The organism is Halomonas binhaiensis, assembly GCF_008329985.2.
Lineage (GTDB): Bacteria > Pseudomonadota > Gammaproteobacteria > Pseudomonadales > Halomonadaceae > Halomonas > Halomonas binhaiensis.
Map to the genome: position 1 here is coordinate 2,993,249 of NZ_CP038437.2, position 230,686 is coordinate 3,223,934.

Below are 230,686 nucleotides of genomic sequence, written 5' to 3' on the forward strand. Positions count from 1 at the left end.
AGTGCCAGCAGAATCATTCCTTTCACCAATGCAGGAAAAGGCGGATTCCAGGAGGTCCCAGAGCGCTCCAGCTGCCACTCCCCGAGAGGATTGTGGCTAGCGCCCCAGAACATCACATAACCGGCATAGCTCATCCCCAGGCAGAAGCCGAAGGTGACCAAGTCATTGAAGCGATCGAGCCACAAGCGAAAGCGTGGCCCCACCGAGTCATACAGCACTTTGACACGAATATGGCGGTTGGACGCCAGTGCAGCCGGTCCGCCAAGACAGAAGCTCACGGCCACCAGCATGACCACGGTTTCGTGAACCCAGGAAGTGGGTGAGTCGAAGCCATAGCGCATGAAGACTTCATAGACACTGATCGCCATGGCCAGAAAGACTAGCCATGCAGCCCCACGGGCAGCCTTGACAATGACACGATCAAACGCACTGCGGACGGGGTCTGGACCGTGTTCGGGTAGTTTGTCGCCGCTGGGTACAGAACCCTCGTGCGGCTCACGAGTCGCGTCACTCATGCGACATCCTCGATATGACAGGAGAAATACATGGGCGGCGACTCTGCACCGCCCTCTCAGGGATGATTTACCGGCTTACAGCAAATCGTGTTCTTCGAGATAGGCCACCACGGAGTCGTAGTATTCCTGGGTAATCTCGTTACGCTTGGCCCATTCGGCCCATTCGTCCTTGGCGATGTTGCGGAACTTGACACGCTCTTCCGCCGGCAGGTCGATGATTTCGATATCCGGATCCTGCTTCGCCTCTTCTACAGCGGCCTGATCCAGTTCCTTGAGCTTGGCCACCATCTCGACAGCCATCTCATCTACGGAAGTTTCCAGCATGGACTTAAGGTCATCGGGCAGGCCGTCCCAGATTTCCTTGTTCAAGGACACAGCCACCATCGGCAGGGAGTGGAAACCCGGATACAGCGGATAAGGTGCGAACTTGTGCAGTCCCTGGGCCTGGTTAGTCGCAAAGACGGTGTAATCGGCAGCATCGATTACCCCCTTTTCCAGCCCGGTGTAGACTTCAGAGCCCGGCAAGTTGACCGGTGTCGCACCCGCTGCCTCGAAGATGTTGTAGACCATGCCTTCCGGCGCACGGATCTTGAGGCCCTTCAGATCGTCGACAGAACGCACTGGCTTGGTGGATGGCAAGGATTCCAGACCCGTTGCCCCAGCACCGATCAAGTGCAGGCCGTAGGGCTCGACCAGTTTGTTGTAGAGGTCTTCACCACCACCGTTGTTCATGTAATCAAGAAAATCGTTGGGATCGCTCCAGGCCCCTACCAGGTTGCCCATCATGCCGAAGGCAGGGTTCTGGCCGGTAAAGTAGCTGGGATCCGTCAAGTGGCCCTGAAGAATACCGGACTGTACTGCCTGCAGCGTCTGGTTGGCCTGGACCACGGCATTGACCGGCAAGATCTCGATGGTAATACGGCCATCGGACAACTCGTTGACTTTCTGAGCCCACTCTTTCTTGATTTCGAACTGCGGCTCGCCAGCCGTTTCGGAAGTCTGGAATGTCCATTCATACTCGGCAGCATGAGCAGAGCTGGCCATGACGGCGAGAATCGCCGCGGAAAGAACCCTGAGATTGGACAGGGGCTTGAGATTAGAGAGGGGCTTGAGACTGGAGAGTGTCTTGAGCTTGGTGCTAGCCTTCATGAGCTGGTCATCCTTCTTGTGTGCGCGTAACAAGATCATTGTTGTCAAGATCATTATGGGAATCGAAGGTCGTCTCGATAGCAGGTATATGGCGCAGCAGACCCTCGAGACCCAGGTCCTGCCTTGTACGTTGCAACACCGCTACTGCAGCTTCTGCAGCCGCTTGCGGTTGCCTCAGACGGATCGCCTCCATCACTCGACGGTGGCGTTCCATGCTGTCACTCAAGCGCTTGGCAGACTGGTTGGAGCGCTCTACCACAAGCGCAATTGCTGGCTTGAGCACGTGACTGATCTGAGCCCAGACCAGATTGTGCGAAGCGGTAAATATGGCTTCATGAAAAGCCACATCGTATTCATCATGGGTCTTCCCTGCGTAACAGCGATCTTCATTTTCCAGCGCCTTGATCATGCCTTCGTACGCTGTCTCGATCGCCAACAGGTCCACCGCAGTCGCATGCTCCGCTGCCAAGCGGGCAACATAAGGCTCCACTGCAGCGCGAAAGCTGAATACCTCACGCTGAATGGCCGGGTTGGGTTTTGCATAGCTGGCCAGCCACCCACTCACGCGAGGATCCAGCAGATGCCATTTCTCGAGTGGCTGAATGCGCGATCCTTGCCCAGAAATTCGGGTAATCAGCCCCGTCGCAACCAGAATCTGCAATGCACTGCGCACGGTGGAGCGACTGACCTCGAAACGTTCGCACAGGTCCACTTCCCGAGGCAGGAAATCTCCAGGTGCGTAATCACCATTGAAGATCGATTCGGCCAGGGCATCGGCGATATCAGGGCGTATGCGACGCTTTGGGGAAGACGCTGTCATATTCATGTCCGACGAGAGCCGCTTTATGTCGGACATAGCATCAACAAAAAAAGACCTGTGTGCCTTTAGACTTTAGTCCTTGGTATGGAAGTCACTGGCTGGCAAGGCTATTTTGGTGGTCTGCTAAGTGGAGGATGCATGCCCTTGGATACCCGCCCCATCGTCGTGGTCGGTGGTACTGGCTTCGTTGGCCGGGCCATCGTGCGAGAGCTGTTTTACAGTGGCCAGCATGTGCGCGTCGTTGCGCGCCGTGTCTCGACCGCCGAGGACGTGTTGCCTGGAGAACTGGAGCCAGGAGATCCACTGGAAGTGCAGAATGCTGACATTGGAGATGCCGAAAGCCTCAAGCCCGTTCTGGAGGGCGCTCGTGCCGTCATCAATGTGGTAGGTCTTTATACAGAGAGCAAAGACATCCGCTTCCATGATGTACATGTCGAGGGGGCATCGCGCCTGGCTTACCTGGCCAGGCAGGCAGGCGTCGAACAATACTTGCTGATGTCAGGAATCGGGGCGCGCAGTGACTCACCATCACCTTATATTCGAGCCAGGGCCGAGGGGGAACAGGCCGTGATGGCAGAAATGGCCCGAGCGGTCATCTTGCGCCCCAGTGCGCTCTATGCCGAGCACGGAGGTTTTCTGCCAGGCATCGCTCGTCTTGCTCGATTGCCCATGGTGCCGCTGTTCGGGCAGGGACAAAGCCGTCTGCAGCCATTGCATCTAGGTGATCTGGCCAGTGCGGTAACTCGCCTGGTGTGCCGCTCGGACACACCACGCATGTTGTTCGAATTCGGCGGCCCAGACCCGTTCACCTATCGGGAATTGATCCTGCAGGTCGCCCGCCACCTGGAACGGGAACCACGCCTGGTTCCCGTTCCCATGCTGCTCTGGCATGCCCTGGCCAAGGCAATGTCCGGCCTACCCTCACCGCCCTTGACCCGGGACATGCTGTGGCTGGTCAGTGAAGACAACCTGGTCGGTGAAGGTGTCGGCACCTTTGCTGACCTGGGCATCAAACCGCGCAGCCTGCGTGACAGCCTGCCTTACTGCTTGCCACGCTCCTGAGCATCGCCATGGTCATCCAAGCGCTCATCAACTGCCGATTTCACCGATCAAATCGCTCTGCACTACCTCGATCCAGTAACCGTCCGGATCCTTGACGAAGACGACATTCTTCATCTTGCCCTGGTCCGGGCGCTTGATGAATTCAACGTCATTGGCGTCGAACCACTCCACCGCTGCCTCCAGGTCCGGCACATTGAAGCAGATATGACCAAACCCCTGGGGCTCGGCATTACCATCATGGTAGATCCGCCCTTCTTCATTCTCGGTGCCCCAGTTATGCGTCAGTTCCAGCAAGCCGCGCTGCTGAAAGGTCCACACCGTTCGTTCTGTTGCTTCTGCCGGCACCTCCCGGCCTTCAAGATCACCGAGGAAATACAGCGAAAACTTCATTTCCTCGAAATCCAGGCGCCGCAACACACTCATGCCGAAGACACGTGAGTAGAAGCGCAACGACACCTCGGGATCCTTGACTCGCAACATGCAGTGATTGAGGCGAAATCCTCGCGTCTGGGCGGGAGCCGCCTCAACACCGGGATGCGCTTCACCCTGGATGTGGTCGCTCATGAAATACTCCTTTTAATGATGTGATGAAAATCTTGCTCGCCAGGGCCGCCTGACGAAGTCGATCAAATAGCGCCTTCGCGCATCTGCTGGCCAATGAACTCCGCCTGGCGCAATGCCAGGGAGACAATGGTCAGCGTCGGGTTCTCGGCACCGGAGGTAGTGAACTGACTGCCATCGGAAATGAACAGGTTGGCAATCTCATGGCTCTGACCATGACCGTTGCAGACACCATCCTCCGGGCGCTCGCTCATGCGACAGGTGCCCATGTTGTGCGTCGATGGGTAGGGTGGTACCTCATAGATATCCTGTGCGCCAACCGATTCGTAGAGTGCCCGCCCTTGGGCATAGGCATACTGGCGCATGGCGATGTCATTGTCGTGGTCGTCATAGTGCACGTTGGCAACCGGCAGGCCGAAACGATCCACGACGTCCCGGTTGAGTGTGATGCGATTGGTAGCTTGGGGCATGTCCTCCCCCACTAGCCACATGCCAGCCATATGCTCGTATTGATCGAGAGCGCCTGTAAAGTCCGGCCCCCAGGCACCAGGGTCGAGAAAGGCCGCCATGAAAGGCAGGCCCAGTGATATTGTTTCCATTTCGTAGCCACCGACAAAGCCACGCTCACGGTCATGACGTGCTTCATCGGAGATGATGCCAGCCATGGTCGTTCCGCGGTACATGTGAACAGGTTCTTCGAAGGTCGCGAACACAGAGCCCGTCGTGTGACGCATGTAATGTCGGCCGACATGCCCGGCACCGTTGGCTAGACCACCGGGAAAGCGATTGCTGGCAGAATTGAGCAGCAATCTGGGCGTTTCGATGGAATTTCCCGCGACCGCAACCACTCTCGCCCGTTGGCGATGCTCATTGCCCTCGGCATCAAAATAGACCACGGCATTGGCCTTCCCCTGGTCATCGTGTTCGATGCGCGCCACATGCGACTCCGGACGCAACTCCATGTGACCGGTGGCAATACCTGCTGGCAGCTCAGTGTAGAGCGTCGACCATTTTGCCTGCATCTTGCAGCCCTGAAAGCAGAATCCACGCTGCTGACAGGCAGCACGCCCATCGCGTACCGTACTGTTGATCGCCATATGCCCAGTGTTGCAGGAATAGCCCAGGTTCTTGGCGCCGGCATACATCACCTTGAAGTTGTTGTTGCCGGGCAGTCCTTTGTTGCCATTGGTGCGGGTCACGCCCATGCGCTGTTCCGCACGGTCATACCAGGGTGCCAGGTCGTCATAGCTCAGGGGCCAGTCAAGCAAGGCGGCTCCCTCCACATCACCGTAATGCGTCAAGGCCTGAAATTCATGGGGCTGAAACCGCAGACTGGCGCCCGCCCAGTGCACGGTGGTTCCTCCCACTGACTTGACGATCCAGGCAGGCAGATCGGGAAAATCCTTCGCCAGACGCCAGCTACCCGACGTGGTGCGTGGATCAAGCCAGGACAGCTGACTGAAGGCCGCCCACTCATCGGCGAGAAAATCAGCGGCAGTGTGCAGCTTGCCAGCTTCCAGAACCACTACATCAACCCCTTGCTGAGCCAATTCATTGGCCAGGGTCCCGCCTCCCGCACCCGACCCAATTACCACGACAACGCTGTCGTCATCGAGTGCATAAGTCTTCTGATTGTCGGTCATGGTCATGCTGACCTCTCCTCATCTGCTTTTCTTGTCATCAGGCCCACGGGCATCAAGTACTCGGCTCTTCGGAAGGTAGGTATCCCGCATCAGGTTGTGCTGGGTCCGGTAGCCAGGTGAGGTCGTTGAACCCCCGGGTCAGGTAGCCTGAATTGCCCTTCTCGCCCTCGTACCCGAAATGGGCGAAGGCCAACGGATTGTTGTACAGAGAAACCACTGCATCGCCTCGTACCAGCTCAAAGAACGGGGCCTTGGTCATCTCCTTGAGCAGCGCGAGACGCTGGGCATCATCGAGCGTCAGCCAGTCGCCACCCGCCTTGTCATCCAGTTGGGTGACCCCAGTACTGAGTTGCTCGGACACCTCGCCATCGGCAGCCTTCTTGTCCAGGCTCTTGATCACCAGCGCATAGACCGCATCCTCAAGGTCGGCATGGGGAAACAACTGTCGGGTCACGGCCAACAGCACTTCCCCTTGACGACTACTCAGGTGCTCCAGGGGCACTGCCCAGCTACGACTGGGGGCCAGCAGTGCAATCGGCCCGGAAGCAAAGGCCAGCGTGCCTGCCAGCACGCCACCGCTGGCCTTGAGAAACACACGGCGGGATATGGGTTTGTGAGATAGAGGTTGGCTTATCATGTTTGTTCTCCTCGATGGCGGATCGTCGCGAATCCGGCGGCAGGAGTTCGCCACGGCAACGAACTCCGCACTCTGCCTGCTATCCTGGCCCGATGGCAGGAAGATGAGGTAACAGTGGATTACTACGTCGACCATGGTCTAATTCGGCTGGCCTTCTGCCTCCTCCAGGTTGATAGTCAATAAAGACATGCTCAATGAAGCAGCCATCATCATGCTGCCTGACAGCTGGAGTTCGCCATGTGTTACATGTATGCCTCGACTGATCCATCCCGCTACGAATGCACCACTCGTTCTGTACGCCTGCAGGGCTGTGTTACCAGCGTGCGTCTGGAGAACGAGTTCTGGGAGATTCTCGAGCAGATTGCCAGTGGCCAGCAGCTGTCCACCGCACAGTTCATCAGCCAGTTGCACAGCGAAGTGTTTTCCAGCCGCGGTGAAGTGCCTAATCTGGCGTCATTGCTTCGGGTGGCTTGCGCGGTCTATCAGCAGAGTGCCATTCAGCAGCGCAACGTCAATGTATCAATGGGATGATCCTGGGCGCACAGACCATGGGCCCCGAACGAATCTCCTGCGGCAATAACTTCTTTCGCTGAGCTGCCGTCAGCTCCAGCAGAATGCCCGTGATACCTGCATTTCCCGTCGACCGACAAGAAATCTCCCCGACGAAACACCACTGCCACCATGGCCCATGGTGACGTCCTCCCCCTTGCCGCCTGGCATCCTTCCATCTGCCTGCCAATTCGTCTTTTCTGAAAGGAAAACGAAAAATTTATCGATCTACGACCTTAGTCGCACGAATGAGCCATAACCTTATTCTTCCTTGTAATCAGTGGAGATTCATGAAGAATGGCTCCCGAATCTGCACACCGACGGAAAAAAAACACGCTATGGATTCCATCGCGACTCTCTTTACCAATTTCGTAGCCGCCGGCAACGGCCTGATCTGGGGCAAGGTTCTTGTCTATGTCCTGATCGGCGCCGGTCTCTATTTCACTATCATGACCCGAGGCATCCAGTTCCGTTTCTTCGGACACATGTTCACCCTGCTCAAGGGTTCCCGCGACGGTGGCGAAGGCATCTCCTCCTTTCAGGCTCTGTCCACCAGCCTGGCAGCCCGGGTTGGCACAGGTAATCTGGCAGGTGTCGCCGTAGCCATCACCCTTGGAGGTCCTGGTGCCATCTTCTGGATGTGGTTGACCGCGCTGGTCGGCATGTCCACCAGCTTCATCGAATCCGCCCTGGCCCAGGCCTACAAGACTGACCATGGCGACAAGACCTTCCGTGGAGGCCCAGCCCGTTATATTGAGCAAGGCCTGGGGCAGCGCTGGATGGCAGCCCTGTTTTCCATCTGTCTGATCATCGCTTTCGGCCTGGCCTTCAACAGCGTTCAGGCAAACTCCATTGCTCAGGCCATGGAAGGCGCGTTCGGCCTGCCTACCTGGCTGGTCGGCGTAGCTTTGATTGCCATTGTTTCTCCCATCATCTTCGGTGGCCTGCGCTCCATTGCCAAAACGGCTGAGCTGATCGTGCCGCTCATGGCCTTGCTCTATCTGATCCTGGCTGTGGTTGTGGTATTGATGAACATTGGCCAGTTGCCCAGTGCCATCGCCCTGATCTTCAAGAGTGCCTTTGGCCTTCATGAGGCAGCCGGTGGCGCCGTGGGTTATGCCGTGGCCCAGGCCATGATGCAGGGCATCAAGCGGGGCCTGTTCTCCAACGAAGCCGGCATGGGCTCTGCCCCCAACGTAGCAGCCACCGCCAGCACCCGGCCCAATCATCCGGCGGCGCAAGGATTCATCCAGATGCTTGGCGTGTTCCTCGACACACTGGTCATCTGTACCTGCACCGCCTCCATGATCATTCTCGCCGGACCGGAACTGTTCAGCGGCGACGCCAATGGCATCCAGTTGACCCAGGCTGCGCTGACCCACCATGTTGGAGACTGGGGCGGCATCTTCGTCGCTGTCGCCATCTTGCTGTTCGCCTTCACCTCGCTGATTGCCAACTACTCCTATGGTGAAACCAATATCGAGTACCTGGCAGGCGAACGTCGCTCGGCCACCGCTATTTTCATCTATCGCCTGGCGGTGCTGGCCATGATCATGATCGGCTCCGTGTCCGAACTCAGGGCCATCTGGAACTTTGCCGACTTGTCCATGGGCATGATGGCACTGATCAACCTGGTCGCTATTCTGGCTCTGTCGCCGCTGGCCTTCGCCCTGTTCCGGGATTACGAGCGGCAACTCAAGGCAGGTGTGGAGCCGACCTTCGACCCGAGCCAGTTCCCTAAGCTCGCTGCCAAGGTTGATCCAAGAGCCTGGCCGACACCACCGGAAGGTAGCGAGAAGCGTTAAGACAAGCTTCCGTTCATGCCCAACGCCATGGCAATTGCCATGGCGTCTTCGTCTCTATATGCAAGAAGCGTCAATTCATCTTCTCAATCGTGCCGATAGTAGTAAATGCCACATACTTCAGCGATAGTGGCCAACGCCCCTCTTGCAAGAAAGGAGTCAAGCATGCCCACCAAACCCAAGGTCCTGGTTTTCGCTGGCAGCACCCGCGAAGCGTCCTTCAACAAGCATCTGGCTCGCCTGGCTGCTAAACGTGTCGAAGCTGCCGGTGCTGAAGCAACCTTCATTGACCTTCGTGACTATCCCATGCCGATCTATGATGGCGACACGGAAGATGCCGAGGGCATCCCGGATACCGCTCGTCAGCTCAAGCGCGTGTTCATGGAGCACCAAGGCCTGGTGATTGCCTCGCCAGAGTACAACGGCTTTATCACCCCACTGCTCAAGAACACCATCGACTGGGTGTCCCGACCCGATGGGGACCTTCCTGGCCTGGCACCCTATGAGAACAAGATCGCCAGTATCGTATCCTCCTCTCCGGGGGGGCTTGGCGGTCTACGCGGCCTACCTTTGCTGCGCCAGCTGTTAAGCAATATCGGCGTCACCGTCCTTCCCGATCAGTTGGCAATCGGTGGCGCTTCCCAAGTGTTTGATGCGTCAGGCAACCTTACCGATGAAGGTCATGCCAACAAGCTCAATGCCATCTGCGAGCGCCTGGTTGTCACGCTACAGCGCCAGCTGTAAGACTACCGCTTTATAGCACTTGGCCCGATATATCTCTGACCCATGAAAGACAGGTCCATGAAGAACAGGTCCATGAAAACGGACCCGTAAAAAGAAGGCCCGCGTTCCGGTAAGGAGCGCGGGCCTTCAAGTTCACCACAGGTATCACTAGATCACACGGGAGAAGCCTTGCCTACCGTCACGTCAGGCACTGCTTCCATACGCTTGCGTTCTTCACTGATCAATTCCAGCGCTTCCTCTTCACTCAGACGGCTGGCCGGCGTTAACAGCGTGACGACAATGCCGGCCAGGGCAGACAGCGTCACAGCAGGAATGCTCGGGTTACCCCAGAAAGCACTCCAGTCTGCATTGGCGATCACAGCTAGAGAAGTTACCGAAGCCACGACCAGGGACGCCATGGCACCTTGCCAGTTGTAGCGTGGCCAGAAACGTCCCAGCACGCCACACACGAACATGCCAGCCAGCACGGTCGAAACCATTCGGGTGATATACGAGATGACATCGTCAGAGCTCAGTGCAAACGCCAGCGCCAGGCCAATAGTGCCTACCAGAGCGATACGCGAGAAACGCACCACGTTCTGAGCAGAAGGTGCACGCCCCTTGACCAGCACATAGATATCACGAATCAACGTGGCCACACCTGCGATGGCATCACTACTGGCACTCGACATGGTGGCCGACAGGCCTGCAACGAGCAGCAACAGACCCAGCCATAACGGCAGAACTTCCGTTGCCAGATAAGGGAATGCAAAGTTGCTGGTCTCAAGATTCGGATTCAGCGCATAGGTCGCCATGCCAATGATTGCGGGCACCACGGAAAATGCCATGTACAACAGACCAGTGACCAGGAAGGAACGACGTACGGAGCCTACCGAAGAACCAGAGTAGATACGCTGACGGAAAGATGGTGTAGCCAGCACTCCCACTGCAATCACCGTCGACAGTGAAATTGCCGGTATCAGGCCAATCTTTTCGATACCAAGGAAGCTGATAGCAGAAGGATCTGCTGCCGCTTTGATAGCTTCGAATCCCCCTGCATCGACAACGGCCACGGCCGCCATCAGGAAGAAGCCCACGAACAGCACGATGGCCTGCACGGTATCGGTCCACACCACCGCCATGTAGCCTCCGACCACGCAATAGACGCCAAAGCCCAGGGCCACGATGATCTTGGCCTGCCAGGAAGGAATATCCGCCATCCAGGCCAGATACAGTCCACCACCAAGAATATGGGCACCCAACCAGCCGATGCAGGCGATATAGATCAGCAATGCCACGACATTGCGCACCAGGCGATTGGCACCCACGTAATACGACAGCTCCTCGCTCATGGTCATGAAACGCATTTTGCGAATGCCGGAGAAACATATCGCCAGCAACAGAACCCCGATGGCACCACCGATGCCATACAGCGCACCGCCCCAGCCATTCACATAGCCGAACCCGACTGCGCCCATGCTCGAGCCGGTACCGACCATGGTGGCCACGGTGGTACCAATGGTGAGAAACAACGGCACACTTCGACCACCGAGCAAAAAGTCGTCGCCTGTGCCGCGATCATTACGCGAAATCCACCAGCCAAAGACAATCATGCCAATGACATAAACAAAAAAGGTGGCAAGGAAAAGGTGACTGCTCATACAGACCTCTTATACTTGTCGTCCCGGTCGTTGCCGCGACCGGGCAGTGAACGTTGTGCCGTTTGCTGTGCCCAGCGCCGGACCCTTGCCGGGGTCCGGCGCTATCTTTCATCAGGCCCTGTCGGCGCGGTAGCAAGTCATGTCGACCTCGACCTTGCAGTCGACGACCAGATCCTGAACGCTGCAGATACGTGCAGGGGGATGGTCCTTGAAGATCTCAGCGAACACCTTGTTGAACGACTGGAAGTAACGTGCATCCGTCAGCACTGCGGTGACATGAACCACGTCTTCCACTGAATACCCAGCCTCATGCACGATGGCCAGGCAGTTCTCGAACGCCAGGCGGCTCTGCTCGATGATGCTGCCTTCCACCACCTCCCCATCCCGCATCGGGGTCTGACCGGACACCTTCAACCAGCCACCGGCTTCCACAGCACGGGAAAATGGCAGTTTCTGACCGCCAGTACCGACACCGCCTTCAGCGCCATAACGTTTGATGCTCATGTTGTCTCCTCACTTCAATGAATGGACATTCTGTTGTAGATGACTCTAGTCAGTGGTGATCTCGCCACACTGCCGTGCATGCGCTGCCGTCACCCTTTCAATACCGCGTCCTTGAAAAATGGACGAAAGCAAATCCGGAAATACTTAACTGGGTGTGTTGGGCGTCGGGTCCAGTCGCAGGCTACGCTTCAACAGGCGCCCATGGCGCTCACTGCTGGCTGCTTCATCGGCGTAGGCCGTCACCCCATTGACCACGACTCGCACGATGCCTCTGGCTGGAGCAATCGGCGTATCGTAGCTGGCGGTATCCTCCAACGTTGCCAGATCCAGCAACACCAGGTCGGCATAGGCTCCCGGGCGGATCTCGCCACGATCCACCAGACCAAAGGTGGCAGCAGACAGGCTGGTCATCTTGCGCACGGCTTCAGGCAGTGGCATCAGTTCCAGATCCCGGCTGTAATGGGCCAACACCCGTGGAAAGGCTCCCCAAAGGCGGGGGTGCGGATGCGGGTCATTGGGCAGACCGTCAGATCCCACCATGGTCAATGGATGCGCCAGGACCTGACGCATGTCGTCCTCACTCATGTTGTGGTAGACCGCACCGGCAGGTTGCAGGCGTCGGGCCGCATCCATCAGCGAAACGCCCCAGTCCTGCGCAATGTCGGCCAGCGGCCGCCTGGCTTGTTCGGGATGTGGCTTGGACCAGGTGATGGTGATGTCGATTTCATCCGTCACCTGCCCCAGGTCCAGAGTCGACGAACCCGCCGTGTACGGGTAGCAATCACAATGCACCCGTTGCTGATGTGCGGCATTTTCCAGCTGCTTCAAAGCACGTGGTGCCTGCCCCCAATTGCCCGCTCCAGCGCACTTGAGGTGAGAAATGACCAGTGGTGCCTTGCCTTGGCTGGCAGTGGCAAATGCTTCATCCATGGCATTGGCCTGGCCTTCGAATTCATCTCGCAGGTGAGTGGTGTAGATGCCACCGGCTTCACCCACAGCCGCAACCAGGGGCGTCATTTCACTGTCCGGTGCCTGCCTTGCATTGCGGTATGCCAAGCCGGAGCTAAGGCCAATGGCGCCTTCTGCCAGCGCTTGTTCCAGAAGAGTGCGCATGGCGACAATTTCGTCTTCGTTGGCGGGGCGGGAGAAATCATCCATGACCTGACTTCTCAGGCTGGTATGCCCGATCAATGCAGCTACATTGATGGCCGGACATGCTTTCTCGACCGCTTGCACATACGCCGCAAAAGATGGATAGGCAAAGTCTTCGCTATCACCCAGCAGGTTCATGGGATCCGGCACCTCTCCCTGCAGCGTAACCGGTGCCGCACTGATCCCGCAGTTGCCGACAATCACAGTAGTGACACCTTGACTGAGCTTGGGCAGCATCTCGGGGGTACGAATGACATTGGTGTCGTCATGGGTATGTACATCGATGAACCCTGGTGTCAGGACCAGGCCTTCGGCGTCGATCTCTTCCTTGGCATGGTGAGTACTCAAGTCGCCTACTGCGACAATGCGGTCCCCCTCCACGGCTACATCCGCGGTGATGGGATCAGCACCGGTACCGTCCAGAAGTGTGGCATGTCGAATCAGCAAGTCATGATGCATGTCGGTCTCACTCTCGGTATTGCATTCGGTCAACTGCATGGTCATTCAGCGTCAGTTCTCTGCGACGGCTACCCTAGTCGCCCAACGGCTGCCGGTTGTCGCCACCACGGTGGTCATCAAGAGCAATCTTCAATCGACGCAGCTTGTCACGTGCCTGATCGCGATGACGAATGGCCAGCTCCAGGGCCAGCACATCAATCGCTGCCATCAGCGCATAGCGGGAAGCTGAGGGGTGAATAATAAAATCGGTTTCTCGGGTGGCTATCGGCAATACCACATCAGCGTTATTTGCCAGAGGCGAACCGACAGCGGTGATGGCAATCACCTGGGCACCGTAATGCCGGGCAATCTGGGCAGACTCCACCATCTCCGGGGTGTAACCCGATACCGACAACACCACCACCACATCGGCCGGGTCCAGGGTTGCCGCCACCATGCGCGGCAGCAGGCCGTGGGGATAGGCACTGATCGCATACCCCAGACGCACCAGACGAAACTGCATCTCCTGGCTCATTACGCTGGAGCCGCCACCACAGCCAAACACCAGAATCTGGCGGGCGTTATCGAGCCGATCTACAGCACCGGCGACATCCGCCGCCAACAGCAGCTCGCGATTGAGTTCCAAGGTCTGGATGGCAATGTCATAGACCACGCCAAGGCCATCATCGGGGTCGGCGTCCTGAATGAAACGCCGACCAGCCGCCAAGGCCCGGTTCAGGCGCAGTTTCAAGTCACGCACGTTGGCACAGCCCACGGAACGAGCAAATCGAGTCACCGTGGCCTCACTGACCGATGCCCGCTTGGCGATATCCGTAATGCTGGCTTCTGCAACCACATCGATATCTTCAAAGATCAGCTCCGCGACCTTGCGCTCTGAATCGCTCAAGGTGCCGACGCAGGAAGTGATGGCAGAAAGAATGTCGGTCGGTTGGTTCATGGCGTCTTCATACACGTTGGCTGCGGATTCATCGGCGGAGGGCATGCCGGTTCAGCGCTCAATGACCAGAACTGTCACTGACAAGGACTGAGTGGATGACAAGCCCACCGGGTAATAGATCACACTAGCAAAGCTATGTTAGTTTCTATCAAACATCCACAAAAAATTGTTAGTTTTATACAAAAGTGTGAGGCCCCTCTTCCGCAGGCTGCTTGCCTATCGCCAGGCATCAGCGCAGGATGAGTGCCCCGCCATCCACAGGAGACCGTCATGGCGCCCCACTCCACTCTCGAATCCCCAGGTTCCCAGGACAAAGGTTCTCTGGGTAAAAGCACACTCGACAAAGGCACGCTGGAGACTGGCCGCGACCTTCTGGCTGATGTCAGCCTGCCTGCTGCCGTCATCCATGAGCAGCCACTGGCTCATAACCTGGCCTGGATGCAGAACTTTGCCGAGCAGCATGGAGCCCAATTGGCGCCCCACGGCAAAACGACCATGACGCCGGAGTTGTTCCGACGTCAGCTCGATGCCGGTTCCTGGGGAATCACCCTGGCTACCCTGCCCCAATGCCGTGCCGCCTTTGCCGAAGGTGCCACTCGCCTGCTGGTCGCCAACCAGTTGGTCGGACATGCCAATATGGCCATCGCCGTGGATCTTATCCGAGCCGGTTGCGAGCTGTATGTCACGGTGGACAGTGCAGAGAATGTCGCAGACCTGGGTGAGTATTTCGCCAAGGCAGGCGTGACACTGCGAGTACTGATCGAGGTCGGCATCGATGGCGGTCGCTGCGGTTGCCGTGAAGACGAGGCCATCACTGAACTGGCCCGCCAGATTCGCCATTTACCTGGACTGATGCTGGCAGGTCTTGAAGGTTATGAGGGCGTCGTCCACGGCGATGACCCGATTGCGGGCATACGTGCCTATGCCGAACGCCTGGTCACCAGCGTCAAACGCCTTGCCCAGGAAGGATTGATGGATGTGGAGTCCCCCATTGTCACGGCATCGGGTTCAGCCTGGTATGACCTGATTGCCGAAGCCTTCCGTGACGGAGGGCTGGAAGGGCATTTCACCCCGGTCCTGCGCCCAGGCTGCTATGTCGTGCATGATCACGGCGTCTACCGTGAAGCACAGAAAGGCGTGCTGTCACGGCGTCCGGACCTTCACGAAGGCTTGCGCCCGGCCCTGGAGGTCTACGCCCAGATTCAGTCACTGCCGGAACCAGGCCTTGCGATTGTAGCCATGGGCAAGCGCGACATCGGTATCGATCTTCTACCGGAAGCCCTGGTGCGCTACCGTGAAGGCAGCAATACCGATTCACCACTGTCTGTGGATGGCTGGAAAGTGGTCAAGTTGATGGATCAGCACACTTTCATCGAACTTCCGCAACATGCCGAAGGCGTCCAGGTCGGCGATATCATTGCCTTTGGCACCTCCCACCCTTGCATGACCTTTGATAAATGGCGCCAGCTCCATCTGGTGGATGAGAACCTGCAGGTTCTCGACACATGGAAAACTTGCTTTTAAAACTTTTTTCCATCTAGCCGCTTCATCGACATATACCGCCCCAAATTGGGGCGGTATATGTTTTTTTGAGCCGTACTTAATAGATTCTGACATTTGATCTTCAAACAACATCTCGGAATGGACATTGCTGAACGCATGACTTATAGCCTCGCCTATAAAACTTCGCAACCACTAAAAAACCTAACCAAAGCAAAGAGTTGACGTAATTTTTTCCTGTATTAACATCTCTCTCGATGGCCATCATTTCGCCGTTTGACCGGCACGATTCAAGTCGTTATTCAAAGAAATAACCGGAGAGAAATTTCCATATTTCTCGCACCAAATTTTATATCAGGGTTCAATGTCATGTCCCCGCTGTCCACTGTCCTGCTTGCTTTCTCGATGTCGACAGATGCCTTTGCTGCTTCGTTAAGCAAGGGGAGCAGCCTGAACAGTCCTCGTCTACTGCTGGCACTGAAGACGGGGTTGCTGTTTGGCGCTATCGAAGCCTGCGCTCCTGTCATTGGCTGGCTACTCGGGCTTGGCGCCTCTCAGGTCATCCAGGATTGGGATCACTGGGTCATCTTCACACTGCTGCTGATGCTGGGTGGGCGAATGGTCCATGCCGGTCTAAAACCCACCAGCGATGACGACGGACTCCCCATCAGCAACGGCACCACCAATTGGTGGTTGATCATTGCTACTGCGATCACGACAAGCCTCGATGCCATGGCAGTTGGTATCGGCCTGGCCTTCATGGATGCCAATATCTGGATTGCTGCCCTGGCAATTGGTGCTGCCACCACGCTGATGGCCACCATCGGCATCATGGTTGGCCATCGTATGGGGGCAGTATTGGGTCAACGTGCCGAAATCATCGGCGGCCTCATACTGATCGGCATCGGTTGCCTTACGCTGTACCAACACTTGACGGAACAGGCGGGGCACCTTTCTCTTTGATTGGCCAGTGAACCACTGCCGCCATGACCGCCAGCAGGGCTCCCATCCACCAGACCACATCGTAGCTGCCGGTCCGGTCGTACAGGATGCCACCAAGCCATACCCCGCAGAAACTACCAAGTTGGTGGCCGAGAAAGACCACACCATAGAGCAGCGACATATAGCGGGTACCGAACATCACCGCGACCAACCCCGACGTAGGCGGCACGGTGGCAAGCCAGAAAAACCCCATGACAGCGCTGAATACCAGCACCGAAGCCAGGCTCAAGGGCATCAACATGAATATCGCTACCGCCAGGGCTCGCACCAGATAGATGATCACCAGCACTTCGCGCTTGGGATAGCGGCCTGACAAGATACCCGCCATGTAGGCACCCACGACATTGCACAGACCAATGACAGCAATAGCCCACGCGCCGACATCGGGACTGAAGCCATTGTCCTGGAGAAACGCCGGCATATGAGCCGTCACAAAGGCGATCTGAAAGCCACAGACAAAGAACCCCATCACCAGCAGCATAAAGGATGGGTACTTCAGTGCAGCCATCAAGGCCTGACGCAGTGTCTGTTCTGGCAGCCCCACCGTCACCTGGCTTTCCTCGTTCTTCACGGCCAGAGGAAAGGCCAACAGCATCATGCCAAGCGCCGAAATGGCCAGCACCTGCAGAGCGCTGATCCAGCCGACATGATCGATCAACTGCTGCACCACCGGCACCACCACGAACTGCCCCATGGAGCCGGCAGCGGTTCCTACTCCCAGCACCCACTGGCGCCGTGACTCATCGACTGCCTTGGCCATGGCAGGCAGAACAATGCCGAACGCTGTGCCGGCGACACCCGCACCCACCAACACACCCGCTGATGTATTGAGCAACCAGGGAGTATCGACACCCGCCATCAGCCACATGCCTGCGGCATACAGCAAGGAACCCGCCACAATCACCTTGCGCGTACCGAAGCGATCCGCCAGCCCTCCAGCAAATACAGCCAGGATTCCCCAGACAATATTCTGGATGGCCAGCGACATGGAAATGGTCTCCCTTGACCAATCATTGGCCGCAGTGAGTGGCGGAACGAACAAGCCGAAGCCTGAGCGGTAGCCGAAAGACAGCATCAGCAGCAGACAACCACTGAGCACCAGCATCAAGCTGGCACGATTCATGGAATGAAACATTGCAACCTCGTCAGGGAAAAGGACTCATGACATCGATTCTTATAGCTGGCTAACTGCCTTACAAACGATTAATACTTCCCTATAAATAAGAAAAACTATCTCATCTACTTCCTCTAGCCGCTTCTGGACCTCCTACAATGTCGATATCCTACCCCCCGTTACGTGCTCTTGTGGCCTTCGAAGCCAGTGTCCGCCACGCTAGTTTCAAGCAGGCTGCGAAGGAACTGAACATCAGCCCCGGTGCCGTATCTCAGCAGATCCGCAAACTTGAGGATTGGCTCGGTTATCCGCTTTTCCAGCGCGAGGTGCGGCAAGTCTGTGCAACCGAAAGAGCCCTGGAATATTACGCACGCATTGCCCCATCACTGAATCAGATCCGCCGGGCCAGCGAAGCCTGTCGAAAACGTGATAGTCACAGCGTCTGTCTGTCATTGACTCCGGCACTGGCCGCCAAGTGGCTGGGGCCGCGCATAGGCTGCTTCATCGCCACCCATCCAGGCATCGACTTGAGCATCAATTCGGTCAGCCACCCGGTGGATTTCCATAATGAAGCCGTGGATCTCGCCATCCGTCATTTCGATGGACACGACGGTGACCTGGAAACTCACTTGCTGCACCACGATGAGGTTCAGGCATTCTGCTCACCCGGTTATTGTCATCGCATGCAGCTGAATGAGCCCAATGACGTTGCCAACGCCGTGCTCTTGAATATCAGCACCTATGTCGATTGGGGAGAATGGTTACAGCAGTGCACAACTCTTGAGGCCGATGCCAGACGCAGCATTCGTGCACTGCACTTTGATCAGGCCCTGCTGGCCATTGATGCCGCCAAGCGTGATCAGGGCCTGGTGCTGAGCAACGCCTTGCTGGTTCATGATGAGCTGGAGCATGGGGAGTTGATTGCACCATTCGAGCAGAGTCTTTCCCAGGACAAGGGCTATTACCTTGTGCATCCCAGGCAGCAGTCACTCAGTCCGGCTGCCCGATTGCTGAAACAATGGCTGCTTGATCAATTCAATGTAGGCGCCGAAGCTTCACCTAGCGGCTAACGGCATCCTGTGATGGCCGCTCCTGAGGGGATGTCTGCAACGCGGCTTCCAGGGAAGCTTCATCAAAGCGATCTACCTGGCGTAATGCCGGAAACAGTCTTGTCCAGATCCCGACGACGGCCAGCGTCCCCACCCCGCCAATCAGCGCGGCCGGTACGGCGCCGAACCAGGAGGCCATGGTGCCAGCACGGAATTCACCCAGCTCATTGGATGAACCGATGAACAGCATGTTGACGGCCGAGACCCGGCCACGCATTTCATCGGGCGTCGCCAGTTGGATCAGTGACGTGCGCACATTCACGCTGATCATGTCCGCCGCACCCGCCACCAACATGGCCAGCAAGGAGATCCAGAATATCGTCGAGAGAGCAAATACCAGGTTGGCAATTCCAAATACCGCTACCGCGGCAAACATCACAAATCCTGCGTGCCGCCTGATGCCATACGTACTCAGATAAAGCCCCATCAACAAAGCACCTACGGCAATGGCGCTACGTAGCGCGCCTAGCCCTTCCGGCCCCACATGCAGCACTTCCTGGGCATAAACTGGCAACAGGGCCACCACGCCTCCCAGCAATACGGCAAACAGATCCAGAGAGATCGCGCCCAGCACGATGGGCTGGTGGCGAATATATGAGATCCCCGCCGTGAAGCGACGCCAGGCCGTAGATTCCAGCATCTGCTGCTTGAGCGCTTCATTCTGCTGTGCATAGCGCATCGGTACAGGCGCCAACAGTATCAGCCCCAGAATGTAGGCCCCCAGACATACCGCATAGGCCAAGCTGCCGCCAAAGGCATAGAGCAGCCCACCCAGTAGCGGGCCACCGATGACGGCAACCTTCATGATCGAACTGTTGATGGCAATAGCCTGGGCCAACTGTGACCGAGGCACGATGTTCGGCAGGATGCTCTGCAAGGTAGGGCCAGTAAAGGCACGGGCACAGCCATACAGCACCAGGACCAGGTAGAACAAAACAACTCGATCAGTTCCCGACATGGATAGTGCCAGGAACAAGCCACTGCATATCGCCTGAACACCCCAGCTCAGCTGCAGAATGCGCTTTCTCGAGAAACGATCGACCAGGTCCCCTGCCGGCAGCAGCAACACCACCATCGGCAAGAACTGGGCCAACCCTACATAGGCCAGAGAAATCGGATCACGAGTGATATCGTAGACTTGCCAGGCAACTACCACGGCCTGGATTTGCATCGCGAACACTGCGAACAGGCGTGACAGCAGAAATCCCAGGAACCCCGGCTGTCGGCGTAGCGACAAGGATTCATCGGAACGAGGATCGACGGTCTCGGAATCAGTGGCCATGGAACACCTGGACAGAGCAAAGCTTGATTCTAACTATTTATGAATAATTTCACACCAGACTAACTGATAGCCTGCTATAAAAAACCGAGTCCACTCATCACACAACGTGGACTCGGTCTGAAACGCTTTCAACAGCACTGCATCCGACTTTTCACTGGTAGCGGCAGGCATTACTCATAACGCATTTCTTCCAGCTCCTTGCCACGCGTCTCCTTGATACACCGGCGTACGAAGTAGGCAGACAGCACCGCACAAAGTGCATAGAAACTGTAGGCACCGGACAGGCCAATGCTGGACAGAAAGATCGGGAAGGTCATGGTAATGGCGAAGTTGGCCAGCCATTGACACAGACCGGCAATCGCCAGGCCGGAGCCTCGCATCTGGTTGGGGAACATTTCGCCAAGCATCACCCACATTACCGGTCCCCAGGAAGCGTTGAAAAAGAACACATAGGCATTGGCGGCGAACAGCGCCAGAGTTCCCATGTCGCCACTCAAGCGCACCTCTCCATCTACCAAGGACGCCGTGGAAAAAGCATACACCAGGCATACCAGGGTAATGGCCATGCCGACCGATCCCATCCACAATAGCGGCTTGCGGCCGATACGATCGACATAGGCAATGGAAACCAAGCAAGCGCCGATGCTGACTGCACCCGAGATCACATTGATCAACAGTGCATCGCCTTCAGAGAACCCGACCGACTGCCATAGCACTGCGCCGTAATAGAAAACGACATTAATGCCTACCAGTTGCTGAAAAACTGCCAGGCCGATGCCGACCCAGACGATGCTATGCAAGCGTCCAGTGGCACGATTGATGACATCCCCCAGGCGTGGTGCATGATCACGCGTCAGGGTTGCCTCTATCTCCTGTAGCTTGGCTGGCACACTTTCTTCAGGCATCACCAGACTGAGTACCCTCCGGGCAGCCTCCTGACGACCACGACTGACCAGATAACGCGGACTTTCGGGGATGAACAGTAATGCCAACAGGAAAATCGCTGCTGGCAACAGCTCGATCCAGAACATCCAGCGCCAAGTGGCATACCCCCACCACAGCTCCGAAACGGCAGAACCAGACAACTTGGCCAGCAGATAGTTGCTGAGGAAGGCCATGAACAACCCTCCAATAATGGCAACCTGCTGGATCGTAGCCAGCCGACCACGATAGGCAGACGGGGCAACTTCGCTGATATAAGCCGGCGCCATCACGCTAGCCGCCCCTACGGCCATGCCACCGACGACCCGATAGATGATGAACTCCAGCGACCCAGCGGCAATACCCGAACCCCAGGCACTGACGATGAAGAACACCGCCGCCACGATCAACAGCGCCTTGCGCCCGAAACGATCCGCCAGGCGTCCGGCAAAGAAGGCACCAACAGCGCACCCGAGCAACATGGATGCCACATTAAAACCAGTACCTACGCTATCGGAGTTGAAAGCAGACTGCAGGCCATCAACGGTGCCATTGATGACACCGCTGTCGAAACCAAAGAGAAACCCTCCAATGGCCGCGATGCAGCAGATGATGAAGATATAGAGAGACTGACCGAGAAGCGGATTATTGTTCATCGATAGCTCCCTCGATACAGGCACTTTCGCTCAGGCCCGAAGGCCAGGCAGACATTGTCATTGTTGTGCTCCTAATCGCAATATGGATGTCGGGTTGTCGATATATGCAGCCATCTGCCATAGATGTCGCATCAGTAGATTCACCACACACTTAGTTAATTTATTGAATTAATTAAACATACCTCCTTGCCCTGAATACCTGGAAGTTGACTTGAACATTTGAAGAGGCGCTATCGGTACTCTGGCGTCTTTTCGCCGCTGTATTCATGCCCACCCACCATCGACAGGCAACTCTTGAGCCGTGATCGCCACACTGTCAGAGCTGGCCAGGAATAACGCCAAGGGTGCAACATGTTGGGGTTCGAGACGTATTTTCAGACACTGGCGAGCCTGGATGCCCGCCTCTTCCTGTGGTCCGATCCAGCGCTGCAACTGACGCTCTGTCATGACGGCACCAGGCACCAGGGTATTGACTCGAATATTGTGCACGCCAAGGTCCCTGGCCAATGAGCGGGTCAATCCATGGATGGCGGCCTTGGCCGTGACATACGCCGACAGCTCTCCATGCGCCATACGCACACTGACTGAGCCAAAGTTGATGATCGATCCGCCACTCGCTGCGATCATCTGCTGGGCTACGGCCTGGGCGGCAAAAAACATCGGCCGCAGGTTGAGCGACATACGCTCATCCCAGTAGGCGACATCCACCTCTTCCCAATGATGGCGGTCATCATTGGCGGCATTATTGACCAGCACCTGAATCGGCCCCAGTGCTTCCCCCAGTTCAGTAATGGCTGCCTGCAAGGCGGAGATATCCCGGATATCGCAAGGTCTATAGCACGGCCCCCTGCCCGTCTCGGTCTTCAACTCTTCCACCAATGCCTGGCTGGCAGCATCATTGATATCGATAAAGGCCACCCGTGCTCCTTGACGATGGAAGGCCCGTGTCATCTCAGCCCCGATGCCGCTGCCACCACCAGTGATCAGCACCACTTTGCCTTCAAGGCTGGGATACTGCGCTACCAGATTGTCCATACAGGCTCCACTCATCTTCACATGCACACATTTGCACTTAGTTTTTTATCTAAACTAACAACAGCATGAGAAATTCCTCCCGGCTTCTACAATCAGACCTTGGTATAGAAGCAGAAATCCTGAGCAAAACCGGTTAGGCTTGATATTCGATTCTTGAGGACAGCCGGTAGCGCTATTTCCTTCGGCCTGCACCCAAAGGCACCCACGCATCAATGTCTATCGTTCATTTACCGCCCCATCGAACGGGCGACCTGCATTATCTCAAGCGGCTCAACCGCAGCTCCATCCTCGAGATGATTCGTCAGACCCCTGGTCTGACCCGGGCAGATATCGCCAACCGGGCTCAACTCACCAAGGCGACCGTCGGCAACAGTGTGCAGACGCTACTGAGCCAAGGCTGGTTAAGTGAAGGAGAACTGCACAAGAGTAGTGGCGGGCGCCCCGGACGGGCCCTGCATCTCAACGATGAGCACTTCGCTCTGCTTGGTGCAGAAGTAGGAGTACATGGCTTGCGCCTGGTGGCCTGCACACTGTCAGGCCGAATCATCGAGTCACACCATGAACAAGCCCTGCCAACATCCCCTGAAGCAACAGCACAGGCCATGGCCCAGTTGCTCAATGAGCTGAAGGCACGACCCAGCATGGCTGATCGTGATTGCCTGGGTATCGGCATTGCGCTTCCTGGTCCTGTCGACCCAGTAACCCCGGTGTTACGTCTAGCCCCTAACCTGAACTGGCAGGATGTTCGCTTTCTGGACCTGATTCGTCCTTTGGTTCCCGAGGCCAAAGGCATCTGGCTGATGGACAACGAGGCCAAATCCGCGGCCTTCGGCGAGCTCTATTTCCGTACCGGCAATATCCCTGAATCACTGGCTTACGTCAGTCTTGGTACAGGTATCGGCGGAGGGGTGGTGACAGGCCAGAGCCCACCGCAACTTTCTCGAGGATTACAGGGATTGGCTGGAGAGATCGGACATACCGTACTGCAGCCCGGTGGCCAGTATTGCCATTGTGGAAACCGGGGTTGTGTAGAGACGATCGCCAGCGGTTGGGCAATTCGCGCGGCCTTGGGCATTGCCGAAGACACCGACCTCGTGGAGGCAATAAGCACGAGACAGAATGACGAGGACGTTCAATACGTTCTACGACGGGCGGGCGAGACACTGGGCGTTCTGCTGCTCAACCTGCACCACACCCAGAATACCGCTGAGATCGTGCTCGGCGGCTCCCTGGTTCAACTGGGCTCTGCTCTGCTTACCCCTGCTCAGAACTACTTCGAGGCTAATCAAAACCGCCTGCTCGGTACAGCGAAGAAGGTTCGACTACGGGTGATCAAGGATGCCACCTTCGTTGCTGCTCGAGGTGCTGCGGCGCAAGTACTGGCCGCCGTCATTCATGGCAGCAACGATCTGGTATAGGCCAATCTAGTTCTTGGCCAGTTTTTCCCGGGTCGTGCGGTAGATACTGTCCAGATGGGTGAGCATGGCCCGTTCTGCGGCCTCAGGATCGCGCCGCTTCATTGCTTCTACAATGTGCACATGTTCACGGTAGCTGTTCTCCACCGCACTGGGCTCAAGTAGAACTTCGCGACGGATACTCAAGCCATAGGAAAAATGCTCTTCACAGTATCCCGCCAGAATCTCGTTGTGAGCATATTCCCAGATCAATTTATGGAAACGCTGGTCTGACAGCTGGAAATGGATGGGAGAGTCAAACATCTGGGACTGAGCCTCAAGCAGGCTTTCCAGTTGACGAATACCGGCATCATCCATATTCATCGCTGCACGTCGATTGACAGCGGCTTCCACGACAAAACGACTCTCGAAAACGGAGTCAATATCGAAGCGATTGACCTGGTGATGATCTTCTCTGGAGTTCAGGTGGTGGTATGCTTCAAGCGCTTCGGCACAGGCACGAATCCGCGTCTTGCTACCATGAGAGACCTGGATCAGGCCATAGGCACTGACCTGAGCAATGGCTCCTCGCACCGTCTCTCGGCTGACGCCAAACAATTGCGACAGGTCACGTTCACTCGGTAGCACATCATCATCACGCAGTAATCCATTGAGTATCATACCGACCAGTTTTTCAGCCAAGATGTCCTTCTTGGTTTTGCTGGTCAGCGTTTTCTCGAACGCGAAGGCTGTGGTTTGCATATCAGTCCTCTATGCATAGGCCAAGTCCATGGCATCCGGCCAAGTTCATGACCTTGCTCATTTCCAACTGGTACAGATATTAGTCCACTTGTTTGAAAAATCACAATGAAAAACTGCCCGTAGAAAGCTGACTGTGCGGAAAGCTGCTCTGTGCTTGTAGCGGCATGCTTCTCCCTCCCCCAATAGTGGTATGTCGCGATTTCTGCTTGACCCTTCGACAAGACACTATCTAGATTATATCTCACAACTGGTCTGGTAAGCCGACCACTAGACCAGAAGCACTCCTTTAGTTGCACCACAACCCCAATAACACAGATGTACTCAGGAGACGCCTAATGAAACGAGGCATGCCACTCAAGCTCTCAGCACTGATGATTGCCCCTTTGCTGGCAACCCTTTCCACCTCCGCCCTGGCTGACAAGATCGTGTTTGCCATCGGCGGCACCCCGCACAGTCTTCAAGGCCTGACCGCTCAGCACTTCACTGACCTATTGCAGGAACGCCTGGGCGATGCCCATCAGGTCGAGTATTACCACAGTGGTCAAATCGGGGATGAAAGGCAGTTGCTGCAGAAGCTGCGCCTGGGCACCGTAAACCTGGCGGGCATCTCCTCGATCATGCCGACTGTTGCGCCGAGCTTCGCGCTGTTTGATCTGCCTTTTCTGGTCAAGGACCGTGACCATCTGCTGCGCATCGACAAGGACATCGTCATGACCGACCTGGCCCAGGATGCCGAGGAGAAAGGCCTGCACCTTGTCTCGACCTGGGAGAATGGCTTCCGCCAGATCACCAACAGCAAACGGGCGATCAATGTACCGGATGACCTGGATGGGTTGAAGATTCGCACACCGCAGAGCGAATGGCGCACATTGATGTTCAAGACCTGGGGCGCCAACCCCACCCCAATGGCCTTCTCCGAGGTCTTCGTCGCCTTGCAGACCGGTGTCGTCGACGGGCAGGAAAACCCTCTCTCCAACATCGATGGGGCCAAGTTCCAGGAAGTACAGGACTACCTTTCTCTTTCCAATCACGTCTACTCACCCATCTGGCTGACGGCCAGTGCCAAAGGCTGGGAATCACTGCCTGACGATGTACAGAGTGCTATCCAGGAGTCGGCAGCCGAAACCCAGCAGTGGGCTCTGGCCAAGGGCCTGGAGTTGGATAACGAGCTGGTCACCACCCTTGAAGATGCAGGCATGCAGGTCAATCAGGTGGATCGCGCAGCCTTTGTCGAGTCCAGTCGCCCTGTGTACGAGGCCTATGCCGAACAGGTGGAGGGCGGTCAGGAGCTGATCGACCGAGCCTTGTCACTGGCAGAGGAGTGAGTCAATGACAACGCATGCGGGCGCCAGCAAGGCGCCCTCTATGGCAACCGCGCACGGGAGAGATGCGATGACAGCAATCGATCAGTTGCGCCGAGTCCTCGAACGGCTACTGGAAGTCTTTACTGTGGGGCTTTTATTGGCCCTGACCATTACCGTGCTGGCAGCGGTAGCCCTGCGCATGTTTGGCGGCTCCCTGCCCTGGTACGACGAAGTGGCCTCGATCAATCTCGCCTGGCTGAGTTTCTATGGTGCCTGCCTGGCAGCACTGAAGCGCTCCCACATGGGGTTCCCCGGGATAGTGTCACGCGCAGCCCCTGCTATACGCAGCAGCTTGTTCATGCTTTCGGAAGTCATCGTGGTGGGTTTCTTCGCGGTAGTCGCCTGGTACGGCTACAGGGTACTCGAGGTACTGGCCTGGGACACGCTGGTATCGCTGCCATCCATTGGCCTGGATGTCACCCAGTCGGTCATCCCGATCAGTGCGGCGTTGTTCATTGTCTGCGAGCTGCTCAGCATGCCCATGGCATGGCGCAAGATGCGCGCCGGTATCGACAGTGAGGATGAAGCCATCGAAGAGGCGATTCGCATTGCCGAGGAAGATCTCAAGGAGCACCGCTCATGACACTGTTGATTGTGATTGCGGCGCTGTTCGCACTAGTCCTGATCAATGTGCCGATTGCTGTGGCCATCGGGGTGGTGGGTGTCGTCGGTGCTTTCTTCTACATGGGGGCAGACGCGCTGGTCAACGTACCTCTGACCTTGTTCAACGGTGCCACCAAGTTCCCGCTGATTGCCATTCCGCTGTTCATCTTTGCCGGTGCCTTGATGAACACCTCTGGTATCTCGATGCGCCTGATCAACCTGGTCTCGGCCATGGTCGGTTTCGTGCGCGGCGGCCTGGCGATGGTCAATGTCGGCGTATCGATGTTCTTCGCCGAAATTTCAGGCTCAGCAGTGGCCGATGTCGCGGCAACCGGCTCAGTGTTGATACCCGAGATGAAACGGCGCAAGTACAACCCCAACTTCTCGGCGGCGATCACTTCATCATCGGCCTCGCTGGCGATCATCATTCCGCCGTCGCTGTCGATGATCCTGTATGGCGCCATCGCCGATACCTCCATCGTCAAGCTGTTCGTGGCTGGCATCATTCCAGGCATTCTGGGTGGCGTGGGACTCGCCGGTGCCTGTTACTACTATGCAGTGAAATACAACCTGCCGCGTGAGGAAGCCTTCTCGCTGTCACGCCTGGGCAAGGCGTTCAAGGATGCATTCTGGGCACTATTGCTGCCTGTCATCATTCTAGGCGGTATCTTCGGCGGCTTCGTCACTGCAACCGAAGGTGCTGGTATCGCAGTACTCGCAGCACTAGTGATTGGCGGCCTGGTCTATCGTGAACTCAATCTCAAGATTCTCTACCGTGCCGTCATTGAAGGCGTGATCCAGACTGCTGTCGTCATGCTGCTGGTCGCCACCTCAGCCATTCTCGGTCTGTTCCTCACCGAAATGCAGTTACCGCAGCAATTGGCTAGCGAAATCACCGCCATCACCAGCGATCCGGTAGCGGTACTGGCACTGCTCAATATTCTGCTGCTGTTGCTGGGCATGTTCCTGCACGGTGCTGCCGCCATCATCCTGGTGGTACCGATCGTCATGCCGCTGATCAACCAGATCGGCATAGACCCCATCCACTTCGGCCTGATCCTGACCCTCAACCTGGCCATCGGCCAGCAGACACCACCAGTTGCCTCGGTGTTGGCGACGGCTTGCTCGATTGCCAGGACCGATATGTGGCAGACCACCAAGGTCAACCTGCCGATGATCTTCGTGCTGTTCCTGGTGCTGATGCTGGTCACCTATGTACCAGCGATCCCGATGAGCCTCGTCAACGTCTTCTACGGATAAGGAAAACAATATGAGCGACAACAATACGAGCAACAACACACCTGTCATAGCCGTCACCCTGGGCGACCCCGGTGGTATTGGTCCGGAGCTGATCGCCAAGCTGTTCGCTGAAAATGAGGTCTTTGCCGATACCCATACCGTCCTGATCGGTGACCGCTGGCTGTGGGAAGAAGGTCAACGTGTTGCAGGGGTGAAAGTTGATCTGCCGGAGGTCTCAAGCTTCACCGAAGCACGAGAGCACAACACTCCGGTGTACTTCGAGATGGATAGCGTGGCCCGTGAACGGACAGGCTACGCTCAAGCCAACGAGCATGGTGGTGCTTCCGTACTGGCAGTGCTGGATCGTTGCATAGAGGGCTACAAGGCCGGTGAAGTCGATGGGATCTGCTTCGGGCCACTCAACAAGTACGCCATGAAGCTGGGCGGCTTGGGCCATGAGGACGAGTTGCACTGGTTCGTCAACAAGCTGGGAGTGACTGACTTTTTCAGCGAATTCAACACCCTTGGCACGCTGTGGACATCGCGTATCTCGTCTCATGTGCCGCTCAAGGACGCCCATACCTACATCAACGAAGAGCGCATCATCTCCGCCGCCACCCTGATCCACGACACCTTGCGCAAGGCTGGATTCGAGTCTCCCCGAGTGGCGGTGGCGGGTTTCAACCCGCACGCCGGCGAAGGTGGCACCTGCGGCCGTGAAGAAATCGACATCATTGCTCCCGCGGTGGAGAAGTGTCGCAGCCAAGGTTATCCGATCGTTGGCCCCTTCCCTGCCGATACGGTGTTCCTCAAGGCTCGTGATGGCGAGTTGGATGCCGTGGTGACCATGTTCCACGACCAGGGTCAGATTGCCATCAAGATGCTCGGCTTCGACAAAGGAGTGACCATCCTCGGTGGCCTGCCCCTGCCCGTGGGCTCTCCTGCACATGGTACGGCCTTCGATATCGCTGGCCAGGGCAAGGCCAACCTCACCCCGACACGTAATGCCTTCAATCTGGTCAAGGCCATGTGCTTGCAGTAAGCCGCCAACTTCCCCCTGAGCAGGCGCCATCAAGGAACGACAAGATGAAAATAACCAATGTTCGTACCCGGGTTTTCGAGTGGAAAGGACACACGGTTCCACCACAGGCACACTTCTGTTCCAACGCCATGGATGAGCTATGGGACCGAGGCGATTCCATGGGTACCTTCCGTTTCCACGGTTGGACGACCGTCGAAGTCGAGACCGACAGCGGCATTGTCGGTCTGGGCAATGTGGCCCTGGCACCGCGTATCGCCAAGGCCATTATCGACCAGTACCTGACCCCACTGGTCGTCGGTCAGGACCCGTTCGACTACGAATACCTGTGGCAACGCATGTATCGCTCTACCCATGCCTGGGGCCGCAAAGGCATCGGCATGGCGGCGATTTCCGGTGTCGATATCGCTATCTGGGACGTGATGGGCAAGGCACTCGGCAAGCCGGTATTCAAGCTGCTCGGTGGGCGAACCAAGGAAAAGATTCCGTGTTATGCCTCCAAGCTCTACCGCACCGACCTGAACGAGATGCAGCGCGAGGCTCAGTCCTACCTCGATCAGGGCTTCAAGGCGATGAAGATGCGCTTTGGCTACGGCCCCAAGGACGGCCCTCAAGGTGTCCGCGAGAACCTCAACAGTGTGGCGGCAGTGCGCGAGGTCATCGGTGAGGACATAGACCTGATGCTCGAATGTTACATGGGCTGGAACCTCGAGTATGCCAAGCGCATCCTGCCAAAACTGGAGCGATTCCAGCCGCGTTGGCTGGAAGAGCCGGTGCTCGCCGACGATATCGATGGCTATGCCGAGCTCAACAAGCTGACCAGCATCCCGATTTCCGGTGGCGAGCACGAGTTCACCCACTACGGCTTCCGTCAGTTGCTCGAGCAGCGCGCGGTGTCGGTAGTGCAATACGACACCAACCGCGTCGGTGGCATCACGGCCGCACGCAAGGTCAATGCCATCGCCGAGGCCTTCAGCGTGCCGGTCATTCCCCACGCAGGGCAAATGCACAACTACCACCTGACCATGTCATCTCTGGCCTCGCCCATGTCCGAGTTTTTCCCGGTGCATGACGTCGAGATCGGCAACGAGCTGTTCTATTACCTTTTCAAAGGCGACCCCGAGCCGATCAATGGCTTCCTCGACCTTGATGACGATGTACCCGGCCTGGGCCTCGAGCTCAACGAGCAGTACTTCGACCAGTTCAACATCATCGAGTGAGGCCATCATGAGATTGATTCAGTATCAGGATGAGAGCCGCCTGCGGGTGGCTCTGGTAGAAAGTGCCACCCAGGTCAGGCCGATTCGGGTAGTCGGTGGCAGCTATGGCCTGGCCCACCTGGCGATCGGCTGTCAGCAGTCTATTGCAGAGATCATCGAAGGGCGTCTCGAAGCAGAATGTCTCGACTATCAGCAACTCATCGACGCTGGCTGCTTGCTGCCACCTCTCACCCACCCCGACCCCGCCCATTGTCTGATCACTGGCACCGGGCTGACCCACTTAGGCAGTGCTGACACCCGCTCTGCCATGCACACCAAGCTGGCCAACAGCAGCGAAACCGAGCTGACCGACTCGATGCGCATGTTCCAGCTTGGCGTCGAAGGCGGAAAGCCTGGTATCGATGAAGTCGGTGTTCAGCCCGAATGGTTCTACAAGGGCGATGGCAACTGGGTAGTACCACCAGAAGCCGCGCTGACCTCGCCATCCTTCGCCGAAGATGCCGGAGAAGAACCAGAGCTGGTCGGGCTCTATGTGATCGGCGAGGATGGCCAGCCATGGCGTGTCGGTTTTGCCGTAGGTAACGAGTTTTCCGACCATGTCATCGAACGCCAGAATTATTTATGGCTGGCCCATTCCAAATTGCGCCAATGCAGCTATGGCCCGGAATTGCTGATTGGCGAACTGCCTGCGCATCTTGAAGGCGTCAGCCGCATCACTCGTGATGGTGTCACTCAGTGGGAAAAACCCTTTCTCACAGGTGAAGCCAACATGTCCCACAGCATCGCCAATCTCGAGCATCATCACTTCAAGTACGCTGGTTTCTGCCGCCCGGGTGATGTCCATGTGCACTTCTTCGGCACAGCGACGCTGAGCTTTGCCGATCAGGTTCGGGTGCAGCCCGGTGATCGTTTCGAGATCGAGATTCCCGCCTTTGGCCGGCCGCTACGCAACCCATTGATTCAGGAAGAAGAGGCAAAGCTGCCGCGTCCTATTGGTGCGCTATAGAGAAGGACAATCCGTGTGCCGATGACCTCCCCGGTCTGAACAGCCAGGGAGTCACTCATGATCGAGGTGACAATAATGAGAAAGCCCCTTGATGTAGTTCGCTATGTAGCCCGTTCCGCGACCCTGACCGCGGCCTTGGTCACCATGCCGTTGACGGCCATGGCGGCCACCACCCTGAATTTCGCCCATACCCATCCCGTGGAGGATGCCCAGCATCTTGCCGCGGAGCACTTTGCCAAGCTGGTCAACGAACGCAGTGACGGTGAGTTGCAGGTACGAGTGTTCCCCAATGGTCAATTGGGCAGCGACAGCGCCCAGGTGGCCAATGCACGGGGTGGCCAGGTGGATATCGTGCTGACCGGCAACCCCTACTTCACCGGCCTGGTGGGTGAGCTCAATGTGCTGGACCTGCCGTTTCTGTTCGATGACTACGACCATGCCTATGCGGTACTGGATGGCGAGATTGGTCAGTCGCTGCTCGACCGGCTCGGCGAGCATGAACTCAAGGGGCTGGCGTTCTGGGAGATCGGTTTCCGAAACCTGACCAACTCCCGTCACCCCGTCGAGAGCGCGGCCGATATCAAAGGCCTGAAGTTGCGCACCACGCCCAACCCGGCGCATATCGCAGCCTTTGAGGCGCTGGGCGCCAACCCGACGCCGATGCCGTTCACCGAGCTGTTCACTTCTCTGGAAACCCGTACCGTGGATGGCCAGGAGAACCCGGTCAGCCTGATTCGCTCGGCCAATTTCTACGAGGTACAGGACTATCTGTCGCTGACCGCGCATGCCTATACCGCCGCGCCCCTGGTGATGAACAAGGCGAAGTTCGACAGCTTGAGTGCCGAGCAGCAGCAACTGCTGGTGGATGCCGCCATCGAGGCCGCCCAGTTCGAGCGTGCGGAACTCGCCGACCGCCTGACCGGTGATCTCGAATTCCTCAAGGAGCAGGGCATGCAGGTGGTCGAGAACCCCGATCGTGCCTCGATGCGCGAGATCGTCGCCGAGCCGGTGCAGGCCAGCTTCACCGAGAAGTACGGCACCGAGCTGATCGAGGCCATCGACGCGGCAAGGCCCGCGGCGCAATAGGCGGACGAGAGGAATATTTGATGGCACTCGAAATCGAGTCGTGGCGTCAGCACTTTCTCGACAGCGGTGATGATCGGGATCTGCCGATTGTCGATGCGCACCTGCACTTCTGGGACCCACAAGCCAACTACCACCCTTGGCTGTGCGATGAGCCAATGATTGCCTTTCGCTATGGCGATTACAGCGCGATCCGCCGCCCCTTTCTGCCCGATGAATACCGGCGGTTGTGTGGTGAGCACCGGGTCATGAGCTGTGTCTACATGGAAGCGGAGTGGCAGGCCGGGGAAGGCGTAGCCGAGGCGCGCTGGATTCATGAATTGCACCAGCGGGACGGCTGGCCCAACGCCATGATCGCCCAAGCCTGGCTGGATCATCCGGACATCGAGGCGCAACTAGCGCACCTGAGCATGTGGCCAATGGTCAAGGGCGTACGGCACAAGCCCAGCAGCCTGCCTCGTGGCGAGTATCGTCCCGACCGGGCCAAGCCATTACCCGGTTCCTTGAGCTGCCCGAACTACCAGCGAGGCTATGCAGCATTGGCGCGTCATGGGTTGATCTTCGAGTTGCAGGTGCCCTGGTGGCACCTGCATGAACTGGTGCCATTACTCGAGCGTCATCCCGAAGTACCGGTGGTGATCAACCATGCCGGCGTACCTGGGGATCGCGACCCTGGAACCCTGTGTGGCTGGGAGGCTCAACTGCGCAGGGTCGCGGCCTTTCCCCAGCTGATGCTCAAGTTGTCGGGGATCGGCATCGCCGGTGAGCCCTGGCGCATCGAAGACAACCGTGCACTGATCCACACCGCCTTCGAGGTGATGGGCACGCGGCGCTGCATGTTTGCCAGCAACTTTCCGGTCGATAGCCTGGTGACCGATCTCGATGCGTTGTTTACCGCTTTCAAGCAGCTCAGTGCCGGACTCACCCGAGAGGAGCGTCTGGCGCTGTTCTGCGATAACGCCATGCGCTGCTACTCGTTATCAACAGAACCAGAACTCTCGTTATAAACACAACCAGAACCAAGACCAGGAACTGAATAATCATAAAAACAAGGAGCATGCCCAATGAACGTATCTCGCACCCTACCAGCAACGGTATTGGCCCTCGGCCTTGCTCTGGCCAGTGCTGATGCGCTGGCAGCAATCACAGCGCGGATTGCCACCAGCCTACCGGACAGCCACCCGCAGACGCTGGGCGCACGCAAGTTTGCCGAACTGCTGACCGAGCAGAGCCACGGTGAGATAGAAGTCCAGGTGTTCGGAAATGGCGTACTCGGCAACGACGTCAATCTGGCGTCGATGCTGCAGGCCGGCACCCTGGAGTTCAATGTGCCGTCCACCGCCACCCTGGCCAGTCTCAACCCGGACTTCAGCGTGATCAGTCTGCCGTTCCAGTTCGACGATGCCTCTCAGGTGGATGCTGTGCTGGATGGCCCGGCGGGCCGCACGCTGCTCGACAGCCTCGCCGACAAGGGCATCGTCGGTCTGGACTACTGGGACAACGGTTTTCGGCATATCACCAACAGCCGCCACCCGGTGGAAACCGCCGATGATATCGATGGGCTGAAAATCCGCACCATGCAGAACGAGCTGTATATCGACATGTTCAACGGCCTCGGGGCCAACGCCATCCCGATGCCGGTCAATGAACTGTTCACCGCGCTGGAAACCCGCACCGTGGATGGACAGGAAAACCCCTTCACGGTGATCGACAGCAAGCGCTTCTACGAGGTTCAGCGCTACCTGTCCCAGACCGGGCATGCCTATGACGCTCAGGTCCTGATTGCCTCGAAGCGCTTCGTTGATAGCCTCAGCGAGGAGCAGCAGCAACTGGTGCGTGACGTATCGCGGGAGGCCGCGCTCTATCAGCGCCAGGTCAGTCGTGAACTCAACGATACTCTGCTGGCCCGCCTTACGGACCAGATGAGCATCAATGAGGTCCCGCTGGAAGAACGCCAGGTGATGCGTGAGCGGCTGATGCCGGTGATCGAGGAGCATCGGGCCGAGATCAGCGAGGCGACGCTGAGTGCCTTTGATGCCGCGCTGGCCGAAAACCGTCGATGAAACACTGAATGAACTGCTGCGCTCGCAACATTTATTCAGCGCTTCTCTGATTCTTTCCGGAGGACGTTTTCATGCCCCATACCGCGACTCAGTCTCGGAAAGGTTCGATTCGGGCAGCCCTTGGCTGCCTGTCGTGCCAGACCGAGCGAGCCCTGAATCTGCTGATGGTGTTGGCGTTGGTTGCCATGATTACGCTGGTCTTCACCAATGTGGTGCTGCGCTATGGCTTCAACAGCGGTATCTCGGTCAGTGTCGAGCTATCGCGCTTCCTGTTTGTCTGGGTCACCTTCATCGGCACGGTGGTGGGGTTGATGCGCCATGAGCACCTCAGCGTCACCACCTTTTCTGATCGCCTACCCGCTTCATTACAGGCGCTACTGGGTCGTCTGGTGACGCTGGTGATGCTGGGTTGCTGCCTGATGCTGGTCAAGGGCAGCTACGCTCAGACCCTGCTCAACTGGAGCAATCTGTCGCCGATCAGTGGTGTGCCGGTGGGCGTGTTCTATCTCGCCGGATTGATTGCCGGTGTCCTGATGTCGATCCTGCTGGTGTTTCGTCTGCTGGCTCCCCGGCATCTGCAAAGGCAGCCCCGATCTCAAGATCGAGCACAGGAGGTTTCGTCATGACCATTGGTCTGTTTCTTACCTCACTGCTGGCCTCGATTGGCCTGAGTCTGCCGATTGCCTTTGCATTGCTGGTCAGCGCCGTGGTGCTGATGCTGCATCTGGGCTTGTTCGATTCGCAGATCCTCGCCCAGAACCTGGTCAATGGCGCTGACAGCTACACTCTGCTGGCGATCCCCTTCTTCCTCGTCGCCGGGGAGGTCATGTCGCGGGGTGGGCTGTCGAAGCGCATCGTCATGTTGGCCATGAGTCTGGTGGGACACCGCAAGGGCGGGTTGGGCTTTGTTGCCATTTTTGCCGCCATCGTCATGGCCAGTCTGTCCGGTTCGGCGGTGGCCGATACCGCCGCTTTGGGCTCGATGCTGCTGCCGATGATGCGTGAAGCGGGATACCCCCAGGGCCGCTCGGCGGGTCTGATGGCTGCCGGCGGCATTATCGCGCCGATCATTCCGCCCTCGATCCCGCTGATCATCATTGGAGTCGCGGGCAGCATCTCGATCAGCAAGCTGTTTCTGGCCGGTATCGTGCCAGGATTGATCATGGGCGTGACGCTGGTGGGAATCTGGATGCTGATCACCCGCAAGGAAGACCTGGTGGTAGCGAAGAAAGCCACCGGCGCCGAGCGCCTGCGGGCACTGCGCAAGAGCTTCTGGGCCATGCTGCTGCCGGTGATCATCATCGGCGGGATCAAGACCGGGGTGTTCACTCCGACCGAGGCCGGTGTGGTCGCGGCGGTCTATGCCATCATCATCTCCACACTGGTCTATCGTGAGCTGGATCTCTCCGGGCTCTATGACGTCCTGGTTCAGGCGGCACGCAACACGGCTATCGTCATGTTTCTGGTGGCGGCGGCCAGTGTTGCCTCCTGGCTGATCAGCATTGCCCAGTTGCCGATGCTGGTGGCGGACATGCTGGCGCCGCTGGCCGATAACCCCCGCCTGCTGATGCTGGCGATCATGGCCATTGTGTTGATTGTTGGCATGGTCATGGATCTGACGCCGACCATCCTGGTGCTGACGCCGATTCTGATGCCCATTGTGAAGATCGCCGGTATCGATCCGGTCTATTTCGGCATCATGTTCGTGCTCAACTGTGCGATAGGCCTGATTACGCCGCCGGTGGGCAATGTGCTCAATGTGATCACCAGCGTTGGCCAGCTCAAGTTCGAGAAGGCGGTCAGCGGTGTGATGCCGTTCATGCTGGCCTATCTGGTCCTGCTGCTGCTGTTCGTGGCCTTCCCACAGATCATTACTGTACCGCTGTACTGGCTGGCGGGCTGAGAGGGTATCTACAATATGTCTGCACTTGGCAATCCAGCGTTGAACTTGAGCTCAAGATGCTCATTTACTCGGAGTAAATTGCGCTCTTTCGCTCAATTTCGCCTTGTCTCGCCTTCGTTCGCCGGTTTTGTAAACACCCTCGGAGGACATCGTGATGAGTGAACAAGCGCTGATCGATAGCCACCATCACTTCTGGGCGCTGGATGGCAGTGTGCATTATCCGTGGCTGGAAGATGATGTGGATGGCCACTTCTTCCTCGGTGACTACAGCCGGATTCGCCAGCCGTTCCTGCCGACCGATCTGCGCAATCAGATTCCGGCCGGCTATCGTCTGGCAGGCACGGTGCACTGTGAAGCTGAATCGGCGCGCGGCGAACCGGACGTCGAGACCGAGTGGCTGACCCGGCTGGCGAAGGAGCAGGAGCTGCCCAGCGCATTGGTGGGCTGGGCGGCATTTGCTGATCCGGCCTGCGAGGCACAGCTTGAGTGTCAGATGCGCTCTGCGTTGTTTCGTGGTGTACGTGCCAAGCCGGTAACCGCGGCTCGCCCAGACCAGTACGAAGGTACGTTTGGGGCCAGCGGCTCGCTGCAGGATACGGGCTGGACTCGCGGTCTGCGCATGCTCGAGGAGCGCGATCTGAGCTGGGACCTGCGCGTACCCGCCTGGCACCTGGCGGATGCCGCCAGGCTACTGGAGGAGACACCGGCGTTGCGGGTGATCCTCAACCATACCGGTCTGCCCTGGGATCGCAGCGAGCCAGGTCTGGCCCGCTGGCGCGAGGGCATGCGCGCGCTGGCCGCTAACCCCAATGTCGCGGTCAAGCTTTCGGAGCTGGGCAGCCCCATGGCCGCCTGGCATGAGCAACGCAATATCGATGTGCTGGCCGAGGCTATCGATATCTTCGGTGCCGAGCGCTGCATCTTCGCCAGCAACTTCCCGGTGACTGGCCTCAATGTCAGTTACGCCACCTGGCTGGCAATGGTCGAGCAGGCCGTCGCCGATGCCGCAGCGGACGCGCGTCAGGCAATCCTGCATGACAACGCCGTGCGCATCTACCGGCTGACGGGAGCCGTTCCCGCCTCACATATCCTGTGATGTCACGATCATCGAATTCAGCAACAACTGAGTTCAACAACCATCGAATTCAACAACAGCCAAGCGGAGAAACAACGTGCAACTTGAAGGCAAGCAACTGATTGGCGCCGACGCCGTACTGGCGTCCGGCCGCCCCATCCACGGCATCAACCCGGCCACCGGCGAGACGCTGGAGCCGGGCTATCCCGGTGGCAGTCAGGCCGAGGTCGAGCGCGCCTGTGAGTTGGCCTGGCAGGCATTCGATGCCTACCGCGAGACCGGCCTGGAGGAGCGCGCCACCTTCCTCGAAAGCGTGGCTGACGAGATTGAGGCTATCGGTGACGCGTTGATCGAACGTGCCATGGCGGAGTCCGGTCTGCCGCGTGCCCGCCTGGAAGGCGAGCGCGGCCGTACCTGCGGCCAGCTGCGTCTGTTTGCCCGCGTGGTACGCGATGGCGAGTGGCTCGATGTGCGTGTCGATCCGGCACTGCCCGAGCGTCAGCCGATGCCGCGGGTCGACCTGCGCCAGCGTCATATTGGCCTGGGGCCGGTGACGGTCTTCGGCGCCAGTAACTTCCCGCTGGCCTTTTCAGTGGCCGGGGGCGACACCGCCTCGGCACTGGCCGCCGGTTGTCCGGTAGTGGTCAAGGCCCATTCTGCTCACCCCGGCACCTCCGAACTGGTCGGCCGTGCCGTGCAGCGTGCCGTGGCGAAGTGCGGACTGCCGGAAGGCGTGTTCTCGCTGCTGTTCGGTTCCGGCCGTGAAGTCGGCCAGGCGCTGGTCGCCGATCCCCGCATCAAGGCCGTCGGCTTCACAGGCTCGCGTAGTGGCGGCACCGCCCTGATGAAGACTGCCCAGAATCGTCCCGAGCCGATCCCGGTCTACGCCGAGATGAGCTCGATCAACCCGGTGTTCCTGCTGCCGGAAGCGCTCAAGGCACGTGGCGCGGAGCTCGGTGAAGCCTTCATTGGCTCGCTGACCATGGGGGCCGGCCAGTTCTGCACCAATCCTGGTCTGGTGATTGCCATCGATAGCCCGGAACTCGACGCCTTTATTGCGGCGGCCGGTGAAGCCATCAAGGTAGCGGCGGCCCAGACCATGCTGACGCCGGGCATTTTCGAGGCCTATGAAAGTGGTGTCAGCGGCTTCAGTGCCAGCGACAAGGCGCAGGAAGTGGCGCGTGGCCAACGTGGCGAAGGCCCCAACCAGTGTCAGGCGGGCCTGTTCACCGCCACAGCCGCAGACTTCCTCGCCGAGGAGGCGTTGCAGGCCGAAGTCTTCGGCTCGACGTCGCTGGTGGTGAAGTGCGCCGACCTCAATGAGGTCAAGCGCGTCGCCGAGCACCTCGAAGGTCAGCTGACCGCCACGCTGCAGATGGACGATGGCGATGTTGATGTTGCCCATCAACTGCTGCCGATCCTCGAGCGTCGGGCCGGACGAGTGATGGCCAACGGTTGGCCCACCGGCGTGGAAGTCTGCGACGCCATGGTCCACGGCGGCCCGTACCCGGCGACCTCGGATTCCCGCACCACCTCGGTGGGCACGGCCGCGATCCATCGCTTCCTGCGCCCGGTGTGCTACCAGAATTTGCCCCAGGCACTGCTTCCTGAGGCTCTGCGTGATGGTAACCCTGCCAATATTCGCCGCCTGATCGATGGCAAGAGAGAAGTCAGCTAATCTGGTAAGGGATACACCACATATTGACCATGCATGGATGCACTGACAGCAAGGATGCTCATGAAAACATTGCCCGTGAAAACACTGTTCCGGGTCGTCTCTTCGGCAAGCTGGAAACAGGCTCAGGGTATTGTGCCGCGCTGCGGTAACGACCACCATGCCGATGGCGTTCACCTGTGCCTGCCCAAAGCCATCGCCTACACCACCAACACCTACTTCACTGCCGATGAGCATCCAATACTGCTCGAGGTGGATATTGCGCCTTTTGCCGAGCAGATCGAGTGGCGCGAACCCACCGATAGCGAGCCTTGGCAACGACCACTGGCACGTATTCCGGGCATTCCCGTCGACAGCATCATCTCCATCACGCCGCTGGAGATCGACAACGCCTAGCCCAGGGTTTCTGGCTCCACTTCCGGCACCATGCCCAAGGCATCGTCATACACGGCCAGGCCGGCCCCGTCTTTATACGCATTTTCCGATAAATGACGGCGGAAGCGACGACCTCCAGGACAGCCCTGGAACAACCCCAGCATATGACGAGTGATGTGGTTGAGCTTCACCCCCTCTTCCAGGCGCCGGGCGATATAAGGACGCATGGCCTGCGCCGCAGCGTGACGTGTCGCTGCGGGTCCCGGTTCGCCATAGAGCTCCTGGTCCACGCTGGCCAGCATCCAGGGGTTCTGGTATGCCTCGCGCCCAACCATGACACTATCCACATGATCCAGCTGTGAACGGCACTCTGCCAACGTCTTGATGCCGCCATTGATACCAATATGCAGCTCCGGACGGCTGGCCTTGAGACGATGGACGCGTGCATAGTTCAGCGGAGGTACATCGCGGTTTTCCTTGGGCGACAGTCCTTGCAGCCAGGCCTTTCGGGCATGGACGATGAACACCTCACAGCCTGCATCCGCCACCAGATGGATGAAGTTCTCCAGATCCGCGTCTTCATCCTGATCATCAATTCCAATACGGCATTTCACTGTGACGGGAATCGACACCGCATCGCGCATCGCCCGCACAGCCGCAGCCACCTTTTGTGGATGGCCCATCAGGCACGCACCGATCAAGTTGTTCTGAACCCGGTCACTGGGGCAACCGACATTGAGGTTGATCTCGTCGTAGCCCCACTCCTCGGCAATGGCAGCACATTCCGCCAGCTCACCGGCATCGCTGCCACCCAGCTGCAGCGCGATGGGGTGTTCCAGTGCATCGAAGCCCAGAAACCGCTCCCGCGGCCGTCCATGCAGAATTGCGCCGGTCGTCACCATTTCCGTATACAGCAAAGCATGCCGGCTCAGGGTACGTGCAAAGACACGGTAGTCTCGGGTCGTCCAATCCATCATGGGGGCTATGGAGAACGTTCTGTCTAGTACAGAACGAGCGGTATCAGTCTTCATGAGGCTTTCTGCCATGGGGCTGTCTTTCACACCAGGATGATAGTTTCGTATGTTGGCAGGGATCTGTGCCACTCATTGCTGCACGCAATAAACGATGATGGTGGCGCAACAGTCAATCGGCGCAGAGAAAGGGCGAAAGTGTCGCATATACCGCCCTTGGATGCAGTAGCTGGTAACGGCATGGTCCTGAACTCCTTTGCCAGCAGGTGATCGTCCAGGTTTTCCTTGCCCTCATGACCAGCGTAGAATCGTGCGCCGCAAAAGATAACGACAGAGGCCATGCAATGAAGATCAATGTGGTGGGTACCAGTGGGTCAGGTAAAACGACACTGGCCCGTCGACTGGCCCAAGCGCTGTCCCTGCCACATATCGAGATGGATGTCCTGCATTGGCTGCCGGATTGGCAGGAGAAGCCTGACGAACAGTTCTTTGCCGAGCTTGCCAGCATGCTCGAAGCATCGCCCGGCTGGGTGCTGGACGGCAACTATGATCGATCGCGCCCCATTAAATGGCGGGAGATCGATCTGGTGGTATGGGTCGACTATGGCTTCTGGCAAACGCTATTCCAGGTCGTGTCCCGAGCGATCAAACGCGCCTGGAGCAAGCAGGAACTGTGGCCCGGCACGGGTAATCGTGAGAGCTTCCGCCAGTCCTTTTTCAGTCGCGACTCGATCATTCTCTGGTCCATCAAGACATGGCGCAGCAATCGAGCACGCTATCTCAGCGCCATGCACGATGAACAGTACCGGCATATCCGCTTCGTTCAACTGCGCAGTCATTCCGAAGCCGAGGCATTCATCCGCTCAATGGCAGGCAACGCCTGACTGAGCGAAGCAATATGAGTATCAGCTTTATTCAGAGACAACTGGTGGTCATGTTTCACTCATGCATCCAAGTAAGCAAGAAAGCTCGCTGCTGGCTCATGTATCAATGATGAGGCACTCTCATCAGCATGATCTTCCAGATACCGGCCAACCAAGGCATAGCCGAGACTATAGCCTGCCCAGCGGGGAAGGTCCCCCTGACCAAAAAACCATGCGCCATGGTGATAGTGAGGGTCATTCCACCTCAACTTTGCCTTTTCAGCACATGTGACAAGCCTCTTTCCGCATATCTCCACCTCCCAAGGTTCTGGGGCCGAACCATAGAGCTGACGACTGAAATGTTCTGCCAATCCTTCAGATACCAGAGCATCGCCCAGCGTAGTCCCATACCCTGGACCTCGCCAGCGCATCACGTGGTGAAGCTCATGAGCTATCATTCGTTCAAGCGGTTCCCCTATATTTCGGGACAGGTTTTCGTTATCTGGATCGAAGGTTAACTGCATCATGGTGCCAGTAGGCGCGTAACCAACGAACCCTATTTCCTTGACAACGCACCCTGGCCAGACTTGAACCACCACATCCAGGTCGATGGCAGGCAAGACTTGTTCTGCTCGATAACGCGCTTCTGCTATGCCTTCTCCTATGCGTTCGATCCAACCATCCAACTGGCCGCATGCATTAGCGTAATGCACGATCCACTGGGGCATCCTATCCTCCTTGGTGCTTGGCCATGTAAAGCAATTTTTATCGAGATAGTCTATGTATATAGCACTGGAGAGTGCTATAGGGTGTAAAAGTATTCACTCTTCTATTATCAAAAATTAAAAACGAAAGGATTAAACCATTTCAAAGAGAAAAATATGAAAATACGGGAACCATATAAAAGCGAGACAAATCAAATCAAGAAACTGATAAAGGAACTTGGTTACGAAATCGGTGATTCAAGTCTATCCTCTCAGATTGATTTATACCTAGAGTCTAAAGTGTCCTTACTTTTGGTCGCTGAAACTGCTCCCGGAAATCTTTCGGGAATGATTTCAGGTCATTTGATACCTCTTATTCACCAGCATGGAAATACAGGACGGGTCACCGCTCTTTCAATCCACCCCTGCGCGCGCAGTTCAGGTGTTGGGACATGTTTACTAGAGTCGATGGAATCATAGTTTGAAGACAATAACTGCTTACGGTGTGAAGTCACCAGTGGAGCCCAGCGATCCCAAGCCCATGCATTCTATAAAGCAAAAGGATACATCTCAGATGGACATCGCTTCCTGAAGCACGTAAATGGCAGGTCACAACAAACTCATCCCGACTGACACGCAGAACGTTCTCCCAAGCTATCTTTTTACCAGAGCTTACCCGGGAGGTTGCATCATGCTCGATCATCTATGCATCAATGTCTCGAATCTTCCCTTCAGCCAGCGTTTCTACGCGGCGGCGCTTGCACCCTTGGGCTACCAGATGACCAAAGGCGACAGCGAAGCGGTGGGGTTCGGGATATTGGCAGGCAGACGCAGATCGCTGGACCCGGATGGTGACTTCTGGATCGCACAAGGTAGTATGGCACCGCCTCTCCCCCACCTGGCCTTCAGCGCTGCCAACAGAGAGGAAGTGGACGCTTTCTTCAAGGCGGCGATTCAGGCAGGCGGCACAGATAATGGCCCCCCTGGGCTACGCCCTCGATACCACCCGTATTACTATGCTTGCTTCATCATCGATCCTGATGGCTACAACATCGAAGCGGTCTGTCACCTGGCGATCTGATATGAAACCGGTTCAGCCAAGGATATGCTTGCGCACAAAGGCGGCCCGTTCCTCGATACTGGCCAAAGGCAGTTGGATCAGCTCATAGCCCAGTTCGGCATAAGTCCTGGCCATGACTTGATAGGTGGCTTCTGCCTCTGCCCTATCCTGCTTGCGTTCGGCATCCTGGCCGAAAATCTCTGCCCAATAGGGTGCAATGAATACCTGCTGATTATAGCGGTACTGATCCGCCGCTCTCTTTACGTGGTCGGGTATTGGCAGGTTGCACAGCGTCAAGTAGCCCAGAACATCAACGACACCACGGTCCATCAGTATTGGCTCTGCCATATCACGCGCCTCGCGATACGATCTCAGCTCCCAATTCAGCATCAGTTCAGCAAAGAGTGACCGATCGGCCCACGGAAGTGCGCTTCCCTTGATGACCACCTGGTCCTGGATGATCGCCCGCCCGGCTTCTGGCATGTAACGAATGCCCTGTTTGGCCAACGCTTCCAGCAGACTGCTTTTACCGGACCCCGGCGCTCCCGTGATCACGAACATATGCTGGCACATGGACGTCTTCTGTCTTGTTGTCGAAGCAAGGCATGCCCGTCGGGAAACCTAGCTGCGTAGATCATTGAAAGCTTCCACCACTCGTTCTGCCAGGACTTCCCCTGCACTACCCAGGCCATCCCGACGCACCAGAGCAACCTGATAGTCGCCCAGGGGCGGCAGGCTGCCCTGCTCGAGACGCCGCAATGGAGAACGGATCAGCGCCAGAGGAAAGGGGGCCACGGCCAGGTCGGAAAGCATGGCTGCTTCCTGCCCTGCGCAATGCTCGCAGGTATATGCGACACGATAGTCCACGCCAGCATGGTCCAGGACATCCAGCGCAATCTTGCGCCAAGGGCAGCCATGATTGGCCAAGGCAACAGGCAAGGGCGTGCGCCGGGCGGCCACCCCGCCTTCGCGTCCGACCCATACCAGAGGCTCACTATGCACAACCTCACCGATTGTCGTCTGGCCATTCATTCCAGCGGTGACCAATGCCAGATCCAGTTCTCCACTATCCAGCCGTTTCAACATCTCCACACTGCTGCCGACCACGACATCGACCTGCACCGCAGGATGTGAACGAGCAAACTGAGACAAGACGCCAGGCAAAATGCGAGTACCGACATCATCGGTGGTCCCCAGGCCCACCCTTCCTTCCAGGGAAGGGGCCAGGAACTGGGTCACGGCTTCCTCGTTGAGCTTGAGCAAGCGTCGCCCGTAACCCAACAGCATTTCGCCTTCCGCAGTCAGGCGAACCTGGCGCGCCTCACGCACGAACAGTGTCTGGCCCAGCATCTCTTCCAGACGCTTGATCTGCATGCTCAACGCTGAAGGCGTGCGGAATACCAATCTCGCAGCACGCGTGAAACTGCCACTCTCGGCAATGGCAACGAAAGTACGCAGTACTTCTGTGTCCAGCAGTGGCAGTGCGGCACGCCCGGGAACAGCGGATATCTGATTCATGGCCCCACCTTTCAATTTTTCTTAAAGATGAATGTAGAGCTTTTCGTTGGATTGATCAAAGATTCAGATCCATGCTGTCACCCAGAGGTCGCGACCCTCCCCCTTCAACCCGATTCGCACCGGCCGCATGCAGCGGTTGTGTGCAGGGAGGTATCAGATGAATCAGCACGATCCACTTGCTCATGCCCAGTTTGACAAGGACGCCCCAACATCACCGCCGGAAAGGCTGGACTACTACATGCCTGCCACACCGCCGCTGGGGCTGGTCCATGCGCTCGAATACTGGTGGTGGACCTATCGCCGCCGTCGGCATTTCCGCCGCAGTGTGCGGCCACTGCTGGAGTATGACGATGCACTGCTGGCAGACATGGGACTCCGACATGGTGACCTGGTGTGGGCACTACGTCTCCCGCTCAAGGAAGATGCATTGAGTGCCCTATCGGCATGTCGACTCCAGGGAATGGAGACTGCAGATAGACTGCAGATAGTGAAGAGGAAGGCTGCAGTGCCGAATACAGCAGAGGAGAAAGCATCAGCGAAGCATGCGGCATCAAGGAGTGTCATGCGATGCTATCGGTGAAATGATTGGCCAATGCAAAGTGCTCTCAATCAGATTTGAGGGCACTTTGCAGCATCGGTGCCTGCTGTTGCAGATGACGCCATAGCTGGTTCAAGACAGGCCCATGCGGTCTATCCCTCCGTCTTGCTGCCACCAGTTCCTCTATGCTGCCTGGCAAACAGTCGCTGGCGATCGAGCGCAATCGGCCATCATGCAATTCCTCTTCAATCAGAAAACGTGGCATATGTCCCCACCCTAGGCCCTGCAGAATAAAGTCCTTTTTCATCAACTGATCGGCTACCGTGCACTGGTGGGCATCCGCCAGCATGAAGTAATCCGATGATGGCGTATGGCGTGCCGTATCACGCATGATGCACTGGGTGTAATCACGCATATGTTCAGGCTCGAGCACTCTTGGAGCCCCTGCTGGCAACAAGCTATCAGCGATCACCGGAATAAATGGCACCTTGCACAGATCAATCCATTCGATCCGTGGATCTCGTTTATCGACACGATGCAGAATCAGGTCAGCATCGCCATCGAGCAATCGCTCCCAAGGGCCGGTGACAGCCTCGAAATGCAAATGCAATCGAGTATCAGGGTGACAGGCGAAGAACCTACCCAGCAGGCCGAGCATCTCCGCACGCGGACAGAAATCACCGATCACCACATGCAGTTCACTTTCCGCCCCCATGGCCAGTTGCTCGGCGTGAGTACGCAGGCCCTCCATTTCACGTAGCAGCGCATGAGCCCGGCGATGAAATGAACGCCCCGCTTCGGTCGGGCGTACCCGATAGCCACTACGGTCCAGCAAGCCAAGACCAAGCTGCTGTTCCAGCTTGGCAACGGCAGCAAATACCGCAGGATGTGAGCGATTCAGTTCCAGGGCAGCTGCCTGGAAACCACCGCCACGTATCACGGCATCAAAGCACTGCAACTCATGCAAGGTGAAATGGCTCATGTCGGCTTCACTCTGCCTCTCTCCCCAATTTGACCATCTCTGTCAGCTATACCTACAGAGTTATTAGATTCTTTGTAATATCAGTTGAAAGCATTCGCAACTAGGATTCATGGCACTGGCCGATGGGAATGCCCAGGCGCACAGATGATGCGCCCGGGTAACCCAGAAACTGATCCTGTTGAGGAGATGACTTTCATGAACACACGCACTTTCATTACCACCGGTGACGGCGCCCGCATCCATTACCGCTTCGATGGCGAAGGCGACAAGCCGATATTGCTCCTGTCCAACTCCATCGCCACCACCTTGCAGATGTGGGATGCCCAGGTTCAGGAACTGACAAGACATTTTCAGGTACTGCGTTATGACACCCGCGGACACGGAGCCTCCAGCGTTCCCGCTGGCCCCTACTCGCTCGATCGCTTCGGCCGCGACGTCATCGAGCTGCTCGATGCCCTGAACATCGAGCGCGTGCACTTTCTGGGCCTGTCACTCGGCGGAATCATCGGTCAGTGGCTGGGAGTCCATGCACCTGATCGGATAGATCGCCTGATCCTGAGTAACACTTCGCCTTACCTCGGCCCCTCCGAGCAATGGGACCAACTGGTCACTTGTGCACAGCAAGCTTCCGACATGTCGGAATTCGCCAACATGTTCCTCAACAACTGGTTTCCGGCGCATATGCTGGAGGCTCAGCCCCCTGTAATAGAAGACTTCCGCCGCATGGTGCTGAGCACAGACCCACAGGGCTTGGCAGGGGCGTATGCGGCCATTCGCGATTTGGATCTTCGCCGAACCATTGCGCTTGTCGAGCGCCCGACATTGGTGATTGCCGGCCAGTACGACAACGTGACGGCCCTTGCTCATGGAGAGCAGATTGCCGCGACAATTCCCGGCTCGACACTGCAAGTCTTGCCTTCGGTACATCTGCCAAACATCGAGTTTCCCATCGAGTTCATGCACACCGTGCTCACGTTCCTGCAGGCCAGCGACGAGCATGACTCAGACATGAAAACGGAACGCAGCGAAACCGCAATGAGTCGTGGTTTTTAGATTATCCGTCAGTTCTTTTCTATTCGCGGCGGTGTATCTCGCCGCGATTCGTGCAGGCGATTAGGGTGGCAAGGCAGTACTGACAATAACCTCATAACGTACGACAAGGATCATAATGAAACTGACCCCCACCCTGATGGCAGCGGCAATTGCCGCTGCCCTGGCAGGCCCCGTGCAAGCCGCACCGTTACTGAGCACCGACATCATCAAAGTGGGTGATGCTGAACACATCGAGGCCAATGCCTGGGTCGAAATCAATCAGGCTGCCTTCGAAGACAACATCCGCAAGGTTCAGGAGCTGCTCGGCGGAGAATCGGACATGTGTGCCATCATGAAGGCCGATGCCTATGGTCATGGCATTTCCAATCTCATGCCGTCGATCATCGCCATGGGCGTTCCCTGTGTTGGTGTCGCCAGTAACGAAGATGCCCGGGCAGTACGAGCCAGCGGCTTCGAGGGACGCTTGATGCGGGTGCGAAGCGCGACACCAGAAGAGATTCAAGGCGCCTTCGATTACCAGATGGAAGAGCTGTTTGGCGATCTCAGTGCAGCACAAGAGGCAGCCGACCTGGCCGCGGAAGCGGGCATCACGCTGCGCTATCATCTGGGGCTCAATGCCGGTGGCATGGGACGTAATGGCCTGGCGCTGGATACCGAATCAGGACGCGAGGAAGCCTTGGCCCTGGTCGACCTCCCCCATCTAGAGCTAGCGGGCATCATGACCCATTTTGCCTTCGAGGACGCCGATTGGGTTCGCCAGGGATTGGCACGTTTCGAGGAACAGAGCGACTGGCTGATCAACAAGGCCAACCTGGATCGTGACGCCCTGACCCTGCATACCGCCAACTCTTTCACCACCATGGAAGTTCCAGAGGCTCGCCTCGACATGGTGCGTCCAGGCGGTTTGCTGTATGGCGACTTGCCACACTACCCCCAGTTTCACCCGGTCATGTCCTTCAAGACTCGAGTGGCTTCAGTCAACGACTATCCTGCCGGTAGTGGCGTAGGCTATGACAATATCCACACGCTGGAACGCGACAGCGTTCTGGCCAACCTTCCCGTGGGCTATTCCGATGGCTATCGTCGGGTGTTCAGCGATAAAGCCCATGTGCTGATCCATGGTGAACGAGTGCCCATATTAGGACGGGTTTCCATGAACACCATCATGGTAGATGTCACCGACCTGCCTGGTGTAGAGGCCGGGGATGAAGTGGTGCTCTATGGCGTCCAGGACAAAGGACACATATCCATCGCCGAACTGGAGGAACTCAACGGTTCACTGCTGGCGGATGTCTATACCATGTGGGGCAACTCCAATCCCAAGGTTCTCAACCCTACCGAGCCTGACTGAGAGGTTTGGTTTTCATCCTCCCTCAATCAAGACGCCGCCCTCGGGCGGCGTCTTTCCATTTCACGGATGTGTCCCAGGGATCTTCTTCATCCAGGACACCCGTAAAGGGTCAATACAGCACATCAGGGGGCGGTTCAAGGCTGGATTGAAAGGTTTCGATGGCACTTTCGGCTTCTTCTATCGCGTCGAAACGAGCGATGTGGAACAACGCTTCACCTTCATTGGCCAGCGGCAGGCGGCTCATGCCGATCACAATGCCATCGGCCATGGAAAGTACCTCTCCCTCCGCGTTACCAAATGGGCCCGTTACCACTCCCAGGCGCTCGCCTTTGGACACTCGAGCTCCAAGGCGGACGTGGGGCCGAAGAATGCCATCGATGGGCGCCCTGGCCCAGCTCGACCCATTGGCGATTTCTGCCGGTGCAGGCGGACGGCGGCGCTGTTCACCGCTGAGCATGCCAAGGCGCCGCATGACCCGCAGTACTCCCCGCACCCCCGCAGTGATGGCCCACTCATCGAAGCGCAGGGCCTCTCCCGCCTCATAGGTCAACACTGGAATGCCCTTTCCCTGAGCATAATGACGCAGACTGCCCTCACGCAGTTCAGCGTTGAGAATGATCGGAGCACCAAAGGCATCTGCCATGCGCCGTGTCTCATCTCCCGCCCCGTTCAACTGTGCTCGAATCTGCGGCAGATTGGTGCGGTGAATCGCACCTGTATGCAGATCAATGATATGGCTGGCATGATCGACGATCTGCTCTCGGAACAACGAGGCAATACGTCCCCCCAGAGATCCTGATTCACTACCTGGGAAGCAACGGTTAAGGTCGCGGCGGTCCGGTAGATAACGGCTGTGCTGCACAAAACCGAAGACGTTAACGATAGGCACCGCGATCAAGGTACCTTTCAGGCGATTGATCTGCCGGGAACGCAACAGGCGTCGAACGATTTCGACCCCATTGATTTCATCTCCGTGAATCGCACTACATACCAGCAGCGTCGGCCCATGTTGGCGGCCATGGACCACTTCCACGGGAATATCCAGCGGAGCATGGGTGTAAAGCTTGGCGACAGGAACGTCGATTTGAATACGACTACCGGGAGCCACACGTATCCCGGCCAATTCAAAGGGAGCACGAGCCATGGGTCTTCCTTAATTTCACGGCTTCCGGTGGTCGGCATGACCTCGGTCAAAGATCCTTATACCGTGATACAACAGAGATGTCGTTGGTGGCGCCCGCTAGACTCAAGCAGGCTTAGGCCTTCTTTAACCTTCTGCGCCCCGCAGCATAATTAGGTAGAATACAGACCTACGTCAACCACAAGAGATTTCACCCAACGATGGCGCGTCGCACCAAGGCTGAAGCCGCTGAAACCAAGGAAGCACTACTGGATGCTGCTGAACAAGTGTTTCTTGAAGTAGGGGTAACACGCGCATCTCTGGAGCAGATTTCACGCTGTGCCGGCCTGACCCGGGGCGCGCTCTATTGGCATTTCCGTAACAAGGAAGACCTGTTCCGGGCGATGATAAACCGTGTCAGCATTCCTTTTCAGGAACTGATCTCGGGACTTGACGACCCAACCCTGGCCGACCGGCCATTGGACGCCATTCGCCTGGCCTGCCATGCAGGTGCTCGTCAGCTCGACACGCCTCGTCATCGGCGTGTGCATGGAATTCTATTGCATCACTGTGAACGCACATCAAGCTTCGACCCAATGTCCATCAAGGATGAGTTCGTCTGCGAGACACATCACACCTTGCTGCAGCACTTCCGCGAGGCATACAGCAAGGGCCAGTTGCGGGAGGACCTCACCCCAGAACTGGCCACTGACATCTTCCATTATTCACTCAGCGGCATGTTCTGGGAGTGGTTGCGTGCACCAGAGGCCTTTTCCCTGAGCCAACGTGGCCCTGTGCTGATTGATAAGCTGATCGATATGATGCGTCGCTCATCACCTCAGTGATGAGCGTGGTTATGATGGGAATGGTTGTGATGGTGGGAGTGCTCTGTTCCATGGCCATTGGAGTGATGCTGTTCCGGCTCATGACGTTCGATCAGATGCAGTCTCACCAGCCGTGTCCGCGCATCCAGAAAGTCCTGCTCGGCAACGGAGCGATAACGATCTTCATCGGCCAGATACTTGACCAGCACACGCACCTCGCCTTCCTTGGGCATGCATCCAGGCTTGCCATGCAGGCAGACCTCGCGAGAACCATCTGAGCACAGCACCGCACGGCAACAGCCTGCGGCATCGACATAGCCCACAACCTGAACCCGCTCCCCCAGCAGACAGCGCTGATTGACAGCAGGATTGTGGCGAAACTTGCGCAACAATCTGCGACAGGCTCGTGCAGCCAGCGGCGCAGATACCGCTAGTGCCGCCCACAGCACAACCAGCCCCAACGGAATGATGACGACCTTCAGATCGAACCAGCGCAGAACCAGCAGCTCGGCGAGCAATGTGAAGGCTCCGGCAAAAACAAACAGGACCGTCAGCGCAACGGACACCGGGATACCCGCAAAACCCAGCGACACCATGGTGCTGGCCAGATTGTCATTACGTAGGCTGTCGTGCTCGAACAATTGCAGTGGCGCAATATGCACCGCCACCAATAGCCAGTAAAGCGCAATTACAGGAAGTAGCAGCGTGAAGAAGATCAGCGGATAACTGAGAGCAACGTCAACAATCACACTCATGTCCATGGTCATCTCCCCCCAGTTTGACGGTTTGCCTGTCTGTCTTCAGGTTTCCCCTACTCTTTCAGAATAGTCCCCCAGGCACTCAATCAGCCATGTCTAATTGAAAAAATTTCCTTTTCCAACAACATGTTGCATCGCACAAAAAAACGAACACCGCCAATTGGCGGTGTTCGTTCAGTCATTTGCTTCTAACGCTATTACCTGCAGAAGCGGATTAGGACTTGGGCGACTCCAGGACCGGAGCCTCGTCATTCTTGTCGCCTTTGTCTTCCTCGCTGTCCTTGTTGCCGAACAGCTTATGGGAAACTGTAGCGATCATGGCATAGAACGACGGAACGAAGCAGCTCCCCAGAACAGCAACTGATGCCATGCCCATGGCGACTGTCGTACCGATGTGGTGACTGCTGGTGTCACTGGCACCTGTCGCTATCGCCAGCGGCAAGGTACCAAAGATGAATGCCATGGAGGTCATCACGATCGGACGGAAACGCAGGTGCGCCGCCGTTTCAGCCGCCTCACGGATGGTCTTGCCCATTTCCTTGCGCTGAAGCTCAGCGAACTCAACGATCAGAATGGCATTCTTCGCTGCCAACCCGATGACCACCAGCACCCCGATCTGCACATAGACACTGGTATCCAGACCTCGCATGGCGATCCCCGTAATACCACCAAGGAAGGCAAAGGGTGTCGCGGTAAGTACCGCCAGAGGCAGTGACCAGCTTTCATACTGGGCAGCCAGGATCAGGAACACCATGATCAGACCAAAGACGATGGCAATAGTGCCAGCATTACCCTGGGAGCTTTCCTGATAGGCCGTACCGGTCCAGCCCATGCCCCATTCCGACCCCAGCGTGTCCTCCACGATGCGGTCCATGGCCTGGATAGCCTGGGTCGACGAGTAGCCCGGAGCGGGTCCACCCTGGAACTGCGCTGCCGCATATACGCCAAAGCGAGTCACGACTGACGGAGCAGCCTGACGCTTGAGCGTCACGAACTCGGACAGCGGGATACGCTCGCCATTGCCACCGCGGACATAAACGCTGTTGATGTCCTCAGGCGTGTCGCGATACTCCGCCTCATTCTGCAGATACACCTGGAAGTTACGGTTCTGATAACTGAAGAAGTTGACGAAACCGTTACCAAAGGTGTTCGACAGAGTCGCATTGAGGTCGGTCAACGAGACACCATAGCTCAGCGCCTTCTGTTGATCGATCTCAGCTCGATAAGACGGCACATTGACGCTGAAGGTAGAGAACACCTGGTTCAGCTCGGGATCGGCGTTGGCTTTCTGCATCACCTTGAGCGAGGCCATGTAGATCTCTTCCGGCGTGGCCCCGCCATAAGACTGCAGGTAGCCTTCAAAACCACCTGTGGTCGACAGACCAATGATCGGGGGCATGTTGAAGGCCAGCGTCGTACCGCCATCCACTTCCGCCCCGATCTGCATCACTCGGCCGATCAGGTCATAGGCTGAGGTGGTTCGCTCCGCCCAAGGCTCCATATTGATGAAGATGACCCCCCGGGCAGTGTTCACCGAACCTGTGAGCATGTCGTAGCCTGCGATGGCCGAAGAATATTGCACGCCTGGGAATTCTTCGATCTTCTCACTGACCTTGCGCATGTACTCATTGGTTCGGGCCAAGGAAGCGGAGTCCGGAAGCTGTACCGCAGCGATGACAATCCCCTGGTCAGTTTCAGGCACCAGCGTCGACGGTGTATGGCTATACAGCCACCAGGAGCCAACGCCGACCAGCGCCACCAGCACCAGCGTCAACCACCATGCCCTGATCAGCAATCTCACCACGACCATGAACACATGGGTACAGCCAGCAAAGAAGCGGTCGAACAAACGCAGTGGCGTGCGCAGCGCACGCATGACCGCCGACTCTTTCTGATGCAGGTCGTGCTTGATGAAGATCGCCGACAAGGCCGGAGTGAAGGTCAGTGCCATCAGCGCCGAGAATGCCACCGAGATGGCAATGGTCAAGGCGAACTGCTGATAGATCTGCCCGGTGAAGCCGCCCAGGAAGGCCACTGGAACAAAGATGGCAGCCATGATCAACGATGTTGCGATGACCGGGCCACCAACTTCCTTCATGGCCTGAATGGTGGCCTGCCGGACAGTAACATCTTCATCTTCCGAAAGTACTCGTTCGACGTTTTCCACCACGAGAATGGCGTCATCGACCACGATACCTATCGATAGCACCAAGGCGAACAGAGTCAACAGATTGATGGAGAAACCAAAGGCATAGAAACCCGCAAAGGTAGCCAGCACCGAGACCGGTACCACCGACATGGCGATTACCGTGAAACGCCAGTTCTGCAGGAAGATGAATAGAATGACACCCACAATCAGGAACGCTTCAATGAAGGTATGCAGTACTGTCTCTACCGATGCGTCGATGAACAGCGTGGTGTCATAAGGCGTCACGAACTCCAGGCCCGGCGGGAAGCGTCCTTGAAGCTCTTCCATCTTGGCCTTGACCAGGTCTGCGGTTTCCAGAGCATTGGCCCCGGGCTGCTGGTTGATGATGATGGGCGCCATGGTGGCCCCATTCAAGCGTGCATCAACCCCATAGGACGATGCACCCAGCTCGATACGTGCCACATCCTTGAGCCGCAACGCCGAGCCATCCGGATTGGTACGCAGCAGAATGTCACGGAACTCATCGGCACTGGCCAGACGGCCACCAGCAGTGATGGTGTAGGTGAACGCACGTGGATTATCGATCGGCGTGGACGCCAGGCTACCTGCCGGTACCTCGGTGTTCTGGGAACGGATAGCCGTCGCCACTTCACTGGGCGTCAGGTCATACTCGGCCAGCTTGTTCGGGTCCATCCAGATACGCATGGCAAACTCGCCACCACCAAGCACCTCGGCCTCACCGACACCAGGCAACTGGCGCAGTTCATCGAGGATATTCAGGGTCGCGTAGTTCTGCATGTAGATGTTGTCGTAGTCCCCCTGAGGAGAAATCAACGCCACCAGCATCAGGATGGAGCTGGAACTCAACTCCACGGTCACACCCTGCTGTTGCACCGCTTCCGGCAACTGCGACAGGGCGCCCTGCACCTTGTTGTTGACGTTGATGGTATTGATATCGCCATCGGTTCCGATATCAAAGGCTACCGACAGGCTCATCGTACCGTTGTCGGAACTGGTCGAGGTCATGTAGATCATGTTCTCGACACCGTTGATGGCTTCAGCCAAGGGGGCTGCCACGGTCTGCGCCACCGTCTCGGCATCCGCGCCCGGGAAGGTCGCGGATACAGAGACCGTCGGCGGCACCACGCTCGGGTACTGCTCGATCGGCAGCACCCGCATGCTCATGGCGCCGATGATCGTCAGTATCAGCGCCAGGACCGTGGCGAAGATCGGTCGCTTGATGAAGAAGTTGGCGAAATTCATTCGTTACCCTCTCCCTGCGCCTCCTGCGCCTCCTGGCTGTCCCCACCACTGGACATCGGTGCCTGTTGCGCGGCATTGACATCACTATTGGAGGATTCAGCATTACCCTCTGGCGCTGCTTCAGCTGCGCCAGATTGTGCGGCAGGAGCCTGCTCTTGCGACGGATCCTGAGCCTGGCTCTCGCCAGCACCAGCGGCAGGAGCAGCACCACCGCCCTGAGCCTTCGCTTCAGCGGCCGCCTTGGCATCTTGGATGCGTTTCATCAGGGCAGCAGCATCACCATCGAACGGCTGCGGATCAATTGGCATACCTGGCTGAATGCTGGCAGGGTCACCCACAATGACGCGCTCGCCAGGTTTGACACCATCCAGCAGGATCTGCCATGGCCCAGCTTCTTCGCCAAGCTGCACAGGGCGTGCCCGAGCAGTATTATCCTGATCAAGCACATAAACCTGTGGTCCCATCAACCCTTGGGTCAAGGCCAGCTCCGGCACGGCCAGAACGTTGTAGCGCTTCATGCCTGACAGGCGCACACGCACAAACTGCCCCGGGAGAAAGTGTCCCTCGGGATTGGCGAACTTGGCCTGAGCCTGAACCGTACTGGTCGAAGGATCGACACGAGAGCCCAGGAAGTCCATCTGGCCCTGCAACTGACCCGACTCACCACCGCTCAGCCCAGGAATCTCGAGTGTTGCCTTGATATCGGACAGCGATTGGCTCTTGAGCTGACGACGCATCTCGAAGGCATCCGCCTGGGGCAACTGAAAGCGTACTTCCAGTGGATCCAGCGGCGTGATGGTGGTCAGTTCGGTGCCAGAGCTGACCAGGTTGCCGATATTGACTTCACTCAATCCAATCAGGCCCGATACCGGCGCCTTTACTGCGGCATAGTTCAGGTCCAGCTGCGCTGTTTCCAGGGCTGCCTGAGCCTGAGCCACATTGGCTCGTGCTACTCGTGCATCGGCCAGGGCCTGGTCAAGCTGCTGGCGGCTGACAGAATTCTGGTTGGCCAGAGCCTGATAGCGAGTTGCATCACTTTCGGCCCGGGCCTTTTGCGCCTGAGCACTTTCCAGATCCGCCTTGCGCTCGTTCACGGTCGCCTGATACAGATCCGGTTCGATGGAATACAGGCTTTGCCCTTTTTCCACAACATCACCCGGTTCGAAGCGTCTTTCCTCGATGATACCGGTAACACGCGCGACCAAAATGACTTCCTCGTCACTGGTCAACTTGGAGGGGTAGGACTTGTCCAGTGGAACATCCTGCCGTTCAAGAGCAGCCACTTCTACTGGCTTGGCCGGGGCTTGACCAGCCTCCCCTTGATTCTGTCCTTCGTCTTGACCACAACCGGCAAGCCATAGCGCTGCCGCCAGGACCACCAGTGGGCGGCCTCGTGAGTATGCGATTTTCATCCCTTACTTCCTCAGGGGGGGTGAATCTATCAACAAGAGGCCGGCCATACTGGGCCGGCGCTCTGTCTCATTTCTACGTATCCTGAGACACCGTTATTGTTCCAGTTGTGGGCGCTCACCAATATCCAGGGCAGCGTCGTAAGTGCCCCCATTATTCTCCGGCAGCGTGAATGTCACCTGACCACTCGACTGCAGGTATTGGTTGATGGTCTCAATAGCCGCCTCATCCAGCACACCAGCCTGACGGCGCAGCGTGAGGAGATTGGTCACATAGCTGTAGCGGGCATCGGCATAATTGGCGATGGCGTTGTACAGGTTCTGCTCGGCGCTCAACACATCGACGATATTACGAGTGCCGACCTCATACCCTGCGCGCGTCGCATCCAGTGCACTCTGGGAGGAGACGATCGTCTGCTGACGTGCCGCTACGGTAGAGACATCGTTGCTGACCTGGGTGTATAGGGCCCGTACCTGCTGAATAGTCTCGCGGCGCTGAGACTCGAAGTCGTACTGGCTGGACTCGAGGTTATAGGTGTTCTGACGAATGGAAGCACTGGTACGGCCGCCCGTATACAGAGGCAGGGACGCATTGACGCCAACCTGACCAGTAGAGTTGTAATCTTCCAGATAGTCTTGATCGTCGTCAGCGTAGGAGTAGTTGACGAAGCCTGATACCACCGGCAGACGATCAGCCTTGGACACACTGACCTGCTCGCGTGCCACGTCTACACCAGACTTCTGCGCCAGCAAATCCGGACTGCTTTCTATTGCCGTGTCGATCCAGGCATCACGGCTGCTCGGCGTCGGCAGGGCAATCGGCAACTCGTCCTGGAGCTTGTCGATGCTGTCGTAACGCTTGCCAGTCAAGCGCTCGAGGGCTTCGAAGGCAACCTGCAGATCGCTTTCGGCAGAAATGCGATCGGCCCGTGACTGGTCAAAGGTGGCACGTGCCTCTTCCACATCGGTGATGGCCACCAGGCCCACGTCGAACTGCTCCTGAACCTGCTCTAACTGACGGCCAATGGCGCGTTCCTGAGCACGGCGTGCATCGAGAATATCGTTGGCCCGCAGGATGTCGAAATATGCGGTTGCCGTGTCGATCAATACTTGCTGCTCGGTAGCGGCCAGAACATAGGTCTGCTGGTCGATCTGCTTCTCGGCAACCCCTACCTCACGACTGTTGCGAGCATCGTAGATCGCTTGCGTCGCTTCAAGGTTGAGGCCATAACTGGTGTAGCGATCATCGCCCACCGTACCGCTGAAACCTTTCTGACTCTGCTGTTCGAAGACACTGTTATAGGCCACTTCACCAGAGGCAGTCAGCTGCGGCAACAAGTCGGCCCGAGCGACGTTGCGATTTTCTTCCGTTCCACTGGTAGTAGCACGTGCAGACGCCAGATCCGAGTTGTTGTCGAGAGCATCGCGGGTAATAGTGAGAAGGTCGGCGGCCTGTACCTGGCCAGCCAACAATGCCGCCACCATTGCACCGAGCAGCCGTCGGGACATGTTCGGACGGGCTGCCGGTGAATCGAGACGAGAAGGCGTCATGGGAGATTCCTCGAGTCTGTTCCTTAGCGGAGGTTCATTTACATACATTGTCGCATGTTTAACGCACAAAACTAAAGTCGATCGTGCAAGAGTGATGGAAATTTCGCCGCCTTGCACATCGGATCGACCTGTCGCTACGCTGCTATGCAGTAATCCCGGCCATTGCCCCTCCCGTGGCCCATTCTCTGGACGAATGCAGGAGCCGACATGGATAGCCTTAGCATGGTAACGGTGAGAGAGCTGGAAGTCGCAGTACGGATATGGCACCCGGGTGCCCCTCGCACCGTCATTGCCTGGCATGGCCTGGCTCGTCATGGCGGTGATTTCGAGGACATGGCCAGGCTGTTGGGGCCAGAGTGGCGCATCCTCGCCCCTGATACTCCTGGTCGCGGCTTGTCGAGCTGGTCGCTGCATCCTGCCCATGATTACCTCTATTCCCACTATGAGACCATTGCAGTATCCATACTGGATCACTTCAACCTAGACAAAGTGTCCTGGATTGGCACGTCGATGGGGGGATTGCTGGGTATGTTTCTGGCAGCCTCTCCCAGGACCCAGGCACGCATCGAAAGCCTGGTGCTGAATGACGTGGGGCCAGAACTGGAATTGGACGGCCTGGCCGACCTGGCCAGATATTTCACCATCCCCCATCGCTTCAGCCGATTGAGTCAGCTTGAGACAGAGTTGCGGCAACACTATGCCAGTTTCGGTATTCAAAGCGATGAAGCCTGGCAGCGCATGACCCTGAGCAGTGCCAGGCGCCTTCCTGATGGTAGCTGGACCTTTCACTACGATCCGCGAATAGGCGAGCAATTCATCCATGATACCCCCCGCAACACCTGGGCTGACTGGGATGCAATCCGTTGCCCATTGATGGTAATCCGTGGCGCCGAGTCCCGATTGATTTCCGAGGATATCGTACGCCGCATGGCTGAACATCAACCAGGACTCGAAGTCCTGGTCGTCCCTGGCTGTGGTCATGCACCGATGCTTGACCGACCAGAGCAAGTGGAACCTATTCGCACATTCCTCGACACGCCACATCCCCGGGCGACTTCTGCGCCACCTCGCACACGCTGGTGGCATCGTCTGTTAGGGCAAAATCAGCCCCGCTGATCCTCCCTAAACCTGATGCGCGCTGTACGTGTCTACTCAATCATAACGACGCCAATCACAAGGAGCCTCGCATGTACAAGCTTGCCTTCTTTGTTCCACTGGAAAATGCTGAAGCAGTCAAGGAGGCCGTGTTTGCTACCGGCGCCGGACGTATCGGTAACTATGAAGCCTGTTGCTTCCAAACGCCAGGCCAGGGACAGTTCCGCCCACTGACAGGCGCCACTCCACACCTTGGACAGGTCGGCAGCCTGGAGCATGTCGAGGAACTGAAAGTGGAGCTTGTCTGTGCCGACCACCTGATCATCGATGCCGTGACAGCGCTGAAGCATGCCCACCCTTATGAAGAGCCTGCCTACGATGTCTGGCGCCTGGAGGAGATCTAGACTCCCTTGAAGGAAGCATTCCCTGAACACCGAGGCCTGATCTGATAAGCCCTTTTATCAGGAGGCTGCCCCTCGAAAATAGCGCTGCCGATCTTCCAAGGTGATATCACTGACATGTAACGGAAAATCGCGCTGAGGCCGGTCGGCGAAGTAGTGACGCAAGGTCCGTTCGATCGTCGGAAAGGCCAGGGTATCCCAGGGGATTTCATGTTCCTCGAACAAGGCGACTTCGAGACTTTCGGGCCCGGGATGAAAACTGCCCTGGAGCCTGGCACGGAATATCATGAATACCTGATTGATATGAGGCAGGTTGATCAACGTATAGAGATTCTCCAGTGCCACCTCGGCGCAGGCTTCTTCCTGAGTTTCTCGCGCTGCTGCCTGTAGTGTGGTCTCTCCGTTTTCCATGAACCCTGCAGGTAGGGTCCAGTAGCCCTTGCGCGGCTCTATGGCACGTTTGCACAGCAACACCCGACTGCCACTCGTGGGCAAGGTGCCGGCCACAATGATCGGGTTCTGATAATGGATAGTGCCACAGGAACGGCAGACATAACGCGGGCGATCATCCCCTTCAGGAATGCTAAAGCTGACCGGCTGGCCACAGTGGCTACAGTAGTTCATGTCGCTCCCAGGACGGAGATTGAGTTAGTCTAGACAGCATATCGTAGAGCACTGGGGGCTGGAGAGAAAAAGCTCCGCGACATTTGTCGACGGCCTTACCCAGTGCCTCCTGAACGCATTGGATTTCCCCATGTTAGAAACCCTGCGCCAACGACTGCAAGCCCATCGGCCACGCCGCATGCATGCCAAGCTGGCGGAAGCGGCCGTACTCGTCCCTATCGTTGATCGTCCTGAACCGACATTGTTGTTTACCCTCCGGGCCAGTCACCTGTCGACCCATAGTGGCCAGGTGGCCTTTCCCGGTGGCAAACGCGAACCACAGGATGACGACCTGCTTGTCACTGCATTGCGCGAATCTGAAGAAGAGATCGCCCTGCCCCGCCATCAAGTGACGGTCATCGGCCAGTTGTCGGATGTGCTGTCGCTGCACGGCTTGAAAGTCACTCCCTTCGTCGGAATCATCCCCCCTGACTTGCCTCTGGTCGCCGACGAGAACGAGCTGGATGCCATCTTCGAGGTGCCACTTGAACATTTCCTCGAAGATCGGCGCACTCATACTGATGTGATCCAGCGCAACGGTAATAAGGTGTATATCCCCAGCTACCGGATTCCCGCCGAGTCAGGAATGGACGATTACATCATCTGGGGACTATCCGCCATGATGCTGGTAGAACTGATGTCCGAGGGGTTTGGATTATCCATGAGTGTTCTGCATCGTCCTGAGGGTAAACTACGGCTCGTTTCCAATTGATTGAGCACGCCATCAATGAACCACTCCACGGGCTATCCTGATGCATGCCCCTTGCCTGCTGAACGTATCAACGAGCTGATCGATGCCCTGGTGGAACAGGGCTGGTATATCGGTGAATCACTGCTCGACCCTCAGCTATGCCTGGCCCTGCACCAGGAAGTCGAGATCATGCACCAACAGCAGGAACTGTCCCAGGCAGGCATCGGTCGCGGCCATGACTTCGAACTGCGCCGTGATATCCGGGGTGATGCCATCCATTGGCTGGACCGCGAAAGCCTGGCCCAGCGCCGTTACCTGGAAGCCATGGGCGCGCTGCAGCAGTCGCTCAATGCCGCGCTGTACCTGGGGTTGTTCGAGTACGAGGCGCATTTCGCCCATTATCCTGTCGGCGCCTTTTACCAACGCCATCTGGACAGCTTCCGTGGGCGTGCCAATCGCGTCGTTTCCACCGTGGGCTATCTCAATCCGGACTGGCCTGATGATGGCGGAGGGGAGATGGTCATCTATGATGCCCAGACCCCTGACCGCGAGGTGGCACGAGTGATACCCAGGGCGGGCACTTTTGCCTGTTTCCTGTCTGAGCAGGTCCCCCACGAAGTGCTTCCCGCTCGACAGCCACGCAGCAGCATCGCTGGCTGGTTCCGACGCAATGCATCACTGGGCGGCGTCATCGATCCTGCTCGCTGATTCAGGGGGCCGGATGTGATGGCCGAATGAGGTGGCCGATGAACGAGAGTCAGCGAATACGAGAACTGGAAGCCGAAGTGGCCTTCCTCGAAGCCGAGAAACGCCACTATCAGTGGTTGGCAGAAAGCACGACTGACATGATCTCCCGTCATGATCGCAATGGCGTGTTCTTGTACGCATCACATGCGGCCCGGGACCTCCTCGGCTACGAACCCGACGAGTTATTGGGCGTCTCTGCCTACGACCTCTTTCATCCAGATGACCTCAAGGCACTGTTGAGCAAGTCACCGCTCATCTACTACTACGAAGGCTTCTATCAACAGACTTACCGGTTTCGTGCCAAGAATGGGCATTATGTATGGTTCGAGACTACCAGCCGCACCCGCCGCGACCCCTCCAGCGGTGAGCTGCTCGATGTGCTGTGCGTTTCCCGGGATGTCAGCCGTCGCGTCATCGCCGAAGCTGAGTCGCGCCGCCACCAGCAATACATCGCGCATGCCAATCGTCTGGCAACACTGGGGGAACTGGCCAGCAACATTGCCCACGAGTGCAACCAGCCTCTTGCCACCATGGCCAACTATGCCCATGGCGCCTTGATACAGCTCGAGCACAGTCCGGAGCAACCCGCGTCGAACCTGGCCATGCCACTTACCCGGATCAGTGAGCAGGTCGAACGGCTGTCTGCGCGCCTGCGTCATATCCGCCGTTTTGTTCGCCATGGTGATATCCGCCCGATTCCCGTGGCCGTCAATGACGTCATCGAACAAGCTTGTCTGCTATGCCAATGGCAATGTCATCAACAAGGCGTCAGCCTTGATCGCCTGATTGAGCCGGACTTGCCAGCAACGCTGGCCGATCCTATCGGGCTGGAGCAGATCCTGGTCAACCTGCTGCTCAACAGCCTGGAAGCTTGCCAATATGAAGCCTGTCGCCATGTCGGCAATCCCGGCCGCATCCGTGTCAGCGCCAGACGAGCCTCACCAGGCGAGCTGCATATTGAAGTCGCCGATAACGGCCCCGGCATCCCCAAGGAAAAGCGCAGGGAGATCTTTGCCCCCTTCGTCAGCGGCCACGACAATGGCCCTGGCATGGGCCTTTCGATCAGCCACTCACTGGCCGAAGCCATGGGGGGTAGCCTTACCCTGGTAGACAGCCCTGAGCCAGTGGACAGCCCTGAGCCCAATGACAGCCCTGAGCATGAAAAGCCCGACAATGGTGGCGCCACCTTCCGAGTGACATTGCCTTTCGCATGAACTTGCTGTCATACCGACAACCATCTAAGGACACCCCATGAGTCGCCCCTCCGCCCCAGGCCACTCTTCAGCACCACGCATTGCCATCATCGACGATGATGACGATCTGCGTCAGTCACTCTCCTGGCTGCTTGAGTCGGTAGGACTCGAGACAGTCAGCTACGCTAGTGGTGATGAATTTCTTCATGCCGGGGTAGAAGGCCACGCCGTCTTGCTGCTCGATGTGCGCATGCCAGGCTTGAGTGGCCTGCAAGTGCAGCAACAGCTCAATGCTATCGAGCGATGCCCGCCCTTGATCATGATGACCGGCCATGGCGATGTCCCCATGGCTGTTTGCGCGCTCAAGGCCGGCGCCTTTGACTTCATCGAAAAGCCTTTCAACCAGCAACAGTTGATCGACGTCATCCAGCAGGCACTGGCCATACAGGCGCAAGCCTTGCAGCGTCATCAGCAATTGGACAGGCTCAGGCAGCGTTATCAGGCCCTGAGGCCAAAGGAACAGGAAGTACTGGTCGAAGTCGCTCGTGGCCATACCAGTCGAGACATCGCCACTCACCTGGATTTGAGCACCAAGACGGTGGAGGTTTACCGCTACCGCATCATGAAGGCCCTTGACGCCGCCAGCCTGCCGCAACTGGTACGTCTCGCCGTAGCGCTGGAACTGGTCGATGCATTACCCGATGACGGTGAGCCATCGTCCTGATCATTCAAGCCCTGCCCTTCAAAAGGAATGCCCCATGAACAGCACTGATCTGCAACACTTGCGCCGCTGCGTCAGCCTGGCCCGGGCGGCACTGGAAGACGGCGACGAGCCCTTCGGTTCGCTACTGGTCGACGCCAACGGCGAAGTGCGCTTCGAGGACCGCAACCGTGTGGCCGGAGGTGATGCCACCCGTCATCCGGAATTCGCCATTGCTCGCTGGGCAGCGGAGCACATGACACCGCAGCAAAGAGCCGCGGCGACTGTCTACACCTCGGGGGAACATTGCCCGATGTGTGCCGCCGCTCACGGCTGGGTAGGTTTGGGAAGAATCGTCTACGCCAGCTCCACTCGGCAACTGGGCGAATGGCTGGCGCAGTGGGGCATTGCTCCGGGACCAGTGGCCGCCTTGCCGATTACCGATATCGTCCCTGCTGCCCAGGTGGAAGGGCCTGCGATAGAGCTTGCAGAAGAGATTCGCGAGCTGCATCGCCGCCTGCATGGTATCTCGGAATGAGTGGAACAACCGGGATCTCATCGCTACCTGTCAACGTCGGAGTGTGATACTCAGGCCAGACTCAAGGCATCCCCGATCCGAAGCACCACTCCGACACCCTCCTCCACCACAGCATTCTGGCCGAAATAGGCCCCCTTCCATCCGGGCTGAGTGTCCATCGTCACCAGCGTGCGCAGAGGTTCCTTCACCGAAGGTGCGATACCTGTCAACTGATCTTGAGTGACGATCTTGCAGCGCTTGCAGGGTTTACGCAGACCCAATCGGTATTCGGGTCCTTGCAAAGTGCGCCAGTCTCGCTCGGCAAAAGGTGCATCGCTACCGTCCACGACCACATTGGGTCGAAAACGAGTCATTGGCACCCTGCCCTCACCTTTCTGCTCAAGCTGTGCATTCAGGGCATCCAGCGAGGCTTGATGCGCAATCAACAACGGATACTCATCAGAAAACGCCACATGCACATGGCCTTTCTCGGCCTCAGCGAGGTAATCCGCCGGCACCTCTCGGCGCCCAGCCTCGGGGAAGCGCATCAGACGCAGCCCTTCTACCACCTCCAGACCGGGTACCGATGCCAGCCAGGCTGCCACTTCATCGCCTTCATCCAGAGCTTCGCAATAGGAGCGAAAGACACGTACCGTACGTGACGCGACTTTGGGTTCAGCAAGTGCAAGGGAAAAGTCCGGCAAGGCTTCATGACGAAGCGTGAGATGCTGTTCTCCCAGCTCCACCGTAATCATGGCAAGGGCAGACACTTCACGCTGAGTGATAAAATCCCCATTGCCGTCAACGATCATCCAGCGGCGATCGAACGCCAGCCCTCGCTCGGTAAGTTCGGCCTGGTCAAGAACAATGCCCCGCAGGGACTTGACAGGATAAATGGCCAATTGAGTGATATGCATATACGTCCTTGTCAGTCGAGTGCATGCTTCACTGCACACTCAGCATGCAGAGCGGCAGTATCATAGAGCGGCATTGCCGTGTCCTGCTGAGAAACCAGCAAGGCAATTTCGGTACAACCGAGAATCACGGCCTCAGCACCACGGGCCGCCAGGGCATCCATGATACGCAACATCGCATCGCGCGAGCCAGGTTCAATGACTCCCTGACACAGCTCGTCATATATGATCCGGTGCACGCACTCTCGCTCATCTTCTTCAGGAACCAGGACTTCCAGGCCACTGGCCTCAAGGCGTTCCCGATAAAACGCTTGCTCCATGGTGAAGCGGGTGCCGAGCAGGCCCACACGCTGTACGTCATCCGCCAACAAGGCATCCGCAGTCGCATCGGCAATATGCAGCAGAGGAATATCGATGGCACTGGCGACCTGGTCGGCCACCTTATGCATGGTATTGGTTCCTATCAGCAGCAGTTCAGCCCCAGCCCCCTGCAATCTCTGTGCCGCTTGCGCCAACAGATCTCCCGCCACAGCCCAGTTCCCTTCGCGCTGCAGGTCCTCTATCTCGGCAAAGTCGACGCTGAACATGAGGATCTTCGCCGAATGATGCCCTCCCAGGCGACGATTCACCCCCCGGTTCAAGGCCTGATAGTAACTCACGGTGGATTCCCAACTCATGCCACCCAACAATCCAATAGTTTTCATTGCTCCGGCCTCCTGATCCAGTCTCCCAGTCATCCCTGCCTCAGCCTCTCTCCATCAGCAATCGAGACTGGCCAACACGGCGGTATCTGTTCCGTTTTCGTCTTTTCCTGAACACATATAAAGCATAGGATCGAATTTTGCCCAAACGCACCAAGCTCGCCCAGATCCCAAGGATTCAGCATGTCAGCTTCTGACACTCTCAAGCTTCTGCTGCTATCGACACTATGGGGGATGTCTTTCATCTTCATGCGTGTCGCCGCGCCAGAATTCGGCCCACTACCGCTAGTGCTGATCCGCATGGGATTGGCTGCCTTGCTGTTGGCCCCACTCGTCTTGATGTCCCGTCACTATCTGAGACTGGTGCGCGAAAATCTTGGCCCTTTGGCACTGCTCGGTTTCCTTAACCACGTGCTGCCATTCTCGCTCCTTGCATTGGCCACCATGCGCCTGGAAGCAGGCTTCACTTCCCTGATCAATGCCACCACTCCTATATTCACTGCCTTGATTGGAGCAGCCTGCTTTGCCACTCCAATCCGCAAGCACCAATACCTGGGGCTCGCGGTGGCATTCTTTGGCGTCTATGTACTGTCAGCGGACCGTCTCGATTTCGCGCTAGGCGGTGATGGCTGGTACATCCTGGCGGTACTCGGTGCTACCTGCGGTTACGGCCTTGCCGGCAATTATTCCAAGACCCGCCTCAGCCACTTGCCAGTGCGCGTACTGGCAGCGGGCAGTTGCGGCATGTCCGGATTGATGCTGCTGATTCCCGGACTCCTGATGTGGCCACAAGGCAGTATCAGCAGCATGGCCTGGGCCAGCGCCATTGCCATTGCCGTTCTCTCCTCGGCTCTGGCTTTCCTGTTGTACTTCAGCCTGCTGGCCAGTGCTGGTGCCACGGCCGCCTCAACGGTCACCTTTCTGGTGCCCGTCAGTGCTCTACTATGGGGATACCTGCTGCTCAATGAGTCATTGAATGGCCGTATCCTGATCGGCATGGCCATTACACTTGCCGGCACAGCGGTTGCCACCGGCATGCTGCCCTGGCAATGGCGCCGCACGAGCAAGACGACACCAAGCTAGGCAAAATCAGGCTAGGCAAAACCAGGCTAGATCTTTGAAGGCATTTCCTTCTCGAGCCCCCAGACCTGGCCCCATGGCGTTGACGCCTCTTGCACCTGCTGATAGCCACAGCGCCGATACAGCGCTGCAGCCCGGCTTCCAGACAGCACCTTGAGTCGCACAGCGGTGCAGCCCTGCGCCATGGCCTCCTGCTCCACCCGAGCCAAGGCCAGGGAGCCCAGTCCCTGGCCTCGCTCGTCAGCCATCACCTGCAATTCCCGCAGATACAGCCTGGCATCAAGCACTTCCCAGGCCAACAGCCCGCAGCGTCGCCCTGCTACCATCAGCCACCGCCATTCCTGCCCCGGCCAGCGCTGAGTGAAGCCTTCCTCATCCCAGCTCAGGCCATGCCGCTGATAGTCTTCAGCCATGTTGCCACGAACCAGCGCCTGGGCCGCCTGCAGATCATCGCAGGGTACAAGCAGAAGAGATGACATGTCTGCTTAGAAATCGGGCTTGCGCTTTTCGACGAAAGCCGTCATTCCCTCGCGTTGTTCGCCGCCTGCGAAACACAGTGCAAAGAGACCTGTTTCCAGGGCCAGGGCACTGTCCAGATCCTGGTCCATGCCATCGTGAATTGCCTGCTTGGCACTACGCACCGCCTGAGGACCATTGCCGCTCAGTTGCTTGCTCAGAGTATCGGCATAATCCTGCAGCTCGCTCTGAGACATCACCTGGTTGACCAGGCCAATACGCAAGGCTTCCTGGGCCTCGAGCTTGCGACCCGTCGTGCATAGATCCAGTGCCATGGCAGGGCCAACTCGACGCGGCAAGCGCTGCGTACCGCCAAAGCCAGGAATCACGCCAAGCAGAACTTCCGGTTGGCCGAAAATGGCATTGTCACTGGCAACGGCCCAGTCACAGGCCAGCGCCAGCTCGCAGCCACCACCCAGGCAAAAACCGTTGACCAATGCCACGACCGGTACCGGCAAGGTCTCGAGACGCTTGATCGTACGCAATGCCTTGCCAGCAAACTCGCGAGCCTCTGCCGGGGTCTTGTCCTGCATCTCGCTGATATCGGCACCGGCAACGAAGGACTTTTCTCCTGCACCAGTGATCAGTACCGCACGCAGGTCGTCCCGTCCTTCCAGCTCGACCAGAATCTGTTCCAGCGTCTCGATCACAGCACTGTTGAGTGCATTGAGTGCCTGGGGACGATTGATCGTCAGACGCAGCACACCACGGTTATCGACCACTTCAATCAACTGCTCGCTCATAATCCCTCCTGATACCTGATAGACGTATTAGCCATGGCCTACCCTAGCGAACGCTTGGTAGGCAAACAAGCAGGCTTTCGTTCAAGACCAGCAAACCCTTGCCCCGAGGCACGGGGCAGGAGAAACATCAGGTGTAATGGAAGAATCCGCGGCCACTCTTGCGACCAAGCTGGCCGGCATCCACCATGCGCTTGAGCAGCGGACAAGGGCGGTATTTGGGATCACCAAAACCGTCGGCCAGGACGTCCATGATCGCCAGGCACACATCGAGACCAATGAGATCTGCCAGAGCCAGAGGGCCAATCGGATGTGCAGCCCCCAGCTTCATGGCGGTATCGATATCCTCTGGGCTGGCAGCCCCTTCATGCACCAGGAAGATCGCTTCGTTGATCATGGGAATCAACAGACGGTTGACGGCAAATCCCGGGGAATCGGCAATGGCAACGGAGGTCTTGCCCATGGCTTCAGCCAGGGCCTCGACTCGCGCCACCGTGGCATCGCTGGTCTGTTCGGCACGAATCACCTCGACCAGCTTGAGCACGGGAACCGGGTTGAAGAAATGCATGCCGATCACTCGCTGAGGGCCTTCGCAGACGGCAGCCAGGCGAGTCAGGGACAGAGAGGAAGTATTGGAAGCCAGGATAATGTCTGGCGACAGGCGACTGAGGTCACGGAACAAGGCTTCCTTGAGGTCCGCTTTTTCCGGCGCGGCCTCGATCACCACCTCGCAACTACCAAGGGCTTTCAGAGATATCGCGGTACTCAGGCGTTGCTGTGCGACAGAACGCTCGTCGTCACTGAGCCTGCCCTTTTCCACCAACTTGCCGAGCCCCTTGTCGATGGCATTCCTGGCCCGATCGAGCGGGGCTTCGGCAACATCATACAGGGTGACGACAAACCCACTCTGCAGCAGTACCTGAGCAATCCCCTGCCCCATGGTTCCTGCACCGACCACGCCAATCTGTTGACTCATCCATTTCCCTCCATTTATCCATGATCTGCCCAGGTTCATGCCTGAAGCTGGAACGGCTCGGTGCCCCTTGAAAGCCCTGACTAGAGGTTTCGCGCCTCTTCGCGAAGCACGAACTTCTGAATCTTGCCAGTAGACGTCTTGGGCAATTCAGTAAATACAATCGTCTTGGGGACCTTGAAGCCAGCCAGGTGCTCGCGGCAGTATGCGATGAGTTCCGCCTCGGAGACATCCGCACAGCCATCCTTGAGCTTGACGAAAGCACATGGGGTCTCGCCCCATTTCTCATCAGGCCTTGCCACCACGGCAACTTCCTCCACAGCCGGGTGAGCATAGAGAGCATCTTCCACCTCAATGGTGGAAATGTTCTCTCCGCCCGAAATGATAATATCCTTGGCCCGATCCTTGATCTCGATGTAGCCATCTGCATGCCACACGGCCAGGTCGCCGGTATGGTACCAACCCCCGTCGAGCGCTGCCTCAGTGGCTTCAGGGTTCTTGAGATACCCCTTCATGACGGTATTGCCTCGCATCAGCACTTCCCCCATGGTCTTGCCATCCTTGGGCAGCAGCTCCAGGGTATCAGGGTCCGCAACACAGGCAGCTTCGAGCATCGGATAGCGTACCCCCTGGCGGGACTTGATGCGTGCCCGCTCCTCGAGGGGCAGCTCGTCCCAGGATTCGCGCCAGGCACAGGATGTCACTGGCCCATAGACTTCGGTAAGCCCATAGACATGAGTGACATCGATGCCCATTCGTTCCACTCCAGCGATGACTGCCGCCGGAGGCGCTGCGCCAGCCGTGGTGGCCTTGACGGGATGATCGATGACGCTCTTGTCTGCCTCGGGCAGATTGACCAGGCCATTGAGCACAATGGGAGCACCGCTGAAATGGGTCACTTTCTCTGCTGCAATCAGCTCCATGACCCGCTTGGGTTCGACCTTGCGCAGACATACGTTGGTCCCGGTCATCGCCGCAATCACCCATGGAAAACACCAGCCATTGCAATGGAACATGGGCAAGGTCCACAGGTAGACCGGGTGCTGAGACATGCCCCAGGCCAACAGATTGCCCAAGGCATTCAGATAGGCACCGCGATGATGATAGACCACTCCCTTGGGTCGCCCGGTAGTACCCGAGGTGTAGTTGAGAGAGATCGCCTGCCATTCATCATCGGGCAAGCGATAGGGATAGTCCGGGTCCCCCTCGGCCAGCAGTGACTCGTATTCCACGTCGCCGATTGACTTCCCACCAGGGTAGAAGGCTTCGTCCGCCACATCGATGATCAGCGGCTTGTCATCCAGCTTGTCTACTGCCTGGGCGATGACATCGGCAAATTCCGGGTCCACCAGCACGACCTTGGCTTCACCATGCTCGAGCATATAGGCGATGGCATCGGCATCCAGGCGAATATTCAAGGTATTGAGCACACAGCCGGCCAAGGGTACGCCGAAGTGAACCTCAAACATGGCTGGCACATTCGGCAACATGACAGCGACAGTCTCTCCTGCCTGAATACCGCGTTTCTTGAGTGCAGAAGCCAGGCGGCGGCAGCGTTCCCAGGTCGTCGCCCAGTCACGCCGGATATCCCCATAGATCACTGCCGGGTAATCCGGATAGACAGAAGCACTACGTTCAATGAATGTCAGCGGAGACAGGGCCACATGATTAGCCGAGGTCTGCGGCATTCCCTGTTCGAAAATCGATGCAGTCATGCTTTTCCCCTAGTGTAGGTTTCAGGACTCACGGGTAACAGTGAAAGCCGCAAGACACTGCATGCCGGCTTCGATCACCTGGCGCTGGGCACGCCCGACAGGCAACCACTGGCGAATGGCGAAGTCAGCACTCGTCAGCTTGCGCCGGTAGAAGTCATCATCGCTGCCGGCATCCACGGCCTGCTGGGCCTGGAGTGCAGCACGCCCCATCTGCCAGGCACACAGCACATGCCCAGCCAGGGACAACAGCGGAGTGGCATATGCCTGAACCGCGTCCTGCCCTGACTGACTATCACGCCCTTCCTCCAGGACCTTGGCCACGCAGACACGCAGGTCTTCCGCTCCGGCAGCCAGCTCCTCGGCCAGCAACGCCAGATCGGGGCTATCCTTCATCTGTGCGGCAGTAGCCTTCACTTCATCAAGCAATGACGACATGGTCCTGGCATCGTCCATCTGCAGCTTACGCCCGGCCAGATCCAGCGCCTGGATACCATTGGTACCCTCATAGATGGCAGAGATACGGACATCACGCAGCAGCTGGGCTGCGCCCGTTTCTTCGATATACCCCATACCGCCGTGAACCTGGATGCCAAGCGAGGCAATATCCACCGCCTGATCGGTGGAGAAACCCTTCACTACGGGAATCAGTACATCCACCCGAGCCTGAGCCGAGCGACGTTGATCCTCATCTGCATGATGACGGGCCACATCAAGCAGAGCCGCACAGTACAGCGCCAGAGCACGCAGAGCATCGGTGCGAGCACGCATGGACAGCAGCATGCGGCGCACATCGAGATGCTCGGCAATCACGCAAGGCTCCCCTCCCCTGGTGTTGGGCATGCGCCCCTGAGAACGTTCGGCAGCATAAGAAAAGGCGTGCTGGCAAGCGCGCTCAGCCACGCCAATCCCCTGTACACCGACCTTGTGGCGGGCCTCGTTCATCATGGTGAACATATGATTGAGCCCACGCCCGAGTTCACCGACCAGAAAGCCGATAGCTCCCTCTTTCTCGCCAAAACTCAACGTGCATGTCGGGCTGCCATGAATCCCCATCTTGTGCTCGATGGAGGCACACACTACATCGTTGCGCTCCCCCAATGAGCCATCTGGATTGACCAGAAGCTTGGGTACCAGAAACAGGGAAATGCCCTTGTTGCCTTCAGGCGCATCCGGTGTGCGTGCCAACACCAGGTGGACAATATTGTCCGAGGCATCGTGCTCACCCCAGGTGATGAAAATCTTCTGGCCGAAGATGCGATAAAAGTCTCCCTCCACTGCCTCGCAGGGAATCGCCCGGGTACGTACTCGCGACAGATCAGAGCCGGCTTGAGGCTCGGTGAGATTCATGGTGCCGGTCCAGCTTCCTTCGATGAGCTTGTCCAGGTACAACGCTTTCTGTCCATCACTGCCATGATGAGCCAGCGCTTCGATCGCACCGGCGGTCAGCATGGGACACAGGCCGAGTGCCATGTTCGCGCCATGGAGCATTTCCTGGACACTGGTGGCAACAACTTCCGGCAACCCCTGACCACCCAGCTCAGCACTGACGCCGATACCATTCCAGCCACCTTCAGCATAGGCACGGTAGGCTTCGATAAAGCCATCAGGCAATGTCACGCCACCATCGTCACGACGAGTACAGCCCTGGCGGTCACCACTGGCATTGAGTGGGGCCCATACATCCGAAGCCAGTTTGGCGGCTTCTTCGAGCACCGCATCAACCAGATCAGGAGAAATGTCGGAAAAGGCAGGAAGAGACAGGGATTCGTGACTCAGCAGCTCCGAAAGAACGAAGTTCATATCACGGACAGGGGCAGCATAAGGGAACATAGGAAAGCCCGGGGTAGAGAATGAATAGGAAAACCATATCCGCGATAGTAGTTTCCCTACTGACGAGTCTCTATTAGCCCAAGGTCGCTACTTGAACTTGAGCCGAACTGCCCTTGAGCCAAAGCAGCTTCCTGGCTGCCTCTATGGGGTCAAGCGTCATCTCGCTTGAGGGTTTCGACGGCATCCGTGCTATCGGCGACAGGCTCCTCGTTCCCTTTTTGATCGTCGCCGCCGTCATGCTCGTCGGCATTCTCGGAGGATGCGTCTTCTTGCTGCATCGCCTCGAGAGTGCCTTCATGGAAGCCATCTTCATCGTAATAGGCCACATAATCATTTTCTGCCACTGGCGGACCAACCAGAGGCTCGGCCACTTCCACCTCGGGCATGACATCGGACAGATCCTCCATGTGCTCATGCTCCCTGGCTCCTTGCATCCACTCTTCGGTGACTGCCAATTCAGCACCCACGGATGACAAGGGTGTGGACGGAGAGAATGGTGCCACCGGTACCGGTGCCGGCCGTACCATGCGCCGCCATAAGAAGAAGGTAACCAGCACTGCTGCCAGTACAGCAAAGGCGCCAAACAACGCTGCATCGCCGAGAGTAGCCATCAAGGGACTGATGGCTGGAGGACTGGCTGCCGAACCAATGGCATTGATCAGCAGCAACCCCTGGCTCATGGCCACCAGAGCGCCGGCAGGCGCCCTATCGGCGGCATGACTGACTGCCACGGGGTAAAGCGAGAAGATCCCGCCACCGAGCAGGAACAGAACGCCTGCCAACCCCCACCAGGGCAATGGAACAAGCACGACCAGCGCGGAAATCGCGACACAGAACAGACCGATCATGATCAGCACGATCTGACGATCATGGCGATCGGACCAACGCCCTACAGGGTACTGCAGCAGCATTGCCCCCAGCACAGTGACGGCCATGTAGATGCCTACCTGGCTGACAGGGTAACCGCTACGCTGCAGATAAAGAGGTAGCAGTGTATATACCGCTGCCACCAGCACCCCAGAACCAAGACTGCCGATCACGCCAGTAGGGGTGATGGTGATCAAGCGCCACGGCGGTAGTGGTTCAGCCTTGTCGATCAAGGGCGTAACCCGCGGGATCATGGCCATTGGCAGCACCGACAATGACGCCATCATCCCCACCAGCATAAAGGGCTCGAACTTCCCCATGTTCTGCGTGGCACCCAGCAACAACTGCCCGACCACACCTGAGGCATACAGGGCAATCATGTACAGCGCCAGCAGACGTCCACGCACCTTGGGTTCACTGGAGGTCAACAACCAGCTTTCGATGACCAGGAAAACCCCCACCATGGCCCAGCCACCGATCAGGCGCAGCACGAACCACACCATAGGGTCAAAGAGAAGCCCCAGTAGCAGCACCGTGACCGCAACCAGAGAGGCAAAGCTGCCATAGGCACGAATGTGGCCAATCCTCAGCAACAGGCGATCGTTCATCATCGCCCCCAGACCAAGGCCAATGTAGTAGGCCGAGGACACCAGGCCCACCACGACCTGGGATTCTCCTGCCGCGTCCAGGCGCAGTGAAACCAGAGTGGTCAGATAACCATTGCCGATGCCAAGAATGAACAGCCCTAACAGAGGGGCAATGGCCATGGCCAACAATTGCGGGGACATCAGGAGCCTCACTGACAGTAGATGGACGAGAGAAACGCCGTAGAAGAAATGGTAGTCAGCCCTGAGGCTAGCCAAGGCTCGGCACGGGGTCAGTTGGCGGGGAATATACCCCCGCACCTATCGCTGTCAACGCCTTTATTGATAGCCCCTCTATGGACGCCGTAGTAGTACCACATCTGGTCCGAAAAAAATCAGATCAAGATCATGTTTGCGAGCCAACCAGACGAAGGATGCCTCGCTGAAGAAAACCACATGCGTGGGGTCCTGCTTGTAATGCCAGGCAGCAAAGTCTGCCGGCGTGCGCTTGGTCATCACACCTAGCCAGCCGCCAGGTTTCAGACATTTCACCAATGCCCCGAGCACCTCGCCAGGAGCAAACAGGTGCTCGACCACTTCACTGGCCGTGATGAAGTCATGCTGCTGCGTCAATGCAACGGAGTTGGGATGGAAGAAAGGGTCGTGGATCTGGGTAGGAAACCCGGCTTCTGCAAACATCAGTGAAAGCGTTGGCCCTGGTCCGGCACCGAAGTCCAGCCCCTCTGCTCCGGCCTCCAGGCGCTGGCTCAGTGGAATGAACAATCTGGAGAGAAACGCCCGATACCTCGGATCGTCAGGGCGATTGTCGTGCTGGTCGTACACCGCCTTCTCGGCTTCAGAGCCTAGCCTCTGGTTTGGAGGTACCGCTATCAGATCGCACACACGGCAGCGAAAATAGTCGCGCTGCGCATTACGATGGAAATGGTAAGTTGCATTGCTGGAACATAGCGGACAGGCCGGCATCGGCGTATTCTCTGTGACTGAAAAATCTTTACGGAGAGAGGCATGCTGTCAGGTCTGGATCATTTGGTCATTACCGTGACCGACATTTCCCGAGCCGTGGACTTCTACACCCGTGTCCTAGGCCTCGATGTGCGTTACCGCGACCAGGAGCGTGTCGACCTGATGCTTGGCGACATGGCTCTACGCCTGCATTGGACAGCCACTGACATTGTCCCTCGTGCAGCCACACCTACTGCAGGAAGTCTTGATATCTGCCTGCGTAGCCAACTGCCACTGGATGAGGTCAAACGCCATCTCGATGCATTATCAGTGGAAATCGAACTTGGCCCTGTCGAGCGCCAGGGAGCCACCAGCAGGATAGAGTCCCTCTATCTGCGCGACCCGGATGGCAACTTGCTGGAGATCTGTCGCCCGCTCAAGGATACTGGCGCCTGCTAAATCACCATCGACAAGGTATCATTCACGCGCATACCTTCTGCAGACCCAGAAGCATACGGATATAGCAATACAGGGATATGATGCATGAGCAGTAGCGATCTGACACCTCATGAGCCCCAGGTCGAACCACCGGAACCTCCCAACGACGGGAATGATACGGATACCACCATAGCGCTGATCGGCTACGCGCTGCTGCTGGCCAACCTGTTTACCGGCTTCACTGCGTTGATCAGTGTTGTGGTTGCCTACATCTACCGTGGTAAAGGACCTGCCTGGCTCGACGATCATTATCGCTACCAGATTCGCACCTTCTGGATCGGACTGCTGTACCTTTGCGTTGCCAGCCTCCTGATCCTCATCGTGGTCGGGGTACCATTGATGCTGGCTCTTGCCGTATGGCTCATCATACGCTGCGTCAAAGGCTTCAAGGCCCTGCAGGAACGCCGCTCTCCCGATAATCTGGAAAGCTGGCTGATCTGATCATGCGCCATTCATTACTCCAACAGTTCCAAGCCACTGGTGTGGCAGCCCTGTGGCGCACACTTGCCAACGCCAGTCCAGCCACCCTGTGGCGCCTGAGCCGGATCGCAGTGTCACTGTGCCAACCAGTACTCAGGCGTGAACGGGCAGTGACGCAGATCAACCTTGATGTGGTCTACCCCGATATCACGGCCAGTGAACGTAGCTGTCTGGCCCGCGACAGCCTGATGCATTCCACTGCCACCATGCTGGAACTGGGGTTTGCCTGGCAGGGCAAGACGGAGAAAGTTGCCGCCAGCATTGTCGAGGTACATGGCAGGGAGTTGCTGGATGACGCGCGTGCTCATGGACAGGGCATCATTGTTCTGGCTCCACATTTCGGCAACTGGGAAATTCTCAACTTCTGGCTGTCCAGCCACTTCCCTTTCACTGCCATGTATGAACCCCCCAAGCTTGCTGCACTGGACCCCATTATCCGTGCTGGCCGCGAACGCAATGGTGCCAAGCTGGTACCGACCAACCCTAGAGGTGTCGCGGCGTTGCTCAAGGCACTCAAGCGCTGCGAGGCCGTGGGGATACTGCCGGATCAGGAACCGGCCTGGGGCAGTGGCGCCTTTGCCCCCTTCTATGGGCGCTTGGCATATACCGCCACCTTGCTACCCAAGCTGGTCTCCCGAACCAATGCACGTGTCGTTACCGGAGTCGCCCGGCGCCTTCCCGGTAAAGGCTATGCCTTGCACTTCCTGGCCGCTGACGAGCGCGTCTATTCCGAGGTTGAAGTCACTTCCTGCACAGGTGTCAATGCCAGCGTAGAGGCAGCCATTGCCCTCGACCCTGCCCAGTATCAGTGGGAATACAAGCGCTACACAAAGACTCCCCAGGAAGAACGCAACGACCCGGACTTTCATCGCTACCGCTTGTATAGCAGCCGTAACATGCAAAAGACTCTCGGCAAGAAATACAGGTAATACCAGCAGGCACTTCAGTGCTGTTAGTCCAATGCCTGGCGGACCGATATCTACTGGAACGATGTCTGCCAGCAGCAACAAAACCCACTTTACTTGTCGCCTATAAGTGACAGGGAACCCTGCTGCATAATTGCCCTCGAATCCATGGAACTCTTTATTGGAGCTCCATACTTCCATACGACAATATTTAAGTGCATGGTTCCTATCGCAGGAGCTATTTCGGATGACTTGCAAGGAGTGCTAGATGCAACGATGGACTCGAACACAACTGCGACTATTCGCGGCGTTATTATTATGGGGCCTCAGCGCCTCAGTACTTGCCATTACGCCCGAAGCGCTGTTCGAGCAAGTCAGCGGTCAGGCACGCGATCTGGCCGAGTCCCCCTATGAGGAACCGAAGTTTTCCGGCGAGTTGCCACAGCAGCTTGCTGAATTGAGTTATGACCAATATCGCCAGATTCGCTACCGCAAGGATCGTGCAATCTGGCGCAACCAGGGTCTATTTCAAGTCGAGCTGTTCCACCCAGGCTTTCTCTATAAAAAGCCTGTGGCCATCCACCTGGTAGAAGGTGAAGAGATCAAGGAGCTGCCTTTCGACAGCAGCCGCTTCAGCTATGATGACCAGGTTGCATCCCTGGCTGACCAGGACCTGGGCAAGCTTGGCTATACAGGGTTTCGTCTACACTACCCACTGAATCAGGCTGATACTGCCGATGAGTTTGCCGTATTTCTCGGTGCCTCCTACTTCCGCTTGGTAGGCAGAGGTAATAGCTACGGGATGTCAGCCCGAGGACTGGCTATCAATACAGGCTTACCCCAGGGGGAAGAATTTCCCTCATTCAAGGAGTTCTGGCTGGTTCGCCCGCAGCCCGATGCCGATCACATGACCATCATCGCGCTGCTGGATAGTCCCTCTCTATCTGGCGCTTATCGCTTCGACATCACCCCGGGACAATCCACCGAAATTGTCACAGAGGCACGCTTGTTCGCTCGCAAGGACGTCCAAAAACTCGGCATTGCACCACTGACCAGCATGTTCCTGCATGGTGAGATGGGCCGTCATCAACAGGACGACTATCGTCCCAGAGTACATGACTCCAGTGGATTGCTGATGGCTACCAGTACCGGCGAATGGACCTGGAGGGTTCTGGACAACCCTGAAACACTGCAGATCACCAGCCTGCAGGACACCTCTCCCAAAGGTTTTGGTCTTGTCCAGCGGCCACGTGCTTTCGATGCGTATCTGGACATGGAAGGCCGCTATGAGAAGCGCCCCAGCCAATGGGTCGAGATGCAAGGGGACTGGGGAGAAGGCCGCGTCGAACTGGTCGAGATTCCCTCCGACAGTGAGGCCAACGACAACATCACTGCATACTGGGTACCGAAGACGCCATTGCTGGCCGGAGAGTCGCGTACCTACCGCTATCGCACCTATACCTTCGCTTCGGCACCAGAAAATGACTCCCTGGCTAAAGTCGTGCGCTCTCGTCAAGGGCTGGCAGGCAACGGACACCACGATACTCCACCAGACTCGAATATCCGGCAGTTCATCGTCGATTTCCGTGGAAAAGATCTTGATGGCCTCGATCCCAGCCAACCCGTAAAGGCAGCCTTGACAACTTCCAGCGGCAAAATCAGCCATGCTGTTGTCACTGCACTACCCGACGGAAAGACCTGGCGTGCCAGCTTCCGCCTTGAACCAGAAAGCGGCAGCCCTGCCGATATGCGTCTTACGCTGAACCTGAGAGGGCGCCCGTTGAGTGAAACCTGGAACGCTATCTGGAACGATAATGAACTCTGACACTTACGCACTAAAGGTACCTGGCCTGCGCCTTCGACGCTTATGTGTCGGGCTGGCTATTGCGGCCACCAGCGCGCTAGGTATCTGGACCATGTTCCGCATACTGCACGCAGGAGGCATCACCCCCGTGGAGATTGCCATTCTGATCCTGTTTGCCGTCACGTTCAGCTGGATCACGGTGTCCTTCTGGAGCGCCGTGATCGGTTTCCTGTTGAATCTTTTCAACATTGATCCCCTCAGCCTGAAGCGTCGCGCACCTGGCCCATACCATCCTCCTGCACGGCCCAAAGGTTCTCACTCACTTACCGCGCTGGTCATGCCCATCCACAATGAGGATGTGGACAGAGTCGTCGCAGGACTGGAAGCCACTTGCCGAGACATTACCCATCTGCCATCCGACATGACGGTGGAGGCCTTCGTCCTCAGTGATAGTACCGAGGCCGATGTGGTCGCTCGAGAAAAAACGCAGATTGCGGCCTTGCAACAACGCCTGTCCGGACATATCCGTGTCCATTACCGTCACCGCGACAGCAATGCCGGACGCAAGGCAGGCAACCTTGGTGATTTCTGCCAACGCTGGGGACAGCACTACGACTTCATGCTGGTACTGGACGCCGACAGCCTGATGAGTGGTGACTGCATCATTGCGCTGATCGATGAGATGATGGCCAATCCCCGACTCGGGCTGGTGCAGACCATTCCTATCCCGGCCAGGCAGGACAGTCTGTTCGGCCGAGCCAATCAGTTCGCCGCAGCGCTCTATTCGCCGATGCTGGCCACGGGCCTGAGCTTCTGGCATGGCACCGCTGCCAACTATTACGGCCACAATGCCATCATTCGGGTGGCAGCCTTCACCGACCATTGCGGCCTGCCGGAACTGCCAGGCAAGCCGCCTCTCGGTGGCGATATCCATAGCCATGACTTCGTCGAGGCCGCCCTGCTACGCCGTGCGGGGTGGCAGGTTCGCATGCGCACAGACCTCACTGGCAGCTTTGAGGAAATGCCAAGTCACATCCTCGACTATGCCAAACGCGACAGGCGTTGGGTCCAGGGTAACCTGCAGCATCTTCGCCTCTTGACCGGGCGCGGCCTGCACGCCCTCAGCCGTATACACTTCCTGTGCGGCGCCCTGGCCTATCTGACTTCCCTGTTGTGGCTCGTGATTCTGACCATCAGCACACTTGACGCCCTGGTGCGCGCGCTGATTCCTCCCAACTTTTTCACTTCCAGCTACCAGCTGTTCCCCAATTGGCCCATTGCACCACCCAACCTGATCATGCCATTGCTCACCGGCACCCTGGCCATGTTGCTGATGCCCAAGCTACTGGGCCTGATACTGGGTCTGTTACGGCAAGCACCAGCCTATGGCGGTCGTATTCGGCTGACGTTGAGCATGTTGCTTGAAACACTGTTTTCGATGCTGATTGCTCCACTGATGATGGTATTCCATAGCCGCTTCGTCATTCAGGTCATCAGTGGCCGGACCGTTCCCTGGAATGCTCAGGCACGCGAGGGCCGAGCCTTGCCCTGGGGAATGGCCTGGAAACACACTTGGGTGCTGGCCGCAGCAGGATTGATCTGGTCCCTCGCGACCTGGACCTATACTCGAGATTTCTGGTTGTGGCTGACCCCTGTCTGGCTGGGCTTGATTCTGGCGGCACCGTTGGTGCGTTGGAGCAGCAGCCTGAGCATCGGTCGGCGCTTGCGCCGCGCCGGCCTGTTACTGGTGCCGAGTGAAACCCAGTCACCAACCGTTATCGCCGAGATGCACTATCCTGAGCCGGCCACCGAAGCGGCAGAGCCCGCCGCTCCTCCTAAGGAACTCCCCAAGGACATGCCGATACAGTCCTTCACACGTCACTGGAACAAGAACCCACGCGCTTTCTTCAAACGGCAGCGTAATTAACAGGACATGCCACGAGACGACGGATTCTAGTATCAGGGCATCCGTTGGTTTCGTGGCTTCCCGCAGCCCCCTTGGGGGTGCTATGCTGTTTCGCATCGCTTGACGGGGTGCCGGTCAATCCGGCTGAGATGGCGCAAGTGTTCTTTGGTCTGAAAGGCAGAGCCAATCTGCCTGGCAGGAAAGCAGCACACAGCGCTGGTCCCGTGGAACCTGATCCGGGTGATGGTCTTCGTTTGTCCTTCATGACAAACGCAGCCAGTGAACCGGCGTAGGGAATCAGGCGGTGGTGGACAAAGAGATGGTAGACAAGACCCTCTCTCCGTTACTGCCAGACCCGTCCCCACTCCGCATATTCTCCTCGCCTCTTCGCTACCCCATTGCCCCGGATCATCATGACCGGAGGCCATATGGGCTACTGCTTCAACGACCTGATCGATAGCAACCGCCAGGAATGGACGGCTTATATCGAGCATGACTTTGTCCGCCAGCTCGGCCACGGCTCGCTGGACAATGCGGCATTCCGTCATTACCTGCAGCAGGATTACCTGTTTCTGATCCAGTTTGCCCGAGCCTATGCCCTGGCAGCCTATGCCTGCGTGCCGCATATGCCCTACATCCTCGATACCGAGTTGCCAGTCATCGAACAGGATGACCAGAAGCCCGAGCCACACTGGCGTATACCCGCTATGTACTTGATACCGGTAGCCGTGGAGACCTGCTCGACCTGCGCATTGCGCTATCTCCCTGCATGGTCGGGTATGCCGATATCGCTACCTGGCTGGGCCAGCAGTCATTCACTCAGCGCGGCAAGGCCAATCCCTTCGATGCCTGGATCTCGATGTATGAAGGAAAGGAATTCCAGCAAGCCGCCCAGTCCGAGCGGGAATGGCTCGACGCCCAACTGACCCAAGTTTCCCCTCAGCGCTTCTCCCGTCTCGCCACCATCTTTCGTGATGCTACCCGTCTCGAGATCGATTTCTGGCAGATGGGACTCAATCTCAGCGACTGAAGACTGCCCCCTGACAAGCTATCGCCCCTGTAATAGTCACCATCACGCCAATAACCACAATCACACCGAGGAGAACGCCCATGTCCAAGACGGCTCATTTTCTGGCGGAAACCGCCCGCGTCGACGAAGCAGCCATTCAAGCACTACCAGGGTCGCGCAAGGTCCACGTAGAGGGTTCCCGCCCCGATATCCGTGTCCCCTTCCGCGAGATTTCCCTATCACCGACCCGCACCAGCACGGAAGACGAACAGAACCCACCGCTGCTGGTCTACGACACGTCAGGTCCGTACACCGACCCGGGGGCCACTATCGACCTGCGCAAGGGACTGGCAGAACTGCGTCGCTGCTGGATTGACGAGCGTGATGATACCGAATGGCTTGATGGCCCGACCTCGGAATATGGCCGCCGTCGCGCCGCCGACCCCATGCTCGCGCCACTGCGCTTCGATCTGAGCCGTACTCCTCGCCGTGCCAAGACCAATGCCAATGGCAGCCCAGGTAATGTTACCCAGCTTCACTATGCCCGCCGCGGCATCATCACCCCGGAGATGGAGTTCATCGCCATACGCGAAAACCAGCGCAGGCAGCAACTGGGCAGTGATGAAGTTGAGCGTATCCTTGGCCATCAGCACCCCGGCCAGGGATTTGGTGCGCGCCTGCCGCAAGAGATCACTCCAGAGTTCGTGCGTCAGGAAGTCGCGGAAGGTCGTGCCATCATTCCCTGCAACATTAACCATCCCGAATCTGAACCGATGATTATCGGGCGCAACTTCCTGGTAAAGATCAACGGCAACCTGGGTAACTCAGCCGTCACTTCCTCGATCGAAGAGGAAGTCGACAAGATGACCTGGGGCATTCGCTGGGGAGCGGACACCATCATGGACCTGTCCACTGGGCAGAACATTCATGAAACGCGTGAATGGATCATCCGCAATTCCCCGGTTCCCATCGGCACAGTTCCCATCTATCAAGCTCTTGAAAAGGTCAACGGCGTCGCAGAAAACCTGACCTGGGAAGTCTTCCGCGACACCCTGATCGAACAGGCCGAGCAAGGCGTGGATTATTTCACTATCCATGCTGGGGTATTGCTGCGCTATGTCCCGCTGACCGCCAACCGCGTAACGGGCATCGTTTCCCGTGGCGGTTCGATCATGGCCAAATGGTGCCTGTACCACCACCAGGAAAGCTTCCTCTACACTCATTTCGAGGAAATCTGCGAGATCTGCAAACAATACGATGTCGCCTTCTCCCTTGGCGATGGCCTGCGTCCCGGCTCTGTGGCCGATGCCAATGACGAGGCCCAGATGGCAGAGCTCAAGACGCTGGGGGAACTGACTCGCATTGCCTGGAAGCACGATGTCCAGGTCATGATCGAAGGTCCAGGTCACGTCCCCATGCACCTGGTCAAGGAGAACATGGACAAGCAGCTTGAATACTGTGATGAAGCGCCTTTCTACACCCTTGGCCCGCTGGTGACGGATATCGCCCCAGGCTACGACCACATCACCTCAGGTATTGGTGCCGCCATGATTGGCTGGTTCGGCTGCGCCATGCTCTGCTATGTAACACCCAAGGAACACCTGGGACTGCCCAACAAGGATGACGTCAAGACCGGCATTATCACCTACAAGATTGCCGCACATGCAGCGGACCTGGCGAAAGGGCATCCTGCTGCCCAGCGTCGCGACAATGCGCTGTCCAAGGCACGCTTCGAATTCCGTTGGGAAGACCAGTTCAACCTGGGCCTCGACCCGGATACTGCACGGGAATTCCACGATGAAACGTTACCCAAGGATTCGGCCAAAGTGGCCCACTTCTGCTCGATGTGCGGCCCCAAGTTCTGCTCCATGAAAATCAGCCAGGAAGTCCGCGATTATGCGGAGGAGCACAAATTGAAAGGCGATGCGGATGCCATCATGAGCGGCATGGAAGACAAGGCACGAGCATTCCGCGAGCAAGGGGCCGAACTGTACAAGGAAGTTTGACTCCGTCTCCAGACACCAGGTGACAGAATGGACGGCTGAACGAGCAACAAAAAGCATCGAGATGCCGTCAACGATGGGCTATGAGCAACACGCTCATAGCCCATTCTTATACTAAAGTCTATTAACAACACGCTTGCTGTTGATCTAGTTCAAATAGGGGCAAACTCTACAAACAATGCACCTGAAATACCTATCCAGATCAATAATCATCTTGCTTCAGCAAGCTAGAGTTCGCGCCTTTCCCTCGTCATGGAGATGGTATGAACGCTCCCATTCTCGTCATCAACTGCGGTTCTTCGTCGCTCAAATACGCACTGATTCCTGCTGTTTCAGGCCAGCCCCGCCTGTCTGGCATTGCCGAGCGACTCGGAAGTGATCGTGCCATCCTGCGCTTACGCAATCTCCAAGGCGAGAAGACGACCATTGAATTGCCCGGAGCCAGCCATGGCGACGCCTTGAAAGTCATTCTCGACAATCTGGGCAGCTGCCGGCCAATCGCTATTGGACACCGAGTCGTCCATGGCGGAGAACGCTTCACTCAAGCTACCTTGATCGACCAGGACGTGGTTCAAGATATCCGTGAAACCACCACCCTGGCCCCCCTGCATAATCCAGCCAATCTCGAAGGAATTGCGGCCACTCAGGAGCTGTTTCCCGGGCTGCCTCAAGTCGCCGTGTTCGATACCGCATTCCATCAGACATTGCCCGCATACGCATACCGTTATGCCATCCCCGCAGAGCTCTATGAACGTCATGGCATCCGTCGTTATGGCTTCCATGGCAGCAGTCATGCCTATGTAGCGGAAAGACTGTCCATCCTGAGCGCCCAAGGCCGTGGCGGCTGGATCATCGCCCATCTCGGTAATGGCGCTTCGGCAACGGCCATCTGGCAAGGCCAGAGCATCGATACCAGCATGGGCATGACCCCGCTGGAAGGCTTGGTGATGGGGACTCGCAGTGGCGATATCGATCCTGGAATCCTCTTGCACCTGATGCATCAGTGCGGCTGGAGCAGCCATGATATCGATCAACTGCTCAATCATCGCAGCGGGCTACTAGGGCTATCCGGCTTGACCAACGACATGCGTGAACTGGAACAGTCAGCTGCAGAAGGCCATGCTGGGGCCAAATTGGCCATCGATGTCTTCTGCTATCGCCTGGCCAAGAGCATTGCTGGTTTGTCCTGTGCACTACCCATGCTGCATGGCCTTGCTTTCACGGGTGGCATCGGCGAAAACTCGCCACTTATTCGGGCTCGCACCCTGACATACCTCACCCACCTTGGTGTACATCTCTCCCCCAACAGTAATGGCGAGCTGTCACACGGCATGGAAGGACGCATCGATGTGGGCAGAGGCCTGGAGTTGTGGGTCATTCCCACAGATGAGGAAGGCTATATTGCCGTGCAGACACGGCATCTGCTCGACAACATGAGTGACACGCCGGCATCCTGTCATCCTCAGGAGGTACCAGCATGAAAATGCGCGAGCCCTCGACCCTACTGCTGGTTCCTATCGATCCTGGCGTAGCACTCACCTCCGCCTGCCTCGGCCTGTTGCGCAGTATTGACACGCTAGGGCTGAAAGCCGGCTTTCTTCAGGCCGTTTGCCAGGCTCCCGCCGGGGATGATTCAGCACAGCGCACCCGCACACTGGTCTCCACGTCTCTAGGGCTGGATTCTCCTGAACCGGTGCCTTACCACATTCTTGAGAACCTGGTTCATCGGGGTGATGGCGATGCCATGCTCGAACTGGTAGTGGAACGTCATGCACATATCGCCCAGCCCCTCGACGGCCATGCTCCTGCCATCATTGTCGTCGAGGGGTTACGACCAGGCCTGCAGGCTTCCTATGCCCTGGATGTCAACGCACAGTTGGCCAGTGCCCTGAACGCCCAGGTGATTCTGGTGGCCGACGGCCATACCGCCTCCCCCCAGCAGTTGATAGAGCGTCTGCGCCTGCACCGCCAGCGCATTGACGCCTATGGTACTCATTACACCCAAGGGGTCATGCTCATGCGCCTCCCTCAGACAGGGGAGGAAAACACCAGTGAACGGCCTCAGCCGAAGATGGCAGAAGCCGCGTCAGAAAGTGACGCAAAGTCACTCCAGCAACACTGGCAACAGCAGGTGGCTTCGCTCACCGGCCAACCTCTGCCATTGATCGCAGCGGTCCCCTACCTGGCCTCTCTTAGTGCCCCTCGTACCCAGGATGTGGCCAAGGCACTGGGAGCCAGGTTACTGCACGAGGGCGATGCTCATCAGCGCCGCGTAACGGGCACCGCCTTGTGCGCGCGCAACGCCGAACACCTTCTCTATGCCTTGCGTCCCGGCATGCTGATCGTCACACCCGCCGATCGTGATGACACCATCCTGGCAACCGCCCTGGCTGCCCGCAACGGGGTCCAATTGGCAGGCCTGCTGTTTACCCATGGCGAAACCCCCAGCGATGCCCTGATTGATTTCTGTCGCCCTGCCCTGGAGTCCGGCCTGCCGGTGTTGTCCGTCGCGACCGACAGCTACACCACAGTGGCGCAATTGAAGGACATGCCTAATCACATTCCTGCCGATGATCCAGACAGAGCAGAGTCGGTGGCGCATTATGTTGCCAGTCACTGCGATCTCGACTGGCTGGCTCAGTGTGTACAACATGATGTCCCTCGGCGTCTGTCGCCAGCAGCCTTTCGCCACAAACTGGTCAGCATGGCCCAGTACCAGCGGCGGCGCATCGTTCTTCCTGAAGGCAATGAGCCGCGCACCCTGGAGGCTGCCATCTTGTGCCAGAACAGAGGCATCGCTGACTGCGTCCTGCTGGGCAAACGTCAGGACATCATGGAAGTGGCTGCCACTCGTGGCCTGGAATTGCCCAAGGAACTGACGATCCTCGACCCTGATGAGGAACGCTCACGCTTCATCGCTCCCATGGTCGAACGTCGTAAAGGCAAGCTCAACGAATTGACCGCAGAAGACCAGCTGCAGGATAGCGTGGTACTGGGCACCATGATGCTGGCTGAAGGTGAAGTGGATGGTCTTGTGTCTGGAGCAATTCATACTACCGCCAACACCGTGCGTCCCGCCTTCCAGTTGATAAAGAGTGCACCGGGATATCGCCAGGTATCTTCGGTATTCTTCATGTTGCTGCCTGAACAGGTCGTCGTCTATGGCGACTGTGCGGTGAATCCGGACCCAGATGCCGAAACGCTTGCCGAAATCGCGCTGCAGAGCGCAGCTTCAGCACAAGCCTTTGGCATAGAACCCAGGGTGGCCATGATCAGCTACTCCACCGGAGTCTCCGGGAGTGGTGCTGATGTGGACAAGGTGCGTGAAGCCACACGTATCGCCAAGGAGAGAGCGCCTCACCTGGCCATTGACGGCCCTCTGCAATATGACGCAGCCGCTATCGCCAGCGTGGGTCAACAGAAAGCTCCTGGCTCGCCAGTGGCAGGCCGTGCGACGGTTTTCGTCTTCCCGGACCTGAATACTGGAAACACCACTTACAAGGCGGTACAGCGCAGCGCCCGGGTCGTCAGCATCGGCCCCATGCTTCAGGGGCTGAACAAACCGGTCAATGACCTGTCCCGAGGTGCTCTGGTAGACGATATCGTCTACACCATCGCCCTGACAGCCATTCAGGCCAGCCAGCGAGCCGATGCTCACTCGGGTACAGCGCCATCAGCTTAAATATCTGAGCCCTCAGCTCATATATCTAAGCCATCAGCTTGAATATCTAAGCCCTCAGCTCATATATCTAAGCCCTCAGCCAGTACGCAAAGCGCCCTTGCGGGATGACCAGCAGGGGCGCTTTTTATGAATCAGAGATAATAATGATCAGCGATGACAAGATTCAGCTTAGAAACGATAGCGCAGGCCTACGCTGACAGCATCGAAGTCATAACGCGAACCATCCAGATAGTTCATGTAATCGGCTCCCAGGGACAACTTGGGGCTCAAGTCTAGTTCCCCTCCAAACCCCCAGGAGAAATCATTATCATCGCCATGGTGGAAGTCGACTTCGGCAAGGCCTGCCAGCCCATACAGGCGAATGCCCTGGGACAGCGGCAGAATGCCTTTGGCATAGATACCTGTCAGATAATCGAAATGAGAGCCTCCACCCAGTTGGCCTTCCACAGCGAAATAGCGGTTGAACTGAGCACCACCGTTCAGGCGCCAGCCGATATCATCGTCACCGGAATGATGGCTGTCATCTGCATCCCAGAACATCGCACTACCGCCCACATACCACTGTTCGGCCTGAACATTCGATGCCGTGACACAAGCACCGACAAGAAAAGCCGCAGCGAGAGCAAGACGCTTCTTCATGACATCCCCTTTATAGAACACTGTTTTCAAAAGGGGAGGATTTTGTCGTTCATGTCTTGCCTGCGTCAATGACACGGATCAGAAAATTCTTACAAATTCAGCACAAAACACCATCACACTCAGCATGCGCAATCAAAAAATCCATGCAAAGGAATTACCGAAGGTGCCATTACTTCAACAACGATGATGACACCCAACCGAGTTCAGGAAAGTCATTCAACTCAAAATAGACTTGGCTCCAACCCTCCATCTCTCCCAGCACATGAACGTTGTCATCACGCCTCAACACTGCCACCACGTCGTAGTCGGTGCCCGCTCCACGACGAATATTGACGCGTGATCCCGCTACCTGCTTGATTGCCAACCGGTCGAGTACTTCGGGAATGTTGTCGACGGCAACCTCATTGCCCCCATTCGCCGCCATAGTGAACCAGAATACCGCCCAGGCACTGTTGCGCTCGACACCATTACCCTTGGCATACATGGCGCCAAGGTTGTTCTGCGCATAGATATCTCCCTGCCTGGCAGCCTTCTCGTACAATTCAAAAGCCTTGGTGGCATTCTGCTCGACTCCCTGGCCATTCTCGTACAGGCTGCCAATATTATTTTGCGCTTGAATGACACCTTTTTCAGCAGCCTGTTCAAGCCAACCAGCCGCCTTTTCTGAGTCCGCTGTCACTCCGCGGCCTTCCAGATAAAGCATACCAAGTTGAAACTGGGCCAGCGCATCTCCCTGACCTGCTGCCTTGTCGAACCACTCGACCGCTTTAGCATCTCCCCCTTCCAACTGTCCGGTGAGATACAGCTCCCCCAGCCTTGTCTGAGCTTCCATATGGCCATTGTCAGCGGCCAGACGATACCATTTGCGAGCATCTTCCAGGCTCTTGCGGGTACCGAGCCCCTGCTCATACAACAGCCCCATGGAAAACTGAGACTTCGCATCACCTTTCTCGGCTTCCTGACGCCATTCATATAATGAAGATGCATAATTTCCGCGCTGAAATTCTTCCAGACCTGCCGCATAGTCCGCCATGGCAGGCATGGCCATGGCCCAGACCACTCCGGCCAATATCCACTTGCGTCCCATACCCGACTCCCTGGTCAAGAACTCATGTATGTTGACCAGAATAGTTGAATGCAACTGGAGTTTCCGGCTCACATTCTGCCCAGCAACTCCCGGATTATTGACTGACTAGCCGTTACTCTCCTGCTCTGGTGCTTCTTCGATCTGGCCAGAGGAAGACGGCAACTTGCCGATACGGGCGTCCGTCAGTACACACAACACTCCAGTCTGAGTATGGTGGATGGGATAGTTGGTATCACAGTACAGCGCCATGGTATTCAGAACTCGCTGCTCAAGCGCCATGGTATTCAGAACTCGCTGCTCAAGCGCCAAGGGGCTTACATCATTACCATTCAGGTTGAGCCTTGCCATGAAAGGCTTGCCGACTTCACAGGACAACACCTGCTCGTCAGTGGTAGCAACACATACCTGGCTTTGGTCTATTGCTCCTGATTGCTCTCGATTCTGCTGCTCTGACTTGTTCTGCCCGGATGTGGCATAAACACCGGCAGCTCCCACCAGAACTCCCACCGCAGCAGCGACAGCAACACCCAACGTATATTTCTTCACGCCCATGACATGACCTTCCTTCAAGCTTCATTTATCTGCACTATTTATCTGCACTTCAAGATCCAGTATGCGGATGATGACATGCTCGCTCAGTCAGCTTTCGCAATCACAATCTCGACCCTTCGATTAGGCTGGAAACACTGCTGAAGTGCACTGCGGGAGTTGAGCTCATGACAGCGTGCAAGAGGATGATCTTCTCCTAGGCCAAGTGCCACGATCTGGCTACTCTCCAGACCTCGTGCCATCAAGTATTCCTTGACCACATCTGCACGTTGCTGCGATAGGCGTTCATTGTAGAAGGCATCGCCCAACGGATCGGTATATCCCAGAACATTCACGGCGGGATCGGTATATTCCTGTTGCAGGATCACCGCCATCCTATCCAGCGCCCGCTTACCTTCCAGCCCCAGAGCAGCACTATCTAAATCGAACAACAGATCGCCATTCAGTGCCACCCGATCCGCACTGTCCTCCACGGATTCGACCTCGACAGGTATGAGCAACTCAGCACACTGGGAATCCCGCCAACGTGTCGTCTCGACACTCATGTCCCTGTCAAACTGCACCTGATATTGGCAGGAAAGATACTCCCGCCCGATATCCGTGTAGAAGTTGAACACATAGTTCCACTCCTTCACGCCGAACATGCCTTCGCTGAATTGAGGATTCCCCAACAGGTATCTCACCTGGTCCTTGTTCATGCCTTCGGCAATACGCAGAACGCTATCCGGGTCAACAAAGGTGCCGCCTTTCACCCAGGCACTATCCGGAGCGGGGAATCCATTCCCCGCCTTGATAGCATCTCCATTCGTCGCGGCCGTACTGCATCCCGCTAGTGCCAGAGCTGTCGCAAGAGGTGCCAAGAGCCTGATCGTCCATGGACGAAAATTACGCTTATCAGTCATTTTTACATTCCCTCTTACCAGTGCCAGCCAACACCGACACCAGCGCCGAAGTTGCTCTGTGAATCGCCTGTAGCATTTGCCTTGACCACCCAACGCCCATTGTCAGACAAGCGGGAAACCCCCACTGCGACCGCTGATTCGCCGTTGTAGTAGCCGCCACCGGCAGAGACCATGCTCTTGCCAGGCATAGTGGCCTGAGGAGTGGAAGCTGCAGCCAGGGCCGATGCCACACCAGCATAGGCACCCTCTTCGACTTCATCGATCTTGTCATAGACACCAGAAATAGCATGGTTGAACTGGTTGCCCATTTCCTGCAGTTGACCGACGTTCGCCGCATCTGTCGCATCAACACCCGGTGCAACATTACGCAGACGTGTCGGCTCTCCGCCATTACCAAAGGTCACCGAGGTATAGTCCGTACTGCCATCGCTGCGGCGGTCGTAATTGACGGCCCCAGCCTGAACCGCTTCCAACTGACGGACATTGACCGCATCCGTCGCCTGAGTACCACCTGCGACATGGGTGATCTGGCGTTCATTGCCCGCACTCCCCACCGACACGGCGCCTTTACTCGAGCCCACTGCCGCGTTGGAGAAACGCTCTCGCTTGCCATTCATGCCTTCACGGTCTGCCACGGAATCAGCCCCAAGTGCCACGCCACCTTCTGCCGTCACTTCAGCCCTGGCACCAATGGCACTACTGTCATCCGCACGCGCAACACTCTGTGGTCCTGCCGCCACAGATTCCCGCCCCACGGCTACGGCCTCCGCCTTGTTGGAATTTGCCTTGAAGTAACGGGATCCGCCCTGTTCGATGTTGGTAATCTGGTTCTGCACATCCCACAACTGACTGCCATTGACAGCATCGGTGCTGTCCTCAGAGACCTCGCCATCTGCCAGATTGGCAATCGTGGTACCACCGCTGCCTTTCAGGGTGATCGAGTCATGGTTGGTAGTGCCGTCATCATTGCTATCGTACTTGACGGCCTGATCACTCAACTCATTCACCTCATTGGTGACATTGTTTACCTTGCTGGCAACGTCACTGACGGCCTGATTGGTGGCATACAGTTGGCTGCCGTTGATCGCATCAGTGCTATCGGCACTGATACGCCCTGCCGCTACATGGGTAATGGTACGTTCGGCTCCGGCACGACCAACACTGACGGTCGCCACTGGGTCGGCACCGGCGAACATATAGCTCTGGCCATTGATATCCACCGATGCAGTACCCACAGCTTCAGCTGTCTGAGCCCCTGCGCCGAGCGCCACGCTACCCTGGTGAGCAGCTGTGGCCTGATACCCCAGAGCTAGTGCCTGTTCTCCCGTGGACCTTGCTTCATAGCCCACTGCAGTAGCCCCCTTCGCTTCAGCAAAGGAGTCACTTTGTTCCAGGCCCGTCTCATTGGTGCGCGCATAGCGGATACCAACACCCATCTCATCAAGATTGATGGTGTCGCCGGAACCTGAGATAAAGGTGAATGCATCACCCAGCTCATTGATCACCTGATTGGTCGCGTATAGCTGGGAACCATTGATGGCATCAGTGCTCTGCTCACTGATCCTGCCATCTGCAAGATTGGTGATAGACGTCCCTTCCTCACCTTCCAAGGTAACGGTATCTTTGTTCTCGCTGTCGTATTTCACCACCAGCTCGGTACTTTCCGTAACCGCCTGGTTGAGCTGCCCCACGTTCACCGCATCGGTGTCTTGCTCACCGGCGGACACATTGGTGATCTTCTGGTTTCCGGCATCGATGCCATCGGTAGTCACGCTCGGGCCATTGGCAATGCTCAGACCGCTACCATCGAGTATGGTCGACTGTGCATCATCACCCAGAGTGATACTGTTGGCGGACAGATCATCGGCCAGACTGAAGACCACCTCGTTGCCGTCCATGGCAATACCGATGTTAGGGTCGTTGTTGGACAAGACGGCAACCTCACCCGGGTCGATGTTTGTAACATCATCGAGTTCCCGACCTTCGCGTACCCCTCCGTTGCCATTTATTGTGCCCAATTGCCAACCAGATGAAGCAATCTCCTCAACCCTCGCCAACTGGTCTTCCGTGGCCGCTTGGCCGGATGTGATGTTATCGGCATCGAAGGTAGTGTTGCTCAGACCATTGATCGTGCCCGCCCCGTTGCCATCAGCATCCGTGGTGTTGATGGTGACATCACCGAACTTGGGCGACTCGGCCAGTTGCAGCTGAATCGCACCGGTGGCCGGATCGGTCACGGTCTTGAGGTTAGCGCCGCTGTAATCACCGGCGCTGGTGGCTTCACCGCTGATTGCCAGGGACTGGCCCAGGTCACGGTGGACCTCGCCACCTTCATTGCCAGCGAAGTTCAGGCCCTTCGCGGTGACGGCGCCATCCACACCATCGGCGGCTTCATTGAGCTGACCGACATTGACCGCATCGCTGTCGGCTACACCATCGCTCACATTGCTGATGACATCACCAGCAGCATCGATGCCATCGCTGGTCACGCTCGGGCCATTGGCGATGGTCAGGCCATTGCCATTCAGCGTGGTGGACTGAGTCTCATCGCCCAAGGTCAAGCTGCTGGCGTTGAGGTCATCGGCCAGGTCGAAAGTGACGTCATTGCTGTCGGCACTCTTGCTGACCTCGATGTTGCCATCGTTATTGGCCAGATCGACGGTGTCGCCCGGCGCCACATTGCTGGCATTTTCACCTTCGGCACTGACATTCCAGCCGGTATTGGCCGTCGCATTGACCGCAGCTAGTTGGTCTTCCGTGGCCGCCTGCCCAGAAACGATGTTGTCTTCATCAAAGGTAGTGTTGCTCAGACCATTGATCGTGCCCGCCCCGTTGCCATCAGCATCCGTGGTGTTGATGGTGACATCACCGAACTTGGGCGACTCCGCCAGTTGCAGCTGAATCGCACCGGTGGCCGGATCGGTTACGGTCTTGAGGTTAGCGCCGCTGTAATCACCGGCGCTGGTGGCTTCACCGCTGATTGCCAGGGTCTGGCCCAGGTCACGATGGATCTCACCACCTTCATTGCCAGCAAAGTTCAGGCCTTTCGCGGTGACGGCGTTATCCACACCATCGGCGGCTTCATTGAGCTGGCCAACATTGACCGCGTCGCTATCGGCTACACCATCGCCAACGTTGCTGATGACATCACCAGCAGCATCGATGCCATCGCTGGTCACGCTCGGGCCATTGGCAATGGTCAGGCCATTGCCATTCAGCGTGGTGGACTGAGTCTCATCACCCAGGGTCAGGCTGCTGGCACTCAGGTCATCGGCCAGGTCGAAAGTGACGTCATTGCTGTCGGCACTCTTGCTGACCTCGATGTTGCCATCGTTATTGGCCAGGTCGACGGTGTCGCCCGGCGCCACATTGCTGGCATTTTCGCCTTCAGCACTGACATTCCAGCCGGTATTGGCCGTCTGGTTGACCGCGGCCAATTGATCTTCGGTGGCCGCCTGGCCAGAGACGATGTTGTCTTCATCAAAGGTGGTGTTGCTCAGGCCATTGATGGTGCCCGCCCCGTTGCCATCGGCATCCGTGGTGTTGATGGTGACATCACCGAACTTGGGTGACTCGGCCAGTTGCAGCTGAATCGCACCGGTGGTCGGATCGGTCACGGTCTTGAGGTTGGCGCCGCTGTAATCACCGGCGCTGGTGGCTTCACCGCTGATCGCCAGGGTCTGGCCCAGGTCACGATGGATCTCACCACCTTCATTACCCGCGAAGTTCAAGCCCTTCGCGGTAACGGCGTCATCCACACCATCGGCGGCTTCATTGAGCTGACCGACATTGACCGCATCACTGTCGGCTACGCCATCGCCGACGTTGCTGATGACATCGCCACCCGCATCGATGCCGTCGGTGGTCACGCTCGGGCCATTGGCGATGGTCAGGCCATTGCCATTCAGCGTAGTGTTCTGGGTCTCATCGCCCAAGGTCAAGCTGTTGGCGTTGAGGTCATCGGCCAGGTCGAAGGTCACATTGTCGCTGTCGGCACTCTTGCTGACCTCGATGTTGCCATCGTTATTGGCCAGGTCGACGGTGTCGCCTGGCGCCACATTGCTGGCATTTTCACCTTCGGCACTGATATTCCAGCCGGTGTTGGCCGTCTGGTTGACCGCGGCCAATTGATCTTCGGTGGCCGCTTGGCCAGAGACGATGTTGTCTTCATCAAAGGTGGTGTTGCTCAGGCCATTGATGGTGCCCGCCCCGTTGCCATCAGCATCCGTGGTGTTGATGGTGACATCACCGAACTTGGGTGACTCGGCCAGTTGCAGCTGAATCGCACCGGTGGTCGGATCGGTCACGGTCTTGAGGTTGGCGCCGCTGTAATCACCGGCGCTGGTGGCTTCACCGCTGATCGCCAGGGTCTGGCCCAGGTCACGATGGATCTCACCACCTTCATTACCCGCGAAGTTCAAGCCCTTCGCGGTAACGGCGTCATCCACACCATCGGCGGCTTCATTGAGCTGACCGACATTGACCGCATCACTGTCGGCTACGCCATCGCCGACGTTGCTGATGACATCGCCACCCGCATCGATGCCGTCGGTGGTCACGCTCGGGCCATTGGCGATGGTCAGGCCATTGCCATTCAGCGTGGTGGACTGGGTCTCATCGCCCAAGGTCAAGCTGTTGGCGTTGAGGTCATCGGCCAGGTCGAAGGTCACATTGTCGCTGTCGGCACTCTTGCTGACCTCGATGTTGCCATCGTTATTGGCCAGGTCGACGGTGTCGCCCGGCGCCACATTGCTGGCATTTTCGCCTTCGGCACTGACATTCCAACCGGTGTTGGCCGTCTGGTTGACCGCGGCCAATTGATCTTCGGTGGCCGCCTGGCCAGAGACGATGTTGTCTTCATCAAAGGTGGTGTTGCTCAGGCCATTGATGGTGCCCGCCCCGTTGCCATCGGCATCCGTGGTGTTGATGGTGACATCACCGAACTTGGGTGACTCGGCCAGTTGCAGCTGAATCGCACCGGTGGTCGGATCGGTCACGGTCTTGAGGTTCGCGCCGTTGTAGTCGCCGGCGCTGGTGGCTTCACCGCTGATCGCCAGGGTCTGGCCCAGGTCACGATGGATCTCACCACCTTCATTACCCGCGAAGTTCAAGCCCTTCGCGGTAACGGCGTCATCCACACCATCGGCCGTTTCATTGAGCTGACCGACATTGACCGCATCGCTGTCGGCTACGCCATCGCCCACATTGCTGATGACATCACCAGCAGCATCGATGCCATCGCTGGTCACGCTCGGGCCATTGGCAATGGTCAGGCCATTGCCATTCAGCGTAGTGTTCTGGGTCTCATCGCCCAAGGTCAAGCTGTTGGCGTTGAAATCATCGGCCAGGTCGAAGGTCACATTGTCGCTGTCGGCACTCTTGCTGACCTCGATGTTGCCATCGTTATTGGCCAGGTCGACGGTGTCGCCTGGCGCCACATTGCTGGCATTTTCACCTTCGGCACTGATATTCCAGCCGGTGTTGGCCGTCTGGTTGACCGCGGCCAATTGATCTTCGGTGGCCGCTTGGCCAGAGACGATGTTGTCTTCATCAAAGGTGGTGTTGCTCAGGCCATTGATGGTGCCCGCCCCGTTGCCATCAGCATCCGTGGTGTTGATGGTGACATCACCGAACTTGGGTGACTCGGCCAGTTGCAGCTGAATCGCACCGGTGGTCGGATCGGTCACGGTCTTGAGGTTGGCGCCGCTGTAATCACCGGCGCTGGTGGCTTCACCGCTGATCGCCAGGGTCTGGCCCAGGTCACGATGGATCTCATCACCTTCATTACCCGCGAAGTTCAAGCCCTTCGCGGTAACGGCGTCATCCACACCATCGGCGGCTTCATTGAGCTGACCGACATTGACCGCATCACTGTCGGCTACGCCATCGCCGACGTTGCTGATGACATCGCCACCCGCATCGATGCCGTCGGTGGTCACGCTCGGGCCATTGGCGATGGTCAGGCCATTGCCATTCAGCGTGGTGGACTGGGTCTCATCGCCCAAGGTCAAGCTGTTGGCGTTGAGGTCATCGGCCAGGTCGAAGGTCACATTGTCGCTGTCGGCACTCTTGCTGACCTCGATGTTGCCATCGTTATTGGCCAGGTCGACGGTGTCGCCTGATGCAACTTCACTGCTGTTAGCCCCTTCAGCAGTAAGATTCCAACTGCCATCGGCGGACTGTTCTACCGCTTTCAGTTGAGCCAAGTTGACTGCATCGGTGTCATTGGTTCCCGCTGCTACACCGGTGATCTGTCGGCGAATGCCAGACCCCGGGTTACCAATAGACACCGCGCCTGCCGTACCTTCGGTATTGGCAATTGCTGTCCCATCCGCTGCTGCGACACCTGTGTTGGGGTCGAGTCCTCGGATACCTGCTCCGGTGTTGGCATTGGACAAGTACCCCAACGCCACTCCCCTATCAACCGTAGCAGATGCAGCATGCCCAATCGCCAGTGCACTCGCTGCCTCAGTATTGGCCTGACTACCAATGGAAATGCTATTGGCACCACGCGCCTGAGCACCTTTGATGTTGTTGCCACCAATGGCAATGCTGTGCGCCCCGATGGCTCGTGTCGAACTCTCCAGCTGCAAAGGGGTTGTACCATCACCACCAGCCCCACCGATCGCAACGGAATTCAACCCCGCGGCTTGAGTGCCAAACCCCAGAGCAGTGCTTGCCGTCCCTCCTGCTCCGTTCTGCAGGCCAATTGATGTCGCCCACTTTCCTGCATATGAAGAAAATCCGAATACAGCAGAGCCCTGTCCAGTTGCTTGACTGAAAGTACCGTAAACCGTTGCTGCAAGATGATTATTGCCCTGGGCGTTACAGCCAGCGACAGTGGAGAAAGTGCCAGAGCCGTCCTCGGGGTCGCTATTTGTCTGCCCGTATTGCTGGCGGCCTACAGTGCCCGTGCTGCCGGTGGAATTACAGATCTGGGAGCCATCATCAAGTGTATTAGCCTTCGCCTCTTCGACACTTCCCGGTAGAAGAACCAAAGCTCCTCCCATCAAGAGAACACCACCGATGAGGTGTCGGGAAGTTGACGACTTGCATCTGGAATGAGCAGCCTCGGATGCTACAACCCAGCGGCCACTGGGACGATTCCAAACAAGGCGAAAGACACGGTTCATATGCTCCTCCTGCACTGTAGAGTGCCCTCTCACTGGGGATCTCTGCCAGCCTAACTTTGGCTCCTGATGTCAGGGGATATGTGCAGGAGCGTTCACATTAAAGAGCATAATATACACCTTTTGTTACAAATCAAGCCTTCTACTTACATATATACGTCAATTGAAAGCATGAATGTTACAAAATGATTCGCCGAAGCATGGGAAAAGACTTACACATCTCTAAATATACAATTAATATCAATATGTTATATGCTTTTTAAGCACCTTGACGGAATCGCATGAATAGACAAAATGTCATACCAAAGTAGTAGCATTGCGAGAAGTCAGAGCGTTAAATAGCGATATCGAGAGAGGGATCAGAGAAAATTCCTCATGTTATGTAATTGTATGTATCAAAATCAGCTTCTCTCAAGGAGCCAAATAGATACAAACAGAAACACTCAAGAGGTATCCAAAACACTGCCCGTTTCACAGCCTTTGCTCAGGCGCCCTCAGCGAGCCCTTGTGCTCACCAGCCTGATTGAGGTAATCGCACAGACCAGGCGCGGGCCGAAAGCGGCGATCGGTACTGACTGGCCCAGCCGAACCGTTAGCCGTATCCTTGAATGCACGTCTGGCGGCATCTGGCCGCTTTCCACAAGCGAATGAAGGAAGAATCCATGTCCGGCTTGCTCCCCGATGTCGACCCTGATGGTCTGCTGGAATACTCTGTGGTCTATACGGACCGCGCCCTGAACCACATGTCACAAAGCTTTCAGAGTGTCATGCGAGATATCTCAGCGACCCTGAAGCAGGTCTACAGGGCCCATGCCGTAGCGATCGTACCGGGTAGTGGCACCTTTGGAATGGAAGCCGTAGCACGCCAGTTTGCCAATGGCCGCAATGCTTTGGTGATTCGTAATGGCTGGTTCAGCTATCGCTGGCACCAGATTCTTGAAATGGGCAAGATCCCGGCCGATCTCAATGTCGTGAAAGCCCGTCGAACGGAAGACACTCCCACTGCCCCCTTCATACCCGCTCCTATCGAGGAAGTGGAAAAAGTCATCCGCCGCACACAACCCGATATCGTCTTCGCTCCCCACGTGGAAACGTCATCTGGCATGATCCTGCCAGATGACTACATCAAGCGCGTGGCAGATGCAGTACATGCTCATGGCGGTCTGCTGGTGCTTGACTGCATTGCCTCAGGCACCATCTGGGTGGATATGGAGAAAACCGGGGTCGACCTACTGATCAGCGCTCCGCAGAAAGGATGGAGCGGCTCTCCTTGTTGCGCCATGGTCATGCTCTCGCCCAATGCGCGAGAGATCATCAAGGAAACCACAAGCACGAGCTTTTCCGCGGATCTGCGTAAATGGCTGGAGATCATGGAAGCCTATGAACATGGCGGTCATGCCTATCATGCCACCATGCCCACCGATAGCCTTCACCAGTTGCGTGACATCATGCAGGAAACGGCAAATTATGGTTTTGACAGGGTGATGGAGGAACAGTGGGCTCTGGGGCACCGCGTGCGCGAGGTGCTTGCCGAATATGGGTATTCGAGCGTGGCTGCCGAGGGTTTTGAGGCCCCAGGCGTGGTGGTGTCCTATTGCAGCGATTCACAGCTGGTTGCCAAGTTTGCTGCTGCAGGACTTCAGGTCGCGGCCGGGGTGCCGCTGATGTGCGATGAAGGAGAGAACTTCCAGACCTTCCGTATTGGCCTGTTTGGCCTTGATAAGCTACATAACCTGGAACGCAGTGTGGCAAACCTGAAAGCAGCACTGAACCAGGTGGCACAATAAAGCTGGAACAAGCAGAAACGCCAAATGATCGGAAGATAGATAAAGCAAAGGGGCCCTGTGGGGCCCCTTCCTCTTGAATGCCGCCGACGTCGGTGACGTAGGTTCATCCGCCATTCTTAACCGAAAATGGAGAGAATGATTCTTTCTCCATAGCCCCACAGCAATACCGTCATGCCAAGCATGGCTTCCAGCACCAGCACCCCAAAGGCCAAGGTAGTGCTGGAAACAATAAAGCCTTCCTTCTGACTGATGTTGAGAAAGGATGGAATACCGATGTATAGCAGATAAGCTGTGTAGCATAGACCGATAATCCCGGCCAGCATGCACAGCCACACCAATGGATAGACAGCGACGATACCACTGAGGAACATGGGCGTAGCGATATAACCAGCAAAAATGATGCACTGGCTCTGGCTTGGTGGCTTGGGATAGCGCTTGGCCATGTAGCGAATCACCTTGCCTACTGCATAGACCGCAGCCAACATCACCACATAAAAGACAATTCCCGCACCCAGGGCATCGAGATAACTCAACTGGATGGTCGTACCACTGCCCAGGCTCCACCCCACCTGAGTCGTTCCGATGTAGGCACTAATCACCGGCACCGCCGCCATCAACAACACATGATGAGCGTAAAGGTGATCTATCGTCTCGCGTTCTTCCTTGATCTGTTTCCATTCACGATGCGGGTGGGCCATCAAACCCCAGACGTGTGTCAGCATACTGACTCCCTCCTATACCGCATAATCAGGCGGGTGAAGCCGCCATCCCCTTGTAACCAGCATTACCTTCAGTTCTCAGTATAGATACGAATCCTTGCTTTGCTTCTTCATACCTCAACGCTTCACTCTATTGGCTAGGCCATGAATTCATGGTCTTTCGCCAGAGCAGGACAAAAAAACCGGGCCGCTCAAGGCGGCCCGGTCAGCATGTCGGTCAGGGAATGACTTACTTGCTTATATCAATACATCGATGTCCATAGCGGCACACCAGGCATCAATGTTGCATCCAACGACATCATCACGCTCATGGCCGTGATGGTCAGGATCGAGATTCCGAACACCTGACGCGCCCAACGCACATTGTCTTCCGTGCGATAGCCCTTGGCTGCGATATACAACCAATAAATACCCAGCACAGAAGTCACGATGAGGTACCCCGGACCAGCATACCCCGCCAGGCTCAGCGACAATGCTGCACCGAGAAAGGCCAGGATGTAGCCGATGATATGATGCTTGGCAGTACCAATTCCACGCACCACAGGGAGTACCGGGATCTTCGCGGCACGATAATCTTCCATACGGAAGATCGCGATGGCATAGGAATGCGGCATCTGCCACAGACTGAAGATAATCAGCAAGGTCAATGCCCCGGCATCGAAGCTACCACTGACAGCACAGTAACCGACGACTGGCGGTACCGCACCGGACAGGCTGCCGACCAGAGTGCCGTACTCCGAGTGGCGCTTCATGTAGAGGCTGTAAATCCCGACATAGACAACGAAACCGAAGGCCGCCAGGCCCACGGTCAACGCATTGGTGCCAAGAGCCAGCAGACCGAAGCCTGCCAGCCCCAGGATGGTGGCGAATACCAGTGTTGCCGCGGCACTCACCCTACCCTGCACCAGAGGTCGGTTACGGGTACGCTCCATCAGCGCATCGATATCCTGATCGATGACGTTGTTGAAGGCACACCCGGACGCAATCACCAACGCCAGACCCAACAGGGCCGAGACAAACACCAGCAAATCGAACTGACCCTGGGCGGCCAGGAAATAGCCACCCAGAACCGAGATCACATTACCGCCGATAATGCCTGGCTTGGTGATGGTGACGTAGTCTCTGATCATCATGTGCTTCGGCGTCAGCCGATCATCATGTTGAGATGCAGGTGGTACATAATCCACACGGAACCTCCGATGACCAGAACCAGAATCAACACGGTGAAGACAAATGCGTTGAAGTTCCAGCCTTCATCGGTCTTGGTGCTCATGTGCATGAACAGGATCAACTGAACCAGCACCTGGGCCACCGCGGTTGCCACGATGATAGCCAGAGTGGCATCCAGTTCGAAGGATCCCGCCATCACGACCCCAAAGGGAATGATGGTCAGCACGATGGACAGAATCAGGCCAATGACATAGGACTTGACACTGCCATGGCTATGTTCGCTAGGCGCTTGTCCGCTCATATCACAGGGCTCCCATCAGGTAGACGAAGGAGAAGACGCAGATCCAGACGATGTCCAGGAAGTGCCAGAACAAGCTCAGGCACATGATCCGCGGACGCGTCATGTCGGTGAGTCCCATCTTCTTCACCTGGATCAGCATCACCAGGATCCAGATCAGACCGAAGGTCACGTGCAGACCGTGAGTACCGACCAGGGTGAAGAACGCAGACAGGAAGGCACTGCGGTCAGGGCCAAAGCCTTCATGAATCAGGTGCTGGAACTCGTAGATTTCCATGCCCACGAAGCCTGCGCCCAGGATGAAGGTGACCAACAGCCAGTTGAATACCGCCTTGGCCTTGTTGGCATTCATCGACAGCACGGCCATGCCGTAGGTGAAACTCGAGAACAACAGCAGGAAGGTCTCGACCAGCACGAAGGGCAGTTCAAAGATCTCGGATGCCGTAGGACCGCCGGCCGTGCCTTTCATCAGCACAGCAAAGGTAGCGAACAGTGATCCGAAGATCATCAGGTCGCTCATCAAGTAGATCCAGAAGCCGAAGACCTTGGTGCCTGCAGCGTCGTGGTGATCATGGTCATGCCCATCGTGGGCATGACCTGCGTGGTTAGTCAGAGTATCAGTCGCCATTACGCCTGCATCTCCACTCGTTTTTGGTGCTCGCGCTCAATGCGCTCGACTTCAGCCGCCGGCACGTAGTAATCGACGTCGGTACGGAAGATACGCGCCATGAACACAGCGAACATGCCCAACGCAGAAACGATCGCCAGCCACCAGATATGCCAGATCAGGGCAAAGCCGAAGACAATGGAGATCGCCCCCATGACAGGACCTTCCCAAGTGTCCTTGGGCATATGGATGTCCTGGTAAGGCGGCTTGGACAGCGGCGCCTTGCCACCGTTCTTCTGCTTGTCATCCCAATAAGCGTCGATATCGCTGACATCGGGCAGATGGGCAAAGTTGTAGAACGGCGCCGGAGAGGAAGTGGACCACTCCAGAGTACGACCGCCCCACGGGTCGCCAGTCACGTCGGCATTCTTCTTGCGATCGCGAATACTGACAGCGAACTGGATCACGGTGCACAGGATACCCATTAGGATGATCACGGCACCCACCCAGGCAACGATCATCAGCGGCTGCCACTCGGTGTTCTCGTAAGTGTTCATGCGGCGTGCAGCGCCGAAGAAGCTCAGCACGTACAGCGGCATGAAGGCCATGTAGAAACCGACCAGCCAGCACCAGAAGGAACGTTTGCCCCACTTCTCGTCCAGCGTGAAACCGAAGGCCTTCGGGAACCAGTAGGTCAGGCCGGCCAGCATGCCGAACACCACACCGCCGATGATGACGTTATGGAAGTGTGCAATGACGAACAGCGTGTTATGCAGCACGAAGTTGGCCGCAGGCACGGACAGCATCACACCGGTCATGCCACCCAGAGTGAAGGTGATGATGAAGCCGATGGTCCACAGCACTGGAGAAGTGAACTCGATGCGACCACGGTACATGGTGAACAGCCAGTTGAACACCTTCACCCCGGTGGGGATGGCGATGATCATCGTCATGATGCCGAAGAAGGCGTTGACGTTGGCCCCTGCGCCCATGGTGAAGAAGTGGTGCAGCCACACGATGAACGACAGCACGGTAATGGCCACGGTCGCCCAGACCATGGTGCCGTAACCGAACAGACGCTTGCGGGCGAAGGTCGCGATGACCTCGGAGAATACACCGAATGCCGGCAGGATCAGGATGTATACCTCGGGGTGACCCCAGACCCAGATCAAGTTGACATACATCATGATGTTGCCACCGAAATCGGTGGTAAAGAAGTGCATGCCCAGATAACGGTCAAGCGTCAGCAGTGCAATGGTCGCCGTCAGTACCGGGAAGGAAGCAATGATCAGGACGTTGGCGCACAGCGAAGTCCAGGTGAAGATCGGCATGCGGAACAGCGTCATGCCCTTGGTACGCATCTTCATGATGGTCACGAAGAAGTTGATACCCGTCAGGGTCGTACCGATACCTGATATCTGTAGTGCCCATATCCAGTAGTCCACCCCGACTCCGGGACTGAACTCCTTGCCCGATAATGGTGCGTAGGCCAGCCAACCAGTGGTGGCGAACTCACCGACCACCAGGGAGATGTTGACCAGCACGACACCGGCAACGAACAACCAGAAGCTGAGGTTGTTCATGAACGGGAAGGCCACGTCACGGGCACCGATCTGCAACGGTACCACCAGGTTCATCAGACCGATGACCATGGGCATGGCAACGAAGAAGATCATGATCACGCCATGGGCGGTGAAGATCTGGTCATAGTGATGCGGCGGCAGATAGCCCTCGGCGCCGCCTGCGGCCATGGCCTGCTGGGTCCGCATCATGATGGCATCGGCGAAGCCGCGAATCAGCATCACCAGCGAGACGAGGAAGTACATGATACCGAGTTTCTTGTGGTCGACGGAGGTCAGCCACTCGGTCCATAGGTATTTCCACTTCTTGAAATACGTCAGAGCACCCACAACCCCGACACCAACAATCGCGATGACCATTGCGGTCACCATGATGATTGGCTCGTGGAAAGGGATCGCGTCCAGGGTAAGTTTTCCGAACATAGTTTACTCCGCTGCCTCCGCGCTCATGGGCTCGTCGCGAGACTCGGGTGCTTGATGAGAGTCAGTGACATCCTCGGACTCCACGGCCTCATGAGACTCATCGTCTTCACTTGCGTCATGAGCCTTGCCGCCATGACCGAACAAGTGACGATTACCTTCCTGCTCAGCCATATGAGCGGCATGAGCCTCGTTGCCATTGAGGAAGCTCTTGACGATGGACTCGTACAGACCCGGGGATACCTGGGAGAAGTACTGGATCTCGTTGTGCTCGGTAGGAGCAGCCAGAGCGTAGTACTCATCCGGATAGGTCAGAGTGTCTGAAGATTCCTTGACCTTGGCTACCCAAGCATCGAAGTCCTCGACGGAACCGACGTGGGCCTTGAAGGTCATACCGGAGAAGCCAGGACCGCTGTAATTGGATGAGCGACCGTTGTAGACACCCTGCTCATTGGCGATCAGGTGAACGTCGTTATCCATCCCGGCCATGGCATAGATCTGGCTGCCCAGGCGAGGAATGAAGAAGGAGTTCATGACCGAGCCAGAGCTGACACGGAAGCGCACCGGAGTGTCCTCGGGGAAAGCCAGCTCATTGACCGTTGCGATGCCCTGCTCCGGATAGATGAACAGCCACTTCCAGTCCAGTGACACTGCCTGGATCTCCATCGGCTCGTTCTGACCTTCCTTCGCCTCAAGAGGCTTGTGAGGATCAAGGCTGTGGGAGGTGTACCAGGTCAGCACCGCCAGGAAGACAATGATGACGCAGGGGATGAACCAGACGATCGCTTCGATCACAGTGGAATGTGACCAATCGGGAGCGTAGGTAGCATCCTTGTTACCGCGGCGATAACGCCACGCAAATACCAGAGTCAGCACAATGACCGGTACCACCACGATCTGCATCAGACCGAAGGCAGTGAGGATCAGAGTACGCTGCTCCTGACCGATTTCCCCCTTGGGGTCCAGCAAGGCTGAACTACAGCCCGCCAGCACCAGGGGTAGCGCGAGCATCAGCACTAGGCCTAGCATGCGCAAATATGACTTTCTTCTCATGTAGCGACCTCGTCCGGGCGTGGAGGCGGAATACCAGAGCTCACGAGCCTTGCTCAAGCACTGCCAATAGCCGAAAGCTACTGGTTCTGCTTGAGCAAGCTCGCACGTGCCAAGGCGGCCCGGCGGGGTGGAGGAAAACGCTGTCATCCCTTGTCAGGAGCGAAATCCATGTGCATTGCCTCCGGCTTGGCGAAAGCCAGTTGCAATGAGCCCACCTACGCCTTCCCCAATGGCGATATCCCATTCTGCCCCCCATGTGATGGGAGGCAGAATGGGACAGCGCATATTGTCGGCACATGTCCCTCGAAAGAGAAGCGACGATTTGCCGCAGGGTGTCGCACCGCCTTGCGGCGCCAACCATAAACCGAGAGAGCTTCAAGCTCCAGTCGAACTGCAGGAAAAATTGGCAGGAACGGGAACGATAAAGAGCTTGCCCACCCCACTCCCTAATCGCTCCCGGCTGATTCTGAATAAAGACTCACATGGTGATCAAACGTGGTATGAGATCGGGAATATCGGCCAGTGCACTGGCAGCTCGATCATGGGTCACGATGATGTCCACATCAGACAAGGCGCCAAAAAAGGCAGGGCGCAGACAATCCCACTTGCTGTCATCGAATACCAGAATACGCTGAGCAGCAGTTTCTATCACTGCCTGCTTGGGGGCCACTTCATGAAAATGAAAGCAACTGAGCCCACGCTGGGGATGCACCCCCGCGGCAGAGATGAAAGCACGATTGATACCCAGCGCCCGGATCTGTGCAGCCATGTCATCCCCTTCGAAAGACTGGGACACCCTGCGATAGCGGCCTCCGAGCAGAATCAGGCGCACATCATCCAGAGCACTGACCGCATTGGCGACATTGAGTGCATAGGTCACTACCGTCAGCCCCTGGCGCTTGCCCAGTTCACTCGCCAAGGGCAGCAATGTGGTACCACAATCGATGAACAGGGTATCGCCATCATCAATGCAGGATAGTGCATGCCGACACAGAGACGCCTTGATCTCGGCACCACGCATCTGCTGCGTGCTGAGGTCGTACGTTGGCATGTAATGGGGGTCATCACGGCGCACCAGATATCCCCCCATCAGACTGAGAAGGCTATCTCTGGAAGACACGTCACGCCTCAGCGTCATCTCCGACACACCACACAGTTTGGCGGCATCGGCCAGATGCAGGCTTCCCCCACTGACCAGCGCCTGCAGCAAACGTTCCTGCCGCTCCACACCCCGTCGATTCATCAAGCCATTCTCTCCACCCAGTTCACTCCATCCCGTCCATTTGTGCCTCAGGCACATCCCCGCGCCTCTCTACGTCATCCACCTCATTCCCTCTATTCCCTCTATTCCCTCTATTACCTCAATTCCCTCCATCTCATGCCCCTCTTCCCGGCATTCTCTCAGCTTTATGACATATGGCTGATTCATGGGCGCCCAGATAAATCATTCTATCGCCTGAGTGCAGGGTGCCCAGGATCATAAGGTTCTCACCAGATTTCACTACTCGACCTTTGCGTTAGGGCATAGTTAGAGCAGAAATGTTAAAAAAATCACATTCACTGTTATAATGCTATCAGCATTTCCGAGGTGTCCCCGCACCACCCCGTCTCCTACTAACAATAAAGTTACCCAACTCGAGATCCTTTGATGTCCCGTTATACTTCCCTGGTTTCTACCACCGTCTTTTCCTGCGCCCTTGCCGCACTGCCTTCAGCAGCCAATGCTTCCAGCCCGCAATGGTCGTTCGGCAACGTTTCCGTCAACTATCTGGACTGGTCCAACGGCACCGAAAAGCGAACTGCCACCAACGCGGCCAAGAGCGACTTCGTCTATCTCGAACTTGAAGGGGGAATGGGCTATTCCTGGGGTGAGTTCTACGGTTTCTTCGATATCGAGAATCCCGGCCACGACCAGTTCGATGAAGGCAGCGACGGCAAGGACAACCTGCGTACTGCGGGCAAGGTGACATCCCATCTCTATCTCGGCGACACCCCCTTCTCCGTCTATCTGCACCTCTATGACTTCCGTGACTACGGCTTTCATAGCCGTGAACAGGACCAGATCCTGGGGCTTGGCTATCGCCATACCTTCGGTAATGGCCTGTGGATCAAACCCTTCATCGGTGCCGCTCGAGTCCAGAGCAGTGGTTATACCGGTATGAACGGCGGCATGCTGGGCTGGGTCGCCGGTTATGACTTCAATGCCCTGGGTCAGAACTTCAGCCTGACAAACTGGCATGAACAGACCTTCGCCCGGGATGATGACTATCTCGAGCAGAACTACGTTGGCGCCAAGGCCGACGAGATTGGCACCAACGGCGCTGTTGCCCTGTGGTGGCACCCTACCAGGATGCTGACCACGGGCCTCCAGTACCGTTATTCAGATGAAAAGTTAGGCTCGCCGGGCCAGTACCAGAACGCCGTGATCTACTCTCTTAAGTTCAACTTCTTGTAAGAAGGCGACCGAACCTATGACGCTTATCATGAGTCTGGTGGGCATGGCGACTCTCGTCATCATCGCGATCCTGTTTTCCAGCAATCGTCGCGCTATTCGCCTGCGTACGGTACTAGGAGCCTTCGTCATACAGGCAGGGCTCGGCGCCTTCGTTCTTTATGTTCCTTTTGGCCAGAAAGTGCTGAAGACCATTTCCGATGCGGTCAGCCAGGTGGTGGCATACGCCAACGATGGTATTGGCTTCGTCTTCGGTAACCTGGCCAATGTCGACAGCACCGGCTTCGTCTTTGCAGTGAAAGTGCTGCCGGTCATCATCTTCTTTTCTTCCTTGACCGCCGTGCTCTATTACCTGGGCATCATGCAGTGGGTGGTGAAACTGCTTGGGGGGGCCTTGCAGAAGGTACTTGGCACCTCGCGCACAGAGTCCCTTTCCGCAACAGCCAATATCTTTGTTGGCCAGACCGAAGCCCCGCTGGTGGTTCGTCCCTATATTGCCGGCATGACCCAGTCACAGCTGTTTGCCGTGATGTGTGGTGGCCTGGCATCAGTGGCAGGCTCTGTCCTGGCTGGCTACGCGGCTCTTGGAATTCCCATGGAATATCTGGTCGCTGCTTCCTTCATGGCGGCTCCTGGTGGCCTGTTGTTCGCTAAGCTGCTGATGCCGGAGACGGATCCTGAAGCCGACCAGGCGGAACACCGTGTGGAGCAGATTGAGGAGGATGACAAGCCCAGCAATGTCCTTGATGCCGCCGCCTCAGGCGCTTCTTCCGGTTTGATGCTGGCCGCCAATGTCGGCGCCATGTTGCTGGCCTTCATCGGTCTGATCGCGCTGATCAATGGCATTCTCGGCGGTGTCGGTGGCTGGGTTGGCATCGACAGCCTGAGTCTGGAGATGATTCTTGGCTGGCTGTTCTCTCCACTGGCTTTCCTGCTGGGCGTTCCCTGGAACGAAGCGACCTTGGCGGGCTCATTCATTGGCCAGAAACTGGTCGTCAATGAGTTTGTCGCCTTCATCAACCTGGCACCCTATATCGATGGACAGCAGTTGGTGGAAAGCACTGGCCAGGTCATGAGCCAGCATACAGCGGCCATACTGTCCTTTGCCTTGTGTGGTTTCGCCAACTTCTCTTCCATCGCCATCCTGCTTGGTGGACTGGGTAGCCTGGCACCCAGTCGCCGCCACGAGATCGCGCGTTTTGGCATCAAGGCGGTTCTTGCCGGAACACTGTCCAATCTGATGTCCGCCTGTATCGCCGGCTTTTTCATTACCCTCGGCGCCTGATTACTGCTTACCTCCGGGCCCAGATGGGCCCGGTTCTACGGAAACGCCGGTGGCTCTCTTTCTCTCGTCTCGGCCTTCCCATGGAGTCATTCAATGAACGATCTCACCCAGATTGCCCATCAAGCCCTCGCCCTGATGGACCTGACCAGTCTCAATGACGATGATGACGAAGCGTGCATTGAAACCCTTTGCCATAAAGCCAGAACTGCTGCTGGGCACCCTGCCGCCATCTGCATCTATCCGCAATTCATTCACACCGCCCAACGCGCCCTGGAGGCAGAAGGCCTTGCGGGTAAGGTCAAGATCGCCACAGTGACCAACTTCCCTGCGGGTGGTGACGATATTCAGGTTGCCGTGACCGAAACCCGCGCAGCCATTGCGGCAGGCGCCGATGAAGTGGATGTCGTTTTCCCCTACCGCGCCATGCTGGCAGGCAACAACGATATCGGCCGTGAGCTGGTCAGCCAATGCAAGGCGGCCTGTGGCGAGCGTGTGCTCAAGGTGATTCTGGAAACAGGTGAACTGCAAGACGCAGCCCTGATTCGTCGAGCTGCCGAACAAGCTGTCGCCGGTGGTGCCGACTTTCTCAAGACCTCGACCGGCAAGGTCGAGGTCAATGCCACTCCAGAAGCGGCACGCGTCCTGCTTGAAGTGATTCGCGATGCAGACCGTCCCGTAGCCTTCAAGGCAGCCGGCGGCGTGCGTAGTGCCGAAGACGCTGCACGCTACCTGGACATTGCCAGCGACATCATGGGGCCAGCCTGGGCCACTCCCGAAACCTTTCGATTCGGCGCTTCAGGCTTGCTGGACAACCTGCTGGCGACGCTGAACGGAAAAAGCCATCAAGAGGGCAGCGCAGGAGACTACTGATGCTGATCCAGGACATTCTCGCCGCCAAGCGCGATGGCCAGGCACTTGATGAAGCCGCCATACGCCACTTCATTCAGGCCGTTGCTGAGAACAAGGCTGGTGACGAACAGATCGGCGCCTTCACCATGGCCACGGCGATCCATGGTATGTCGCTTGCCGAGACCGTCGCACTGACTTCCGCCACGCGAGACTCTGGCCGAGTGATGGACTACTCGGCACTGAATCTCACCGGCCCAGTGCTCGACAAGCACTCCACCGGTGGTGTCGGCGACCCGGTGTCTTTGATTCTCGGCCCCTGGCTGGCAGCTTGTGGCGCCCATGTCCCCATGATCTCCGGACGCGGCCTCGGCCATACCGGTGGTACTCTGGACAAGCTCGAGTCCATCCCTGGTTATGACGTCACGCCAACACAAGACACCTTCGCCAGACTGGTGACTTCGCCTGGTGTTGCCATTGTCGGACAAAGTGCCGACCTGGCCCCTGCCGACAAGCGGCTCTATGCGGTGCGGGATGTCACCGCTACGGTTGCCTCCCTGCCGCTGATCGTGGCGTCTATCCTGGGCAAGAAACTGGCCGAAAATCTCGACGCCCTGGTCATGGACGTCAAGATCGGCAATGGTGCCTTTCTGTCCAGCGATTCAGAAACCCGCAAGCTGGCCAGCACGATCGCGCAAGTCGCGACACTCTCGGGTACCCCGACCAACGCCGTGCTCAGCGACATGAATCAGACGCTGGCCACCAGCGCCGGCAATGCCGTGGAAGTGCATGAATGCCTAGCCATTCTCAAGGGAGAGCGGCACACCGGACGGCTGCTGGAATTGACCCGCTATCTGGCGGTAGAAGCCTTGCTTTCAGGCAAACTGGCCCAGGATCGCGAGGAGGCTGAACGGCGCCTCGATGCAACCCTCGCCTCGGGCCAGGTAGCAGAACGCTTTGCACAGATGGTGGCCGGCCTTGGCGGTCCGACAGACCTGCTGGAACGCCCCTCAGCGTATTTGGCCAGTGCTCCTGTCATCCGGGATATCTATCCTGCAGATGCCGGCTTCGTCACCGCCCAGGACGTCAAGGCCCTGGGCATGCTGGTCGTGGAGCTGGGCGGCGGCCGCCGCCGCGCCGGTGACCGCATCGACCACCGTGTCGGTCTGGATCATATTGCCGCCATCGGATCCTGCGTTGATGCGCAGACACCACTGGCTCGCCTGCATGCTGCCAGTAAGGCGGATGCCGATATGCTCGCGGAGCGCTTGCGTGACGCCTTCCACATCAGTGCTGAAAAGGTCGACTCTCCCCCTTTGGTCCATGATGTACTGACCCCTTCCCAAGACTCTCTTTCAGGAGATAGCCCATGAGCCGTGCCATCGTTATCGTCATGGACTCCTTTGGTATCGGTGCCTCTCCCGACGCCGAGCGCTTCGGTGATAGCGGTTCAGATACTCTGGGGCATATCGCCCAGGCTTGTGCGCGGGGCGAAGCTGATGATCGTGGTCGCCAAGGGCCGCTTCATCTACCTAACCTGGCCCGCCTGGGGCTTTTCCATGCTCACCGCGAAGCCACGGGGCAGTTAGCTGAAGGTATCGAGCTCAGCGAAGCGGCCCATGCACTCGATGGGGCTTACGGCTACGCCCAGGAGATATCCTCCGGCAAGGACACGCCATCCGGTCATTGGGAAATTGCCGGCGTTCCGGTGCGCTTCGACTGGGGCTACTTCGAAGCCAAGAAAGAGAGCTTTCCTGCCGAACTGCTCCAGGCCTTGATACACGAAGCAGAACTGCCTGGCGTTCTGGGCAATTGCCATGCATCCGGTACAGACATCATCGCCCGCCTTGGCGAGGAACACTGCCGCAGCGGCAAGCCTATCGTCTATACCTCAGCGGACAGCGTGTTCCAGATTGCTGCCCACGAGGAGACGTTCGGTCTTGAACGACTCCTGACACTGTGTGAAATCGCCCGAGGTCTGCTTGAGCCCTACAACATTGGTCGTGTCATCGCCCGCCCCTTTGTCGGTGACGATACCGCCAGCTTCACACGCACCGCCAACCGACGTGACTACAGTGTCGAGCCCCCTTCCTCTACCGTGCTGCAAAAGCTGACCGAGGCAGGAGGAGACGTCATCGCCATTGGCAAGATTGCCGACATCTATGCCCATTGCGGTATCTCTCAGCTGATCAAGGCATCAGGTCATGATGCCTTGATGGATGCCACGTTGAAGGCTCTGGAACAAAGCGCGGGCTCCTCACGCAACACAATCGTGATGACCAATTTCGTCGACTTCGACATGGTCTACGGTCATCGTCGAGATGTCGCTGGCTATGCCGCGGCTCTGGAGCATTTCGATACCCGTCTTCCGGAACTGCTGAACATGCTGCAGGACGACGACATGCTGGTGATCACCGCAGACCATGGCTGCGACCCTACCTGGCATGGCAGCGACCACACTCGCGAGTACATCCCGGTACTGGTAAAAAGCGCAGGCCTGCCTGCTGGTTCACTGGGTAAACGCGAAAGCTTCGCCGACATTGGCCAAAGTCTGGCCAGTTTCCTGCATCTCTCGCCCATGGCCGATGGAGAAAGTTTCCTCCTTCACCGTCAGGGAAGCATTGAATAAAGCAGCATCACCAAGGAGTCACTCTTTATGGCAACTCCCCACATCAAGGCTGAACGCGGCGACTTCGCCGATACCGTGCTGATGCCTGGCGACCCGTTGCGCGCCAAGTACATCGCCGAAACCTTTCTCGATGATGCTCGCCTGGTCACCGATGTCCGCAACATGTATGGCTACACCGGCAGCTATCGCGGTCGCCAGGTCTCTGTCATGGGACATGGCATGGGCATTCCATCGGTTTCCATCTATGCCAAGGAACTGATCACCGAATACGACGTCAAGCGCCTGATCCGTGTCGGCTCTTGTGGTGCGGTGCGTGATGACGTCAAGGTCCGCGATATCATTATCGGTCTTGGCGCCAGCACCGATTCCGGGGTCAACCGCTCTCGTTTCCGCGGCCTGGACTTCGCGGCCATTGCCGATTTCGAGATGACTCGCCATGCAGTGGATGCCGCCAACGAGCAAGGCGTGGCGGTGAAAGTCGGCAACATCTTCTCTGCTGACCTCTTCTACCACCCCGATCCCGCATTGATCGATACTCTGCGTCAGTACGGCATTGTCGGAGTGGAGATGGAAGCGGCCGGACTGTATGGCGTGGCGGCTGAATTCGGCGCTCGGGCCACCACCATCTGCACCGTGTCGGATCACATCGTCCATGGTGATTCGCTTTCCAGCGACGACCGTGCCACTACCTTCGACGACATGATGAAAGTCGCTCTGGAGTCGGTACTGCGCGATGATCAGGCGTCTCGCGACGGTAAGCAGGAGTGATGACCATGAACGAGCATATCGACACCGATATCATCGCCACGCTTGTCGCAGTACGCAGCCGGGCCTATGTGCCCTATTCCGGCCATCCTGTGGGTGCCGTGCTGATAAGCGAGTCGGGAAAGCGCTATACCGGTGCCAATGTGGAAGTTGCCCATTACAAGGGGCTCTGCGCTGAGGCATCCGCCATCGCTGCCATGGTCAGCGCAGGTGAACGCCGCTTGGCTGAAGTCTATGTCATCGGCCCCGGCGAGCACCTGTGCACACCATGCGGCGACTGCCGCCAGCGCCTGCGTGAATTCGCCACCCCGGAGACAGTGATTCGCGTGGTCGATGCCCATGGCAAGCTGCTCAAGCGCTATAGCATGGATGAACTACTGCCGGACTCTTTTGGCCCCGAGAATCTCGGCAAGGACTCGTCAATGCACCATTGAGCGGATCATCGCATACCGGAAGCACGGCAGACGTCCACGGGCGCCTGTCGTGCTTCTCAATACCGGCTTCTCGATACCGGCTTGATCACGCGGGATCTGGAGCACCACCACTCGAACTGGTCTGGTGCAAAGGGTCCGCAACTCCGGCTTCTCCAGGCTTGCGGCCGCTGGCATCGCGACGCTGATGATCCGGCTCTCCAGGCTGGGTAGTACCATCCAGGCGCCCCCCTCCCAGGCCTTCCATGCTCACGCTAAGGCGTGGTGCTCCAAGATGAACCCCCATCTCTTCCATGCGTCGCTTGAGCAGCATGTTGAAGGCGCGGGATACATCCCACTGCATCTCGGGTGCGGTCCGGAAACGCATACGCAGAATGGCGCAACCATCCTCGAACCGATCAACCCCCTGCATCTCCAGCGGCGACCAGATATGGTGGCGCATCATGGGGTCCTGACGCAGATCCTTGGCAGTCTCCTGCATCAGGCTCGTCGCATCGTCGATAGGCATGTCATAGGGAATACGAATCTTCATCAGCGCAATACCAAACTGACGCGACATGTTATGGATCGATTCGATACGCGAGAAGGTGATGATATGCACGATGCCATCCAGGTCGCGCAGCCGCACGGTGCGCAGCGTCAGGCCTTCGACCGTACCCATGTAATTATTGATCCTGACGAAGTCATCCACCGCCAGGGAGTCCTCGATCAGGATGAAGATGCCCGTGATCAGATCCTGAACCAGAGTCTGGGCCCCAAACCCCACCGCCAGTCCGATCACACCCGCCCCCGCCAGCAGCGGTGTCACATTCACGCCGATGTTGGCCAGACCGACAATGGCAGCGATGATCACAATGGTGGCAAACATCACATTACGGATCATCGGGGTGATCGTCTGAGCCCTGGCCTGATTGACACGCCGGCCACGAGAACGAGACGGGGAAGTCAAGGAGCTCTGAATGGCAGTATCCACAAAGATCCATGCCAGCCAGGCCAGCAATACGGTAAAGGCAATCGCCAGCACCGCATGCCCGAGACGTCCACTTGCCACCCCTTCACTACCGATGCCCACCAGAGAGCCACCCCAGACCTGCATGGACAACTCCGCGAACACCAGCCAGGCCAGCACATGGGCAAGCGTATACGCGAAGCGCTCCAGACGGCGCAGGTACTCACTGTTGTGGCGGTAGCGCTTGTGCGTTCGCTCATGGCGCTCGCGCTGACGCCGTAACAAGGCTGTCATCACCAGCGTCAATACCAGCAGGGCCGAATTGATGATCGAGCGAGCCAATGCCGTACCGACATCCCCTCCAGTGACAAAAATGGATACCAGGGAAGCGCCGACAATCAACAATGCCGGAATATGCCATAACTGCCCAACCACCCGGATGACTTCAGCATGACTGCCGCTATCCCGACGGTGGATATAATGTCGATGCCGGATCAGGTGACCAATCGGGCGTTTGAAACGCAAGATGAAGCGAAGCGACAGCAAAGCGGCCAGGGTATTGGCCAGCACCGAGGCCAATGACGCCAGATCCAGGCCTAGCTGTTCGGTCAGGCGCGCAGTCTGAAAGGCATCTCCCAAGGCAATCAGGGCACCTATCACAAACAGCGGACGCAAGGCTTTCTGCTGCAGGATATGGACCGCTGTATAACGGTGCCCACGCGTGAATACCGAAAGCACGGTTTCCACGACGACTGACAGCGTACGCCCGCACAAAGCAGCGTAAGCAATCAGCAGCACCGCCGTACGGCCATGGAATTCTGACGCCAACTGGGCCACCCCTAGCGCAGCCAGAAACCCTAGTGCCCAGGGCAGCATGCGACGCAGGAAATGGACAGCCAACAGCCAGGCCTTGGGTTCTCTGGGCAGGTCCATCGGCCATCCATAGTGCTTGCCGATCAAGCGTCCCAGAGCAATCAGGCCAACCACCATACCCACCCAGGCACTCAGCAACACACTGAATTCAATGAGAAAGCGTACGATCTCTCCGCCATCGGCCGCCACTACCTTATCGATGGTGCTGTGCCACCCTTGAGTCAATCGGGATTTCCATTGCGCCCAGGGGGAATCTCCGCCATCGGCCTGGTTTCCCAACTCACTGACCGTTTCGGCCAAGGCGCCGAGCAACCCCTCTGAGGTCGAGTGCTCATCCGCCGAAACCTGATTGGCACTGCGTAATGATTTCAGTGTCTCGACCAATTGTGTCCGGCTCTGATCGTCTTCCAGAGTACTGATCAGCGTATCCAGGGATTGCTGCAGTTCCTGCGCAGAAGGCTGATCTGGCGATGAACTCTTGAGTGCGCTCAAGCCCAGGCTCTGTGCCTGCACAGGCAATGCCAACATCATTGCCAGCATTACCACCCCCAGCCATTGCATGGCCTGGATCGCATGTTCAGCCAACCAGTCTGTCCGCATCCTTACTCCTGACGTCACCGTCCGCCTCCTGCTGTCACCAGCCGCCTCTTGCGGGGGTACACGATAGACAATCGCTCCATGGGGCACATGATACGCACCCCTCTGCCTCCTCACTACATTACAGCACCCTCACGGGCACCTTAATCCAGTATGGCGGATGCAGCATTGCGTAGTACCCCCTTCACTGCCATAGTTTCAGCCAGCCAGTTTGGAAAATCCTTCCACATAAATGAAAAGAGAGACTGACGAGGCGCATCATGACGATTTCCCAGGTACGTATCGGGCATGGGCCAGACAGCGCAGAGGTTCCCGCCATCGGTCAAGGCACCTGGCACATGGGTGAAGACCGCCGTTCCCATAGTGACGAGGTAAAGGCCTTGCAGCATGGGCTCGATCTGGGCCTAAGCCTGATCGACACAGCGGAAATGTACGCAGATGGCGGTGCTGAAGAGGTGGTGGGGGAAGCCATGAAAGGGCGCCGTGACGAGGTGTTTCTCGTCTCCAAGGTGTACCCCTGGAACGCTGGCCGCGATAGCGCCATCCGCGCCTGCGAGGCAAGCCTGAAGCGCCTGGGCACTGACCATGTGGACCTCTATCTACTGCACTGGCCCGGCGGCATTCCTTTGGCAGAAACCCTTGAAGCCTTCGAGCGCCTGGCCGACAGTGGCAAGATTCGCCACTTTGGTGTCTCCAATTTTGACATCGACGAGATGCAGGCTCTGGCAGCACTGCCTGGCGCAGCTGAAGCATGCACCGTCAATCAGGTGCTCTACCATCTGGCATCCCGAGGCATCGAAGTGGCATTGCGCCCCTGGATGCAACAGCATCAGATGCCAATCATGGCCTATTGCCCCCTGGCACAAGCTGGTAGTTATGGCAGCAACCCATTACATGATCCATCCATCATCCAATTGGCAGCAGAGCTTTCCCTCACCCCTGCCCAACTATTGCTGGCCTGGGTGACTCGCAAGACCAATGACTGCCGAGATGTCATCGCCATCCCCAAGGCCACGTCACTCGCCCATGTGGCAGATAACGCCAAGGCTCTGGAAATCGATCTGGACATGGATACGCTCACGCGGCTCGATGAATGGTTCCCGGCACCGTCACGCAAGGTGCCCCTGGATATCGTTTAACAAGACGCTGGTTCCCTTCTCAATCACCTGGCCCCAGTCACTTGGCGTCAGTCACTTGGATAGCGCAGCGCGACCAGGTGCTGGGCAAGAGCCTCACTGCCAATCTCGCGCATGCGGGTAATGTTGCGCACGGGAATCTGCTCCGGATCAGCGTAATGCATCAAAGCCTGTTCCAGCCCGGCTTCTCGCAGCAGGTGCCACACTGGCCAAGGGGAACGATTGGTGAAATTGGCAGGATCATCTTCATCGGAGCCCTCGAAGACGTAATCGGGATGGAAGCTTGCCAACTGGTAGACACCTTCATAACCCTGTTCCGCCAATAACGCTTCCGCCATGATCAAGGCGTCCAGGTAATCATCGAAGTCTTCCAGCCCCCGCTCAAATACCAGGAGTATCGTCTCTACTTCGGGCACACGATCAAGATGCGAACACGCATCGATCAGCCCGAGCAATGCCTCCTCCAGATGTCGCCCGTCAAGAGAGCGGTAATGTACCGAACCACGCTTTACCTCCCGCCCCGCGAAAGGACAGACGTTATGTGCCACGACAAAGGACTCCACCCAGGTCTGGGTAGCCTTGATGCAAGGAGACACGCTACGGCCGGCTGTGGTTTCGGGCATCACATCCTCTGAAAGAGATAATCTGAAAGGAATAAACAATGTGAAGTATTCGGACGACGATCACTTCAAGGATCAGGAAGACGCATCCCGGCGTGAAGCAAGACGGTCCGCCAGTCGCGTAGGTTCCGGCAGCTTGTAGCGGCCAAGACAGGCAATGGCCCAGTCCCTGGCACTATCTATCGACAAGCGGTGTCCGGGTGAAACGAATATCGGTTTGACCCCTGCTCGGGAGCGTAACACTATGCCAAGCATCTCGCAGTCATGTTTCAGAGGTGTCCAGGCTCCGCGCTCTTCAGGTACCTCGCCATGCTGCCCGGTCAGGCGTTTCTTGGCCACGCCCAAGGTTGGCAGGTCCAGCCACAGGCCCAGATGTGCGGCCACTCCCAGCCGCCGAGGATGCGCGATACCATGACCATCGACCATGACCAGGCCGACCTTGTGCTTCAATTGCGCAAAGGCAGCCAATGCGGCAGGTGTCTCACGAAATGACAACAACCCGGGAATATAGGGCATGCGTGTTGGCTCCCGAGCCACAACATGCTCGACAACATTCAGCTCCGGCCAATTCAGCACTACCACTGCTGCTCGCGTGATCCCGTCACGTTTCCCCACTTCCCTGTCGGTCCCCAGGGATGGCTCGAAGCCAATATCGACGCCAGCGATATATTTCACCTCACCTGCCAGGCGATCCTGACGCTCGACCTGTCCTGCCAGACGGCGTTGCAGCGCAATCGCATCGCGAGGCGCAAGATCCCAATCATGCAGGTGTCGGGTAGTGGGCGTAGACATCCGTTATTTTCCTGGCATGGCATCGCGGTAGACTAGGGCCTAACGCATCATACACATATTCTCAGGGAGGAGCCGTTGAACATCATCCACACCGCGGATTGGCACTTGGGCCAGAACTTCCATGGTCAGGAGCGTCATGCAGAACATCAGGCATTTCTCGACTGGCTGCTCGATACCCTGGAACAGCGCCAGGCCGATGCCCTGTTGGTGGCGGGTGATATCTTCGATGTGGTCAACCCTTCTCTGCGTGCGCAGCAGTTGCTCTATGATTTCATCGTATCTGCCCATGAGCGCCTGCCAAGCCTCAATATCGTACTGATTGCCGGCAACCATGACAGCGGCAATCGTATCGAGCTTCCGGCCCCGCTGATGCAACGCCTGGGCACTCATGCCCTGGGCCGAGTAAGCTGGCTGGATGACGGTACTCTCGACAGCGAGCGCTTGCTGGTACCCCTTGATGATATTGACGGCACGACATGTGCCTGGTGTCTGGCGCTACCGTTCCTGCGACCCGCCGAGGTCACGGGAAACGGGGTGCAACTGGATGAAGCATCCCAGAATGACACCAAGCATAACGATCCCAGACATAACTACGTATCCGGCGTCACTCAGGTTCATCAGCAGTTGATCGCGGCGGCTCGCAGCAAGCGTCAGCCTGGCCAGGCCCTGGTGGCCATGAGTCATGCTCACCTGCATGGTGCGGCTGTTTCCGAAGCCAGTGAACGGCCCATTGTCATTGGTGGTGAAGAGTCCATTTCTGCGTCCTTGTTTCCCGCTGATATTGCCTATGTCGCCTTGGGGCATCTGCATCGCGCTCAGCAGGTTGGCGAGGAACGCATCCGCTATAGCGGCAGCCCGCTGCCACTCGATTTCAGTGAAGTGAACTATCCCCATCAAGTGGTCGCCATTGTCCTGGAGGGTGAAATCCTGTCCTCAGTGGAGGCCATTGCCGTACCTCGCCCCGTGGCCATGTACCGAGTTGGCCCGGCGCCATTGGATGACGTTCTGACACAACTGGCGGCCATGACTGTCGACCTGACCAGCGCCTCGGAACGGCCCCGCGAATACTGGCCCTGGCTGGAAGTTCGGGTGGAACTGGCCGCTCCCGTCCCTGACCTGAAAGCTCAGGTGGATGCGGCATTGAAAGACAAGCCTGTTCGATTGCTGCGCCTGGAACGACGCCTGCCACAGAGCGAACAAAATGCCTCTCCCCACAAGGTAGACCTTGAATCTCTGGGGCCACGACGCCTGTTCGAGCTGACCTGGCAGGAACGTTGGAACGAGCCGCCCGGCACAGACGTCATGTCCGATTTCGATCGCTTGCTGCAAGATGTGCTGGACGATGTGGGACAGGAGAACCAGCCATGAAGATTCTTGCGCTACGGCTGGCCAACCTGGCCTCGCTTCCCGGCCCCTTGGAACTCGACTTCAGCGCACCACCACTGCGTGATGCTGGTTTATTTGCCATCACCGGCCCGACCGGTTCAGGCAAGAGCACATTGCTTGATGCATTGTGCCTGGCCCTGTATGGCAACACCCCACGGCTGCGACAGGCCCCCGGACGTGATGCACCACTACCGGATGTTGGCGAGGATACGGTCAGTACCGCTGACCCCCGCACCCTGTTGCGGCGAGGCTGCGCCAGTGGCTATGCCGAAGTGGACTTTATTGGCCGCGACGGACATCACTATCGATCACGCTGGGCCGTTCGCCGTGCCCGCGACAAGGCCACGGGCAAGTTGCAGGCGGTGGAACAATCCCTGCACGACCTCGATAACGGGCAACTACTGACCACTCAGAAACGCGAATTCGAGCGTTTGCTGCCGGAACGCCTGGGGCTGACATTCGACCAGTTCACCCGTGCGGTTCTTCTAGCCCAGAGCGAATTTTCCGCCTTTCTCAAGGCTGATGACAACGAGCGCAGTGACCTGCTGGAACGCTTGACCGGCACTGCCGAATATTCTGCCATTTCCATTGCCGCCTACCGCCGCACCAGCAACGCGAAAAAGCAGGTCGAAGCGCTCGAAGCCAAGATTTCCGGTGACCTGCCTGCCGATACAGAATCCCGTGCCGAACTGGAAGACCAAGCCTCCCAGGCCGAGGAAGCGTTGCATGCCGTACAGCAGCAAGCCAAGCTTCTTGATGCTCAGCAACAATGGCATGCAACCGATACCAGGTTGCACCAGGCCTGGATGGAAGGCAGCCAGCAGCACACCGCAGCCGAGCAGCGCTGGCAGGCTCTGGCCGATGTGCGTACTGACCAGCGATGGCGCCAACAATTGGCTCCTCAACGTCATCGCCTGCAACGTCAGAAAGAGCTTCCCGACCTGCTCTCCGCACAGGAAGAAGCTCTCACCCTGACGCGCCAGGCATGGGACGCCGCCAATGCTGAGCTAAAGGTCAGCCATGCCGCTTACACACAAGCCGAGCAAACACTGGTTTCTGCCAGTGAGCATCGACAACAGGTAGAGCCTTCGCTACGCAAGGCCCGTGAAGATACCCAGGCATTGGCAACGCTGGACCATCAATTGGCCGAGCTCGACAGGCAGGTTCAGGAACGCCAACGCGAGGCCAGGCAGCTTGGTGACCAGCGTCGCCAGACCGAGCAGCGCCATCAACAGCTCAATGCACAACGCGACGACTTGCAGGCATCTCTGGAAAAGCTGGTCGGCAAGCACGTTTCCTTTGATGACGCTCGCCAGGCTGCCCAGCAGCAAGTCGACCAGACCGCGCAACATGGCCTGGCCCTTAGTGAGCTGGCCAGCGCCTGGCAGGAGCTGCAGCGCATCGAGCAAGCTCATCATGAACTGACCCAGGCACTGGCCACTGACGAGAAGCGCAAGAACAGCCTGATCGAACACGGCCAGAGAGCCAGGCAGCACCTGGAGCAGAGTGAAACCACCTATCGTCAGCTAAGTGATTTCATTGAACACAGCCGTGCCGTGCGTAGCGAAAGTGTGGCGCGGCTGCGCCAGCATCTCCGGGAGAATGAACCTTGCCCGGTGTGCGGCGGAATGGACCATCCCTGGCGCCATGAACCACCGGAAACTCCCGAGGCCAAACAGCTTGCCGCGCAGCAAGCGCATGAGGACGAGCAGCAAGCTCAAGCACGCCAGGCGTTCGACAAGGCTCAGCAACAGAGGGATGAACTGCGTGGCGAATATCTCGCCCTGGAGAAGTCTCTGGAGCAGCAGCGCAACGACCTTGAAGGCACCGAGCGACGCCTGGCCCAGGCTCGTCTGAGTTTCCGTGAACTGCCGCTGCATGAGGCTCTGCCTGACACTGATCCCTTGGCCTGTCGACACTGGCTGGAAGAGCAACGCAAGCTATATGCCACTCAGCGTCATGATGCCGAGCAACGTCTTGCACAACTGACACAGGCAGAAACCGAACTAGGTCCGCTGGAAGAAGCGCTCCATCAGCTTCAGCTGGCACTCGCTCAATTCAATGCTCAAGGCAATAGCCTTGAACAGGAACAGGCCCGGCTTGTTCATGCTCGTCCTCCCCTGCTGCAACAAAGGGAGAATATCTCCCAGCGACTGGCGACCCGTCTCGGTGAGCATGCTTCCGCGGATGCCTGGCAACAGTATCTAGAACAACAGCAGGATTCTGCTCGCCAGGCACGGGACAAAGCCTTGAGCCGCCACCATCAAGCCCAGCGGGAACAGGAACGCCTGGAAGCCCGGCTGCAACACGAAACGCAACGCCAAGACCAGCTTCATCAGGAAAAGCAGCAACTGGAGCAGGAACTGCAACAATGGCGTCAAGCCCACCCGGAGCTCGACGACTCGACGCTGACCCGGCTACTGGCCCAGTCACAACAGGAAGCCAGTCATCAGGATCAGGAACTGTCCGTTGCCGAACAGACCTTGCAGCGCACCGATGCCAGTCTGGCTGAACGCCGCCAGGCGTTGGTTCAGCATCGCCGGGCGATGACTCAAGTCCTCGCCCAGGGACAAGCCCAGGAGCCGACGGCTCAGTCCGATGAAGACAGCAATGACAGTGCTCTGTTGAGTGAAGAGACTCAGGACGGCCTCCAGCTGCACCTCAAGCAAGTGCTCGCTGAACAGCAAGCACTTGCTCCACTTCTGGACAGCAGGCAGCAGCAGCGAGACGAAGCCATCCACGCTCTACGCGACGACGACCGTCGCCGTCAGCGCCAGCAACAGGCCCAGAGCGAACTGGAGTCAGCACGTGCCGAGCACCGCCGCTGGGGCCAGATCAATGAACTGATCGGCTCTGCCGATGGCAAGGCATTTCGGCGAATCGCCCAAGCTTACAATCTGGAACAACTGTTGGAGCACGCCAACCTGCATTTGGCTGGGCTCAGCCGCCGTTATCGCCTTATCCGTGGTGGCAGCTCCCTCGGACTGCTGGTGGAAGACCGCGACATGGGGGATGAACGGCGCTCGGTACACTCCTTGTCCGGTGGCGAAACATTCCTCGTGTCCCTTGCCCTTGCCCTGGGACTGGCCTCCATGGCGTCTGGCGAACTCGTCATTGAGTCGCTCTTCATCGATGAGGGCTTCGGCAGCCTTGATCCACAGTCTCTGGCCCTGGCCATGGAAGCACTGGATGGCCTGCAGGCACTTGGTCGCCGGGTGGGTGTGATTTCTCATGTCCAGGAGATGCACGAGCGCATCCCTGTTCAGATCATCATCGAGCCACTGGGCAATGGCACCAGCCGTGCCCGGCTGGCTCGCTCTTGATATCAGGTAGCTGATATCAATGACTGGTACCGACGCATGATACCCATGAGCCCATGGCTTCAGCACATGGGCCACATGTCGAAGCAGTCCTGATCGGGTGCCCACAATAGTGCCGGGAAAGCCTCCTCCCCCTGCCGTGCACAGAGCGGCCGTGGTAGTCTCTTCTCTGTCTTGATTCAGGAGTGCCTTATGACCGCCACTGAAATGCTCGCCCGCCTGGTGGGCTTTGCGACTGTGTCTCGTGATTCCAATCTGGCCTTGATCGAATTCGTCGAGAGCTGGCTGGATCAGCACGACGTGGACTACTGGCGGGTGGAAAATGACGAAGGCACTAAAGCCAATCTGCTGGCACGTATCGGGCCGAATGTCGCTGGCGGTGTGGTGCTTTCCGGACATACCGACGTGGTACCGGTAGATGGTCAACCCTGGACCACAGATCCCTTTACCCTGACCCAGGGTCAAGGCGACAACGCGTCTCGCCTGTATGGTCGCGGCACTTGTGACATGAAAGGCTTCATTGCCTGCGCTCTGGCAGAACTGCCAAACTGGCTGAAGGATGATCTTCAGGTTCCCATCTGGTTGGCACTTTCCTATGACGAAGAAGTGGGTTGTGTCGGCGCACCACGCATGATCGAGCGCCTGATGAGTGATCACCCACGCCCGGCAGCCGTCATTGTGGGAGAGCCTACGTCGATGTGTCCGGTTGTTGCCCATAAGGGGGCTACCAACTTCCGCACCACGGTCATCGGGCGCGAAGCGCACTCCAGCCAGGTCTATCAAGGTGTCTCCGCGATTCATGTCGCGGCGCGTCTGGTCACCCGCATCGAGGATGTGATGGCTGAACTCAAGGAGGAAGGTCGTGTCGATGAGGCCTTCAGCGTCATTCATTCGAGCCTGCATGTCGGCAAGATAGAAGGCGGCACTGCCATCAACATCATGGCGCGACGCTGTACGTTTGATTGGGAAATCCGCCACCTTCCTACCGACGATGCCAAAGAGCTTCTGGCCCGGGTGGAAACGACTGCCAAGGAACTGGAAGCGAAAATGCAGGCCCGGGCTCCCGAAGCCTCCATCACCACCGAGGCACTCAATACGACGGTACCGGCCTTGGCAGATCGCGATAATCGTGAAGCCCTGGAGCTATGTCATGATTTGCTGTGTCATGATTTGCTGTGTCATGAACAGCAGGGCCAGTTCCAGCCTCCAGGTGCAGTGGCCTATGCCACCGAAGCTGGCCAATTCCAGCTGGCCAACCTGCCGACTGTCATCTGTGGTCCTGGCAGTATCAGTCAGGCACACCAGCCGGACGAATATATCGATATCAGCCAACTCGAAGCGAGCAGCCGCTTCATGCAGGCTCTGGGCGAACGTTTGAGGATGGCTTGAGCGATGATGAAACCCTTGGTCATCCTCAAGACCGGCGATAGCTTCGATGATGTCATCGAGCATCGGGGCAACTTCGAGCAGCTGTTCGCGGCAGCGCTCAATGCTCCCGACACTCTACCCATTGACGTAGTCGATGCGCGAGGGGCTGATGCCCTTCCCGCCCCCGAGTCACTACGCGGCGCGGTGATTACCGGCTCCCATGCCATGGTCACCGATCGCGAGGCATGGAGCGAGGCGCTCAAGCCCTGGCTACGTCAGGCGCTGGCGGTCGATCTGCCACTGCTGGGTGTATGCTATGGCCATCAACTGATGGCCGATGCGCTTGGCGGAGAAGCTGGCTACCACCCCGCTGGTAGAGAATGCGGCAGCTTCATGATTCAGCTGGATGCAGCGGCGTCCGATGACCCATTGTTTGCCGAATTGCCAGCGATATTCCCGGCCCATCTGACCCACTCCCAGACCGTGCTCAAGGCTCCTGCCGGTGCCACGGTTCTGGCACGCAACGCCCATGACCCGCATCAGGCGCTGCGCTATGGTCCACGCCAGTGGAGTGTGCAATTCCACCCTGAGTTCGATGTCGACGTCATGCGACGCTACCTCGACCATCAGCGAGAGCCACTCTTGCAACAGGGGGCAGATCCCGAGGCACTTTACGCAAGCATCCACCCAACCCCCGATGCCAGTGCGCTGTTAGCACGTTTTGCGCAACTCATGAGTCGATAGCCAGGCACAATCTGAGTCGGTAGCATCCGGAACAGGGAGTCAGCTCACAGCCCCGGCTGGCTCCCTCTCTACCTTCGTTCCCTCGTCAACCCTATCACGACCCGTCAAATCAGGCTCATTCCCTGCCCTGTAGTGGTCCGGAACTCTGAATACCTCAACCGCGCGAGCCAAGCTCTTGGCCTGCTCCTCGAGACCGATGGCCGCTGAGGCACTCTGCTCGACCAGGGAAGCGTTCTGCTGGACGGTCCGATCCATCTGCGCCACGGCATCACTGATCTGCTCAACATCCATGCTCTGCTCACGCGCAGCCGACGCCAATTCACCGATGAGTTGATTGACACGGCCAACCTGATCGACAATCTCACCCATCGTCTGCCCGGCATCGGCTACCTGGGCGCTGCCGGAATCAACCTTGTTTGCAGAATCTTCGACCAATTGCTTGATCTCTCTTGCCGCCTCCGCGCTATTTCTGGCCAAGGTACGAACCTCCGCAGCCACAACGGCAAATCCCTTGCCCTGAGCACCAGCACGAGCAGCCTCGATGGCAGCATTGAGTGCGAGGATATTGGTCTGGAAGGCAATACCATCGATAACGCCGATGACCTCACCGATACGCTGGCTGACGGAGGATATCTCATTCATCCTGTGCACTACATGCTCGACAGCCAAACCACCACTGCAGGCCGCCTGCGAGGCGGTGTCAGCCAACCTGCTAGCCTGCTGCGCAACGTCGGCGCTCTGGTGCACGGTTCCAGAAATCTGCTCCATGGCGCTGGCGGTGTCCTTGAGGCTGGAGGCCTGCATCTCAATGCGGCTAGACAGGTCACGGCTACCTGCAGCGATCTGCATTGAAGCCACCGTCACAGACTCGACCCCTCCGCGCACCAAACCCACCACCTTCGCCAGGCCGAGCTGCATCTGCTGGAGCTGGGCGATCAAGCTTCCAGTGTCACCGTCCTTGACAAGGATTGCATGAGTCAAGTCACCTTGTGCAACAGCACGAGCAATCTGTACTGCAACACGCGGTTCTCCGCCGAGCTGGCGTCGAATACTGCGCGTGATCAACCAGGTCAACCCCACACCGAGCAGGAGCGCGATGAAGCCAACAGCCAGCATGGCATCGCGTGTCTGACCATTAAGCTCTTGGGTAGACCGAGCATCACTCTCCATCAGATGCTTCTGGTAGGCCCTCAGCTCACCCAATGCCGCCAGATAATCTCCCTGTCGCTGATACTGCGAACTGAACAGCAAGGCGGTTGCCTCGGACGAGCGATGCGCCAAGGCAAGGGCAATCACGTTATCGGTATAGCTCTCATAGGCAGCGCGAGTCCTGCTCACTTTATCGAACAATGCCCTATCCTGGGCATTGTTGATCCGCAACGCGAGATTATTGAGGTTCTCATTAATGACCGCCAGATTTTGGTCATAGGCATCTTTATTGGCTTCCTTGTCGTGATCGTTGTTATGCAAAATCATGTTGCGTGCGACCCGGGCATTATCTACCACCCGGTAGGAAGTATCATTGATGAGCTCGGTTGCCGGTATACGATGCGAGATCAAGGATGTCATCTCGGAATTGATACTTCCCATGCGCAGGATCCCCACTGCCACCACCAGCATCAGCATGGCAAGAAGAGTACCGAAACCCCAAGCAAGGCGCGTAGAAACGCTCAGATTGCTCAAGTTCATGCCAATATCCTATGAGTGTTGACACATGCGCTGACGAGACGACCACAGCACCCAATCAGGCGAAGATTCGTAGGGCAGTCCGATGAGACAGTTTCACATTGCGTCAAGTCCATATCCTGTCTGTCTTCCTTCGCAAGGGACGAAAATCATTATCCTTATGAGATATCGACCCCAGTGGAAACTTCTTTAATTCTGCATCCGTCATGACTCCCCCAATGCTCCTGCTGCCACGCCTCAATTGCAGAGCACTTGGGGTTCATCATTTCGGAAGCCTTGTATGACCCAACTTGTGATCTATTCCCTTATCTTTGTCGGTGTCACTCTGGCGCTGTATCGGTACAAGACATGTCAGAAGTGACGTAATGCCCAACCAAGCGCTCAGAAGCCAATTCATCCCACATAAGCACACCGACTATTTATAAATACGTACTATCTATAAATACGTACTATCTATACACAACAAGGCCGGTGAGGTTCTCCTCACCGGCCTTGTTGTGTCAGGGGAAGATCAACTCCCCCCTTGGTTCAGCTTATCAGGCGCGCGACTGCCTACGCACCGGAGCATCGCCATTATCACGACGGCGACGCGGAGCACGCTCGGGACTACCACGATCTTCACTGATTTCCAGAGCTCGGCCAGCCACTCGTGCACGTGCCATCTTGGTAAGAATACTCGCCGGCAGGCTGTTGGGAAGCTCAACCACGGAGAAAGCATTGCGAATATCGATACGACCGATACGCGACCCCTCAATTCCCCCTTCGTTGGCCAGAGCCCCTACCAGCTGACCCGGCTTGACGCCGTCCTTGTGTCCCACGGAAACGCGGTAACGGGTCATGCCTTCGCGCGGTGCGCGGTCGTCACGACGACGCGAGCTACGCTCACGATCATTACGATCGCTACGCTCATTGCGTTCACGACGCGGAGCCTGCAGACGACCGATGGGCGGCTCGTCGGCACGGGCCATGGCAGCAAATACAGTAGCCAGCTCAACAGGATCATAGCCTTCTTCAACCAGACGTTCGATCAGAGCCTTCTGTTCTTCGGCACCCTTGGTCAGGGTAGCGACCACACGCTGGTGGAAAACTTCGTCGCGATGAGCGCGAATCGCAGTCTCATCCGGCAACTCCATGACGTCCATCTTCTGACCGGTCGCCTGCTCAAGCCAGCCAACCTTACGGCCTTCACGGAAGCCGGCAAAGGTAATGGCGATGCCTGTACGGCCGGCACGGCCAGTACGCCCGATGCGGTGGGTATAGGCCTCTGCATCCTGTGGCAGGTCATAGTTGATGACATGGGTAATACGCGGTACATCAAGGCCGCGAGCCGCCACGTCGGTAGCAATCAACACATCGACCTTTCCACGCTTGAGACGCGTGATGGTACGCTCGCGCAAGCTCTGATCCAGGTCCCCGGACAGGCTGGCCACATTGACACCACGAGCGGACAGCTGCTCGGTCAACGTGGTGCAGGCAGCACGGGTGCGCACGAATACGATGGCAGCATCCACCGGTTCGACTTCGATGATACGTGCAAGCGCCTCGACCTTGGCTCCGCCATCGACACGCACCAGGCGCTGTTCGATGCTCTCATTGGTAGTGGTACGAGCTTCAATGGTGACCTTGACCGGGTCCACCAGGTACTTGTTGACGATGCGCTCGATCTCGCTGGGCAGCGTCGCGGAGAAGAACACACGCTGTGCATCTTCCGGGGTATCCGCAACGACACGCTTGACGTCATCGATAAAGCCCATGCGCAGCATTTCGTCGGCTTCATCAAGCACCAATGCATTCAAGCCATTCAGCTTGAGGCTGCCACGATCCAGGTGATCGATGACACGACCAGGCGTACCGACTACTACTTGAGCACCACGGCGCAAGGCGCTGAGCTGATCACGATATTCCTGACCACCACACAAGGTAGCCACTTCCAGACCATTCAGGTTCTGGCCATAACGGGAGAAAGACACGGCCACCTGTTGGGCCAACTCACGGGTTGGAGCCAACACCAGTACCTGGGGCTCACGGCGCTCGAGCTCGAGACGTGACAACAGTGGCAAAGCAAAGGCAGCGGTCTTGCCGGTGCCGGTCTGGGCCTGGCCCAGCATGTCGCGGCCTTCCAGCAATGCGGGAATGGTCTGTGCCTGGATGGGCGAGGGAGTCTCGTAGCCCAGGGTCTCGATAGCAGAGAGAACAGCAGGCAGCAGGGCCAGATCACCGAAGGACGGCGAGGCGACAACAGTCGAGGTCATGAATCACACCTTGGTAGGCCGGGTTGACCGGCAAAAAACATGGGTGACGCCCCTGACGCGATCACATGGTAAGCGCGAACAGCAGGATAGAAGCTCCGCTCCTGGCAGAGTCAACTTCGATGTCGGGGACGTCGGTCGCACCTGGCATTGGTTCGCCTTCCACGGAACATCAGTCTGTGGCATAGCTCGAACCATCGTGGCGACCGTCTTGCACCAATCCCACTTGAGTAGCAGGATTTTTTAGCGGTGCTCCATCTTCACAAATCGAACGCGTCACTTGTGGAACACGTTACAGCGCCTATCTGGTCTCCATCACAGCAGGACTTCCAGAGTCCCATTGAGCTGCTGTTGGAGATGATCGCGCATCATGATGGTGGGGTCAGCACATGCGAGGAGCGCGCATGTTACCATCAGCAAAAGGGTCTGGCTAGCACAGATCCATACTTTATGATGGGGAATCGTTTCGTGGAGAATCCCATGCCAACCCTTTGGGTCGATGCCGATGCCTGTCCTCGTGTTGCCCGCGACATCATCGTTCGTGCTGCCGAGCGCACCGGTACTCAAGCCTTCTTTGTCGCCAATCACCAGATTCCTCTACCACCCTCCAAATGGGTCAAGGGCCTTGCAGTCAGTCATGGTTTTGATGCTGCCGACAATGAAATTGTCCAGCGCCTGACACCGGGAGACCTGCTGGTCACCGCCGACCTTCCTCTGGCCATGGATGCCCTGGAAAAAGGTGCCATGGTGATGACCAACCGTGGAGAAGCACTGACTCGGGACAACATCCGTGCCCGAGTACAGATGCGTGACTTCATGGAAACACTGCGAGCCAGTGGCGAGCATACCAGCGGCCCCAAGGGGTACTCAGACAGCGATCGGCGTGAATTCGCCAATGCCCTGGACCGCTGGCTGGCGAAATACATGACTAGCCATAAGCCATAAGCCATAAGCCATAAGCCATAAGCCATAAGCCATAAGCCATAAGCCAGGACATCGAGACACGTATGTTGATACGGAGGCTACCCGAGGATAAATCAGCTCAACCTTTCGGCTTTTCCTTCATGCATGGCAAAAGCTGATAGCTGATGGTTCATCTCGGCGCTTCGGTCACTCTCAGCCTGATCCCTTTCCCCTCCAATCTCTCGCGGCCATGGGGACGCTCATAATCAAGCATGGGGCCGAGAGGAACAATGGCGTTGGGATTGATGGTCGCGTGACTCATATAATAGTGGCGCTGGATATGATCCATGTTCACCGTTTCAGCAATACCCGGCCACTGATAGAGCTCGCGCAGGTAGCTGGATAGATTGGGGTAGTCTTCAATGCGCCGCAGGTTGCACTTGAAGTGGCCATGATAGACCGCATCAAAACGCACCAGCGTAGTGAACAAGCGAATATCAGCTTCTGTCAGCCAGGCCCCTGTCAGATAACGCTGGCACGAAAGGCGCATTTCCATCCGATCCAGGGCATCGAACAGAGCTGTTACATGCTTCTCGTATACCGCTTGCTCAGTGGCAAACCCCGCCTTGTAGACACCATTATTGATATGGTCGTACACATCAGCGTTGACCTCGTCGATAGCACTACGTAAATCTTCCGGATAGAAATCCAGGTGATTTCCCGTCACTTCATCGAAGGCCACATTGAGCATGCGTAACAGTTCAGATGACTCATTATTGACAATGCGCCGAGTCTTTCTGTCCCACAGCACCGGCACTGTCACTCTACCCGTATACCTGGAATCCGTCAGTGTATAGAGCTGATGATGGTAGTCCACGCCATTGAGCGCATCGCCACTGGAGCCTTCAGCAACATCGTAGGTCCAGCCTTGATCAAGCATCAGAGGGCTGACATGGGAGACTCCGATCAGATTCTCCAGCCCCTTGAGCTTGCGCATGATCAGAACACGGTGAGCCCACGGACATGCCAGGGATACATAAAGATGATAGCGGTCAGGCTCTGCCGGCAGACCAGTCTGCCCATCCGGGCCAGGCTTTCCTCCCGGCGTTACCCAATCGTGCAGTTGAGCTGACTCGCGCACGAACTCACCACCACTGGCTTTGGTGTCATACCACTGATCATGCCAGATGCCATTGACCAACTTACCCATGTCTCGTGCTCCACGTTTCCCGACCTGTGCTTTCTCGGCTGAGCGATCTCATTGGGCCTTGCCTGCACGCTCGCCTGCATGCGGCTCACTAGTATACGACCCACCTGTACACGACCCACCTGTACACGACCCACCTGTACACTACAGTGCTACTCGCCATTCTGGCTCCAGGGTAAATCGAAACTATCGAACATCAAGCGCAGTTTCTCGCACCAACCATACGATTCTATCGATGATTAAGTTGAGATTGAGCCGGACAGGTGGAAACGGATTCCCGCAAGAGAGACGCCATGGCCCGGGTGGCCGGCCCAGCTCTATCCAGGTCCTGATGGATCAGCAACATCGGGGCTTCCCGCACGCCTCCTGCTTCCAATGGCAAGGGCAGTAGACGCCCATCATCCAGATGGCGACGAATACGGGTTTCCGGCAACCAGGCAAACCCCAGGTTACGCTCGATCATATCCAGAGACGTACTGATATGACTGACGGTCCAGCGCTGCTCGGCTTCCAGCCAGCCTGCATCACGCCCCTTGCCTTGAGCAGAGTCGCGTACAACGATCTGGCGATAGTGCTTCAGGTCGCGCAGATTCAGTTGGCGATCCAAGGAATGAAGCGGATGATCCGGGTGGGCAACAGCAATGAAACGCACCATCACCAGGGGCTCCCCCAAGTGCCCTGCCGCAGCGAATCCCGAGACAAGCAGATCCGCCTGTCCGGCGACCAGCATTTCAACGCCTCCATTAAGGACCGTTTCATGCAACTGCAGGCGCACATGAGGAAAACTGGCGGAGAATGCTTCCATGGCCCAGGCCAGGGCACTGGAAGGAAATATCTGGTCGACACATAACACCACTTCGGCTTCTTCACCTTCGCGTAGCTGTGCTGCCACATCCTCCAGTGCATCTACTTCATCGAGCAACTGGCGGGCACGGCGCAGCAGTAGTTGACCAGCTTCAGTCAGGCGCACCTGACGCCCTTCCGGTTCAAAGACCTTGACTCCCAGTTGCTCTTCCAACTTATGTACAGCGTGATTGAGCGTTGAAGGGCTCTTGTGGATCGCTTGTGCAGCCCGAGCAAAACCGCCATGGTCGACCACTGCGGCCAGCATTCGCCACTGGGCTAAAGTCACACGTGACATGTTTCGATTCCTTCCAACGATGCACAAGAGCTACCAGTTTATACTTGATGATAATCGAATGTTTATCATTCAGGACTTGAGCCATCACCATCCATCATTCGCATCTTGTCGTCGTGCAACCTACAGGGATGGCGCTTCTCAACCAGACATACACCAAAGGAATACTTGCAATTCGTTTTGTAGAAGTGTCCAATAACTAACACTTAGCGAACACCGTTCGCGCTTATTGATTCTTGAGCCAATGTCCTGTGCACTTACTCATGAATACGCACCTCATATATGCATGCTTGAGGTATTTCGTATCCATGTGACCGTGCAGTAGTCGATTGAGAACCACGTATAATTCGAGGGTCACGTACAACTACCGCTTGCCATAAAACGCCACTCTGCGCAGCAAAGCGCCCCTTCATGTATAGATATACAGTATAGGAATACCATGCTTCATGGGGTATGGTGTGAACGCCTATGTATATTCATATATTCATTTTTTTCACCAGTTTTATGGCACATAACCCATGATGCGAATCATCCATTCGCTGCCCCGCACGCACAAGTTACTGTTACTACCTGTCGCCACTATGGTTACCGTGCTGGGTGCTCACAAGATCGTTACGACTTACGAAGACGTTCAGCGTGACAAGCAAGCGCTCGACACTGTTCGAGTTCCGCTGGACGCCACTGCCTCTCCAGGTCTCCCCTCCCTTGAGTTGAATTCTCCTCGGGTAGCCAGCGCAATCGATCTGGCCTTGGATGCACGGCAACAGCATGTCCCGATATCCCAACTGCAGGCTCGTGAAATTGTCGATGTCGACTTCGTCGACCGTGCCGATCAGGATGCAGGATTTGAAGCCGCTATGCGCTCGTCCTCGGGACTACCCCCTCTCATGATGAAGCCCGACGCCGCTTCTTCCTCCGAGGAAGCGGCGTCGGCTCTTCTGGGGCATGCAAGCCTGAGTGAAACAGCTCGTCAGGTTGCCATGGCTGTTGGCAACATGGCGAGAAGCGAACAGCTCGCTACTGATGCAACCTCATACGAGGACATCAGTGAAGATGAGCTCAAATTGTTCGATGAAGGCCCAGTCGTTCTCAATGAAGAGATCGTGGCCAAGGCTCCTTACGTCCCGACCTGGCAGACTTACAAGGTAGCTGCTGGTGATACCTTCACCACGATTGCCGATCACACCTTGGGGCTGGGTTATCACGATGCGATGGCGCTGCTCGACCTGGTTCCGGATGAAAAGGTACTGACTCGCTGGCGTGCGGGTGACACCTTTGAATACCAACTCGATAAGGATGGCAAGCTTCTCTCTCTGCGCATCATGGAGAACGCACGCCATGGCTATCTGATCGAACAGAAAGATGGCAACTACGACATTGCCGACATCGAGCGTGCAGGCGAAGCCTCGCAACGCCTCTATGCCGGCACCGTCAGTGGTAGCTTCACGCGTTCCGCCCAGGCAGCGGGCCTGACGCGTACAGAAATCTCGGAAATGTCCAAAGTTCTCAGCAAGAAACTCGACTTCCGTCGTGACACCCGTCGCGGCGACAGTTTCCGGGCACTGGTAGAATCCGACATCATTGATGGCCAACGTCTGGATCCGCGTGTCCTAGCTGTGTCCTATGAAGGTGCGCGCATGAACCTGACTCTAGTGCGCAACCCTGAGGACAACAAGTTCTACACTCCCGATGGCGACAGCCTGGACCCGGCCTTCAACCGCTACCCGTTCAGCGGCCAGTATCGGATCAGTTCCAGTTTCAATCCCGGGCGTCGCCACCCAGTCACCGGCCGCATCAGCCCGCACAAGGGCACAGACTTCGCCATGCCGATCGGCACCTCTGTGGTCGCACCTGCTGGCGGTACAGTCGAGCTAGTCGGCAACCATCCTCTCGCAGGCCGCTATATCGTCATCCGTCATGACAACGGCTACAAAACCCGCTACCTGCATCTGTCCAAAGCTCTGGTCTCCAATGGCCAGCGTGTCAATATGGGCGATACCATTGCCCAATCTGGCAACACGGGACGCAGCACCGGACCTCATCTTCACTACGAGATTCTGGTCAATGACAGTCAGGTTGACGCCATGGCCGTATCCCTGCCGGAGAACACTCGCCTGCAAGGAACCGCCTTGGCCAGCTTCCAGAAGGAAGTATCACCTGCCCTGGCTGCCCTAGAGACAGGCAAGCCCGGTGCCGTCGTAGCCCTGGCCAACCACGAACAGGACGACGACAGCGATACGGATACTGACAGCTAAAACGAAAAGTTATCTGCCAGAACCACTGATGCCCCACTATTGTGGGGCATCGTCGTTTCAGGTGCTGCGTTGGAGTATCTCGAATACTTGGGATAAGACTCATCCCCTCGCCGGCTCTGCATAGAAATTGAATATATCTTCACACCACCAGCCGCTGCAAACGAATAGACAGGCAATCACTCCCTCGATGCCTCAACGACCTGCCAAATAACTCACGATCTCTGCCCTGCTTGGGAAGGCACCTGATGATGGCTGTGATTACAGTTGAACATTCATCGGTGGCATTGTGTACAAGCGAAGTGGCATCCTTGGACAACGGTCCTAAAAAGATTCCCTTTAGAAGGAACATTACCGTGAGTCTGTGCGCCGCCCAACGTCACCATATTGATACTTTGCTGTGCTTGGGAAAAACACTGCAGGGAGCAACCATAAACCAGCGCGATATCATCATGCGCTCATGGCAACGCTGCCTGCATGAGTACCAGTTGGACCCCAGCAAGCCCCGCCCGGTACGCGTCGTGCCTCAACACATCCTGCGGACTCACCAAGAGTCGGTAGATGAGTTACTGCATGTTGGCCGTGCAGGAGTTGACCGCCTCTATGCCCAGATCGCCAGTTTTGGCTATGTCCTGCTGCTTACCGACCATGCAGGTATTACGGTGAAGTTTCGCGGAGACAAGGAAGACCAGCATGCCTTGCGACGTGCCGGATTATATCTGGGAGCTGACTGGAACGAACGCTATGCCGGTACCTGTGCAGTGGGAACCTGTCTGCACGAAGCCATTCCCCTCACCTGTCATCAGAGAGAACACTTTGATGCTTCCCATATCAGTCTGACAGGTAGCTCAGCTCCCATAATGGATCCTCAGGGGAATATCATCGCCGTGCTCAACATATCTTCCCTGAATTCACCGCGCACCTTGCAGAGTCAAGCTTTCGCTCTACCATTGGTTATCCATTGTGCACGCATGATCGAGGACGCCTATTTTCTTCATCACTACAGGAACCAGCTGATTCTGCGTTACGACAGCAGCAGGGAATTCGTTCATCTCAATGGCCGCGGTCTGATTGCCATTGATGAGGGAGGTAATATCATTGCCGCCAATAGCTTCGGCAGAGAATTGATCAAGGCCCATCAAAGATACCGGCCCTCTTTGACATCGCAGACATTTCCCAGAGCCACCCAACTGTTCGATGCAAAAGTGGTCGACCTGCTGAGCATTCCCAGCAATAGCGACGATGACATATGCGCATTCCGCGTGCGTTCTGACAACAGCATTGTCTTCATCAATCTGATCGAACCTAGAAGGAATCACCTGCGTCCACGGCCAACCCCGGCAGAACCCGCCAGACCGGCACCGCCCTTGGAACGCTTGGCTGGAGACGATCCAGCCATGAACCGAATCAAGAAACTGGCCCACAGGTTACGCAACGAATCCGTCAATATCCTGATCAGCGGAGACACCGGTAGCGGTAAAACCGCCCTGGCCCAAGCCTTTCACAGTATCAGCGAGCGTGCCCACCACCCATTCGTAACGATGAATTGCGCCTCCATCCCCGAATCACTGATAGAAAGAAAGCTATTTGGTTACCATCCTGGAAGTATCCCGAATGGACAGGCGGAAGGTGAACAGGGGCTGATCCAGCAAGCTGATGGTGGCACACTATTTCTTAATGACGTCAGCGATATCCCTTTGCACTTGCAGTCCAGGCTACTACGTGTGATCAATGCTGGAGAGCTTCTTCCCCCGGGTACGGGAACCAAAATGGATATTCGAATTATCGCCACGACTCATCGCAGTATTCAGCAGTTGGTCGACAATGGGCTCTTTCGTAAAGACTTTTATTATCGACTGAATGGCGCAGAGTTCCGACTTCCCCCATTGCGCGCCCGCGCTGACAAACACTATGTTATCCGCCGAGTATTTGAAGAGCTGATGGAACAGCAGCCTCATCGCCAGGTACTGCATTTACGCGCCGATGCCATGAGCGCCCTGTTGGCTTATTCCTGGCCCGGCAACATCCGCCAGCTAAAAAATGCCTTGAGCTTTGCCATTGCCAGTGCAGACAGCAAAGAAATCACTGTGCAAGACTTGCCCCATGAGTGTCTGTCTCCCGTCCATGCTAAGAATGACGCCCCCTGTCTGATAACCGAACAAACCACACATGCATCATTACCTGACGAACAGGCTGAACAGCTTCATGCCCTATTGCGTCAGAGTCAGTGGAATATCAGCCAGGCAGCCAAACAGTTAGGGGTATCACGCCCTACCATTTATCGGCGTATGCAGCGTTATGGTCTGGTAGCACCGAATAGACAGGGCTGAAGCATATTTCACGTGAGCCTGTCGTTACCGGCACAAGAGTTACCAACACAATTTCAGGCACAAAAAAAAGGTCGCCGAAGCGACCCAAAGCCATCCCTAGAATGAACTCAGTAGTTTTGCGTAGTGGCCAATGAAGAACTCCCTCCCCTCATTGGCCAATCCGCAGTTTGCTCCTCGAGCGATAATCAGCCGATGATCAGCTGGTGATTCTCCAGCAATGTCGCCAGATCCGTTTGTACGCCAGAGAGAGTCACGACAGTGGTCATTTCATGGGCAGAACCTGCACCATCACGGTCGATGGCGATCTCGGTGTCACTGCCCTTCACGGTAACGCTCAGATAGTCACTAAGATCCCCCTTCTCGCTACCATCCTCCGAACGACGATCTGCAAGCAGCTCGCTCAGGTCGATACGGTCAGCATCGGCAGTATTGTTACCATCACCTACCGTGAACCCGCTGATGGTATCCGCACCATTACCGCCAGTGGCATCAGTTGCATCCAGCAAATGGTATACCACTGAGTCGTTGCCACCATTGCCAATGGAGAAGATCTCATCAGCATCAGAACTCTCCAGAGCATCATCCGCTACCGAGCCAGCGACAACCTGATCATTGGTATTCACGGCTGACTGATCAACGACCACAGCATCATCCTGTACATCCGCAGTCAGCAACACTGGTGCGTGACCCGTAGCAAACACAACATCAAGTGTGCTCTCGGCTACGTTACCCACATCGTTGGTGGCAGTGACTTTGATCTCGTACGTACCATCTTCCAACGTAGCCATATCGGCCCTGCGGGTAACGATACCCCAGGAACCATCAGGTTGCGTTTTGATGTTGTACGTAAAGCCGGCGATCTCCAGATAGACAAAGGCACCATCAAGACCAGTGGAAGTACCGAAGACCTCAAGGTTCGTACCATACTCGTCCGGAGTGACGATATCGTCACCATTGCGCGTCACTCCTCCTGTGAACGCCAATGTCGGGAGAACGGTATCCACACTGAAGTTATGCTCGGCAGTTCCGGTGTTACCGGTTGCTTCCGTCGCACTGGCAGAGACGGTGTAGTCGCCATCAGCCAGGGCAGACACATCCGCAGCCGGTACATTCAACGTCCAGCGACCATCTGCCGTTGCCGTAGTGGTGTAGGTCTTGCCGTTGAGCTCGACATACATTGTCTCGCCACCATCAAGTCCAAGGACTGAACCGCCAATTGTCAGATCCTGAGCATGTTCAGAGGCATTGACGATGTCATCTTCCGCGATCGTATCGAAGTAGATGATCGGCGTAGAGATATCGAGGCTCACCGTGCGTACGGCAGAACCGCTGTTGCCCTGGGCATTGGTCACCGTGACATTGACATCGATGTCGGTGTCCTTGAAGTGGCTCCAGGTGACTGGATCAATATCCACGCTCCATGTCGTGCCATCTTCGTTTACGACACTGGTGTAGGTGTCTCCACCCACTTTCATGGTGACCTCATCACCAGCTGCAGCGTTGACTACCGTACCGGTCACCGTCAGCGTGGAAACCGCTTCCGTGGAGTCGACAATGTCATCCCCAGTAATCACATCAATAGTGACAGGCAAGGCGCTGGTAATGACGTCGACCTCATAAGTGCCCTTCGCCGTATTCCCCTTGTCATCCGTTGCCGTGGCAGTAATCACCGCGATGCCGTCTTCAAGCTGGGTGATGACATCAGCGCCAATTCCAAGGAACCAGGTTCCATCAGACTTGATCACGGTGTTATAGGCCTTGCTGCCATTGATCTCGACATAGACCAGTCGGCCAGCCAAGCCTGTGGAAGTACCACCGACACCGATGGCATCAGCGTGCTCCACAGCGCTGATGATGTCGTCGCCTGCCACAGGACCAGTGATGGTCAGAGTGGGCAGACTGCCATCGCTGGCTGCAACAGTGACATCACGATCTCCGCGGCCTTCGTTACCGGCTGCATCGCTGACCTTCGCCGAAACAGTGTAGTCACCATCGGCCAAGGCAGACACATCGGCTGCCGGAACATCCAGTGTCCATGCACCATCCGCTGCCACAGTAGTGGTGTAGGTCTTGCCGTTCAGCTCGATCGTGACTTCCTCGCCACCGGCCAGACCTTCCGTCTTACCGCTAATGGGCAGGATCTCACCATGCTCCGCAGCGTTGATGACACCGTCATCAGACACAGGATCGATGGTCACGACCGGAGCCGTGGTATCCACCTTCACGTTACGATCAGCACCACCGGTGTTACCGGCAGCATCTGTTGCCTCAACGCTGACAGGAAGCTCACCATCGGCAATGCCTTCCCAGACATCGGCAGGTACATCTACCGCCCAGTTGCCGTTTTCATCCGTGGTCGTGGTGAACTCGTCGTCACCCACCTTCACCACAACATCTGAATCAGCAGGCGCTGTACCATCAATGGTCACACCAGCCGCCGCTTCTTCAGCGTTGACCACGTTATCGTCTGCGATCGGGTTGATCACCACCGGCACGTCAGCATTTGCCACAACGCTGAAGTCACGCTCTGCAGTGCCTTCGTTACCTGCAGCATCGCTGACCACTACGTTTACGGGGTAGTCGCCATCGGCCAGGGCCGAGACATCGGCTGCCGGCACCGTCACTGTCCAGCTGCCATCTTCCGCGACATTAGCAGTGTAAGGCTTGTCGTTTACTGTGACCGTGATTTCTTCACCAGCGGCACCTTCTGCCTTACCGCTGATTGGCAGGTCTTGACCGTGCTCTGCAGCGTTGATGGCATCATCACCAGAGATAGCATCGATAGTCACGACCGGAGCCGTGGTATCCACCGCCACGTTACGGTCAGCACCACCGGTGTTACCGGCAGCATCTGTTGCCTCAACGCTGACAGGCAGCTCACCATCGGCAATGCCTTCCCAGACATCGGCAGGTACATCTACCGCCCAGTTGCCATTTTCATCCGTGGTCGTGGTGAACTCGTCGTCACCCACCTTCACCACAACATCTGAATCAGCAGGCGCTGTACCATCAATGGTCACACCAGCCGCCGCTTCTTCAGCGTTGACCACGTTATCGTCTGCGATCGGGTTGATTACCACCGGCACGTCAGCATTTGCCACAACGCTGAAGTCACGCTCTGCAGTGCCTTCGTTACCTGCAGCATCGCTGACCGCTGCCGAGGCAGTGTAGTCACCATCAGCCAGGGCAGACACATCGGCTACCGGCACATCCAATGTCCAGCTGCCATCTGCTGCTGCAGTGGTGGTGTAGGTCTTGCCGTTCAACTCGACCGTGACTTCCTCGCCACCGGCCAGGCCTGTAGCCGAACCACTGATGGTCAGAGGCTCACCATGCTCGCTGGCGTTGATGGCATCATCACCTGACACAGGATCGATGGTCACGACCGGAGCCATGGTATCCACCTTCACGTTACGATCAGCACCACCAGTGTTGCCGGCAGCATCTGTTGCCTCAACGCTGATAGGCAGCTCACCATCGGCAATGCCTTCCCAGACATCGGCAGGTACATCTACCGCCCAGTTGCCATTTTCATCCGTGGTCGTGGTGAACTCGTCATCACCCACCTTCACCACAACATCTGAATCAGCAGGTGCTGTACCATCAATCGTCACACCAGCCGCCGCTTCTTCTGCGTTGACCACGTTATCGTCTGCGATCGGGTTAATCACCACCGGCAACTGATCAATGGCCACCGTCACCTGGTGAGAATCCTGACAGGGATTACCGAACTCATTGAAGGAAGAGGCAGAAATAGTCAGCTGACCTTCTGGCAGCTTGCTCATATCAGTTGCAGGAATTTCCAGCGTCCAGTTACCGCCATCAACCACCTTGGCAACATAAGACTTGCCGTTCAGATCAACCACAACGTCTGTACCAGCTTCCAGCCCAGTAGAAGTACCGGTGATGGTCAGCGCTTGCTCATGCTCGCTGACATTGATCACGTCATCACCAGCCACTGGAGAGGTAATCGACAGCACAGGAATGTTGTCACCTGCTGCAGCGACATTTACGTCTTGTGTCGCTTCGCCGGTGTTGCCTGCTGCATCTACCACATTGGCGGTTACGGGATAGTCGCCATCGGCCATGGCAGCAACATCAGCAGCAGGTACATTCACAGACCAGCTACCGTCTGCATCTGCTGTCGTGTTGTAGGTCTTACCATTCAACTCAATCGTGACTTCTTCACCGCCCACCAGACCTGTGGCCGTACCGCTGATCGGCATATCTTCGCCATGTTCCGCGGCGTTGATGACGCCATCACCCGAGATAGGATCGATGGTAACAACAGGAGCCGTGGTATCCAGCGTCACATTGTCGTCAACACTACCGGTATTACCCGCAGCATCTGTTGCCTCGACATTGACAGGCAGTTCTCCATCGGCAATGCCTTCCCAGATTTCGGCAGGCACATCCACTGCCCAGTTGCCGTTTTCATCAGTGGTCGTGGTGAACTCGTCGTCACCGATCGTTACCACGATCTCGGAGCCAGGCTCAGAAGTACCATCGACGGTCACGCCTTTAGCAGCTTCATCTGCATTGATGGTGCCATCTTCGGCAATCGGGTTAAGAGTGACAGGCACATCCGCAGTATCGACTGCAAAGTTGTGCTCATCGCTCACAGTGTTGCCGACAACATCTGTCACCTCAGCAGTAACGGTGTAGTCACCATCAGCCAACTCGGCCAGATCAGCCTGCGGTACTTCCAGCGTCCAGGTGCCGTCTGCTGCTACTTCGGTGGTGTAGGTCTTGTCATTCAGCTCGACAGTGACCGTATCCCCTTCAGACAGACCTTCCGTGGTACCGCTGATCGGCAATGCCTGATCAATTTCCTGAGCATTAATGACGTTATCTTCAGTAATGGAATCAACCGTTACAGTCGGGAGCTGATAACCAGCATCCACGGTGAAGTCACGCTCAGCACTAGACGGGTTGCCCGCTTCATCAGAAACAGACGCTGTAGCGGTATAGACGCCATCGGCCAGCTTCACTACTGACTCAGGCGGCATGATCACTACCCAGGTGCCGTCTTCAGCAACTACAGAAGCATAGTTGTCGCCATTCACCTCAACGTTGATGATCTCACCGCCGGACAGACCAGTAGTGGTACCACCGATTTCCAGTGATTTCTCATGCTCGATTGCATCAACGATGTCGTCACCAGCAATAATGCCGATAGCCACCACTGGCGCAGTAGTATCCAACTCGACATCACGCTCGACTTCACCGGTGTTGCCCTCTTCGTCGGTCACGATGACCTTGATCGGCAACTCACCGTCGTCGACGGTGTCCCACGCGTCCGGCGGTACCACGACATCCCAGTTACCGTCATCATCAGCGGTTGTCGGGTATTCCTTGCCGTCGATGATCACGACCACTTCGGAACCGGGCTCAGCGGTACCGTCGATGACCACGTCTTCTGCGGCCTCGTCGGCGCTGATCACGTCGTCTTCGGCGACCGGGTTGATCACCACTGGCGCCATTTCAGTCGCGACCGTGATCTGATGGTACGTGGATGCTTCATTGCCAACAGGGTTGACAGCGCTGGCAGTGATCACTACTTCGCCATCTTCCAGGGCGGACACATCTGCTACCGGCACTTCCAGCGTCCAGCTACCATCTGCCGACACCGTGGTAGTGTAGGTTTGGCCATTAAACTCTACGGCCACTTCCGTGCCAGACACCAGGTTGGTCGAGCTACCATTGATGGCCAGGGCCTGCTCGTGCTCGGTCGCGTTGACCACGTCATCACCGGCCACCGGGGTCTCGATGGTCAGGGTCGGGACGTTGTCGCCAGCCGCAGCCACCGTGAAGGTGCGCTCAGCCTCGACTGGGTTGCCCGCTTCGTCAGTGACGGAAGCTTCGACCAGGTACTCGCCATCCGGCAGTTGTGCCACGTAGGCTGGCGGCATGATCACCACCCAGGTGCCATCTTCGGCCACCACGGACTGGTAGGTCTTGCCATTCACATCAACGTTGATCACCTCGCCACCGGACAGACCGGTGGTGGTGCCACCGATTTCCAGCGCCTGCAGGTGCTCGATGGCGTTGACCACGTCATCTTCGGCAATCGCATCGATGACCAGTGTCGGCGGCAGGGTGTCGATTTCGACTTCACGCTCGACTTCGCCCTGGTTGCCGTCCTTGTCGGTCACGTCAACGATGATCGGCAGGTCGCCCTGGTCCACGTTGTCCCATGCTTCCGGCGGAATCACGACACTCCAGTTACCGTCGTCATCGGCCGTCGTCGGGTACTTCTCGCCGTCGATGTCCACGACCACATCCGCGCCCGGTACAGTCGTACCGTCGATGACCACATCTTCCGCCGCTTCGTCGGCATTGATCTTGTCATCTTCCGCGATCGGGTTGACCACCACCGGCACCATGTCGGTGGCCACAGTGAACTGGTGGCTGATTTCCGCGGTGTTGCCCACTTCGTTGACGGCTGTCGCGTCGACGATCACTTCACCATCGACCAGGACACTGACGTCAGCGGCCGGCACGTCGAGTGTCCAGCTGCCATCCGCAGCCACGGTGGTGGTGTAGTCCTTGCCTTCCAGGGTGACCTGTACTTCGGTGCCGGCGGTCAGGCCGGTCGAGCTACCGTTGATGGCCAGGGCCTGCTCGTGCTCGGTCGCGTTGACCACGTCATCGCCCGCCACCGGCGTCTCGATGGTCAGGGTCGGGACGTTGTCGCCCGCAGCGGCCACCGTGAAGGTGCGCTCGGCTTCAACCGGGTTGCCCGCTTCGTCAGTGACGGAAGCCTCGACCAGGTAGTCGCCATCGGGCAGTTGTGCCACGTAGGCTGGCGGCATGATCACCACCCAGGTGCCATCTTCGGCCACCACGGACTGGTAGGTCTTGCCATTCACATCAACGTTGATCACCTCGCCACCGGACAGACCGGTGGTGGTGCCACCGATTTCCAGCGCCTGCAGGTGCTCGATGGCGTTGACCACGTCATCCTCGGCAATCGCATTGATGACCAGCGTCGGTGCCTGAGTGTCGATCTCGACATCACGCTCGACTTCACCTTCATTGCCAGTTTCGTCGGTCACGATGACCTTGATCGGCAACTCACCGTCGTCGATATTGTCCCACGCGTCCGGCGGTACCACGACATCCCAGTTACCGTCGTCATCAGCGGTTGTCGGGTATTCCTTGCCGTCGATGATCACGACCACGTCAGCACCTGGCACCGTGGTACCGTCGATGACGATATCTTCCGCCGCTTCATCAGCGCTGATCACGTCGTCTTCGGCGATCGGGTTGACCACCACCGGCACCATTTCGGTCGCTACGGTGAACTGGTGGCTGGTTTCTGCGGTGTTGCCAATTTCATTAACAGCATTGGCGTCGATGATCACTTCGCCATCCACCAGCGCGCTGACGTCGGCCACCGGCACGTCCAGCGTCCAGCTGCCATCCGCCTCAACGGTGGTGGTGTAGTTCTTGCCGTCTACGCTGACCTGCACCTCGGTGCCTGCCGTCAGGCCGGTCGAGCTACCGTTGATGGCCAGGGCCTGCTCGTGCTCGGTCGCGTTGACCACGTCATCACCGGCCACCGGGGTCTCGATGGTCAGGGTCGGGACGTTGTCGCCAGCCGCAGCCACCGTGAAGGTACGCTCAGCCTCGACTGGGTTGCCCGCTTCGTCAGTGACGGAAGCTTCGACCAGGTACTCGCCATCCGGCAGTTGTGCCACGTAGGCTGGCGGCATGATCACCACCCAGGTGCCATCTTCGGCCACCACGGACTGGTAGGTCTTGCCATTCACATCAACGTTGATCACCTCGCCACCGGACAGACCGGTGGTGGTGCCACCGATTTCCAGCGCCTGCAGGTGCTCGATGGCGTTGACCACGTCATCTTCGGCAATCGCATTGATGACCAGCGTCGGCGCCTGAGTGTCGATCTCGACATCACGCTCGACTTCACCTTCATTGCCAGTTTCGTCGGTCACGATGACCTTGATCGGCAACTCACCGTCGTCGATATTGTCCCACGCGTCCGGCGGTACCACGACGTCCCAGTTACCGTCGTCATCAGCGGTTGTCGGGTATTCCTTGCCGTCGATGATCACGACCACGTCAGCACCTGGCACCGTGGTACCGTCGATGACGATATCTTCCGCCGCTTCATCAGCGCTGATCACGTCGTCTTCGGCGATCGGGTTGACCACCACCGGCACCATTTCGGTCGCTACGGTGAACTGGTGGCTGGTTTCTGCGGTGTTGCCAATTTCATTAACAGCATTGGCGTCGATGATCACTTCGCCATCCACCAGCGCGCTGACGTCGGCCACCGGCACGTCCAGCGTCCAGCTGCCATCCGCCTCAACGGTGGTGGTGTAGTTCTTGCCGTCTACGCTGACCTGCACCTCGGTGCCTGCCGTCAGGCCGGTCGAGCTACCGTTGATGGCCAGGGCCTGCTCGTGCTCGGTCGCGTTGACCACGTCATCACCGGCCACCGGGGTCTCGATGGTCAGGGTCGGGACGTTGTCGCCAGCCGCAGCCACCGTGAAGGTGCGCTCAGCCTCGACTGGGTTGCCCGCTTCGTCAGTGACGGAAGCTTCGACCAGGTACTCGCCATCCGGCAGTTGTGCCACGTAGGCTGGCGGCATGATCACCACCCAGGTGCCATCTTCGGCCACCACGGACTGGTAGGTCTTGCCATTCACATCAACGTTGATCACCTCGCCACCGGACAGACCGGTGGTGGTGCCACCGATTTCCAGCGCCTGCAGGTGCTCGATGGCGTTGACCACGTCATCCTCGGCAATCGCATTGATGACCAGCGTCGGTGCCTGAGTGTCGATCTCGACATCACGCTCGACTTCACCTTCATTGCCAGTTTCGTCGGTCACGATGACCTTGATCGGCAACTCACCGTCGTCGATATTGTCCCACGCGTCCGGCGGTACCACGACATCCCAGTTACCGTCGTCATCAGCGGTTGTCGGGTATTCCTTGCCGTCGATGATCACGACCACGTCAGCACCTGGCACCGTGGTACCGTCGATGACGATATCTTCCGCCGCTTCATCAGCGCTGATCACGTCGTCTTCGGCGATCGGGTTGACCACCACCGGCACCATTTCGGTCGCTACGGTGAACTGGTGGCTGGTTTCTGCGGTGTTGCCAATTTCATTAACAGCATTGGCGTCGATGATCACTTCGCCATCCACCAGCGCGCTGACGTCGGCCACCGGCACGTCCAGCGTCCAACTGCCATCCGCCTCAACGGTGGTGGTGTAGTTCTTGCCGTCTACGCTGACCTGCACCTCGGTGCCTGCCGTCAGGCCGGTCGAGCTACCGTTGATGGCCAGGGCCTGCTCGTGCTCGGTCGCGTTGACCACGTCATCACCGGCCACCGGGGTCTCGATGGTCAGGGTCGGGACGTTGTCGCCAGCCGCAGCCACCGTGAAGGTGCGCTCAGCCTCGACTGGGTTGCCCGCTTCGTCAGTGACGGAAGCTTCGACCAGGTACTCGCCATCCGGCAGTTGTGCCACGTAGGCTGGCGGCATGATCACCACCCAGGTGCCATCTTCGGCCACCACGGACTGGTAGGTCTTGCCATTCACATCAACGTTGATCACCTCGCCACCGGACAGACCGGTGGTGGTGCCACCGATTTCCAGCGCCTGCAGGTGCTCGATGGCGTTGACCACGTCATCCTCGGCAATCGCATTGATGACCAGCGTCGGTGCCTGAGTGTCGATCTCGACATCACGCTCGACTTCACCTTCATTGCCAGTTTCGTCGGTCACGATGACCTTGATCGGCAACTCACCGTCGTCGATATTGTCCCACGCGTCCGGCGGTACCACGACATCCCAGTTACCGTCGTCATCAGCGGTTGTCGGGTATTCCTTGCCGTCGATGATCACGACCACGTCAGCACCTGGCACCGTGGTACCGTCGATGACGATATCTTCCGCCGCTTCATCAGCGCTGATCACGTCGTCTTCGGCGATCGGGTTGACCACCACCGGCACCATTTCGGTCGCTACGGTGAACTGGTGGCTGGTTTCTGCGGTGTTGCCAATTTCATTAACAGCATTGGCGTCGATGATCACTTCGCCATCCACCAGCGCGCTGACGTCGGCCACCGGCACGTCCAGCGTCCAACTGCCATCCGCCTCAACGGTGGTGGTGTAGTTCTTGCCGTCTACGCTGACCTGCACCTCGGTGCCTTCGGTCAGACCGGTCGAGCTACCGTTGATGGCCAGGGCCTGCTCGTGCTCGGTCGCGTTGACCACGTCATCACCGGCCACCGGGGTCTCGATGGTCAGGGCCGGGACGTTGTCGCCTGCCGCAGCCACCGTGAAGGTACGCTCATCACTACCGGAATAACCATCGTAATACGTAGCAGACGCAGTTACGACATAGTCACCATCCGCCAATTGCGCCACATAGGCAGGCGGAATAGTGACCGCCCAGGTGCCGTCTTCTGCAACGACAGTGGTGTAAGTCTTGCCATTGACTTCCACCAAGACTTCGTCACCAGGAGTCACTCCATGGGTGGTACCAGTGATCTCCAGCGGCTTCAGGTGCTCAGTTGCATTGACTACGTCATCGCCGGCAATCGTGTTGATGGTGATTCCGTCATTGTCATCACCGCCACCGTTGTCATCACCGCCACCGTTGTCATCACCGCCGCCGTTGTCATCGCCACCGCCGCCGTTGTCATCGCCACCGCCGCCGTCAGTATCATCTAGATCGGGAGCAGTGACTGTACCAGGCTCAGATTCGTTGCCTGAATCATCGGTCAGCGTTACGTCAAGATCTTCACCATCAATCTGTGGCTCGATCAGCTCGACTTCGAAGTCGCCGTTCTCATCAACGGTGCCTTCACCAATCACTTTACCCTCGGGATCAGTGACGGTCACTGAGCTGCCTGGCTCGCCTTTTCCGGTGATAGTCGTGCCATCATCACTCACCACAAGGCTTGTAGGCGGATTAGGAGGGGTTACATCTTTGTCGTCTTTGCCGTCGTCTTCTTTTCTCAGAGAGCTGTGATGTCCACCTCCCCCATTGGAAGCCAACGCAGCTGCCAACAAGGCTGCGGCAAAGCCGGCGCCTATCAATGGCACCAGGGCAATGCCATCTGAGTCGGAATACAGCAGAGGCTCAATCGTCGTCAGTTGCTCGACAGTTGCCGCTAGAGCAACTGCCTCGCCGTCAGCAGGAACCGCAGCATCATCAAAGATGACATGAACTGCGCCCTGCTGATCTTCCTGACCAAAAACCAGCTCGCTGTGATTGCCTTTAGAATCTTCTTCAAAGAAATCGGAACAACGAATGACACGCCCATCTTTCATATAAATGAGCAGGTCATTTCCTATACGCTCATAGCGCGTAACATCATTGGCAGAGCCCTTAACCAGCACGACACTCGGATCATTTATATCCAGTGCCAGATTATCGTTTTGCGAACGAATTGCCTGGCGCTCATGACTAGCTCGATCAATTACTACAATCATTGTTTCCATGGGATGTCTCATTACCTTAAGTTAAATATCAACTAAACTCTTAAGATTTATTATTTTTTAATTAAATGTCTCTTAGCTTGTCACTCAAAACTTTTGACCACTAATCTTTAACCACTATGATGACAATAATTGCCACCACAATGCCATGAAGAGACGATGACGCTCTCTTCATGGCAAACTAGAGTTCTGCTCCATACCCGGATCAATTCACCAAGATTTCTACGTTCAATTATGCCCATCAGCTCCATGCCTTTTACCATTTCCATGCCTTCCATTCCTTTTGCATTTCTTTGGCGAAATTACAATTCGGACTTACTCGCAAGAATGCTCGCACATGACAAGGGCAATAAAATTAAGAAATTTCCTACTAACGCCATCCCCACGTCCCATAAGCAGGGTAAAAAATCAATAAAAATAGAAGTATCGAATTAGCAAAAAAAGTTCAAAAACCATCTGTTTTAGAATGAAAATAAATAAAAAACATGACCTTTATCATGATTCAATATTTCATCGAGATTAGAAAAAAACGCATTAAAATCATTGGGATAAGAAATCATATCGTGTTTAAATATTCCCGTATTGTGATCCCTGTGTTTTTGGAGGCTTTGAACTTACGGAAATTTTATGAAGAATACAGCTAGTAAGGAGAATTCTATATGCGTGTATCTAGGTTTACTGAGAATCAGATTCTTTCCATCATCAATGCAGCGAGATCAGGGAAAACTGTAAAACATGTCTGTCAAGAAAGTGGAATATCAGAAGCGACCTACTATAACTGGAAGAGAAAATTTGGAAGAGCAGAATCTACGGATATAAAAAAAATAAAAGACATGGAGGCAGAGATTTCTCAGCTACGACGGGTGCATGAGAAACTCATCCATGAAAATCAGGCTCTTAAAGAGATCATCGAAAAAAAGCTCTAACGCCAGCAGAGAAGCGCAAGATGGTGAACATACTTGTATCCGAGTACGGCCTGAGCGAACGCCGGAGCTGTGCTGCTATTGACTTGAGTCGGTCCGTATATCGGTATCAGTCAGATGCGGCACGTGATGATGCCATCATCGATGCTCTGCTGGCAGCAGTTGTACGCTACCCTGATTATGGATTTCGAAGACTTTTTGAGCTATTACGTCAAGATGGGCATCCGTGGAACCACAAGAGAGTTTACCGAGTATACTGTCAACTAGAGCTAAATCTACGACAGAGAAAAAAACACCTAAATCCACTCTTTAAAAAAACACAAACTCCACCATTGGTGGAATACGGAGAAATTAATCAAAGCTGGTCTGCAGATTTCATGAGCAGCGTCCTTACAGGTGGACTGAGATTCAGAACATTTCATGTGATAGATGACTGCAGCCATGAAGTTCTGATGATAGAAGTCCAGTTAAGCTTTAATCTTTCACCACAACAATTCATCAATGCACTGGAACGCTTAGCCAGTAAACGCGGACATCCTAAATGTCTCAACATGAATAACAGTCCAGAATTCATTGCAGAAGCTTTGAAAGAGTGGGCAAAAACACACGATGTCGCACTGGAGCTACATCACCTAAGTGACTCCATGCAAGACTACTTTATCGAGGAATGCAACCAAGCCTACTGTAATGAAGTTCTGAATGCTTATGAATTCCATAAGATTTCAGAAGTGGAAGAGGTAACGAGCCGATGGTTGCAGAAATACAACCAGCAGCATCTGCATAAATGATCAGAAACCTGATTCTGAGTTTCGGGCAATTAATACATGAATGACGCTCCAAGTGCACATCAGTGCATTGGCCTGATGGATCTCTCTGCTGACAATGGCTTCTTTGTCACCATGAGATGGGCAATCAGGGCGCCCTCCTGTCGCCCATCGTTTTCATTCAGAGCACTGCCTGGCCAAGCATTCAGCTATCTAGCGGCCTGTACCACCCTTGGGCTAGCGACATCGTACATTTTCAGTCGTATTTCTCAGGAATAGAGAGGACCTATCATTTGCCTTATCGCGCCAAGCTCTCGAGCCACTCGACAGCCTCTCGCCAAAGGGGTGCGTTCCGTGTTGAACTATGGCCTATGTTCAGTGTCTCCCCAATGGATAGGATCAGGAGAAGTCATTCCATGTTTTCACGCTTCGCGTTCCCTCTACGCAAGGTTAGCCTGGTTGCCATGTTGGCTCTGGCCCCTACGGCTTTTGCCCAGGACAACAACAGCGGCCCTGCTGTCAACACCGAGACCTTCCAGAGTTGGGAAGTCAACTGCCCTGTCAACAAGTCTGATGGCTCCTGCTCCATGACGCAGTTGGTCAATGGGTCAGACGGTAAGCCAGTGATGCGAGTAGTCGTTGGCAATCCTCCGCAGATCGATACTCCTGTCATGACCTTTCTTCTACCGTTGGGGGTGAGCCTGGCCCCGGGTCTGCAGGTGAAGGTAGGAACGAACCAACCAATGGGTATGCCTTATCAAGTATGTGTCCCGCAGGGATGCCGTGCCGACCTGCCACTACGTTCGGAAGTTCTGAACCAGCTCAAGGCGGGTAGCAGTGCCACTGTCAGCATGATCGATCCGCGCGGCCAGCGTGTGGATATGAATGTATCTCTGATGGGATTCAGTGCAGCGAAAGACCGGGTCGATCGCAACTAGTCACCGTGTGCGGCAGACCTCGCGTATCTGAGTCTGCCTCTTGAATCAGAATATTCCTGCGCAACTCTCTTATACCGTCATGTTGGCAAGGCACTTCTTCGGCATGGCGCTAGCTCCCATATCAACCTGCAGGACCTCCTGGACGCTGCAGGTTGATATGAAGATTCAAGACGGTACCTGACCGGTACTGTCTCTTGTCACCAGCTTAAACGGCATGACACGCCGGGCATCTCTCTGAACACCACCGTCCATCAGACCGAGCAATAGTGCGACAGCCTCATGTCCAAAGTCTTCCGCTGGCTGGGAAATCGTCGTCAACGGCGGGTCGCAGTAACGTGCAAAGGCAATATCATCGAACCCAGCCACGGAAATGTCATCGGGCACACGCAACCCTTGTTCCTTGATACATTGAATGGCACCAATGGCCATCTCATCATTTTCACAGAAAATAGCCGTAGGGCGTTCTCGAGCTTCTACCAGGGCAATGGCCGCTCGGTATCCAGATTCCAGGGTAAAATCTCCGGGGCATAGCAAAGATTCATCCAGCTCGATATTGGCAGCGGCCAATGCATCGCGAAACCCTTGCACCCTGTCCCGGGTCAACGGGCTTTGACGCGGTCCCTTGATCATCCCGATTCGGCGATGCCCAAGCTCCAGAAGATGTTCGGTCATCACCCGTGCGGCCGCTCGGTTATCCAGATACACCCGAGGACAAGGTGCATCATCCATCACTTCACAGGCATTCACCATGATGGGGGGATGTGCAGCTGCTTCCTCAAAAGGGTTGAAGGCGCGTAGCTGAATAACACCATCAGCCTGACGATTGGTCACCATTTCTGCATAATCACGCTCAGCCAACTCATCACCCAGGGTATTGCACAGCAGCACAGCATAACCATGCTGACTGGCCGCATCCTGAATGCCACTGATGACCCGAGCGAAAAAGGTATTGGCAATGGTTGGCACCAGGACCACCAGATTACGTGTCTTCTGGGATCGAAACTGCACCGCCATGAGATTCGGCCGATACCCAGCCTGTTCCACTGCACTTAACACCTTCTCACGGGTACCAGGAGACACGATGTCAGGGGATTTCAGGGTGCGCGAGACAGTTGCTACCGAGACCCCTGCCATCTCGGCCACCTTGCGAATATTGGTCATAGATTGCCTAGTCCCGTACTCCACTCTCAAGGCCTCGGGTCACCCCGAGGTTCTTTCATTGTTCTATGATCAAGGATACGTCATTCCTTCCCTCATCCTAAGGGGCAAGAATCTTAAGTCATGGACAAGAAGAGCAGTATCTGACGAACGGGCCACTTTCGCTCATGACCTAAGTCGCATTGTCTGGACCGCCCACTCCCACTACTTTAGTGCACAAATGTAACCGGTTACATATCCTATATACCTTCACGGAGACCCCATGAGCAATCCTCCATTTCGACGTATTCGCTATGGCATGATTGGCGGCGGAGAAGGCGCCTTCATAGGACAGGTGCATCGCATGGCAGCAGCACTGGATGGTGAGCTGGAGCTAGTATGCGGTGCGTTCAGTCGTGACATGGATAACAATGCCCGGACCGGTGTGCGCTGTGGTCTCGCCGCGGAGCGAACATATGCCTCCTGGGAAGAAATGCTGGCAACGGAAAGTGCCTTGCCGGAAAGCCAGCGAATGGAACTGGTCGCCATCGTCACTCCCAATCACCTCCATGTGCCTATCGCTCTTGCTGCGTTGCAGGCCGGTTTCCATGTGTTCTGTGAAAAGCCTGTAGCACGCACGCTAGAAGAAGCCCTGCCGCTGCAACAAGCCATGGCAGAAAACCAGCGCCTGTTTGGACTGGCCCACACCTATCTGGGGTATCCACTGGTGTGGCAAGCACGCGAGATGGTGCGACAGGGAAAGCTGGGTAGACTACGCAAGATTCACGTGGAGTATCCTCAGGGCTGGCTCGGTACCAAGCTCGAAGATACTGGCAACCGTCAAGCAGCCTGGCGCACCGACCCCGCACTTTCCGGTGCCAGTGGAGCGATGGGCGATATCGGCACCCATGCTTTTGGCTTGGCAGAATTCGTGTCTGGCCATCAGATCAAACAACTATGCGCAACACTGTCCATTCATGCAGAAGGCCGCGCGCTGGACGATGATGGCGACATTCTATTCCGCACAAAAGAAGGAGCCAGCGGCACTCTGATCGTCAGTCAGGTTTCTACAGGTGAAGACAACGGACTCAAGATTCGTGTCTATGGTGAGCAAGGCGCTCTGGAGTGGGTCCAACGCGACCCTAACCGCCTTTACTTCACTCCACAAGGAGACGTCCCGCAGATATTGCGTGCGGGTATCGATCAACCTGGACTTTGTGAAGCCTCTATCGATCGCCTGCGCATCCCTGGCGGGCACCCGGAAGGTTATCTGGAAGCCATGGCCAACCTCTATGTCGATATGGCTCAAGCCATCCGTCAGGGACAGCACGGTTCTGCTCCCGGAGTACCGAGCCTGGCAGATGGCCTGCGAGGTATGGCCTTCGTGCAGACCGTGCTAGATAGCCATGCCAGCGATGCCAAGTGGACACCTTTCGTGGATATTTCTCAGATCGGATCAGGACGTGCCCAATGACAACGCAATCTCAGGCTCAGACATACTCAGGTATTCAGGGTCCAGCGATCTTTCTCGCTCAGTTTCTCGGTACTGATGCCCCTTTCAACAGCCTTGAAAGCATCACCCAGTGGGCTGCCGAGCTGGGTTACAAGGGAGTGCAAGTACCCACCCAGGACCCTCGACTGATCGACCTTGAACTCGCGGCTGATAGCCAGGACTACTGCGATGAGCTGCAGGGACGCTGTGCCCAGGCAGGTGTTCAGATCAGCGAACTTTCCACTCATCTACAAGGACAGCTGGTTGCCGTACATCCTGCCTTCGATGAAATGTTCGACGATTTTGCCCCTGCGTCATTACGTGGCAAGCCAGTCGAACGCCAGGCCTGGGCCGTGAAGCAACTCCAGCTCGCTGCCCGCGCCAGCCGTCGTCTGGGACTCAAGGCTCATGCCACCTTCTCCGGCGCCTTGTTGTGGCCCTATGTCTACCCTTGGCCCCAACGTCCCGCTGGCCTGATCGAGGAAGGGTTCAAGGAGCTCGCCAATCGCTGGCGTCCCATTCTCGATATTTTTGATCAGGAAGGCGTCGATCTGTGCTTTGAGATCCACCCGGGCGAGGATCTCCATGATGGTGCCAGCTTCGAGCGTTTCCTCGAGGCTGTCGACCACCATCCTCGCGCCAATATCTTGTTTGATCCCAGCCACTTCGTCCTGCAGCAGCTCGACTACCTGGGCTTTATCGATCGCTACCACGAACGCATCCGCATGTTCCATGTCAAGGATGCCGAATTCCTGCCTTCCGCCTCCAGTGGCGTCTATGGTGGCTACCAGGATTGGCGCGAACGTCCTGGACGATTTCGCTCCCTGGGTGACGGACAAGTCGACTTCAGTGCGATTTTCTCGAAGCTTACCCAATATGAATACGATGGCTGGGCCGTGCTCGAATGGGAATGCTGTCTGAAAGATGCCGCTCAAGGTGCCGCAGAAGGTGCCCCCTTCATTGCTCGCCACATGATCCAGCCTGCCACAACAAGCTTTGACGACTTTGCCGCTGTTGCCACAAGCCCCGAACGCAATCGTCGCATCCTTGGCCTGAACCGCTGAACTCAACACAAATACAAACACGATAACTGCGGAGACTATCCCATGATTCGCGCCCGTCTCAGCATCATGATGTTCCTCGAATTCTTTATCTGGGGCGGCTGGTTCGTCACCCTGGGGACTTTCCTGGCACACAATCTGTCCGCCAGCGGCGGACAGATCGGCATGGCCTTCTCCACCCAGTCCTGGGGAGCCATCATTGCTCCCTTCATCATTGGGTTGATCGCTGACCGCTATTTCCGTGCCGAGCGCATCCTGGCAGTGCTGCATCTGGCGGGCGCAGCGCTGATGTACGCGTTGTATCAAGCCGAATCCTTCACGGCCTTCTATCCGTTGGTCCTGGCCTACATGATTCTCTATATGCCCACGCTGGCCCTGGTCAACTCGGTCTCCTTCCGCCAGATGGCCGACCCTTCACGAGAGTTCGCACGCATTCGGGTATGGGGCACCATTGGCTGGATCGTCGCGGGCCTGACCATCAGCTATCTCCTGGCCTGGGACAGCGCCACCGCCATCGCCGCAGGCACTCTGCGCAACACTTTCCTGATGTGTGCCATAGCCTCTCTGATTCTCGGTCTATATAGCTTCACCCTACCTGCCACCCCTCCCAAGGCTGGAGACGGCCAAGGAGGTATCCGGGAATGGCTTGGCCTGGATGCTCTGACCCTGCTAAAGGACCGCAATTACGCCATTTTCTTTGTCGCTTCGATTCTGATCTGTATCCCATTGGCCTTCTATTATCAGAATGCCAACCCGTTCCTGGCCGAGATTGGCGTAGCCAACCCCACCGGAAAAATGACGCTGGGGCAGATCTCTGAAGTGCTGTTCATGCTGCTGCTGCCTTTGTTCATCCACCGTTTCGGTATCAAGATCACACTGCTGGTGGGTATGCTGGCCTGGGCAGTACGCTACGCGCTGTTTGCCTTTGGCGATGCGGGTTCAGGCGTTGGCCTGCTGCTGCTTGGCATTGCTCTGCACGGGGTCTGTTACGACTTTTTCTTCGTTTCTGGACAGATCTACACCGATGCCCGGGCTGGAGAACGCTTCAAGAGCTCCGCTCAAGGCATGATCACCCTGGCGACATATGGCGTCGGCATGCTGATCGGCTTCTGGGTGGCTGGAATGATCACCGACTATTACACCACGGCAGAGGGACATGACTGGGCCAGCATCTGGCAATTCCCCGCCATCTTTGCTTTGGTTGTACTCGCCCTGTTTGCCTTGAGCTTCCGAGGACAGACGCAGCGCCCTAGCGCGCAGGATGCCTGATCGTAGGCACCCGCCGGGCATAGCTTGCTCACCCATGAACCAGCGCCGTCGTGAAGCGGAAGCCACGACGGCGTTGACTTCTCCTTCTCCTTCTCCTTCTCCTTCTCCTTCTCCAGCACATGACGAGTCACAGGGTGACCGGCGCGTCCAGGGCGGCAAGTACAGCGCCATCACGCTGATAGATATCTGGACGAAAACTCAGATCACCGTTTTTCCCTGGTTGCGCAGTCCAATAGTTAAGAATGAGGGGAATGTCCTGTGCCAGGGATACATTCCGGGTCCGGTCGTCAGCGAGAAGACGATCAATATCCCCCTTGGTACCAGAGTCTTCAAACAGCATCTGGACCAACTGCTCGATGCCTTCTACACGAATGCAGCCCGAGCTCAGCGCACGCTGAGGGCGATCGAACAGCTCTTTATTGGGCGTATCATGGAGATACACGGAATAGTCGTTGGGGAAGCGAATCACAAGACGCCCCAAGGGATTGCGTGGTCCGGCGGCTTGCCGCAGGATAATGCCATCAGGGTAAGACCAGTTCACCCACCATGGATTGAGCACTCTGCCGGAAGGCGTCAGGGCCACCATGTCCCGGCTGGCCAGATAACCAGGGTTACGTCGCACCTGAGGAAGAATGTCTTCTCTGTAGATGGTCGGAGGCACTGTCCAGGTAGGATGCAATGTCAGATGGGTAATTTCCGAGCGCAGTGCTGGCGTCTTGCGATAGGGCTGGCCGACCACAATACGCGAACGCCATACCTCGCCATCGGGACGAAAATAGCTGATCCGGTAACCGGCGATATCCACCAGGACGAAGGAGTCCGGCAAACCATGCAACAACCAGCGAGCTCGCTCCATATTGACGCGAATCTGGTCGATCCGCTGCCCTACCGTCATGTTCAGTTCCCGGCGAGTTGCCGGGCCGACGATACCATCATCATCTAATAGATGCTGTCGCTGGAAACGGCGTACAGCGTCTACCAAGGCAGCGTCATAGACATTGGCCTGGCGCTGAGCCGACAGCGCAACGTCCGAATAATAGCCCTCATCAGCCACCAGTAATTCCAGCTCTCCAAATATCGCCAGGCGCTCGCGTAGCAGCATGACATCCGAACTTCTGTCTCCTGGGCGCAAGGAGCTGCTGCGCTCTGGAAATTGCGGCCAACCGCCTGCACGCTGGATGTTGCGGTAGTGTTCCAGACCACTACGTAGCTGACGATAGGGTTCGAAATTCGGCTGTGCCATATCCATTACGCCAGCAACATCGCCGGCATCCAGAGCCTGGGATACAGCAGCCATGTCAAAGGACGGTGGTGCTATCTCCGCCTTCCAGCCCCCTTCTATACGTCGCGGGTCGACCTTGCCCCGCTGCAGATGACTCATGGCCATGAAGAGTGTACGGCTTGCCTTGATCTCGAAATCGACCCTGGCCTCGCTGTCAGCCCCCCTGGAGAGAGCCTCGCGGCCCGACTCGGCTAACTGCCCGGGCTTGTAATCATCGGGATTGAGCCCATCGCGCCCAAGACTTTCGAGGGCTTCCACCAAAGCCTCCACCCGCGACATCTCGGTCCACACCGGACGCATGTCGTGTTGGGCATAGAATTGCTGAACGATCCTTGGAGTGTCCTCAAGACCTGCTTCCAAGGGACTTGCGGGCTCTTCTTTAAAGGGAGTTTCTTTAAGGAACTTCTCTTCTAGGGGCTTGCCCGTCTCCGAATCTGCGTTTTCCGTTTCATCCCTCGAATCAGCGTCGATGCGATCCTCTGCAACCACGTCAGAAGTACTGGAATCCACCACCGACACAGCAACGCTCATACGAGGCAGCAGGACCAGAAGGAGTCCCAGCAACAAGATGAATATGACTCGGCATAATCCCATGTATCGTGAAGTTGAGTTCAACATGGCGATATCTCCCTGAAATTTGACGTCAAAACTGGAGATCTCGAGCCGTACTGTCATAATTGGAGGCAATATTTTCCGACATCTCCGACAGGATGCCCGCCGATGTCATGCCGTCCCTGCACACCGCTTAAGGCTTCAGGCTTGTTTATTCTTGGTTTTCTTTCAGTATCGTCGCTTACAGCGATTTCTGCTTCCTCTGTCTTGGCAGCGGGCAGCAAGGCAGCGCCTGATACTGCCAGGCACTCGCCCGCCACACCTCACAGCCCATCCGCGGCAGACGCAGGTAGTCTGATACGGACCTTGACCCGACTGGCTCCTACCGCCAACCCGGAAGTACTGAAGTTGGCTGCACAGGCATTGAACTGTGCCGATCCCAATGCACAGCGCCTAGCCATCATCGACTTCTCATTACCCTCCACCGAGCCGCGCCTGTGGGTCTTCGATCTGGCTCAGTCTCGCTTGGTTTTCCACGAGTTGGTCTCCCATGGTCGGGGGTCAGGTGACACAATCGCCTCGAATTTCTCCAATACCCCCGAGAGTTACCAGTCAAGCCTCGGGCTTTTCCGTACCATGAACAGCTATGAAGGCAGCAACGGCTATTCACTGCGCCTGGAAGGCCTGGAACCAGGGGTCAACGACAATGCCTTTGAACGTGCCATTGTCATTCATGGCGCAGATTACGTTAGTGAGGATTTCATCAAACAGACAGGTCGCATCGGCCGTAGCCATGGCTGCCCTGCTGTGCGCTCCGAAATTGCCATACCGCTGATAGACAGCATCAAGGACAGCCAGTACCTATTTACCTACTACCCAGATCCGGCATGGCTGGCGAGTTCCAGGTTTCTGCATTGTCCCGGCAACCAGGAATTGGCCATGAAGCGCTGAGGCGTTATCTCCGCAACGGGTTCCTTGCCCGGGAAACTTTCCTGAGGAAGCACCAACTCGGCGCCATAGCGCTTGAAGATGCACTTCGATGCATCGCACCACTGTTCTCACTGTCAGCCCAGATCAAGCTACCCACCTGAAAAGTCAGACATTCACCGTGTCTTGGCACTCATTGTGCTTTTTATAGTTCAAGCATTTCATTACCTAGTGAGTGTTCAGGCGTAGACCAGGCCCTCGGCAATCAGGGTACGAGTGCGTCGGACCAGACCTTCAACGGCGAAGGACAACAAGACTGCACAACTCGTCCGTCAGCTGATAAGGGCTACCCTATGAACATCCGCCACAAGGCCAACAGGATTCGACTGTTCAACTTCTCTACCCCGCAAATGCGAGCCTTTCACTTCTCCTGGTTCGCCTTTCATATCTGTTTCTTTGGCTGGTTCGGCATTGCACCGCTCATGGCCGTGGTGCGAGATGACCTGGGCCTGACCAAGACACAGGTTGGAAACACGATCATCGCCTCCGTGGCCATCACCGTGCTGGTACGTTTGGTCATCGGCGTATTGTGCGACCGTATCGGCCCCCGATTGGCCTATAGTTGGCTACTCGTACTCGGCTCGCTTCCAGTGATGAGCATCGGCTTCGCCAATAATTTCGAAACCTTCCTGCTCGCGCGTCTGGCCATTGGCGCTATCGGAGCATCCTTCGTCATCACTCAGTACCACACTTCCATCATGTTCGCGCCCAATGTGGTTGGCACTGCCAATGCTACCTCTGCCGGCTGGGGCAATCTGGGCGGAGGTACCACCCAGATTCTGATGCCATTGATCTTCTCCGGGCTCCTGATGCTTGGTGTCAGCGAAACATTGGGCTGGCGCCTGGCCATGGTGGTACCCGGTATTGTCATGTTCGTCACCGGTATCGGTTACTACCTGTTCACTCAGGATGCTCCCGATGGCAACTTCAAGGAACTGCGAGCCACAGGGCAGCTCGGAGACAGTGACGAGAATGGCGGTAACAGTTCCAGCAGCACCTTCGCCATCGCCTGCCGCGATATCCGTGTCTGGGCACTATTCGTGGTCTATGCAGCATGCTTTGGGGTCGAATTGACCATCAATAACATCGCCGCCATCTACTACTTCGACTATTTCGACTTGAGCCTTGCCACCGCTGGCCTGATCGCTGGCCTGTTTGGCCTGATGAACATCTTTGCCCGTACCATGGGCGGTGTCTTCTCCGATCTTTTTGCGCGTAACAATGGCCTCAAAGGGCGCGTACGCTGGCTGTTCATTGCCTTGCTCTGCGAAGGTGTCGCACTGATGTTCTTCTCGCAGATGCATGTTCTGGCCCTGGCCATCGGCATCATGCTGGTGTTCAGCCTGTTCGTGCAGATGGCTGAAGGTGCAACCTTTGGGGTTGTTCCTTTCATCAACAAGCGAGCGCTGGGTGCTGTTGCCGGTATTGTCGGTGCTGGCGGTAACGCTGGGGCAGTCGCTGCTGGCTTCCTGTTTCGTTCAGAATCCCTGACATATCAGCAAGGATTGTTCTATCTCGGTATCGCCGTGGTGATAGCGTCACTGTGTGCTCTGGTCGTTCGCTTCTCTCCCGCCGTCGAGGCCGAGGAAGCCGAGGCCTATCGCGAAGCGGCAATGGAGCAGGATGGCGCTTCGCTTAGCTTGCGCTGATTCCCCCTTCTCCCTACCCTCAGGCCCGGCTTCATGTCGGGTCTTTCATTCACTATCAAATCCCCATTGCACTGCTCATGACCAGCAGCCATCCTTGAAGCGGCATTTTATTTCCCCGAATTTTCAAGGAGACCACCATGACGATTTCCACTGGCGACCGCCTTCCTGATGTCACGCTGTACACCAACGGCGCCAATGGCCCGGAAGCGCTCGCAAGCAGTGAGTTCTTCGCAGGCCGCAAGGTGGCACTATTTGCCGTACCTGGCGCCTTCACCCCCGGCTGCTCCAACACTCACATGCCAGGCTTCGTGGTCCTGGCTGACAGACTGCTGGAAAAGGTCGATGCCATCGCCTGCCTGGCGGTGAACGATGCCTTTGTCATGGGAGCCTGGCAGAAGGACCAGAATGCCGGCAGCATGGCCATGCTGGCAGATGGTAACGGCGACTTCACCAATGCCATCGGCCTGGGGCAGGATCTCAGCGGTGCCGGCTTGGGCCTACGCAGCCAGCGTTACGCCATGATCGTCAATGACGGTGTCGTGGAATACCTGGGTGTGGATAGTGCAAAAGGCGTCATTGAGGCATCCAGCGCAGAAACCGTGCTTTCCAAGCTATAGCGCGCTTTCTAAGCTATAACGCGCTTTACAAGCGATGTGAGTCTACCTAAGCCACTGTCTCCAGCACTAAGGTTCCAACTGTCCACTCATGACGCTAAGTACATAACACGAAGTACGTAATGCAGAGCACGCAACGCAAAAGGACGTAACGGAAAAGTGCTGGTCACTGGAACAGGAGTCACTCCATGAGTCACGTCAGAACATTGAAAGGAAGTTGCCTATGTGGTGCCGTTTCACTGCAATTGGAAACCGATAAGCACGACATCGGCGCCTGTCACTGCAACATGTGCCGGACCTGGGGAGGAGGCCCTCTTCTTGCCTTGGAGTCTGTCAGTCATGTACAGATTCAGGGGGAAGAACATATCAGCCGCTATGCTTCGTCTGACTGGGCCGAGCGCGCCTTCTGCCGGCACTGCGGCACCCACTTGTACTATCGCCTAAAGGATCAGCCGCATTATGCAATCCCCGCAGGCCTCGTCGATCAAGGAGAGGACTGGGTGCTTGACTCACAGATCTTCATCGACGAAAAGCCAGCCTGGTACCATTTCGCCAATGACACCCGGAACATGACAGGACAAGAAGTGTTCGAAGCCTTCACCAAGGAACAGAATCACTCCTGACAGGGTATGCCAGGCATGCTGCGCCAAATCCTGCAGAAAGAACCGGGAGAACCTTCTCCCGGTTCTTTCTTTATCTGCTACACGGCTTGCTTCATCCGGCGTTTCGGGGCTTTGATTTCCCAAGGAACCAGGAAGCCTACAGCATCCACTCCACCGGCAGGATGGAAACCACCGATACCAAGGCTCGGCGGAAGATGCCCACATTGGGCTCACCATCATAACGAAACACGCCTTCAGGAGTACGTTCCAGCCAGTACATGCTCCCATCATCGTCCAACTTGACCTCATAGGCGTTGTCGATGACATCGGTATTGAACACACGCGCCATTTCCTGAGCCAGCTCGGGGCTCTCCACGACAAAACCCAGCTCAGTGTTGAGCTTGGCCGAGCGTGGGTCAAAATTGAAGGAGCCAACGAACAAGCGCTCACCATCCACGGCAAAGGTCTTGGCGTGCAGACTAGCGCCAGAACTGCCAAAGGGGCCTGCAGATTCACTGCGCTCAGGCGCCGACGGCGAACGCCTCAATTCGAAAAGGCGCACTCCCGCTTCCAGCAATGCGCGGCGCCGCTTGGCATAACCGGCATGCACCGCTGCAACATCCGTGGCCTCCAATGCGTTGGTCAGAATGGTGACCTGGACCCCTTCCTTCTCCATGTCGGTGAACATCTGCGTGCCCATTTCTGCTGGCACAAAGTATGGCGATACCAGCTCCACGCTCTTTTCCGGCCAACCCAGCAGCTTCCGCATACGCTCCATCAGCAGATCATCATCACTGGCAAGCCCCAGCCCCTTGGAGGGGTCGTCACTGACCAAGGTCGTCTTCGCCCATACCAGCTCCAATGTACCTTCATTCAGCGACTGCACCAGATCGCTCTGTTCCAGTACCTGGCGATATTCGTGAGCAGCTGGCGATGCCATCACAGCCCGTGTCTCGGCCTGGAAGCGCGCCAGGCCAGGACGCCCCACAGAATCAATCATTCGGCTCGCGGGATAAGCTGATTGGCTGGCCCAATAGCGATCGAAATCCTCGGAGACCTGTTGCACCACAGGGCCGATGGCCACGACATCGAGATCGGCAAACGCAATGTCATCGCTGGCACCAAAATACTCGTCCCCCACATTGCGTCCACCGATAACAGTAGCCTGATTATCTACCGTGAAGGACTTGTTATGCATGCGCCGGTTAGCCCGGGAAAAATCCGCCAGGTAGCCCACAAAGCGAGGCGCACGCACCAGGAAGGGATTGAACAGGCGGACTTCAATATCGGGATGCGCATCCAGGGCAGCCATCTTTTCATCAAGCCCGGTTGTGTTGGTGTCATCCAGCAACAGCCGCACACGAACACCCCGGTCAGCCGCCTCGAGCAAGGCGTTGTACAGCATGGTACCGGAAAGGTCGTCATGCCAGATGTAATACTGCACATCAATCGTCTGCTCCGCCGCTTGTGCCAACAGCAAACGGGCAGCAAAGGCATCATGCGCACGACGCAGAGGATGGAGACCACTCTTGTCCGGATGAGCGGCTTCCAGGGGATCGATCATTTCACCCAGCCGGGTATGGCGAGCTTGTTCAGCAGGCAAGAATGCCGTTTCGCTACGTCCTTCCAGGGAAGGTAGGGCACCACACCCGTTCAACATCAGAGTCAGGGCAATTGCCAGCACACCACGCAGGGTAAATAAAGGCATGGATGTCATACGTAAATCTCAACCCACATCGCTAGGCATGCCAGCATAACGAATATATGCCGTAGATACTTCTTACCCAACTGCCTGATGTTGTATGGCTCTTTTCCTGTTTCAGTGCTCTTCCGTATCAGCAACGCTAGAAGACGCAAGAGATATCAGCATGCTCTGACGCTCTTTCACCATCGACACCACACTGCCCACCATGATGAGACAGGGTGATGGCAGCGGAGTATCGATAAGCCGTTCAGGCATATCCGCCAAGGTTCCAACCAAATACTGCTGATTCGACAAGCTGGCATTGGCGATCAGCATTACTGGCCAGTCATCTGCCAACCCCGCCTGGCGCAACCCACAGCAGATGGCCTCAAGCTTGTTCAGCCCCATATAGAACACCAACGTTTCATCCGTGCGCGCCAGTGATGCCCAATCCGGCCCACCTCCCTCTCGACACAACTGGGCTGTTATCAAGCGCAGACTCTGGGCATGGGCACGGTCAGTCAAGGGTATTCCCATAGCGGCACAGGCCGCAGACGCCGCCGTGATACCTGGCACGATGTCACATGCGATGCCGGCGTTGTCGAGCGCTGCCAGCTCCTCGCCCATACGACCGAACACACCAGGATCTCCGCCCTTGAGACGCACAATCCTCTTGCCCTGCCGAGCCAACTGGATCATGAGTTCTCCAATCTCGTCCTGGGGCACGCTATGGTGACCTCGCGCCTTGCCCACATAGCGCTGTTCCACATGACAGGGAATCATCTGCAATACGTCATCGCCCACCAGACGGTCATAGACCACCACGTCGGCGTCCTGCAGACAACGCAAGGCCTTTAGCGTCAACAGGTCACCCGCCCCACTGCCCGCGCCCACCAGAGACACACTGCCTGGCTTCAAGCGCCCTGGCTTCAAGCCAACCGTGCTCGGTGCACGCATCCCGTTCCTGTCTGCGTAGCATTCAAGAAACTGCTGCAGGCTGACGGCCAAGCGTGCAACGGAGTGGCACAGCCTGGCGGTACCATGACATAGGCGGACTACAGCGCCCTTCGAGTCCTCAGGCAAACTGAGCTTCAGCGGCATTGCGGGCACTCGCATGGCTTTTCTCCTCTTCAAGCAAGGCTTTCAACTCTGGGATGCAACTACCGCACTGGGTACCGCAAGCCAGACGTGCGCCCAGGGCTTCAACACTGTCATCACCACTATGAATGGCCGCCACAATGGGAGTGCGTCCGACCTGATGGCAGCTACATACGACAGGTCCTTGGTCCACTGCACCGTCATCGCAGCCGGCCAGCACTCGACGCCGCTGCTCGGAACTCATGGATTTTCCATCCGCACTCTCCTGCAGACGTTCTACAAGCCACCCCAAACCAGGCAACTCCTCGACGGGACCCACCATCAACCACCAGCGCAAGCGGCCATGTTCAATACCCGCGGCGCGCAGGCGGCCGCTGGAAGCATCCTGTGCCACCGGCCCCACTGGTACGGGAAGGTTATCGGATATCCAACGCATCCAATCACGCTTGCTGCACTCGGGAGTTCCTGCCAACTGCCAGCGCATGCCTGAAGTCAACGGAATTCGAGCCCAATAGGCCGTATCCTCGCAAGCTCGTGCTGCCACTCCATTCACCAGAGCCGGTGGTTCATTCATCAGGGCTGAGGGCTCATTCATCTGAGCTGAGGGGTCATTCATCAGGGCTGAGGGCTCTGCCGCTCCTAGGCCAAAAGCCAGTTCATCATCCAGCACCAATGTCGCTTCCCAGGAGATGTCCAGCGCGGTCAGTGCAACAGCCCCATGCTTGGATTCAGGTTGACCGGATAACGGATCGGTAAGGGACTGGTACAGACTGCCTGCGCGTCCGGCAAGACAGAAGCGATCTGTCCAGTGAATCGGCACGAAGACCTCTCCTTGACGCTGGGCCGGGGAAATACGTACCCGAGCACGCATCTCTCCGGTAGCAGCACGGACCCAGGCCAGGCTATGTTCCCTGAGACCGAGTGCCTTGGCATCGGCTTCGTGAACATCCACGAAAGGCTCGGCACGATGGTTCATCAAGCGCGCACTGCGGGCAGTACGGGTCATGGTGTGCCACTGGTCACGCACCCGTCCGGAATTCAGGCGCAATGGGAACGCTTTGCTCAATGCCTGCTGAGGGCCCTGAGGCTTCACCGGCCATATGCGTGCCTTGCCAGTCGCCGTAGCAAAAATGCCATCTTCAAAAAGGCGTGCAGTGCCCCGTGGGGCCTCTGGCGTCACCGGCCACTGGATCGGTTTGAGTGCGTCATAACCTTCATGACCAAGCCCTACTAATCCGGAGAGGTTGAACAGGCGCAGTTGATGCTCAGCATCATTCTCGAAAGCAGATAAACGTGCATGTTCATCGAAGATCTCCCACGGATGCTGGTAACAGAACGCTTCGCCATAGCCCATGCGTTCCGCTACGCGGCTGATGATCCACCAGTCATGGCGGGCCTCCCCCGGAGGCGACAACAAGCCGCGCTGGCGGGAAATTCGCCGCTCGGAATTGGTCACAGTGCCATCTTTCTCCGACCAGCCACTGGCAGGCAGCACGATATCGGCCATTGCCACGAGATCCGTATCCGCCATGCATTCAGAGACAATCACCAGCGGACAACGCTCGATGGCAGCACGCACCCGGTTGGCATCGGGCAGGCTGGCCAGAGGATTCGTCGCCATGATCCATAGCGCCTTGACCTCGCCACGCTCAATGGCATCGAACAACTGTACGGCCTTGTGGCCCGGACTGCTGGGCAACGACGGCGCCAGCGATGGCGTACTCCAGAAGCGCGTCACCCGTTCAATGGCCCCTGGGTGCTCGTAATCCATATGGGCAGCCAGTTGGTTGGCCAGGCCTCCGACTTCACGCCCGCCCATGGCATTAGGCTGCCCAGTGATGGAAAACGGCCCAGCTCCCGATAGCCCGATCTTGCCACCGGCAAGGTGGCAGTTGATGATGGCATGACACTTTTCAGTGCCACTGGTGGATTGGTTGATGCCCTGGGAATAAAGCGTTACCACATGCAGTTGGCTGGCAAACCAGTAATAGAAGGTTTCCAGGCGTTCGGCGTCCACATCACAATCTTTGGCCACCGCCTCTACACTTGCATCATCTTCCTGAGCTGCCGCCAGAGCCTCCTCCAACCCTGTAGTGAAACGCTCCACAAAGACCTGGTTAAGACGCTTCTTCTTCGCCATCCAAGCCAGCAAGCCATTGAACAGACGAGCATCGGAACCAGGGCGAATACCAAGATACAGATCGGCCAGCTCACAGCTATCGGTCACCCTAGGGTCGATCACGACTACTCGCATCAGGGGATTGCGATTCTTGGCCACGCGCAGACGCTGAAACAGTACCGGGTGATTCCAGGCCAGGTTGGATCCCACCAGGACCACCAGCTCCGCATCCTCGATGTCTTCATAGCTACATGGCACTGCATCAGCACCAAGAGAGCGTTTATAGGCGGCAACTGCAGATGCCATGCATAAACGAGAGTTGGTATCCAGGTGAGGGGTTCCGAGGAACCCTTTGAACAGCTTGTTGGCGACGTAGTAATCCTCTGTCAGCAGTTGTCCAGAAAGATAAGCCGCCAGCGCTTCGTTACCGTGCGCCTCGCGTGCCGTGTGTAGACGTGACGCCACCGACGCCAAAGCGGTGTCCCAGTCCACCTCCACGCCATCAACCCGAGGGCGAGTCAGGCGCCCATGATGCCCGAGCGTTTCTGCCAGGGCGGAGCCCTTTACACATAGGCGACCGTAATTCGCAGGGTGCTCGCTGTCTCCTTTCACGTCGACGATTCGCCCCTCTTCCAGTTGAGCCTCGATACCACAACCCACGCCACAATAGGGGCAGGTTGTCAGGTTGAGCTGCGCCATATTCACTGTCCTCAGAGCCTGGTTAGAAACCGATAAGTGCGATACAGGTATTGCGGGAAAAACAATGGGCCAAGTGGTTCAGAGCCCATAAACGAAAGCGCCCACCCTCCAGGCCGCCAGCATTGCTGACATGACTTGAATGGGTGGACGCCATTGCCCGACCGAAGGAGAGCCTCTTCTGGCTCCCCTGCCGCGATTACCTGCTGTTATCGTGATGAGCTATCGTGAAGCGCTAAATCGAAGAGCTGAATCGAAGAGCCGTTCTGAATAGCTGACTTGACGGATGCTGCTTAAGTTTAAGCAAACCTCGTGCCAAATTTTCTCTCAGATAAGCCCAATCCGTCCTTCCGCTCCTCTATCCATCTCTCCCACGACGTGTCTCGATACTGCATTGCACCATATGCCCCCTGCCTTCATGTCCAGCGCACCACCAAGGTGCAGCTTCCACTCTCATCCCATGGTCCAGCACTGTTGTACGTTCTTATTCTGACGTTCTTCCCCTGACTCTCTTCTTTTGACTCCCTTTCTCTGCACCCCATTCATTGCATCACTGTTGCATCATCTTTTTCGATGGATGCCACACAGCATATCGCTATAAAAAGGCAAGGAAGGGAAAAGCTGGAACACTTCTTGCAGAGCACATGCAGATCAACAAGGTCATGGACATCATCCGGCGATGCAACGCAACGATGTAACAACAAGGCAGACGCCGCTGACCGCAACTTTCTAGATATGAGCCATACCTATGCCCCTGCCATTGAAAGTGCTGCTGGTAGATGAAGAGGTTGTTCGTGCCGCCATGGTCGAAGAGGCTTTGTGCCAGGAAGGTCACGAAGTAATCTGCCGGCTTTCCAGCCCTGCCAGCTTGAATGAAATGGTCGCCCGTCACTCCCCTGATGTCGTGATCATCGACATGGAATCTCCCGACCGTGACACCTTGGACAGCATGTCGCTACTGCATCGTGAAAATCCTCGCCCGGTGGTGTTCTTTGCCGATCAGCATGATCCTGACTCCATGCAGGCAGCACTCAAGGCCGGTGTCAGCGCCTATGTCGTCGACGGATTGGTGGCCGGCCGAGTAAAGGCGGTCATGGATGTCGCCATAGCACGATTCGAGTCCTTCCAGTCCATGCGCAAGGAGCTGGATCGGGCCCGCAACCAGCTCGCCGAACGCAAACGCATCGAGCGGGCCAAGGGCCTGTTGATGAAGCATCAGAGCTGCGACGAGGAACAGGCTTATCGCATGCTGCGCAAGCTGGCCATGGATCGTGGTCAACGCATCGCGGATGTTGCCGACAGCGTTATCGACATCCTGGAACGCCTGGAGAAAGGACTATGAGCGAAGCCAACACCTTTATCGCGACACCCCGCCCTCCCGAGATCGACACCTTGACGCTGGGCTTCATACCACTGATCGATGCCGCCTTGCTGATCATTGCCCGGGAAGGTGGTCACTTCGCCGCACAAGGGCTGGACGTCAATCTTTCCCGGGAAAACGCCTGGTCGACGCTGCGCGACAAGGTTGCGGCAGGATTCCTGGATGGCGCGCATATGCTCGCCCCCATGCCATTGGCAATGAGCCTGGGCATGTCTCGCGCTCCCTGTGAAACCCTGGCTCCTATCGTGCTGGGCACCCACGGCAACACGCTGGTGCTTTCCAACCGTTATGCCGAAGGCATGGCACCGCCAGACCCAAACGACCCTGCACGCAACGCCAGGGCCTTACGCGATCTGCTGTCCGATCGCTTGATCCACCATCGTGGCACACCGCCACGCCTGGCCATGGTCTACCCCTATTCCTGGCAGCACTTGCAGATACGAGCATGGCTGGAGCGAGGCGGCGTCGATCCGGATAGCGATGTAGAGCTGATTGCCCTGCCACCGGCACGTATGGTGGATGCCCTGCATGAAGGCCAGATTGATGGCTTCTGCGTTGGAGAGCCCTGGGGCAGCCTGGCCGAGCACCATGGCATAGGGCGCATCGTGGCCAATGGAGCAGACCTGTTCCCGGGGCACCCGGAAAAGGTGCTTGGCGTGACAGCTTCCTGGGCACGTCGTTACCCCGAGACCCTGAGCGCCCTGCTACGAGCCATACAGGCCGCTGCTGACTGGCTCGATAGTGGCGAAGATGCCCAGCAACAAACCTTGCAATGGTTGGCGCTGCCCCCCTATCTGGACCGTCACGTCAGTCATCTGGATAAATTGCCGCTCGGTCAGGCACCAACCATGCAGTACTTGACTCGCCTGTCGCCCCACCCTGAGGCCTTTGCTGTCATGGCCGCGCACATGAGGCCATTGGCCGAGTCCCGGGGCAACCGCCTGGACCCGGAGGTACTGGCACGCTGCTATCGGCCGCTCCTGTAGAGCATCGTTACAGCAACGTGCAACACCGTGGAACCATGCACCAATGATGTGCCGTTCTGGTGACACATGAACGGCACAGTGCATCGCTCCATGCAGCTACTACCGGGTATATAACTGTTTTATAAACAATAGATTCATATCTGGCCCACATCTCGCTAGAAGAATCACATCAATAACCGGACATCGTTCCACTTGCGGTCAACGGCGATCGCTTCCCGAAGGCAGGATGACCCTGCATATATATAGACAAAGACGTCTCTGTATTCCCGAAGAAGGGGATGCGAGACGTCTTTGCCGTTTCTGGAGGCTATCCATGAACCACTTTCCTGTGCTGCACCAACACCTGGTTATCGTCGGCAACGGCATGGCAGCTCACCGACTGGTCGAAAGTCTGCGCAAACTGCCAGGCGCTCCTTCACGCATCACGGTAATCGGTGAAGAGCACAGTGCCGCCTACAACCGCATCATGTTATCGCCCTGGCTGGCGGGTGAAATCGATCATGCAGGCCTTCTCCTGCCTAGTTCCGCAGCAGGTCAGCCAGAAGAGGTTCATGCAGCCCCCCATGTCGAGACCCGCCAGGGATTGCGTGCCACCACTATCGATCGTGCTGGCCACCAGCTGCATTGCGCCAATGGTGAAGTGATCGATTACAACCACCTGGTGATCGCCACTGGCTCACGTTCCTTCATGCCTGAACTGGCAGGACTCAAGCTCAAGGGCGTTGGTGGTTTTCGTGATCTTCAAGATGCCGAGAACCTTGCCAGCAACACCAGAAAAGGCGGTGCTGCGGTGGTTATCGGCGGCGGCCTGCTCGGCCTGGAAGCCGCCGAAGGCCTGCGTAAGCGCGGTATGCAAGTCACTGTCCTGCAGCGCAGCGACCGCTTGATGAATCGCCAACTGGATACCACTGCCGCCAGGATGCTGACCCGGGAGCTCGAATCCCGCGGGCTGTACATCATCACCGCAGCGGATCCCACAGAAATCATCGGCAATGATCAGGGCCAGGTATGTGGTATCCGTCTAGCCGGGAGGACTGACGTCATCGCAGCGGACCAGGTGGTCATTGCCGCAGGTATCACTCCCAACATAGAGCTGGGACTTGATGCTGGTCTCGACTGCCAGCATGCCATTCTCGTCGATGAATACCTGGCCACTTCCGACCCTGATATCTCGGCCTTGGGTGAGTGCTGTCAGTTCCAGAACTCCACTTACGGTCTCGTCGATCCCATCTGGCGTCAGGTGGACGTACTGGCCAAGCGTCTATGCGGTCAGCCTGGAGAGCCTTATCGCGACCAGGACAGCGCCACCAAGCTCAAGATTTCCGGCATATCGCTGTACGCCTTCGGTCCTACTGATGCGGCACCGCACCACGAAGTGCTCAGCTACCACGATCCCGAGCAAGGGGAGTATCGCCGTCTGCTGCTGCATGCCGGACGCCTGGAAGGCGCCGTGCTGTACGGAGATACCCGCATGGGCCCCTGGCTGTTCCAGCTTGCCCAAGATGCCACTCACCTTGACGGCGTACGCCAGTCATTACTGCTGGGACAGGCAGATACCGAAGCTCTGCTCACCGAACGACTGACACAGCACCAGATCCGCGAGTCCCATGGTGAATTCGCAGGTCCCGCTCACGCTGACTCCAAGAACTCTGACTCCAAGAACTCTGACTCCAAGAACAACGCCGCCGCTCAGGAGGCTGCATGACCATGACAACACTCCCCTCTTCACCCGCTCGCCCCACTTTGATCGTGGTGGGAAACGGTATGGTCGGTCATCACTTGATCGAGCAATTGGTCGAGCGCAATCTTCATTGCGACTACCGCATCGTGGTATTCGGTGAAGAGCGCCATCTGGCCTATGACCGGGTACATTTGTCCGAGTACTTCAGCGGCCGCGATGCCGAATCCCTGGCCCTTTCCACCACGGAATATTACGCAGAGCACTCCATTGAGCTGCACCTGCACGAACAGGTTACGGGCATTGATCGCGCAAAGCGTGAAGTACTCACCCCTCAAGCCCGCTACAGCTTCGATCGTCTGGTTCTAGCAACAGGCTCCTACCCCTTCGTACCACCGATTCCCGGCAACGACCACGATGGCTGCCTGGTCTATCGCACCCTGGAAGACCTCGATGCGATCCGCGATGCTGCTCAGGCCGCATCGACGGGTGTCGTGGTGGGAGGAGGCCTGCTGGGCCTCGAGGCCGCCAACGCTCTGCGTGGCCTTGATCTCGATACAGCAGTGGTCGAATTCGCTCCGCGTCTGATGCCCATGCAAGTCGATGCTCAAGGTGGAGAGCTGCTGCGCGAAAAGATCGAGACCCTGGGGGTACAGGTGCTCACTGAACGCGCGACCCAGCGCATCGAACCAGGGGAGTCGAGCCGACTGCGCATGGTATTCCAGGATGACAAAGTCCTGGAGACCGACCTTATCGTCTTTTCTGCCGGAATCCGGCCCCGTGACGAACTGGCCCGCGACTGCGGCCTGGAAATCGGCGAACGCGGTGGCGTCGTCATCGACGATTGCTGCCTGACCAGTGATCCAGCCATTCTGGCCGTAGGCGAAGTGGCGCTGTGGAACAACAGTATCTTCGGACTCGTCGCACCTGGCTATCAGATGGCCAAGGTCGCCGCCGACACCCTGAGCCTGTCTGAGGTCGAGCAACCCAGCACCTTTACCGGCGCCGACATGAGCACCAAGCTCAAGCTGCTCGGTGTCGATGTGGGTGCCATCGGCGATGCACATGGAGACCGCTCTCCGGGAGCCAAGCAATATCGTTACTTTGACCAGATCGAACAGGCCTATCGCAAGCTGGTGGTCACCAGTGATGGCAAGAAACTGCTGGGAGCCATGCTGGTAGGAGACAATGCTGCCTATGACACCCTGATGCAGTATTACGCCAACGGCATGGAACTGCCCAAGGATCCCGCCTCACTGATTCTGCCGAATACGGAAGGTGCCCCGGCTCTGGGCCCCGATGCCCTGCCAGAAACAGCCACCATCTGCTCATGTCACAATGTCACCAAAGGCGCAATCAGTGCAGCCATTGATGCAGGCTGCAGCGATCTCGGCGCCATCAAGGGACAAACCAAGGCCAGCACTGGTTGTGGTGGCTGCACCGCATTGCTCAAGAGCGTCTTCGACCATGAGCTGGCATCCCGCGGCATGGAAGTCGATCATTCCCTCTGCGAGCACTTCACCCATACCCGTCAGGCACTTTATGACATCGTTCGCGTGGAAGAGATAAAGACATTCAGTGAGCTGATGGCCAAGCATGGCCAGCAGCTCGACGATGGCTCTCCCTGCCTGGGCTGTGATATCTGCAAGCCAGCAGTGGCTTCGATCCTGGCATCCTGTTTCAACGAACCGATTACCAATGCGGCCCATATCCCGCTACAGGATACCAATGACACCTTCATGGCCAACATGCAGAAGAATGGTACCTACTCTGTAGTGCCTCGTATTCCCGGCGGTGAAATCACCCCGGACAAGCTGATCGTGCTGGGCGAGGTAGGCAAGAAGTACAACCTCTACACCAAGATTACCGGAGGTCAGCGCATCGACCTGTTCGGCGCCCGTCTGGAAGATCTGCCAGCTATCTGGGGTGAGCTGATCGACGCCGGTTTCGAAACAGGACACGCCTACGGCAAGTCTACCCGGACAGTGAAATCCTGCGTCGGCAGCACCTGGTGCCGCTACGGTGTACAAGACAGCGTCGGGATGGCAATCAGGCTCGAGCACCGCTACAAGGGCCTGCGCTCTCCCCACAAGCTCAAGTTTGCTGTATCAGGTTGTACCCGAGAATGCGCCGAAGCCCAGAGCAAGGACATTGGCGTCATTGCCACCGAGAACGGCTGGAACCTGTATATATGCGGCAACGGCGGCATGCGACCACGCCACGCCGAACTTTTCGCCACCGACCTGGATGACGAGACGCTGATCCGCACCATCGACCGGGTACTGATGTTCTATATCCGCACCGCCGATCGGCTCCAACGCACTTCGGTATGGCGCGAGAACCTCGAGGGTGGGCTCGACTATCTCAAGGACGTCATCCTCAGCGACAGCCTGGGGCTGGGTGAAGCGCTTGAGCGTCAGATGCAGGCCATCGTTGACACCTACGAATGCGAGTGGGCCAACGCCATCAGTGACCCGGAAAAGCTCAAGCGCTTCCGCACCTTCGTCAATGACCAGCGCCCGGATCCAGACATCATCGTGACAGAAGAACGTGGCCAGTTACGCCCGGCCTGACATCCGACATGCCCCATCGACTCGAGGAAACTTACTCATGAACTCACCCACTGCAGCCATGGCAACGTCTTCCGCTTCCTGCTGGCACCTTCTGTGTGAACGTCATGACCTGATCCCCTTTTCCGGTGTTGCTGCATGGCTGGAGACCAGTGAAGGGCCGGCTCAAGTAGCCATCTTCTATCTACCTGGACGAAAACAGGAGCTCTATGCCATTGACAACCACGACCCGTTATCCGGTGCCAATGTCATGGCCCGAGGCATCATCGGAGACCTTGACGGCCAGCCGGTGATAGCTTCTCCGCTATACAAGCAGCATTATCGTCTGGAAGACGGGCAATGTCTGGAAGAAGTCGCCATCAAGGTGCGTACCTGGAATGTCGCTTTTGATGGCGGCAGCGTGTTGATTTACAAATGATTCTTACAAAAATCTACAATAAAAAACCTTGCCGACGCTCCGCTCTGGAGCGTCAGGCTCAAGTTCTGCTCTGCCCTTTTCCTCAGCGATTGCTTTTTTAAGAAATTTGCATTTCGCCCTTGCAGCATTTCTGTCATGGTCCATGATTAAGGGGAGTTTGCTTGAAAGGGAAATGCACCCTGGGAGCAAATCAAGGTCCAAAGGATATACCCCGACAGATTTCCCAGCGAAGAAGGAGGTTCTGGTCCCCAGCAATCATTGCACGACGGCCCTGTCACACAACTGGCTGTCACATGACTGACACAGTGCGCTGACAGTGTCGACATCGAGACGTCATGTTGACGTCCAAGGTGACAATCAGGAGAGCTGTGCCGATGGTACGCATCGACAAGAAGGCCACCCGACTGTACGTGCTGGACACCAATGTCCTGATCCACGACCCAGCCGCCCTCTACCAGTTCGACGAGCATGAGGTAGTCATCCCCATGACCGTGCTGGAAGAGCTCGACAAACACAAGAATGGTATCCGAGAAATTGCTCGTACCGCCCGGCAAGTCAGCCGGACCCTCTCGGACCTTACCGCCAATGTAGACTTCGACCAGATCCACCAGGGAATTCCCATCGAACGTGCCGCAGGTTCTAACGGCTGCCTGCGCTTGCTGTGTTACAGCGACCTCACACTTCCAGATAACATGGACGACAGTCCTGACAATCGCCTGCTGGCAGAAACCTGCCGCCTGCGCGATGAACGCCCTGACGCCTCTGTCATCTTGGTCACCAAGGACATCAATCTCCGGGTCAAGGCTTCCGCCTTGGGCGTACCGGTGGAAGATTACCTGACTGACCGTGCTTTCGATGACACGGATGTCATGGCTGAAGGTGTCAAGATCTACCCGGATGCTGGACATGATCTGTGGGAAACTCTGGCCATGGAGGTCAAGGTCGAACGCGATCATCACAAGGTGATCTATCACCTCAATGGTGAGATCCCCCCCGAGTGGTACCTTGGCATGCTGGTGTCCGACAACGCCCATGAAGCCAGCTTCGAGGCCATTGTCCGGGAAAGCGCCCCCCATCAAGCCACCCTGGAGCTACTGACCAATTACCGCCACGGCGCCAGTGTATGGGGCGTGCATGCCCACGACAGTCGCCAGAACTTCGCCCTCAACCTGTTGATGGACGATGACATCGACCTGGTCACCATTGCAGGTAGTGCCGGTACCGGCAAGACCTTCATGACCTTGGCTGCAGCCTTTCAGCAGACACTGGACAGCAAACGCTTCGAACGTATTGTCTTCACCCGAGCGCCAATCTCCATGAGCGAAGACATCGGCTTTCTACCAGGCACAGAAGAGGAGAAAATGTCACCCTGGATGGGCGCCTTCCACGACAACATGGACAACCTGTTGCGCGACGAGCACGACGGCAGCTCCACCTGGAACCAGGATGCCACTCGTCAGTTGCTCGGATCCCGGGTGCAGATCCGTGCTCCAGGGTTCATGCGTGGCCGGACCCTGAATGATACTTTCCTGATCATCGACGAGGCCCAGAACTTCACACCCAAGCAGCTCAAGAGCCTGGTGACCCGTGCCGGACGCAATACCAAGATTGTGTGTCTTGGCAATGTCGGCCAGATAGACACCCCCTACCTCACGGCCAACACCTGCGGCATGGCCGCTGTCGTCCAGAACTTCAAGAACTGGCCTCATGCGGGGCATGTCACCTTGCAAAGCGTCGAGCGCTCACGCTTGGCCCTGGCTGGAGAGGAACTCCTGTAGTCTCCCTTCCTCCAAATACTACTTCCCCCGGACCTCGGGCCCGGGGGAAGTAGTGAGAGCGAATGCCTTGTTGCCTCTTTTCAACTTTATAGAGCACTCAGTACGCCCTCATGAAGAGAGCTAACATGTTACTCTTGGTCACCACCTTCATACGGAATCGTCACTATTCCATATGAATGGACATAAGCACCACCTCCATAACCATTGACCAAGCTCAGCGAGCCATCCTCATGGTTAATCTTGAACACCCATGTTACTCCAGTGTTTCCGCTTATGGTGTTGACATAGTTCCCATCAGCACTTAAATCCATATCCAGGAAGTATTCATCATATCCGCTATCCTGGTATGCAATTTCTTCTAATAGACTGATACTTCCATCTTCATTGACTTCATATGTGGAAATACTGGATGTCAGCGGGTTCGTCGTCCATGCATACTTCCCATTTTCAGATGCCGTCACCCAACATACAGCCTGCTGACCATCCCAATAGCTTGTTCCAGCGATGACATCTGGAGAAATAATCGACAGCTTGCCATCCTTGTCAATATTATACGAAGTCACTGATCCGGCTTGTCCTTCGAATAACCTCAAGAATGGATATTCCTTCTTATGCTCTTCCGATGAGTTATAGAAATTATGATCACTATCTATGAACCGAGTTTCTGTCACCAGCAAGGTATTGTTTCCACCCTGTCCCTCGATGATTTTCGTACCGATGGGTAGCGCGAAGAACCTGTCGGGAGAAGCCAACGGAGAGTCTATGCTGGAAACGGGCTCATCGGAAAGCAGGCCATCATCATTGACTGCGTATGAATGTATAACACCTGTGGTAATTTCAACTACAAGGAGAGATTTACCATCAGGGGTAAATTCCACACTTGCAGGTCGACCTGTCAACTTTCTGAGCGAGTCAGGAATGGGAGTCAGATGGCCTTTATCGTCTATTCTATATCCTTTGATATTGCCTTCACTGGGGTCTTCTACTTTCTTACCCATACTAACGACATAAACAAGGTCTTCATATGAGTCAATCCCATTAGGCTTGATATCTCCAGCCTCGACAACATTAACCAGTTCCAAGGATAAATCATCCTTCACTCGCAAGGACGAGACAGTTCCGTTGCCCGCATTTGCAATCAAGACATTCTTTCCGTCCCATGACCTCCACAACCCGTATGCGGCAGCCAATGGGTCTATACCATCGGAAAATGTATGTCCAGATGTTGGATCATATGGCAAATCAAAAAGCTCAACAAATCCTGTACCTTTCCCTCCAGTTTTATACTCCCCTACTTTTGACAATGTCCCATCGGAATACTGCTTATACCCAATTATAGAGTTTTCTTCAGCATTATTTGTGGCCACATATACGCCACCAGTCAGCTCTTTTGCCATCACATTAAATGACGATAGCACCAAAGCACATGCCAGTAATTTGTTCATAGGCCCCTCATTGCTTTTATACATAAAACATAAACAAACAATATGATACATATTGCAACATTTATCATATGTGTCATACAAAGCAATAGCCAGGCAGGAGCTTTAGGCCGTGCCAATTCGGCACAATCAGGAGAGCCCAACGCATGAGATATCGCGAAAAAAAATAGCCCGAAGCAGGCATTCTTTTCATGAAAAATATCCCGAAATAGCAATGGGATAATAAAAATCAGGAAGGATAATCAGCCGCTTCATGATAGCGACACACAAAAGCCCGGCAGGCTCCACAATACACCCAGGCGTCAGGTGTCCCCGTGGTAGGGGCACGCAACTGTCGTTGACCACAATTCGGGCAGGGGGTTGGCAAGCAAGGGCCTTCTGGTAGCTCATGCAAGGAGTTACTGGGTTCATCGATGGCCAATCTGGCACTACCAGAGAAGGTATCAACAAAGCGATATTCCCTTATATGGCTGCCATCGCCTTCATGACCGCTTGCACTGATTTCGTCCTGATCGAGCCAACCTCCCCGCGACAAGCCACGCAAGCAATTTCTCCCTGCATGCTTGGCTTCATAGAGTGCTCGGTCAACACGTAGCATTGCCATCTCCAGCTCTTCTGCTTCATCGAGCCAGATAGCCCCCATGCTGACAGTCACCCGGAGTGCCCTATCGCCAACCTGCATGGTCATCGATTCGACATTGCTCCTCAAGCGCTCAAGAATCTCGCGGGCATCAACCAGTTGGACATCCACCAGCATGACCACGAACTCTTCTCCACCAATACGCGCGATCAGATCATAAGGTCTGAGGCTCATACGACAGGTTTCCGAGAAAGACTGCAGCACCTTGTCGCCAGCGGCATGGCCATAGCAATCATTGAGCGCCTTGAAATGATCCAGATCGAGCATGGCCAGCACCACATGCTGTCCATGACGCATGGCCTGAGCTGCAGCGGCTTCCGCTGCATCATGAAAGGCACGCCGATTCATCACCCCAGTCAGCGCATCGGTACTTACCAGTTTCTCAATCTGGCTCTCGTGCAGCTTGCGCTCCGTGATATCCAGCAGCAGGCCATCCCATGCAACAGCGCCATCAGCAACGTGCTGGGGCACTCCTCGTGCTTCAAACCAACACAGACTACTACCAGAATCGATGCACATTTCAAGCCGCCAAGGAGACATGGTAGACCCGGATTGAGCCAATTCGATGGACAGCTTTAGGCGCTGCTCCTCACTCATGCGGTTCAGCAATACGTCCGCATCTTTCCTTACTTCATCGGCGCACAGCAAAGTCTGCTCTTCAAAACCCGGCCCAAGGTAGTCGAAGGACAGAGCACCTTCGTGAGCTTGGCGCAAGCGAAAGACAATCCCTGGGATACGAGCCACATAGGATTCAATATCCTCTCGAGTGCTAATATTTTCAGGAGTTTCATTGTTCTCATGCAGGTACCGTTCAGCGAGGACCTGAGAGAATACTTCCGAGATGTCATGCAGCATGACCAGACAAGCAAGACCGGCATCATAAAACGGTTGCACCACCACACTCATCTGGCACATACCGCCACCTCCTGTACGGCAGGTGACCAGTCCTTGCCAGGCGGAACCTTGACTGATGCAATCACGAATCGCCCGAGCGAACACCGGCGCCTCACCTTGCGCGGCAATCACTTCCGGGGATTTTTCCAGTAATAGCTGATCCGACAATGCCAGACACGACATTGCCTGAGGGTTGGTACAACGGATGAGTCCTTGATGATCAACGCCAAGCAACACACCTGGGAAGTGCTGAAACAGCATTTTCACAGTCGCTTGAGCACATTCTTTTTCTTGCTGACGTCGATGTTCCCCTAATCCCAACATGCCCTGAAGCCACATGAGAGGCTCCCTGCACAATCTGCGCAACTAGTGTTTATGGTTATTGTGTATACCTAGCTTAGGACACGCCATGGCGACTCGCTCAGACAGCTTCCTCATTTCCATGATCTAGGTTCAACGAGGAGCTAACGCTTGAAGAGGACATGGCGTGACAAGCTCTCTGATAGGCCCAATTTGCCTGACTTGGTTTTTCAGACTTGGAGGTTTCAGAATCAGCTTTTTTCCTTCGGACTCAGTCGCTCACTCATCCAGGCACCTATGTCAGCGATCTGCTGGGGGCATACTGCATGAGCCATGGGATACTGGCGGTAGCTGGCGCCATAGCCCAATTGCTGCAGCTTCGCATGAGCCTCACGTCCAAGGGACTCGGGTACAACTGGGTCCATACTGCCATGATGCACCTCAATGGGCAGGCTCCGATTGGCCTCGTTGAGCACAATGGAATCCACAGTGGCGAAGTAAGTCGACAGTGCCAGCAAGCCTCCCAGGGGACGTTCGAAGCTCAACGCGGCCTCGTAGGCAACGGCACCACCTTGAGAGAACCCCACCAGCAGAATGCGACGACTATCGATGCCCTCTTCGATCTGATCGCGAATCACCCCTTGGATACGTTCTGCAGAGCTACGCAGTTGAGCCTCGTCGACCCGACGGTTGAGGTTCATCTCAAGAATGTCATACCAGGCAGGCATGACCATGCCACCATTGACAGTGACGGGTAGACGCGGAGCATGGGGCAAGATGAAGCGCACCCTGGCGAAGTCCGGGCGTGGAAGCATAGGGACAATGGGTTCGAAATCCCGACCGTCAGCGCCCAATCCATGCAGGATGATCATGCATGCATCAGCACGACCATCCAGAGGTTCAATGACCAGTTGGTCCTTGTCACTCATTCTTTTCTCTCTCAGCTAGTGCCATAAAGTGAGATGGCTTCACGTCACGTCTCACATGATCGAAACAACAGTATCAGCATGACAACAACTGCTGTATAGCCGGGCCGTACCAATCATCCATACAGGACCATGAAGAAACGAGCCATGAAAAACCAGAAGTCATGGAATCAGAAATCCCAGAAATACAAAAGGCCCGCCGAAGCGAGCCTTTTGATTTTCGAGCTATTCCATCAAGCATCGACACATAAGAATTGCTAGAGAAATATCAATCCGCTAGCAGTCGTGCCGATTTATCGAATTTAGTCGATGAGCTTGATGTTGGAAGCCTGAAGGCCTTTCTTGCCCTGAGTGACGTCGAAGGAGACCTTCTGACCGTCCTGCAGAGACTTGAAGCCGTCCGCTTGAATCTCGGAGAAGTGAGCGAACAGGTCGTCACCGTTGTCGTCCGGAGAGATGAAACCGAAACCTTTAGCGTCATTGAACCACTTGACTGTACCAGTAGCCATTTACGAATCCTCGTATCACTTTGAATTGCCGGGAAATACCCGAGTAGCAGTGGGTAAAACAAGAAACCTTTCCCGGGAAACCGATGCAAGAGCTTCGATGACCACTGAGATGTTCAACTTGCCAACCAACTGCGACCAGCATGCGCTGTCCTGGCGCCTACGTCAACATATTTGCTCATCATGACACAGACATTACACTCCTCTCTTGATCCAATCCGCCGCTTTTTCAGCAATCATCAGCGTTGGCGAATTCGTATTTCCAGATACGATGGTCGGCATCACGCTAGCATCCACCACTCTCAGCCCACTGACACCATGCACCCGCAAGTGAGAGTCAACCACGGCCATGGGGTCTTCTCTCCCGCCCATGACCGCAGTTCCTACAGGATGAAAAATCGTGGTGCCAATGTCTCCTGCAACCTTGGCAAGTTCCTCGTCACTCTGAAAATCCGTTCCGGGCTTCATCTCCTGGGGAGAGTAATGTGCGAATGCTGCCTGCTGCACAATACGCCGAACCACTCGCAAGGAGTCTGCAGCCACCTTGCGATCTTCCTCCGTTGACAGATAGTTCGGCGCAATTTTCGGACCATGGGAAGGATCGGTGCTCTGAATCCGGACCGAGCCCCGGCTGGTAGGGTTGAGATTGCACACACTGGCAGTGATGGCGGGAAAATCATGCAGAGGTTGCCCGAAGGCTTCCAGGCTCAGGGGTTGGACATGAAATTCCAGGTTGGGCCATGGTTGATCCTCACTGCTACGCGTAAAGATCCCCAGTTGTGAAGGCGCCATGCTCATGGGCCCTGAACGCTTGACCAGATAGTCCCAGGCAATACGCATTTTGCCCCAGGCAGAGTTGGCCATGGTGTTGAGGGTCTTCGCATCTCTGAGTCGATAGACGGCACGCAACTGCAGATGATCCTGCAGGTTTTCCCCGACACCGGGAGCCTCCTTGAGCACCGGAATTTGGTACTGCTCAAGCAGCTCCCGAGGGCCTATTCCGGATAGTTGCAACAAATGGGGCGACCCAATGGCACCCGCGCTCAGCACAACTTCGCGATTGGCACGTACCGCCCTTGCCTTGCCGGCATGGCGCACACGGACACCAGTGCACCGGGGCTGTTGCTCTCCCTCAGGGGCATCTGCCTCCTTGGTATCTGACTCATCCCTTGATGTCGTCTCAAACAACAGTCTTTCCACCATGCTGGAATGCCACAACGTCAGGTTGGGTCGTGCCAAAGCACCCCGTAGAAAGGCCTTGGCAGTATTCCAGCGCCAGCCCGAACGCTGATTGACTTCAAAATAATCGACTCCTTCATTATCACCACGATTGAAGTCGTCCGTGGCCGGTATACCGGCCTGCTGGGCAGCTGCAGCGAAATCATCCAGAACCTGCCAGGAAAAACGCTGCCGCTCGATACGCCATTCCCCGCCATGGCCATGAAAGCGCTGGTGCTCGACATCACCATCAGCACCGGGATCGAGCCGATAGTGATCTTCATGGCGCTTGAAATCTTCCAGGCATGCATCCCAGCGCCACGCGGAATCTCCGGTCACTTCTGCCCAATGATCATAGTCACGCGCCTGTCCACGCATGTAGATCATGCCGTTTATGCTGGAACAGCCACCCAGGGTGCGACCACGTGGGTACAACAGTGAACGACCATTGAGCCCCGATATCGGAATAGTGCGGAAACGCCAGTCCGTGCGCGGGTTATCGATGCAGTACAAATACCCCACCGGGATATGAATCCAGGGATAATTGTCTCGCCCCCCTGCTTCTATGAGCAGCACCGAGACATGAGGATCTTCAGACAGGCGCTTGGCCAACAGGCAACCGGCACTTCCAGCACCGATGATGATGTAGTCGAACCTGGTGGCCGCTTCAGTCATCGTGCTCATCTCCCGATGTAGTATCTGACATGGTCTGTTATTTCCATCTCTCCAGACTATATCCCACCTCGGGCGCTGCAATACTGCTAATGTCCAACTCCTTAGTAGATGAGATACAGCGACACCTGGCACGCCTTCTCTCATTCTCTCGGGTCAACCAAACCAGAGTGCTGAAAATACCTCATCAAAGTAGATACAAAAAAAGAGTCCCTACCAGAGCTGCGCAGCTACCAGCGAACTCTGAAAGAGACACTTCAATGACAGCAATAGCAGTAACATGATAAAAAACTTACCAACATTACCAATATAACACTAGTCAGAAAGTCAACTCTTATCTCACTGCCAATTCATCATTAATTGCTCTATACTTAGTTATCATCCAGAGCCTGTGCAATCCAACCAGGGAAAAGTACATTGATCTGTGCAATGAGACCTCCCCCACCATTGAGGTTATAATGCTCATCCATATAGTTAGGATTATTTGTCACCAACCAGACCTGCCCTTCATCATCCTCATAGGCAACAGCCTGCATTGGAAGAACCTCTGCAGTACGAATATTCAATGACAACAGCAGGCCCACAAGCTCACTATTCTGAAAGAACACACACTCAGCAGGTCTAACTTCCTTCCCTGCAATTCTGGAAACAGCCTGCTGGTCAATTCTATCGTACTGCAGAACTTCTGGATTCTTGTCTATCGCCTTCAGCAGCCTATCTATCGTCTCCTTTACAGAATAAGGGCTCTTGAATAACCACTTGCTTCCGTCAACAATCTTTTCCAGTTCTTTAGCCACGAGCATTCTCCAAATTTATCATAAACATCAAACAACCTTATCAATAAGCTTTGGAACCTCGAGCGAATAATCCACCCAGGGATTTGTGTCCATAAGCTCAGGATGAGAAATACTTGAATCCTCAAACTGCATGTCAAACTCCTTAGGACCATGAGCAAATGCAAAAATCAAGCCGTGTTCAGGAGACATTAGCGCTGCATGAGGGTTCAACCCACTATAACTCAATCGAATAGCTTTACCATTAGTGTCTATTTCTGCAATATCAACCCTTACAACAACATCATCTATAGTAAAAAAATGTGTAAAAGGGCCACCAGAAACCATTGTCATCACTTCATCAATCGCGGTCCCATCATCAGCCACATTATTATGTAACTTGCTAAAACGAGTGAGTGCGTGGTGCTTCATTTCCGGCGACATGGCCCGCATATCATAAACTTTTGGATAAGGAGGCATTCCTTTTTGAGTGATCTCCAGGTATCCACCACGGTACATTTGTGGCTCACGCCCGGACAGGCGAATTTCTTCCAGTAACTGCCTCCTGTCAAGATAAAACAAAGAGACCAATTCTTTTTGTTCTGCATCCGTCGTAGGACGCACCTTAGATTCTTCAAGAATAGAGTAAGCAGCTTCAGGTATCTCTACAGCGCTAATATGTATATGCACTTTTTTCAGTGCTTCATTTGCCTGTTCTATACCATAGACACTCTCTTTTCCATCACTGAAATGTAATGCAATTCTTTCTTCTGAGTTTGGGTGTCTCATTTTTTATCGCCTTATTACAACATCAATAAAGTCAAAACAATATTCAATCTAAAACCATTCATCACATCCTAACTATGCCTGCAACACCAAAAACACCTAAGTAGAAAAACGTCTAAACTTTCTTCTTAAACAGGCAATATTATGTAGTCAAGATTTTTTTAGAACGGTGATAGGTACCAAAACCAGAAGATCTCAACCAGTTATGGCACAAGCACAATAATTCTTGGCACCAGAATAAAGCAATGGCCCACCAGCAACCTTATTCCTAACATTAAGTAAGAAAAATCTGAAAACACACCGGAACAAAACTGACTACCAACGCGTGCCAGCATTACTATTCGAACGACCTTTTAGAACACAAATACCCAACCGTACTCGACAATACCAAAACTGCTGGCATTACACTCAAGTACCTTGTTGACAGATCGGCGCTCGGTGGATCCCTGCCATTTATTCTGTCAATGACAAAATTAATCATGAGCTGAGTCGTCCCACGAATCTGAATTGCCAGTACAATCGAGTTATCGTGAGCCGGTAAATCACCAACACCAATCGTGACCATGACGACAACGAAGGGCAGACCAAAGGAGTCGGACTGGACATGACCCACGTTGTCTTTCGAGGAGCCCTACATGTTCGTATTACCCATACGCTTCACCCTCTATACCCTGGCCATTGTCGGCCTGATCGTCAGCCTGATAGGGCTTGGTTTCTCACCATGGTGGTGGTTGGGAGTCGTGATATTCGGTGGACTTGTCATCCTCGGCACCTGCGACATCCGGCAACGCAAACGCACGGTAAGCCGCAACTACCCGATTCTTGCCCATATGCGCTACTTTCTGGAGTCCATTGGTCCGGAGTTCCGTCAGTACTTCATCGAGACCGACACTGACGAAGTGCCCTTTTCCCGGGAACAGCGCAACCTGGTCTACAACCGGGCCAAGAACAGCGTCGACAAGAAACCGTTTGGCTCTCTGCGAGACATGAATCAGCCAGGTTACGAATGGATGAGTCCATCCTTGACGCCAGCGCATATCAAGGACCATGACTTCCGCATCAGGGTAGGCGAAGATCGCGCCAGACCTTATGACGTCAGCGTGGTGAACATCTCGGCGATGAGCTTCGGTGCCCTGTCTCCCAACGCCATCAGTGCTCTGAATGAAGGAGCAAAGCGAGGAGGCTTCTATCACACCACAGGGGAAGGTTCGATTTCTCCCTATCACCTGCGTGGTGGTGACCTGGTCTGGCAACTGGGCTCTGGCTATTTCGGTTGCCGTCGCGAAGATGGTGGCTTTGATCCCGAAAAATTCCGCATCAACGCCCAGCGGGATGAAGTCAAGATGATCGAGATCAAGCTGTCCCAAGGAGCCAAGCCTGGCCACGGCGGCATCTTGCCGGCAGCCAAGGTAACTGCGGAAATCGCCGCGACGCGTGGCGTCCCGATGGGGCATGATGTCGTATCACCATCCTCTCATTCGGAATTTTCCACTCCACGCGAGATGATCGCTTTCATCCAGACCCTGCGAGAGCTTTCTGGCGGCAAACCCGTCGGGATCAAGTTGGCCATAGGCCATCCCTGGGAATGGTTCGCCATGGTCAAGGCAATGCGAGAGTGCAATGATCATCCGGATTACATCATCGTCGACGGTGGTCAAGGAGGGACCGGTGCTGCACCGCTGGAATTCATCAACCGACTCGGCATGCCTCTCAACGATGCGCTCAACCTGGTGCATAACACCTTGGTAGGCGCAGGCTTGCGCAAGCACATCCGCATTGGTGCCAGCGGCAAGATCATCAGCGCCTTCGATGTCTGCCGCACCTTGGCGATGGGAGCGGATTGGGTCAACATGGCACGTGGTTTCATGTTTTCATTGGGCTGTATCCAGGCCCAGAGCTGCCATAATGACCGCTGTCCAAGTGGCGTGGCCACCCAGGACCCCACTCGCGGCAGCCGCCTGGACATCGAGGACAAGGCTGCGCGCGTGTACAACTTCCACACCAATACATTGCATGCCCTGCGCGAACTGCTTGAGGCGGCAGGTCTGACTCATCCAGGCGAACTAGGCCCGGAGCACATTATCCGTCGACTTGAAGATGGCCATGCCCGCCCCTATATCAGTTTGCTCAACCTGCTTGAACCCGACGAACTGCTCAATGGTGGAGCCAAGGATCATCCCCTCTACAACGAGTTCTGGGATATCGCCAGCGCCGATCGTTTTGACGCCCCCACCGCCTTGATTCGTCTGAGGGAGACGAAGCTGAAGTGATATCAACAAAACCCCAGGAAACCCAGTCGAGCACTTCCACATCCCATGTCTCTCCGTCAGACAGCGGCCTGCCAGATGTTCTGGCGGGCCCCATTCTCCGCCGCCTGAGTAGTGAGCGGCTATGCCTGTGGCTGGTCACCAGCCAACGGATGGCGATGAGTCTGGAGATTGGCCCGCAAGGCGAATCCATGCAGCAGCTGGTACTGGACGATGACCACTGCCGTGTACTTCCCTTGGGTCGCCACGCCTATCTCTCTCTGATCGAGGTGGAATTGGAAGCCACGCTGCCCCAGGGTCGGTACATCGAATACGATCTCAAGCTACGCGACCTGGAGGGAGGCGACAGAGGGGGAGTCGCCGATTGGGCACCGCACCTTTGCTACCCGGGACAACCACGCCCCGCCTTCGTGATTACCGCCCAGCAACGCAAACTGTTGCATGGATCCTGCCGTAAACCCCATTACCAGGGTCCCGACGGCCTGGCGCATGTGGATGGCTGGCTGGAAAAGCACCTCGATACTCCAGAAGCCAGGCCCCGCTGGCTACTGCTTACCGGCGACCAGGTCTATGCTGATGATGTCGCCGGCCCCATGCTGACCGCTATCCACGCTTTGATCCAACGCCTGGGGCTGTTTGATGAGGAGCTGGACGGCGCGACCATTGCCAATAGCCAGGAGCTCTACGCCGACCAACAAAGCTATTACCGACGCCAACAGCTGCTCCCTGATGCTGAAGACGTGCGTAAGAGCTTTTTCCGTGGTGTGCGCAAGCCCGTATTCACTTCGGACCATGCTGGCAACCACCTGATCACCTTCGCTGAAGTCATGGCCATGTACCTGCTGGTGTGGTCCCCCACCCCCTGGCGCCTGGTGGACATAAAGCGCCCGGTACTGGATGACGATCATCGCGACACTTTCGAACGAGAGCGCGAGATCATCAATAGTTTTGCAGCAACCCTGCCCCAGGTGGCCCGCGTGATGGCGCAGTTGCCCAGCCTGATGATCTTCGACGACCACGACATCACCGACGACTGGAATCTGTCGGCCGACTGGGAAACCACGGCCTATGGACATCCATTTTCCAAGCGCATCATCGGTAATGCCCTGCTTGGCTATCTGCTTTGCCAGGGATGGGGCAACGCCCCCGACAAACTGACCGCGCCACTGGAGGAGGTGTCCCACCTGCTGAACGATGCCAAGGATCGTTCAGATGACACGCGCCTCTCAGACAGCAAAAGCCTCTCAGACAGCAAAAGCCTCTCAGACAGCAAAAGCCTCTCAGGCAGCAAAAGCCCATCAGACAAAAGCCTCTCGGCCGACAGGGACCTTTCGAATAATGAGCATTCTGGGTCCGAGCGTGACTCGGCGCTCACTAGCGAACATGCTGCCGGCTGGCTGAACGCAGAAATGCAGGACACGGTGATTCAGCACCTGCTGAAATTCGAAGGTTGGGAATATGAGATATCAGGTACTCCCAAACTGGTAGTGCTGGATACTCGCACTCGACGCTGGAGGAGTGAACGCAATCCGAATCGCCCTTCTGGACTGCTGGACTGGGAAGCCTTGTCCGACTTCCAGCAACAGTTGCTTGATTCACCTTCCGTGGTAATTGTCTCTCCCGCCCCGATGTTCGGTGTCAAGCTGATTGAAGTCATCCAGTCCCTGTTCACTTTTGCCGGCAAGCCACTGATGGTGGATGCCGAGAACTGGATGGCCCATCGTGGTGCCGCCAGTGTGATGCTTAACATCTTCCGGCACTCACGCACGCCTGGACACTATGTTGTACTGTCTGGAGACGTGCACTACTCCTTTGTCTACGACATCCGCATTCGTCATCGCCATGGTGGCCCAAGACTATGGCAGGTCACTTCCAGTGGCCTCAAGAACAGCTTCCCCGACACTTTGCTGGATGTACTGGACCGCCTCAATCGCTGGCTGTTTTCACCACGCTCCCCCATGAACTGGTTCACTAAACGCCGCCCCATGGCTATTAGCCCCCGGGACCCAGACCGCGCCAAAGCAGGCGAGCGCCTGTGGAATGGCCCAGGCATTGGCCTGATCGAACTGGCAGAAGACGGCAGTCCTGCAGAGATTCGTCAGCTGGATGCGCGAGGCTTCGAGGTGACCTTTCCTCAGCCACACCAACATGACTGATCAAACTGGATCTGCAGCCTCCTGTCCCATCACCAACCGGTAACAAAGCAGGTCGCAATGCTGATAGCCCCACTGTGCTGACTCATGCATGATGGAAGACCGAATCACGTCGGCGACCCCGACGACTTCAGTCAATCATGGTCATGGAAGCACCCAGATGACGGTCACACTTGATGATGTCCACCAGGCGGCCGAAGCAACCGCTGGCCACCTGGTTCGCACACCTTGCCTATACTCGGCGACGTTATCGCGTCTCGCCGGTTGCGAACTGTATATCAAGTTCGAGAATCACCAGTTCACAGCAGCCTTCAAGGAACGGGGGGCACTCAACCACCTGCTTTCCCTTAGCCCAGAGCAGCGCTCAAGAGGCGTGATTGCCATGTCTGCCGGCAACCACGCTCAGGCCGTGGCCTATCACGCCTCCCGCCTGGGAATCAAAGCCATTATCGTGATGCCTCGCCACACTCCCAACCTCAAGGTAAGCAACACCCGTGCCTTTGGTGCCGAGGTACATCTGCAAGGTGACGGTGTGGATGAAGCAGGTGCCTATGCTCAACGCCTGGCAGTACAACACGGCTATGTGTTCGTCCACCCTTACGATGATCCTCGCATCATCGCCGGACAAGGAACCATCGCGGTAGAAATGCTGGAGGATACTCCCGAACTGGACTGCCTCGTGCTTCCTATCGGTGGTGGTGGATTGATCGGCGGCAACGCAGTGGCAGCCAAGGGCATCAAGCCCGATATCGAAATCCTGGGCGTGCAGAGTGAACGCTTCCCGGCAATGAAGCAGGCACTCGCTGGAGAACCGGTGCATTGCGGACGTGTCACCGTCGCTGAAGGCATTGCCGTAAAACAGCCGGGCAACCTCACCAAAGCCTTGGTGAACGAGCATGTCAGCGAAATATTGCTGGCCAGCGAGGCCGACCTCGAACGTGCCATCCTGATGCTGCTGGAAATCGAGAAAACCGTTGCGGAAGGGGCAGGAGCGGCGGGACTGGCAGCGGTTCTCAGTCAACCTGAACGCTTCCGGGGCCGCAAGGTAGGCTTGGTGCTCAGCGGTGGCAACATCGACATGCAGGCACTATCGTCGGTCATCCAGCGCGGCCTGGTACGTTCAGGCAGGATCGTACGTGTTCGCGTCGGCATCCCTGATGTCCCGGGGGCTCTATCAGAACTCACCCTGCTGCTGGCCAATCAGCGTGCCAATGTCGTCCATATCGCCCACCAGCGTACGTTCACTGACCTATCACTGAGAGCAACGGAAGTCGAAGCAACCTTGGAAACACTTGGGAGTGAACACACCAGAGAAGTGATCGAAGCACTACGTGCAGAGGGCTATGATCCGGTATTGCCCGCTAATGAGATTCACCCGGACGAGCGCTGGGGACAGCGTTCATGATACTTCCATGTCTCCCTTGCATACATCCATGGTGCCCGGAGACCTTGCATCAAGACCTGCAGACATGGCGAGCACAGATCAGCCAGAAAGAAGCTTGTGGTCATGAATGCGTTATCACCAAGAGCGTGTTGTGATCAGAAACCGGGCCCTGGCTGCAACAGCCAGGGCCCGTATCATGCCAGGCAGATGATGCAGCACTCAGACCGGCCGAGAGCTCTCCAGCAACCCGGCCTTGCGCCAGGCCTCCCTGACCCGCCCTTCATACCGCTCCAATTCATCCACCTCGGCTGTCAGTTGCTCCGCTGACTCACCGTCCGCCGCCAGGCGCTTCAGCTTCATTGCTGCCCGCATGATGGCCGCGCAGCCCAACGTGGCCGAGGCATTGTTCAGCCTTTTCGCCTCTTCACCAAGTGCCTTGCAATCGCCATCCTCTATCGCAACGCGCATGCGCGCCAGGCGTACCGGATAATGGGCCAAGTAGTCATGCACCATGCGTTGCAAGGCATCAGCCGACATCATTGAACGTAGCTCATTCAGTGTCATGGCCGATATCTCCTCGCCTTCCTCCCGCTCATGGCACTGCCCTTCTTGCGACACCTCTGGCAAGACGCTGCCTGCTGTCAATCTCGCATAGACATGTGAAGGGTAACGCTGGAGCACACGGCTCAGTTCCTTGCGCGTAAAGGGCTTGCTGATCATGTCGTCCATGCCTGCCTCAACGCTTGCCTGGCGGTGCTCGGGAAGAATGTTGGCTGTCACTGCTATCATCGGCACAGTGGTGCCTTGCGCATGGTCCTGGCTCTCCTGCATCCGCCATCGGCTTGCGGTTTCGATACCATCCATGCCTGACATCTGCAGATCCATGAACACCATGTCAAAGGAGCGCTCACTCAACACTGCCAGCGCCTGCTCACCACTGCTCACCAATTCGGATGATTGCCCCAGGCGTGACAGCATCGCCGCCATCAGCTGGCGATTGGCGGCATTATCTTCTACAACCAGCACATGGTGAGGTGCCGGAAGGTCCGTATGCACTTCTTCTTCCGCTGCACGGCACTCTTCCTCGCAGCTCACCAGGGGAAGCTCGAACCAGAAGCGACTACCACTTCCCAACTGGCTATCCACGAGTAATTCTCCCCCCATGGCCTGTACCAGGCGTCGAGCAATCGCCAACCCCAGGCCAGCCCCCTCATGACGCCGTGTCATCACACTGTCGACCTGCTGAAAAGGCTCGAAGATATGCCCCAGATCTTGCTCGCCAATGCCACAGCCTGTGTCATAAACGACAAAAGAGATACCTCGGGCATCCACCTGGGTCACCCGTAACATGACAAAGCCTTGATCGGTGAACTTGAAGGCATTATCGAGCAGATTCATCAACACCTGCCGCAAGCGGTGCTCATCCCCCTTTACACATTCAGGCAAACGCGGTGCCAGACGCATGAGAAACTGCACTTTATCGTTCGAACCGATGCGATACCCCTGAGCCAATTGATTCAGCATCTGCACCAGATTAAAAGGGACATCCTCAATGCCCATGTGCCCTGCTTCAATGCGGGTATAGTCGAGGACATCATTGATCACCGTATGAAGACCCTTGGCACTGGCTTCCAGGCTTTCAACATAATGCCGCCCCTCTTCGCTAAGCGGCTCATCCTTGATCAGGTCGGTCATGCCAATGACACCACTGAGAGGTGTGCGCATCTCATGACTCACCATCGCCATGAAATCAGACTTGGCACGGCTGGCAGCTTCAGCCTGTTGCACAGCTTCTCGTAATGCCTGGGACTGCGCCTCCAGCAACTCCGCCTTGAGCGTATGACCACGCGCTTCACGAATCAGCAGCACAACCAACGCACTGCCAGCCAGCATGATCAGCACGATGCACGCCAGCACAACGGCATACAGGTGCAGCATCGCCCGGCTATCGTCACTGCGTAACTTGGCAACCGTAATGGTATGCTCCAGCAGCATTTCCCGCGTAGCTTGCTGCAATTTTGTCAGGGAAGATAACAGGGTCCGGCGAACTTCCTCGTCGAAGACCTTCTCGCCCGAATCCAGAGACTCCATCAGTGGTTCCAGCGACACGACCTCCTGCTCGACCTTCGCCGACCAGCTGGTATCCCGGTACAGCTCGGTCATGAATCGTCGCGTCTGGCCTTGATGCATCAACTGGCTACGGCCATAAGTGATGTCATACGCCAGTACCAGAGGCCCGACATTCTCCGGTGTCGTTTCCAGAGCCTTGATGCGCAAGTCATGGACAGAGCGATCGAACTGGTAGAGATTCCAGCTCAAGGTATCCAGTGCTCGATGCATCAGGTCCTGCTGCCGATCAAGCGTCAAGCCCCCCGCCACCAGAGCTGCTACAAAGAACAGCACTGCCGCAATGGCAGAAACTCGGAATCTCAAGGGAAATGAGAACATGGCAGGCCCTGTGTCTTTTTCTCTCATGGTCTCGGACTTCGACGCACATCAATGGTGGAGACCTGCCAAACGGATCGGTGCAGATAAACCTCGGTATACAGTTCAGGGAAGTCATCGAAAGGATAGATCACGAACAACGGCCCTTGATCCCTCACCCGCATAGGAACACCATCACGGGACATGGCAAGGATGACATCATGTTCCAGCGCGTCACTGACCGGAATCTCCGAGACGTAGTCATTAAGGGCAGAAACGCGAAGCTGGGACCCTGTACTGCCCACCGCAGACAACAGATCACGAAGCAGCGGCCCCCGGTAGACCGAACTACCGTCATACCAGGGAAGATGAGTACGCGTCTCATGCTGGGGCAGAGCTTCGAGCATGGCCCTATCGAAACGGGCTTCACCACCGACATTGGTGATCTCGATTGCACCTGTCACTTTCAATAACACAGGGCCGGATGGTACTTCCAACGCCTGAGCCAGTGACATTCCCCCAAACCACGCCCATAGCAGCACGCAGCCCCACCGCCATCCAAGCATACGCTCCATCCATTAGCGTAAACGAAATACTGAATTGTAACTTAATGCTAATGTCATCCTGAAGAATGAACAACAGCGCGTTTTTCGAAGTCCTCTCATAAGAAAAGCGCACCCAGCACCATAACGCCCCCTCTCTTGCGGGGTAGAAAAGCCGATGCTTGTGAGAGAGCGCTCCATCCTTCCTGTATTCTCGACCTGAATCAACATGTTTCTAATGGCTATTTCCTAATGACGACGGAGACCTCGACATTGCTGTCATGATGCGCTTTGTCCTGGATCACCACCTGATCTTGCACCATGCTCTTCTTCCATCGCCTGAGAAGAAAGTTCCTCCGTCAGCCACTCAGCCAGTGCCATGGACAGCGGGTGTCTCGGCGAGGCCTCGCTTCCAGGCAAGGCCAGAACCAGGTGTGCCTCAGTGGAAACGAACCCCCAAGGTGCAATGAGGCGGCCACTGCGCAAGTCTTCTTCGACCAGATAGTCTGGTGCAATACCCACCCCTAGACCAACCAGGGTAGCTTCCAGCAGATAGCTGAGATGATCGAACCCCTGGGCCTGGGTCAGTCGCGAGGTATCAATGCCCTGCTGTGTGCACCAGTCCAGCCAGGCATCAGGACGTGACCGTGTATGCAGCAGGGGAAGTTCGAACAGCACTTGCTGTGCAGGAGGCCAACTGGCGTTATCCCGGTCAACCTGAGGCCATTGCCCTGGGCGCAGCACTGGCCCGATGCGCTCCGGGCCAAGAATCTGCAGGGTGTGACTATCATCACCACTGAAAGGGGGCTGCTGAAAACGCAGCACAGCATCGACGCCAGGGCGCAGTTGGCTGACATCATCACTTGCCGTGAGATGAAGCTCCAGTTGGGGCAATGCCTGCTTGAGTCGCGCCATGCGAGGAATGAACCAGCGAGCCAGGAATGAGCCAGGACAACTGAGCACAAAGGGGGTTTCGGCATCCCCTCGGGAAAGCTCGCGACAGACCCTTGCCAGACCTTCCAGATGATGACGCGTTGCCGTGGCCAATTCCCTTCCCGCAGCCGTCAGCACCAGCCCACGGCCGGAGCGTTCGAACAAGCGTACCCCCATTTGCTCTTCCAACTGACGGACCTGGCGACTCACAGCTCCATGGGTGACATGCAGCAAGTCTGCGGCTCGGGATAGACTGTCGCAACGCGCCACTGCATCAAAGGCTTGCAAGGCCTTGAGCGAGGGTAAGTGTGGCAAATCCGGCAATATCTCCGATGAAGGCGGTAGCGGCATGTTGAACTCCTGATCACAGGGCAAGAACAGCAAGACAAGCGCATAGGGACGAGAAAATGCGGCAACAGCACGGCCACACAAGGTTGCCAGTAAAGGCATGAGCAAGCCCGGTCGTTTCCCAGCCATCTCTCACGTCATCTATTGTGAGTTTTTCTCACACATCCTATCCATTATATCGATTTTCCTTGGCCTGTTCCGGAGGTAAGGTATCGACAAGACGAACTTTCCTTCAGGGAGCAGAGCATGAGCCAGACTACCGTCCCCCAGTCCCTTCGCCATGGCCCCGACGAACGCGGCTTCTTTGGAGACTTTGGCGGCCGCTTCGTTGCCGAGACGCTGATGCCGTTGATCCTCGACCTGCAACAGGAATACGCGAACGCCAGCCAGGACCCCGCCTTTGCCGAGGAGTTGTCATCCTTGTCCAGGGATTATGTGGGCCGCCAGAGTCCTCTGTATCACGCTGACCGTCTCAGTGAACATCTGGGTGGTGCCAAGATCTATCTCAAGCGTGAAGACCTGATGCATACCGGCGCTCACAAGATCAACAATGCACTGGGCCAGATCCTGTTGGCCCGGCGAATGGGCAAGACCCGCATCATTGCAGAGACAGGGGCCGGCATGCATGGCGTTGCCACCGCTACCGTGGCAGCCCGCTTCGGCCTGGAATGCATCATCTACATGGGCAGCACGGACATTCATCGCCAGCAGCCCAACGTGCAGCGCATGCAGTTGCTGGGTGCCAAGGTCATTCCTGTGACTGCCGGCGACGGTACGCTCAAGGATGCCATGAATGAAGCATTGCGCGACTGGGTGACCAATGTCGCCAATACCTTCTACATTATCGGCACCGTGGCCGGCCCCCACCCATATCCCGCCATGGTCCGCGATTTCCAGTCGGTTATCGGTGAAGAAGTACGCGAACAGCTCAAGGAAAAGGAAGGTCGTGGCCCCGATTCTCTGGTTGCCTGCATTGGAGGCGGCTCCAATGCCATGGGCCTGTTCCATCCCTTCCTCGACGATGAGGACGTTGCCCTGATCGGCGTTGAAGCGGCCGGCGAAGGTATCGATACCGGCAAGCACGCGGCCAGTCTGCGTGGCGGAGACTCGGGTGTATTGCATGGCAATCGAACCTTCCTTCTCCAGGACGAGGAAGGCCAGATCAGCGATGCTCATTCCATCTCCGCAGGCCTCGACTATCCAGGCATCGGTCCTGAACACGCCTGGTTGCACCAGATTGGGCGCGCCGAATATGTTTCTGCCACCGACCGTGAGGCACTGGATGCCTTTACCTTGCTGTGCCGTCTGGAAGGCATCATTCCAGCCCTCGAATCTTCCCACGCTCTGGCCGAAGTGATTCGACGGGCCCCGAGCCTGCCCAGCGATCACATCATGGTGGTCAACCTGAGCGGCCGTGGTGACAAGGACATGGCTACCGTGACTCACGTATTGGCCGACGAACTCGGCCTCAGCCAGTAAGGAATCGACATGACCATATCCCAAGACCGCCTGGCACGCCGCTTCGCTACTGTCCAGGCTGAGAACCGAGCCGCCCTGGTAACCTACCTGGCCGCAGGGGACCCTGACTACGCCACCAGCCTGGCTGCGGTTCGCGGCCTGGCCGAGTCCGGTGCCGATATCATCGAACTGGGCATGCCCTTCACCGATCCCATGGCCGATGGCCAGGCCATCCAGCATGCCACCCGGCGTGCGCTGGAAGCGGGCCAGACCATGGACAAGACCCTGGAAATGGTGCGTGAACTTCGCCGTGAGAACAATGACATCCCGATCGTGCTGATGGGCTACTACAACCCCATCTATCGCCGGGGCGTGGAACGCTTCGTCGGCGAAGCACGAGAGGCCGGTGTCGATGGACTGATCGTGGTTGACCTGCCACCGGAGCATGATGACGAGCTGTGTCTGCCAGCGGCCAAGGCAGGACTCAATTTCATTCGTCTGGCAACGCCCACTACCGATGCAGCACGCCTACCCGGTGTATTGGCCAACACCTCAGGCTTCCTGTACTACGTCTCCAGCACCGGTGTCACGGGAGGCGAGGCTCCCAGCGTCGAGCGCGTACAGGCCGAGGTCGACCGTATCCGCCAGCACAGTGACATTCCCATTGCCGTAGGCTTTGGTATCCGTACCGCTGAACAAGCCGGTGCCATCGGTCGTTTCGCTGACGGAGTGGTGGTGGGCTCGGCTCTGGTCGAAGCACTCGCCAATGCGGAAAGTCGCGAGGCTGGCGTCACTGCGGTCAAGTCCCTGACCGCTGAATTGGCCGCTGCACTCAAGACGGCCCGCGACTGATTCCACGCAGCCTTGGAAGATTGACAGTCCCAGACACTGTCTAAAAGCAGGCCAGGAGCCCAAAGCTCCTGGCCTGCTTGCATTTCACCAGGACACTTCCCTCTTATCATCGCCATCAATTGGCTTATTTCACTGGAGTTTTTATCAAAAACGGGTGTTTTCCCTATATGGATACAACTTAAGTCGATCCACATAGCTACTTTCTCGGTGATAGAATGCGCCGCTTCGCGCACCAGCGCTTTGCTTGACTCATGTTCTGGCTTCACGCTCTGGTTCTGGCTCAAGCTCTGTACGCGGCGCGCAACTCAATGCCCCATCAGAAGGCAGGTATTCCAAGTACCTACCACACTCACCGAGAGAGTCCCATGTTCTCTACTCTTGCTGCTCCGCTGCGGCCACTCTTGCGTCTCAGCCTGGTTCCACAAATCGCCATCGGCATTCTGTGTGGCATCATTCTGGTTGTGATCTCCCCCAAGGCAGCTCTGTCCGTCGCGCTGCTGGGCGACATCTTCATTTCTGCGCTGAAAGCCGTGGCACCAATCCTCGTGTTTGTACTGGTCATGGCGGCTATCGCCAACCACCAGAAAGGACAACCCACCCATATTCGTTCCGTGCTGGTGCTGTATCTCATCGGCACATTGGTCGCCGCCCTGGTAGCTGTCATCGCCAGCTTTGCCTTTCCCACTACCCTAACGCTGAATGTTTCCCAAGCCAGCGGCAATCCTCCCGGCGGTGTCATCGAGATTCTCAAGAACCTGCTGCTCAGCGTGGTCTACAACCCCGTATCCGCCCTGATGGAAGGCAACTTCGTTGCCATCCTCGCCTGGGCCGTGGGCCTGGGTATCATGTTGCGCAATGCCAACGATACGACCCGCAAGCTGATCAATGACTTGTCCGATGCCGTTTCCGGCATTGTCCGCTTTGTCATCCGCTTTGCCCCGCTCGGTATCTTCGGACTGGTGGCCGGCACACTGGCCACTTCCGGCATGGGAGCCCTGCTCGAGTACGCTCAGCTACTCGGAATCATCGTCGGCTGTATGCTTTTCGTGGCTCTGGTCACCAATCCATTGATCGTCTTCCTGACCACTCGCAGGAACCCGTATCCCCTGGTCTTCACCTGCCTGCGTGGCAGTGCGATCACGGCCTTCTTCACCCGCAGCAGCGCAGCCAACATTCCAATCAACCTGGAACTGTGCAAGCGCCTCAACCTGCATGCCGATACCTATTCCATTTCCATCCCGCTGGGCGCGACGATCAATATGTCTGGTGCCGCCATCACCATCACTGTGATCACTCTGGCAGCCGCCCATACCCTCGGCATCAGTGTGGACTTCGCCACAGCCCTGCTGCTGTGCATCGTCTCCGCTCTGGCTGCCTGTGGCGTATCCGGTGTTGCTGGTGGTTCACTGCTGCTGATTCCCATGGCAGCCGCCCTGTTTGGTATCGACGCAGACGTGGCCATGCAGGTCGTTGCTATCGGCTTTGTCATCAGCGTGGTACAGGATTCCACCGAAACCGCTCTGAACTCGTCCACTGATGTCCTGTTCACCGCTGCAGCCTGTCAGGCGAAAGACGCAAGCAAGGCTTAACTGGGCTTGTCTGAGCCAGCGCATTTTCATGCACTCAGGAAAGTGACGGCTGAAACGAACAACGCCACCCTCAAGGGTGGCGTTGTTCGTTCAGGTTGATCACATGCAGATCAACTCTTCAGCTCATCCGTCCAGTCGTCATACGTCCTGTACTTCGCATTGGCCTATTATGCGCTCAACAACGCGTTCAGGCGTTTGACATAGGCAGCCGGGTCGTCGAGCTGGCCACCTTCAGCAATGATGGCCTGATCCAGCAGGATACGTGCCAAATCAGCGAACCGTTCTCCCTCAGCCCCTTCGAGGCGATCCACCAGGGCATGCTCAGGGTTCAGCTCCAGAATCGGCTTGACCTCAGGCAGCTTCTGCCCAGCAGCTTCCATGATACGGCGCATCTGGTAGCCCATCTCATGTTCAGGCAACACGACACATGCCGGAGAGTCGGTCAGGCGATAGGTGACCTTGACCTCCTGGACTTCGTCACCCAGGGCTTCCTTGACTCGCTTGACCAATTCTTCCTTGGCCTTGGCAGTCTCTTCCTGAGCTTTCTTCTCTTCTTCGTTCTCTACCTCGCCCAGGTCGAGATCGCCCTTGGCCACATCAGCCAGCTTCTTGCCATCGAACTCGGTCAGATGGCTCATCAACCACTCATCGATGCGATCGTGCAGCAACACCACTTCGATGCCCTTCTTGCGGAAGATTTCCAGATGCGGGCTGCTCTTGGCGGCATTGAAACCATCGGCAACGATATAGTAGATCTTGTCCTGCCCTTCCTTCATCCGCTCCACATAATCCGCCAGGGACTGATCCTGAGTCGCACTATCGGTATGAGTGGTAGAGAAGCGCAGCAGTTCGGCAATCTTGTCGCGGTTGGCATAGTCCTCTGCAGGACCTTCCTTCAAGACAGCACCGAAAGTGTTCCAGAAGGTCTGATAGGCTTCCTTGTCCTTGGCCAGCTTCTTGAGCATGTCCAGGGCACGCTTGGTCAGTGCAGACTTGATCTTGTCGACCTGCGGGTCCTGCTGCAGCAGCTCACGGGAAACGTTGAGCGACAGGTCACGGGTATCCACGACCCCTTTGACAAAGCGCAGGTACAACGGCAGGAACTGTTCGGCGTCGTCCATGATGAACACACGCTGAACATACAGCTTCACCCCACGGGCACCGTCGCGCTCGTAGAGATCGAAGGGCGCCCGGCCAGGCACGTAGAGCAGACTGGTATATTCCAGCTTGCCTTCTACCTTGTTGTGGCTCCAGGTCAGCGGGTCAGAAAAATCGTGAGCGACATGCTTGTAGAAAGCCTTGTACTCGTCCTCGGACACTTCACTCTTGGCGCGTGCCCATAGTGCCGTGGCTTCATTGACGTTCTCCCAGGTAGTCACCTCGGAGCCTTCCACCTCATTGCCTTCATCATCCCGGGCCTTCTCGGTACGCGGCATACGCACCGGCACTTCAATATGGTCGGAATACTTGCGCACCAGACTCTGCAGGCGGAAGTCGTCGGCAAACTCCTTGGCATCACTCTTCAAGTGCAGCGTGATCTCGGTGCCATGCTTCTCGCGTTCGATATCGGCGACGACGAATTCGCCTTCGCCCCTGGAACGCCACTCCACGCCCGCATCCACAGCATCACCCGCCCTGCGGGTACGCACGGTCATCTCATCGGCCACGATGAAACCAGAGTAGAAACCTACCCCAAATTGACCGATCAACTTGGCGTCTTTCTGCTGTTCACCTGAGAGCTGCTTGAGAAATTCAGCAGTGCCACTCTTGGCAATGGTCCCCAGGTTGTTGATCACGTCTTCACGGTTCATGCCAATACCGTTATCACGGATGGTGATGGTACCGGCTTCGGCATCATGCTCGATCTCGATGCTCAGCTCGCTGTCATTCTCATACAGGGCATCATTGTCCAGCGCGGCATAACGCAGCTTGTCACAAGCGTCGGCAGCATTGGAAATCAGTTCCCGCAGGAAGATTTCACGATTGGAATACAGCGAATGAATCATCAGATGGAGGAGCTGCTTGACCTCTGTCTGAAAACCTAATGTCTCTTCATGAGTAGCGGTGGTCATGATCGCTCAAAACCCTTTCAACAAGATTGACAACAAGATATCTACCAACCGACCTCAACCGACATCGCTGGGTCGTATCAGTGGGCTGCATCGAAATATGGGGGCCAGGGATCTTTTTTCAACATTTCTCAACGTCTTTCAGCTTCCACTGTCTTCTTCAGCGTCCCATATGCCCTTCCAGGCTCGGTAATCCGCCAGGCTGGCGTCGACTCGGGTCAACAGCCAGCCAACGATGAACACATCGTCAACCAGCCCAAACAGCAAGATGACATCCGGAATCAGGTCCAGGGGCGAAATCAGGTAGGCGAGCGCCAGCGCCATCCAGACAAAGGCACTCCAGGGTACAGGCCTGTAGCGTCCGGAAAAGACGTCCTGAAGCATGGGCAGAAACAGCTTGAGTGCCCTCATGATGTGACGAAAGGCTCGTGATCGCTGGGCGACCCGAGAAATCACGGGGATACGGTTCCAAAACGACATCATCAGCTCCTGTCTGGCGGCACCATGGTGAGTGACGATGATCCATGGCATTGAGCATGGTATGGGGGCACCCTTCTGTGCACACAAGGTTCAAGCGAGCAAATCCTTACTTCAAGGACTGTTAAAGCACACCAATCTAGGCGACCATGAACACAATCTAGCCGCCCGTTCTGGAGGGACCCCATGCCATTCGCCAGGTCATTAGACTTGCTTCGCCGTCTCACTCCATTGGTGACGGCCACAGCATTGAGCCTACCCGCCACAGCCATGGCCCAAGGTAGCGACAGTGCCATGCGCACCGCCCTGGAAGCCGCCCGTAGCGGTAATTTTTCGTTGATCAACGAGTCGGCCATTCGTGGTCATGAACTTCACGGTTATGTGGAGTACTACCAACTGCGCGAGCGCCTGCCTGCTGCCAGCCCTCAGGAAGTCCTGACCTACATTTCTGCCAATAGCGATGCTCCGACAGGCGAATGGATGCGCGAGCAAGCCATCATTCGTTACGGCAAGGTAGGCAACTACGCCAATGTCCTGGCCGTAGCCAACGGCGAGCCACCGACGACGGAAGAACAGTGTTATTACTACACTGCCCAGCTTTCCCAGAATCCGACATTGGCGGCCGAAGGGGGACGTCGTCTGTGGCGGGTGGGCAAGTCCCAGCCCGATGCCTGTGACACGCTGTTCTCCTCGCTACGCTCCCGGGGCGAAATCAATGACCAGGAAATCTGGCAACGCATGATGCTGGCCTGGGAAAATGATCAGTCTGGTCTGGTCAGCCATCTGGGTGGCCTCCTCGGCCCGAGCTGGTCCAGCGCAGTTGCTGCACAGCAGAGCGTCGCCACCAATTCTTCCGCACTATCACGTGTAGGAAGCTGCATTGGTCCCAACTGTGCAGGTAATACGGCCTTCTTCCCTGCCGCTCTCAAGGCCGCAGCACACACCTCCGCATCCAGCGCCCTGGCCTCCTGGCAACAGCTTTCAGGGGCGAGTCCATTTTCTGCCCAGGATCGCCAGGACATCGAACGCGAGATCATGTACTGGGGCCTGCGCCGCGACCAGCGCCAGATGCTGAGCTGGATCGACCAGGCATTGCCACGCCAGAGTGATCCGGAAGTCTTCGAGCTACGCACTCGCCTGGCCATTCGCGATGGTGACTGGGCAGCAGTGGAACGTACTGTCGGTATCATGCCGGCAGCAACCCAGGGTGCCGCACGCTGGCAATACTGGCTGGGGCGGGCACTAGAGCAACGCGGTCAATCCGCTGCGGCTCAAAGCGCCTTCGCCAAGGCGGCCAGTCAGCGTGATTTCTTCGCTTTCGTCGCCGCTGATCGACTCGGCCAGCCTTACAACCTGAACATGGAAAACAACCGTTTTTCCGATACTGAGCGCGCCCAGGTTGCCGGTTGGCCATCCGTCAGGCGCACCAACGCCCTGCTACGCATCGGCCAGGACGGCCTGGCCAACCTGGAATGGAAACATGCCGTGGAAACTGCCAGCCCGAGGGATGCACGCCTGCTGGCCGATTACGCAGTCCATGCAGGACAGCCAGCCATGGCGGTGCAAGCCACCATCTACGGCAAGATGCTGGATGCACTGCCCTATCGTTTCCCCGCCGCCTACCGCGACAATTTCATGCGCTGGGGACAGACCAATGGCGTGGACCCTTATCTGCTGATGGGAATCGCCCGTCGTGAGAGCGCCTACAATCCCGGTGCTATATCGCCCGCCGGTGCACGCGGCCTGATGCAACTGATGCCTGGCACGGCATCCTTGGTTGGCTCGCGTATCGGTATCGGTGACCCGGGATGGGGCGTCCTGGAACCTGATACCAACATCCGCCTGGGCAGCACCTATATTCGCAATATGCTCGACCGCTACAGCGGTAACCGCATTGCCGCTGCCGCCGCTTATAACGCAGGGCCAGGCCGAGTCGATGACTGGCTGCGCTCCTCGCCAGGCGAGTTCGACCTGTTCGTCGAACATATTCCGTTCAAGGAAACCCGTCGTTACGTACGTGCCGTGCTCGAATACCGTGTCGTCTTCGAGAGCCTGGCCAACAACGGCTCGACCCAGGGTGTCAGCGTGCTGACCCCCCAGGAAAGGAACAGCCAGTATAGCGTGTCCTTGATGGCATCCCGCTGATTGCCCGTCAGTAAGCCACGAGCCATTGATGCATCACCTGGAAAGGCATGCATCAATGGCTTTTCTTTTTGTGCCTGCTCGCTTTTTATCCTGGCCTGTTGGTCAGCGCCAGCTTGACGCCAAAGGCGACCAGCACCATCCCCGTCAGACCATTGAGCCAACGTGAAAATGCTGGCTTGGCCAACCAGGCACTGGCACTACCCACCATGGCCGCCACCATGATCTGCCAGATATTGGCAATCACGAAATGCACCCCGGCAAGCCACAGAGACTTGGCCAGGACCGGGTCGGCAGGCGTGATGAACTGCGGAAGAAAGGCCATGTAGAACACGATGGTCTTGGGGTTGAGGACATTTGACAGCAATCCCTCACGCAGGGGGCGCCATACACTTCCACGCTGCCTGGTTGTCGCATTCACCGCCTCTACCGCCAGCCCCTGACCGGACCTTGCCTGCCTCAGGCTCTGTATACCCAGCCAGATCAGATATCCAGCCCCCAGCAGCTTGAGCAGCGAAAAGGCCCAGGCCGACTGCAGCAGGATCAACGAGACTCCCAACGCCGAAACGGTGGCATGCACGAATAACCCGAAGCAGATTGCCAGGCTGGTCAGCACACCATCACGCAGACCACCACGAGCGGTATTGCGAATCACCAGCAGGGTATCGACGCCCGGGGTCACGCTAAGCAATGTACAGGCCACCACAAAGGGCAAGAACTGAGCATCAATAAACCCGGTCATCACAACGGCGCCCGCATACGCTCGGCATGTTTCTGGGAGACCTGATCGTTGAGCGTCCAGAAGTCATACAACACGCCGATCAGGAACAGCCCCCCAGTAAACAGGTAGATCAAGCCTGTGATCCACTTGCCCATATAGAACCGGTGTACACCAAACACACCAAGAAAAGTCAGTAGAATCCAGCACACACTGTAGTTGATCGGACCACTGCGGTAGCGCATGTCGGCCTGGCGATCCATGCTGGGGATCAGGAACAGGTCGATGATCCAGCCGATGAAGAAAAGCCCCAGGGTGAAGAACCAGATGGTACCGGTCACGGGCTTGCCGTAATAAAAGCGATGCGCACCGAGAAAGCCGAATATCCACAGTAAGTAACCCATCACTTTGGAATGGGTATCATTGGAATGAATGACGGTTGAATTCATGGCATTTCCTTTTCATTTCCATGTCCAGGCCCTCGCTATTGAGATGGTTGCTGGACGCCGGGCTCTCTTTCGATCTACAGTAACTTGGCGAGCCGAGGTAAAGCACCACTTGGGTATTTATATATGCCCAAGAGTTTTGCCACGGCGCGCAGCGTTGGACAGCAAGTGGAAATGTCGTCAGTGGTAGTTCGATTTGTCGATCGCTCGATTCTGTCGATACACGCAATACGCCCTTCTCTCTTGTCTTGCCCACGCAATACGGCTCTGACCACATTGCGGGATTCCCCATGATGGCTGAGCCGGCACTATCATCTAGCGAGTTAAGGAAATCGACAATGGCAACTGGCACTGTCAAGTGGTTTAACGACACCAAGGGCTACGGCTTCATCTCTCCGGACGACGGTGGTGACGACCTGTTCGCCCACTTCTCCGAGATTCAGGCTGAAGGCTTCAAGTCCCTGCAAGATGGCCAGAAGGTCACCTTCGACGTCACCCAGGGCAAGAAGGGCCTTCAGGCTTCCAACATCAAGCTGGCCGATTAAGCCGACAGGCTTTTGGCTGACCGTGCTGCCCGGGGTCTCCCGGGCAGCACTGGCGTCGCCTGACGCCCTCCAAGGCTCACCCCCGAGGGGGTGGGCCTTCTTCTGCTGGAACGGTCGTGCTGAGGAAAATCGCCGCCGTGGCGGTTATGGTGCGTCTGTTCCCGACTCGTTCGTCGAGGTTCCAGATGCCCCCTCACCGTCGACTTCAGGTATCTCCGACTCAGGTATCTCCCGCTCGGCTTCCTTGAACTGCTGGTCGATCTCTTTACTGGCTTCTTTGAAACGGCGCTCGGTTTCTTCGAGAATCGCGTCGACCTCAGGGCTGGTCTCGTCATCCAAAGAGATACCATCATCCTGGATTGGTTCCGGAACCTGAACCTCTTCATTTTCCTGGATAGCATCATCCTGCTGCACAGGCTCATTCAAAGGCTGATCGCTCGGCTCTTCTCTATCGGCCTGTTCAAACTGCTCATCGATCTTGCGACTGGCTTCTTCGAAACGGCGCTCGGTCTCTTCGATGATGGCATCCACCTCCCTCGAATCCTCGGGGTTCGCCTCAAGTGCTTCGCCAAGCTCACCCTCCTCGGCTGCCTCGGCAGTCTCATCATTGGGTGAGGGAGCGGACTCTGATGCGGATTCAGGTGTCGCTCCAGGCTCAGGTGTCGATGCAGATTCAGATGCCTCTCCAGGCTCAGGTGTCGATGCAGGTGGTGGTGCTTCTGACTCCTGGGCTTCATCTTGCTGTGCCGGGGCACTGTCCTGGATACCAGCATCTTCACTGACACCAGCTTCTTCATCACTGTCACATCCAGCCAGTATCAGTACCAGAGCTGCGACAATTGCAGTCTGGCGAAGGGTCAGTGCCATGCTTCAATCTCCATCATTTGAATCATTCATTACCTCAAATTGCACCAAAGTGGCAGGCATGGTGCAACTATCAACATTGCACTTCACAACTTTTCTTTTCAAAACGCCGCTTTTCAAAACACTGCTTTTCAAAACGTCGCTTTTCAGAACACTGATCTTCAAAACATTGGTCTTCAAAAGACTGTCTTTCAAAACACGGTTCTTCGAAATGCGGCGCTTCGCAACCTTTGACTCAGGAGCATTGCACTTCGAAGCATCACTTGCCAGCCTCGTCATCCTATTCCCCGGCTGGCGCAGCCAGGCGGCAACTGTCCGGCATGACCAGGCGCAATGCCAAGGGGGAAATACTCACTTCGAACGCATTTTGGAAGCAGGGTTCACCATCCAGGGTGAGAGGCAGATAGTGATCACCATCTGCCTCGAAGCGCAACCAACGAGTTCGAAAGGCATCCACGTACTGGCCGTGATATGGCCTGGCGCGCAACTCTTTCATCATCCCATGTAGTTGCCTCAGAGAAGCAAAGTCTCGCACCAGCATGACATCGAGCAGGCCATCATCGAGGCGTGCTGCTGGCGTCAGCTTCTGCCCGCCTCCAGCTTGCACACCATTGCCCAGTGCCAACAGAAAGATGCCGGCTCGACATTCATCCCCTTCCCAGGCGACATGCCCTTGATAGAGCTCGTAGCGCCAGGCCTTGAAGGCACCGACCACCGAATAGGCCCCACCTCCCATCAAACGCTTGAGGCGTTTGGGAGTTGAACTGGTCACGGCAGCGCCGAATCCTCCCGTGGCCATGTTGATGAAATAGCGATCATTCATCAATGGCACATCCACCCAACGGCTGGGTAGGCGACAGGCAGCATCCAGCGAGGCTGCCTGTCCTGGTGGCAGGCCTAATGAGCGAGCCAGGTCATTGGCACTGCCCAAGGGCATGATGGCAAGCTCCGGACGCTTGTCACGAGGCAGCTGCATCAGGCCATTGACCACTTCATTGACACTGCCATCACCTCCCCCGGCAATGACACGTTTCACTCCCTCGCAACCTGCCATATAGGCCTGACGCTGGGCATCGCCCTGCTCCCAGGTCACTCTGACCTCAATCTGCAAGCCGCCTCGCCGACAGGCAAACACAGCATTACGTACCTCGGGCTGCTGAGCCCGCTGGCCGTTCAGAATCAATCGATTGATACCTGGCGGCTGAGCCATCCTGACGTGTCCTTATCGTTCGTACCGTCATGATCCCACGATTCACTCAAGAACCATTGATAGATTGCAACATTCGGCATTCAGGAAACCCACCTCTGATTCCTGGGGTCTTTCCTTTACCGCAGCTTCTTTTCATTGTTGCTGCTTCTTCTCAACGTTGCTGTTTCTCTCAATGTCGAGCTTTCAGCTATATCACATCATCTGTGCAATATCGTCATGCAATGGCCATGCACACCATTCATTCTTCGAGCTTCCTCCTGGTGCAGGTACACTGCCTGTAGATCAGCCATAATGGCCGGCAACGGAACTCTGCAACCATATGATCGAACCCATCTTCATTCTGACAGCCTTTGTTTCAGGTGCTGCCGCCATGTTGCTGCGCCAGCCTCCCTTGGTCGGCTTTCTGGCAGGAGGCTTTCTGCTCAACGCCATGGGCTACGATGAAATTCCCGTCTTGACGATGGTCTCGCACCTCGGTGTCACTCTGATGCTGTTCACCATCGGCCTCAAGCTCAACATCCGCACTCTGCTACGACACGAGGTCTGGGGGGGCGCCAGCCTGCACATGCTGACCACTGTGGCCATTCTGACCTCAGTGCTGGCCCTGGGCCAGGCCATAGCCCTGCCGTTGCTCGCCAGCAGCGACAATCCATTGATCTCGGAAATGGACCTGCCAGCCTTGCTGGTGCTGGCGTTTGCCTTATCGTTTTCGAGCACTGTTTTCGTGGTCAAGGTACTCGAAAAACGCAGTGAGACCCAGACATCCTATGGTCGTTTGGCCATTGGCATCCTGATCATGCAGGACCTGTTCGCTGTGGTATTTCTCACAGCCTCCACTGGCCAGCTACCCAGCATCTGGGCCATTGGACTGCTGGCCCTGCTTCCTCTGGCTCCTTATATGCGTCGACTGCTGGAGCGCATGGGGCACGGGGAAATGCAGATGTTGTGCGGCATCATGATGGCGCTGGTATTAGGCTATGGCCTGTTTGAGCTGGCAGGCATCAAAGGCGACCTAGGCGCGTTGATCATCGGCCTGCTGCTGGCGCCTCATCCCGCCGCCCAGAACCTGGCTCGTTCCATGTTCAACATCAAGGAGCTACTGCTGGTCGGCTTCTTCTTCAGCATCGGCTTCACTGCACTACCGACCTGGTCATCGCTGGGGATAGCTGCCTTGCTGGTGTTGCTGTTGCCGCTCAAGAGCCTTGTCTATCAGATTATCCTGATGCGCTTCCATATGCGGCACCGCACCTCGATACTTGCCACCCTGAGCCTGAGCAACTATTCCGAGTTTGGTCTTATCGTCAGCGCCATTGCCGTATCCAGTGGCTGGATGGCCCCTGAGTGGCTGGTGGTCATGTCCCTGGCAGTGGCCATGAGCTTTATCCTCTCGGCACTGATCAACTCGGTCAACGAGCAGTTCTATCGCTGGATCGAACCGTATTTACCGGACACGGATAGCGCCACCCTGTCGGCCGACGACCGCCCTATCAGCATCGGTGATGCCGAAGCGATCGTCCTGGGCATGGGGCGCATTGGGCGTAGCGTTTACCGTCGCCTGAGCAAGGAACATGGTCTCAAGGTACTGGGCATTGACTCCAATCCCAAGAGTGTTCAGACACTCAGCAGCCAAGGATTCAATATCCTCGAAGGTGATGCGGTAGATTCCGACTTCTGGGACAAGATGCTGATGTCTTCTCAGATACGCCTGGTGGTTCTGGCGATGCCTCATCATGCCGGTAACCTGTCTGCCCTGAAACAGCTCAGGAGTCGCCATTTCCCAGGCAATATCACCGCCATCGTCGAGTACCCCGAGGAGGTCGACCCAATCCGTGAACTCGGCGCCAATGCGGTCTATCACGTGTATGACGAAGCAGGACGGGCCCTGGCAGACAGCGCTGCAGAGCAAGCCGGACTCGTCACACGCAGCGAGCAGTTGGGCTGAGCAACATTACGAGAGGCTTGCCACTCCGCCCCTGGATGTTGATACTCTGCCCTCTTGCGTTTCTCAGGAACTCTGCATCCGGTATGGAAAACCTGTTCTCCTGGCTTGGTGAAACCCTCGGCCACATGATCCGTTTTGTCGTTGATACTCTGGGCGCGATGTTCTCCGGGATCGACGACGCCGCAGCTGGCTTCGCCAATGGGCTGTCCAGCTCCCTGGGCATCTCCCCTTCGCTGTTCAGCATGGCATTTCTGGCCCTGGGCATTTTCTTTCTTTATCGCGCCGTTCGTGCCCTGATACGGGGCGCCGTCATTGCCGCCATTCTCTGGGCGCTGTTTGCACTGGTCGTGCTGGGCACCCTGCTTCCCTGATGGTCGCACGGGCCTCGATACCCCAAAGTCAGGTTTCAGATAGCTCTTATGAGATAGCTCCCCATGAGAGAGCTCCATGAAAACGCCGCCCTGGCTTTAACCAGGGCGGCGTTGGTTCATCGCAATTGTCCAGTGTGCGGATCAGGCCAGGGACTTCTCGATGATTTCATACAGGTTCGGCGACAGCTTCTCCTGACGAATGCGCTCGAGTTCTGCCTTCATCAGGTCCTGACGCGCCTCATCAAAACGCTGCCAGCGAGTCAATGGCGTGATGATCCGCGCGGCAATTTCCGGATTGAGCCGGTTGAGCTCAATCACGACATCGGCCAGAAGGCGATAACCTTCACCATCCAGGCGGTGGAAGTTGACCCGGTTCTGACCAGCAAAGGCACCGATCAGGGCACGCACCTTGTTGGGGTTCTTCAGTGAGAAGGCCGGATGCTGCATCAGGTAACGCACGCGATCGAGAGCGTCTGCCTGAGGGCGAGTCACCTGCAGAGTGAACCACTGGTCCATGACCAGGGGATCGTGAGCCCACTTGGTGCCAAAGGCCTTGAGCGCAGGATCGGCAATATCCCCCCGGGAGCTGTGCACCAGCAGGGTCAATGCATGACGCACATCCGTCATGTTGTGGTCGGCATCGAATTGCTGCTTGGCGGCGGTGATAGCCTGCGGATCCTCGATACTCATCAGGTAGGACAACGCCACATTCTTCAACGCACGGCGGCCAATCTGCGCCGGTGTCGGTGCGTATGCCCCAGCACTCTGATTTTCCTGATACAGCGTCAGGAATTCATCGCGCAACTCATGGGCCAGGGACTGCTTGACGAAATCACGCGCCGCATGAATCGCATCCACATCCACCAGTAGTTGCTGCTCAGCGATGTACGCTTCACTGGGCAGCATCAGCATTTCCGCCAAGACCGCCTGGTCGTCGGTATCCTGGGACAGCAGATCACGGAAGGCATCGACCACACGCGGATCCATGACCTTCTCCACACCATTGCGATGAGCCGCAATAAGGTCATCCAGCGCCAGCAATACCAGTCGCTGCCCTGCATCCCACTGGTTGAAGCCATCGCTGTCGTTGGCCAGCAGGAAAGCCAGTTCCTCTCGGGAATAAGGGAAGAACAACTTGACCGGAGCAGAGAAGCCGCGCAGCAGAGACGGCACCGGTGCTTCAGCCACATCCGTGAACAGGAACTCCTGCTCTTCCTCGCGCAGATGAATGACCGTATCGGTACCCAGATCCTGACCGTCGAGTGTCAGGTTGAGATCGCGACCACTCTTGGTGCCTACCAGCCCCATACGTACAGGAATATGCAACGGCAACTTGTCAGGCTGACCAGGAGTCGCAGGAGTACGCTGGCGCAATGTCAGGCGATAGGTGGCATTGGCGTAGTCATACTCACCATTGGCATCGATTTCGGGCGTACCAGCCTGGGAATACCAGCGCATGAACTGGGACAGATCAAGCCCGGAAACCTCGGCCATGCAGGTGACGAAGTCCTCGATGGTCACCGCCTGGCCATCGAAACGAGCGAAGTACAGGTCCGATCCCTTGCGGAAGGTCTCTGCCCCCAACAGGTTCGACAGCATGCGTACGACTTCCGCCCCTTTTTCATAGATGGTCAGGGTGTAGAAGTTGCCGATCTCGATGTAGCTGTCCGGCCGCACAGGGTGAGAAGTGGGCCCGGCATCCTCGGCAAACTGTGCGGTACGGAAGAAGGACACTTCCTCGATACGCTTGACCGGGGCTGAATTGACTTCCGCAGAGAAGCTCTGGTCGCGAAAGACCGTAAAGCCCTCCTTGAGCGACAGCTGAAACCAGTCGCGGCAAGTAACACGGTTGCCGGACCAGTTATGGAAATACTCATGAGCCACGATGCCTTCAACCCGCTGGAAAGTGGCATCTGTTGCCGTCTGAGGATGGGTCAATACCGCTGCCGAGTTGAAGATATTGAGGCCCTTGTTTTCCATGGCCCCCATGTTGAAGTCATTGACCGCAACAATCATGAACAGATCAAGATCGTACTCACGTCCATAGGCTTCCTCGTCCCAGCGCATAGAGCGCTTGAGAGATGCCATGGCATGCTCCGTCTTGTTGAGATTTTCCTCTTCGACCCAGATCTGCAGGGTGACGTCTCGCCCACTCATGGTCGTGAAGTGGTCTTCCACCTTCTTCAGGTCCCCTGCGACCAGGGCAAACAGATAGGAAGGCTTGGGATGTGGATCTTCCCAGGTGGCAAAATGACGACCATTCGGCAGTTCGCCACGCTCCACCGGGTTGCCATTGGACAACAGTACCGGCTCACTCCCACTGTCGCCTATCACGGTTGTCGCGAAGGTCGCCATCACATCGGGGCGATCCGGATAGAAGGTGATGCGACGGAAACCTTCTGCCTCACACTGGGTGCAATACATGCTGGCTGACTGGTACAGCCCTTCCAGTGCTGTATTGTCCTTTGGCGCGATCTCCACCTCGGTATCGAGGATGAAGGATTCTGGAACCTGGAAAACCGTGAGCTCCGTCTCGCTGACTGCATACTCGTCCGCTTCCAGGGCCTGGCCATCCATGGCAATGGCCTTGAGCTCCAGGGCCTCCCCATCGAGCACCAGGGGAGCTCCCGCATCAGCCTCTGGGTGACGCTGCAGGTGCAGGCGCGCCTTGACTCGCGTTGCCGACGGATCAAGATCAAAGGTCAGCTCGGTATGCTTGACCAGATAGGCCGGGGGCCGATAGTCGCTCAGGTGAATGGGCTGATGTTCGGACATCTGGGGATGCTCCATGCAAAAAGAAGTCGATGGCTTTGTAGATTAACGGAATTGTACGGTGGTAAAGGCGCCTGACTCAAAGACGACCCCGAGTCACCAACACTCAGGCCTGGCACCAGCCCCTGTATCACCATGAAACCGGATCACCATGAAATCGGATCATAATGAAACAGGAACAACATAGAAGCCGCCGCTTCAGGAAGACTGGGAAACCGGCTCCGGGCGCGTGAAGATCCAGATGGCCAGACCGACCAGCCCAATGATCAGGCCCGCCTTCAGCCAGAGAATGGAAACACTGAAAGCCAGAATGGTGATGGAAATACCCAGCATGACCATGGCCAGCCATTTGGCATGACGGGGAATGGCCCCAGACTCTTCCCAGGCAACAACCGTGGGGCCGAAGCGGGGGTGCGAGCGAATCCAGTTGGCAAATCGGGGAGAGCCCCTGGACGCGGCCCAGACAGCCACCAGCAGAAAACAGGTACTGGGCAACAACGGCAGGAAGGCACCCAGCACGCCCAGAGCGAAACTCAGCCAGGCCAGTATGATGTAAAAAAGGCGTCGGGTGGAGTTAAGCAAGATAAGGCTCCTGAGGCTGCCGGCAAAGGTGACGCATTCCATTGCTCTTCATTGAAGCCGAACGGCCAGCGCTTGGCCAATCGGCTTCCACTATCAAGGTGCTAGCATCCAGCTAAATATTCAAGCCCGGTATGTTCCTGCACCTCTGGCCGCGAGGGTCATCCCGGCACCAAGGCCATCCCCGCTGCCAATGTCATTTTAATCACGGAAGTTGTCGAACTGCAGCGCCAGGTCTGGTCCTTCCTCACTGCGCAGCAGGGCCATCACAGCTTGCAGGTCATCACGCTTCTTGCCTGTGACACGGACTTTCTCGCCTTGAATCTGGGCCTGGACCTTGAGCTTGGAATCCTTGATACGCTTGACGATATCCTTGGTTTCCTTCTGCTCCAGGCCCTGCTTGAGGTTGACGCTCTGTCGTGCCTTGACGCCGGACAATTCCGGGCTCTGCTCGTCCATGACTCGTGGGTCGATGCCACGTGCAATCAGCTTGCTACGCAGCACATCCAGCATTTGCTTGAGCTGGAAATCCACCTCGGCCGTCAACGCCACCTCTTGCCCGTTCAGCTCGAAGCTGGCGTCCACACCACGGAAATCAAAACGGCCCTGCACTTCGCGATTGGCCTGATCCACGGCATTCTGTGCTTCGTGGCGATCGAATTCAGAGACGATATCAAATGAGGGCATGTGAGCTCCCTGTGGGCAAAGGAAAGAGGCATTCTAACAAGATGGTGACGTTAGGCGAGCCATGCTTTCAACATCCAGACATGCTTTCAACATCCAGAAGAGGACCTCCGTTCTCACGCCGCCAGAGCCTTGCGCATTCGCCAGGCCGCACAGCCATCTTCGTAGTAGTCATCAAGCCAGCTATCCAGGCGAAATCCGAAGCGTCGATACATGCCCAGAGCGATACGGTTATCGGCCCGCACCTCCAGCGACAGCCATGTACAGCCAAGTGCCTGTCCATCGGCTGCAAGCGCTTCAAGTAGACGGCGCCCCAAGCCACCACCACGAGCCCGGGGCGCGATACCCAGGGAATAAACACGTGCCGTCTTGCTGCCACGCCGCATCAGCAAGGTGCCATAACCGATGATTCCTGATGCGTCTTCCGCCACCAGGGTATGAGCATTGGCACGATTGAGCAGGTGCCATAGCTGGCGTCGGGAAAAGCGGTCCCCGGAGAAAACCGTATCTTCCAGCTCGACCAAAGCGGCGAGATCAGCAGGTGTAGCAAGGCGAACCTGGGCGGACATGAAAGCGATCATCCACAATAACAAGACAACGAAGCATCAGAACAAGGAACAGCGACATATATGTGAGTGCTGAATTCTACCTTTGTCAGCACCTGCTCAGCATGAATTTATTTCAAACGGGAGGTGGCTTGTTTTCCACCAGGCTCAAGCGCATTCTTGCGCCACGCTGTCATCAGCCTCCTTCCTGCTTCACGGTGAGTTTCTTTCCCTATCTTCTGAGGATCACGCCGCCATGTGTGCTCTGAGAATCGTCGTCGATCGCAGCGACGACTGGCGTCCCTATTACCCGACCGATGACCTGATAGAGGCCGACACCTTTCTGGCTCAGATCGAGCACACGCCCAAACGCGTCATCAACCTGTGCACCAACCTGGATTATCTCGGTCGTGGTTACTACGTGTCATTGCTTGCCCAGGCACGAGGTTCTCGGGTATTGCCCAGCGTCGATACGCTGAACACCTTGCGCAGGAAGTCCACCACCGCCATGCAGCTTGAAGGCCTGGCCCCAGCCCTTGAGGAACTGAACGACCTGCTGCGCGATGAATGCATGGACAGCATCACCATCGAGGTCATGTTCGGCGAATGCCACGACTCACGCCTTTCCAGGTTCTCGCGTCGCCTGTTCGAACGTCTGCCCTGCCCTCTGCTGGAAGCACGGTTAGAACGCAGGATTACCGGCTGGCGCCTGCTTCGAGTTCGTCCTCTATCGCTCAAAAGCTTGAATGTGGACAGCCAGGAGCTGTTCTCGCGAGCCCTTAATCGTTATTCCCGCGACATCTGGCGTACACCACGTTCCAAGCGTCGCTATCGTTTCGACCTGGCCATGCTGGTCAATCCCGAAGAGCGTCTGCCGCCCAGCAACAAAGGTGCCCTGAAGGAATTCATCCGGGCAGGTCGGCGCTGCGGTATCGATGTGGCCTTGATCACGCATCGCGATGCCGGCCGACTGGCCGAATTCGATGGCCTTTTCCTGCGTGAGACCACCGCGCTGGATCACCATACCTGGCGCCTGGCCCGGCGCGCCGAGCACGAAGGCCTGAGCGTCATCGATGCACCGCAGGACATCCTGCGTTGCACCAACAAGGTATATCTTCACGAGCTGCTGCGCACAAAGGGAGTACCAACGCCCAAGGCTCAACTACTGCAACGCAGTTCAACCGTGCGCTTGAAGCATCAGGCCCAGACCATGGATTACCCGCTGGTACTCAAGGTTCCGGATGGCTCCTTCTCTCGTGGGATCGTCAAGGTCTCATCATCAGACGAGCTGGTACGCGAAGCCCAGCGACTGTTCGCCAGTTCAGACCTGCTTCTGCTGCAGGAGTGGTTGCCGACAGAATTCGACTGGCGAATTGGTGTACTGAACGGCACCCCACTCTTTGCCAGCCGCTATTTCATGGCACGAGGGCATTGGCAGATCTATGATCACTCCGGCAAGAGCGTGAAAAGCGGGGGTTTTACTACCCATGCCATTGAAGACGTACCGAAGGCGGTGATAAAGACCGCGCTCAAGGCCACCCGGCTGATTGGTAATGGGCTGTATGGTGTTGACCTGAAACAGATCGGCGATCGCGTGGTGGTCATCGAGATCAACGACAACCCGAATATCGATGCCGGCATCGAAGATGCGGTACTGGGCAGGAAACTCTACGAAAACATCATGGCAGTGTTTCTCCAGCGCATGGAAAACCGTGGCCGAGGGCGCACGGGCTGACGCAGCCGGGGCATTCCGTTACCCTGCCAATGCCCCTGAGCGCTCATTCCACCACACTCGGATATCCATGAGGCCCCTGATGACGGACCGTGACACTCGCCACAAGAATGCCATGCAGAAGCTCAAACAGCATGTCGACGACAAAGTCGCAGCGGCCACCGAGGAACGAGGCCTGCTGATGGTCTTCACCGGCAATGGCAAGGGCAAGACCACCGCTGCCTGGGGCACCGTGACTCGCGCCCTGGGCTATGGCTATCGTGTCGGCGTGGTGCAGTTCATCAAGGGCTTGTGGGAGTGTGGCGAACGCGAACGACTTGTCGAAGACCTCAATCTCGATGTGGCTATCATGGCGACCGGCTTTACCTGGGATACCCAGAACCGGGAAAGCGACACAGCCGCCTGCCTGGAAGTCTGGCGCGAGGCAGAACGCATGCTGGCGGACCCGGAGGTCTACCTGGTGGTACTCGATGAACTTACCTACATGCTCAAGTTTGGTTATCTGGATATCGCCACGGTCACCGCCGCACTGGAAAACCGGCCCAGCGACCAGACAGTGATCATCACCGGACGCAACGCCCATCGCGACCTGCTGGCCATGGCCGACACCATCACCGAAATGCAGGAAGTCCGTCATGCCTTTAATAACGGTTTGAAAGCCCGACGCGGTATCGACTTTTGATCGGAGTCACCTCAGAACATCAGCCTGACGCCTGCCACCACCCCAGTATCCTCAGTCGGCTCGCCATGAGCCCGGCTGTGGTCGGCGGCATCACCGTACTGCTTTTCCCAATAGCCACCCACATAGGGCACGAAGCGACGGCTGACTTCATAGCCAAGCCGCATACCGACGCGCATTGAGTTCATCCCTTCAAAGATCTCGAACTCCTTGGTTTCACTACCAGCCAGCAGGATTTCGGTGCGCGGCTGAAGCGTCAGGCGCTGGGTCAGGCGCAGGTCGTATTCGCCTTCCAGCGTGGCCCAGGCATCGCCGTCTTCGCTGACTCTCAAGGCCACGTCTGTCTCGATACCATAGGGCATGGTGCCCATCAGCCCGAATACCCCGTAGGTACGCTTGGCATAGTCATTGGAGAACACCCCGCCCTGATGTCCCAGGCCCACCTGCGCTTCCCAGAAGTCTGCAACCAGCCGACTGTAAAGCAGCTCCAGGGACTCGAACTCAGCATCCTGGTCGTCACCCTGGACATTGCTGCCTTCCGACTTCAGATACAGCCGGTTGATGTCACCGCCATACCAACCTTCGAACTCCCACACCAACGCCTCCGGGCCCTTGTCGGGTATGGCGTATTCCAGGCGATCGAAGCGCGCCGAGCCCATGGCATGTTCTTCCATCGGCGAGGGCCAGTCTTGCGCTACGTCGTAACCATCCTCGGCATGTACAGCGGACATAGGCATCCACAGCAGAACGCCCGAAACGATGACTCTCTTGGTAATCTTCATGGCGTCCTCCTCAGGCAACTTTAACCACACGGAACATGCCCGCATGCATGTGATAAATCAGGTGGCAATGAAAAGCCCAGCTACCCTCGGCATCCGCGGTGATCAATGCAGAGACCCGCTCCCCCGGCTTGATGTTCAGCGTATGCTTGCGCGGAATCAGCTCGCCCTGCCCGTTCTCCAGCTCCATCCACATGCCATGCAGGTGGATGGGGTGCTCCATCATCGTCTCGTTGACCAGAATCAGGCGCAGGCGCTCATCTTTGGTGAAGTGAATCGGGCCGCTGACCTCGCTGAATTTCTTGCCATCGAAGGACCACATGTAGCGCGCCATGTTGCCAGTCAGACGCAGCTCCATCTCACGGCCTGGTGGACGTCGATCCGGCCATGGAGCAAAAGACTTGAGATCGGAATAGAGCAGTACACGACGTTCCTGCGGATCAAGGCCTATGCCCGCCTGGTCATACTGAGAGCCCGGCTGAGCCATACCGGGTGCTAGCCCCTCGCCCGCTGCCGTTGTCTGATCGGCACCGGCATATCCCGCGCCCTGCATGCTGGAGTGATCCATTTCCGCCATATTGGAATGGCCCATTTCCGCCATATTGGAGTGATCCATCCCTGCCATGTTGGAATGGTCCATCTCCGCCATATTGGAATGATCCATCCCCGCCATGCTGGAATGGTCCATCCCCGACATGTCATGAGCCCCCATGGCTTCCATTCCCCGGTCGGCAATCCTGCGTCGCTCGGGAATCTCTGCGGCCATACCTTCACGAGGAGCCAGGGTGGCTCTGGCATAACCACTACGATCCATGGTTTCGGCGAAGATGGTGTAAGCCTGCTCTGCTTCGGGGGTCACAATGACATCGAAGGTTTCTGCCACGGCAATACGAAACTCGTCGACCGGCACCGGCTGAACCGGCTGCCCATCAGCCGCTACCACCGTCATCTTCAGCCCAGGAATACGCACATCGAAATAGGTCATGGCCGAGCCATTGATCACCCGCAAGCGCACCCGCTCGCCCGGGTTGAACAGCGCGGTCCAGTTCTCTTCCACTGAGTGGCCGTTGAGCAGGTAGGTATAGGTACTACCGGTCACGTCAGCGATGTCCCGCGAGCTCATGCGCATCTTCGCCCACATGCCACGCATCTCTGCCGTTTCGGCGAAGCCCTTGTCACGCACGTCAGCAAAGAAATCCGCCACGGTGCGCTCCTGAAGGTTGTAGTACCCCTCGGCGCTCTTCAGATTGCGGAAGACCGTCATCGGATCTTCGTAGGTCCAGTCGCTCAACAACAGCACATGTTCGCGGTCGTAGCGAATAGGCTCAGGCGTTTCGGGGTCGATGATCAGTGGGCCAAGATGGCCGACCTGTTCCTGGAGCCCTGAATGGCTGTGATACCAGTAAGTCCCGTTCTGGCGCACCGGAAAACGATAGGTGAAGGTCTCCCTTGGCGCGATGCCAGCAAAACTCACCCCGGGTACGCCATCCATGTTGGCCGGCAGGATCAGGCCATGCCAGTGGATCGACGAGGGCTCATCCAGCAGGTTGGTCACCTTGAGTACCGCATCCTGGCCTTCCTGCAGGCGGATCAAAGGCCCAGGACTCGTGCCATTGAGAGTAACCGGGTGAGCGATTTTCCCGGCAACGGGCAATGCTTCACGGCGGATGGCCAGGGAAATCTCAGGTCCGCTCTCGATACCTTTCGAATAAGCTGTGGTCTGGCCCCAAGGGTTTGCCCAAGCGGGTTGAAGCCCCAGGGCCGCAGCCGATCCCACACCCAAAGCAGCGCCGCCTTTGAGCAGTTGGCGGCGAGAGATGACCATCGAATTTTCCATGCGCGACTCCCGTCAATATTTTACTTTCCTCATATTGACGGAGGTTCCTGAATTCACCCTGAATCCTCTCTCCTTCCTTCAAGTCACTTACTGGTCGACTACCTGGTCACTGCCACTCAGTCATTCAAGGCAGGCAGTACGATGACCACTCGCAAGCCGCCATGAGGGCTGGACATGAAATCGAGCTTGCCGGAATAGCGCGCAATCAACTGGTCAAGAATCGACAACCCCAACCCATAACCAGGTTGACGTTCATCGAAGCGGACACCTCGCCTTGCCAGATTGGGAAGAGCGTCAGGCGGCACGCCGGAACCATCATCCTCTACCGTGATCACCACCTTGTCCCCCACTTCGATCGAGCACCAGACCTGGCTGGCTGACCATTTCCCGGCATTGTCGAGCAGCACACCCAGCATTTCTGAAAAGTCCTGCGACTCCACCGGCAATACCCTCTCTGCCTCACCCTCTTTCGTCAGCAATGCCAGCTCGTAGCGCTTGGAGGGATACAGACCACGGAACATTTCGATCAGACGCTGACTGTCGCGCTGCAGGCTGGCCATGCGTCCGGCATGAGGACCGGCAATCCTCGACCGCCGCAACTCCGCCTCGAGCAGCGCCTGCATATCTTCCATACGCTGAAGCAGACGTTCTCGGCGTTCGTCATCGATAGGCCGCGATCCACGTAACACCTGGGTTACCGCGGCCAATGGCGTCTTGAGTGCATGGGAAAGGTTGGCCAGGGACTCGCGTGAACGTGTCAGCCGATTTTCGATTTCATCGATAAAACGATTGAGCTGCGTCACCAGCCCATCAAGTTCAGATGCATCTTGCAGAGAAAGGCGTTGGCGGCGGCCCGCCTGCAACGCTTGCAACTGGCGCTGTAGATGCGCCAGCGGCATCAGACCACGATTCACTGCCAGCAGGTTGAGCGTGGCCAACATCAACAACAAGGCACCGGCAATGGCACCGACCCACCAATGCAAGGTAGTGAGTCCCGCCTCCACCTGCGAAAAGTCTTCGCCGACCAGCAACACCCCAGGTTCGCCTTCAAGGGAGAAAGGTTGCCGATAGACCAATAAACGTTGCTGCCCAATGGTGAGCTCAGTCAGGCCACTGTCTTCATCACTGAGCAATGGCTCCAGATCCTGCGACCACTCAGGATTGGATGTTCTGATATTTTCGCCCACCTTCAACACATAGAGATGATGAAAGACTTGATAACCGCGGCTTGCCGAATCCAGCATCAACGACGTCGAACTGCGATCATCGCGGAGCTGCTCGACGGCATGAAGCGCTTCACGGTGCAAACGCTCACCAAGGAAATCCTGGGCTAGCCGATTGAGCAGAATGCCATGCAGTACCCAGGTTGCCACCACCACCACAATAGCGATGCTCGATAACCAGGCAAGCAGACGAAAACGCAGGCTGCGTCGGTCAACGCGAAACGAAAACATAACCCTGCCCTCGGCGAGTCTGGATCAGACCCTTGCCCAATAGACGACGCAAACGGGCCACATAGACCTCCACCAGATTGGGTGCCGCAGCATCCTGGTCAAGGGAGTAAAGCTGATTGAGCAAGTGATCCTTGGACAGCACCCGGTCAGGGTGATGCATGAGATAGCGCAGCAGACGGAACTCCGTTCCGGTCAGCATATGCCAATTGCCATCCTGAAGCCTGACGCATTGGTTCGCTTCATCCAGCGAAATTCCGTTGAGGGATACCTCTTGCTGTACATGTCCGGTGCGTCGTCGCAGCAGCGCCTTGATACGTGCCAGCAACTCGGCTTCATGGAAGGGTTTGGTCAGATAGTCATCGGCCCCGCCTTCAAGACCTACCACCTTGTCTTCCCAGGTATCGCGGGCAGTGAGGATCAGAATGGGCAGGTCACGGCCCTGCTGGCGCCACTGGTTCATGAGGTCCAGTCCAGAGCCGTCCGGCAAGCCAAGATCCAGCACCGCCAGTGCATAGCTTTCCGTTCCCATAAGCGACCTGGCCACACTCAATGAGGTGGCCAGGTCAACGCGATAGCCGCTGTCTTGCAGACACTCCATCAGACTCTCGGCAAGGAGGTCATCATCTTCAAGCAGCAACAGTTTCATATGCGCACTATGCTCCGAGATCGATGGTTCCTGTCATGCCCACTTCATAGTGCCCCGGAATGTTGCAGGCATATTCCAGTTGGGCGACATCCTGTGGCGCGGTCCATACCAGTTCCTTTGTTTCACCCGGCGCCACGGTGACTGCCTGCATGCTACCACCATGTTCGCCTTCGGCCATATCATGACCGCCATGCGCATCGTGACTGCCTGACATCTGCTGCATCATCTCACGATGTGCTTGCTGGGCCTCGGCATCACCGATGACAAATTCGTGTTCGAGTTGGCCTGTATTGATCACTTCGAAGCGAATCGTCTCACCTGGAGATACTTGAAGCTCCTTGGTATCGAACCAGATATCGCCTGCTTCAACGCGAATGGTGCGATCAATGTCAGCGCTATTCACCGCCCCAGTTTTTACAGCATCATGTCCGCCCTCGTGCGAACCTGCTGCGAGCACCTCAGCTGCAAACACCCCAATTGCGAACACCCCAGTTGCGAACACCGTCGTCGATAACATGCCACAACCTGGCATCGGCAGAATCTTACGCATGACATTACCTCCTGAGTCATATCCGGGAAGCCAGTTATAGCGTTCGAAGCTGAAACCAGACTGAATCCCTCCCTCAGGCACGCTCTCTGGCGCGGGATAGCGCAGATATAGCCTGAACCAGAGCGTGTACCGGCTCGCTGAGCTGGCCTGTCGCACGGTGCACCAGGCCAATATCACGATGAAAGGTGTGCTCTCCCAGATCGATGGCCCGTACACTGGCCGGCCAGCGGCGTAGCGAAGCGGTTTCGGGCACCAGCGCCACACCAACATGATTGGCCACCAGTTGGAGGATGGCGTCCAGTTCATCCACTTCGCACACTTCCTTCACACCGAAGTGCATGTCACGTAGAAAACGATCGACTCTACGCCCGCCAAAGGAAGCTCGGTCATAACGTACGAAGGGCTGGGTCGACAGCAGTTCACGCCAATCGCCGCCTTGTTCTGAGGCGGGTACCACCAGGCGGAAAGGTTCACGTGCCAGAAGCGTCCAGTTCAGATCACTGGGCAGGGAAAATGGTGGCCGGATGACCACCGCCATATCCATTTCTCCAGCATCCACCTGGTTGATCAGATCCATGGACAGTCCTGGCACCACGCGTGAGCGACAGCCAGGAAAGCGCCGATGAAAGCGTGCCATCACTCTGGGCAGCCAGGCACGTTGTACAGAGGCGATGGCACCGATTACCACCAACGTCGTCGCGGTCGGGTTCAGGGAAGACGAAGCCAGGCCTTCATACAGCCTGATCAGTTCCTGAGCCCGCTCAAGTGTCTGGCGGCCCAGCGCAGTCAACCGTGCTGACCTGCCCTGGCGCTCGAACAGACTGACACCCAATGCCTCTTCCAGACGCTTCATCTGTGCACTGACCGCCGCCTGCGTCAGGCCAACCCGCTCCCCGGCAGCCGCGAAAGTGCCCTCCCTCGCGACACAGACGAATGTCTTCAGCTCACGAATCATTCATCAATCCTATTTGTGAATCATACAAAAATAGTTTGATTTTATTTTTATGTCACTCGCGCGAGGATACTCTTGGTACATAACAACTGACGACGTGCATTGACCGACTTGTATTCACTGACGTGCACTGAACAAGGAGCGAGCCCCATGAGCCTTTCCCCCTTCCATCTGGCAATGCCTGTCTACGATCTCAAGTCCACGCGGCGCTTTTATGGCGAGGTGTTCGGCCTCGAAGAAGGCCGCTCCAGTGACCATTGGGTCGACTTCAACTTCTATGGCCACCAGTTGGTCATCCATGAACACCCCAAGACACCTTCCCAGGAAAGCGCCCACACCAACCCGGTGGATGGACACGACGTGCCCGTACCGCACTTCGGTATCGTGCTGGGTTGGGAAGAATGGGAAACACTGGCCGAGCGCCTCAAGTCCTTTGGCACCGAGTTTGTCATCGAGCCCTATATTCGCTTCAAGGGTCAGGTTGGCGAGCAGGCGACCATGTTCCTTCTCGACCCCTGCGGCAACGCGCTGGAGTTCAAGGCATTCAAGGACATGAGTCAGCTGTTCGCCAAGTGATAGCTAAGCTGATCCCCAAGCAGGCAACGAACTAGATAACTAAAGACTTGTTCAATGGCAGGCCGGATGATGTGTAAAGGTTACAATGTATGAACCTTTACACATCATCCGGCCTGCTGGTTGAATGGGGCATCGCAGACAGCGTACAAATCATTATGCTGAAACAACCTGCCTCCACCAACGTGTGATGCTTATTGAGTGGGCGATATGTGATCCTCCCTAGATCAGTGAACATCAACCTTCAAGGGAGTTGGAACATGAGGCCATTGATCCTAGTTGGTGACAGCACATCTCATGGCGGTACAGTGCTGGAAGGAGCCTCAAGCACGTTTGTGCAGGGGAAATCCGTGGCCCGGGTTGGCGATAAGGTCAGTTGTCCCAAGAATGGCCACTCTCCGGCGGTCATTGTCAGCGGTGATGCAACCACACTCATTGATGGCAAACCTGTGGCCCGCCACGGAGATAAGTGTTCCTGCGGCGCTGCATTGATTGCTTCGGTCACAGATACAGGAATTATCTAAGTGATACGACGTTTTCAGCCCTCGATTTACGACCTGCTGCAACTGCCCGAGTATCAGATACGCAAGCTAGACACGGCGGTCACACCATCGTTCAGGTTTGATACCAGCTTCCTTCTTGTCGAAAGGGCCTGGTTGATATGCGGGAGCGGAGAGAGCCACACGCTCATGGCTGAAACACCTCCTACGCAATGCGACTATACCTATGATAATCGGCTGCGTTGCCAGGATGGCCACTATCTTCCCATCAGCCGCATTCAGACGGATGGCCACAGCAAACTGGAACCACTCCCTCGGGTTCAACAGCTATTGGAGCAACATCTCCAGGTATTGTTACCAGATGATGAAGAGCTGCTTCATGTGGAACGGCGCATCGTCCTACAGGCACCTCCCAGCGTAGAGCCTCAAGCGTTATTGGATAGCTTGCTGGCAAGCTGGCCATTGGATAAACAACCTAAAACCGGCCTCGAGGTCACGGCGCTCGCTTTTGATGAGTGGCTGGCATCAGCTCTGGAACAGCAAGAGGCGAAAACGGATAGCCTCCAATTCATTGCCATTGAGCCGCTTTGCATCGAGGAAAGAGGACAGCGCGATGGGCCACATGGAGAGATGTTGGTCTCGCTTTGGCTTCGGCGTGCCCCCGAAGTGAAAGGGCCTGACGCACCATCAGCAAACCTTAAACTCTATCCCCCTCAATATGTGTCGCATGCCCCGCGCAGCGGTTTTTCTCGTCGGCAACCCAGTCCTCTGGATGAAATGATGGCACATCTGAAAGAGGGAATGCCGCTGGAAAGGATGGCCGGGGTAGTATGGGACGGTGACAGCAGTGGCTCACGCTCCGACCACTTTATTGATGCTGTCCAAACCCACTTAGCTCACCTTTACTTCGATACAGACGTATGGTCTGTTCGCACCCTGGCAGGAGCGCTACAAAGTGTGGGACCAGCGGCTCAAGCCGTGATGGCATATCAACTGGCTCAGCAGCGGGAAAACGATATCCTGATTCTGAATACTCAGGACGAGACTCAAACCTGGGCGATTCACGCGCAATATGCCCAGAGCGCTATGGAAAGCAACGGAGCAAAAGATGAGCAACTTCAACCGTGATGCTGCGCTCAACTCTCTTAACAACATGGTTGTCGGTACTACCCAGGAAAAGCGGTTGTTGCGCTTCTCTTCCCCCTTGGGAGAGAACCGGCTGTTGGCCCATCGTTTCCATGGCCGGGAACGCCTAGGCCGCACGCCAGCCTGGACGGTGGATCTGATCAGCTATGATGCCAACATTGATGAGCATGATCTGATTGGCCACCCGGTCAGCCTGGCGATTCGCTTGGAGGATGGCAGCGAAGCCTACCGTCATGGCCTGGTCGAATCCCTGACCTACCTCGGCGCAGATGGTGGCCTGCATGACTGGCAACTGGTCTTTGTGCCCTGGTTCGCACTGCTGGGCTATCGGGAAGACTGCCGCATCTGGATGGACACCAGTATCATTGATGTCTTCACCGATATCTTTTCCCAGTACCCGGAAGCCGCTGGGCGTTACCGCTTTGATCTGCGCCAGGAGTACCTGGCTCACACGTACATCTCGCAAATCAACGAGAACGATGCCAATTTCGTGCAGCGCTGGCTCGAGCACGAGGGTATCTTTTGGTACACCCTACACGAAGCGAATCAGCATACGGTCGTTTTCACCGATGATGTGGCCACTCTGCCCGCCTCCTCACGTCAGAGCATCCGTTTCCATACCCAAGCTGCCACACAGTCGGAAGACAGCATTCTGCAGTGGCGTCAACAGCATGCCCTGCACAGTAGTCGCACTCAATTTTCCAGCCGGGATTATCGTGCTCACCAGCATCCACTTGTCGATGCGGAATATGCCGTGCAAGGCAGTACGACGCTGGAACCTTTGGAGCGCTATGCCTATCGCGGTCAATACGCCTGGAACTCCCCACATTATGGCAACCGATTGCTGCGGGTACGCATGGAGGAGCAGGAGGCCGCCAGTCAGCGAATTCTCGCTATCAGTGGCGCGCGCCGCTTAACGGCGGGAGAGTGGTTTGAGTTGCGAGATCACCCGCGAGTCGATGGTCAAGAGGAAAAGGCCCGGCAGTTCACGGTGATCGACATCGAGATGTTCGCCGAGAGTAACTTGCCCATTGCCTATGAGCGTCGCGACTGTCCCGGCAGTCTCGGAACTATGGTCCGGGCTTTTCGTGATAGCGTCATGGGCGAACAGGGAAACGAAGCTGGCACCGAAGACACGCGTGCGCAGACCTATGGCTTCTACCTCAGCCGTCTGGAATGCCAGCGTCATGACCTACCTTATCGCAGCCCCGAAGAGCATAAACGTCCTGAGGTAGGCTTACAGACGGCTGTTGTGGTGACCCCACCGGGGCATGAGGTCTATACCGACAACCTGAACCGCATTCACGTCAGGTTCAACTGGGACCGTCTCTCTGGAGACGACACGCTCAGTTCCTGCTGGCTGCGAGTGATGCAGAACAGTAGTGGCCCAGACTGGGGCACGGTCAATGTGCCGCGAGCAGGCGAGGAAGTGCTCGTCGGGTGGATGGACAACCAACTAGATCACCCCGTGGTGCTGGGGCAGCTCTATGGAGGACATCAACCACAGTGGCATTCCACTGGCTTGATGAGTGGCCTGAAGAGCAAGGAAATCAAAGGACGTGGATACAACCAGTTGGTGATGGATGATGCTACTGGCCAGGTACGTACTCAATTGGCCAGCACCCAGTCTTCCACTCAGCTCAACCTGGGTTATCTGATTGACCAGCAAGGCAACACCAGAGGTGCCTTGCGTGGTACTGGTTTCGAGCTGCGTACCGATGCCTATGGCGCGATTCGTGCCCAGAATGGCCTGTATCTCTCTACCTGGGGGCAGCCTAGCGCTCAGGGAGCACAGTTGGATGCGGAGGAAGCCTGGCGTCAGCTACAAGCTGGCCATGAGCTCACGCACACCCTCTCCGATGCCGCTAGCCAACATGAGGCCGAAGCCTTGGCGGGGAGCACGATACTGCAAGCATTCAACCAAAATGCTGATAGTGAGTACGGCGAAGCAGCTTCGACCAGTGGTTCCATGAAGCGCTTCGATGATGGCGCCGGTGACACTCAGTATGCAATTAACAACGGTGGACGAGGCACAGTCCCTGGTTTGGAAGATTCTCTGATTCTGGTGTCATCTCCAGATGGCATTGCTACCGCTACCCCCAAAAGCACTCACCTGCATAGTGGCGAGCACCTGACGATCTCAACTGGCCAGGATATCAGCATTGCTTCGGGCAAAGGACTATTAGCTAGTGTGGCCAATAGGATATCTCTGTTCGTACATCGGGCAGGCATGAAGTTGATTGCCGCTGGTGGGCGGGTTGATATCCAGGCACAGCAGGATGAAATGGAACTGCAATCCAAGCAGGCGATGCGCCTCTCGTCCACGGACAACGCCATCATCATCGCGGGTAAGAAGGAAATTCTACTGACCAGTGGAGATGCCTATATCCGCCTGTCAGGTGGCAATATCGATATTCACGCTCCAAAGAATGTCGATATCAAGGGAGCTAAAAAGTCGATTGGTGGCCCCGCAGGATTGTCTCACGACTTCAAGGATTTCCCGGAAGGTACAGGCAGCTACAACAAGCGCTTCAAGTTACGTTGGAAAGGCACGGATATGGCCGCCAGCAACATGCGCTACCGCATTACCAAGGCCGATGGCTCCATACTCGAAGGCATAACGGGGGAAACTGGCGAAACTGACCTTTTGGAAGGCCAGGTACCGGAGAGCGCGTTGATTGAGATTTTAGGGAAGAACACGCCATGAGCGACAGGGAAACGACACGGACAACGGGAAACGGCAGTGCAATCTTGACCACCAATGGAGCACAGTCGCCAGCCAATGTCGATATCACGCATTGCGACAAGATTGTGCCTCGTGCCAGCGATAGCATCTACGGTAAATGTAACTACTATTACGAACCTATGATGTTTGGTGATATTGAGCGCATTAAACAAAGCTGGCCGGAAGGAAGCGAGCCGCCTTCTTTTCCTAGCGAAGATGGGGTGGAGAAGACTGGCGTTACATTAGGCGAGTACATTGAGCAGTCTTTCAAGAATCTGCGACATGTCCCCATTAGTGTCTACACTCTTGCAGAAAGCTTTGAGTTGGCAAAACGCGCCTGGCTAAAGCGAGAGGAGTTACTGGACCCCGAAAGCGACATCGGCTGGTCTCGTTACGGAAACTTCTGGGCACGTCACGTTGGCTGTGGGCATATTCCTCCCGATTACTATACCCATTATGGGTACTACTACTGCAGTCGTTATGCAGTCTACTTACTGCCTCGACTAAGTCCACGAGGAAAACAGTGGATGGCAGATGCACGCTACAATCTTCAAGTCTATCTGGACGATGTTATCCAGGCGAACATGAATGGAGATGTAGACAATATAGTCATTGAGCAAGGTGATTTTGAAACTCCAATCGAAATTGATCCATACGAGTTGGAGCTAGAATCTAGAAAATTCAGAGAAGCCGCATTTGCCACTCATGTAAATGCCTATCTAGATGCTGGCCTAAGCGAGCTTTCTGCGTTAGATCTTTATAAGATAGGCACGATGCCAAATGTAGAAGAATGGCTGGACACCAATACTTACGACCAAGTTGGAAAGAGTGGATTGTCTATGGCGAAGGATTGGTGGAATGGTGAGACAGACCCTATTGAAAACACGTTGACTGATGTTAAACAGAGGACTTCAGACATGGTCGACAAAGCTCTTGAAAGACTTACTTCATGGTTTTGAAGTAACAGCTTTTTCATGTATCACAATGCACTGAACTATACGACATAAAGGCTAAGCCATGAAATTGAGAAAAGTATTATTAGGTTTTTTGGCAATGGCCTTGTTTTTTTCTATCCTTTCAGGAGCATCCATGAGTTTATTTAATAATGATTGGGAAGACACTAACCTCGTTAATCTAGACTCTGTAATTCAGGATAAAAAAGAAAGAAAAGCTTACTCTATATCCGAGATGATACTTTCTGGTGAAGAAGCTCTAATATTTGGAACAAAAGACAAAGAATATTCCGGTCCTGTTCGTCTTGATCAGCCCTCTCAAATTTATTTTCTTAGCTCCCAAGATTCTAGAATCAACTTCCTAATGTCGCTCGATGACAATAAGCAATATACATTTGGAAAGCACTCAAATACAGTCGGCGACGTCATTTATGCAACTGTTAATAGTCGTACCCTTAATCAAGAAAATCAAAATATGGAAACCGCTCTGTATAAGGTCAAGGTACCCAATGGTCAATTTGAAGAGCTATCGATTCCCGAAGAAGCCGACAATATACGTTTAACTCCTGTATTTACTAATCAAGAGCATGGGTTCCTATTCCCCGAAAGGAGAAGTGTATTTTTTGAAACACAAGATGGTGGAAGAAGCTGGAAAGTACGTCATCTACCACCTGGATATGCGCGCCTGAAAGGAAGTGATCGGTCACGTTCGGGTAATATCACTATCCAACATGAAACAGGTGACCTATTCCTGAGTGGCCATTATCGAGAAGATGATGAGAAGCCAAGTAGCAGCCCAATCTATCGTTTACCTGCAGACAATGATGACACGCAGGGGTGGCAAGAGGTCACTCAGTTGGAGAGGTATGACATCAACGCAATGACGTTCCTGGATAATGGAGATTTACTCATCCTGGCATTCGAAGGAGACCGGCCAGAAGAAGGTAACGATCACCGACAAGCCCAGATATTACGCTGGGATGGTAAAGACTTCGAACACCTTGCCGACTTGGGCAATCGGGAGCTATTTGATCCTAGGACAAATACAAACCTTAGCCCGAACTTCTTTGTTTCAGGGAGGAATGGTTTGGTTGTTCTGAATGGGAAGAGCTTCAAGAACGAACAAGGAGATCTCCCTGTCTATAACGTGAGTTATGTTAGTCATGACTATGGAAAAAATTGGGAGCGCATCGACAATGGTATTGCTAACGGTCCCGTATGGTTTGACAAATCATCTGGATATCTTTACAAGGCGACTCCATTTTCTTTCTACAGGAAGCGCTTGTAAGAGGATAAAGCAGACATCAGCAAATCATCTTCAACAATCCTTTGGGTGCTGATACTCAGCACTCATTAATTTTTTCACAAGCATTCCATGGTCTAGAGAGTATTGTTCTTAACAAAATTTGGCCTGTGAACCAACACCCACAGATGCACCACAGGAATTATCAAGAATAACCCACTGAGAAAGAAATACTCCAATATCCCCATCACTCCAATACTATGAACATAGTTTGTGGTTATACCTTCCATATCATTCCTGAACCAGCCCATTACATCACCCAATACTATGATGCCAGCAGAAATTTGCAAAAGAAGATTCGAGACTATGCAATGAAATATTTTTCTCCTCCACCAACCGAGGGGATATTCATATTTAAAAACATATGCTATAACCACCCTTACTGCCAGCATTATGCTTATAAAATAAAGCACACAGGTAGCGAACGATGAAATCAGAGATATTAGAACAGATAGATCAAAGCTATCAATGCCATCACGCAGGATAAAGAATGGATAAATAGGCAGCATCGCAAGAGATGGAAGCCCCATAAAAATAAAGAACACCAAGTAAGGGATAAAAGTTGGAAGCAAGAAGACAATAAGCTCAATGGCAATAGCGATGCGGTTGAGCACACTCCCCCAACGTCTTGAATGATGAGTGTTCAATAAGAGGTCTCCCTACCTGTTATGACGTGATAGAAGTATGAATGATCCATCCTCTCATGTCTTTTTATTCAATGGCATCATCCTGCCAGTCCGCCAGACGCCCATCGATGAGATGAATGCGGCGATCGACACGTTCGGCGATAGACTCTTCGTGGGTTACGGCAACGACGGTCTTGCCATGCTCCCGAACCAGATCATTGAGGATATGGAAAACCTGTTCTGAGCTCTTGCTGTCGAGACTGCCGGTGGGCTCATCGGCCAGTACCAGCGGCGGATCATTGGCCAGCGCCCTGGCGATGGCAACACGTTGACGCTGGCCACCCGACAACTGTTCCGGCAGCTTGTCGAGATGGTCCGCCAGCCCCAGCGAATCCAGCAGTTCCTCGGCTCGCGTGCGGCGTTGGCTGGCAGACAATCGCCCCAGCTTGCGCATCGGCAACTCGACATTGGCACGCACGCTGAATTCCGGCAACAGGAAGTGAAACTGGAAGACAAAGCCCATCGATGCCAGGCGCAATGCGGCTCGCTCGGTTTCACTGAGCTCGGCCATGTCGCGACCGCCAATCTTCAAGGTGCCGGCACTCGGCCTGTCCAGCAGCCCCAGCAAGTAGAGCAGAGATGACTTCCCAGAACCGGATGGCCCGGTAATGGCGACGAATTCATTGTCGCTGATGCTCAGCGTGATATCGCTGACCAGTGTCACCGGCACCGTAGCGGGGAGCACACGCTCCAGGGCCTGAGTCTCGACCAGTACGCTCATGTGGCACCCCGGATGATAGCGACAGGAT

Annotated in this window: 184 protein-coding genes, 2 pseudogenes and 1 riboswitch (2 of these 187 cut by a window edge); of the genes and pseudogenes, 95 read left to right on the forward strand and 91 right to left on the reverse strand. The window is 56.5% G+C overall.

Annotated elements, in window-relative coordinates:
* From E4T21_RS13195 to E4T21_RS13205, 3 genes are all read right to left on the reverse strand, one after another.
* A protein-coding gene (locus E4T21_RS13195; protein ID WP_149285509.1) for a TRAP transporter small permease subunit crosses the window boundary here: on the reverse strand, positions 1-515 show its 5' portion. The gene continues 91 nt to the left of window position 1, outside the view; 515 of the gene's 606 nt are visible here — the first part of the coding sequence; it begins with the start codon at positions 513-515; the stop codon falls past the left edge of the window.
* Positions 516-590: 75 nt separating this feature from the next.
* Positions 591-1,559 carry a TRAP transporter substrate-binding protein gene (locus E4T21_RS13200; RefSeq protein WP_240349391.1) on the reverse strand — a complete coding sequence of 323 codons (969 nt, stop codon included), beginning with the start codon at positions 1,557-1,559 and terminating at the stop codon, positions 591-593.
* Between the two features lie 112 nt (positions 1,560-1,671).
* Positions 1,672-2,484, reverse strand: coding sequence for a FadR/GntR family transcriptional regulator (locus tag E4T21_RS13205; protein ID WP_240349137.1), 813 nt, complete (start codon positions 2,482-2,484; stop codon positions 1,672-1,674).
* A 138-nt stretch (positions 2,485-2,622) separates the two neighbouring features.
* Here E4T21_RS13205 and E4T21_RS13210 point away from each other — a divergent pair, with 138 nt between their 5' ends.
* Entirely contained in the window at positions 2,623-3,546 is a 924-nt protein-coding gene (locus E4T21_RS13210; RefSeq protein ID WP_149285512.1) for a complex I NDUFA9 subunit family protein, read from the forward strand.
* Between the two features lie 27 nt (positions 3,547-3,573).
* Here the strand turns inward: E4T21_RS13210 and gloA are convergent, their stop codons facing one another.
* From gloA to E4T21_RS13225, 3 genes are all read right to left on the reverse strand, one after another.
* Positions 3,574-4,110 carry a lactoylglutathione lyase gene (gene gloA / locus E4T21_RS13215; RefSeq protein ID WP_149285513.1) on the reverse strand — a complete coding sequence of 179 codons (537 nt, stop codon included), beginning with the start codon at positions 4,108-4,110 and terminating at the stop codon, positions 3,574-3,576.
* Between the two features lie 62 nt (positions 4,111-4,172).
* Positions 4,173-5,756: a GMC family oxidoreductase gene (locus E4T21_RS13220; RefSeq protein ID WP_149285514.1), complete on the reverse strand. Its 1,584-nt coding sequence runs from the start codon at positions 5,754-5,756 to the stop codon at positions 4,173-4,175.
* Positions 5,757-5,802: 46 nt separating this feature from the next.
* A complete protein-coding gene (locus E4T21_RS13225) occupies positions 5,803-6,387 on the reverse strand; it encodes a twin-arginine translocation signal domain-containing protein (protein ID WP_149285515.1) in 585 nt (194 codons plus the stop codon).
* 237 nt (positions 6,388-6,624) lie between these two features.
* On the opposite strand from E4T21_RS13225, the gene E4T21_RS13230 reads away from it, so the two are divergent.
* The 3 genes from E4T21_RS13230 to E4T21_RS13240 all read left to right on the forward strand — a co-directional run bounded on the left by E4T21_RS13230 (position 6,625) and on the right by E4T21_RS13240 (position 9,482).
* Positions 6,625-6,918, forward strand: a complete 294-nt coding sequence (locus E4T21_RS13230) for a ribbon-helix-helix domain-containing protein (RefSeq protein ID WP_149285516.1) — start codon at positions 6,625-6,627, stop codon at positions 6,916-6,918.
* Positions 6,919-7,274: 356 nt separating this feature from the next.
* The gene (locus tag E4T21_RS13235) at positions 7,275-8,741 is read left to right on the forward strand and encodes an alanine/glycine:cation symporter family protein (protein WP_149285517.1); all 1,467 of its coding nucleotides are present in this window, start codon (positions 7,275-7,277) and stop codon (positions 8,739-8,741) included.
* A 162-nt stretch (positions 8,742-8,903) separates the two neighbouring features.
* On the forward strand, positions 8,904-9,482 hold the full coding sequence (locus tag E4T21_RS13240) for an NADPH-dependent FMN reductase (RefSeq protein WP_149285518.1): 579 nt from the start codon (positions 8,904-8,906) through the stop codon (positions 9,480-9,482).
* A 152-nt stretch (positions 9,483-9,634) separates the two neighbouring features.
* On the opposite strand, the gene E4T21_RS13245 is transcribed toward E4T21_RS13240, so the two are convergent.
* The 4 genes from E4T21_RS13245 to E4T21_RS13260 all read right to left on the reverse strand — a co-directional run bounded on the left by E4T21_RS13245 (position 9,635) and on the right by E4T21_RS13260 (position 14,174).
* Entirely contained in the window at positions 9,635-11,122 is a 1,488-nt protein-coding gene (locus E4T21_RS13245) for a sodium:solute symporter family protein (protein ID WP_149285519.1), read from the reverse strand.
* Positions 11,123-11,233: 111 nt separating this feature from the next.
* Positions 11,234-11,626 (reverse strand): RidA family protein, encoded by a 393-nt coding sequence (locus tag E4T21_RS13250; protein ID WP_149285520.1) that lies wholly within the window; start codon positions 11,624-11,626, stop codon positions 11,234-11,236.
* 144 nt (positions 11,627-11,770) lie between these two features.
* Positions 11,771-13,276: an N-acyl-D-amino-acid deacylase family protein gene (locus E4T21_RS13255; protein WP_240349138.1), complete on the reverse strand. Its 1,506-nt coding sequence runs from the start codon at positions 13,274-13,276 to the stop codon at positions 11,771-11,773.
* A 34-nt stretch (positions 13,277-13,310) separates the two neighbouring features.
* Positions 13,311-14,174, reverse strand: a complete 864-nt coding sequence (locus tag E4T21_RS13260) for a MurR/RpiR family transcriptional regulator (protein WP_149285521.1) — start codon at positions 14,172-14,174, stop codon at positions 13,311-13,313.
* Positions 14,175-14,444: 270 nt separating this feature from the next.
* On the opposite strand from E4T21_RS13260, the gene E4T21_RS13265 reads away from it, so the two are divergent.
* Complete coding sequence (locus E4T21_RS13265; protein ID WP_149285522.1) at positions 14,445-15,698, forward strand: amino acid deaminase; 1,254 nt, start codon at positions 14,445-14,447, stop codon at positions 15,696-15,698.
* A 345-nt stretch (positions 15,699-16,043) separates the two neighbouring features.
* Positions 16,044-16,637 (forward strand): manganese efflux pump MntP, encoded by a 594-nt coding sequence (gene mntP, locus E4T21_RS13270; RefSeq protein ID WP_149285523.1) that lies wholly within the window; start codon positions 16,044-16,046, stop codon positions 16,635-16,637.
* Here the strand turns inward: mntP and E4T21_RS13275 are convergent.
* A complete protein-coding gene (locus E4T21_RS13275) occupies positions 16,588-17,811 on the reverse strand; it encodes an MFS transporter (RefSeq protein WP_149285524.1) in 1,224 nt (407 codons plus the stop codon). The genes mntP and E4T21_RS13275 overlap by 50 nt on opposite strands.
* A 137-nt stretch (positions 17,812-17,948) precedes the next feature.
* On the opposite strand from E4T21_RS13275, the gene E4T21_RS13280 reads away from it, so the two are divergent.
* Entirely contained in the window at positions 17,949-18,860 is a 912-nt protein-coding gene (locus tag E4T21_RS13280; RefSeq protein WP_149285525.1) for a LysR substrate-binding domain-containing protein, read from the forward strand.
* Here E4T21_RS13280 and E4T21_RS13285 read toward each other — a convergent pair.
* From E4T21_RS13285 to E4T21_RS13295, 3 genes are all read right to left on the reverse strand, one after another.
* Positions 18,850-20,181 carry an MFS transporter gene (locus E4T21_RS13285; protein ID WP_149285526.1) on the reverse strand — a complete coding sequence of 444 codons (1,332 nt, stop codon included), beginning with the start codon at positions 20,179-20,181 and terminating at the stop codon, positions 18,850-18,852. The two genes, E4T21_RS13280 and E4T21_RS13285, sit on opposite strands and share 11 nt — an antisense overlap.
* Positions 20,182-20,351: 170 nt before the next feature.
* Positions 20,352-21,758: a sugar porter family MFS transporter gene (locus E4T21_RS13290; RefSeq protein ID WP_149285527.1), complete on the reverse strand. Its 1,407-nt coding sequence runs from the start codon at positions 21,756-21,758 to the stop codon at positions 20,352-20,354.
* Between the two features lie 264 nt (positions 21,759-22,022).
* Positions 22,023-22,793, reverse strand: a complete 771-nt coding sequence (locus E4T21_RS13295; protein ID WP_149285528.1) for an SDR family NAD(P)-dependent oxidoreductase — start codon at positions 22,791-22,793, stop codon at positions 22,023-22,025.
* Between the two features lie 212 nt (positions 22,794-23,005).
* Between E4T21_RS13295 and E4T21_RS13300 the strand changes: the two genes are divergently transcribed.
* Positions 23,006-24,211, forward strand: coding sequence for an ROK family transcriptional regulator (locus E4T21_RS13300; protein ID WP_149285529.1), 1,206 nt, complete (start codon positions 23,006-23,008; stop codon positions 24,209-24,211).
* Positions 24,212-24,217: 6 nt separating this feature from the next.
* Here the strand turns inward: E4T21_RS13300 and E4T21_RS13305 are convergent, their stop codons facing one another.
* Positions 24,218-24,949 (reverse strand): FadR/GntR family transcriptional regulator, encoded by a 732-nt coding sequence (locus E4T21_RS13305; protein WP_149285530.1) that lies wholly within the window; start codon positions 24,947-24,949, stop codon positions 24,218-24,220.
* Positions 24,950-25,284: 335 nt separating this feature from the next.
* On the opposite strand from E4T21_RS13305, the gene E4T21_RS13310 reads away from it, so the two are divergent.
* From E4T21_RS13310 to E4T21_RS13375, 14 genes are all read left to right on the forward strand, one after another.
* Complete coding sequence (locus tag E4T21_RS13310) at positions 25,285-26,274, forward strand: TRAP transporter substrate-binding protein (protein ID WP_240349139.1); 990 nt, start codon at positions 25,285-25,287, stop codon at positions 26,272-26,274.
* Between the two features lie 67 nt (positions 26,275-26,341).
* Positions 26,342-26,896 carry a TRAP transporter small permease gene (locus E4T21_RS13315; RefSeq protein WP_205423389.1) on the forward strand — a complete coding sequence of 185 codons (555 nt, stop codon included), beginning with the start codon at positions 26,342-26,344 and terminating at the stop codon, positions 26,894-26,896.
* Positions 26,893-28,176, forward strand: a complete 1,284-nt coding sequence (locus E4T21_RS13320) for a TRAP transporter large permease (protein WP_149285531.1) — start codon at positions 26,893-26,895, stop codon at positions 28,174-28,176. The genes E4T21_RS13315 and E4T21_RS13320 overlap by 4 nt, the downstream gene beginning before the upstream one ends.
* 10 nt (positions 28,177-28,186) lie before the next feature.
* Positions 28,187-29,197, forward strand: coding sequence for a 4-hydroxythreonine-4-phosphate dehydrogenase PdxA (locus E4T21_RS13325; RefSeq protein ID WP_149285532.1), 1,011 nt, complete (start codon positions 28,187-28,189; stop codon positions 29,195-29,197).
* A gap of 44 nt (positions 29,198-29,241) precedes the next feature.
* Positions 29,242-30,414, forward strand: coding sequence for an L-rhamnonate dehydratase (locus E4T21_RS13330; protein WP_149285533.1), 1,173 nt, complete (start codon positions 29,242-29,244; stop codon positions 30,412-30,414).
* Positions 30,415-30,421: 7 nt separating this feature from the next.
* Complete coding sequence (gene araD1, locus E4T21_RS13335; protein ID WP_149285534.1) at positions 30,422-31,420, forward strand: AraD1 family protein; 999 nt, start codon at positions 30,422-30,424, stop codon at positions 31,418-31,420.
* A gap of 75 nt (positions 31,421-31,495) precedes the next feature.
* A complete protein-coding gene (locus E4T21_RS13340; RefSeq protein ID WP_149285535.1) occupies positions 31,496-32,506 on the forward strand; it encodes a TRAP transporter substrate-binding protein in 1,011 nt (336 codons plus the stop codon).
* 20 nt (positions 32,507-32,526) lie between these two features.
* Positions 32,527-33,510 carry an amidohydrolase family protein gene (locus tag E4T21_RS13345; RefSeq protein WP_205423390.1) on the forward strand — a complete coding sequence of 328 codons (984 nt, stop codon included), beginning with the start codon at positions 32,527-32,529 and terminating at the stop codon, positions 33,508-33,510.
* Between the two features lie 57 nt (positions 33,511-33,567).
* Complete coding sequence (locus tag E4T21_RS13350; RefSeq protein WP_149285537.1) at positions 33,568-34,566, forward strand: TRAP transporter substrate-binding protein; 999 nt, start codon at positions 33,568-33,570, stop codon at positions 34,564-34,566.
* 71 nt (positions 34,567-34,637) lie between these two features.
* Entirely contained in the window at positions 34,638-35,192 is a 555-nt protein-coding gene (locus E4T21_RS13355) for a TRAP transporter small permease (RefSeq protein WP_205423391.1), read from the forward strand.
* Positions 35,189-36,469 carry a TRAP transporter large permease subunit gene (locus E4T21_RS13360; protein ID WP_149285538.1) on the forward strand — a complete coding sequence of 427 codons (1,281 nt, stop codon included), beginning with the start codon at positions 35,189-35,191 and terminating at the stop codon, positions 36,467-36,469. The genes E4T21_RS13355 and E4T21_RS13360 overlap by 4 nt, the downstream gene beginning before the upstream one ends.
* Before the next feature lie 154 nt (positions 36,470-36,623).
* On the forward strand, positions 36,624-37,565 hold the full coding sequence (locus E4T21_RS13365; RefSeq protein ID WP_149285539.1) for an amidohydrolase family protein: 942 nt from the start codon (positions 36,624-36,626) through the stop codon (positions 37,563-37,565).
* Positions 37,566-37,641: 76 nt separating this feature from the next.
* Positions 37,642-39,222 (forward strand): aldehyde dehydrogenase (NADP(+)), encoded by a 1,581-nt coding sequence (locus E4T21_RS13370; protein WP_149285540.1) that lies wholly within the window; start codon positions 37,642-37,644, stop codon positions 39,220-39,222.
* A gap of 60 nt (positions 39,223-39,282) precedes the next feature.
* Complete coding sequence (locus E4T21_RS13375) at positions 39,283-39,615, forward strand: DUF952 domain-containing protein (protein ID WP_240349140.1); 333 nt, start codon at positions 39,283-39,285, stop codon at positions 39,613-39,615.
* On the opposite strand, the gene dusA is transcribed toward E4T21_RS13375, so the two are convergent.
* Positions 39,612-40,625, reverse strand: coding sequence for a tRNA dihydrouridine(20/20a) synthase DusA (gene dusA / locus E4T21_RS13380; protein ID WP_240349141.1), 1,014 nt, complete (start codon positions 40,623-40,625; stop codon positions 39,612-39,614). The genes E4T21_RS13375 and dusA overlap by 4 nt on opposite strands.
* 284 nt (positions 40,626-40,909) lie before the next feature.
* On the opposite strand from dusA, the gene E4T21_RS13385 reads away from it, so the two are divergent.
* Positions 40,910-41,449, forward strand: coding sequence for a P-loop NTPase family protein (locus E4T21_RS13385; RefSeq protein ID WP_149285542.1), 540 nt, complete (start codon positions 40,910-40,912; stop codon positions 41,447-41,449).
* A 59-nt stretch (positions 41,450-41,508) separates the two neighbouring features.
* On the opposite strand, the gene E4T21_RS13390 is transcribed toward E4T21_RS13385, so the two are convergent.
* The gene (locus E4T21_RS13390) at positions 41,509-42,156 is read right to left on the reverse strand and encodes a DUF2268 domain-containing putative Zn-dependent protease (protein WP_149285543.1); all 648 of its coding nucleotides are present in this window, start codon (positions 42,154-42,156) and stop codon (positions 41,509-41,511) included.
* 667 nt (positions 42,157-42,823) lie between these two features.
* Between E4T21_RS13390 and E4T21_RS13400 the strand changes: the two genes are divergently transcribed.
* The gene (locus E4T21_RS13400) at positions 42,824-43,213 is read left to right on the forward strand and encodes a VOC family protein (RefSeq protein ID WP_149285545.1); all 390 of its coding nucleotides are present in this window, start codon (positions 42,824-42,826) and stop codon (positions 43,211-43,213) included.
* 12 nt (positions 43,214-43,225) lie between these two features.
* On the opposite strand, the gene E4T21_RS13405 is transcribed toward E4T21_RS13400, so the two are convergent.
* Positions 43,226-43,765 (reverse strand): AAA family ATPase, encoded by a 540-nt coding sequence (locus E4T21_RS13405; RefSeq protein WP_149285546.1) that lies wholly within the window; start codon positions 43,763-43,765, stop codon positions 43,226-43,228.
* Between the two features lie 48 nt (positions 43,766-43,813).
* Positions 43,814-44,710 carry a LysR substrate-binding domain-containing protein gene (locus tag E4T21_RS13410; RefSeq protein ID WP_149285547.1) on the reverse strand — a complete coding sequence of 299 codons (897 nt, stop codon included), beginning with the start codon at positions 44,708-44,710 and terminating at the stop codon, positions 43,814-43,816.
* Positions 44,711-44,867: 157 nt separating this feature from the next.
* Here E4T21_RS13410 and E4T21_RS13415 point away from each other — a divergent pair, with 157 nt between their 5' ends.
* A complete protein-coding gene (locus tag E4T21_RS13415) occupies positions 44,868-45,290 on the forward strand; it encodes a DUF1127 domain-containing protein (RefSeq protein WP_187774995.1) in 423 nt (140 codons plus the stop codon).
* Between the two features lie 25 nt (positions 45,291-45,315).
* On the opposite strand, the gene E4T21_RS13420 is transcribed toward E4T21_RS13415, so the two are convergent.
* Entirely contained in the window at positions 45,316-46,230 is a 915-nt protein-coding gene (locus E4T21_RS13420) for a LysR family transcriptional regulator (RefSeq protein ID WP_149285549.1), read from the reverse strand.
* Positions 46,231-46,425: 195 nt separating this feature from the next.
* On the opposite strand from E4T21_RS13420, the gene E4T21_RS13425 reads away from it, so the two are divergent.
* A complete protein-coding gene (locus tag E4T21_RS13425; protein WP_149285550.1) occupies positions 46,426-47,283 on the forward strand; it encodes an alpha/beta fold hydrolase in 858 nt (285 codons plus the stop codon).
* A gap of 115 nt (positions 47,284-47,398) precedes the next feature.
* Positions 47,399-48,634 (forward strand): alanine racemase, encoded by a 1,236-nt coding sequence (gene alr, locus E4T21_RS13430; RefSeq protein ID WP_149285551.1) that lies wholly within the window; start codon positions 47,399-47,401, stop codon positions 48,632-48,634.
* A gap of 109 nt (positions 48,635-48,743) precedes the next feature.
* Here the strand turns inward: alr and E4T21_RS13435 are convergent, their stop codons facing one another.
* On the reverse strand, positions 48,744-49,778 hold the full coding sequence (locus tag E4T21_RS13435) for a succinylglutamate desuccinylase/aspartoacylase family protein (RefSeq protein ID WP_149285552.1): 1,035 nt from the start codon (positions 49,776-49,778) through the stop codon (positions 48,744-48,746).
* Positions 49,779-49,975: 197 nt separating this feature from the next.
* On the opposite strand from E4T21_RS13435, the gene E4T21_RS13440 reads away from it, so the two are divergent.
* Complete coding sequence (locus E4T21_RS13440) at positions 49,976-50,599, forward strand: TetR family transcriptional regulator (RefSeq protein WP_149285553.1); 624 nt, start codon at positions 49,976-49,978, stop codon at positions 50,597-50,599.
* Here the strand turns inward: E4T21_RS13440 and E4T21_RS13445 are convergent.
* The 4 genes from E4T21_RS13445 to E4T21_RS13460 form a co-directional block, all read right to left on the reverse strand.
* Positions 50,593-51,333, reverse strand: coding sequence for a hypothetical protein (locus tag E4T21_RS13445; RefSeq protein ID WP_149285554.1), 741 nt, complete (start codon positions 51,331-51,333; stop codon positions 50,593-50,595). The genes E4T21_RS13440 and E4T21_RS13445 overlap by 7 nt on opposite strands.
* 217 nt (positions 51,334-51,550) lie before the next feature.
* Entirely contained in the window at positions 51,551-54,748 is a 3,198-nt protein-coding gene (locus tag E4T21_RS13450) for an efflux RND transporter permease subunit (protein ID WP_149285555.1), read from the reverse strand.
* Positions 54,745-56,160, reverse strand: a complete 1,416-nt coding sequence (locus tag E4T21_RS13455) for an efflux RND transporter periplasmic adaptor subunit (protein WP_149285556.1) — start codon at positions 56,158-56,160, stop codon at positions 54,745-54,747. Before E4T21_RS13455 ends, E4T21_RS13450 begins: the two co-directional genes overlap by 4 nt.
* Positions 56,161-56,253: 93 nt before the next feature.
* A complete protein-coding gene (locus E4T21_RS13460; RefSeq protein WP_149285557.1) occupies positions 56,254-57,708 on the reverse strand; it encodes a TolC family outer membrane protein in 1,455 nt (484 codons plus the stop codon).
* A 207-nt stretch (positions 57,709-57,915) separates the two neighbouring features.
* On the opposite strand from E4T21_RS13460, the gene E4T21_RS13465 reads away from it, so the two are divergent.
* Both E4T21_RS13465 and E4T21_RS13470 read left to right on the forward strand, forming a co-directional pair.
* Positions 57,916-58,824: an alpha/beta fold hydrolase gene (locus E4T21_RS13465; RefSeq protein WP_149285558.1), complete on the forward strand. Its 909-nt coding sequence runs from the start codon at positions 57,916-57,918 to the stop codon at positions 58,822-58,824.
* A 71-nt stretch (positions 58,825-58,895) separates the two neighbouring features.
* Positions 58,896-59,207 carry a YqfO family protein gene (locus tag E4T21_RS13470; protein WP_149285559.1) on the forward strand — a complete coding sequence of 104 codons (312 nt, stop codon included), beginning with the start codon at positions 58,896-58,898 and terminating at the stop codon, positions 59,205-59,207.
* Between the two features lie 57 nt (positions 59,208-59,264).
* Here the strand turns inward: E4T21_RS13470 and E4T21_RS13475 are convergent, their stop codons facing one another.
* A complete protein-coding gene (locus E4T21_RS13475) occupies positions 59,265-59,828 on the reverse strand; it encodes an NUDIX hydrolase (protein WP_149285560.1) in 564 nt (187 codons plus the stop codon).
* Positions 59,829-59,958: 130 nt separating this feature from the next.
* Between E4T21_RS13475 and E4T21_RS13480 the strand changes: the two genes are divergently transcribed.
* From E4T21_RS13480 to E4T21_RS13500, 5 genes are read left to right on the forward strand one after another with little or no spacing between them, the layout of a single operon-like run.
* The gene (locus E4T21_RS13480) at positions 59,959-60,579 is read left to right on the forward strand and encodes a CoA pyrophosphatase (protein ID WP_149285561.1); all 621 of its coding nucleotides are present in this window, start codon (positions 59,959-59,961) and stop codon (positions 60,577-60,579) included.
* A 15-nt stretch (positions 60,580-60,594) separates the two neighbouring features.
* Entirely contained in the window at positions 60,595-61,266 is a 672-nt protein-coding gene (locus E4T21_RS13485) for a 2OG-Fe(II) oxygenase (RefSeq protein WP_149285562.1), read from the forward strand.
* Positions 61,267-61,304: 38 nt separating this feature from the next.
* Positions 61,305-62,519, forward strand: coding sequence for a sensor histidine kinase (locus E4T21_RS13490; RefSeq protein WP_240349142.1), 1,215 nt, complete (start codon positions 61,305-61,307; stop codon positions 62,517-62,519).
* 37 nt (positions 62,520-62,556) lie between these two features.
* Entirely contained in the window at positions 62,557-63,222 is a 666-nt protein-coding gene (locus E4T21_RS13495; protein ID WP_149285564.1) for a response regulator transcription factor, read from the forward strand.
* Positions 63,223-63,256: 34 nt separating this feature from the next.
* The gene (locus tag E4T21_RS13500; RefSeq protein WP_187774996.1) at positions 63,257-63,736 is read left to right on the forward strand and encodes a nucleoside deaminase; all 480 of its coding nucleotides are present in this window, start codon (positions 63,257-63,259) and stop codon (positions 63,734-63,736) included.
* A 50-nt stretch (positions 63,737-63,786) separates the two neighbouring features.
* Here E4T21_RS13500 and E4T21_RS13505 read toward each other — a convergent pair whose 3' ends face one another.
* Both E4T21_RS13505 and E4T21_RS13510 read right to left on the reverse strand, forming a co-directional pair.
* Positions 63,787-64,632, reverse strand: a complete 846-nt coding sequence (locus E4T21_RS13505; RefSeq protein WP_149285565.1) for an MOSC domain-containing protein — start codon at positions 64,630-64,632, stop codon at positions 63,787-63,789.
* Between the two features lie 11 nt (positions 64,633-64,643).
* Complete coding sequence (locus E4T21_RS13510) at positions 64,644-65,333, reverse strand: aspartate/glutamate racemase family protein (protein WP_149285566.1); 690 nt, start codon at positions 65,331-65,333, stop codon at positions 64,644-64,646.
* Positions 65,334-65,513: 180 nt separating this feature from the next.
* Between E4T21_RS13510 and E4T21_RS13515 the strand changes: the two genes are divergently transcribed.
* The gene (locus tag E4T21_RS13515) at positions 65,514-66,413 is read left to right on the forward strand and encodes a DMT family transporter (protein WP_149285567.1); all 900 of its coding nucleotides are present in this window, start codon (positions 65,514-65,516) and stop codon (positions 66,411-66,413) included.
* A 26-nt stretch (positions 66,414-66,439) separates the two neighbouring features.
* Here E4T21_RS13515 and E4T21_RS13520 read toward each other — a convergent pair whose 3' ends face one another.
* From E4T21_RS13520 to E4T21_RS13550, 7 genes are all read right to left on the reverse strand, one after another.
* Positions 66,440-66,889: a GNAT family N-acetyltransferase gene (locus E4T21_RS13520; RefSeq protein WP_149285568.1), complete on the reverse strand. Its 450-nt coding sequence runs from the start codon at positions 66,887-66,889 to the stop codon at positions 66,440-66,442.
* A 6-nt stretch (positions 66,890-66,895) separates the two neighbouring features.
* Positions 66,896-67,669 carry an enoyl-CoA hydratase-related protein gene (locus E4T21_RS13525; RefSeq protein WP_149285569.1) on the reverse strand — a complete coding sequence of 258 codons (774 nt, stop codon included), beginning with the start codon at positions 67,667-67,669 and terminating at the stop codon, positions 66,896-66,898.
* Positions 67,670-67,796: 127 nt separating this feature from the next.
* Positions 67,797-68,642 (reverse strand): 3-hydroxyacyl-CoA dehydrogenase NAD-binding domain-containing protein, encoded by an 846-nt coding sequence (locus E4T21_RS13530; protein WP_149285570.1) that lies wholly within the window; start codon positions 68,640-68,642, stop codon positions 67,797-67,799.
* 80 nt (positions 68,643-68,722) lie between these two features.
* Positions 68,723-70,354, reverse strand: a complete 1,632-nt coding sequence (locus tag E4T21_RS13535; protein WP_149285571.1) for an acyl-CoA synthetase — start codon at positions 70,352-70,354, stop codon at positions 68,723-68,725.
* Positions 70,355-70,375: 21 nt separating this feature from the next.
* Positions 70,376-72,184 carry an acyl-CoA dehydrogenase gene (locus E4T21_RS13540; RefSeq protein WP_149285572.1) on the reverse strand — a complete coding sequence of 603 codons (1,809 nt, stop codon included), beginning with the start codon at positions 72,182-72,184 and terminating at the stop codon, positions 70,376-70,378.
* Positions 72,185-72,333: 149 nt separating this feature from the next.
* The gene (locus E4T21_RS13545) at positions 72,334-73,839 is read right to left on the reverse strand and encodes an MFS transporter (protein ID WP_149285573.1); all 1,506 of its coding nucleotides are present in this window, start codon (positions 73,837-73,839) and stop codon (positions 72,334-72,336) included.
* Between the two features lie 150 nt (positions 73,840-73,989).
* Positions 73,990-74,619: a class I SAM-dependent methyltransferase gene (locus tag E4T21_RS13550; RefSeq protein ID WP_149285574.1), complete on the reverse strand. Its 630-nt coding sequence runs from the start codon at positions 74,617-74,619 to the stop codon at positions 73,990-73,992.
* A 42-nt stretch (positions 74,620-74,661) separates the two neighbouring features.
* Here E4T21_RS13550 and E4T21_RS13555 point away from each other — a divergent pair, with 42 nt between their 5' ends.
* The 9 genes and pseudogenes from E4T21_RS13555 to pta all read left to right on the forward strand — a co-directional run bounded on the left by E4T21_RS13555 (position 74,662) and on the right by pta (position 86,885).
* Positions 74,662-75,057, forward strand: coding sequence for a VOC family protein (locus tag E4T21_RS13555; protein WP_149285575.1), 396 nt, complete (start codon positions 74,662-74,664; stop codon positions 75,055-75,057).
* Positions 75,058-75,141: 84 nt separating this feature from the next.
* Positions 75,142-75,537, forward strand: coding sequence for a DUF4870 family protein (locus tag E4T21_RS13560; protein WP_240349143.1), 396 nt, complete (start codon positions 75,142-75,144; stop codon positions 75,535-75,537).
* Between the two features lie 2 nt (positions 75,538-75,539).
* Entirely contained in the window at positions 75,540-76,505 is a 966-nt protein-coding gene (locus E4T21_RS13565; protein WP_149285576.1) for a lysophospholipid acyltransferase family protein, read from the forward strand.
* Between the two features lie 244 nt (positions 76,506-76,749).
* Positions 76,750-78,306 (forward strand): OpgD/OpgG family glucan biosynthesis protein, encoded by a 1,557-nt coding sequence (locus tag E4T21_RS13570; protein WP_149285577.1) that lies wholly within the window; start codon positions 76,750-76,752, stop codon positions 78,304-78,306.
* On the forward strand, positions 78,296-80,212 hold the full coding sequence (mdoH, locus tag E4T21_RS13575; protein ID WP_149285578.1) for a glucans biosynthesis glucosyltransferase MdoH: 1,917 nt from the start codon (positions 78,296-78,298) through the stop codon (positions 80,210-80,212). Before E4T21_RS13570 ends, mdoH begins: the two co-directional genes overlap by 11 nt.
* Positions 80,213-80,305: 93 nt before the next feature.
* A riboswitch (TPP riboswitch) is annotated at positions 80,306-80,505 on the forward strand.
* Between the two features lie 114 nt (positions 80,506-80,619).
* A pseudogene (locus E4T21_RS21685) lies at positions 80,620-81,221 on the forward strand (TenA family protein).
* Positions 81,222-81,301: 80 nt separating this feature from the next.
* Complete coding sequence (gene thiC / locus E4T21_RS13585) at positions 81,302-83,206, forward strand: phosphomethylpyrimidine synthase ThiC (protein WP_149285579.1); 1,905 nt, start codon at positions 81,302-81,304, stop codon at positions 83,204-83,206.
* 260 nt (positions 83,207-83,466) lie between these two features.
* A complete protein-coding gene (locus tag E4T21_RS13590) occupies positions 83,467-84,684 on the forward strand; it encodes an acetate/propionate family kinase (protein WP_149285580.1) in 1,218 nt (405 codons plus the stop codon).
* Positions 84,681-86,885, forward strand: coding sequence for a phosphate acetyltransferase (gene pta, locus E4T21_RS13595; RefSeq protein WP_149285581.1), 2,205 nt, complete (start codon positions 84,681-84,683; stop codon positions 86,883-86,885). The genes E4T21_RS13590 and pta overlap by 4 nt, the downstream gene beginning before the upstream one ends.
* A gap of 168 nt (positions 86,886-87,053) precedes the next feature.
* Here pta and E4T21_RS13600 read toward each other — a convergent pair whose 3' ends face one another.
* The 6 genes and pseudogenes from E4T21_RS13600 to E4T21_RS21690 form a co-directional block, all read right to left on the reverse strand.
* Positions 87,054-87,524, reverse strand: a complete 471-nt coding sequence (locus E4T21_RS13600) for an outer membrane beta-barrel protein (RefSeq protein ID WP_149285582.1) — start codon at positions 87,522-87,524, stop codon at positions 87,054-87,056.
* Positions 87,525-87,693: 169 nt separating this feature from the next.
* Entirely contained in the window at positions 87,694-88,611 is a 918-nt protein-coding gene (locus E4T21_RS13605; protein ID WP_149285583.1) for an SH3 domain-containing protein, read from the reverse strand.
* Between the two features lie 105 nt (positions 88,612-88,716).
* Complete coding sequence (locus tag E4T21_RS13610) at positions 88,717-89,163, reverse strand: hypothetical protein (RefSeq protein ID WP_149285584.1); 447 nt, start codon at positions 89,161-89,163, stop codon at positions 88,717-88,719.
* A gap of 83 nt (positions 89,164-89,246) precedes the next feature.
* Positions 89,247-90,062 (reverse strand): OmpA family protein, encoded by an 816-nt coding sequence (locus E4T21_RS13615; protein WP_149285585.1) that lies wholly within the window; start codon positions 90,060-90,062, stop codon positions 89,247-89,249.
* Between the two features lie 14 nt (positions 90,063-90,076).
* Complete coding sequence (locus tag E4T21_RS13620; protein WP_240349144.1) at positions 90,077-97,060, reverse strand: YadA-like family protein; 6,984 nt, start codon at positions 97,058-97,060, stop codon at positions 90,077-90,079.
* Between the two features lie 3 nt (positions 97,061-97,063).
* Positions 97,064-97,195: pseudogene (locus E4T21_RS21690) on the reverse strand (ESPR domain-containing protein); the annotation flags it as partial.
* Between the two features lie 659 nt (positions 97,196-97,854).
* Here E4T21_RS21690 and E4T21_RS13625 point away from each other — a divergent pair.
* The gene (locus E4T21_RS13625) at positions 97,855-98,979 is read left to right on the forward strand and encodes an aminotransferase class V-fold PLP-dependent enzyme (protein ID WP_149285587.1); all 1,125 of its coding nucleotides are present in this window, start codon (positions 97,855-97,857) and stop codon (positions 98,977-98,979) included.
* A gap of 116 nt (positions 98,980-99,095) precedes the next feature.
* On the opposite strand, the gene E4T21_RS13630 is transcribed toward E4T21_RS13625, so the two are convergent.
* The 7 genes from E4T21_RS13630 to E4T21_RS13660 all read right to left on the reverse strand — a co-directional run bounded on the left by E4T21_RS13630 (position 99,096) and on the right by E4T21_RS13660 (position 106,069).
* On the reverse strand, positions 99,096-99,701 hold the full coding sequence (locus tag E4T21_RS13630; RefSeq protein WP_149285588.1) for a Yip1 family protein: 606 nt from the start codon (positions 99,699-99,701) through the stop codon (positions 99,096-99,098).
* A gap of 239 nt (positions 99,702-99,940) precedes the next feature.
* Entirely contained in the window at positions 99,941-100,831 is an 891-nt protein-coding gene (gene cyoE, locus E4T21_RS13635) for a heme o synthase (protein ID WP_187774997.1), read from the reverse strand.
* Between the two features lie 11 nt (positions 100,832-100,842).
* The gene (gene cyoD, locus E4T21_RS13640; RefSeq protein ID WP_149285590.1) at positions 100,843-101,169 is read right to left on the reverse strand and encodes a cytochrome o ubiquinol oxidase subunit IV; all 327 of its coding nucleotides are present in this window, start codon (positions 101,167-101,169) and stop codon (positions 100,843-100,845) included.
* A 1-nt stretch (position 101,170) separates the two neighbouring features.
* The gene (locus E4T21_RS13645) at positions 101,171-101,794 is read right to left on the reverse strand and encodes a cytochrome o ubiquinol oxidase subunit III (RefSeq protein ID WP_149285591.1); all 624 of its coding nucleotides are present in this window, start codon (positions 101,792-101,794) and stop codon (positions 101,171-101,173) included.
* Entirely contained in the window at positions 101,794-103,776 is a 1,983-nt protein-coding gene (gene cyoB / locus E4T21_RS13650) for a cytochrome o ubiquinol oxidase subunit I (protein WP_149285592.1), read from the reverse strand. Before cyoB ends, E4T21_RS13645 begins: the two co-directional genes overlap by 1 nt.
* 3 nt (positions 103,777-103,779) lie before the next feature.
* Entirely contained in the window at positions 103,780-104,826 is a 1,047-nt protein-coding gene (cyoA, locus tag E4T21_RS13655; protein ID WP_149285593.1) for a ubiquinol oxidase subunit II, read from the reverse strand.
* A 478-nt stretch (positions 104,827-105,304) separates the two neighbouring features.
* Complete coding sequence (locus E4T21_RS13660) at positions 105,305-106,069, reverse strand: DeoR/GlpR family DNA-binding transcription regulator (RefSeq protein WP_149285594.1); 765 nt, start codon at positions 106,067-106,069, stop codon at positions 105,305-105,307.
* A gap of 405 nt (positions 106,070-106,474) precedes the next feature.
* Between E4T21_RS13660 and E4T21_RS13665 the strand changes: the two genes are divergently transcribed.
* The 7 genes from E4T21_RS13665 (at position 106,475) to E4T21_RS13695 (ending at position 113,237) form a co-directional block, all read left to right on the forward strand.
* A complete protein-coding gene (locus E4T21_RS13665; protein WP_149285595.1) occupies positions 106,475-107,281 on the forward strand; it encodes an outer membrane protein OmpK in 807 nt (268 codons plus the stop codon).
* 16 nt (positions 107,282-107,297) lie between these two features.
* Positions 107,298-108,563 carry a NupC/NupG family nucleoside CNT transporter gene (locus tag E4T21_RS13670; protein WP_149285596.1) on the forward strand — a complete coding sequence of 422 codons (1,266 nt, stop codon included), beginning with the start codon at positions 107,298-107,300 and terminating at the stop codon, positions 108,561-108,563.
* Positions 108,564-108,656: 93 nt separating this feature from the next.
* Positions 108,657-109,433: a deoxyribose-phosphate aldolase gene (gene deoC, locus E4T21_RS13675; RefSeq protein ID WP_149285597.1), complete on the forward strand. Its 777-nt coding sequence runs from the start codon at positions 108,657-108,659 to the stop codon at positions 109,431-109,433.
* Positions 109,433-110,782 (forward strand): thymidine phosphorylase, encoded by a 1,350-nt coding sequence (gene deoA, locus E4T21_RS13680; RefSeq protein ID WP_149285598.1) that lies wholly within the window; start codon positions 109,433-109,435, stop codon positions 110,780-110,782. The genes deoC and deoA overlap by 1 nt, the downstream gene beginning before the upstream one ends.
* Positions 110,779-112,038 (forward strand): phosphopentomutase, encoded by a 1,260-nt coding sequence (locus tag E4T21_RS13685; RefSeq protein WP_149285599.1) that lies wholly within the window; start codon positions 110,779-110,781, stop codon positions 112,036-112,038. Before deoA ends, E4T21_RS13685 begins: the two co-directional genes overlap by 4 nt.
* Before the next feature lie 27 nt (positions 112,039-112,065).
* Positions 112,066-112,806 (forward strand): purine-nucleoside phosphorylase, encoded by a 741-nt coding sequence (gene deoD, locus E4T21_RS13690; protein WP_149285600.1) that lies wholly within the window; start codon positions 112,066-112,068, stop codon positions 112,804-112,806.
* Between the two features lie 5 nt (positions 112,807-112,811).
* Complete coding sequence (locus E4T21_RS13695) at positions 112,812-113,237, forward strand: cytidine deaminase (RefSeq protein ID WP_149285601.1); 426 nt, start codon at positions 112,812-112,814, stop codon at positions 113,235-113,237.
* 85 nt (positions 113,238-113,322) lie between these two features.
* Here E4T21_RS13695 and E4T21_RS13700 read toward each other — a convergent pair whose 3' ends face one another.
* Entirely contained in the window at positions 113,323-115,656 is a 2,334-nt protein-coding gene (locus tag E4T21_RS13700) for a mechanosensitive ion channel family protein (RefSeq protein ID WP_240349145.1), read from the reverse strand.
* Between the two features lie 257 nt (positions 115,657-115,913).
* On the opposite strand from E4T21_RS13700, the gene E4T21_RS13705 reads away from it, so the two are divergent.
* Positions 115,914-116,792 carry an aldo/keto reductase gene (locus tag E4T21_RS13705; protein ID WP_149285602.1) on the forward strand — a complete coding sequence of 293 codons (879 nt, stop codon included), beginning with the start codon at positions 115,914-115,916 and terminating at the stop codon, positions 116,790-116,792.
* 47 nt (positions 116,793-116,839) lie between these two features.
* Here E4T21_RS13705 and E4T21_RS13710 read toward each other — a convergent pair whose 3' ends face one another.
* Complete coding sequence (locus E4T21_RS13710) at positions 116,840-117,412, reverse strand: DUF1415 domain-containing protein (protein ID WP_149285603.1); 573 nt, start codon at positions 117,410-117,412, stop codon at positions 116,840-116,842.
* A 72-nt stretch (positions 117,413-117,484) separates the two neighbouring features.
* The gene (nfi, locus tag E4T21_RS13715; RefSeq protein WP_149285604.1) at positions 117,485-118,201 is read right to left on the reverse strand and encodes a deoxyribonuclease V; all 717 of its coding nucleotides are present in this window, start codon (positions 118,199-118,201) and stop codon (positions 117,485-117,487) included.
* A gap of 75 nt (positions 118,202-118,276) precedes the next feature.
* Between nfi and E4T21_RS13720 the strand changes: the two genes are divergently transcribed.
* The 4 genes from E4T21_RS13720 (at position 118,277) to E4T21_RS13735 (ending at position 125,019) form a co-directional block, all read left to right on the forward strand.
* Complete coding sequence (locus tag E4T21_RS13720) at positions 118,277-119,569, forward strand: exonuclease SbcCD subunit D (protein WP_149285605.1); 1,293 nt, start codon at positions 118,277-118,279, stop codon at positions 119,567-119,569.
* A complete protein-coding gene (locus E4T21_RS13725) occupies positions 119,566-122,910 on the forward strand; it encodes an AAA family ATPase (RefSeq protein ID WP_149285606.1) in 3,345 nt (1,114 codons plus the stop codon). The genes E4T21_RS13720 and E4T21_RS13725 overlap by 4 nt, the downstream gene beginning before the upstream one ends.
* A gap of 189 nt (positions 122,911-123,099) precedes the next feature.
* Positions 123,100-124,296, forward strand: a complete 1,197-nt coding sequence (gene argE / locus E4T21_RS13730) for an acetylornithine deacetylase (protein ID WP_149285607.1) — start codon at positions 123,100-123,102, stop codon at positions 124,294-124,296.
* A 3-nt stretch (positions 124,297-124,299) separates the two neighbouring features.
* On the forward strand, positions 124,300-125,019 hold the full coding sequence (locus E4T21_RS13735) for a glutamine amidotransferase (RefSeq protein WP_338036099.1): 720 nt from the start codon (positions 124,300-124,302) through the stop codon (positions 125,017-125,019).
* 39 nt (positions 125,020-125,058) lie between these two features.
* Here the strand turns inward: E4T21_RS13735 and E4T21_RS13740 are convergent, their stop codons facing one another.
* The gene (locus E4T21_RS13740; protein ID WP_149285608.1) at positions 125,059-126,708 is read right to left on the reverse strand and encodes a methyl-accepting chemotaxis protein; all 1,650 of its coding nucleotides are present in this window, start codon (positions 126,706-126,708) and stop codon (positions 125,059-125,061) included.
* Between the two features lie 533 nt (positions 126,709-127,241).
* Positions 127,242-128,957, reverse strand: coding sequence for a DEAD/DEAH box helicase (locus E4T21_RS13745; protein WP_149285609.1), 1,716 nt, complete (start codon positions 128,955-128,957; stop codon positions 127,242-127,244).
* 477 nt (positions 128,958-129,434) lie between these two features.
* On the opposite strand from E4T21_RS13745, the gene E4T21_RS13750 reads away from it, so the two are divergent.
* Complete coding sequence (locus E4T21_RS13750; protein ID WP_149285610.1) at positions 129,435-129,899, forward strand: YaiI/YqxD family protein; 465 nt, start codon at positions 129,435-129,437, stop codon at positions 129,897-129,899.
* Between the two features lie 148 nt (positions 129,900-130,047).
* Here the strand turns inward: E4T21_RS13750 and E4T21_RS13755 are convergent, their stop codons facing one another.
* Both E4T21_RS13755 and E4T21_RS13760 read right to left on the reverse strand, forming a co-directional pair.
* Entirely contained in the window at positions 130,048-131,067 is a 1,020-nt protein-coding gene (locus E4T21_RS13755) for a glutathione S-transferase family protein (RefSeq protein WP_149285611.1), read from the reverse strand.
* Between the two features lie 226 nt (positions 131,068-131,293).
* Positions 131,294-132,205 carry a LysR family transcriptional regulator gene (locus E4T21_RS13760; protein WP_149285612.1) on the reverse strand — a complete coding sequence of 304 codons (912 nt, stop codon included), beginning with the start codon at positions 132,203-132,205 and terminating at the stop codon, positions 131,294-131,296.
* Positions 132,206-132,720: 515 nt separating this feature from the next.
* On the opposite strand from E4T21_RS13760, the gene E4T21_RS13765 reads away from it, so the two are divergent.
* Both E4T21_RS13765 and E4T21_RS13770 read left to right on the forward strand, forming a co-directional pair.
* On the forward strand, positions 132,721-134,457 hold the full coding sequence (locus E4T21_RS13765) for a peptidoglycan DD-metalloendopeptidase family protein (protein WP_149285613.1): 1,737 nt from the start codon (positions 132,721-132,723) through the stop codon (positions 134,455-134,457).
* Positions 134,458-134,810: 353 nt separating this feature from the next.
* Entirely contained in the window at positions 134,811-136,784 is a 1,974-nt protein-coding gene (locus tag E4T21_RS13770) for a sigma-54-dependent Fis family transcriptional regulator (RefSeq protein ID WP_240349146.1), read from the forward strand.
* A 185-nt stretch (positions 136,785-136,969) separates the two neighbouring features.
* On the opposite strand, the gene E4T21_RS13775 is transcribed toward E4T21_RS13770, so the two are convergent.
* Positions 136,970-148,276 (reverse strand): Ig-like domain-containing protein, encoded by an 11,307-nt coding sequence (locus tag E4T21_RS13775; protein ID WP_187774998.1) that lies wholly within the window; start codon positions 148,274-148,276, stop codon positions 136,970-136,972.
* A gap of 656 nt (positions 148,277-148,932) precedes the next feature.
* On the opposite strand from E4T21_RS13775, the gene E4T21_RS13780 reads away from it, so the two are divergent.
* From E4T21_RS13780 to E4T21_RS13790, 3 genes are all read left to right on the forward strand, one after another.
* Entirely contained in the window at positions 148,933-149,199 is a 267-nt protein-coding gene (locus tag E4T21_RS13780; RefSeq protein ID WP_149285615.1) for a transposase, read from the forward strand.
* Positions 149,200-149,219: 20 nt separating this feature from the next.
* Positions 149,220-149,984: an IS3 family transposase gene (locus E4T21_RS13785; protein ID WP_149285616.1), complete on the forward strand. Its 765-nt coding sequence runs from the start codon at positions 149,220-149,222 to the stop codon at positions 149,982-149,984.
* A 392-nt stretch (positions 149,985-150,376) separates the two neighbouring features.
* Entirely contained in the window at positions 150,377-150,898 is a 522-nt protein-coding gene (locus E4T21_RS13790; RefSeq protein WP_149285617.1) for an invasion associated locus B family protein, read from the forward strand.
* A gap of 165 nt (positions 150,899-151,063) precedes the next feature.
* On the opposite strand, the gene E4T21_RS13795 is transcribed toward E4T21_RS13790, so the two are convergent.
* Entirely contained in the window at positions 151,064-152,059 is a 996-nt protein-coding gene (locus tag E4T21_RS13795) for a LacI family DNA-binding transcriptional regulator (protein WP_149285618.1), read from the reverse strand.
* Positions 152,060-152,318: 259 nt separating this feature from the next.
* On the opposite strand from E4T21_RS13795, the gene E4T21_RS13800 reads away from it, so the two are divergent.
* The 3 genes from E4T21_RS13800 to E4T21_RS13810 are packed head-to-tail and all read left to right on the forward strand — an operon-like array spanning position 152,319 to position 155,857.
* The gene (locus tag E4T21_RS13800; protein WP_240349147.1) at positions 152,319-153,509 is read left to right on the forward strand and encodes a Gfo/Idh/MocA family protein; all 1,191 of its coding nucleotides are present in this window, start codon (positions 152,319-152,321) and stop codon (positions 153,507-153,509) included.
* Positions 153,506-154,591 carry a sugar phosphate isomerase/epimerase family protein gene (locus E4T21_RS13805; RefSeq protein WP_149285619.1) on the forward strand — a complete coding sequence of 362 codons (1,086 nt, stop codon included), beginning with the start codon at positions 153,506-153,508 and terminating at the stop codon, positions 154,589-154,591. The genes E4T21_RS13800 and E4T21_RS13805 overlap by 4 nt, the downstream gene beginning before the upstream one ends.
* A gap of 42 nt (positions 154,592-154,633) precedes the next feature.
* Positions 154,634-155,857, forward strand: coding sequence for a nucleoside permease (locus E4T21_RS13810; RefSeq protein WP_149285620.1), 1,224 nt, complete (start codon positions 154,634-154,636; stop codon positions 155,855-155,857).
* A gap of 127 nt (positions 155,858-155,984) precedes the next feature.
* Here the strand turns inward: E4T21_RS13810 and E4T21_RS13815 are convergent, their stop codons facing one another.
* Positions 155,985-157,757, reverse strand: a complete 1,773-nt coding sequence (locus tag E4T21_RS13815) for a L,D-transpeptidase family protein (protein ID WP_240349148.1) — start codon at positions 157,755-157,757, stop codon at positions 155,985-155,987.
* A gap of 201 nt (positions 157,758-157,958) precedes the next feature.
* On the opposite strand from E4T21_RS13815, the gene E4T21_RS13820 reads away from it, so the two are divergent.
* The 4 genes from E4T21_RS13820 to E4T21_RS13835 all read left to right on the forward strand — a co-directional run bounded on the left by E4T21_RS13820 (position 157,959) and on the right by E4T21_RS13835 (position 161,564).
* The gene (locus E4T21_RS13820; RefSeq protein WP_420827743.1) at positions 157,959-158,642 is read left to right on the forward strand and encodes a murein L,D-transpeptidase catalytic domain family protein; all 684 of its coding nucleotides are present in this window, start codon (positions 157,959-157,961) and stop codon (positions 158,640-158,642) included.
* A 329-nt stretch (positions 158,643-158,971) separates the two neighbouring features.
* Positions 158,972-160,327, forward strand: coding sequence for an MFS transporter (locus tag E4T21_RS13825; RefSeq protein ID WP_149285622.1), 1,356 nt, complete (start codon positions 158,972-158,974; stop codon positions 160,325-160,327).
* 137 nt (positions 160,328-160,464) lie between these two features.
* Entirely contained in the window at positions 160,465-160,944 is a 480-nt protein-coding gene (locus tag E4T21_RS13830) for a peroxiredoxin (RefSeq protein ID WP_149285623.1), read from the forward strand.
* 185 nt (positions 160,945-161,129) lie between these two features.
* Positions 161,130-161,564, forward strand: a complete 435-nt coding sequence (locus tag E4T21_RS13835; RefSeq protein ID WP_149285624.1) for a GFA family protein — start codon at positions 161,130-161,132, stop codon at positions 161,562-161,564.
* Between the two features lie 136 nt (positions 161,565-161,700).
* Here the strand turns inward: E4T21_RS13835 and E4T21_RS13840 are convergent, their stop codons facing one another.
* The 3 genes from E4T21_RS13840 to E4T21_RS13850 all read right to left on the reverse strand — a co-directional run bounded on the left by E4T21_RS13840 (position 161,701) and on the right by E4T21_RS13850 (position 167,143).
* Positions 161,701-163,260, reverse strand: a complete 1,560-nt coding sequence (locus tag E4T21_RS13840) for a phospholipase D family protein (protein ID WP_149285625.1) — start codon at positions 163,258-163,260, stop codon at positions 161,701-161,703.
* Between the two features lie 102 nt (positions 163,261-163,362).
* Positions 163,363-164,184 carry a uroporphyrinogen-III C-methyltransferase gene (gene cobA, locus E4T21_RS13845; protein ID WP_149287222.1) on the reverse strand — a complete coding sequence of 274 codons (822 nt, stop codon included), beginning with the start codon at positions 164,182-164,184 and terminating at the stop codon, positions 163,363-163,365.
* A gap of 118 nt (positions 164,185-164,302) precedes the next feature.
* On the reverse strand, positions 164,303-167,143 hold the full coding sequence (locus E4T21_RS13850) for a nitrate reductase (protein ID WP_149285626.1): 2,841 nt from the start codon (positions 167,141-167,143) through the stop codon (positions 164,303-164,305).
* Positions 167,144-167,888: 745 nt separating this feature from the next.
* On the opposite strand from E4T21_RS13850, the gene E4T21_RS13855 reads away from it, so the two are divergent.
* From E4T21_RS13855 to E4T21_RS13880, 6 genes are all read left to right on the forward strand, one after another.
* Positions 167,889-168,482 (forward strand): ANTAR domain-containing response regulator, encoded by a 594-nt coding sequence (locus E4T21_RS13855; protein ID WP_149285627.1) that lies wholly within the window; start codon positions 167,889-167,891, stop codon positions 168,480-168,482.
* Positions 168,479-169,507 (forward strand): CmpA/NrtA family ABC transporter substrate-binding protein, encoded by a 1,029-nt coding sequence (locus E4T21_RS13860; protein ID WP_149285628.1) that lies wholly within the window; start codon positions 168,479-168,481, stop codon positions 169,505-169,507. The genes E4T21_RS13855 and E4T21_RS13860 overlap by 4 nt, the downstream gene beginning before the upstream one ends.
* 313 nt (positions 169,508-169,820) lie before the next feature.
* Positions 169,821-171,212 (forward strand): NAD(P)/FAD-dependent oxidoreductase, encoded by a 1,392-nt coding sequence (locus E4T21_RS13865; RefSeq protein WP_149285629.1) that lies wholly within the window; start codon positions 169,821-169,823, stop codon positions 171,210-171,212.
* 2 nt (positions 171,213-171,214) lie between these two features.
* Positions 171,215-173,758 (forward strand): nitrite reductase large subunit NirB, encoded by a 2,544-nt coding sequence (gene nirB / locus E4T21_RS13870; RefSeq protein ID WP_149285630.1) that lies wholly within the window; start codon positions 171,215-171,217, stop codon positions 173,756-173,758.
* A 37-nt stretch (positions 173,759-173,795) separates the two neighbouring features.
* A complete protein-coding gene (gene nirD, locus E4T21_RS13875) occupies positions 173,796-174,173 on the forward strand; it encodes a nitrite reductase small subunit NirD (protein ID WP_149285631.1) in 378 nt (125 codons plus the stop codon).
* Between the two features lie 374 nt (positions 174,174-174,547).
* Entirely contained in the window at positions 174,548-175,951 is a 1,404-nt protein-coding gene (locus tag E4T21_RS13880; RefSeq protein WP_149285632.1) for a PhoH family protein, read from the forward strand.
* A gap of 128 nt (positions 175,952-176,079) precedes the next feature.
* Here E4T21_RS13880 and E4T21_RS13885 read toward each other — a convergent pair whose 3' ends face one another.
* The 7 genes from E4T21_RS13885 to E4T21_RS13915 all read right to left on the reverse strand — a co-directional run bounded on the left by E4T21_RS13885 (position 176,080) and on the right by E4T21_RS13915 (position 184,111).
* Positions 176,080-177,396: a lactonase family protein gene (locus tag E4T21_RS13885; RefSeq protein WP_187774999.1), complete on the reverse strand. Its 1,317-nt coding sequence runs from the start codon at positions 177,394-177,396 to the stop codon at positions 176,080-176,082.
* Between the two features lie 226 nt (positions 177,397-177,622).
* Positions 177,623-179,188, reverse strand: a complete 1,566-nt coding sequence (locus E4T21_RS13890) for a sensor domain-containing diguanylate cyclase (protein ID WP_187775000.1) — start codon at positions 179,186-179,188, stop codon at positions 177,623-177,625.
* A 290-nt stretch (positions 179,189-179,478) separates the two neighbouring features.
* Complete coding sequence (locus E4T21_RS13895) at positions 179,479-180,156, reverse strand: alpha/beta hydrolase (protein WP_149285635.1); 678 nt, start codon at positions 180,154-180,156, stop codon at positions 179,479-179,481.
* 299 nt (positions 180,157-180,455) lie between these two features.
* Positions 180,456-180,662 carry a cold-shock protein gene (locus E4T21_RS13900; RefSeq protein WP_149285636.1) on the reverse strand — a complete coding sequence of 69 codons (207 nt, stop codon included), beginning with the start codon at positions 180,660-180,662 and terminating at the stop codon, positions 180,456-180,458.
* 192 nt (positions 180,663-180,854) lie between these two features.
* Positions 180,855-182,552 (reverse strand): GMC family oxidoreductase, encoded by a 1,698-nt coding sequence (locus E4T21_RS13905; protein ID WP_149285637.1) that lies wholly within the window; start codon positions 182,550-182,552, stop codon positions 180,855-180,857.
* 368 nt (positions 182,553-182,920) lie between these two features.
* Positions 182,921-183,346 (reverse strand): DUF302 domain-containing protein, encoded by a 426-nt coding sequence (locus E4T21_RS13910; protein ID WP_149285638.1) that lies wholly within the window; start codon positions 183,344-183,346, stop codon positions 182,921-182,923.
* A gap of 27 nt (positions 183,347-183,373) precedes the next feature.
* Complete coding sequence (locus E4T21_RS13915; protein ID WP_149285639.1) at positions 183,374-184,111, reverse strand: hypothetical protein; 738 nt, start codon at positions 184,109-184,111, stop codon at positions 183,374-183,376.
* 632 nt (positions 184,112-184,743) lie between these two features.
* On the opposite strand from E4T21_RS13915, the gene E4T21_RS13920 reads away from it, so the two are divergent.
* From E4T21_RS13920 to E4T21_RS13930, 3 genes are all read left to right on the forward strand, one after another.
* Entirely contained in the window at positions 184,744-186,378 is a 1,635-nt protein-coding gene (locus E4T21_RS13920; RefSeq protein WP_149285640.1) for an FMN-binding glutamate synthase family protein, read from the forward strand.
* Positions 186,375-188,531: a metallophosphoesterase family protein gene (locus E4T21_RS21460; RefSeq protein ID WP_187775001.1), complete on the forward strand. Its 2,157-nt coding sequence runs from the start codon at positions 186,375-186,377 to the stop codon at positions 188,529-188,531. Before E4T21_RS13920 ends, E4T21_RS21460 begins: the two co-directional genes overlap by 4 nt.
* A gap of 157 nt (positions 188,532-188,688) precedes the next feature.
* Positions 188,689-189,933 carry a threonine ammonia-lyase gene (locus E4T21_RS13930; protein WP_149285641.1) on the forward strand — a complete coding sequence of 415 codons (1,245 nt, stop codon included), beginning with the start codon at positions 188,689-188,691 and terminating at the stop codon, positions 189,931-189,933.
* 198 nt (positions 189,934-190,131) lie between these two features.
* Here the strand turns inward: E4T21_RS13930 and E4T21_RS13935 are convergent, their stop codons facing one another.
* From E4T21_RS13935 to E4T21_RS13945, 3 genes are all read right to left on the reverse strand, one after another.
* A complete protein-coding gene (locus E4T21_RS13935; protein WP_187775002.1) occupies positions 190,132-192,360 on the reverse strand; it encodes an ATP-binding protein in 2,229 nt (742 codons plus the stop codon).
* Positions 192,361-192,383: 23 nt separating this feature from the next.
* The gene (locus tag E4T21_RS13940; RefSeq protein WP_149285643.1) at positions 192,384-192,902 is read right to left on the reverse strand and encodes a putative pterin-binding protein; all 519 of its coding nucleotides are present in this window, start codon (positions 192,900-192,902) and stop codon (positions 192,384-192,386) included.
* 255 nt (positions 192,903-193,157) lie between these two features.
* Positions 193,158-194,288 carry a LysR family transcriptional regulator gene (locus E4T21_RS13945; RefSeq protein ID WP_240349149.1) on the reverse strand — a complete coding sequence of 377 codons (1,131 nt, stop codon included), beginning with the start codon at positions 194,286-194,288 and terminating at the stop codon, positions 193,158-193,160.
* A 117-nt stretch (positions 194,289-194,405) separates the two neighbouring features.
* On the opposite strand from E4T21_RS13945, the gene trpB reads away from it, so the two are divergent.
* The 3 genes from trpB to sstT all read left to right on the forward strand — a co-directional run bounded on the left by trpB (position 194,406) and on the right by sstT (position 198,058).
* A complete protein-coding gene (gene trpB, locus E4T21_RS13950; RefSeq protein WP_149285644.1) occupies positions 194,406-195,638 on the forward strand; it encodes a tryptophan synthase subunit beta in 1,233 nt (410 codons plus the stop codon).
* A 9-nt stretch (positions 195,639-195,647) separates the two neighbouring features.
* Complete coding sequence (trpA, locus tag E4T21_RS13955; protein ID WP_149285645.1) at positions 195,648-196,469, forward strand: tryptophan synthase subunit alpha; 822 nt, start codon at positions 195,648-195,650, stop codon at positions 196,467-196,469.
* 365 nt (positions 196,470-196,834) lie between these two features.
* Positions 196,835-198,058, forward strand: coding sequence for a serine/threonine transporter SstT (gene sstT / locus E4T21_RS13960; RefSeq protein WP_149285646.1), 1,224 nt, complete (start codon positions 196,835-196,837; stop codon positions 198,056-198,058).
* A 167-nt stretch (positions 198,059-198,225) separates the two neighbouring features.
* Here sstT and htpG read toward each other — a convergent pair whose 3' ends face one another.
* Positions 198,226-200,130, reverse strand: a complete 1,905-nt coding sequence (gene htpG / locus E4T21_RS13965; RefSeq protein WP_149285647.1) for a molecular chaperone HtpG — start codon at positions 200,128-200,130, stop codon at positions 198,226-198,228.
* Positions 200,131-200,268: 138 nt separating this feature from the next.
* Entirely contained in the window at positions 200,269-200,607 is a 339-nt protein-coding gene (locus tag E4T21_RS13970) for a YkvA family protein (protein WP_187775180.1), read from the reverse strand.
* Between the two features lie 183 nt (positions 200,608-200,790).
* Here E4T21_RS13970 and E4T21_RS13975 point away from each other — a divergent pair, with 183 nt between their 5' ends.
* A complete protein-coding gene (locus tag E4T21_RS13975) occupies positions 200,791-202,749 on the forward strand; it encodes a transglycosylase SLT domain-containing protein (protein ID WP_149285648.1) in 1,959 nt (652 codons plus the stop codon).
* Positions 202,750-202,834: 85 nt separating this feature from the next.
* Here E4T21_RS13975 and E4T21_RS13980 read toward each other — a convergent pair whose 3' ends face one another.
* Together E4T21_RS13980 and E4T21_RS13985 are read right to left on the reverse strand one after the other, a co-directional pair.
* Positions 202,835-203,488: a LysE family translocator gene (locus E4T21_RS13980; protein ID WP_149285649.1), complete on the reverse strand. Its 654-nt coding sequence runs from the start codon at positions 203,486-203,488 to the stop codon at positions 202,835-202,837.
* Positions 203,488-203,913: an NINE protein gene (locus E4T21_RS13985; RefSeq protein ID WP_149285650.1), complete on the reverse strand. Its 426-nt coding sequence runs from the start codon at positions 203,911-203,913 to the stop codon at positions 203,488-203,490. Before E4T21_RS13985 ends, E4T21_RS13980 begins: the two co-directional genes overlap by 1 nt.
* 335 nt (positions 203,914-204,248) lie before the next feature.
* Between E4T21_RS13985 and E4T21_RS13990 the strand changes: the two genes are divergently transcribed.
* Positions 204,249-204,455, forward strand: coding sequence for a cold-shock protein (locus tag E4T21_RS13990; RefSeq protein WP_149285651.1), 207 nt, complete (start codon positions 204,249-204,251; stop codon positions 204,453-204,455).
* A gap of 144 nt (positions 204,456-204,599) precedes the next feature.
* Here E4T21_RS13990 and E4T21_RS13995 read toward each other — a convergent pair whose 3' ends face one another.
* From E4T21_RS13995 to yegS, 3 genes are read right to left on the reverse strand one after another with little or no spacing between them, the layout of a single operon-like run.
* Positions 204,600-205,322, reverse strand: a complete 723-nt coding sequence (locus E4T21_RS13995) for a hypothetical protein (protein ID WP_149285652.1) — start codon at positions 205,320-205,322, stop codon at positions 204,600-204,602.
* Between the two features lie 3 nt (positions 205,323-205,325).
* A complete protein-coding gene (locus E4T21_RS21730) occupies positions 205,326-205,598 on the reverse strand; it encodes a hypothetical protein (RefSeq protein ID WP_240349150.1) in 273 nt (90 codons plus the stop codon).
* A gap of 1 nt (position 205,599) precedes the next feature.
* Positions 205,600-206,529 carry a lipid kinase YegS gene (gene yegS / locus E4T21_RS14005; RefSeq protein WP_149285653.1) on the reverse strand — a complete coding sequence of 310 codons (930 nt, stop codon included), beginning with the start codon at positions 206,527-206,529 and terminating at the stop codon, positions 205,600-205,602.
* A gap of 319 nt (positions 206,530-206,848) precedes the next feature.
* On the opposite strand from yegS, the gene E4T21_RS14010 reads away from it, so the two are divergent.
* Both E4T21_RS14010 and E4T21_RS14015 read left to right on the forward strand, forming a co-directional pair.
* A complete protein-coding gene (locus tag E4T21_RS14010) occupies positions 206,849-208,471 on the forward strand; it encodes a cation:proton antiporter family protein (RefSeq protein ID WP_149285654.1) in 1,623 nt (540 codons plus the stop codon).
* A gap of 83 nt (positions 208,472-208,554) precedes the next feature.
* Positions 208,555-208,842 (forward strand): hypothetical protein, encoded by a 288-nt coding sequence (locus E4T21_RS14015; protein ID WP_149285655.1) that lies wholly within the window; start codon positions 208,555-208,557, stop codon positions 208,840-208,842.
* Between the two features lie 141 nt (positions 208,843-208,983).
* Here E4T21_RS14015 and pepN read toward each other — a convergent pair whose 3' ends face one another.
* From pepN to E4T21_RS14035, 4 genes are all read right to left on the reverse strand, one after another.
* Positions 208,984-211,617, reverse strand: a complete 2,634-nt coding sequence (gene pepN / locus E4T21_RS14020; protein ID WP_149285656.1) for an aminopeptidase N — start codon at positions 211,615-211,617, stop codon at positions 208,984-208,986.
* A 195-nt stretch (positions 211,618-211,812) separates the two neighbouring features.
* The gene (locus E4T21_RS14025; RefSeq protein WP_240349151.1) at positions 211,813-212,196 is read right to left on the reverse strand and encodes a YbaN family protein; all 384 of its coding nucleotides are present in this window, start codon (positions 212,194-212,196) and stop codon (positions 211,813-211,815) included.
* 198 nt (positions 212,197-212,394) lie between these two features.
* Positions 212,395-212,880 (reverse strand): YajQ family cyclic di-GMP-binding protein, encoded by a 486-nt coding sequence (locus E4T21_RS14030; protein WP_149285658.1) that lies wholly within the window; start codon positions 212,878-212,880, stop codon positions 212,395-212,397.
* Positions 212,881-212,993: 113 nt separating this feature from the next.
* Entirely contained in the window at positions 212,994-213,446 is a 453-nt protein-coding gene (locus E4T21_RS14035; RefSeq protein WP_149285659.1) for a GNAT family N-acetyltransferase, read from the reverse strand.
* Between the two features lie 232 nt (positions 213,447-213,678).
* On the opposite strand from E4T21_RS14035, the gene E4T21_RS14040 reads away from it, so the two are divergent.
* Entirely contained in the window at positions 213,679-215,157 is a 1,479-nt protein-coding gene (locus E4T21_RS14040) for a RimK family protein (protein WP_149285660.1), read from the forward strand.
* A gap of 79 nt (positions 215,158-215,236) precedes the next feature.
* Positions 215,237-215,836 carry a cob(I)yrinic acid a,c-diamide adenosyltransferase gene (gene cobO / locus E4T21_RS14045; protein WP_149285661.1) on the forward strand — a complete coding sequence of 200 codons (600 nt, stop codon included), beginning with the start codon at positions 215,237-215,239 and terminating at the stop codon, positions 215,834-215,836.
* Between the two features lie 11 nt (positions 215,837-215,847).
* Here the strand turns inward: cobO and E4T21_RS14050 are convergent, their stop codons facing one another.
* The 6 genes from E4T21_RS14050 to E4T21_RS14075 form a co-directional block, all read right to left on the reverse strand.
* Entirely contained in the window at positions 215,848-216,615 is a 768-nt protein-coding gene (locus E4T21_RS14050; RefSeq protein WP_149285662.1) for a copper resistance protein B, read from the reverse strand.
* A 10-nt stretch (positions 216,616-216,625) separates the two neighbouring features.
* Positions 216,626-218,449: a copper resistance system multicopper oxidase gene (locus tag E4T21_RS14055; protein WP_275898201.1), complete on the reverse strand. Its 1,824-nt coding sequence runs from the start codon at positions 218,447-218,449 to the stop codon at positions 216,626-216,628.
* A gap of 116 nt (positions 218,450-218,565) precedes the next feature.
* Positions 218,566-219,903, reverse strand: coding sequence for a sensor histidine kinase (locus E4T21_RS14060; RefSeq protein ID WP_149285663.1), 1,338 nt, complete (start codon positions 219,901-219,903; stop codon positions 218,566-218,568).
* Positions 219,884-220,549, reverse strand: coding sequence for a response regulator transcription factor (locus tag E4T21_RS14065; protein ID WP_149285664.1), 666 nt, complete (start codon positions 220,547-220,549; stop codon positions 219,884-219,886). Before E4T21_RS14065 ends, E4T21_RS14060 begins: the two co-directional genes overlap by 20 nt.
* A 7-nt stretch (positions 220,550-220,556) precedes the next feature.
* Entirely contained in the window at positions 220,557-221,099 is a 543-nt protein-coding gene (locus E4T21_RS14070; RefSeq protein ID WP_240349152.1) for a cupredoxin domain-containing protein, read from the reverse strand.
* Between the two features lie 73 nt (positions 221,100-221,172).
* Entirely contained in the window at positions 221,173-222,054 is an 882-nt protein-coding gene (locus E4T21_RS14075) for a LysR family transcriptional regulator (protein WP_149285665.1), read from the reverse strand.
* A 147-nt stretch (positions 222,055-222,201) separates the two neighbouring features.
* Between E4T21_RS14075 and E4T21_RS14080 the strand changes: the two genes are divergently transcribed.
* The 6 genes from E4T21_RS14080 (at position 222,202) to E4T21_RS14105 (ending at position 229,236) form a co-directional block, all read left to right on the forward strand.
* Positions 222,202-222,627 (forward strand): VOC family protein, encoded by a 426-nt coding sequence (locus E4T21_RS14080; protein ID WP_149285666.1) that lies wholly within the window; start codon positions 222,202-222,204, stop codon positions 222,625-222,627.
* A 257-nt stretch (positions 222,628-222,884) separates the two neighbouring features.
* Positions 222,885-223,148: a PAAR domain-containing protein gene (locus tag E4T21_RS14085; protein ID WP_149285667.1), complete on the forward strand. Its 264-nt coding sequence runs from the start codon at positions 222,885-222,887 to the stop codon at positions 223,146-223,148.
* Positions 223,149-224,252, forward strand: a complete 1,104-nt coding sequence (locus E4T21_RS14090; protein ID WP_149285668.1) for a hypothetical protein — start codon at positions 223,149-223,151, stop codon at positions 224,250-224,252.
* Positions 224,233-226,977 carry a type VI secretion system Vgr family protein gene (locus E4T21_RS14095; protein ID WP_205423392.1) on the forward strand — a complete coding sequence of 915 codons (2,745 nt, stop codon included), beginning with the start codon at positions 224,233-224,235 and terminating at the stop codon, positions 226,975-226,977. The genes E4T21_RS14090 and E4T21_RS14095 overlap by 20 nt, the downstream gene beginning before the upstream one ends.
* Entirely contained in the window at positions 226,974-227,954 is a 981-nt protein-coding gene (locus E4T21_RS14100) for a hypothetical protein (protein WP_149285669.1), read from the forward strand. The genes E4T21_RS14095 and E4T21_RS14100 overlap by 4 nt, the downstream gene beginning before the upstream one ends.
* Positions 227,955-228,012: 58 nt before the next feature.
* Positions 228,013-229,236, forward strand: a complete 1,224-nt coding sequence (locus E4T21_RS14105) for a beta propeller repeat protein (RefSeq protein WP_149285670.1) — start codon at positions 228,013-228,015, stop codon at positions 229,234-229,236.
* 92 nt (positions 229,237-229,328) lie between these two features.
* On the opposite strand, the gene E4T21_RS14110 is transcribed toward E4T21_RS14105, so the two are convergent.
* From E4T21_RS14110 to E4T21_RS14120, 3 genes are all read right to left on the reverse strand, one after another.
* The gene (locus E4T21_RS14110; RefSeq protein WP_149285671.1) at positions 229,329-229,898 is read right to left on the reverse strand and encodes a hypothetical protein; all 570 of its coding nucleotides are present in this window, start codon (positions 229,896-229,898) and stop codon (positions 229,329-229,331) included.
* Positions 229,899-229,962: 64 nt separating this feature from the next.
* On the reverse strand, positions 229,963-230,658 hold the full coding sequence (locus tag E4T21_RS14115; protein WP_149285672.1) for an ABC transporter ATP-binding protein: 696 nt from the start codon (positions 230,656-230,658) through the stop codon (positions 229,963-229,965).
* Positions 230,655-230,686, reverse strand: the 3' end of a protein-coding gene (locus E4T21_RS14120; protein ID WP_149285673.1) for an ABC transporter permease. The gene runs 1,222 nt beyond the window's last position; the window shows 32 of its 1,254 coding nt (coding positions 1,223-1,254); its start codon lies beyond the right edge, outside the window; it ends in the stop codon at positions 230,655-230,657. The genes E4T21_RS14115 and E4T21_RS14120 overlap by 4 nt, the downstream gene beginning before the upstream one ends.

Coding starts and splice junctions, on each gene's coding strand:
- gloA (WP_149285513.1), bottom strand. CDS start 4,110: ATGAGCGACCACATCCAGGGTGAAGCGCATCCCGGTGTTGAGGCGGCT.
- E4T21_RS13355 (WP_205423391.1), top strand. CDS start 34,638: ATGCCCCATACCGCGACTCAGTCTCGGAAAGGTTCGATTCGGGCAGCC.
- E4T21_RS13805 (WP_149285619.1), top strand. CDS start 153,506: ATGACAACGCAATCTCAGGCTCAGACATACTCAGGTATTCAGGGTCCA.
- E4T21_RS13915 (WP_149285639.1), bottom strand. CDS start 184,111: ATGAGACACCCAAACTCAGAAGAAAGAATTGCATTACATTTCAGTGAT.
- E4T21_RS13725 (WP_149285606.1), top strand. CDS start 119,566: ATGAAGATTCTTGCGCTACGGCTGGCCAACCTGGCCTCGCTTCCCGGC.
- araD1 (WP_149285534.1), top strand. CDS start 30,422: ATGAGATTGATTCAGTATCAGGATGAGAGCCGCCTGCGGGTGGCTCTG.
- E4T21_RS13850 (WP_149285626.1), bottom strand. CDS start 167,143: ATGGCGCAGCTCAACCTGACAACCTGCCCCTATTGTGGCGTGGGTTGT.
- E4T21_RS14100 (WP_149285669.1), top strand. CDS start 226,974: ATGAGCGACAGGGAAACGACACGGACAACGGGAAACGGCAGTGCAATC.
- E4T21_RS13890 (WP_187775000.1), bottom strand. CDS start 179,188: ATGCTGTTTCAGCACTTCCCAGGTGTGTTGCTTGGCGTTGATCATCAA.
- E4T21_RS14040 (WP_149285660.1), top strand. CDS start 213,679: ATGTGTGCTCTGAGAATCGTCGTCGATCGCAGCGACGACTGGCGTCCC.
- E4T21_RS13565 (WP_149285576.1), top strand. CDS start 75,540: ATGCGCCATTCATTACTCCAACAGTTCCAAGCCACTGGTGTGGCAGCC.
- E4T21_RS13520 (WP_149285568.1), bottom strand. CDS start 66,889: ATGTCATCTCTTCTGCTTGTACCCTGCGATGATCTGCAGGCGGCCCAG.
- E4T21_RS13880 (WP_149285632.1), top strand. CDS start 174,548: ATGGTACGCATCGACAAGAAGGCCACCCGACTGTACGTGCTGGACACC.
- E4T21_RS14065 (WP_149285664.1), bottom strand. CDS start 220,549: ATGAAACTGTTGCTGCTTGAAGATGATGACCTCCTTGCCGAGAGTCTG.
- E4T21_RS13590 (WP_149285580.1), top strand. CDS start 83,467: ATGAACGCTCCCATTCTCGTCATCAACTGCGGTTCTTCGTCGCTCAAA.
- E4T21_RS13930 (WP_149285641.1), top strand. CDS start 188,689: ATGACGGTCACACTTGATGATGTCCACCAGGCGGCCGAAGCAACCGCT.
- E4T21_RS13385 (WP_149285542.1), top strand. CDS start 40,910: ATGAAGATCAATGTGGTGGGTACCAGTGGGTCAGGTAAAACGACACTG.
- E4T21_RS13625 (WP_149285587.1), top strand. CDS start 97,855: ATGTCCGGCTTGCTCCCCGATGTCGACCCTGATGGTCTGCTGGAATAC.
- E4T21_RS13980 (WP_149285649.1), bottom strand. CDS start 203,488: ATGACCGGGTTTATTGATGCTCAGTTCTTGCCCTTTGTGGTGGCCTGT.
- E4T21_RS14085 (WP_149285667.1), top strand. CDS start 222,885: ATGAGGCCATTGATCCTAGTTGGTGACAGCACATCTCATGGCGGTACA.
- E4T21_RS13275 (WP_149285524.1), bottom strand. CDS start 17,811: ATGTTTCATTCCATGAATCGTGCCAGCTTGATGCTGGTGCTCAGTGGT.
- E4T21_RS14010 (WP_149285654.1), top strand. CDS start 206,849: ATGATCGAACCCATCTTCATTCTGACAGCCTTTGTTTCAGGTGCTGCC.
- E4T21_RS13510 (WP_149285566.1), bottom strand. CDS start 65,333: ATGAAAACTATTGGATTGTTGGGTGGCATGAGTTGGGAATCCACCGTG.
- E4T21_RS14055 (WP_275898201.1), bottom strand. CDS start 218,449: ATGGAAAATTCGATGGTCATCTCTCGCCGCCAACTGCTCAAAGGCGGC.
- E4T21_RS14070 (WP_240349152.1), bottom strand. CDS start 221,099: ATGCGTAAGATTCTGCCGATGCCAGGTTGTGGCATGTTATCGACGACG.
- E4T21_RS13695 (WP_149285601.1), top strand. CDS start 112,812: ATGAACGAGCATATCGACACCGATATCATCGCCACGCTTGTCGCAGTA.
- E4T21_RS13560 (WP_240349143.1), top strand. CDS start 75,142: ATGAGCAGTAGCGATCTGACACCTCATGAGCCCCAGGTCGAACCACCG.
- trpA (WP_149285645.1), top strand. CDS start 195,648: ATGACCATATCCCAAGACCGCCTGGCACGCCGCTTCGCTACTGTCCAG.
- E4T21_RS13780 (WP_149285615.1), top strand. CDS start 148,933: ATGCGTGTATCTAGGTTTACTGAGAATCAGATTCTTTCCATCATCAAT.
- mdoH (WP_149285578.1), top strand. CDS start 78,296: ATGAACTCTGACACTTACGCACTAAAGGTACCTGGCCTGCGCCTTCGA.
- argE (WP_149285607.1), top strand. CDS start 123,100: ATGACCGCCACTGAAATGCTCGCCCGCCTGGTGGGCTTTGCGACTGTG.
- E4T21_RS13365 (WP_149285539.1), top strand. CDS start 36,624: ATGAGTGAACAAGCGCTGATCGATAGCCACCATCACTTCTGGGCGCTG.
- E4T21_RS13605 (WP_149285583.1), bottom strand. CDS start 88,611: ATGGGACGCAAGTGGATATTGGCCGGAGTGGTCTGGGCCATGGCCATG.
- yegS (WP_149285653.1), bottom strand. CDS start 206,529: ATGGCTCAGCCGCCAGGTATCAATCGATTGATTCTGAACGGCCAGCGG.
- E4T21_RS13660 (WP_149285594.1), bottom strand. CDS start 106,069: ATGAATCGACGGGGTGTGGAGCGGCAGGAACGTTTGCTGCAGGCGCTG.
- E4T21_RS13990 (WP_149285651.1), top strand. CDS start 204,249: ATGGCAACTGGCACTGTCAAGTGGTTTAACGACACCAAGGGCTACGGC.
- E4T21_RS13685 (WP_149285599.1), top strand. CDS start 110,779: ATGAGCCGTGCCATCGTTATCGTCATGGACTCCTTTGGTATCGGTGCC.
- E4T21_RS13550 (WP_149285574.1), bottom strand. CDS start 74,619: ATGCCGGCCTGTCCGCTATGTTCCAGCAATGCAACTTACCATTTCCAT.
- E4T21_RS13905 (WP_149285637.1), bottom strand. CDS start 182,552: ATGACTGAAGCGGCCACCAGGTTCGACTACATCATCATCGGTGCTGGA.
- E4T21_RS13895 (WP_149285635.1), bottom strand. CDS start 180,156: ATGAGTGACAAGGACCAACTGGTCATTGAACCTCTGGATGGTCGTGCT.
- nfi (WP_149285604.1), bottom strand. CDS start 118,201: ATGTCTACGCCCACTACCCGACACCTGCATGATTGGGATCTTGCGCCT.
- E4T21_RS13935 (WP_187775002.1), bottom strand. CDS start 192,360: ATGTTCTCATTTCCCTTGAGATTCCGAGTTTCTGCCATTGCGGCAGTG.
- sstT (WP_149285646.1), top strand. CDS start 196,835: ATGTTCTCTACTCTTGCTGCTCCGCTGCGGCCACTCTTGCGTCTCAGC.
- E4T21_RS13475 (WP_149285560.1), bottom strand. CDS start 59,828: ATGAACTACTGTAGCCACTGTGGCCAGCCGGTCAGCTTTAGCATTCCT.
- E4T21_RS13670 (WP_149285596.1), top strand. CDS start 107,298: ATGACGCTTATCATGAGTCTGGTGGGCATGGCGACTCTCGTCATCATC.
- E4T21_RS13465 (WP_149285558.1), top strand. CDS start 57,916: ATGGATAGCCTTAGCATGGTAACGGTGAGAGAGCTGGAAGTCGCAGTA.
- cyoE (WP_187774997.1), bottom strand. CDS start 100,831: ATGATGATCAGAGACTACGTCACCATCACCAAGCCAGGCATTATCGGC.
- E4T21_RS13920 (WP_149285640.1), top strand. CDS start 184,744: ATGTTCGTATTACCCATACGCTTCACCCTCTATACCCTGGCCATTGTC.
- E4T21_RS13600 (WP_149285582.1), bottom strand. CDS start 87,524: ATGAAGAAGCGTCTTGCTCTCGCTGCGGCTTTTCTTGTCGGTGCTTGT.
- E4T21_RS13740 (WP_149285608.1), bottom strand. CDS start 126,708: ATGAACTTGAGCAATCTGAGCGTTTCTACGCGCCTTGCTTGGGGTTTC.
- E4T21_RS13360 (WP_149285538.1), top strand. CDS start 35,189: ATGACCATTGGTCTGTTTCTTACCTCACTGCTGGCCTCGATTGGCCTG.
- deoA (WP_149285598.1), top strand. CDS start 109,433: ATGCTGATCCAGGACATTCTCGCCGCCAAGCGCGATGGCCAGGCACTT.
- E4T21_RS13630 (WP_149285588.1), bottom strand. CDS start 99,701: ATGCTGACACACGTCTGGGGTTTGATGGCCCACCCGCATCGTGAATGG.
- E4T21_RS13490 (WP_240349142.1), top strand. CDS start 61,305: ATGAACGAGAGTCAGCGAATACGAGAACTGGAAGCCGAAGTGGCCTTC.
- E4T21_RS13515 (WP_149285567.1), top strand. CDS start 65,514: ATGTCAGCTTCTGACACTCTCAAGCTTCTGCTGCTATCGACACTATGG.
- E4T21_RS13970 (WP_187775180.1), bottom strand. CDS start 200,607: ATGTCGTTTTGGAACCGTATCCCCGTGATTTCTCGGGTCGCCCAGCGA.
- E4T21_RS13665 (WP_149285595.1), top strand. CDS start 106,475: ATGTCCCGTTATACTTCCCTGGTTTCTACCACCGTCTTTTCCTGCGCC.
- E4T21_RS14095 (WP_205423392.1), top strand. CDS start 224,233: ATGAGCAACTTCAACCGTGATGCTGCGCTCAACTCTCTTAACAACATG.
- nirD (WP_149285631.1), top strand. CDS start 173,796: ATGAACTCACCCACTGCAGCCATGGCAACGTCTTCCGCTTCCTGCTGG.
- E4T21_RS13290 (WP_149285527.1), bottom strand. CDS start 21,758: ATGAACAATAATCCGCTTCTCGGTCAGTCTCTCTATATCTTCATCATC.
- E4T21_RS13250 (WP_149285520.1), bottom strand. CDS start 11,626: ATGAGCATCAAACGTTATGGCGCTGAAGGCGGTGTCGGTACTGGCGGT.
- E4T21_RS13375 (WP_240349140.1), top strand. CDS start 39,283: ATGAAAACATTGCCCGTGAAAACACTGTTCCGGGTCGTCTCTTCGGCA.
- E4T21_RS13425 (WP_149285550.1), top strand. CDS start 46,426: ATGAACACACGCACTTTCATTACCACCGGTGACGGCGCCCGCATCCAT.
- E4T21_RS13345 (WP_205423390.1), top strand. CDS start 32,527: ATGGCACTCGAAATCGAGTCGTGGCGTCAGCACTTTCTCGACAGCGGT.
- E4T21_RS13760 (WP_149285612.1), bottom strand. CDS start 132,205: ATGTCACGTGTGACTTTAGCCCAGTGGCGAATGCTGGCCGCAGTGGTC.
- E4T21_RS13435 (WP_149285552.1), bottom strand. CDS start 49,778: ATGGCTCGTGCTCCCTTTGAATTGGCCGGGATACGTGTGGCTCCCGGT.
- E4T21_RS13485 (WP_149285562.1), top strand. CDS start 60,595: ATGAACCACTCCACGGGCTATCCTGATGCATGCCCCTTGCCTGCTGAA.
- E4T21_RS13615 (WP_149285585.1), bottom strand. CDS start 90,062: ATGACTGATAAGCGTAATTTTCGTCCATGGACGATCAGGCTCTTGGCA.
- E4T21_RS13985 (WP_149285650.1), bottom strand. CDS start 203,913: ATGAATTCAACCGTCATTCATTCCAATGATACCCATTCCAAAGTGATG.
- E4T21_RS13540 (WP_149285572.1), bottom strand. CDS start 72,184: ATGTTCCCTTATGCTGCCCCTGTCCGTGATATGAACTTCGTTCTTTCG.
- E4T21_RS13285 (WP_149285526.1), bottom strand. CDS start 20,181: ATGGCCACTGATTCCGAGACCGTCGATCCTCGTTCCGATGAATCCTTG.
- E4T21_RS13710 (WP_149285603.1), bottom strand. CDS start 117,412: ATGCCCGAAACCACAGCCGGCCGTAGCGTGTCTCCTTGCATCAAGGCT.
- E4T21_RS13815 (WP_240349148.1), bottom strand. CDS start 157,757: ATGTTGAACTCAACTTCACGATACATGGGATTATGCCGAGTCATATTC.
- E4T21_RS14080 (WP_149285666.1), top strand. CDS start 222,202: ATGAGCCTTTCCCCCTTCCATCTGGCAATGCCTGTCTACGATCTCAAG.
- E4T21_RS13885 (WP_187774999.1), bottom strand. CDS start 177,396: ATGAACAAATTACTGGCATGTGCTTTGGTGCTATCGTCATTTAATGTG.
- E4T21_RS13940 (WP_149285643.1), bottom strand. CDS start 192,902: ATGCTTGGATGGCGGTGGGGCTGCGTGCTGCTATGGGCGTGGTTTGGG.
- E4T21_RS13255 (WP_240349138.1), bottom strand. CDS start 13,276: ATGCAGTTGACCGAATGCAATACCGAGAGTGAGACCGACATGCATCAT.
- E4T21_RS13765 (WP_149285613.1), top strand. CDS start 132,721: ATGATGCGAATCATCCATTCGCTGCCCCGCACGCACAAGTTACTGTTA.
- E4T21_RS13795 (WP_149285618.1), bottom strand. CDS start 152,059: ATGACCAATATTCGCAAGGTGGCCGAGATGGCAGGGGTCTCGGTAGCA.
- E4T21_RS13455 (WP_149285556.1), bottom strand. CDS start 56,160: ATGAAAATCGCATACTCACGAGGCCGCCCACTGGTGGTCCTGGCGGCA.
- deoD (WP_149285600.1), top strand. CDS start 112,066: ATGGCAACTCCCCACATCAAGGCTGAACGCGGCGACTTCGCCGATACC.
- E4T21_RS13205 (WP_240349137.1), bottom strand. CDS start 2,484: ATGACAGCGTCTTCCCCAAAGCGTCGCATACGCCCTGATATCGCCGAT.
- E4T21_RS13975 (WP_149285648.1), top strand. CDS start 200,791: ATGCCATTCGCCAGGTCATTAGACTTGCTTCGCCGTCTCACTCCATTG.
- alr (WP_149285551.1), top strand. CDS start 47,399: ATGAAACTGACCCCCACCCTGATGGCAGCGGCAATTGCCGCTGCCCTG.
- E4T21_RS14035 (WP_149285659.1), bottom strand. CDS start 213,446: ATGTCCGCCCAGGTTCGCCTTGCTACACCTGCTGATCTCGCCGCTTTG.
- E4T21_RS13325 (WP_149285532.1), top strand. CDS start 28,187: ATGAGCGACAACAATACGAGCAACAACACACCTGTCATAGCCGTCACC.
- E4T21_RS13330 (WP_149285533.1), top strand. CDS start 29,242: ATGAAAATAACCAATGTTCGTACCCGGGTTTTCGAGTGGAAAGGACAC.
- E4T21_RS13320 (WP_149285531.1), top strand. CDS start 26,893: ATGACACTGTTGATTGTGATTGCGGCGCTGTTCGCACTAGTCCTGATC.
- E4T21_RS13265 (WP_149285522.1), top strand. CDS start 14,445: ATGGCGCCCCACTCCACTCTCGAATCCCCAGGTTCCCAGGACAAAGGT.
- E4T21_RS13535 (WP_149285571.1), bottom strand. CDS start 70,354: ATGACTGCATCGATTTTCGAACAGGGAATGCCGCAGACCTCGGCTAAT.
- E4T21_RS13445 (WP_149285554.1), bottom strand. CDS start 51,333: ATGAGTGTGATTGTTGACGTTGCTCTCAGTTATCCGCTGATCTTCTTC.
- E4T21_RS13555 (WP_149285575.1), top strand. CDS start 74,662: ATGCTGTCAGGTCTGGATCATTTGGTCATTACCGTGACCGACATTTCC.
- E4T21_RS13530 (WP_149285570.1), bottom strand. CDS start 68,642: ATGAGTCAACAGATTGGCGTGGTCGGTGCAGGAACCATGGGGCAGGGG.
- E4T21_RS13245 (WP_149285519.1), bottom strand. CDS start 11,122: ATGAGCAGTCACCTTTTCCTTGCCACCTTTTTTGTTTATGTCATTGGC.
- trpB (WP_149285644.1), top strand. CDS start 194,406: ATGAGCCAGACTACCGTCCCCCAGTCCCTTCGCCATGGCCCCGACGAA.
- E4T21_RS13305 (WP_149285530.1), bottom strand. CDS start 24,949: ATGCAAACCACAGCCTTCGCGTTCGAGAAAACGCTGACCAGCAAAACC.
- E4T21_RS13785 (WP_149285616.1), top strand. CDS start 149,220: ATGGTGAACATACTTGTATCCGAGTACGGCCTGAGCGAACGCCGGAGC.
- E4T21_RS13235 (WP_149285517.1), top strand. CDS start 7,275: ATGGATTCCATCGCGACTCTCTTTACCAATTTCGTAGCCGCCGGCAAC.
- E4T21_RS13545 (WP_149285573.1), bottom strand. CDS start 73,839: ATGTCCCCGCAATTGTTGGCCATGGCCATTGCCCCTCTGTTAGGGCTG.
- E4T21_RS13260 (WP_149285521.1), bottom strand. CDS start 14,174: ATGAACCAACCGACCGACATTCTTTCTGCCATCACTTCCTGCGTCGGC.
- htpG (WP_149285647.1), bottom strand. CDS start 200,130: ATGACCACCGCTACTCATGAAGAGACATTAGGTTTTCAGACAGAGGTC.
- E4T21_RS14060 (WP_149285663.1), bottom strand. CDS start 219,903: ATGTTTTCGTTTCGCGTTGACCGACGCAGCCTGCGTTTTCGTCTGCTT.
- E4T21_RS13495 (WP_149285564.1), top strand. CDS start 62,557: ATGAGTCGCCCCTCCGCCCCAGGCCACTCTTCAGCACCACGCATTGCC.
- E4T21_RS14015 (WP_149285655.1), top strand. CDS start 208,555: ATGGAAAACCTGTTCTCCTGGCTTGGTGAAACCCTCGGCCACATGATC.
- E4T21_RS13735 (WP_338036099.1), top strand. CDS start 124,300: ATGATGAAACCCTTGGTCATCCTCAAGACCGGCGATAGCTTCGATGAT.
- cobO (WP_149285661.1), top strand. CDS start 215,237: ATGACGGACCGTGACACTCGCCACAAGAATGCCATGCAGAAGCTCAAA.
- E4T21_RS13700 (WP_240349145.1), bottom strand. CDS start 115,656: ATGCGGACAGACTGGTTGGCTGAACATGCGATCCAGGCCATGCAATGG.
- E4T21_RS13405 (WP_149285546.1), bottom strand. CDS start 43,765: ATGTGCCAGCATATGTTCGTGATCACGGGAGCGCCGGGGTCCGGTAAA.
- deoC (WP_149285597.1), top strand. CDS start 108,657: ATGAACGATCTCACCCAGATTGCCCATCAAGCCCTCGCCCTGATGGAC.
- E4T21_RS14030 (WP_149285658.1), bottom strand. CDS start 212,880: ATGCCCTCATTTGATATCGTCTCTGAATTCGATCGCCACGAAGCACAG.
- E4T21_RS13415 (WP_187774995.1), top strand. CDS start 44,868: ATGAATCAGCACGATCCACTTGCTCATGCCCAGTTTGACAAGGACGCC.
- E4T21_RS13790 (WP_149285617.1), top strand. CDS start 150,377: ATGTTTTCACGCTTCGCGTTCCCTCTACGCAAGGTTAGCCTGGTTGCC.
- E4T21_RS13295 (WP_149285528.1), bottom strand. CDS start 22,793: ATGGACAATCTGGTAGCGCAGTATCCCAGCCTTGAAGGCAAAGTGGTG.
- E4T21_RS13610 (WP_149285584.1), bottom strand. CDS start 89,163: ATGGGCGTGAAGAAATATACGTTGGGTGTTGCTGTCGCTGCTGCGGTG.
- E4T21_RS13220 (WP_149285514.1), bottom strand. CDS start 5,756: ATGACCATGACCGACAATCAGAAGACTTATGCACTCGATGACGACAGC.
- cyoB (WP_149285592.1), bottom strand. CDS start 103,776: ATGTTCGGAAAACTTACCCTGGACGCGATCCCTTTCCACGAGCCAATC.
- E4T21_RS13860 (WP_149285628.1), top strand. CDS start 168,479: ATGAGCGAAGCCAACACCTTTATCGCGACACCCCGCCCTCCCGAGATC.
- E4T21_RS13315 (WP_205423389.1), top strand. CDS start 26,342: ATGACAGCAATCGATCAGTTGCGCCGAGTCCTCGAACGGCTACTGGAA.
- E4T21_RS13645 (WP_149285591.1), bottom strand. CDS start 101,794: ATGGCGACTGATACTCTGACTAACCACGCAGGTCATGCCCACGATGGG.
- E4T21_RS13755 (WP_149285611.1), bottom strand. CDS start 131,067: ATGGGTAAGTTGGTCAATGGCATCTGGCATGATCAGTGGTATGACACC.
- E4T21_RS13945 (WP_240349149.1), bottom strand. CDS start 194,288: ATGGCTGGGAAACGACCGGGCTTGCTCATGCCTTTACTGGCAACCTTG.
- E4T21_RS13340 (WP_149285535.1), top strand. CDS start 31,496: ATGAGAAAGCCCCTTGATGTAGTTCGCTATGTAGCCCGTTCCGCGACC.
- E4T21_RS14075 (WP_149285665.1), bottom strand. CDS start 222,054: ATGATTCGTGAGCTGAAGACATTCGTCTGTGTCGCGAGGGAGGGCACT.
- E4T21_RS13280 (WP_149285525.1), top strand. CDS start 17,949: ATGTCGATATCCTACCCCCCGTTACGTGCTCTTGTGGCCTTCGAAGCC.
- pepN (WP_149285656.1), bottom strand. CDS start 211,617: ATGTCCGAACATCAGCCCATTCACCTGAGCGACTATCGGCCCCCGGCC.
- E4T21_RS13300 (WP_149285529.1), top strand. CDS start 23,006: ATGTCTATCGTTCATTTACCGCCCCATCGAACGGGCGACCTGCATTAT.
- E4T21_RS13390 (WP_149285543.1), bottom strand. CDS start 42,156: ATGCCCCAGTGGATCGTGCATTACGCTAATGCATGCGGCCAGTTGGAT.
- E4T21_RS13865 (WP_149285629.1), top strand. CDS start 169,821: ATGAACCACTTTCCTGTGCTGCACCAACACCTGGTTATCGTCGGCAAC.
- E4T21_RS13210 (WP_149285512.1), top strand. CDS start 2,623: ATGCCCTTGGATACCCGCCCCATCGTCGTGGTCGGTGGTACTGGCTTC.
- E4T21_RS13830 (WP_149285623.1), top strand. CDS start 160,465: ATGACGATTTCCACTGGCGACCGCCTTCCTGATGTCACGCTGTACACC.
- E4T21_RS14115 (WP_149285672.1), bottom strand. CDS start 230,658: ATGAGCGTACTGGTCGAGACTCAGGCCCTGGAGCGTGTGCTCCCCGCT.
- E4T21_RS13200 (WP_240349391.1), bottom strand. CDS start 1,559: ATGGCCAGCTCTGCTCATGCTGCCGAGTATGAATGGACATTCCAGACT.
- E4T21_RS13460 (WP_149285557.1), bottom strand. CDS start 57,708: ATGACGCCTTCTCGTCTCGATTCACCGGCAGCCCGTCCGAACATGTCC.
- E4T21_RS13810 (WP_149285620.1), top strand. CDS start 154,634: ATGATTCGCGCCCGTCTCAGCATCATGATGTTCCTCGAATTCTTTATC.
- cyoA (WP_149285593.1), bottom strand. CDS start 104,826: ATGAGAAGAAAGTCATATTTGCGCATGCTAGGCCTAGTGCTGATGCTC.
- E4T21_RS21730 (WP_240349150.1), bottom strand. CDS start 205,598: ATGACGAGGCTGGCAAGTGATGCTTCGAAGTGCAATGCTCCTGAGTCA.
- cobA (WP_149287222.1), bottom strand. CDS start 164,184: ATGCGTGCACCGAGCACGGTTGGCTTGAAGCCAGGGCGCTTGAAGCCA.
- E4T21_RS13440 (WP_149285553.1), top strand. CDS start 49,976: ATGGCGCGTCGCACCAAGGCTGAAGCCGCTGAAACCAAGGAAGCACTA.
- E4T21_RS13230 (WP_149285516.1), top strand. CDS start 6,625: ATGTGTTACATGTATGCCTCGACTGATCCATCCCGCTACGAATGCACC.
- E4T21_RS13240 (WP_149285518.1), top strand. CDS start 8,904: ATGCCCACCAAACCCAAGGTCCTGGTTTTCGCTGGCAGCACCCGCGAA.
- dusA (WP_240349141.1), bottom strand. CDS start 40,625: ATGAAGACTGATACCGCTCGTTCTGTACTAGACAGAACGTTCTCCATA.
- pta (WP_149285581.1), top strand. CDS start 84,681: ATGAAAATGCGCGAGCCCTCGACCCTACTGCTGGTTCCTATCGATCCT.
- E4T21_RS14050 (WP_149285662.1), bottom strand. CDS start 216,615: ATGAAGATTACCAAGAGAGTCATCGTTTCGGGCGTTCTGCTGTGGATG.
- E4T21_RS13350 (WP_149285537.1), top strand. CDS start 33,568: ATGAACGTATCTCGCACCCTACCAGCAACGGTATTGGCCCTCGGCCTT.
- E4T21_RS13775 (WP_187774998.1), bottom strand. CDS start 148,276: ATGGAAACAATGATTGTAGTAATTGATCGAGCTAGTCATGAGCGCCAG.
- E4T21_RS13840 (WP_149285625.1), bottom strand. CDS start 163,260: ATGACATCCATGCCTTTATTTACCCTGCGTGGTGTGCTGGCAATTGCC.
- E4T21_RS13480 (WP_149285561.1), top strand. CDS start 59,959: ATGTTAGAAACCCTGCGCCAACGACTGCAAGCCCATCGGCCACGCCGC.
- E4T21_RS13420 (WP_149285549.1), bottom strand. CDS start 46,230: ATGAGCCATTTCACCTTGCATGAGTTGCAGTGCTTTGATGCCGTGATA.
- E4T21_RS13450 (WP_149285555.1), bottom strand. CDS start 54,748: ATGAATTTCGCCAACTTCTTCATCAAGCGACCGATCTTCGCCACGGTC.
- E4T21_RS13500 (WP_187774996.1), top strand. CDS start 63,257: ATGAACAGCACTGATCTGCAACACTTGCGCCGCTGCGTCAGCCTGGCC.
- E4T21_RS13750 (WP_149285610.1), top strand. CDS start 129,435: ATGCCAACCCTTTGGGTCGATGCCGATGCCTGTCCTCGTGTTGCCCGC.
- E4T21_RS13855 (WP_149285627.1), top strand. CDS start 167,889: ATGCCCCTGCCATTGAAAGTGCTGCTGGTAGATGAAGAGGTTGTTCGT.
- E4T21_RS13225 (WP_149285515.1), bottom strand. CDS start 6,387: ATGATAAGCCAACCTCTATCTCACAAACCCATATCCCGCCGTGTGTTT.
- E4T21_RS13570 (WP_149285577.1), top strand. CDS start 76,750: ATGCAACGATGGACTCGAACACAACTGCGACTATTCGCGGCGTTATTA.
- nirB (WP_149285630.1), top strand. CDS start 171,215: ATGACAACACTCCCCTCTTCACCCGCTCGCCCCACTTTGATCGTGGTG.
- E4T21_RS13745 (WP_149285609.1), bottom strand. CDS start 128,957: ATGACCTCGACTGTTGTCGCCTCGCCGTCCTTCGGTGATCTGGCCCTG.
- E4T21_RS13995 (WP_149285652.1), bottom strand. CDS start 205,322: ATGGCACTGACCCTTCGCCAGACTGCAATTGTCGCAGCTCTGGTACTG.
- E4T21_RS13800 (WP_240349147.1), top strand. CDS start 152,319: ATGAGCAATCCTCCATTTCGACGTATTCGCTATGGCATGATTGGCGGC.
- cyoD (WP_149285590.1), bottom strand. CDS start 101,169: ATGAGCGGACAAGCGCCTAGCGAACATAGCCATGGCAGTGTCAAGTCC.
- E4T21_RS13505 (WP_149285565.1), bottom strand. CDS start 64,632: ATGCATATCACTCAATTGGCCATTTATCCTGTCAAGTCCCTGCGGGGC.
- mntP (WP_149285523.1), top strand. CDS start 16,044: ATGTCCCCGCTGTCCACTGTCCTGCTTGCTTTCTCGATGTCGACAGAT.
- E4T21_RS13310 (WP_240349139.1), top strand. CDS start 25,285: ATGAAACGAGGCATGCCACTCAAGCTCTCAGCACTGATGATTGCCCCT.
- E4T21_RS13705 (WP_149285602.1), top strand. CDS start 115,914: ATGACGATTTCCCAGGTACGTATCGGGCATGGGCCAGACAGCGCAGAG.
- E4T21_RS13900 (WP_149285636.1), bottom strand. CDS start 180,662: ATGGCTACTGGTACAGTCAAGTGGTTCAATGACGCTAAAGGTTTCGGT.
- E4T21_RS13470 (WP_149285559.1), top strand. CDS start 58,896: ATGTACAAGCTTGCCTTCTTTGTTCCACTGGAAAATGCTGAAGCAGTC.
- E4T21_RS13410 (WP_149285547.1), bottom strand. CDS start 44,710: ATGAATCAGATATCCGCTGTTCCCGGGCGTGCCGCACTGCCACTGCTG.
- E4T21_RS13825 (WP_149285622.1), top strand. CDS start 158,972: ATGAACATCCGCCACAAGGCCAACAGGATTCGACTGTTCAACTTCTCT.
- E4T21_RS13525 (WP_149285569.1), bottom strand. CDS start 67,669: ATGAGCGAGCAGTTGATTGAAGTGGTCGATAACCGTGGTGTGCTGCGT.
- E4T21_RS14105 (WP_149285670.1), top strand. CDS start 228,013: ATGAAATTGAGAAAAGTATTATTAGGTTTTTTGGCAATGGCCTTGTTT.
- E4T21_RS13835 (WP_149285624.1), top strand. CDS start 161,130: ATGAGTCACGTCAGAACATTGAAAGGAAGTTGCCTATGTGGTGCCGTT.
- E4T21_RS13400 (WP_149285545.1), top strand. CDS start 42,824: ATGCTCGATCATCTATGCATCAATGTCTCGAATCTTCCCTTCAGCCAG.
- thiC (WP_149285579.1), top strand. CDS start 81,302: ATGTCCAAGACGGCTCATTTTCTGGCGGAAACCGCCCGCGTCGACGAA.